217 protein-coding genes and 2 pseudogenes (1 of these 219 cut by a window edge) are annotated in these 229,711 nt (G+C 53.4%); 71 read left to right on the plus strand and 148 right to left on the minus strand.

Annotated features, from left to right (window positions below):
• The 6 genes from AC0Z7K_RS06225 to tssI form a co-directional block, all read right to left on the minus strand.
• The coding region (locus AC0Z7K_RS06225; protein WP_485613406.1) for an RHS repeat-associated core domain-containing protein at positions 1–200 on the minus strand (200 nt) is incomplete at its 3' end.
• Complete coding sequence (locus tag AC0Z7K_RS06230; RefSeq protein WP_485613408.1) at positions 155–649, minus strand: RHS domain-containing protein; 495 nt, start codon at positions 647–649, stop codon at positions 155–157. The genes AC0Z7K_RS06230 and AC0Z7K_RS06225, both read right to left, overlap by 46 nt.
• A 569-nt stretch (positions 650–1,218) precedes the next feature.
• A complete protein-coding gene (locus AC0Z7K_RS06235; protein WP_485613410.1) occupies positions 1,219–1,488 on the minus strand; it encodes a MafI family immunity protein in 270 nt (89 codons plus the stop codon).
• A complete protein-coding gene (locus AC0Z7K_RS06240; RefSeq protein WP_485613411.1) occupies positions 1,488–5,819 on the minus strand; it encodes an RHS repeat-associated core domain-containing protein in 4,332 nt (1,443 codons plus the stop codon). Before AC0Z7K_RS06240 ends, AC0Z7K_RS06235 begins: the two co-directional genes overlap by 1 nt.
• 17 nt (positions 5,820–5,836) lie before the next feature.
• Positions 5,837–6,274: a DcrB-related protein gene (locus AC0Z7K_RS06245; protein WP_485613412.1), complete on the minus strand. Its 438-nt coding sequence runs from the start codon at positions 6,272–6,274 to the stop codon at positions 5,837–5,839.
• A gap of 2 nt (positions 6,275–6,276) precedes the next feature.
• Positions 6,277–8,277: a type VI secretion system tip protein TssI/VgrG gene (tssI, locus tag AC0Z7K_RS06250; RefSeq protein WP_485613414.1), complete on the minus strand. Its 2,001-nt coding sequence runs from the start codon at positions 8,275–8,277 to the stop codon at positions 6,277–6,279.
• A gap of 616 nt (positions 8,278–8,893) precedes the next feature.
• On the opposite strand from tssI, the gene AC0Z7K_RS06255 reads away from it, so the two are divergent.
• The 3 genes from AC0Z7K_RS06255 to AC0Z7K_RS06265 are packed head-to-tail and all read left to right on the plus strand — an operon-like array spanning position 8,894 to position 10,464.
• Complete coding sequence (locus AC0Z7K_RS06255) at positions 8,894–9,373, plus strand: Hcp family type VI secretion system effector (protein WP_485613415.1); 480 nt, start codon at positions 8,894–8,896, stop codon at positions 9,371–9,373.
• A 48-nt stretch (positions 9,374–9,421) separates the two neighbouring features.
• On the plus strand, positions 9,422–10,123 hold the full coding sequence (locus AC0Z7K_RS06260) for a hypothetical protein (protein WP_485613416.1): 702 nt from the start codon (positions 9,422–9,424) through the stop codon (positions 10,121–10,123).
• Positions 10,123–10,464 (plus strand): DUF2645 family protein, encoded by a 342-nt coding sequence (locus AC0Z7K_RS06265; RefSeq protein ID WP_413531048.1) that lies wholly within the window; start codon positions 10,123–10,125, stop codon positions 10,462–10,464. The genes AC0Z7K_RS06260 and AC0Z7K_RS06265 overlap by 1 nt, the downstream gene beginning before the upstream one ends.
• 67 nt (positions 10,465–10,531) lie before the next feature.
• On the opposite strand, the gene AC0Z7K_RS06270 is transcribed toward AC0Z7K_RS06265, so the two are convergent.
• Positions 10,532–11,779, minus strand: a complete 1,248-nt coding sequence (locus tag AC0Z7K_RS06270) for an LVIVD repeat-containing protein (RefSeq protein WP_485613418.1) — start codon at positions 11,777–11,779, stop codon at positions 10,532–10,534.
• Between the two features lie 225 nt (positions 11,780–12,004).
• Between AC0Z7K_RS06270 and AC0Z7K_RS06275 the strand changes: the two genes are divergently transcribed.
• The 13 genes from AC0Z7K_RS06275 (at position 12,005) to AC0Z7K_RS06335 (ending at position 26,928) form a co-directional block, all read left to right on the plus strand.
• Positions 12,005–13,087, plus strand: a complete 1,083-nt coding sequence (locus AC0Z7K_RS06275) for an oxidoreductase (protein WP_485613420.1) — start codon at positions 12,005–12,007, stop codon at positions 13,085–13,087.
• Between the two features lie 169 nt (positions 13,088–13,256).
• Positions 13,257–14,240 carry a VirK/YbjX family protein gene (locus AC0Z7K_RS06280; RefSeq protein WP_485613421.1) on the plus strand — a complete coding sequence of 328 codons (984 nt, stop codon included), beginning with the start codon at positions 13,257–13,259 and terminating at the stop codon, positions 14,238–14,240.
• Between the two features lie 406 nt (positions 14,241–14,646).
• A complete protein-coding gene (locus AC0Z7K_RS06285; RefSeq protein WP_485613423.1) occupies positions 14,647–16,212 on the plus strand; it encodes an MFS transporter in 1,566 nt (521 codons plus the stop codon).
• A 90-nt stretch (positions 16,213–16,302) separates the two neighbouring features.
• A complete protein-coding gene (locus tag AC0Z7K_RS06290; protein WP_485613424.1) occupies positions 16,303–18,471 on the plus strand; it encodes a right-handed parallel beta-helix repeat-containing protein in 2,169 nt (722 codons plus the stop codon).
• A 75-nt stretch (positions 18,472–18,546) separates the two neighbouring features.
• Positions 18,547–19,227 carry an oligogalacturonate-specific porin KdgM family protein gene (locus AC0Z7K_RS06295; RefSeq protein WP_485613426.1) on the plus strand — a complete coding sequence of 227 codons (681 nt, stop codon included), beginning with the start codon at positions 18,547–18,549 and terminating at the stop codon, positions 19,225–19,227.
• Positions 19,228–19,457: 230 nt separating this feature from the next.
• Positions 19,458–19,583, plus strand: coding sequence for a hypothetical protein (locus tag AC0Z7K_RS06300; RefSeq protein WP_485613428.1), 126 nt, complete (start codon positions 19,458–19,460; stop codon positions 19,581–19,583).
• A gap of 229 nt (positions 19,584–19,812) precedes the next feature.
• The gene (locus tag AC0Z7K_RS06305) at positions 19,813–20,163 is read left to right on the plus strand and encodes a hypothetical protein (RefSeq protein ID WP_485613430.1); all 351 of its coding nucleotides are present in this window, start codon (positions 19,813–19,815) and stop codon (positions 20,161–20,163) included.
• Between the two features lie 293 nt (positions 20,164–20,456).
• Positions 20,457–20,600, plus strand: a complete 144-nt coding sequence (locus AC0Z7K_RS06310; protein WP_485613431.1) for a hypothetical protein — start codon at positions 20,457–20,459, stop codon at positions 20,598–20,600.
• Between the two features lie 60 nt (positions 20,601–20,660).
• Positions 20,661–22,352 carry a Na/Pi cotransporter family protein gene (locus tag AC0Z7K_RS06315; RefSeq protein ID WP_485613433.1) on the plus strand — a complete coding sequence of 564 codons (1,692 nt, stop codon included), beginning with the start codon at positions 20,661–20,663 and terminating at the stop codon, positions 22,350–22,352.
• A 128-nt stretch (positions 22,353–22,480) separates the two neighbouring features.
• Complete coding sequence (gene otsB, locus AC0Z7K_RS06320; protein WP_485613434.1) at positions 22,481–23,314, plus strand: trehalose-phosphatase; 834 nt, start codon at positions 22,481–22,483, stop codon at positions 23,312–23,314.
• Positions 23,311–24,717, plus strand: a complete 1,407-nt coding sequence (gene otsA / locus AC0Z7K_RS06325) for an alpha,alpha-trehalose-phosphate synthase (RefSeq protein WP_413531037.1) — start codon at positions 23,311–23,313, stop codon at positions 24,715–24,717. The genes otsB and otsA overlap by 4 nt, the downstream gene beginning before the upstream one ends.
• Before the next feature lie 80 nt (positions 24,718–24,797).
• The gene (gene treF, locus AC0Z7K_RS06330) at positions 24,798–26,453 is read left to right on the plus strand and encodes an alpha,alpha-trehalase TreF (protein ID WP_485613435.1); all 1,656 of its coding nucleotides are present in this window, start codon (positions 24,798–24,800) and stop codon (positions 26,451–26,453) included.
• 76 nt (positions 26,454–26,529) lie between these two features.
• Complete coding sequence (locus AC0Z7K_RS06335; RefSeq protein WP_485613436.1) at positions 26,530–26,928, plus strand: YybH family protein; 399 nt, start codon at positions 26,530–26,532, stop codon at positions 26,926–26,928.
• Between the two features lie 37 nt (positions 26,929–26,965).
• Here AC0Z7K_RS06335 and AC0Z7K_RS06340 read toward each other — a convergent pair whose 3' ends face one another.
• Positions 26,966–27,955, minus strand: coding sequence for a nitrilase family protein (locus AC0Z7K_RS06340; protein WP_485613437.1), 990 nt, complete (start codon positions 27,953–27,955; stop codon positions 26,966–26,968).
• 112 nt (positions 27,956–28,067) lie between these two features.
• Between AC0Z7K_RS06340 and AC0Z7K_RS06345 the strand changes: the two genes are divergently transcribed.
• Both AC0Z7K_RS06345 and AC0Z7K_RS06350 read left to right on the plus strand, forming a co-directional pair.
• Positions 28,068–28,919 (plus strand): LysR family transcriptional regulator, encoded by an 852-nt coding sequence (locus tag AC0Z7K_RS06345; RefSeq protein WP_485613438.1) that lies wholly within the window; start codon positions 28,068–28,070, stop codon positions 28,917–28,919.
• A gap of 153 nt (positions 28,920–29,072) precedes the next feature.
• Positions 29,073–29,552 (plus strand): Hcp family type VI secretion system effector, encoded by a 480-nt coding sequence (locus tag AC0Z7K_RS06350; protein WP_485613439.1) that lies wholly within the window; start codon positions 29,073–29,075, stop codon positions 29,550–29,552.
• A 73-nt stretch (positions 29,553–29,625) separates the two neighbouring features.
• On the opposite strand, the gene AC0Z7K_RS06355 is transcribed toward AC0Z7K_RS06350, so the two are convergent.
• The 8 genes from AC0Z7K_RS06355 to AC0Z7K_RS06390 all read right to left on the minus strand — a co-directional run bounded on the left by AC0Z7K_RS06355 (position 29,626) and on the right by AC0Z7K_RS06390 (position 38,404).
• The gene (locus AC0Z7K_RS06355) at positions 29,626–30,090 is read right to left on the minus strand and encodes a hypothetical protein (protein ID WP_485613441.1); all 465 of its coding nucleotides are present in this window, start codon (positions 30,088–30,090) and stop codon (positions 29,626–29,628) included.
• 44 nt (positions 30,091–30,134) lie between these two features.
• Positions 30,135–30,638, minus strand: coding sequence for a hypothetical protein (locus tag AC0Z7K_RS06360; RefSeq protein ID WP_485613442.1), 504 nt, complete (start codon positions 30,636–30,638; stop codon positions 30,135–30,137).
• 12 nt (positions 30,639–30,650) lie between these two features.
• Positions 30,651–31,121, minus strand: coding sequence for a DUF1240 domain-containing protein (locus AC0Z7K_RS06365; RefSeq protein WP_485613444.1), 471 nt, complete (start codon positions 31,119–31,121; stop codon positions 30,651–30,653).
• Entirely contained in the window at positions 31,111–32,040 is a 930-nt protein-coding gene (locus tag AC0Z7K_RS06370; RefSeq protein ID WP_485613445.1) for a hypothetical protein, read from the minus strand. Before AC0Z7K_RS06370 ends, AC0Z7K_RS06365 begins: the two co-directional genes overlap by 11 nt.
• A gap of 156 nt (positions 32,041–32,196) precedes the next feature.
• Positions 32,197–35,283, minus strand: a complete 3,087-nt coding sequence (locus tag AC0Z7K_RS06375; RefSeq protein WP_485613446.1) for an efflux RND transporter permease subunit — start codon at positions 35,281–35,283, stop codon at positions 32,197–32,199.
• The gene (locus tag AC0Z7K_RS06380) at positions 35,280–36,422 is read right to left on the minus strand and encodes an efflux RND transporter periplasmic adaptor subunit (protein ID WP_485613447.1); all 1,143 of its coding nucleotides are present in this window, start codon (positions 36,420–36,422) and stop codon (positions 35,280–35,282) included. The genes AC0Z7K_RS06375 and AC0Z7K_RS06380 overlap by 4 nt, the downstream gene beginning before the upstream one ends.
• Before the next feature lie 114 nt (positions 36,423–36,536).
• Complete coding sequence (locus tag AC0Z7K_RS06385; RefSeq protein WP_413531023.1) at positions 36,537–37,712, minus strand: sensor histidine kinase; 1,176 nt, start codon at positions 37,710–37,712, stop codon at positions 36,537–36,539.
• Positions 37,709–38,404 (minus strand): response regulator, encoded by a 696-nt coding sequence (locus AC0Z7K_RS06390; protein WP_485613448.1) that lies wholly within the window; start codon positions 38,402–38,404, stop codon positions 37,709–37,711. Before AC0Z7K_RS06390 ends, AC0Z7K_RS06385 begins: the two co-directional genes overlap by 4 nt.
• A 127-nt stretch (positions 38,405–38,531) precedes the next feature.
• On the opposite strand from AC0Z7K_RS06390, the gene AC0Z7K_RS06395 reads away from it, so the two are divergent.
• The gene (locus tag AC0Z7K_RS06395; RefSeq protein WP_485613449.1) at positions 38,532–39,320 is read left to right on the plus strand and encodes a MipA/OmpV family protein; all 789 of its coding nucleotides are present in this window, start codon (positions 38,532–38,534) and stop codon (positions 39,318–39,320) included.
• 82 nt (positions 39,321–39,402) lie between these two features.
• Here the strand turns inward: AC0Z7K_RS06395 and AC0Z7K_RS06400 are convergent, their stop codons facing one another.
• Positions 39,403–40,038: a helix-turn-helix domain-containing protein gene (locus AC0Z7K_RS06400; RefSeq protein WP_485613450.1), complete on the minus strand. Its 636-nt coding sequence runs from the start codon at positions 40,036–40,038 to the stop codon at positions 39,403–39,405.
• A 505-nt stretch (positions 40,039–40,543) separates the two neighbouring features.
• Between AC0Z7K_RS06400 and AC0Z7K_RS06405 the strand changes: the two genes are divergently transcribed.
• The 3 genes from AC0Z7K_RS06405 (at position 40,544) to AC0Z7K_RS06415 (ending at position 44,095) form a co-directional block, all read left to right on the plus strand.
• On the plus strand, positions 40,544–40,798 hold the full coding sequence (locus AC0Z7K_RS06405) for a hypothetical protein (protein ID WP_485613451.1): 255 nt from the start codon (positions 40,544–40,546) through the stop codon (positions 40,796–40,798).
• Between the two features lie 420 nt (positions 40,799–41,218).
• A complete protein-coding gene (locus AC0Z7K_RS06410; RefSeq protein WP_413531018.1) occupies positions 41,219–42,604 on the plus strand; it encodes a diaminobutyrate--2-oxoglutarate transaminase in 1,386 nt (461 codons plus the stop codon).
• Positions 42,605–42,622: 18 nt separating this feature from the next.
• The gene (locus tag AC0Z7K_RS06415; protein WP_485613893.1) at positions 42,623–44,095 is read left to right on the plus strand and encodes a pyridoxal phosphate-dependent decarboxylase family protein; all 1,473 of its coding nucleotides are present in this window, start codon (positions 42,623–42,625) and stop codon (positions 44,093–44,095) included.
• Positions 44,096–44,197: 102 nt separating this feature from the next.
• On the opposite strand, the gene AC0Z7K_RS06420 is transcribed toward AC0Z7K_RS06415, so the two are convergent.
• The 5 genes from AC0Z7K_RS06420 to AC0Z7K_RS06440 are packed head-to-tail and all read right to left on the minus strand — an operon-like array spanning position 44,198 to position 50,103.
• Positions 44,198–44,965, minus strand: coding sequence for a FadR/GntR family transcriptional regulator (locus AC0Z7K_RS06420; RefSeq protein ID WP_413531016.1), 768 nt, complete (start codon positions 44,963–44,965; stop codon positions 44,198–44,200).
• Between the two features lie 28 nt (positions 44,966–44,993).
• A complete protein-coding gene (locus AC0Z7K_RS06425) occupies positions 44,994–45,779 on the minus strand; it encodes an ATP-binding cassette domain-containing protein (RefSeq protein WP_485613452.1) in 786 nt (261 codons plus the stop codon).
• Complete coding sequence (locus AC0Z7K_RS06430; protein ID WP_485613453.1) at positions 45,776–47,572, minus strand: dipeptide/oligopeptide/nickel ABC transporter permease/ATP-binding protein; 1,797 nt, start codon at positions 47,570–47,572, stop codon at positions 45,776–45,778. Before AC0Z7K_RS06430 ends, AC0Z7K_RS06425 begins: the two co-directional genes overlap by 4 nt.
• Positions 47,569–48,516 carry an ABC transporter permease gene (locus AC0Z7K_RS06435; RefSeq protein ID WP_485613454.1) on the minus strand — a complete coding sequence of 316 codons (948 nt, stop codon included), beginning with the start codon at positions 48,514–48,516 and terminating at the stop codon, positions 47,569–47,571. The genes AC0Z7K_RS06430 and AC0Z7K_RS06435 overlap by 4 nt, the downstream gene beginning before the upstream one ends.
• 12 nt (positions 48,517–48,528) lie before the next feature.
• On the minus strand, positions 48,529–50,103 hold the full coding sequence (locus AC0Z7K_RS06440) for an ABC transporter substrate-binding protein (RefSeq protein WP_485613455.1): 1,575 nt from the start codon (positions 50,101–50,103) through the stop codon (positions 48,529–48,531).
• A gap of 144 nt (positions 50,104–50,247) precedes the next feature.
• On the opposite strand from AC0Z7K_RS06440, the gene AC0Z7K_RS06445 reads away from it, so the two are divergent.
• Positions 50,248–50,901 carry a DUF1028 domain-containing protein gene (locus tag AC0Z7K_RS06445; protein WP_485613457.1) on the plus strand — a complete coding sequence of 218 codons (654 nt, stop codon included), beginning with the start codon at positions 50,248–50,250 and terminating at the stop codon, positions 50,899–50,901.
• A gap of 2 nt (positions 50,902–50,903) precedes the next feature.
• On the opposite strand, the gene AC0Z7K_RS06450 is transcribed toward AC0Z7K_RS06445, so the two are convergent.
• The 3 genes from AC0Z7K_RS06450 to frmR form a co-directional block, all read right to left on the minus strand.
• Positions 50,904–51,149, minus strand: coding sequence for a DUF1272 domain-containing protein (locus AC0Z7K_RS06450; RefSeq protein ID WP_485613459.1), 246 nt, complete (start codon positions 51,147–51,149; stop codon positions 50,904–50,906).
• A gap of 126 nt (positions 51,150–51,275) precedes the next feature.
• Complete coding sequence (locus AC0Z7K_RS06455; RefSeq protein WP_485613460.1) at positions 51,276–52,385, minus strand: S-(hydroxymethyl)glutathione dehydrogenase/class III alcohol dehydrogenase; 1,110 nt, start codon at positions 52,383–52,385, stop codon at positions 51,276–51,278.
• A 62-nt stretch (positions 52,386–52,447) separates the two neighbouring features.
• Positions 52,448–52,723 carry a formaldehyde-responsive transcriptional repressor FrmR gene (gene frmR, locus AC0Z7K_RS06460; protein ID WP_413531008.1) on the minus strand — a complete coding sequence of 92 codons (276 nt, stop codon included), beginning with the start codon at positions 52,721–52,723 and terminating at the stop codon, positions 52,448–52,450.
• A gap of 361 nt (positions 52,724–53,084) precedes the next feature.
• Here frmR and ycgZ point away from each other — a divergent pair, with 361 nt between their 5' ends.
• The 4 genes from ycgZ (at position 53,085) to AC0Z7K_RS06480 (ending at position 54,484) form a co-directional block, all read left to right on the plus strand.
• Positions 53,085–53,324, plus strand: coding sequence for a regulatory protein YcgZ (gene ycgZ, locus AC0Z7K_RS06465; RefSeq protein ID WP_485613461.1), 240 nt, complete (start codon positions 53,085–53,087; stop codon positions 53,322–53,324).
• 184 nt (positions 53,325–53,508) lie between these two features.
• Positions 53,509–53,802 (plus strand): hypothetical protein, encoded by a 294-nt coding sequence (locus AC0Z7K_RS06470; protein WP_112167891.1) that lies wholly within the window; start codon positions 53,509–53,511, stop codon positions 53,800–53,802.
• Positions 53,783–54,118: a biofilm/acid-resistance regulator YmgB/AriR gene (locus AC0Z7K_RS06475; RefSeq protein WP_485613462.1), complete on the plus strand. Its 336-nt coding sequence runs from the start codon at positions 53,783–53,785 to the stop codon at positions 54,116–54,118. Before AC0Z7K_RS06470 ends, AC0Z7K_RS06475 begins: the two co-directional genes overlap by 20 nt.
• 111 nt (positions 54,119–54,229) lie before the next feature.
• Positions 54,230–54,484, plus strand: coding sequence for a biofilm development regulator YmgB/AriR family protein (locus AC0Z7K_RS06480; protein WP_485613463.1), 255 nt, complete (start codon positions 54,230–54,232; stop codon positions 54,482–54,484).
• Positions 54,485–54,573: 89 nt separating this feature from the next.
• On the opposite strand, the gene AC0Z7K_RS06485 is transcribed toward AC0Z7K_RS06480, so the two are convergent.
• Positions 54,574–55,815 carry a diguanylate phosphodiesterase gene (locus AC0Z7K_RS06485; RefSeq protein WP_485613465.1) on the minus strand — a complete coding sequence of 414 codons (1,242 nt, stop codon included), beginning with the start codon at positions 55,813–55,815 and terminating at the stop codon, positions 54,574–54,576.
• A 353-nt stretch (positions 55,816–56,168) separates the two neighbouring features.
• On the opposite strand from AC0Z7K_RS06485, the gene AC0Z7K_RS06490 reads away from it, so the two are divergent.
• A complete protein-coding gene (locus AC0Z7K_RS06490) occupies positions 56,169–57,062 on the plus strand; it encodes a LysR family transcriptional regulator (RefSeq protein ID WP_485613467.1) in 894 nt (297 codons plus the stop codon).
• A 56-nt stretch (positions 57,063–57,118) separates the two neighbouring features.
• On the opposite strand, the gene AC0Z7K_RS06495 is transcribed toward AC0Z7K_RS06490, so the two are convergent.
• The 3 genes and pseudogenes from AC0Z7K_RS06495 to AC0Z7K_RS06505 form a co-directional block, all read right to left on the minus strand.
• Positions 57,119–58,108 (minus strand): aldo/keto reductase, encoded by a 990-nt coding sequence (locus tag AC0Z7K_RS06495; protein ID WP_485613468.1) that lies wholly within the window; start codon positions 58,106–58,108, stop codon positions 57,119–57,121.
• A gap of 81 nt (positions 58,109–58,189) precedes the next feature.
• A pseudogene (locus tag AC0Z7K_RS06500) lies at positions 58,190–58,285 on the minus strand (aldo/keto reductase); the annotation flags it as partial.
• Between the two features lie 191 nt (positions 58,286–58,476).
• The gene (locus AC0Z7K_RS06505) at positions 58,477–59,685 is read right to left on the minus strand and encodes a multidrug effflux MFS transporter (protein ID WP_485613469.1); all 1,209 of its coding nucleotides are present in this window, start codon (positions 59,683–59,685) and stop codon (positions 58,477–58,479) included.
• Positions 59,686–60,031: 346 nt separating this feature from the next.
• On the opposite strand from AC0Z7K_RS06505, the gene AC0Z7K_RS06510 reads away from it, so the two are divergent.
• The 3 genes from AC0Z7K_RS06510 to AC0Z7K_RS06520 all read left to right on the plus strand — a co-directional run bounded on the left by AC0Z7K_RS06510 (position 60,032) and on the right by AC0Z7K_RS06520 (position 64,731).
• Entirely contained in the window at positions 60,032–60,367 is a 336-nt protein-coding gene (locus tag AC0Z7K_RS06510; RefSeq protein ID WP_112167899.1) for a helix-turn-helix domain-containing protein, read from the plus strand.
• A 69-nt stretch (positions 60,368–60,436) separates the two neighbouring features.
• The gene (locus tag AC0Z7K_RS06515) at positions 60,437–61,588 is read left to right on the plus strand and encodes an efflux RND transporter periplasmic adaptor subunit (protein WP_485613471.1); all 1,152 of its coding nucleotides are present in this window, start codon (positions 60,437–60,439) and stop codon (positions 61,586–61,588) included.
• Between the two features lie 17 nt (positions 61,589–61,605).
• Positions 61,606–64,731: an efflux RND transporter permease subunit gene (locus AC0Z7K_RS06520; protein WP_485613473.1), complete on the plus strand. Its 3,126-nt coding sequence runs from the start codon at positions 61,606–61,608 to the stop codon at positions 64,729–64,731.
• Positions 64,732–65,186: 455 nt separating this feature from the next.
• On the opposite strand, the gene AC0Z7K_RS06525 is transcribed toward AC0Z7K_RS06520, so the two are convergent.
• On the minus strand, positions 65,187–65,396 hold the full coding sequence (locus AC0Z7K_RS06525) for a DUF6434 domain-containing protein (RefSeq protein WP_413530996.1): 210 nt from the start codon (positions 65,394–65,396) through the stop codon (positions 65,187–65,189).
• A 116-nt stretch (positions 65,397–65,512) separates the two neighbouring features.
• On the opposite strand from AC0Z7K_RS06525, the gene AC0Z7K_RS06530 reads away from it, so the two are divergent.
• Positions 65,513–66,265 carry a hypothetical protein gene (locus AC0Z7K_RS06530; RefSeq protein WP_485613474.1) on the plus strand — a complete coding sequence of 251 codons (753 nt, stop codon included), beginning with the start codon at positions 65,513–65,515 and terminating at the stop codon, positions 66,263–66,265.
• A gap of 43 nt (positions 66,266–66,308) precedes the next feature.
• Here the strand turns inward: AC0Z7K_RS06530 and umuC are convergent, their stop codons facing one another.
• The 4 genes from umuC to AC0Z7K_RS06550 form a co-directional block, all read right to left on the minus strand.
• A complete protein-coding gene (gene umuC, locus AC0Z7K_RS06535) occupies positions 66,309–67,574 on the minus strand; it encodes a translesion error-prone DNA polymerase V subunit UmuC (protein WP_485613475.1) in 1,266 nt (421 codons plus the stop codon).
• A gap of 2 nt (positions 67,575–67,576) precedes the next feature.
• Positions 67,577–67,996: a translesion error-prone DNA polymerase V autoproteolytic subunit gene (gene umuD, locus AC0Z7K_RS06540; RefSeq protein WP_413530993.1), complete on the minus strand. Its 420-nt coding sequence runs from the start codon at positions 67,994–67,996 to the stop codon at positions 67,577–67,579.
• A gap of 252 nt (positions 67,997–68,248) precedes the next feature.
• Positions 68,249–68,785, minus strand: coding sequence for a GDYXXLXY domain-containing protein (locus AC0Z7K_RS06545; protein WP_485613476.1), 537 nt, complete (start codon positions 68,783–68,785; stop codon positions 68,249–68,251).
• Entirely contained in the window at positions 68,772–70,979 is a 2,208-nt protein-coding gene (locus tag AC0Z7K_RS06550) for a DUF4401 domain-containing protein (protein WP_485613478.1), read from the minus strand. Before AC0Z7K_RS06550 ends, AC0Z7K_RS06545 begins: the two co-directional genes overlap by 14 nt.
• A gap of 346 nt (positions 70,980–71,325) precedes the next feature.
• Here AC0Z7K_RS06550 and AC0Z7K_RS06555 point away from each other — a divergent pair, with 346 nt between their 5' ends.
• Positions 71,326–72,762, plus strand: coding sequence for a glycoside hydrolase family 1 protein (locus AC0Z7K_RS06555; RefSeq protein ID WP_485613480.1), 1,437 nt, complete (start codon positions 71,326–71,328; stop codon positions 72,760–72,762).
• A gap of 43 nt (positions 72,763–72,805) precedes the next feature.
• Here the strand turns inward: AC0Z7K_RS06555 and AC0Z7K_RS06560 are convergent, their stop codons facing one another.
• From AC0Z7K_RS06560 to uraH, 3 genes are all read right to left on the minus strand, one after another.
• Complete coding sequence (locus AC0Z7K_RS06560) at positions 72,806–74,206, minus strand: M24 family metallopeptidase (RefSeq protein WP_485613482.1); 1,401 nt, start codon at positions 74,204–74,206, stop codon at positions 72,806–72,808.
• Between the two features lie 55 nt (positions 74,207–74,261).
• Positions 74,262–75,488: an MFS transporter gene (locus AC0Z7K_RS06565; RefSeq protein WP_485613483.1), complete on the minus strand. Its 1,227-nt coding sequence runs from the start codon at positions 75,486–75,488 to the stop codon at positions 74,262–74,264.
• Between the two features lie 295 nt (positions 75,489–75,783).
• Entirely contained in the window at positions 75,784–76,194 is a 411-nt protein-coding gene (uraH, locus tag AC0Z7K_RS06570; protein WP_413530987.1) for a hydroxyisourate hydrolase, read from the minus strand.
• A gap of 200 nt (positions 76,195–76,394) precedes the next feature.
• On the opposite strand from uraH, the gene AC0Z7K_RS06575 reads away from it, so the two are divergent.
• Positions 76,395–78,077 (plus strand): Hsp70 family protein, encoded by a 1,683-nt coding sequence (locus AC0Z7K_RS06575; RefSeq protein WP_485613895.1) that lies wholly within the window; start codon positions 76,395–76,397, stop codon positions 78,075–78,077.
• 62 nt (positions 78,078–78,139) lie between these two features.
• Here AC0Z7K_RS06575 and AC0Z7K_RS06580 read toward each other — a convergent pair whose 3' ends face one another.
• From AC0Z7K_RS06580 to AC0Z7K_RS06590, 3 genes are read right to left on the minus strand one after another with little or no spacing between them, the layout of a single operon-like run.
• Positions 78,140–80,803, minus strand: a complete 2,664-nt coding sequence (locus AC0Z7K_RS06580) for a DnaJ domain-containing protein (RefSeq protein WP_485613484.1) — start codon at positions 80,801–80,803, stop codon at positions 78,140–78,142.
• Positions 80,800–81,507 carry a DUF1266 domain-containing protein gene (locus AC0Z7K_RS06585; protein ID WP_485613486.1) on the minus strand — a complete coding sequence of 236 codons (708 nt, stop codon included), beginning with the start codon at positions 81,505–81,507 and terminating at the stop codon, positions 80,800–80,802. Before AC0Z7K_RS06585 ends, AC0Z7K_RS06580 begins: the two co-directional genes overlap by 4 nt.
• A 24-nt stretch (positions 81,508–81,531) precedes the next feature.
• Complete coding sequence (locus AC0Z7K_RS06590; RefSeq protein WP_485613487.1) at positions 81,532–83,559, minus strand: toxin-antitoxin system YwqK family antitoxin; 2,028 nt, start codon at positions 83,557–83,559, stop codon at positions 81,532–81,534.
• A gap of 320 nt (positions 83,560–83,879) precedes the next feature.
• On the opposite strand from AC0Z7K_RS06590, the gene AC0Z7K_RS06595 reads away from it, so the two are divergent.
• Positions 83,880–84,197: a putative quinol monooxygenase gene (locus AC0Z7K_RS06595; RefSeq protein WP_413530983.1), complete on the plus strand. Its 318-nt coding sequence runs from the start codon at positions 83,880–83,882 to the stop codon at positions 84,195–84,197.
• 359 nt (positions 84,198–84,556) lie between these two features.
• On the opposite strand, the gene AC0Z7K_RS06600 is transcribed toward AC0Z7K_RS06595, so the two are convergent.
• The 3 genes from AC0Z7K_RS06600 to AC0Z7K_RS06610 all read right to left on the minus strand — a co-directional run bounded on the left by AC0Z7K_RS06600 (position 84,557) and on the right by AC0Z7K_RS06610 (position 86,757).
• Positions 84,557–85,195: an RpiB/LacA/LacB family sugar-phosphate isomerase gene (locus tag AC0Z7K_RS06600; RefSeq protein ID WP_056773844.1), complete on the minus strand. Its 639-nt coding sequence runs from the start codon at positions 85,193–85,195 to the stop codon at positions 84,557–84,559.
• A gap of 72 nt (positions 85,196–85,267) precedes the next feature.
• Positions 85,268–86,029 (minus strand): 2-dehydro-3-deoxy-D-gluconate 5-dehydrogenase KduD, encoded by a 762-nt coding sequence (gene kduD, locus AC0Z7K_RS06605; protein WP_485613489.1) that lies wholly within the window; start codon positions 86,027–86,029, stop codon positions 85,268–85,270.
• A gap of 371 nt (positions 86,030–86,400) precedes the next feature.
• A complete protein-coding gene (locus AC0Z7K_RS06610; RefSeq protein WP_112164069.1) occupies positions 86,401–86,757 on the minus strand; it encodes a helix-turn-helix domain-containing protein in 357 nt (118 codons plus the stop codon).
• Between the two features lie 441 nt (positions 86,758–87,198).
• Here AC0Z7K_RS06610 and AC0Z7K_RS06615 point away from each other — a divergent pair, with 441 nt between their 5' ends.
• Together AC0Z7K_RS06615 and oqxB are read left to right on the plus strand one after the other, a co-directional pair.
• A complete protein-coding gene (locus tag AC0Z7K_RS06615) occupies positions 87,199–88,335 on the plus strand; it encodes an efflux RND transporter periplasmic adaptor subunit (protein WP_413531058.1) in 1,137 nt (378 codons plus the stop codon).
• A gap of 16 nt (positions 88,336–88,351) precedes the next feature.
• Complete coding sequence (gene oqxB / locus AC0Z7K_RS06620; protein WP_413530981.1) at positions 88,352–91,504, plus strand: multidrug efflux RND transporter permease subunit OqxB; 3,153 nt, start codon at positions 88,352–88,354, stop codon at positions 91,502–91,504.
• Between the two features lie 85 nt (positions 91,505–91,589).
• Here oqxB and AC0Z7K_RS06625 read toward each other — a convergent pair whose 3' ends face one another.
• From AC0Z7K_RS06625 to AC0Z7K_RS06640, 4 genes are all read right to left on the minus strand, one after another.
• Positions 91,590–92,075 (minus strand): RrF2 family transcriptional regulator, encoded by a 486-nt coding sequence (locus AC0Z7K_RS06625; protein ID WP_413530980.1) that lies wholly within the window; start codon positions 92,073–92,075, stop codon positions 91,590–91,592.
• 210 nt (positions 92,076–92,285) lie between these two features.
• Positions 92,286–93,416 (minus strand): porin OmpC, encoded by a 1,131-nt coding sequence (gene ompC, locus AC0Z7K_RS06630; RefSeq protein WP_485613490.1) that lies wholly within the window; start codon positions 93,414–93,416, stop codon positions 92,286–92,288.
• A 621-nt stretch (positions 93,417–94,037) separates the two neighbouring features.
• Positions 94,038–94,220: a hypothetical protein gene (locus AC0Z7K_RS06635; RefSeq protein WP_485613491.1), complete on the minus strand. Its 183-nt coding sequence runs from the start codon at positions 94,218–94,220 to the stop codon at positions 94,038–94,040.
• Between the two features lie 139 nt (positions 94,221–94,359).
• Positions 94,360–94,800: a hypothetical protein gene (locus AC0Z7K_RS06640; RefSeq protein WP_485613493.1), complete on the minus strand. Its 441-nt coding sequence runs from the start codon at positions 94,798–94,800 to the stop codon at positions 94,360–94,362.
• Positions 94,801–95,013: 213 nt separating this feature from the next.
• Here AC0Z7K_RS06640 and AC0Z7K_RS06645 point away from each other — a divergent pair, with 213 nt between their 5' ends.
• Entirely contained in the window at positions 95,014–95,793 is a 780-nt protein-coding gene (locus AC0Z7K_RS06645; RefSeq protein ID WP_485613494.1) for a (S)-acetoin forming diacetyl reductase, read from the plus strand.
• Between the two features lie 73 nt (positions 95,794–95,866).
• Here the strand turns inward: AC0Z7K_RS06645 and AC0Z7K_RS06650 are convergent, their stop codons facing one another.
• The 9 genes from AC0Z7K_RS06650 to AC0Z7K_RS06690 all read right to left on the minus strand — a co-directional run bounded on the left by AC0Z7K_RS06650 (position 95,867) and on the right by AC0Z7K_RS06690 (position 111,514).
• Entirely contained in the window at positions 95,867–96,472 is a 606-nt protein-coding gene (locus tag AC0Z7K_RS06650) for a TetR/AcrR family transcriptional regulator (protein WP_485613496.1), read from the minus strand.
• A 132-nt stretch (positions 96,473–96,604) separates the two neighbouring features.
• Complete coding sequence (locus AC0Z7K_RS06655; protein ID WP_413530975.1) at positions 96,605–97,282, minus strand: type 1 glutamine amidotransferase domain-containing protein; 678 nt, start codon at positions 97,280–97,282, stop codon at positions 96,605–96,607.
• 279 nt (positions 97,283–97,561) lie between these two features.
• Positions 97,562–98,425 carry a helix-turn-helix domain-containing protein gene (locus AC0Z7K_RS06660; RefSeq protein ID WP_485613498.1) on the minus strand — a complete coding sequence of 288 codons (864 nt, stop codon included), beginning with the start codon at positions 98,423–98,425 and terminating at the stop codon, positions 97,562–97,564.
• A gap of 34 nt (positions 98,426–98,459) precedes the next feature.
• Positions 98,460–98,795, minus strand: a complete 336-nt coding sequence (locus tag AC0Z7K_RS06665; protein WP_056773809.1) for an SMR family transporter — start codon at positions 98,793–98,795, stop codon at positions 98,460–98,462.
• Positions 98,788–99,453, minus strand: a complete 666-nt coding sequence (locus tag AC0Z7K_RS06670; protein ID WP_413530973.1) for a TetR family transcriptional regulator — start codon at positions 99,451–99,453, stop codon at positions 98,788–98,790. Before AC0Z7K_RS06670 ends, AC0Z7K_RS06665 begins: the two co-directional genes overlap by 8 nt.
• Before the next feature lie 120 nt (positions 99,454–99,573).
• Entirely contained in the window at positions 99,574–101,172 is a 1,599-nt protein-coding gene (locus tag AC0Z7K_RS06675) for a tannase/feruloyl esterase family alpha/beta hydrolase (protein ID WP_485613499.1), read from the minus strand.
• Positions 101,173–101,272: 100 nt separating this feature from the next.
• The gene (locus tag AC0Z7K_RS06680) at positions 101,273–107,623 is read right to left on the minus strand and encodes an autotransporter outer membrane beta-barrel domain-containing protein (RefSeq protein ID WP_485613501.1); all 6,351 of its coding nucleotides are present in this window, start codon (positions 107,621–107,623) and stop codon (positions 101,273–101,275) included.
• A 474-nt stretch (positions 107,624–108,097) separates the two neighbouring features.
• Positions 108,098–110,239: a 5-histidylcysteine sulfoxide synthase gene (gene ovoA / locus AC0Z7K_RS06685; RefSeq protein ID WP_485613503.1), complete on the minus strand. Its 2,142-nt coding sequence runs from the start codon at positions 110,237–110,239 to the stop codon at positions 108,098–108,100.
• A gap of 156 nt (positions 110,240–110,395) precedes the next feature.
• Positions 110,396–111,514 carry a tyrosine-type recombinase/integrase gene (locus tag AC0Z7K_RS06690; RefSeq protein WP_485613505.1) on the minus strand — a complete coding sequence of 373 codons (1,119 nt, stop codon included), beginning with the start codon at positions 111,512–111,514 and terminating at the stop codon, positions 110,396–110,398.
• Positions 111,515–111,884: 370 nt separating this feature from the next.
• Between AC0Z7K_RS06690 and AC0Z7K_RS06695 the strand changes: the two genes are divergently transcribed.
• Positions 111,885–112,538 (plus strand): methyl-accepting chemotaxis protein, encoded by a 654-nt coding sequence (locus AC0Z7K_RS06695; RefSeq protein ID WP_485613897.1) that lies wholly within the window; start codon positions 111,885–111,887, stop codon positions 112,536–112,538.
• A gap of 16 nt (positions 112,539–112,554) precedes the next feature.
• On the opposite strand, the gene AC0Z7K_RS06700 is transcribed toward AC0Z7K_RS06695, so the two are convergent.
• Positions 112,555–113,085, minus strand: a complete 531-nt coding sequence (locus AC0Z7K_RS06700) for a GNAT family N-acetyltransferase (RefSeq protein ID WP_485613507.1) — start codon at positions 113,083–113,085, stop codon at positions 112,555–112,557.
• Positions 113,086–113,230: 145 nt separating this feature from the next.
• Positions 113,231–114,778, minus strand: a complete 1,548-nt coding sequence (locus AC0Z7K_RS06705) for a methyl-accepting chemotaxis protein (RefSeq protein WP_485613509.1) — start codon at positions 114,776–114,778, stop codon at positions 113,231–113,233.
• Positions 114,779–115,443: 665 nt separating this feature from the next.
• On the opposite strand from AC0Z7K_RS06705, the gene AC0Z7K_RS06710 reads away from it, so the two are divergent.
• Genes AC0Z7K_RS06710 through AC0Z7K_RS06720 form a run of 3 tightly spaced genes read left to right on the plus strand, consistent with a single transcriptional unit; the run spans position 115,444 to position 118,054 of the window.
• Entirely contained in the window at positions 115,444–116,868 is a 1,425-nt protein-coding gene (locus tag AC0Z7K_RS06710; protein ID WP_485613511.1) for a cytochrome ubiquinol oxidase subunit I, read from the plus strand.
• A 2-nt stretch (positions 116,869–116,870) separates the two neighbouring features.
• Complete coding sequence (cydB, locus tag AC0Z7K_RS06715; RefSeq protein WP_485613513.1) at positions 116,871–117,878, plus strand: cytochrome d ubiquinol oxidase subunit II; 1,008 nt, start codon at positions 116,871–116,873, stop codon at positions 117,876–117,878.
• Between the two features lie 11 nt (positions 117,879–117,889).
• Positions 117,890–118,054 (plus strand): DUF2474 domain-containing protein, encoded by a 165-nt coding sequence (locus AC0Z7K_RS06720; RefSeq protein ID WP_485613515.1) that lies wholly within the window; start codon positions 117,890–117,892, stop codon positions 118,052–118,054.
• A gap of 33 nt (positions 118,055–118,087) precedes the next feature.
• Here the strand turns inward: AC0Z7K_RS06720 and AC0Z7K_RS06725 are convergent, their stop codons facing one another.
• From AC0Z7K_RS06725 to AC0Z7K_RS06755, 7 genes are all read right to left on the minus strand, one after another.
• Positions 118,088–118,666, minus strand: coding sequence for a TetR/AcrR family transcriptional regulator (locus AC0Z7K_RS06725; RefSeq protein WP_485613899.1), 579 nt, complete (start codon positions 118,664–118,666; stop codon positions 118,088–118,090).
• Between the two features lie 47 nt (positions 118,667–118,713).
• Entirely contained in the window at positions 118,714–120,210 is a 1,497-nt protein-coding gene (locus AC0Z7K_RS06730) for an MFS transporter (protein ID WP_485613517.1), read from the minus strand.
• 221 nt (positions 120,211–120,431) lie between these two features.
• Complete coding sequence (locus AC0Z7K_RS06735; protein ID WP_485613519.1) at positions 120,432–121,946, minus strand: ABC transporter substrate-binding protein; 1,515 nt, start codon at positions 121,944–121,946, stop codon at positions 120,432–120,434.
• A 1-nt stretch (position 121,947) separates the two neighbouring features.
• Positions 121,948–122,979: an ABC transporter ATP-binding protein gene (locus AC0Z7K_RS06740; protein WP_413530951.1), complete on the minus strand. Its 1,032-nt coding sequence runs from the start codon at positions 122,977–122,979 to the stop codon at positions 121,948–121,950.
• On the minus strand, positions 122,963–123,949 hold the full coding sequence (locus AC0Z7K_RS06745) for an ABC transporter ATP-binding protein (protein ID WP_485613520.1): 987 nt from the start codon (positions 123,947–123,949) through the stop codon (positions 122,963–122,965). Before AC0Z7K_RS06745 ends, AC0Z7K_RS06740 begins: the two co-directional genes overlap by 17 nt.
• On the minus strand, positions 123,946–124,806 hold the full coding sequence (locus tag AC0Z7K_RS06750; RefSeq protein WP_485613901.1) for an ABC transporter permease: 861 nt from the start codon (positions 124,804–124,806) through the stop codon (positions 123,946–123,948). The genes AC0Z7K_RS06745 and AC0Z7K_RS06750 overlap by 4 nt, the downstream gene beginning before the upstream one ends.
• Before the next feature lie 2 nt (positions 124,807–124,808).
• Positions 124,809–125,747 (minus strand): ABC transporter permease, encoded by a 939-nt coding sequence (locus tag AC0Z7K_RS06755; protein WP_485613522.1) that lies wholly within the window; start codon positions 125,745–125,747, stop codon positions 124,809–124,811.
• A 227-nt stretch (positions 125,748–125,974) separates the two neighbouring features.
• Between AC0Z7K_RS06755 and AC0Z7K_RS06760 the strand changes: the two genes are divergently transcribed.
• Positions 125,975–126,730: a LuxR family transcriptional regulator gene (locus AC0Z7K_RS06760; protein WP_413530948.1), complete on the plus strand. Its 756-nt coding sequence runs from the start codon at positions 125,975–125,977 to the stop codon at positions 126,728–126,730.
• Positions 126,731–126,819: 89 nt separating this feature from the next.
• On the plus strand, positions 126,820–127,722 hold the full coding sequence (locus AC0Z7K_RS06765; RefSeq protein ID WP_485613524.1) for a proline iminopeptidase-family hydrolase: 903 nt from the start codon (positions 126,820–126,822) through the stop codon (positions 127,720–127,722).
• Between the two features lie 101 nt (positions 127,723–127,823).
• Here AC0Z7K_RS06765 and AC0Z7K_RS06770 read toward each other — a convergent pair whose 3' ends face one another.
• Positions 127,824–128,585 carry a FadR/GntR family transcriptional regulator gene (locus AC0Z7K_RS06770; protein ID WP_413531237.1) on the minus strand — a complete coding sequence of 254 codons (762 nt, stop codon included), beginning with the start codon at positions 128,583–128,585 and terminating at the stop codon, positions 127,824–127,826.
• Positions 128,586–128,806: 221 nt separating this feature from the next.
• Between AC0Z7K_RS06770 and AC0Z7K_RS06775 the strand changes: the two genes are divergently transcribed.
• From AC0Z7K_RS06775 to fucP, 7 genes are all read left to right on the plus strand, one after another.
• Complete coding sequence (locus AC0Z7K_RS06775) at positions 128,807–129,547, plus strand: SDR family oxidoreductase (RefSeq protein ID WP_485613526.1); 741 nt, start codon at positions 128,807–128,809, stop codon at positions 129,545–129,547.
• A 42-nt stretch (positions 129,548–129,589) separates the two neighbouring features.
• Positions 129,590–130,432 (plus strand): fumarylacetoacetate hydrolase family protein, encoded by an 843-nt coding sequence (locus AC0Z7K_RS06780; RefSeq protein WP_413531239.1) that lies wholly within the window; start codon positions 129,590–129,592, stop codon positions 130,430–130,432.
• A gap of 29 nt (positions 130,433–130,461) precedes the next feature.
• Positions 130,462–131,739, plus strand: coding sequence for an L-fuconate dehydratase (locus AC0Z7K_RS06785; protein WP_485613527.1), 1,278 nt, complete (start codon positions 130,462–130,464; stop codon positions 131,737–131,739).
• Between the two features lie 34 nt (positions 131,740–131,773).
• Entirely contained in the window at positions 131,774–132,631 is an 858-nt protein-coding gene (locus AC0Z7K_RS06790; protein ID WP_485613528.1) for an amidohydrolase family protein, read from the plus strand.
• Complete coding sequence (locus AC0Z7K_RS06795) at positions 132,609–133,385, plus strand: L-fucose dehydrogenase (RefSeq protein WP_413531242.1); 777 nt, start codon at positions 132,609–132,611, stop codon at positions 133,383–133,385. The genes AC0Z7K_RS06790 and AC0Z7K_RS06795 overlap by 23 nt, the downstream gene beginning before the upstream one ends.
• Positions 133,382–133,726 (plus strand): L-rhamnose mutarotase, encoded by a 345-nt coding sequence (locus AC0Z7K_RS06800; protein WP_413531243.1) that lies wholly within the window; start codon positions 133,382–133,384, stop codon positions 133,724–133,726. The genes AC0Z7K_RS06795 and AC0Z7K_RS06800 overlap by 4 nt, the downstream gene beginning before the upstream one ends.
• A gap of 121 nt (positions 133,727–133,847) precedes the next feature.
• A complete protein-coding gene (fucP, locus tag AC0Z7K_RS06805; RefSeq protein WP_485613530.1) occupies positions 133,848–135,077 on the plus strand; it encodes an L-fucose:H+ symporter permease in 1,230 nt (409 codons plus the stop codon).
• Positions 135,078–135,112: 35 nt separating this feature from the next.
• On the opposite strand, the gene msrA is transcribed toward fucP, so the two are convergent.
• The 4 genes from msrA to AC0Z7K_RS06825 all read right to left on the minus strand — a co-directional run bounded on the left by msrA (position 135,113) and on the right by AC0Z7K_RS06825 (position 140,265).
• A complete protein-coding gene (gene msrA / locus AC0Z7K_RS06810) occupies positions 135,113–135,838 on the minus strand; it encodes a peptide-methionine (S)-S-oxide reductase MsrA (RefSeq protein ID WP_485613531.1) in 726 nt (241 codons plus the stop codon).
• Positions 135,839–135,855: 17 nt separating this feature from the next.
• Positions 135,856–136,362: a peptide-methionine (R)-S-oxide reductase MsrB gene (msrB, locus tag AC0Z7K_RS06815; protein ID WP_485613533.1), complete on the minus strand. Its 507-nt coding sequence runs from the start codon at positions 136,360–136,362 to the stop codon at positions 135,856–135,858.
• A 457-nt stretch (positions 136,363–136,819) separates the two neighbouring features.
• Complete coding sequence (locus AC0Z7K_RS06820; RefSeq protein WP_485613534.1) at positions 136,820–138,889, minus strand: glycoside hydrolase family 31 protein; 2,070 nt, start codon at positions 138,887–138,889, stop codon at positions 136,820–136,822.
• The gene (locus AC0Z7K_RS06825; protein WP_485613535.1) at positions 138,886–140,265 is read right to left on the minus strand and encodes a glycoside-pentoside-hexuronide (GPH):cation symporter; all 1,380 of its coding nucleotides are present in this window, start codon (positions 140,263–140,265) and stop codon (positions 138,886–138,888) included. Before AC0Z7K_RS06825 ends, AC0Z7K_RS06820 begins: the two co-directional genes overlap by 4 nt.
• 193 nt (positions 140,266–140,458) lie before the next feature.
• Between AC0Z7K_RS06825 and AC0Z7K_RS06830 the strand changes: the two genes are divergently transcribed.
• A complete protein-coding gene (locus AC0Z7K_RS06830; RefSeq protein WP_485613537.1) occupies positions 140,459–140,584 on the plus strand; it encodes a hypothetical protein in 126 nt (41 codons plus the stop codon).
• A 68-nt stretch (positions 140,585–140,652) separates the two neighbouring features.
• On the plus strand, positions 140,653–140,919 hold the full coding sequence (locus AC0Z7K_RS06835; protein ID WP_112164008.1) for a YjbD family protein: 267 nt from the start codon (positions 140,653–140,655) through the stop codon (positions 140,917–140,919).
• Positions 140,920–140,975: 56 nt separating this feature from the next.
• Here AC0Z7K_RS06835 and AC0Z7K_RS06840 read toward each other — a convergent pair whose 3' ends face one another.
• On the minus strand, positions 140,976–142,592 hold the full coding sequence (locus AC0Z7K_RS06840; protein ID WP_485613539.1) for a rhodanese-like domain-containing protein: 1,617 nt from the start codon (positions 142,590–142,592) through the stop codon (positions 140,976–140,978).
• A complete protein-coding gene (locus tag AC0Z7K_RS06845; RefSeq protein ID WP_485613541.1) occupies positions 142,585–143,190 on the minus strand; it encodes a cysteine dioxygenase family protein in 606 nt (201 codons plus the stop codon). Before AC0Z7K_RS06845 ends, AC0Z7K_RS06840 begins: the two co-directional genes overlap by 8 nt.
• Before the next feature lie 186 nt (positions 143,191–143,376).
• Between AC0Z7K_RS06845 and AC0Z7K_RS06850 the strand changes: the two genes are divergently transcribed.
• Positions 143,377–144,288, plus strand: coding sequence for a LysR family transcriptional regulator (locus tag AC0Z7K_RS06850; RefSeq protein WP_413531252.1), 912 nt, complete (start codon positions 143,377–143,379; stop codon positions 144,286–144,288).
• 142 nt (positions 144,289–144,430) lie between these two features.
• Positions 144,431–144,829, plus strand: a complete 399-nt coding sequence (locus AC0Z7K_RS06855) for a NirD/YgiW/YdeI family stress tolerance protein (protein WP_413531253.1) — start codon at positions 144,431–144,433, stop codon at positions 144,827–144,829.
• Positions 144,830–144,854: 25 nt separating this feature from the next.
• On the opposite strand, the gene AC0Z7K_RS06860 is transcribed toward AC0Z7K_RS06855, so the two are convergent.
• Complete coding sequence (locus AC0Z7K_RS06860) at positions 144,855–145,412, minus strand: P-loop NTPase family protein (RefSeq protein ID WP_485613543.1); 558 nt, start codon at positions 145,410–145,412, stop codon at positions 144,855–144,857.
• A 482-nt stretch (positions 145,413–145,894) separates the two neighbouring features.
• On the opposite strand from AC0Z7K_RS06860, the gene AC0Z7K_RS06865 reads away from it, so the two are divergent.
• Entirely contained in the window at positions 145,895–146,152 is a 258-nt protein-coding gene (locus AC0Z7K_RS06865; protein ID WP_485613544.1) for a biofilm development regulator YmgB/AriR family protein, read from the plus strand.
• Positions 146,153–146,220: 68 nt separating this feature from the next.
• On the opposite strand, the gene AC0Z7K_RS06870 is transcribed toward AC0Z7K_RS06865, so the two are convergent.
• Positions 146,221–147,075 carry an SDR family oxidoreductase gene (locus AC0Z7K_RS06870; protein ID WP_485613546.1) on the minus strand — a complete coding sequence of 285 codons (855 nt, stop codon included), beginning with the start codon at positions 147,073–147,075 and terminating at the stop codon, positions 146,221–146,223.
• Positions 147,076–147,194: 119 nt separating this feature from the next.
• Here AC0Z7K_RS06870 and AC0Z7K_RS06875 point away from each other — a divergent pair, with 119 nt between their 5' ends.
• Positions 147,195–147,611, plus strand: a complete 417-nt coding sequence (locus tag AC0Z7K_RS06875) for a winged helix-turn-helix transcriptional regulator (RefSeq protein ID WP_413531257.1) — start codon at positions 147,195–147,197, stop codon at positions 147,609–147,611.
• A gap of 54 nt (positions 147,612–147,665) precedes the next feature.
• Here AC0Z7K_RS06875 and chbG read toward each other — a convergent pair whose 3' ends face one another.
• From chbG to AC0Z7K_RS06915, 8 genes are all read right to left on the minus strand, one after another.
• Positions 147,666–148,424: a chitin disaccharide deacetylase gene (gene chbG, locus AC0Z7K_RS06880; protein WP_485613547.1), complete on the minus strand. Its 759-nt coding sequence runs from the start codon at positions 148,422–148,424 to the stop codon at positions 147,666–147,668.
• A gap of 44 nt (positions 148,425–148,468) precedes the next feature.
• On the minus strand, positions 148,469–149,812 hold the full coding sequence (locus tag AC0Z7K_RS06885; protein ID WP_485613549.1) for a 6-phospho-beta-glucosidase: 1,344 nt from the start codon (positions 149,810–149,812) through the stop codon (positions 148,469–148,471).
• A gap of 62 nt (positions 149,813–149,874) precedes the next feature.
• Entirely contained in the window at positions 149,875–150,711 is an 837-nt protein-coding gene (chbR, locus tag AC0Z7K_RS06890; protein WP_485613550.1) for a transcriptional regulator ChbR, read from the minus strand.
• 14 nt (positions 150,712–150,725) lie between these two features.
• A complete protein-coding gene (gene chbA, locus AC0Z7K_RS06895; RefSeq protein WP_485613903.1) occupies positions 150,726–151,073 on the minus strand; it encodes a PTS N,N'-diacetylchitobiose transporter subunit IIA in 348 nt (115 codons plus the stop codon).
• 62 nt (positions 151,074–151,135) lie between these two features.
• Positions 151,136–152,494, minus strand: a complete 1,359-nt coding sequence (chbC, locus tag AC0Z7K_RS06900; protein WP_413531261.1) for a PTS N,N'-diacetylchitobiose transporter subunit IIC — start codon at positions 152,492–152,494, stop codon at positions 151,136–151,138.
• 126 nt (positions 152,495–152,620) lie between these two features.
• The gene (locus AC0Z7K_RS06905) at positions 152,621–152,941 is read right to left on the minus strand and encodes a PTS sugar transporter subunit IIB (protein ID WP_112163995.1); all 321 of its coding nucleotides are present in this window, start codon (positions 152,939–152,941) and stop codon (positions 152,621–152,623) included.
• 303 nt (positions 152,942–153,244) lie between these two features.
• Complete coding sequence (locus AC0Z7K_RS06910) at positions 153,245–153,634, minus strand: DUF4440 domain-containing protein (RefSeq protein WP_485613552.1); 390 nt, start codon at positions 153,632–153,634, stop codon at positions 153,245–153,247.
• On the minus strand, positions 153,631–155,007 hold the full coding sequence (locus AC0Z7K_RS06915; RefSeq protein WP_485613553.1) for an MFS transporter: 1,377 nt from the start codon (positions 155,005–155,007) through the stop codon (positions 153,631–153,633). Before AC0Z7K_RS06915 ends, AC0Z7K_RS06910 begins: the two co-directional genes overlap by 4 nt.
• Positions 155,008–155,124: 117 nt before the next feature.
• Between AC0Z7K_RS06915 and AC0Z7K_RS06920 the strand changes: the two genes are divergently transcribed.
• From AC0Z7K_RS06920 to AC0Z7K_RS06935, 4 genes are all read left to right on the plus strand, one after another.
• A complete protein-coding gene (locus AC0Z7K_RS06920; RefSeq protein ID WP_485613554.1) occupies positions 155,125–156,039 on the plus strand; it encodes a LysR family transcriptional regulator in 915 nt (304 codons plus the stop codon).
• Positions 156,040–156,067: 28 nt separating this feature from the next.
• A complete protein-coding gene (locus tag AC0Z7K_RS06925; protein WP_413531267.1) occupies positions 156,068–156,595 on the plus strand; it encodes a GNAT family N-acetyltransferase in 528 nt (175 codons plus the stop codon).
• Positions 156,596–156,795: 200 nt separating this feature from the next.
• The gene (gene tehB / locus AC0Z7K_RS06930; protein ID WP_485613556.1) at positions 156,796–157,395 is read left to right on the plus strand and encodes a tellurite resistance methyltransferase TehB; all 600 of its coding nucleotides are present in this window, start codon (positions 156,796–156,798) and stop codon (positions 157,393–157,395) included.
• 315 nt (positions 157,396–157,710) lie between these two features.
• Positions 157,711–158,058 (plus strand): hypothetical protein, encoded by a 348-nt coding sequence (locus AC0Z7K_RS06935; RefSeq protein ID WP_485613557.1) that lies wholly within the window; start codon positions 157,711–157,713, stop codon positions 158,056–158,058.
• Positions 158,059–158,138: 80 nt separating this feature from the next.
• Here the strand turns inward: AC0Z7K_RS06935 and AC0Z7K_RS06940 are convergent, their stop codons facing one another.
• From AC0Z7K_RS06940 to AC0Z7K_RS07020, 17 genes are all read right to left on the minus strand, one after another.
• Complete coding sequence (locus tag AC0Z7K_RS06940) at positions 158,139–159,560, minus strand: gamma-aminobutyraldehyde dehydrogenase (protein WP_485613559.1); 1,422 nt, start codon at positions 159,558–159,560, stop codon at positions 158,139–158,141.
• Between the two features lie 16 nt (positions 159,561–159,576).
• Positions 159,577–160,383, minus strand: a complete 807-nt coding sequence (locus AC0Z7K_RS06945; RefSeq protein WP_413531271.1) for an ABC transporter permease — start codon at positions 160,381–160,383, stop codon at positions 159,577–159,579.
• On the minus strand, positions 160,373–161,305 hold the full coding sequence (locus tag AC0Z7K_RS06950) for an ABC transporter permease (protein WP_485613905.1): 933 nt from the start codon (positions 161,303–161,305) through the stop codon (positions 160,373–160,375). The genes AC0Z7K_RS06945 and AC0Z7K_RS06950 overlap by 11 nt, the downstream gene beginning before the upstream one ends.
• Before the next feature lie 15 nt (positions 161,306–161,320).
• On the minus strand, positions 161,321–162,343 hold the full coding sequence (locus tag AC0Z7K_RS06955; RefSeq protein WP_485613560.1) for an ABC transporter ATP-binding protein: 1,023 nt from the start codon (positions 162,341–162,343) through the stop codon (positions 161,321–161,323).
• Positions 162,344–162,417: 74 nt separating this feature from the next.
• The gene (ydcS, locus tag AC0Z7K_RS06960) at positions 162,418–163,575 is read right to left on the minus strand and encodes a putative ABC transporter substrate-binding protein YdcS (protein WP_485613561.1); all 1,158 of its coding nucleotides are present in this window, start codon (positions 163,573–163,575) and stop codon (positions 162,418–162,420) included.
• Between the two features lie 36 nt (positions 163,576–163,611).
• The gene (locus AC0Z7K_RS06965) at positions 163,612–165,075 is read right to left on the minus strand and encodes a gamma-aminobutyraldehyde dehydrogenase (protein ID WP_485613907.1); all 1,464 of its coding nucleotides are present in this window, start codon (positions 165,073–165,075) and stop codon (positions 163,612–163,614) included.
• 155 nt (positions 165,076–165,230) lie between these two features.
• Positions 165,231–166,136: a LysR substrate-binding domain-containing protein gene (locus AC0Z7K_RS06970; RefSeq protein WP_413531274.1), complete on the minus strand. Its 906-nt coding sequence runs from the start codon at positions 166,134–166,136 to the stop codon at positions 165,231–165,233.
• Between the two features lie 199 nt (positions 166,137–166,335).
• Positions 166,336–166,767, minus strand: coding sequence for an OsmC family protein (locus tag AC0Z7K_RS06975; protein ID WP_485613563.1), 432 nt, complete (start codon positions 166,765–166,767; stop codon positions 166,336–166,338).
• Positions 166,768–167,157: 390 nt separating this feature from the next.
• Complete coding sequence (locus AC0Z7K_RS06980; RefSeq protein WP_485613565.1) at positions 167,158–167,406, minus strand: hypothetical protein; 249 nt, start codon at positions 167,404–167,406, stop codon at positions 167,158–167,160.
• A gap of 167 nt (positions 167,407–167,573) precedes the next feature.
• Positions 167,574–168,797, minus strand: coding sequence for an MFS transporter (locus AC0Z7K_RS06985; protein ID WP_485613566.1), 1,224 nt, complete (start codon positions 168,795–168,797; stop codon positions 167,574–167,576).
• A 275-nt stretch (positions 168,798–169,072) separates the two neighbouring features.
• Positions 169,073–170,875, minus strand: a complete 1,803-nt coding sequence (locus tag AC0Z7K_RS06990; protein ID WP_485613909.1) for an ABC transporter ATP-binding protein — start codon at positions 170,873–170,875, stop codon at positions 169,073–169,075.
• A gap of 2 nt (positions 170,876–170,877) precedes the next feature.
• Positions 170,878–171,795, minus strand: a complete 918-nt coding sequence (locus tag AC0Z7K_RS06995) for an ABC transporter permease (RefSeq protein WP_485613568.1) — start codon at positions 171,793–171,795, stop codon at positions 170,878–170,880.
• Positions 171,795–172,769, minus strand: coding sequence for an ABC transporter permease (locus AC0Z7K_RS07000; protein ID WP_485613569.1), 975 nt, complete (start codon positions 172,767–172,769; stop codon positions 171,795–171,797). The genes AC0Z7K_RS06995 and AC0Z7K_RS07000 overlap by 1 nt, the downstream gene beginning before the upstream one ends.
• On the minus strand, positions 172,766–173,728 hold the full coding sequence (locus tag AC0Z7K_RS07005; RefSeq protein ID WP_485613571.1) for a nucleoside hydrolase: 963 nt from the start codon (positions 173,726–173,728) through the stop codon (positions 172,766–172,768). The genes AC0Z7K_RS07000 and AC0Z7K_RS07005 overlap by 4 nt, the downstream gene beginning before the upstream one ends.
• A 4-nt stretch (positions 173,729–173,732) precedes the next feature.
• Positions 173,733–174,683 (minus strand): nucleoside hydrolase, encoded by a 951-nt coding sequence (locus AC0Z7K_RS07010; protein ID WP_485613573.1) that lies wholly within the window; start codon positions 174,681–174,683, stop codon positions 173,733–173,735.
• Positions 174,680–175,564, minus strand: coding sequence for a dihydrodipicolinate synthase family protein (locus AC0Z7K_RS07015; RefSeq protein ID WP_485613574.1), 885 nt, complete (start codon positions 175,562–175,564; stop codon positions 174,680–174,682). Before AC0Z7K_RS07015 ends, AC0Z7K_RS07010 begins: the two co-directional genes overlap by 4 nt.
• Before the next feature lie 93 nt (positions 175,565–175,657).
• Positions 175,658–177,220 (minus strand): ABC transporter substrate-binding protein, encoded by a 1,563-nt coding sequence (locus AC0Z7K_RS07020; protein WP_485613576.1) that lies wholly within the window; start codon positions 177,218–177,220, stop codon positions 175,658–175,660.
• Between the two features lie 138 nt (positions 177,221–177,358).
• Between AC0Z7K_RS07020 and AC0Z7K_RS07025 the strand changes: the two genes are divergently transcribed.
• The 4 genes from AC0Z7K_RS07025 to AC0Z7K_RS07040 all read left to right on the plus strand — a co-directional run bounded on the left by AC0Z7K_RS07025 (position 177,359) and on the right by AC0Z7K_RS07040 (position 183,034).
• Complete coding sequence (locus AC0Z7K_RS07025) at positions 177,359–178,249, plus strand: LysR family transcriptional regulator (RefSeq protein WP_485613577.1); 891 nt, start codon at positions 177,359–177,361, stop codon at positions 178,247–178,249.
• Between the two features lie 426 nt (positions 178,250–178,675).
• Entirely contained in the window at positions 178,676–181,156 is a 2,481-nt protein-coding gene (locus tag AC0Z7K_RS07030; RefSeq protein WP_485613579.1) for a membrane-bound PQQ-dependent dehydrogenase, glucose/quinate/shikimate family, read from the plus strand.
• A 189-nt stretch (positions 181,157–181,345) separates the two neighbouring features.
• Positions 181,346–182,017 (plus strand): HAD family hydrolase, encoded by a 672-nt coding sequence (locus tag AC0Z7K_RS07035; RefSeq protein ID WP_485613580.1) that lies wholly within the window; start codon positions 181,346–181,348, stop codon positions 182,015–182,017.
• 345 nt (positions 182,018–182,362) lie between these two features.
• Complete coding sequence (locus tag AC0Z7K_RS07040) at positions 182,363–183,034, plus strand: oligogalacturonate-specific porin KdgM family protein (RefSeq protein ID WP_485613581.1); 672 nt, start codon at positions 182,363–182,365, stop codon at positions 183,032–183,034.
• A 208-nt stretch (positions 183,035–183,242) separates the two neighbouring features.
• Here AC0Z7K_RS07040 and AC0Z7K_RS07045 read toward each other — a convergent pair whose 3' ends face one another.
• From AC0Z7K_RS07045 to AC0Z7K_RS07070, 6 genes are all read right to left on the minus strand, one after another.
• Entirely contained in the window at positions 183,243–183,818 is a 576-nt protein-coding gene (locus tag AC0Z7K_RS07045) for a TerD family protein (protein ID WP_485613583.1), read from the minus strand.
• 79 nt (positions 183,819–183,897) lie between these two features.
• On the minus strand, positions 183,898–184,476 hold the full coding sequence (locus AC0Z7K_RS07050; protein WP_112163966.1) for a TerD family protein: 579 nt from the start codon (positions 184,474–184,476) through the stop codon (positions 183,898–183,900).
• A gap of 50 nt (positions 184,477–184,526) precedes the next feature.
• Positions 184,527–185,570, minus strand: a complete 1,044-nt coding sequence (locus tag AC0Z7K_RS07055) for a TerC/Alx family metal homeostasis membrane protein (RefSeq protein WP_413531288.1) — start codon at positions 185,568–185,570, stop codon at positions 184,527–184,529.
• A 28-nt stretch (positions 185,571–185,598) separates the two neighbouring features.
• Positions 185,599–186,054, minus strand: a complete 456-nt coding sequence (locus AC0Z7K_RS07060; protein ID WP_056779881.1) for a tellurite resistance TerB family protein — start codon at positions 186,052–186,054, stop codon at positions 185,599–185,601.
• A 43-nt stretch (positions 186,055–186,097) separates the two neighbouring features.
• On the minus strand, positions 186,098–187,258 hold the full coding sequence (locus AC0Z7K_RS07065; RefSeq protein ID WP_485613585.1) for a TerD family protein: 1,161 nt from the start codon (positions 187,256–187,258) through the stop codon (positions 186,098–186,100).
• Entirely contained in the window at positions 187,258–187,848 is a 591-nt protein-coding gene (locus tag AC0Z7K_RS07070) for a TerD family protein (RefSeq protein WP_413531290.1), read from the minus strand. Before AC0Z7K_RS07070 ends, AC0Z7K_RS07065 begins: the two co-directional genes overlap by 1 nt.
• Before the next feature lie 322 nt (positions 187,849–188,170).
• On the opposite strand from AC0Z7K_RS07070, the gene AC0Z7K_RS07075 reads away from it, so the two are divergent.
• The 6 genes from AC0Z7K_RS07075 (at position 188,171) to AC0Z7K_RS07100 (ending at position 193,852) form a co-directional block, all read left to right on the plus strand.
• Positions 188,171–189,259, plus strand: a complete 1,089-nt coding sequence (locus tag AC0Z7K_RS07075; RefSeq protein WP_485613586.1) for an ATP-grasp domain-containing protein — start codon at positions 188,171–188,173, stop codon at positions 189,257–189,259.
• Positions 189,256–190,404: a phosphoribosyltransferase domain-containing protein gene (locus AC0Z7K_RS07080; RefSeq protein ID WP_485613587.1), complete on the plus strand. Its 1,149-nt coding sequence runs from the start codon at positions 189,256–189,258 to the stop codon at positions 190,402–190,404. Before AC0Z7K_RS07075 ends, AC0Z7K_RS07080 begins: the two co-directional genes overlap by 4 nt.
• On the plus strand, positions 190,401–191,174 hold the full coding sequence (locus AC0Z7K_RS07085) for an HAD family hydrolase (protein ID WP_485613589.1): 774 nt from the start codon (positions 190,401–190,403) through the stop codon (positions 191,172–191,174). Before AC0Z7K_RS07080 ends, AC0Z7K_RS07085 begins: the two co-directional genes overlap by 4 nt.
• Before the next feature lies 1 nt (position 191,175).
• A complete protein-coding gene (locus AC0Z7K_RS07090; protein ID WP_485613590.1) occupies positions 191,176–192,255 on the plus strand; it encodes a cysteine protease StiP family protein in 1,080 nt (359 codons plus the stop codon).
• On the plus strand, positions 192,255–193,211 hold the full coding sequence (locus AC0Z7K_RS07095; RefSeq protein WP_485613592.1) for an HpcH/HpaI aldolase/citrate lyase family protein: 957 nt from the start codon (positions 192,255–192,257) through the stop codon (positions 193,209–193,211). The genes AC0Z7K_RS07090 and AC0Z7K_RS07095 overlap by 1 nt, the downstream gene beginning before the upstream one ends.
• 161 nt (positions 193,212–193,372) lie before the next feature.
• Positions 193,373–193,852, plus strand: a complete 480-nt coding sequence (locus AC0Z7K_RS07100) for a tellurium resistance protein TerW (protein WP_413531296.1) — start codon at positions 193,373–193,375, stop codon at positions 193,850–193,852.
• A 54-nt stretch (positions 193,853–193,906) separates the two neighbouring features.
• Here AC0Z7K_RS07100 and AC0Z7K_RS07105 read toward each other — a convergent pair whose 3' ends face one another.
• The 43 genes and pseudogenes from AC0Z7K_RS07105 to AC0Z7K_RS07315 all read right to left on the minus strand — a co-directional run.
• Positions 193,907–194,677, minus strand: coding sequence for an ABC transporter ATP-binding protein (locus tag AC0Z7K_RS07105; protein ID WP_485613911.1), 771 nt, complete (start codon positions 194,675–194,677; stop codon positions 193,907–193,909).
• A 25-nt stretch (positions 194,678–194,702) separates the two neighbouring features.
• A complete protein-coding gene (locus AC0Z7K_RS07110) occupies positions 194,703–195,569 on the minus strand; it encodes an ABC transporter ATP-binding protein (RefSeq protein ID WP_485613593.1) in 867 nt (288 codons plus the stop codon).
• Positions 195,541–196,446 (minus strand): ABC transporter permease, encoded by a 906-nt coding sequence (locus tag AC0Z7K_RS07115; protein WP_413531298.1) that lies wholly within the window; start codon positions 196,444–196,446, stop codon positions 195,541–195,543. The genes AC0Z7K_RS07110 and AC0Z7K_RS07115 overlap by 29 nt, the downstream gene beginning before the upstream one ends.
• Positions 196,443–197,486, minus strand: a complete 1,044-nt coding sequence (locus AC0Z7K_RS07120; RefSeq protein ID WP_485613594.1) for an ABC transporter permease — start codon at positions 197,484–197,486, stop codon at positions 196,443–196,445. The genes AC0Z7K_RS07115 and AC0Z7K_RS07120 overlap by 4 nt, the downstream gene beginning before the upstream one ends.
• Positions 197,483–199,129 carry an ABC transporter substrate-binding protein gene (locus AC0Z7K_RS07125; protein WP_485613595.1) on the minus strand — a complete coding sequence of 549 codons (1,647 nt, stop codon included), beginning with the start codon at positions 199,127–199,129 and terminating at the stop codon, positions 197,483–197,485. The genes AC0Z7K_RS07120 and AC0Z7K_RS07125 overlap by 4 nt, the downstream gene beginning before the upstream one ends.
• Before the next feature lie 52 nt (positions 199,130–199,181).
• A pseudogene (locus AC0Z7K_RS07130) lies at positions 199,182–199,715 on the minus strand (enolase C-terminal domain-like protein); the annotation flags it as partial.
• Positions 199,716–200,086: 371 nt separating this feature from the next.
• On the minus strand, positions 200,087–200,470 hold the full coding sequence (locus tag AC0Z7K_RS07135) for a S24/S26 family peptidase (RefSeq protein WP_112166115.1): 384 nt from the start codon (positions 200,468–200,470) through the stop codon (positions 200,087–200,089).
• Positions 200,471–200,479: 9 nt separating this feature from the next.
• A complete protein-coding gene (locus AC0Z7K_RS07140; protein ID WP_485613597.1) occupies positions 200,480–200,719 on the minus strand; it encodes a hypothetical protein in 240 nt (79 codons plus the stop codon).
• A gap of 111 nt (positions 200,720–200,830) precedes the next feature.
• On the minus strand, positions 200,831–202,075 hold the full coding sequence (locus tag AC0Z7K_RS07145) for a phage tail fiber protein (RefSeq protein ID WP_485613599.1): 1,245 nt from the start codon (positions 202,073–202,075) through the stop codon (positions 200,831–200,833).
• Positions 202,076–202,132: 57 nt separating this feature from the next.
• Positions 202,133–202,369, minus strand: a complete 237-nt coding sequence (gene cor / locus AC0Z7K_RS07150; protein ID WP_485613600.1) for a phage exclusion lipoprotein Cor — start codon at positions 202,367–202,369, stop codon at positions 202,133–202,135.
• A 124-nt stretch (positions 202,370–202,493) separates the two neighbouring features.
• Entirely contained in the window at positions 202,494–203,168 is a 675-nt protein-coding gene (locus AC0Z7K_RS07155) for a hypothetical protein (RefSeq protein WP_485613601.1), read from the minus strand.
• Between the two features lies 1 nt (position 203,169).
• The gene (locus tag AC0Z7K_RS07160; protein ID WP_485613603.1) at positions 203,170–203,484 is read right to left on the minus strand and encodes a hypothetical protein; all 315 of its coding nucleotides are present in this window, start codon (positions 203,482–203,484) and stop codon (positions 203,170–203,172) included.
• A complete protein-coding gene (locus AC0Z7K_RS07165) occupies positions 203,485–206,682 on the minus strand; it encodes a TipJ family phage tail tip protein (protein ID WP_485613604.1) in 3,198 nt (1,065 codons plus the stop codon).
• A 54-nt stretch (positions 206,683–206,736) separates the two neighbouring features.
• Positions 206,737–207,363: a tail assembly protein gene (locus AC0Z7K_RS07170; protein WP_414063228.1), complete on the minus strand. Its 627-nt coding sequence runs from the start codon at positions 207,361–207,363 to the stop codon at positions 206,737–206,739.
• Positions 207,356–208,075 carry a C40 family peptidase gene (locus AC0Z7K_RS07175; RefSeq protein WP_485613606.1) on the minus strand — a complete coding sequence of 240 codons (720 nt, stop codon included), beginning with the start codon at positions 208,073–208,075 and terminating at the stop codon, positions 207,356–207,358. The genes AC0Z7K_RS07170 and AC0Z7K_RS07175 overlap by 8 nt, the downstream gene beginning before the upstream one ends.
• 2 nt (positions 208,076–208,077) lie before the next feature.
• Positions 208,078–208,815: a phage minor tail protein L gene (locus AC0Z7K_RS07180; protein WP_485613608.1), complete on the minus strand. Its 738-nt coding sequence runs from the start codon at positions 208,813–208,815 to the stop codon at positions 208,078–208,080.
• 56 nt (positions 208,816–208,871) lie between these two features.
• Complete coding sequence (locus tag AC0Z7K_RS07185) at positions 208,872–209,213, minus strand: phage tail protein (protein WP_485613913.1); 342 nt, start codon at positions 209,211–209,213, stop codon at positions 208,872–208,874.
• 36 nt (positions 209,214–209,249) lie between these two features.
• Positions 209,250–211,937 carry a phage tail tape measure protein gene (locus AC0Z7K_RS07190; RefSeq protein ID WP_485613609.1) on the minus strand — a complete coding sequence of 896 codons (2,688 nt, stop codon included), beginning with the start codon at positions 211,935–211,937 and terminating at the stop codon, positions 209,250–209,252.
• A complete protein-coding gene (locus AC0Z7K_RS07195) occupies positions 211,918–212,232 on the minus strand; it encodes a phage tail assembly protein T (RefSeq protein ID WP_112166094.1) in 315 nt (104 codons plus the stop codon). Before AC0Z7K_RS07195 ends, AC0Z7K_RS07190 begins: the two co-directional genes overlap by 20 nt.
• Positions 212,233–212,252: 20 nt before the next feature.
• Positions 212,253–212,660 carry a phage tail assembly chaperone G gene (gpG, locus tag AC0Z7K_RS07200; RefSeq protein WP_485613610.1) on the minus strand — a complete coding sequence of 136 codons (408 nt, stop codon included), beginning with the start codon at positions 212,658–212,660 and terminating at the stop codon, positions 212,253–212,255.
• 10 nt (positions 212,661–212,670) lie between these two features.
• Positions 212,671–213,408: a phage tail protein gene (locus AC0Z7K_RS07205; protein ID WP_217149451.1), complete on the minus strand. Its 738-nt coding sequence runs from the start codon at positions 213,406–213,408 to the stop codon at positions 212,671–212,673.
• Positions 213,409–213,415: 7 nt separating this feature from the next.
• Entirely contained in the window at positions 213,416–213,820 is a 405-nt protein-coding gene (locus AC0Z7K_RS07210; RefSeq protein WP_485613612.1) for a phage minor tail U family protein, read from the minus strand.
• Positions 213,817–214,371 carry a phage tail protein gene (locus tag AC0Z7K_RS07215; protein WP_112166087.1) on the minus strand — a complete coding sequence of 185 codons (555 nt, stop codon included), beginning with the start codon at positions 214,369–214,371 and terminating at the stop codon, positions 213,817–213,819. Before AC0Z7K_RS07215 ends, AC0Z7K_RS07210 begins: the two co-directional genes overlap by 4 nt.
• A gap of 10 nt (positions 214,372–214,381) precedes the next feature.
• Positions 214,382–214,657: a DNA breaking-rejoining protein gene (locus AC0Z7K_RS07220; protein ID WP_112166085.1), complete on the minus strand. Its 276-nt coding sequence runs from the start codon at positions 214,655–214,657 to the stop codon at positions 214,382–214,384.
• Entirely contained in the window at positions 214,650–214,976 is a 327-nt protein-coding gene (locus tag AC0Z7K_RS07225) for a DUF2190 family protein (protein WP_485613613.1), read from the minus strand. The genes AC0Z7K_RS07220 and AC0Z7K_RS07225 overlap by 8 nt, the downstream gene beginning before the upstream one ends.
• 86 nt (positions 214,977–215,062) lie before the next feature.
• Positions 215,063–217,030 (minus strand): ClpP-like prohead protease/major capsid protein fusion protein, encoded by a 1,968-nt coding sequence (locus AC0Z7K_RS07230; protein WP_485613915.1) that lies wholly within the window; start codon positions 217,028–217,030, stop codon positions 215,063–215,065.
• A 49-nt stretch (positions 217,031–217,079) separates the two neighbouring features.
• Positions 217,080–218,555: a phage portal protein gene (locus tag AC0Z7K_RS07235; protein WP_485613615.1), complete on the minus strand. Its 1,476-nt coding sequence runs from the start codon at positions 218,553–218,555 to the stop codon at positions 217,080–217,082.
• A complete protein-coding gene (locus tag AC0Z7K_RS07240; protein WP_414061207.1) occupies positions 218,552–218,770 on the minus strand; it encodes a hypothetical protein in 219 nt (72 codons plus the stop codon). The genes AC0Z7K_RS07235 and AC0Z7K_RS07240 overlap by 4 nt, the downstream gene beginning before the upstream one ends.
• Positions 218,767–220,866: a phage terminase large subunit family protein gene (locus AC0Z7K_RS07245; protein ID WP_485613616.1), complete on the minus strand. Its 2,100-nt coding sequence runs from the start codon at positions 220,864–220,866 to the stop codon at positions 218,767–218,769. Before AC0Z7K_RS07245 ends, AC0Z7K_RS07240 begins: the two co-directional genes overlap by 4 nt.
• Positions 220,866–221,405: a DUF1441 family protein gene (locus AC0Z7K_RS07250; protein WP_485613617.1), complete on the minus strand. Its 540-nt coding sequence runs from the start codon at positions 221,403–221,405 to the stop codon at positions 220,866–220,868. The genes AC0Z7K_RS07245 and AC0Z7K_RS07250 overlap by 1 nt, the downstream gene beginning before the upstream one ends.
• A 398-nt stretch (positions 221,406–221,803) precedes the next feature.
• Positions 221,804–221,998, minus strand: coding sequence for a hypothetical protein (locus tag AC0Z7K_RS07255; protein WP_485613619.1), 195 nt, complete (start codon positions 221,996–221,998; stop codon positions 221,804–221,806).
• A 65-nt stretch (positions 221,999–222,063) separates the two neighbouring features.
• A complete protein-coding gene (locus tag AC0Z7K_RS07260; RefSeq protein WP_485613620.1) occupies positions 222,064–222,333 on the minus strand; it encodes a hypothetical protein in 270 nt (89 codons plus the stop codon).
• Between the two features lie 44 nt (positions 222,334–222,377).
• Positions 222,378–222,563: a hypothetical protein gene (locus AC0Z7K_RS07265; RefSeq protein ID WP_414063250.1), complete on the minus strand. Its 186-nt coding sequence runs from the start codon at positions 222,561–222,563 to the stop codon at positions 222,378–222,380.
• A gap of 85 nt (positions 222,564–222,648) precedes the next feature.
• On the minus strand, positions 222,649–223,173 hold the full coding sequence (locus tag AC0Z7K_RS07270) for a lysis protein (protein ID WP_485613621.1): 525 nt from the start codon (positions 223,171–223,173) through the stop codon (positions 222,649–222,651).
• A gap of 10 nt (positions 223,174–223,183) precedes the next feature.
• Positions 223,184–223,810: a glycoside hydrolase family 19 protein gene (locus AC0Z7K_RS07275; protein ID WP_485613623.1), complete on the minus strand. Its 627-nt coding sequence runs from the start codon at positions 223,808–223,810 to the stop codon at positions 223,184–223,186.
• On the minus strand, positions 223,807–224,094 hold the full coding sequence (locus AC0Z7K_RS07280; protein ID WP_414062220.1) for a phage holin family protein: 288 nt from the start codon (positions 224,092–224,094) through the stop codon (positions 223,807–223,809). Before AC0Z7K_RS07280 ends, AC0Z7K_RS07275 begins: the two co-directional genes overlap by 4 nt.
• Entirely contained in the window at positions 224,081–224,464 is a 384-nt protein-coding gene (locus AC0Z7K_RS07285; protein ID WP_485613625.1) for a phage holin family protein, read from the minus strand. Before AC0Z7K_RS07285 ends, AC0Z7K_RS07280 begins: the two co-directional genes overlap by 14 nt.
• Before the next feature lie 82 nt (positions 224,465–224,546).
• Positions 224,547–225,602 (minus strand): DNA-methyltransferase, encoded by a 1,056-nt coding sequence (locus tag AC0Z7K_RS07290; protein WP_485613626.1) that lies wholly within the window; start codon positions 225,600–225,602, stop codon positions 224,547–224,549.
• 291 nt (positions 225,603–225,893) lie between these two features.
• A complete protein-coding gene (locus AC0Z7K_RS07295; RefSeq protein ID WP_485613628.1) occupies positions 225,894–226,628 on the minus strand; it encodes a PP2C family protein-serine/threonine phosphatase in 735 nt (244 codons plus the stop codon).
• Positions 226,625–227,404 carry a protein kinase domain-containing protein gene (locus AC0Z7K_RS07300; protein WP_485613629.1) on the minus strand — a complete coding sequence of 260 codons (780 nt, stop codon included), beginning with the start codon at positions 227,402–227,404 and terminating at the stop codon, positions 226,625–226,627. The genes AC0Z7K_RS07295 and AC0Z7K_RS07300 overlap by 4 nt, the downstream gene beginning before the upstream one ends.
• A 249-nt stretch (positions 227,405–227,653) precedes the next feature.
• Positions 227,654–228,052: an antiterminator Q family protein gene (locus tag AC0Z7K_RS07305; protein WP_213052698.1), complete on the minus strand. Its 399-nt coding sequence runs from the start codon at positions 228,050–228,052 to the stop codon at positions 227,654–227,656.
• Between the two features lie 16 nt (positions 228,053–228,068).
• Complete coding sequence (locus AC0Z7K_RS07310; RefSeq protein ID WP_485613631.1) at positions 228,069–229,082, minus strand: DUF968 domain-containing protein; 1,014 nt, start codon at positions 229,080–229,082, stop codon at positions 228,069–228,071.
• Positions 229,079–229,711: the 3' portion of a phage antirepressor KilAC domain-containing protein gene (locus tag AC0Z7K_RS07315; protein WP_485613633.1), read on the minus strand. Its footprint extends 63 nt past the window's final position; the window shows 633 of its 696 coding nt (coding positions 64–696); the start codon falls outside the window, past its right edge — the gene reads right to left on this strand; its stop codon occupies positions 229,079–229,081. Before AC0Z7K_RS07315 ends, AC0Z7K_RS07310 begins: the two co-directional genes overlap by 4 nt.

Genomic DNA, 229,711 nt, shown 5'->3' on the forward strand with positions numbered 1-229,711 from the left:
CCTATCGGGTCATGCTGGGTAAATCGCCCTGAGTCCGGATCATAGTAACGGTGTAAATTATAATGGAGGCCGGTTTCTCTGTCGAGGTATTGACCTTGCATCCTCAGGTTTTGCGGGCCGCCGGTTTTGATTTCCCGCTCGTGCGTTTCCCATTTTACCTTTCCCCAGCTGTCCGGCTGTCCGGCTGGCCGTGCCAGCACTTTTTGCCTTCGCTGTCAGTCATGGCCTCCGGCTGGCCATTTAGCCGGTTGTGGAAGTAATAGATTGTGCTGTCGTCACCGGCGCCGTCGATGCGGGCGAGCGGGGCGAAGCTGTTTTGGTCGCTGTAGGCGTAGACCTGCGAATTGTTGCCCGAAAATTCCGCCAGCAGGCGCGGACCTTCCCACAGGAAACGCGTTTCCCTTTCGCTGTGCTTTTCAGCATCAGCCGTCACGCCGTCCATGCGCTGATAGCGTACCCGCTTGCTGATACGTCTCCCAAGCGGGTCATAATAAAAGCTAACGACACATTCCGGCTGCGTATGACTGATGGGCTGATGCAGCACTTCCACCAGCCGGTGTTCGCTGTCGTAACGGTAACGCCAGTCGTCGCCGAAGCGCTGCCACCCGTAGTCACAGCGCAGCCCGGAAGGGAGAATGTGCCAGGCCATCAGGCCGATGCTTTACCGGATGAAGAGCAGAGAGCGTTGATTATGGTGGTTGACAGTTTTGTGACTAAAGTCAACGCAGAGAAGGCAGTCAGGAAGAGCGTGAGACAACGTTAGAATAGCGCGGCGGCAAATGAGTTCGCACCTCACTACCGCAGCTTACCACAAGCAACTACAAGAGGCAGTTAATTATGGCTGAGCACGGTTGAATTTCAGAATAAGGGATTTCCAAAGCGCAGCGCCAGTATATTGTTGGGTTTGTCCCTAACCGGGGTGATAAAAGTACGCCTAATATTAATCTTAAAAGGTAGTGGCTGCGTGAGGCAGGGTTTAAGACGGGAACATATCTCACCGATAAAATAACCGATGGTTATATTGTGCTGGTTCTGGACATGACGAAGTGGACGACCTGAAGCATGAGCAGGAATTACTTCGTCGACAACTGCTGGATATTAAGCAAGCTAACCGGAAGATGAAGAGCGCCGTGCAAGCGGCGCTCCGGGGGATCAAAACTTAACAGGCTAAACGTATAAAAATAGCCGGGAAGATGGAGGGGATCTTTCCGGATTATTTCATATTATATGCATGGATAACTTCTCGCCAATAATTTCAGAGTCTACATCCATAATGATAGATATTTCAATCATTTGCTTTAAGATATTATTATCAATTATTTTACCTTCCTCCACTATAATGCCAACTATAGTATCCAAAGCTAACCCGTACTCATTATAATCAATAAATTCAGAAACCTCGGAGATTTCCGATGATGTAAGAATCGGTTCCAATTTTTTCATCAAATTCACAAAATGATTTTCTAGTCCTTGATATTTAGTATTCATCAACGAGGATTCCTTGGAACATTTGTTGGGAAACCAGATACAATATCTCCATTGCCCTCCTGAACGACTCTTATATCAATGCCATCGCGTGTCCCATTTGTTACAGTTCTTCCTCCACGCCCCGCAGTAGATGTCAGAGAAGGATCTGTCGCTACATCAGATATTTCATGCATTATTTTGTCATCCGACCATTTAGCTGGAAATTCACTCTTTCCTGGATGCCCGGTGCCTGGACGATGACCTCCCCCTGTAGCATCGCCATCTAAAATGTGTCTTCGCCGCTTCGGACTAGCAAGATCCACATGACCTTTGCTAGTTGAACCGCAACTCAATCCCCACGGATCCACCCACCCCAACGCATTCGGTGCATACTGATAAAGATTCAGCCCGCCCGCCAGCCCTATCGGGTCATGCTGGGTAAATCGCCCTGAGTCCGGATCATAGTAACGGTGTAAATTATAATGGAGGCCGGTTTCTCTGTCGAGGTATTGACCTTGCATCCTCAGGTTTTGCGGGCCGCCGGTTTTGATTTCCCGCTCGTGCGTTTCCCATTTTACCTTTCCCCAGCTGTCCGGCTGGCCGTGCCAGCACTCTTTGCCTTCGCTGTCGGTCATGGCCTCCGGCTGGCCATTTAGCCGGTTGTGGAAGTAATAGATTGTGCTGTCGTCACCGGCGCCGTCGATGCGGGCGAGCGGGGCGAAGCTGTTTTGGTCGCTGTAGGCGTAAATTTGCGTCTGGCCAACATTGAACTCCGCCAGCAGGCGCGGACCTTCCCACAGGAAACGCGTTTCCCTTTCGCTGTGCCTTTCAGCATCAGCCGTCACGCCGTCCATGCGCTGATAGCGTACCCGCTTGCTGATACGTCTCCCAAGCGGGTCATAACAAAAGCTAACGACACATTCCGGTTGCGTATGACTGATGGGTTGATGCAGCACTTCCACCAGCCGGTGTTCGCTGTTGTAACGGTAACGCCAGCGTTGATTGTGGGTACTTTTTTGGGTAGTTCTGCCGTAAATGTCGTACTGGTAATCAACGTCTTTATGCTGTGCCACGCGGTTGTGCGGCCATGAGGCGATGTTGAGAGCCGTATCCAGCGGGTTGGAGGCCGGGTCGTAACGAAAAAACTGCGGTTCGGCGGAGATATCGTCATGGCCGGTGAGGCGGTCCGCGTCGTCATAGTGATAACGCACGTCGCTGAACGGCACGGCGCTGCGCACGCCCGTCAGATTGTCGCGCGGGTCGTACTGCCAATGCTCTTTGCGCTGGGCCAGAGAGGCGTGGGCGGTGAGACCGGTCCAGCGTTCACAAATCCGCCCGTGCCGGTCGTAACGCCAGCCGCTGTGGAGCGCGCCCAGAGACCGGCCGGTTTCCCGGTGTAACGCATCGCGGCTGAACCCGGTGATGAGCTGCGAATCCAGCATTATCTCAAGTGCGTGACCGCTGCCGTAGTAGAAGGTTTTGAGCGCGCGGCCGTCCGGCAGCGTGACCGCCGTACGGTTGCCGAGGGCGTCGTACTGATAGTTAACGTCGCCGTTGACGCCGCGCTCGCAAGTCAGCTCACCGGCAAGGTCATAGTCAAGCCGGAGCTGCTGCGTTTCGCCGCCGTTTTGTGAAGTGAATATCGCCGACGTTAACTGTCCGACGGGGCTGTACTGAAACGTCGTCAGGCCGTCCGGCGTCTCTTTGGTTATCAGCTGCCCGCTGAGGTCGCGGATAAACCGGTGAGTCAGCGCCTGCTCGGTGCCTGCGGCGAATGTTCTGCTAATGCTCCGGTCACAAACGTCGTACTCGTAGCGGGTCACCACGCCGTCAAGGCCGTGCTCCTCGATAAGCCGGTCGTTATCTCCCCAGACAAACCGGTAACTTTCTTCGTTCTCATTCTGAAGTCGGGTCAGGCGACCGCGCGCATCGTAGCCACGCATGACTCTGGCGCCGCGCCCGTCGCGGCTAAAGTCCAGTTGCCCGGTGAGCGGATCGTAGCCGTACTCGCGTTGGGTGCCGTCGGCGGCGCGGATGCCGGTCAGCCTTCCTTTTGCATCCCATATGAGCTGCTCCAGCCGTCCTTCGGCAGAGAGCTGGGTGGTCAGCCGTCCTGCGGCGTCGTACTGATAACGCCGCGTCTCACCAGTTGCGTCGGTGATGCTGGCCAGCCGGTAATGTTCGTCGTAGTCGTGTCGGGTGAGATGCCCTGAGCAGTCGAGCGCCGTCAGCAGCTGGCCGCGCTCATTCCACGTAAAGCGGCTGATGCCGCCGAGGGCGTTGGTGTAAGTGATGATCTGACCGAACTCGTCGCGCGCATAACGGCTGACGTTGCCGAGGGCGTCTTGTTCGGCAATCACGCCGTGGCAGGCGTCGTACTGAAGACGGTAAAAGCCGTCCTGTGGATCGATAAAATCGCGGGGAAGTGCCTGTTGCTCCAGCCAGACGGTTTTACTGCTACCGCCCAGCGGGTCGATCTCTTCGATAAGATTGCCGGCGTCATCGTAGACAAACTGGTGTGTAGCGTAGTCGGGGGCGACGGTTTTTGTGAGCTGCTGGTTTTCGTCCCACTGGTAGTGCCAGGTGTTTCCGGCCTCATCGACATAGCGTTCCACCAGATACTCGTCGTTCCAGTGATGCTCGCGGACGGCTCCGTCAGCTTCCGTGACCCGCGTGATGCGCGCATCCAAATCATAACTTATCTGGCTGCGACGCCCGGCGCTGGTTCGGTGTAACACCACCCGCCAGTCGTCGCCGAAGCGCTGCCAGCCGTAGTCACAGCGCTGCCCGGAAGGGAGAATGTGCCAGGCCATCAGCCCGTCGTCGGTGTAATCGAATTCACGCAGCACGACGCCGGCAGCATCCGTCACTTTTGCAAGCTGGCCCGTGAAGCTGTAGGCGTAAGTCATCAGCGTACGTGAATTTTCGTTGCTGTTATCCGCAATTTGCGTCACGCACCGGGGGTGCGAAGTGAGCTGATAATGCAGGCTCACGCTCAGACTTTCTTCAGTGTCGGTCAGTTCTGCCAGCCTTCCCTGTGCGTCATAGTGCAGCAGGATGCCGTTGCCATACTCATCACTTAACGAGGTGAGCCGCAGGTTTTGTGCAGATGCAGGGTCGGGGAGATATAATCGCCAGACGCTGCCGTCCAGATCCGCCACCAGCATTTCCCCCTCGTCACCGGCGGCGACCATCAGGCCGGTGTCGGGGTAGATTTTTCTTTCACCCGCGGCCAGTGAAGCGAAACGCAGTTCGCGCCCGCTCTCATCATGAAAGCAGGTTTGTTCACCTTCATGCACCAGTCGCGTTTCAAAAGGTGTCCGCCAGCCTTGACCAAACATACCGGTGGCCGCATTGCGGCTGTTGTAAAGGCGCTGCCAGTGAAGGGGAAAGCGCGCCGGTAATACAAAATCAAGGTCTTCTTCACCGGCCAGTACTTTGGCACCGGTAGCCGCATGCACGGGCATCGAGGCTGCGCGCGTAGCGGCACCCAACTGACCGGCTGCCATTCCTGCGCCCATCATCATTAATAAGCAGGGCAATTTTTTAAACATTTTGGACGGACTGCGGGAGAGCAGCAAAGTGGCAGCGACCAGTAATAATTCCAGCCCCGGTACTTTGCCGCTGTTGATCGGTCGTACTACAACCGCCGCGCCGCCGATTGAAACATTGGGAGAAACGGCTGTTGAAACGGTCGCTCCGCACGTCGTGCGATCACTGCCACGCACGGCGGGCAAATCGTTAATGGCAACGGTTGACGACCCCTCTGCCAGATATTGCACAGGGCTGGGAGGATGTTTTTCGCAGAGAACGATATCCTGATTCGAAGGGGCAACCGGGCCCGCAGGCAGCGCCACCGTCGGATTGACCAGTTCTTTTAACATGGCCTTACCGCCGCGAAGCAGCATTGCCGCGTAATCTCGTTCGCCTTCAGGTTCCGGTGGGAGTCCAGCCTGTTCGGTGGTACTTAACAAGCGTCCGGCGGCACGCGCGGCTGGAATATCATTGGTGAGTACATTCGTTGCCCCGCTGGAGATAACCCCCGCAGGAGAAGGAGGGAACAGAGCGTTGCCCAGCCCCTCGCTCTCGCTAACGATCTCATCCATCATGCCGGTCGCTTCGAGAACAAAACCTGCGATCATCCCCGCGCCGACACATCCCCCGGCAGCAGCGACCACCGCCCCTAATATGCTACCTGCGGCGATTGCCGGGGCGGCAAGAGTTGCAACGCCTGCAACAATTGCCCCTGCGGCGGCTACCACGATCCCTTGAATCGCTACAGCGGCGATATCTGCCAAAGCACTGGTATGTATTATTGGGTCGCCCAACCGGGCAGCGTGTTCATCAGCCATGATGTTGTCGCCTCCGGCTATGAATGAGTAAGACACAATGACTGGCAGAGTTTTTGCCAGTAAAGGTCTTGCCCATCGGAGAAAGGCTGCAACGCAGTCTGGGTAAAAATCAGCATTTGTTCGCGTTCGGGAACATGGATCGCTAGCTGACGCTGATACTGGATATGTTTTCCGCGCCTGAAATAACAGTTTGTTTCAAGTGCTTCGTAACCCGGGGATTGGGTCAGAGTGCGTGGACGACGGGGATTGCTGTGCAGAAGCTCAATCTGACCCAACAGGAGTGACCACTGGTAATCCAGTTCCTCTCCAAATGTTCGTTCCTTCGCAATAGGGCCCCGGCTGACGATAACGGAGGAACTGTCGTTTTTGCTGCGAAAAATATTCAGGCTGCAATCTTGCCAGTTGTCGTTATCCGGCAACGGGAAGCTGCATTCTTCACAATGATAAAGGCTCATGTTTATTCACTTTCCTTGTTAAAAATTTCATCAACGCTGCTTTGAATTGATTGCTTATAGCCTTCTCCCGGTGCACTGGCAGGTGAACCTGGAGAAGAGGGATTGAGGCCGAGAACACCGCCAACCGTGTTAATTACCCCGTTACCTTCAATCGTGACATTCAGGCTTTTCCCCTTAAGATTGATGGCTCCACTGGCATGTAATTCCAGTGCGCTGTCCCCGCACTCCAGACGAATGAGGTCCCCTGAACCAAACGTCAGGACCTTTACAGCAAGGCTGGTGAGATTTCCGCCGGTGAGCTGTGCCACATCGCCTTTTACCGCCAGTGACTGGCCAACTTTCACCGTTGAGCCCTGAAATCCCTTAATGGCATTGGTTTCATTTCCGGTGACAATTTTTATGCGGTTTCTCTTAATCGCACTGCGTTCGTTACCTTTAATGGTTTTCACCCGATGTCGCTCAACCGTCAGCATCTGGTCATTCAATACCTTGGTTTTCATGTCCTTCTGCGCCTGCATCGACAGAAGTTCCTGGCCGGTGGCATCTTCAAACATCAGCTCGTTATAACCGCTGCCTTTATAGGTTTGTGAGCGAATCGCCATCTGGGTTTTGCTGCCCGGAAGACCGCCGGGTGCGCGGTTGGTGGCATGGTAGGTGCGACCGATAATGATGGGCTGATCGGGGTCACCGTTGAGGAAATCAACGATCACCTCTTGCCCGACGCGCGGTACGGCGATATTGCCGAAACCACTACCCGCCCACGCTTGCGATACGCGGATCCAGCAGGAGCTGTAGTTGTCGGCTTTGTTATAGCGATCCCATGCGAACTTAACCCGCACGCGGCCGTGTTCGTCGCAGAAGATTTCTTCTCCCGGCGGGCCGGTAACGATGGCGATCTGCGGGCCATCCACGCGTGGCTTGAGCTGCGGCGTAGGTCGCCAGGTTTGGCTAGAAGGGATCACTTCAAATTCGGTACTCAGCGTGGTGCCCTGACCTTCATTGCCGATTTGAACCTGTGGCTGGTGGCCGTACATGTTGATGGCGACGACCTGCCAGTTGTCATTCAGGTCTTCGCGGGGATGGTCTCTCAGGGCAAAGCACGCGCCCGGTGAAAGTTGCGGTGAATTTGTGGTGCCGATCGCGATATCTGCATTGTTGCGCCAGCCTTCCATCTGATATTTGGCGAAATCGGCACCGTGTTGTTCATCTTTAAATCGGCCCGGATAATCAAAAATGTCGTATACCGTGTGCTGGTGCCCCATCTTTGACGGACGCTCCTCATACTGTGCCCGCCATTTCGGAGCGGTAAAGGTGTAATCCTGTGTGATCACCTTTGAGGGGCGAACCTGCGCAGTGCGCCGGAAGTTATTGATGCAGTAGGTATCGGTCTCTGAAGCTGCGTTTGGGTTGTAAGGCAGCGCACCGATGCTGAGCAATGCGCTGCAGTTATCCGCGAAAGTTAACTTCTGATCGTTGGCCTCGAGATACTCTTGTTCATAGAAGAAAATGCCCTCTTCGGCGGTCAGTCGTGAGATGAATTCGTAATCGCTTTCCATGAACTGAACGCAAAACTCCCGCGAACCGTGACTTGCGCGGAGTAGTGTGTCGTATTTGTTAATACCCATCTCCCGGAGCAGGGGTTCGATAATGGAGACAATATTCAGGTTCTGGAAACTGCGGCAATTTCGCCGGTGCGAGCTGCGCCAGAAATAAGGCCGGACAGTCATGCGGTACTCCGTCTGATGTTTGCCGGTATCTCCCTGTTCACAACATGTCACGATGCCGCGCACGCGGCGCTTTATTACCTCCCCTTGCCAAATCGTCAGGATCGCCATCTCATCCAGCACCTGATCAAAACCAATCGTCGGGTCGCTGCTGACCAGTACGATATTCAGCGTAAAGAGTTCTGAGTAAGTTTGAGAAAGCTGAAAACTGAGCACCGCGAAGGTGTCTTTTGCCGTGCTGCCTGCGGCGAAGGTAAAGCGTGTTCCGTTAATCGCCATGCTTTTATTCCTTTAGCTTCTGTTGAATTCATTTATCAGAAAGTGACTCCTCTTGTGATTTATATTCAATATAAATCAATAAGATAAATGGATTATCGAAAGGCAAAAGTAGACCTGGTGAAAAACGTTAGCTATGACTTTGATCACAGAAAGCGGACAAAAAATTGAGGTGCTGAGTGTCAAAAGTTATGTCTGAACAGGGAAATAAAACATGAAAGGTGGAAAGAAACAGTGCAGAAAAATAAATCGCACCTGAAACAAAATAATCTCAGGCGAGAAGGGCGCCAGCGGCAATATATGCAGGCATTATTGGATCACCTAACGGCGCAGCGCAGTCAGTGTAAATATCAGCATTTGTCCGTGTTCAGGCTGGTCGATCTATCTGTTTACACTTTTTCTTTGTAAAATTAGCAGGTTGAAATATTACAGAGCCGGTTTGTGGAATTGTTAAAACTACTATGATGTGAATGAGTTCTACTATGTATATATAAAAAACATATAAATTAATAAAGAAAACCCTTCATTGAAACAAGTAAAATTAATAAATGTGATATAGGCACATTAAATCCTCCAGGTTTCATGAGTACAATTTAATTTCACAACGTGAGGGTTTATCATGGCGAATAATATCTATTTAACGATAACAGGAAAGAAACAAGGTTTGATCTCGGCAGGATGTTCCACCTTCGATTCTATAGGTAACAAATATCAGGCTGCGCATCAGGATCAAATAATGGTCGTTTCATTCGAGCATGCATTAACGCGGGCTCAAAATGTAAATCATGGCCCTATTTCTTTCGTAAAATTCATTGATAAGTCATCTCCATTATTTGGAATGGCAATATCTAACAATGAAGAACTTGAGTTGAAATTTGACTTTTATAGAACGTCTGCATCTGGCGCTTATGAGCTTTACTATTCAATCACTGTCAGGAAAGCATTTCTCCATGGAGTCAGTGTTGTTTATCCTCATGCGATTGATCACTCTGGTAATCAACCAGAAGAAATGGTTTCAGTAAACTATCAAAGCATAACCTGGGAACATCATAAGGCAGGCACTGCGGGTTATAGTATTTGGGATGAGCGTATTTTTTAATCTCAAAAAAATGAAGTTTGAAAAAAAATGATGATAAGGCCAAACCCTATGAATAATAAAAATGTGTTCTGTGAGCCAGCGCAAACGAAATTTCCACGATGGGATCTGATGGACTACACCATTTCAAAGTGGGAGAGAAATGGCGAAGAGTACTGGGGGCAGTCATATCTATTTCTATATAAAGACTCTTTCGTTGAATACCACAAAGACTTGATGATTAAGTATGCGAGTGAGGCAAAAATACCCGTGCTGCTTCTAGCCGACGTGGCCTGGCAAGAGGCTGGAGGGAAACCAGATAACTTAAAGCCACAAGTGTTGTTATTCAGACAACTTATAGATAAATTCAGAAGTAATAATGATTATTCAAATAGTGTATCCGTAGGTGTCGTAGCAATGCAAATACGTGTAGTTGCAGAGTTATTAGGTATTAATCCAAAAAATATTTCGAGCAGGCAACAATTACAGATTGGTCGATGTTTATTAAGCGATGATTTCAATTTGAAAATGGTTTCACTGCACCTGAGGGATTTGATAAAATTCGACTATCCTGATGCCAATACGCAAATATTGTCTGATGAAAATTTAATATTGGCAGGTTCAAGATACAATCGTGGAACCCAAAGGAAGAAAGAAGATTTCATTAGGGCTATGTCACTCCCTGATGACAGTCCTGAACGTGATTGCATTTCATACGGGCTTGCTATCATAAAACGAAGGAGTCGAGTTAAAAAGTTAATGGGGATTCAATAATGGAAAACCAGGGCAAAGCTTCACTTTCAAAGCTTCTTAAATCGGCGCAGTATTTTTACTGTCTTTTCTGTGCATTATTAATTTTTGCATTTTCTATTATAGATACAATTCACAGTGATGAAAGCATCCATCGATGGTGTGACAACGTCAATGGTGTTGATGGTATGGACGGTAATGTAACCAGAGGATTCTCATCATTTACAAGCGCTTTATTTTTGATCCCATTGTTATTTTCTTTATATACTGCCGTTCAAAACAAAAGACATTTTCTTTCTGCTTCAATAATATCTTTAATAATCTACTGGTTCTGGACATTCTTCGGCCGGTTCTGGTCTTGCTGAGTTATTTTTCTTGTACCGCTCGTGGTAAATCGCGCCTGAAATACAACAACCTCAGGCGCGCAAGCCGCTAACCCAAATACTCAATAATAGACAGGCCGCCGTTGTAGTCGGTGCTGTAGATAATGCCCTGTGCATCGACAAATACGTCGCAGGACTGGATCACTTGTGGTCTGCCCGGACGTTTATCGACCATCCTTTCCGGGGCGGCGGGCACCAGCGCGCCGGTTTCTTTTGGCTGATAGGGATTGCTGATGTCGTAGGCACGCACGCCTGCATTCTGGTAGGTGGCGAAAATGAGCGTTGAGCTGATGAAGCTTCCCGGCCGGTTTTCGTGCAGATTGTGCGGGCCGAAGTGCGCGCCTTTGCTGACGTAATCCCGCTCATCCGGCTGCGGGAAGGTGGAAATACTCACCGGATTCGATGGCTCCCGCACGTCGAACAGCCAGATCAGCTTCTCGCCGTCTTCCTGATTGTCGAGCACCGCTTCGTCCAGCACTACCAGCAAATCCCGGTCCGGCAACGGCAGCGCGGTGTGCGTGCCGCCACCAAAAGGCGGGCTCCAGTTGCGGTGCGAAATCAGCTGCGGCGCAGTGCGGTCTTTGATATCCAGCAACGTCAGACCACCGTCACGCCAGCTGGCGTAGGCTGTGTCGCCGCTAATGATCGCGTGATGCAGCGCGTAGCGTTTACCTTCCGGCCAGTCCGGGGTTTCGCCTCCTGCGGTATGCATACCCGGCAGCCACCAGCGTCCGGCGACCTGCGGATTGCGTGGATCGGCCAGGTCAATCGTCAGGAAGATATAATCACAGTAGCCGTCAATCAGCGCGGAAATGTAAGCCCAGCGCCCGCCGACGTACCAGATGCGATGAACGCCGATGCCTTCCAGCCCGAGAAAGCCAATCTCTTTTGGGTGATCGGGCGTCGATATATCAAAAATGCGTACGCCTGCGCTCCAGCCCCGCTCACGTGTGCCTTGCACTGTCTCGCTGACCGGGCGGGTGTAATAGACTTTCTCATCGGCGAAACGTACGTCGGCGAACAAATCGCGGGCGTTGATCACCAGCAGCAGATCATCGTGCGCCTGCAGATGCACGTTCCAGGTGCCAGGCGGGGCAGCGACGAAACCGGCAGGGCGCGGATTTTTCGGATCGCGCACATCCACGATAGAAAATCCCTGCGACACCATATGGCCGATATACGCGTAGCCACGGTGCACCATGACCTGCACGCCGTCAGGTTTGCCGCCCTGATCGCTGTGGCCAATCAGCCGCATATTGCGGCAGTATTCGGGTTGGGGAAGAGATTGCTTTGTCATTGTGTTGCCTGTCACCCTGTGTAATTAACCATCATTCGACCGGAAGACAATTCATTGAGCGTTTAAACACGCTTTTGGAATGCGTTAATGAATTGATAGTCCGAGTTTTGATGACCGCGCTTCGACTGGCAACGAACGAAAACGTATAAGTTAATGCTAAAGGGTATTAGCCATCCGGATGTCCGGGCGTAGGATGGTAACAGCTTCTATATTAAGGAAATCCCGATGAGTGATACTGATATCCGTGTGGTAACCGGCCCGGCCAACTATTTTTCTTTCCCAGGTGCGATTGATCGTCTGAGCGATTTTTACAAGCCTGAGCAGCTGGATAAGGCGCTGTGGATCTACGGTGAACGGGCGTTAGTTGCAGCTCAGGATTATCTGCCTGATGCGTTTAGTGCTTCGCAGGCCAGGCGCGTGCTGTTCAAGGCGCATTGCAGCGAAACCGAAGTGCAGCGAATTGCTGACATCGGCGGGGGGGATCGTCAGGTCGTGATCGGCATCGGTGGTGGCGCGGTGCTGGATACCGCGAAAGTGGTGGCGCGCCGTCTGGGATTACCGGTAGTGGCAGTCCCGACCATCGCGGCCACCTGCGCCGCGTGGACGCCGCTGTCGGTCTGGTATAACGACGAAGGGCAGGCGCTGCGTTACGAAATCTTCAACGACGCCAATCATCTGGTGCTGATCGAGCCGCGCATTATTCTGGCTGCGCCGAAAGAATATCTGCTGGCCGGGATCGGCGATACGCTGGCGAAATGGTATGAAGCTGTGGTGCTCAGCCCGCAGCCGGAAACGCTGCCGCTGACCGTTCAGCTCGGGCTGAATACTGCGATGACGATTCGCGACGTGCTGCTCAGTCAAAGTGAAGCCGCGTTGCAGGCGCTGGCGGATAACCAACTGACGCAACCGTTCCTCAACGTGCTCGATGCGATCATCGCCGGTGGCGGTCTGGTCGGCGGGTTGGGGGATCGCTACACGCGTATCGCCGCCGCGCATTCGGTGCATAACGGCCTGACTGCACTGCCGCAGACCGATGCCTTCCTGCACGGCACCAAAGTGGCGTACGGCATTCTGGTGCAAAGCGCGCTGCTCAGTCAGCCGGAGGTCTTGAGACAGCTGAAGGCGCTGTACCGCGTTCTGGATCTGCCGGTGAGCCTGGCGGAATTGAATGTCGATATTCACGATGAAAAGCAGATTGCGCGCCTCATTGAACGCACGCTACAGAAAGGGGAATCGATCCATCTGTTGCCAGGCTATCCCGACGCGAAACAGCTGCGTCTGGCGCTGGAATTTGTTGAAAGAAAATGAAGTAAAACCGGCGCGCTGACCTAAAAATCCGCCGTTTTGTCAGGATAATGTAAACGGCAGTTCAACAGAATTCATCCACTGTGGGCCTGCCGGTTTCTTTAACAGAGCGTTGTAAAGTTGTTTAAAAATCGGGTGATACCGTGAATATTTCAGGCAGCGGAAATCATTCATGGAACACTCATCCCTCAACGACATCGAATCCCTCAGCGGCACGCAGTCCGCTGATACTTCCAACAGCCAAAAAGCCAGCGGATTCAGTTTGTTTATGGATTTGCTGAGCGGCGCATGCGTGCCGGATAACCTCTGGCGTGACCGGATGTTCCGCGTGAAGTACGCCGTCCGCACTTTATTGCACCCGCTGGATACGCTGAAAGTCCTTAACAAAATGGCCGCCGAACCGGTCTGGCAGGAAGCGTTCACTGTGCAGACCAAACTGCCGAGCAAAATTCACAAACCTTATCTGTATCTCGGGCTGCCATCCGCCGGTCGCGCCGGGGCACTCCTTGATCACTATGAGTTCGTCAGAAATCTGGAAAACGTGCAGCTACGTAACACTTTTCTCAGCGCAGAAGGTCGCACCGTGAACCAGTTCAGCGGCAAAGATGGCGAAACCTTTAGCGTGGTGCTGGGGTCGATCGGTAAATCCGAGCGTGAAGGCGAAGCCAATATGTTTCTGTACATGGAAGAGACACTGCTGGCGGCGCTGACGTTCAGCGTGGTGCAACGCCCGGAAGGGCTGACGATGATCGTCGGCGGATTCCAGGGGGCGCATCGCTCAACCCCGCATGAGGTGATTAAACAGGCGACCAAATCGTGCTACGGACTGTTCCCGAAACGTCTGCTTCTGGAAAGCCTGCAGCGCATCGCCGCGCAAACTGGCGTGCAGCGTATTCTGGCGGTCAGCGATACCGGCCATGTGTTCCGCAGTCTGCGTTACCGTCACCGCAAGAAAAACGTGTTTGTCGCCAGCTATAACGAATTTTGGGATTCCATCAGTGCGGCGCCGTATTCATCTGCGTTATACGACGTACCGTTGACGTTACCGCGTAAAACCATGGAAGAGCTGCCGAGCAAAAAGCGTTCTGAATACCGTAAACGCTATACCTTGCTGGATGAATTAAACCAAAGTACAGCGTCATTACTGAAAGCCTGAAACAACGTTTTTTGTGATTTAACACGTCTGAAATTCACTCGCTGTAGCAAGCAACAGGGCCAGGGATTGGCCTTTCCTCCCGTTTTCGTGTGACTTGTATGGCAGCTTAACGCGCCTCACTTTTTCCTTCCTCAGATCTACGCTCATTTTAAGTCACGGTTTCGTAAAGCATTAGTGCGTTAATGATTCAATTCATAACTAATAGATTATGAATAATCGCGTCAATTGTGTTTTTTTTATGAATGAGAATGTTACACGTATCGCAAATCCGTCTGACAAAAACCCTCCCGCTGCGCTAAACGTGAGTTAATTCACATCTATTCATTCATTTCGCCTATATAAAACGCAATATCTATAAAAATGAAACACAGGTTCATAAATTCAAACTCTCTGGGCGGGAAACGCAATGAACACAGAAAAACCGATTTTATTCAGGCATCAGCTGGCGTACGGCGGCGGTAATTTACTGGGCAGCGGGGCGCTGGCCATTGCTGGTATCTGGCTGCTCTATTTCTACACCACATTCTGTGGCCTGACGCTGCTACAGGCTTCGGCGATCTTTTCTGTCGCCAGCATCATCGATGCAATCAGCAACCCGCTGATGGGTTACCTTTCCGATAACTTCGGCAAAACGCGCCTCGGCAAACGTTTTGGCCGCCGTCGCTTCTTTATCTTGCTCGGCATTCCTCTGATGATGTTCTACCCGCTGCTGTGGGTTGAGGGCTTCGGCTTTTGGTATTACCTGTCCACTTACGTGGTGTTCGAACTGATCTACACCTCGGTGATGGTGCCGTACGAAACCCTCGCGACGGAAATGACCACCGACTTCTCCGCGCGCTCTAAGCTGACTGGCTACAAAGCGATCTTCGGTAAAGTGGCCAATTTCCTCGCCGCGTTTATTCCCGGTCAGTTCATCCTTATCTACGGAAAAGACTCCGCCGAACCGTTCTTCTTCACTGCGCTGACTTACGGCGTGATCTTATGCGTCGCCATTGGCATGCTGTATCTCTCTTCCTGGGAACGTCCGACAGAAGAAACCACACCGGTTGATGAGAAGAAAATGACGCTGGGTAAAACCATGCTTACGCTGCTGCGTGACATGAAATCTACCTTCCACCTGCGCGTGTTCCGCAAACATCTGGGCATGTACCTGTGCGGATTCGGGGCGGAATGGCTGTTTGCTTCGGTCTTCACTTATTTCATCATTTTCGTTTTGCAATATGATCCAACCATGGTCGCCGGGCTGAGCAGCCTGAACTCGATTCTTCAACTGTTCTCCACCGCGATCTTCATCGGGATTTGCGTGAAGCACGGCTTCAGCAAGCCTTACATTCTGGCGCTGGGCATTGTGGTGTTCTCGGTGGCCTGCTACAGCCTGCTGCATTTCCTGCATCTGCCGCAGCAGTACGCCACGGTCGCCATGCTGACCATCACTGTCATCTTCGGTATCGGCACTGGCGGCGTGTATTACATTCCCTGGACGGTTTACACCTTCCTTGCGGACATTGATGAAGCCTTCACTGGCCGTCGTCGCGAAGGCATTTACGCCGGTGCCATGACCTTCTCCGGCAAGCTGATGCGCTCGGTGATCGTCTTCGTGATGGGCGCTATCCTCAGTTTCTACGGCTTCCAGTCCAAATCTCACACCCAGCCCGAAAGCGCCGTTACTGCCATTGCGATGGTGTTCTGTATCGGGGTGATTGCACTGGCGCTGATGGCGATGGTGTTCAGTAATCAGATGAAGCTGAACCGCAAAACTCACCTGGTGGTACTGGGCGAAGTGGCGCGTATCAAAGCGGGCGGAGAAATCAGCCAGATCCAACCGGACGTTCGTGCGGTAATGGAAAACCTGATTGGCTATCCGTACGAACAATGCTGGGGCAACAGTGAAGTCTGCCGCAAAATCTTCGATACGCCCGCCGTTGACCTGAACGATCCTAAACCGATGGTGAGCACCACGCAGCACCCGTAATTCCTGAGCTTTACCTTACTCACGATAACCTAACCGACTGGCCGGTACACCCGGCCAGCGACGCCTTACGCATTCAGGATGAGAAAGATTATGTGGGAACGACACCTGTTTATTGTCGCGCTGTCTCTCGGGGCAAGCGCACAGGGCATGGCCGCCGCATTGCCTGCCCCCGGCAGTCTGGTCTGGCACAGCATCACCTTTGGCCAGTCCACCGATATTAATTTTGCGACTAACGTTTTGCCGGAAAAAATCGGTATGAACGAAACCCGGCTGGCGGACGGTAAAACCATCCCCGCCGCCGGAACGCCGCTGACGACGCCGTTTACCGTTGAAAGCCGCGGCGGAAAGGTGGGTAACAGCCACGACGGATTAACCTATTTCTACACGCGCTTACCGGCTGACGTGAATTTCCAGCTGGAAGCGGACATCACGCTCAACCAGTTTGGACCGGAAAACGGTGCAAAACCGGCGGGTCAGGAAGGCGCTGGTTTGCTGGTGCGCGATATTCTCGGAATGCCACGTGAGCCGGTGACCAAACCGGGCATCGAGGAATTGCCAGCGGCGTCCAATATGGTCATGAACAGCGTGATGGCGACAGGCGATAAACCACCGGTGGTTGCGTTGATGGCCAGACAGGGCGTGAAGCAGCCGTGGGGCAATACCGGCATCGGCATTGTGCGCGAAAGTTATCATCCGCTGACCACCCCCGCGCATTTCTCCCTGCGCCTGACGCGCACGGACACCGGTTTTGACGTCGCCTATGCGCCTCAGGGCAGCGAACAGTGGACGACGAAAACTGCCGAAGGCGCTGACCGCATCACAATGCTTGATAAAACCGGCTATTACGTCGGGTTCTTCGCCTCGCGCAACGCCAGCATTACCGTCAATCACGCGAAGCTGACGCTCAGCGAAGCGCACACGCAGCCTTCCGCACCCTACGTGACGCCGTCACTGAAGCCGCGCATTGAAGTGATGTCCTCTCCGGCGATCACCCGACGCGACGGTGTTTTCCAGTTGCGCACTAACGGTGACGGGCAGTTGCAGATTGAACAGGGCGGCAAACCGCTGCTTCGTCAGCAAACCGTGCGCGGCGGCGAAGTGGTCGCGGTGCCGTTCCACGCCGACCAGCCCGCAACGGTACTGCGCGTGACGTTTACGCCGAAAAATGGCCAGCCGCTGATGCAGGAATTTCCAGTCAGTATGGCGCTGGTGAGCAATCCGGATGAATTGTACGTCTCAGCGCAGGGCGCAGCGGGCAATGACGGCTCCCGCGCGCATCCGCTGGATTTCGCCAGCGCGGTCAATCTGCTGGCACCGGGCGGTACGCTTTGGCTGGAGGATGGTGACTATCCGGCAAGCTGGATCCCGGCGACCGCCAGCGGCACGGACAAGGCGATGAAAACGCTGAAAGCGCAGGGCGATAAGGTGATTTTCAACGGCTTGAAACTCGACGCCAGTTACTGGAACGTGCAGGGCATTACCGTGACGAAGAAAAGTTTCCATGTTGCCGGAAGTTACAATCATATCGACCGCGTTAAAGCACATCACGCCGACGATACCGGCATCTGGGTGGCCTCGCCGGACGGCATCGGTCGCGCATTGTGGGCGAGCCACAATCTGATCAGCAATTCAGAATCCTGGGGAAATCAGGATCCGGGGCGGAAAAATGCCGATGGCTTTGCGGTGAAAATGCGCGTCGGTGAGGGCAACCGTCTGGTGAACTGCTATTCCCACGACAACGTGGATGACGGTTTCGATCTGTTCAATAAGATCGAGGACGGCCCGAACGGCGTTGTCACGATTGAAAACAGTTTCTCGGTTCACAACGGCAGCAACGGTTTCAAACTCGGTGGCGAAGGATTACCGGTCGCGCACGTCGTCCGCCATAACGTGGCGGTGGAAAACGGCATGGACGGCTTTACCGATAACTTTAATCCCGGCGCACTGGTGATTGAAGACAACCGTGCGCTGAACAACAAACGCTTCAACTTCCTGTTCCGCCCGTCGCCTTATACCCCCGCTGATAAACTGGGCGTGTTCAAAGGCAACGTTTCGCTGCGTACTACGGAGGGCAAGTACGACGATGCGGTCAGCGGCAACGCAGATGACAGCAATTATTTCTATACCGGCCATAAAAGCGTGAATAACACCGGAAAAGAAATACAGCCGCAGGATTATCTTTCTATGACACTCCCGGAACCTGTGATGCGTAATCCGGACGGTACGTTTAATTATCAAGATTTTCTTAAAAAGAAATAAATGAAGTCAAAATAAGACTGAAGTCTTAAATACAAACATAAAAACACTACTCAATATCTCTGGGATTATTAAAACATGAAAAATAACAGACTGCTGCTCTGCGGTCTGCTGCTGGCCAGCGCCGGTAGTCAGGCTGTCACTATTGATCTTCGCCATGAATGGCTGGACGACAGTAAGCAAAATAAAGACCGGGCGATGGTGTCACACCGTTTTGCCAGCGGCTTTGGTTTCTCGCTGGAAGCCAAGTGGAAGTCCGGAGGGGATAACCCAAACAAACCCTTTAATAATCTGGTGGATAACGGCACAGAGAGCACCGTCAGCTATCAGTATAAAGTGACGCCAGCGTTTTTCCTGCAACCCGGTTTTACGCTGGAATCCAGTTCGGATAACAGCATCTATAAGCCATTTTTAACCGCCGGATATACCTTCGACAGCGGCATCTACCTTAATGGCCGTTACCGTTATGAATATACCCGATATACCAAAGAGAATACCGAAGACCGTAAAACCAATCGGGGCGAAATCTGGCTGGGATATCGTCTTGCCGACTGGCGTTTCGAATATAACTATATTTATAAACACAGCGACCAGGTGTTATACGACAATGATAAATGGGATTACGAACAGGATCTAAAAGTCGCTTATAACATTAATAAACAATGGACGCCGTATGCGCAGATCGGCGATGTCTCAGTGCGCAAAACCACCGACGAACGCCAGACGCGGTTCCGTCTTGGCGTGCAATACAATTTCTGATAGCTAAACTTCAACATGTCTGACAGACACGCCGGTCGGTTCAACACTTACCGGCGTTTTTAGGTTTCTGCCTGTGCGGTCGTTCAAACTTCTGGCGCATCCCGCCAGATTCTGCCTACTTCGCCGCACTGCATGGCCACGGCGCCAGCTGGGTGCGCCTGTCTTATGACAAATGGCACCATTTACTTATCCGGGTGAAGTTCCTTTCAACGATAAGCCGGAAATGTGGAATGCGAAACGCGTTGCCACCTCTCTTCAGCAGCCGTTTGATTGAGCAAAATAAACCGGATACGGTGAAACGTCACGCGACGCCGGAGTTTGAACCGATCCGCCGTCGCCTTGCCGGGAATGAATAGCCTGGCAAAATAATAAGGTTGTTTACGTTCGTTTATATTTCCATGAAACCTCACTCAAATATAAACGAACGATTTAAACTGCTTTTGCAGGTTGACAATAATATACAGCATGGGTAAATTGCACGAGCCGGAAGTTGCGGCCTTTATCCACTAATACATAAGAGACTAATGGACACAGTATTTAGTAACTCACCGGACGACGCTGACATAGCGCGCCGGAATTTTAAACATGAAATCGATTGTGATCATTTCATCGTTTGGGTGTGCCTCGCCAGAGCCTGATGCTCTTGTGTTATCTCACCTCAACCTGAATGTCACGGTCCCGAGGTGTGTTATGAAGTTCAAATCTACCCTTTTTGCCGATGTCAGAACGCTGACGTCCACTTTGCGTGTCCGCCCGTCCCGCGACAGGACGCTGGGTGCCCGTAAGAAAGATTCGCCATCCATTTTTTCTTCTAAAATCAACGGAATGAATTTCTCTTTGATCACCTGGCGTGTCAGTCCTGTCACCGGCCGGCTGGAGCAGCGTTGTATCGTTTCTGACAGCGAAGAACCGCAAAGTCGGTTTTCCCCCGCCTGATTCAGCCCGTGGCATTTTTGCCGCGCTGAACATCGTCTTTATTGACGGCTGACCGTTATCGTCTTTTTTATTATTTCTGTTCATGGAAATAATAAAGAGAGCGGCGAAGCCATGCCGAAATAAAAGACAAATAATCGATTTCACTCCGTTTATTTAACTCTCGTGGTTGAAAGGGAATTAATAAATGGCGGGAAGTCCTGCGCATTAAAATTGATAAATACCGCTCGCTTAATTAACGCGAATGTTTTTGGCAGGAATATCGCTCGGCAAAATCTGCCGAAGCGTTGAAAGCCATGGTCCGCACGACCGCCAGCGTATTGCGTCGCGATGCGGCAGGACAACCGGGCAAACCAAACAGTGGTTCTGATCCGCTGAACAAGGTGCTGCAGCCCATCGCGGCACCTGTCCTGACGCTTAACTTCGCTGTCAGCTTTTGACCAAAATCTTTTCATCATAAAAGAATAACAACGACAACCCTGAAAAAGGGGAGCAAAGAAATGACTGTAATGACCATGACCACCCAATCCGGAACCCAGCTGCTGATCAACCTGGCTGGCGCGATCGCGCTGCTGCTTTGGGGTTCCCATATGATTTCGACCGCGCTGCAACGCGGTTTTGGTACACCGCTGCGTAACTGGATGGGGCGGCACCTCACCAGCCGCTGGATGGCGCTGCTGGCCGGTATCGGCATCACCGGCCTGTTGCAAAGCAGTACGGCGGTCAGCCTGATGGCGACCTCCTTTACCGCCGCCGGAACCCTGGGCCTCGCACCGGCGCTGGCGGTGATGCTCGGCGCAAACGTGGGCTCCACGCTGGTGGTACAACTGATGAGTTTTAACACCGGTGTTGCTGTCCCGCTGCTGATACTCAGCGGCTTCGTGGTATTTAAAATCCGCGATCATTCTGGTTTCGAGAGCGCTGGTTGCGCGCTGATTGGCCTCGGCCTGATGCTGATGTCGCTTAGCCTGCTGGGCGCGACGCTTAGCCATATCGAAACCACGCCGGTGTTCCACGCCGTGATGCAGGGGCTGGAGGGCGACACGCTGATCGCACTGCTGGTGGCGATCGTCCTGACGCTGATTTGTCACTCGAGCGTCGCGGTGATTTTGCTGATTGCCTCGCTGGCCGCCACCGGCGTGATGACACCGGTCACAGCGATGGTACTGGTGCTCGGGGCGAATATCGGCGGGGCATTGCCGCCGGTGCTCAACGCCGGTTCCGCCGCTGCACGCCGTCTGCCGGTGGGAAATCTGCTTATTCGGGGTGCAGGCTGCGTGCTGGCGCTGGCGATGATGCCGGTGCTCAGTACGCTCGCCGACAGGCTGGCGCTGACGACGCCGCAGTGGGTGATCGGTTTTCACACGGCATTCAGCGCAGTGCTGGCGGCGGCCTTCATCGGCCTGACCGCACCGATGGCCCGTATGCTGGAGCGACTCTTGCCGGAAGCCGGGCGCGCCGTTGACGCCGGAATGCCGATGTATCTCGACGAAGCCGGGCTGGATATCGCCTATATCGGGCTGTCCAACTCGGTGCGTGAATCGCTGCGCGCCGCCGACATGCTGAACTTGATGCTCGACCGGCTGCGGACGCTGTTCCATGCGCCCGAAAATCGTTCAGCGGCAGACATCCGCCAGCTGGATCACCTGCTTGACGGACTGAGTGCGGCGATCCGCGCGTATCTGGCCGATCTGGGGCAGGACGGGCTGAGCGATTCTGACGCCGACCGCGCGCAGGAGATCCTGATGTTTGTGATCAACACAGAGCACGCCGGAGACATTCTCTCCAGCAGCCTCGCGCAGCTGGCGACACGTCGTGCGCAACGGGGTGAGCTGTTCAGTGAATTCGAGTTGCATAACATCGGCCTGCTGCATGCGGAAATTCTGACCAGCCTGCGTCTGGCGGTCACCGCGTTCCTTGGCGAAGACCTGCCTGCCGCACATCAGCTGGTGGCGCGAAAGGAAGTGATCCGCCAGATCGAAGCCACGGCCAGCCGTGAGCATTTTAAAAAGCTGCGTGAGGATAAAAATGCCTGGGCGGAATCGGGCGATATTTTCCAGCGCGTACTGCGTGATTACCGCCGCGTACATCATCACATTGCCGCCGTGGCCTATCCGGTGATTGACCGGCTGAGTGATGAAAGTCTGCCGGTGAGAAATGACCGGGACAGGCTGCAGGAAGGCAGACCATGAGGCGCAGTCGGTTCTGGAATAATCCGATAATCCCTTTAGCCCCTTTAATTGGGGCTATAGTTAATCGATTGTAAAAGCAAGAAGCACAGCATGTGATTGTGCTCAGCCTCACAAACAGGAGCATCATTTTGAACAGCAATTTGACCAGCAGCACGCAGGATACTACCCCGGAAACACCCCCGAATCCCGCCATACACGGCGGGGATTATGCGTTCTTCTTCGACGTCGATGGCACGCTGGCAGAAATCTGCCCCGAGCCGGACGCCGTCAGTATCCCCGTTAATGTCCGTAACAACCTGCAAACTTTGTCGGTGGCCTGCAATGGCGCGCTGGCGCTGATCTCAGGCCGCCCGATTGAGCAACTGGATCAGCTCGCCACGCCGTTTGTCTTCCCGGCCGCCGGTGTTCACGGCGCAGAACTGCGCGACAGCGCAGGCAATCTGCACCGCGTTTCCCTGCCGGAAGCGGTGGCGGTGCCTTTACTGCATATGCTGGAACAGGGAATGGCGGAAATGCCGGGTACGCTGCTCGAGGCCAAAGGGATGGCGTTTGCGCTGCATTACCGTCAGGCAACGGATTACCAGCAGCAGGTGTTAACGCTGGCTGAAGCCGCTGTGGCGAAGTTTCCGCAGCTGATGTTACAGCGCGGGAAATGCGTGGCCGAAATCAAACCCCGCGGCAATGATAAAGGGGCCGCCATCACCGAATTTATGCAGCAGGCGCCGTTTGCTGGCCGCACGCCGGTGTTTGTCGGTGATGACCTGACCGATGAAAAAGGGTTTCAGGCCGTCAACGCGCTGCACGGGATCACCGTGAAAGTCGGAGAGGGGTCAAGCCATGCGCGCTACCGGCTCGGGAAAGTCACCGACGTTTACAGCTGGATTGAACAAATGCTTGAACAAGCGATGTTACAACGTCACCTAAATAACAATAATGTAGAAGTAAAGGAGTCCAGTTTATGAGTCGCCTCGTTGTAGTCTCTAACCGTATTGCCATCCCTGATGGCACCAAATCCGCCGGCGGTCTTGCCGTCGGTATTGTGGATGCATTGAAAAATACTTCCGGCCTGTGGTTTGGCTGGAACGGTGAAATCAGCGAAATCTCTGAGAGCGAAGAAGATGATATGAGCGTCGTGGAAGACGACGGTATTACGTATGCCTCGGTCCCGCTCAATCAGAACGATTACGATCTTTATTATTGTCAGTTCTCCAACGCCGTCCTTTGGCCTGCGCTTCATTACCGCATCGATCTGGTGGATTACCAGCGTGAAGCCTGGGAAGGTTACTGCCGTGTAAATGACCTGCTGGCGAGAAGATTGCTCCCGCTGCTTAAACCTGACGATATTCTGTGGATCCACGATTATCATCTGCTGCCTTTTGCTGCGTCACTGCGGAAACTGGGCGTGACCAACCGCATCGGTTTCTTCCTGCACATTCCGTTCCCGACACCTGAAATCTTCAACGCAGTGCCGCCTCATAACGAGCTGCTGGAAATGATGTCGCAGTACGATTTGCTGGGTTTCCAGACCGAAGGCGACCGTCTGGCGTTTCTCGATAATCTGGGCGAACTGACCACTTTGCAGCCGACCGGCACTTACATGCATCAGGCTTTCGGTAACACCTTCAGCACCGGTGTTTATCCGATCAGCATCGCGCCGGACAGCATCAAAGAGATGGCCGAAGGGCCACTGCCCTCCAAACTGGCGGCGATGGAGCAGGAACTGCGTGAAGCGCAAAATATCATTTCCTGTGAGCGTCTGGATTACACCAAAGGTCTGCCGGAGCGTTTTCTGGCGTTCGAAGCGCTGCTGGAGAAATTCCCGCAACATCGCGGTAAAGTGCGTTACTCACAAATCGCACCGACGTCGCGCGGTGATGTGCAGGCTTATCAGGATTTGCGCCACCAGCTTGAGACCGAGGTCGGACGCATCAACGGTAAATATGGCAGCCTGAACCAGACGCCGCTGTTTTACCTCAATCAGCATTTCCAGCGCAGTTTACTGATGAAGCTGTTCCGCCTGACCGACGTCGGGCTGGTCACGCCGCTGCGTGATGGCATGAATCTGGTGGCGAAAGAGTATGTGGCGGCGCAGGATCCGAAAGATCCGGGTGTGCTGGTGCTTTCTCAGTTTGCCGGTGCCGCCAATGAACTGACCGCTGCGCTGATCGTCAACCCCTATGACCGCGATGATGTCGCCGCCGCGCTGGATAAAGCACTGACCATGCCGCTGGAAGAGCGTATTGAGCGCTACAACGACATGATGAACGTCCTGCATAAAAACGATATCGCCAACTGGGGCGATACCTATCTGAAAGATCTGAACGCCATCTCCACCCACAGCATCGGCCATGACGCCGTGGCGTAAATAACATCGTCACATTCCACTTTCTGGCGCAGCCCTGAGTCCGGGCTGCGCTCTTTCAGCAATACAGAGGCTTGTATCATATGGAAAACACCAAAATTCAGATGAAGGATCCGACTGAGTTCGATGTGGAAGACGATCGCCTGACTGAACTTGAACCTATTGAACTGATTCTTGAAAGAATGATGGACGCCGAGCCAGAGCCGGAGATGATCGAAGGCCTGCCGCATTCTGATGCGCTAACGCCCGCCGACCGTTATCTGGAACTGTTTACCGCCGTGCAGTCCTCGCACCTGTTTGAAGACAGCAAAACCTTTCCCGACTGCCCGCCGAAAATGGATCCGCTGGATATTCTCCTGCGCTACCGCCGTATCAAAAATCATCCCGGCTTTAACTTACAGCGCTTTGTGGACGCCCACTTTTCGCTGCCTGCGCACCACGGTGATGAGTATGTTTCCGATCCGGGCGACTCCCTGAAAGAACACATCGATAAGCTTTGGCCAGTCCTGACCCGCCAGCCGGAAGATCACGTGCCGTGGTCTTCTCTGCTGCCGTTGCCACAGGCGTACGTCGTGCCGGGCGGGCGTTTCAGCGAGACTTATTATTGGGATTCCTACTTCACCATGCTGGGGCTCGCGGAAAGCGGTCGTAACGATCTGCTGCGCACCATGGCGGACAATTTCGCGTGGATGATCGAAATCTACGGGCACATTCCGAACGGCAACCGCACCTATTACCTCAGCCGCTCACAGCCACCGATTTTTGCGTTGATGGTCGAACTGTTCGAGGAAGACGGCGTGCGCGGCGCGAAGCGTTATCTCGATCACCTGTTGATGGAATACGATTTCTGGATGGACGGTGCGGAATCATTGACGCCCAATCAGGCTTATCGTCACGTGGTCTGCTTGCCGGATGGCACGTTGCTTAACCGTTACTGGGATGACCGTGATACCCCGCGCGATGAATCCTGGCGGGAAGACGTAGAGACCGCCAAACTTTCCAGCCGTCCGGCCAACGAGGTGTACCGCGATTTACGTGCGGGTGCAGAATCCGGCTGGGATTATTCGTCGCGCTGGCTGCGTGATGCCGACCGCCTCGCCAGTATCCGCACCACGCAGTTTATCCCGGTGGATCTCAACGCGTTTCTCTACAAGCTGGAAAGCGCTATCTGCAACATTTCCGGCCTGAAAGGCGATAAAGTCACCGCCACGCAGTTTCGTGAAAAAGCTGACCTGCGCCGCGAGGCGATCAACCGCTATCTGTGGGATGAAGAAGAAGGGTGCTTCCGCGATTACGACTGGCATCAGCAAAAAATGGCGCTGTTTTCTGCCGCCAGCGTGGTACCGCTGTACGTCGGCCTCGCGACTCACGCGCAGGCCAAACGGCTGGCCGGGGCGGTGCAAAATCGCCTGCTCACGCTGGGTGGAATCATGGCAACCGAATACGACACCGGCGAACAGTGGGATAAACCCAACGGCTGGGCACCGCTGCAATGGATGGCCATTCAGGGCTTTAAGCTGTACGGCAACGACGCTCTCGGCGATCTCATCGCCCGCAGCTGGTTGAAAACGGTCAATCAGTACTATCAGCAGCATCATAAACTGATCGAGAAATACCACATCTCCGGCGATGCCTCTCGCGGCGGCGGCGGTGGCGAATATCCGCTACAAGACGGTTTCGGCTGGACCAACGGCGTGGTGCGCAGGCTGATCGGTTTGTATGGCGAGAATTATGATTGACCGCTTGTCTGTATGCCGGTCTCTCTGATAAAAACGGGGGCTGGCTTTCTTTCACAGGCATACAGGAACCGTTCAGATGTCGACACACCCGATACGGCAGGTCATTGAAGCCTGCGACAAAGCGATCACCGCCCGCGATTTCGACCTGCTGATGACGTACTACGCCGAAGATGCGGCGCTGGTGGTGAAGCCTGGTATGGTCGCCACCGGCAAAGACAATATCCGCAAAGCTTTCGTGGCGATCTCTGATTATTTTCAGGGGCAGCTGGTAGTGGAACAGGGCGAGATGCAGGTCATCGAAGGCGCAGGCGATGCGCTGGTCATTATGGAAACAGTATTACATTACCCGGACGGAGAAGGTGTTTTCGTGACAACGTCACGTCGCGCCACTTATGTTTTCCGCCATTATGCGGACGGGCGTTGGGTGTGTACCATCGATAACTCCTATGGGACGGATTTGCTCGACGCTTCGTAACTCCACAGGCTCCCGCAGGAGCCTGTTTCACTTCTCTTTACCCCTCTTTCACCCCCGGTAATTCCTCAGAAAACCGTACCGTAATGGCGTCGCGTTCATACCCCTGACGCTCGGTCAGAATGTGGTACAGCTCAGGCCGGCGACCAGATATCCAGCGGCGGCCGGTGCTCATCGGGATTAATGAGAGATCGAGCACCGCGCGTACCATCGCGTCACCGGCGGCCCAAGTCTCTTCGACGATACGGCCATAGGGATCGAGGATCATCGCGTTGCCGGTGCGCACTTCGTCATCGTCAGCGCCGACGCCGTTGCTGAACAGAATAAACAGCCCGTTATCGTGAGCGCGGGCGGGCAGCCAGCGCATCAACCATTCGCGGCCGTTGGGGCCTTTGAACGCGGCGGTGATTTCCGCTTTGCGTTCTGCGCGTTGCTCCCAGAGTTCCAGCGGGATTGGCTTCATGCCATGCGGGCTGCGTGAATGCGTGCCGCCGGTCTGATGCGGGGCCAGCAGGATATCGGCGCCGAGCAGCGCGGTGGCGCGTACATTTTCCACCAGATTATTATCCCAGCAGATCAGGATGCCGACCTTTACACCCCAGGGTGTATCAAACACCGTAAAACCTTCGCCACTGCTGATCGCCGGATGCTCAAAGGCGTGCAGCTTGCGATGGGTATGCAGCGAACCGTCCGGCATGCAGGCCACGTAGGCGTTGTAGAGTCGGCCATCCGGCGCGCGTTCTATCAATCCCGCGCCAATCAGCATCTGATGTTTCATTGCCAGCGCACGGATAAGTGCCAACGACGTGCCGGTTTCCACCGGTTCCGCCAGCGCTTCAACGTCCGCCACGCTGAGCTTGGGCACATGCCAGTAGCCAGTGATACACATTTCTGGAAAGGCGAGTATCTTCACGCCTTCGACGGCCGCCTGCCCGATAAATTTCTCCATCATCATCAGGTTATATTTCTTGTCACCTGCCTGATGCTGGAACTGAACCACTGCCGCTTTGACTGACTGATTGTTTTGCATCGCTGCTCTCCGGACGTTTTCAGGGGGTCTGTTGACGCTGGTATTACAGCAAACGGGCTGATAACTTTATAATGAAGAGTTTTCCAAATTTGATAACCATTCGGAATGTAAAATGAACCTGCGTTTACTCCACGCTTTTGTGATGCTGGCTGAAAAAGAGAATTATGCCGCTGCCGCTGACGCGCTGGCGTTATCCCAGCCTGCGCTGACCAAACAGATCAACCTGTTGGAAGCGACGCTGAATGTGACGCTGTTTTCGCGCGGGCGGCACGGGACGTGCCTGACCACCGGCGGCGAGCTGTTATTGCCTGAGGCGAAGAAGGTATTAAAGCAAAACGCAGTGTTTTTACAGCACGCGACGCAGATAGCAAAAGGTGGTGAAGGTGTGATTGCCGCCGGGTTCGGGCTGTCGGGTTTTCTCTTTGCGCCACAGTGCATTGCGCGGTTCAGGGCGCAATACCCAGGTGTAGCGTTCCGGCTGGAAGATCTGCCGTCCGCGCAGCAATATGACATGTTGCAGAGCGGGGAATTGCAGGTGGGATTTGTCCGCGTACCGCCGCCCGCGCCGCTTAGCTATCACGTGCTGTTTGAAGATAATCTGGTGCTGGTCGCACCGGAAGATAACGGCCTGAGCCTCAGCGGATGGCTGAAGAAATTGCCGCTGTTGCGCTTATACGCGGATCGCGGTCGCGGCCTGAATGCGCAAACCGACCGCTTTCTGGAGGAAAACCGCTGTTTTGCGTCAGCCACGCAGCAAGCGGAAGATATCCAGACCATTGTGGCGCTGGTGATCGCCGGGATCGGGGTGGCGCTGTTGCCACAAAGCGTCATCCACATCGCGCCGCCGGGGCTGAATATTATTCCACTGACCGGCAAAGCAGCGCGCTGGCAGGTGGGTATCGCGTGGGATGCGCAGACGCCCGATCTGATCCGCGATAACTTTGTGAAGATGGTGATCGGCTAGATGCGCACGTTGTTAGGCAAAAATCTCTAGACGTTTCAGGAGATTTATTTAATGAACCTATTCAGTCATTGTAAATCCAAATAATCAGTGAGTTTTAAAAAGCAATCTCACGAACAGAACATAAACTTCATGAATATTTAAAGGAATAATATCATGGCAAATCTTATATATCTCACTCTCAATGGCCAGACTCAGGGGCTGATCTCATCCGGTTGTTCATCACTTGACTCTATTGGAAATAAGGCGCAAATAGCCCATTTAGATCAGATAATGGTTTATGAGTTAACGCACTCCATTTCCCGAGACCAGAATGCAATGCATCACCCGGTGATCCTCACTAAACCTATCGATAAGTCATCACCTTTACTCGGAAAAGCGATTTCTGAAAATGAAATGCTTACCTGTGATATTGATCTGTATCGTACGAACAGATTCGGTGCCAACGAACTTTATTATAAGTTAAAATTAACTCAGGCTCGTATTACCGATCTCCATCTTATATTCCCTCATATTATATTTGATAGTAAAGGGCAGCCTCAGGAAGTCGTCACGTTATCTTATGAAACGATAACCTGGGAACATATCTCAGCAGGTACAAGCGCGTACAGTTTTTGGCATGACAGAGTGATGTAAGACATCGACGTATACTGGCAGGGGGGGATTTCTCCTGCCAATATTTGGAAATGAAAGTACGAATTTTAGGGATTCAATTCTGTTTTTTGCTGTCACTTTTCCCCCATGGTTTCAAGCCAGTAATCTCAAAGCATTTACTTTTATCTTTCACGTAATAAATACCGGAGAATGCACCGCCGACGGGGCAGGAGTGATAGGATGAAAAGGCAAAGCCGATGTTGATCAGCGGACATGCAAGTAATGAAGAGAAAAACAAAACCCCATAAATGATGGACATATGCAGCATATATTTCAGTAACTTTTGGTTTGCCTTTATATTCTCTGTAAAAAAACAACTAATAAATAGGCACTCGAGATAAATCAAGAAAGGGGCTGATACTAATATTGGTACTATCCTCCAGTTATAATAAACAACGTCAGAACCGCCAAACAAATCCATCAGATCATAAATACAATAGCGAAAAAGGAAAAACTGCAGTATAGGGAATATAGTCACCAATAAAAATAAGTAAAGCAAAGTCTTGTATTTACCAGGCATGTAATCACCAATTCCTATTAGGGAAAATAAATACTATTAACTTCTCATTCATGAAGTTTATTCACTTTATGGCCATCTCCTTTCCCCCATGGTATTACGCCAGTAATCTCAAAGCATTTATTTTTGTCCTTCACATAATAGACCCCCGAGAATGCACCGCCGACGGGGCAGGAGTGATAGGATGAAAAGGCAAAAGCAATATTTATGGCAGGTCCTAGCAATACTGATGAAAAGAAAATAATACAGGTTGTCATCCCTAGTTTATCCACATACTTCATCACGCGTGGATCTACTTTTTGATTTCTGGTGAAAAAAGAACTCAGAAAAGCAACTTCATAGGCTAAATATAATGGCATAACAGTCAGAATGGGCAGGCTTCTCCAGTTAAAATATATTATATCCGCGAATGATAGGATTTTTAGAATATCTTGTAATGTCAGCCAAATAAGGAAAGGCATTGGCATGGGGAAAATAATTACAGCTATTAATCGAGCGATAATATTTCTATTGGATTGTAATGTTTCATCTGTTTTTTTGGAAAAACTCATTATATGTTCCTCTCAGGAATTATCAACTTTGTGCCTATTCCCTTCGCTCCATGGTTTCACGCCAGTAATCTCAAAGCATTTACTTTTATCTTTCACGTAATAAACACCGGAGAATGCACCGCCAACGGGGCAGGACTGATAGGATGAAAAGGCAAAACCTATATTGATCAGTGGCCCCGCGAAAATAGCAGGGAAAAAAGTAAAGATACTGAATGCAGTGATATGAATCATATACTTAAGTATGGTTGGGTGTGCCTTTCTGTCCTTTGAAAAACAACAACTGATGAACATAATCTCAAAATAGACCATCATGGGTATACTGGTCAGTATAGGGAGTGCACGCCAGTTAAAATAAATAACATCTGAGCCTGAAAAAATATTCAAGAATTCGGCACCACATACTGAGATACAGAAATAGATCACAAAAGGAAGACCAATCCCTACAGCATAAAAGGAAAAAATGTTTTTTATATTACCTGACATATAAATTACCCAAACTCATTGGATTTATTAACGGTGAGCAATTCAGTAAGTTCCATCTTTCTATTTTTTGCCTTTCAACAATGCCTTCTCTGATAAGCTCTTTTAATTTTTCAGATAATTTATATTTCTTGTCAATATAGTCTAATGATACTGTAACGATTACCCCCACTGCCACTATAAAAATCATCCCAACGGCAATTGATAATGTAACTGTAAATAAAGTTGCAAGTAATGCTCCTGCTGTCATAAGGATTTTTGTCACAAAAATCGTCACAATCACTTTCGCTATATCCATCGTAATATCCCCGACGAAATCTATAACGGAATATTCATCTTTAAAAATGAGCTCAATGGCGCGGTAACCCATAGAGAACCAGATGCAAAAACGAGCGCCGCTGATGATCCCGGCATCTTTCCCGGCGGTGCCGATACCTAACTCTAGTATTTGCGGATTATTGATAGCGTAGCGGGTGCCTTTCAGGATACGACGGATCCCGGCTCTGCCCGTGATTTTGACATACTCGATCCCCTTATACTTATAGATAAAGGCTTTAATGCCTAAACTCTTAAATCGAAAAATCAGCTGCTGCGAGCTGTTATAATGCGTGGTCAGTTTCCGAATGTTTTTAATACCACCGTAGGTATCATTAATATTTCCTGCATAGGTGGCGATAGGATCCACGGAAACGAGTAACTGGTTGAGCACGGCATCGGCTTCCTCCAGTGTGAGCAACATGATATGCGTGGTATTTCTCTCAAACACCGACTCCAGCCCTAAAGTATCGAGAATATATTCATGCTGCGGTATCAGCTGATTTACCGGCACATTACCGCGCAGGTAATCACCCAGATAGCCCGCTGCCGTGCTGGTTTGCCTGAGTTCATCGGGTGCTTTCCCCCTGCTTAATTCATCCTTCATTCATATAACCCTCTCACTCAATGAGAGGGTTATATTATTCTTATATTAATAACAAGAGTTGATCCAGGTTGTCATTTCACAATCAAACATACTTAAAATACAATCATTGAAATGATGATAGCGATTAGTGTTATTTGAATAACTAATAATATCTAATTAGTGGTAATTAACATTACTAACGCTTTTCTTGTATTTATCACCGATAGCCATCACCAGACTCATCGCCGCTGGTAGGACCGTCAGGGTAACCAGCGTGGCGATGATCAGCCCGCCGATAATTGCAAAGGCCATCGGGCCCCAGAATACCTGATGGGAAATGGGGATCATTCCGAGGATGGCGGCGCAGGCGGTGAGGACGATTGGGCGTGCGCGGTGTACGGCGGCGGTGACGATCGCCTTATTGTTCGTCATGCCCGCGCTGCTGTTGTTATCCACCTCGCTGATGAGGATCACCGCGTTACGGATTATCATTCCTGCCAGCGCAATGACACCCAGCAGGGCGACGAAGCCCATCGGCGTGCCGGTGGGTAACATCGCCAGCACAATGCCGATCAGGCCAAAGGGCGCCATGAACAAGGCGAGCAACATGCGGGAGAAACGCTGTTGCTGGATCATCAACAGGATCAGCATGGCAAACAGCGTCAGCGGCAACATTGCATACACCGAACGGTTGCCTTTGTTTGATTCTGCCACCGTGCCGCCTTCTTCAATCTGATAACCGGGGGGCAGTGACGCCTGCAAGCGCGCCACCTGCGGTGCAAGCTGCTGCGACAAGGTTTCCGCCCGTAGCCCCGGTGCCAGATCGGTTTGGACGGTGATAAACGGCAGCATCTGTCGCCGCCAGATCACCGGCTCCTCCAGACCCCATTGCGGCGTCGCGACCTGTTCCAGCGGGATTTTGTCGCCGCCGGACGTGGTCAGCATCATGCGGGAAATCGTTGCGATATCCTGCCGCTCGGCGTCGTTGCCGCGCATCACCACATCCACCAGACGGTTGCGATCCCGCACCGTGGTGATCGTGCTCCCCGAATAGAGCGCGTTGAGCGTCTCCGCCAGCGTTTCTGAAGAGACGCCTGCTGCGCGCGCGGCGGTCTGGCTGACGTTCATGGTAATGGCGCGCTCCGGTTCTCCGGCGGTGAGATTAACCTCCCGCGCGCCCGGATTATCACCGACGATCGCCGCCAACTGGCGGGCGATCTTCTGGACTCTCTCATAATCTGACCCGCTGACGCGATACTTCACCGGCCAGCCGACCGGTGGCCCAAGCTCCAGCGGTGAAACCCGCGTGGTCAGTGCGCTGAAGTTGCTTGCCAGCAGGCTGTCAAGCTGTTGCCGGACGCGGTCACGCGCTTCCAGATTTTTAGCGACCACCACCAGCTGTGCGGTATTTTCATTATCGGTCAGCACGTCGAGCGGCAGATAAAAGCGAATGGCACCGCCGCCTACGTAACTGGAGAAGTGATCGACGTCAGGATTTTTGCGCAATGCCTGTTCCAGTTTTTCAGTCTGGCGCGCCGTTTCAGTCTGCGACGCGTTGCCCGGTAACGTCAGGCTGACCAGTAACTCGGGGCGGTCGGACGCCGGGAAGAATTCGCCTTGCATAAATGTGGTTCCCCACAGGGCGATAAGCAGTGCCGTGACTGCGCCAACCACGGTGAAAAGGCGATGACGGAGAACTGACTGCAATATGGCCTGATAAAACCTCAGCGCTTTTCCCGGTTCAGCGTGCTGATGCGTTTTCTCGCCGCAAAGTAACCAGGTGCCCATCAGCGGGGAAAAGAGGATCGCTACCACCCACGAACTGAGCAGTGAAATGAGCACCACGGCGAACAGCGATAAACAGTATTCCCCGGCGCTGGAGGCGGCGAACCCGACCGGAATAAACCCGGCGATCATTACCAGTGTGCCGGTAAGCATCGGGAAGGCCGTGGTTTCAAACGCATACGTGGCTGCGCGCCAGCGGGTGTCACCGGCTTCGAGCCGCGAAACCATTGCTTCAACGGTGATCATGGCATCATCAACCAGCAGCCCGAGCGCAATGATCAGCGCGCCGAGTGAGATCCGTTGCAGGCCGATGCCCGCCAGCATCATGCCGGTGAAAGTCATTGCCAGCACCAGCGGGATCGCCGCCGCGACCACCAGACCCGCACGCATCCCGAGTGAGACGAAAGACACCGCCAGCACGATAGCAATCGCTTCCAGAAGCACCCTGAGAAAGCCGCTGACCGCCTGCTGCACCACGGCGGATTGATCCGCCACTTTGGTCATCGCGATGCCGTGCGGCAGACGGTTGCCGATATTCGTCATCCGCTGATTAACCGCTTTACCGAAATCGGTCATATTGCCGGTGGCCGCCATCGAAATTGCCAGACCCAGAGCGGGCTGACCGTTGACGCGAAAGGCGAGGGCAGGCGGCGTCTGGCTCTCGCGGCGGATGGTAGCGATATCGGTCAGCGGAATGTAGCGACCCGCGATATGCAACGTCACCGCTCGCAGACTTTCTTCCGAGTTCAATGCACCACTGACCCGCAGGGCGATGTTCTCTTTATCACCGCGCAACGTCCCGGCGGGTACGACGGCGTTTTGCGCTTTCAGAGCATCGGTCACCTGTTGCAGGTCGATCCCCATTCCGGCCAGCTGACGGGGTGAGAACGCGATAACGATCTGCTCTTCCTGCACGCCGATAAGATTAACTTTACCAATGTCCGGCAGCGACATCAGGCTGCGGCGGATATCCTCCACCCGGTCACGCAGCTGCCGCGCCGTGTAACCGTCGGCAGTAAAACCATAGATTGTGCCAAAGGTATCGGCGAATTCGTCATTGACCGAGACGCCCTGAACGCCCTGCGGCAGCGCCGGGCTGATGTCCTGCACTTTTTTACGCACCTGATACCAGACATCTGCGACGGCGGCGGGCGGTGTGTCATCACGCAGATTGACCATAATGAGGGTCTGACCACTACGCGTTTCGCTCTGCACGTAGTCCAGATGCGGCGTTTCCTGGAGCTTTTTCTCCAGCGGATCGGTCAGCAGATTTACCGTATCCTGTACATTCGCCCCCGGCCACTGTGCCGAGACCACCGCCGTTTTGATGGTGAATGCGGGGTCTTCGTTGCGCGGCAGATTTTCGTAGCTCATCACGCCCGCCACCATGATCAGCAGCATGAAGAAGATCATCAGCTGCTGATGGTTCAGCGCCCAGCCTGACAGGTTGAACGTCTCTTTGAGGGAACGCGGGCTCATGGGTTAGGCTCCTGCGCGATCACTTTTTCACCCTGACGCAGCTTACTCACGCCCGCCGTCACAACCGCGTCACCGGCGCGGATCCCCGCCGTCACATAAATATCCTCGGTGGTAAACCGTCCCAGCGTCACCTCGCGCAGTTGTAATCGCTGGTTCGGTTTGTCCACCACGAACACCGCCGGTTTATCACCGTTGCGCGTCAGTGCGGAGGCGGGCAGCGCAATCATGGTCTGGCCGGATTGCGGCCATGTGCCCTGAACGCTGGCACCCAACGCCAGTGCATCGGGCGGATTGTCCAGCGTAACGCGTACACGCCATGTGCGGGTTTGCGCATCGGCCTGCGGGCTGATGTCACGAAGATGGCCAGTGGCCTGAACGGCAGGATTGGATAGCAGTGACACCGTCACTTGTCCGGTGCTGCTTTGGGCGAACGTGTGTGGCGTGGCAACGTTGAACACCGCATCGCGGCCGTTGCTGGCCGCCAGCGTCATCACGCTTTGACCGCTGCTCACCACCTGACCGGCGGACGCATTGACGGTGGTGATCACGCCGTCGTCCGGCGCGGTGAGACGCGTCCATGCCAGCGTATCCTGCGCGGTTTTCAGGCTGGATTCACTGCTCTGACGGCGTGAAAGCGCCGCCTGCCAGTCGGACTGTGCGGTATCAAACTGCGCACGGGATATTGCGCCCTGTGGCATCAGCAGCTTCATGCGGTGCAGGTTTAGCGCGGCCACGCGTTCTGCGGCGCGGGCGCTGTCCAGATCGGCACGGGCGCTGGTGAGCTGATTCTGGCTGGTATCGCTCTCCTGCGTCGCCAGCAGTTGCCCGGCGTGAACCCGATCGCCGACGTCAACCGCACGGCTCAGAAGGCGGCCATCCTGACGAAAACTCAGTGTGACATCATCATGGGCGCGGATTTCGCCGGTTTGCACAACGACGCTGGCGGAGGAAGGCGCGGACGCGATGACAAAACGCACCGGACGCGCTGGGGCGGCGGACGGTTTTTCTTTGTCATGACAGGCGACGAGCGCCAGCGCCACGGGGAGCAGTATTAACAAAAAGGACAGGGCGCGCAGACGGTGCGACGCCGCAAGGTGATGGATAGCCTGTCTGGCGTAATCGGTGAGTGTGTCGTTCATGACCCGGTTCCTGAATTGAGATGACGCTATTCAATCCGGGATGTGTCCAGATTCCCTGTATGTTTCATCAAGAAAAATGCAAGACGGGCGATTTTTATCACCCGTCCCCAAAAGTCAGAACTCTACAGCAGGAAGAAACACGGTCAGTTGCAGCCCGCCGCTCTCCGGTAGCGAGGCGCGAAGCGTGCCGCCGTGCGCCACACAAATCGCCCGCGCGATGGACAGTCCCAGCCCGCTGCCGCCGGAATGGCGGGCACGGGAAGACTCAGCGCGGGTGAAGCGTTCAAACATGCCCGGTAAAAAGTCACCGGGCACGCCGGGGCCGAAATCACGAAAAATAATTTCCTGTCCACCCAACAACGTCCGGATCTCGACCTTCAGACGTTTCCCTTCGGCGGCATAGCGCAGCGCATTCTCCATCAGGATGGTGAACACCTGCGCCAGTCGGAAAGGATCGCCGAGGTACAAGCAGGGCCGCAGCGGGAGGATTTCAATCGCCATGCCCGCCGCTTCTGCCTGCGGTTTCAGCCAGACGGCGCGTTCCTGCAACAGTTCTGTCAGATCGAGCGTGCTTTTGTTCAGAGAAAGCTGACCGGCATCCGCCAGTGAGAGCAGGTGAAGTTCATCCGTCAGACGGCTTAGGTGCTGAAGCTGCTTCATCACCATGTTGAGTTGCTGAGGTTCCGGCTCGAAGACGCCGTCGATCATGCCCTGCAAACGCCCGATGGCAGCCGTGAGCGGTGAACGCAGTTCATGGGCCATGGCGACATGCGAGGCACGTAGCTCACGATCGTAGCGTTCCAGCTGTCCGGTCATGGCATTAAAGTTTTCCGTCAGCTGGATAAGCTCGGTGGGTGCCTTTTGTATCTGTTCGGCACGGGTGCTGAATTCTCCCCGCGCCACGGCACCGGCGGCGGTTGCCAGACGGCTTACCTGCGCTGAAAGCGGCCGCGCGGATCGTAATCCAAACACGACGATAAACGGAATGACGATGACCACCAGCACCCCGACGGTGATCCAGTCCGATGACGCAATACTTGGATCCGAATAGCTTATGCCCCAGCGCTCATCGACTATCTGATGAAAACGCGCCAGATTGAGCGCCGGTTGCTGGCGCAGAAGCGCAAATTCCTCTCTCAGCGCCGGTGGCATATGGTGGAGGATCCACAGATTCTGGATGACAAACCGCAGCCACATGCACAGGGCAATCAGGATCACCGATCCTATCGCCAGCGTCAGGACGCGGACGCAGATCCAGCGCCAGAGGGACTGATGTTGTTGCTGTTTCATGGCTGTCTGAACCTGTAACCGATACCGCGTACGTTAATCAGCACATTCGGGATACCCGCTGACTCCAGTTTTTTCCGCAGATTGTAGACGTGCGTATCCACCACCCGCTCCAGCGCCTCGCTTTCCGGCAGGCAGCGTTCCAGCAGCTGTTGGCGTGTAAATGGCCGCGTCGGAGCACCCATCAAAATCACCAGCAGTGCGAACTCTGTCGGCGTCAGTTCCAGCGTTTTTGTCAGGCCTGAGGGCTCTGTTATCGTCGCGGTGAGCGACTCGGTATCCACTTCCAGCCCTTGCCAGCGCAAAATATCAGCCTGTCGGGATTTCGGAGCAGCGCGACGCAGCACCGCCTGCACCCGCGCCACCACCTCGCCGGGGTTATAAGGCTTGACCACATAATCATCTGCGCCGTAGCGCAGCGCGCCGATCCGGTCTGGTGCATCGCCCATTGCCGTGACCATAATTACCGGCGTATCGCTGGTGCGCCGCAGGGTCGACAGCACCTCTGTACCATTCATGCCGGGCAACATCACATCAAGCAGGATCAGATCAGGTTTCCAGCTTCGCACCTTTTCCAGCCCTGCCAGCCCGTCGCCCGCGACCGCCACATCGTAATTCTCGCGCTTCAGGTAGGCTTCAAGAACGCCCGCCGCATCGGCATCATCTTCTATAACCAACACTCGTTTAGTCTGCATTAAGGCAACCTTGACAGTTTCTTCATAATTCCCAAGCAGTTTATTGACACTGCCTCTCCATACTTTCTGCTTCAGACGTGCCCTGAACCCCTTCCTGGCCGTCAACACTATGGGCAATGAGGAATTCATGATAACCAGAAAATTGATCATGCACATGACATGCTTTGCAATCACCGCGGCGGCGATGGTCGCGCACGCTGACGACAGCAGCACACCGTCGTCGAGCTTCACGCTGGGCGTGGGCGCGCTGAATGCGCCAAAGTACAGCGGTTCTGATAAACGTCACACCGTCATCGCGCCGGTCATTCAGGCGCGCGATGGCGCATTTTTCTTCGACGGGATGAAAGGGGTCGGTTACGATCTGCAAAGTGATAACGGGCTGTATCTTGAGCATACGCTCGGATACAGCCTCGGGCGGACGGAGAAAGATTCCGGCTGGCGCGATGGCTCGACACAGCTGAAAGGCATGGGCAACATAAAAGCGGCGCTCAACACGTCTGTCGCTGTGGGCTGGCAGGCGACGAGCTGGTTCTCAATGGAAGGTAAAGCCACACTGCCGCTGACCGACGGGCAGGGCGGGCAATATCAGGCCTCGCTAACGCTGCTCCCATGGCAGGATGAAACGGATACCGTGGCGGTGCAGTCAGCAGCGCTGTTTGGCGACAGCCGCTATATGCAGACGTTTTATGGCGTGAATAAGAAACAGAGTGAACGCAGTGATTACGCTCATTATCAGCCGGGCGGCGGATTCTACGGCATCAATACCGATCTCACCTGGAGCCATACGTTTTCACCTCACTGGGCGACCGTGTTGATTGGCGGCTATACCTGGCTCGGCGACCACGCCGCAGACAGCCCGATAGTGTTTCGCCGTAATCAGGCCACGGCGTCAGCGGCGATTTTATACAATTTTTGATTTTTCCTCGTTAACGGACATAACAAAATCGCTACTTTGTTATGCTCAGCGCCGGAGGCATTCTCCGGCGCAGGAATGAATTTCAGTATTTCTTAGGCAGTTTTCGGGAAGTTGAAATCAGTTTCCCTCTGCTGACCGCGATGTAGCCGCCTTTGCTGAGGGTAGAGATAATACTGACAATGCCGCTTTTTGAAAGATTACTGCGAAATTTTATATAATTAATTATGCTGGTTTTTATTCTGATTTCATGAGGTAACTTTTCGAGCTCATACAACAACCCGCGAACCATTTCATAGGAAGTTCTATTGACTAATAGCTCAATTCTGCTGGCGGTATAATCATTGAGATAAGCCTGGTAATTGAGAACCGCTTTTATCAAATTATGCGTGCTGATCAATTCTATACACTGCTTTAACGTCAGTGTTTTTACAACGCAATAGTGATGTAATCGGAAACGATAAAAATTATATCGGTAAAGAGACCCCTCAATGCCTAAGATGAATGGCGCCATAGCACAGGCATAGAGTAAATTGTCAGAGGTTTTATAGATATCAATCTCCCCCTCACACAGCAACAAGACGAGTAACTCGCCATTTTCTACAAAATCAAAGTCTTTACCCTCTGGTTCAATATCCACATCTTTAGCGTTCTGCTTAAAAATGTTAATTAATTTGATGATTGCAGCTTCATTTTTGACGGGCTCATTGACGGATTTCATTGGCTCACCTAAAAATTATAAAACATATATCTTCAAGCCTTAGCCTCAGGGTTAAGGTATGTGTAATTTTCAATATCTCCTATAAGGTAACAGATAATGCTCTGATTACTTTTTACTTCAATAAACACTCAGTCAGTAACGGAGCGGGATGACCTGCGGAAAATCAAGATGGTAGGGTAATTTCCATGCTGAGGCCCGGGAGAATGAAGGATGAACTCAATTAAGATTTTTATCACACAACGAGAAATACTTTCACACTTACTGGTTTTATATATAGATAAAAATTCCATATTTATTTCACTAACACAAAGAGCTAAATGCCTCTGGTGATTATAGATTGTTTTCTTTGTGAAGGTAGCGGTTAAAAGTACCATTATTGTACTTTATGATTATTATTACATATTCTATTTTTCATGCTATAAAGTGTAATTACCTCGGGAAGTGAGTAATGCATCAATCATCTTTTGATTATACCCGTAAGAAATATAATTTAAGGAACATGCTCATGAAATTGCTTAGAAATAAATCGGATTACACAGAGTGGATGATGAAGGATTTTATTAAGGTAATGAGTGAATGGGACACGTTGGATTATGTTGAATTGGAAAAAGAAGTTGAATTGGGTATGCCGGAGTCTTTTCCCTGCCTGGCTTTTATTGTTTCAGGCAGGAGTATCTTGGAACCAGAAGTTCCTGCATTTATGTCTCGTAAGGAATTACAGAGTTGGATAGAAATAATGAAATTAGGCGATGAGAATTAGGATTTTATAAATATCAGGGTGTTATGAAAAAGCGGGTCAGTGGCTGAGGATGGGTGGATAAGCCTCACTGCGATAAAGAGGGCGACCACTCATCAGGGATCCTTTATTAACCACAATTTGCTATCATTCCTCCCCCGTAGATACCCTCAAATTCCCCTCGTTCAGCCCCTCTGTGCGCACCTTTAACTGCAATTTTGTGCCTTAGTAATGCTCTTATAAGCGAGCTGTGACAGCATTATCGGTCATAAAATCAGCATCTTATTGATTCGTATGCAAAAGAATAAACAATTCTATACAAAATAAATTATTGAGCCGGGGGCAAAAAAGCCATATATTGGCCGCGTTTTTTCACGGTAGTTACCTTTTTAATTCATTTATTCAACTGAGACGTTAGCGATAACACTCGGTTGTAGGAGAGATATGATGACGGATAAAGTCCGTATTGATAATTTAGGTGCGAATTCATTACATGGAAACAATGAAACCTATTTGGCGAGACAAGCTGAATTTGAATCGAACGTCAGGAGCTATCCACGTAAATTGCCGTTAGCGATTGCTAAAGCAAACGGCGTGTGGATTACAGATGTTGAAGATAATCAATATCTTGACTGCCTGGCGGGCGCAGGAACGTTAGCCCTTGGACATAACCATCCTGACGTGCTGCAAAGCATCCAAACTGTCATTACCAGCGGCTTGCCGTTACATACACTGGATCTGACAACGCCGTTGAAAGACCAGTTCTCTGAATATCTGCTTTCTTTATTGCCGCAACAGGGCAAAGAGTATTGCCTCCAGTTCACCGGCCCGTCTGGCGCTGATGCGGTGGAAGCCGCGCTGAAACTGGCCAAAAAGTACACCGGCCGTTCTGGCGTGATCAGCTTCTCCGGCGGCTATCACGGCATGACGCATGGCGCGCTGGCGGTGACAGGTAACCTGTCTCCGAAAGAAGCCGTCAACGGCATGATGCCTGAAGTGCAGTTTATGCCTTACCCGCACCAGTACCGTTGCCCGCTGGGCATTGGCGGTGACGCCGGCGTTAAAGCCTTAACGTACTACTTCGATAACCTGATCAACGACGTTGAAAGCGGAGTGCGTAAGCCTGCTGCGGTCATTCTGGAAGCTGTCCAGGGTGAAGGCGGCGTGAATCCGGCGCCTGCCGAGTGGTTGCAGCGCATCCGTAAAGTGACTCAGGAACACGGCATTTTGCTGATCCTCGATGAAGTTCAGGCTGGCTTCTGCCGTACCGGTAAACAGTTCGCCTTCGAACACGCAGGCATTGAGCCGGATATCATCGTGATGTCTAAAGCCGTCGGCGGCGGTTTGCCACTGGCCGTTCTGGGTATCAAAAAACAGTTCGACGCCTGGTCTCCGGGTCATCATACCGGTACCTTCCGCGGCAACCAGCTGGCGATGGCGACCGGCCTGACCACGCTGAAAATTCTCAAAGAAGAGAAGATTGCCGAGAAAGTGGCGGCACAGGGCGAGTGGCTGAAAGGCAAACTGGCTGATATGCAAAAACGTTACCCGGTGATGGGTAACGTGCGCGGTCTGGGCCTGATGATCGGTATTGAGATCGTGAAACCCAATGAAGCGCAGGATCACATGGGTTGCTACCCGGCTGACGGCGATTTGTCTGCGCTGTTGCAGAAAAAATGCTTCGAAGCCGGTCTGATCCTTGAACGCGGTGGCCGTAACGGCTGCGTTCTGCGTCTGCTGCCATCCCTGCTGATCACCAATGATGAACTGGGTATTTTCCTGGATAAATTTGAGCAGGCCCTGTTAGCGGCTGGCGTCAAACCTGTCTGAGTGGAGTGAATGACCGCGATGTCCGAGTTAAACCCGATTCTGGCGGCTTCAGCGCAAAGCACTGAAGCGTACCAGCAGGCGATTGCACAAAGCAGCGCAGCTGTCGTGCAGTGGCTGCAACAACCTGAGATGTATCAGGGGAAATCCGTTGCTGAACTGCGTGAGCGCATTACGCTTGATTTCAATCCAAACGGCCTGGGCAATCAGGCCGCCATTGAACGTGCGATTGAGTACTTTTTAAAAGACAGCCTGTCGGTGCATCACCCGCAGTGCGTCGCGCATTTACATTGCCCGAGCCTGGTGATCAGCCAGGCCGCTGAAGTGTTGATTAATGCCACTAACCAAAGCATGGATTCCTGGGACCAAAGCCCGTCGGCCACCATCATTGAGATGAAGCTGATTGAATGGCTGCGTACTCAGGTTGGTTACCAGGCTGGCGATGCGGGTGTGTTCACCAGCGGTGGCACCCAGAGTAACCTGATGGGGCTGATGCTGGCGCGTGACGCCTTCTTCGCCCGTCAGGGGCACTCTGTTCAGCAAGAAGGTCTGGTCGGTAATCTGAAAAAGATCAAAGTGTTTTGTTCTGAAAATGCCCATTTCTCGGTGCAGAAGAACATGGCGTTGCTCGGTCTGGGTTATCAGTCGGTCACCCTGGTGAAAACCGATGAGTTTGCCCGTATGGACGTTAACGATCTGAAAGAGAAACTTGCTGCGGCACAGGCCAACGGCGAGCAGATTCTGGCGATTGTAGCGACCGCAGGCACCACCGACGCCGGTGCGATCGATCCGCTGCGTGAGATTGCCACGCTGGCGGCTGAGCAGCAGATCTGGGTGCATGTGGATGCGGCATGGGGCGGTGCGCTGTTGCTGTCTGAAAAATACCGCGACTATCTGGATGGCATCGAGCTGGTGGATTCCATCACGCTGGACTTCCATAAGCAGTTCTTCCAGACCATCAGTTGCGGCGCGTTCCTGTTGAAAGAAGCACGTCACTATGAGCTAATGCGCTACCAGGCGGCTTACCTGAATTCCGAGTTTGACGAAGAAGCGGGCGTGCCGAATCTGGTGTCCAAATCGTTGCAAACCACTCGACGTTTCGATGCATTGAAACTGTGGATGGGTCTTGAAGCGTTAGGGCAGAAACAGTACGCCGAAATTATCGATCACGGTGTGACGCTGGCACAAGACGTGGCGAAGTTCGTCACCGCAGAATCGTCGCTGGAACTGGTCATGCAGCCCCAGCTGGCAAGCGTGCTGTTCCGCTACCGTCCTGAGCAACTGGCTCACAGCAGTGATGCGGCTATCGCATTGCTGAATCAGAAAATCGGCGACGCGTTGCTGGACTCAGGCCGCGCCAACGTGGGTGTTACCGAGCACAACGGCGTCACCTGCCTGAAACTGACCCTGCTGAACCCGACCGTCACGCTGGAGGACATAAAAGTCCTGCTGGCGCTGGTGGATAAAACGGCACAGCAACTGCTGAACGCGTAAGTTCTGGTTCTGCGCCAGTGGGCAGCAAAAAGCCGGTGATACGAAAGTATTACCGGCTTTTTTGTGTCTGAAATTCAATGAAACGATGCGTTGTCCGTCATATCATCGCTCACTCAAAAACCGTTCCTCCAGCGTCGCCTCGAGCCCCAACATGGCGTCTTCGGCGTGCTGCATGTGCTCGGTCATGATTTGCGAAACGGCGGCGGCGTCCTGACGGCGCATGGCGTCGATCAGCTTGTATTGATAATCAATACCCGCGCTGCGCTCTACCGGTTCGGGGCGCTGGTAAATGTCTTTGCACACCGCCAGGTCTTTTAGCAGACGTTGCAGGAAGTGACAGATAAACGCCAGCAGGACGTTATCGGAATAACTGGCGACCACGCCGTGGAAATCCAGTTCGGCCATGCGCTGTTCCCAGCGCTCGGTTTCGTCTGCGGGTTCGTGATCGTATACGGCGATCAGCTGATGCAACTGCTCAAATCCTTTGGCGTCGATATTGCCGATGGCGCTGACCGCCACCAGTGGTTCCAGCGCTTTGCGCAGCGCGTAGATATTACTGATCGAAAGCTGGCGGGTAAAAAGGTAATTCGACAGCAAACTCATGGCGCGCGATTCGGTCATGGAATCGATAAACGCGCCGCCGCCGGGCCCGGTTTTGGTTCGGATCAGCCCCTGAACCTCCAGAGATTTCAGCGCTTCGCGCACCGTGCCTTTGCCTGCCGCGTAGCGGGTGATCAGGTCTTTTTCCTGCGGCAGACGGTCACCCGGCAGCAGGTTTTCACTAATAATACTTTCTTTGATAGCGTCGACAATTTCGTCAGTGCGTTTACGGCGTACCGGTTCCGGCGGGTGTGACGTTTCAGTGCTCATAAATCCCTTCATCGGTTCCTTCATTTGTTCAAACCCCTGGCGCGCTGGCCAGCAGACGTTGCGTGTAGTCGTGCTGCGGCGCGTTGAACAGCATGTCATTATCGGCGCATTCTACCAAATCCCCGTGATACATCACCGCGACGCGATCGGCAATAGACTCTACCACCGCCAGGTCATGGCTGATGAACAGATAGGAAAGCCCGAAATCGCGTTTAAGCTGATCGAGGAGTAATAGCACCTGCGCCTGCACCGAGACATCCAGCGCGCTGACCGGTTCGTCGAGCACCAGAATACGTGCCTCGGCGGCCAGCGCGCGGGCAATCGCCAGCCGCTGCGCCTGCCCGCCGGAGAACTCATGCGGATAGCCGGTGAGTGCGTCGGCGGGCATTTGCACCGCGTCCATCAGTTCCAGCATCCGCGCTTTACGCCGCGCGGCAGGATAGTCGCACAGATATCGCAGCGGCACGTCGAGCGTAGCGGCAATGGTTTTACGCGGATTAAGCGACGCCACCGGATCCTGAAACACGTACTGAATCATCTTGCCGAACGCCTTATCGCCGCGCCGGACGTGCGCTGACATCTCTTCACCCATGAGTTTGATGGTGCCGGACGTCGGGCGCTCCAGTCCGACCAGCATCCGCGCCAGCGTACTTTTTCCTGAGCCGCTTTCGCCAACTACCGCCAGCGTTTCGCCCTCTGCCAGACAAAACGACATGTCTTTGACCGCCTCGACCTGATGCTGTTTCCCTGAGAACCAGCCGGAGGTGCTGCGGAAGGTTTTTACCAGTCCGCTGACTTCAATCACATTGCTCATCGTGCCTCCGGCTGTGTAATTTGCGTGGCGTACAGTTGGCTCACCTGTTTAAGGAAACCGCGTCCCTGACCGAGGTTCGGCACGCTGGCGATCAGTCTGCGGGTGTATTCATGTTGCGGATCGCGCAGCACTGCGGCGGTTTCTCCGCTTTCGACAATTTCGCCGTGGCGCATCACCGCCACGCGGTCACAGATCTGGGCGATTACACCAAAGTCATGGGTGATGAACAGCAGCGTCAGGCCGCGTTCACGACGCAGCTGTTGCAGCAGATCGAGAATGCGCGCCTGCACGGTGACGTCCAGTGCGGTGGTGGGTTCATCGGCAATGATGATGTCCGGATCATTGGCCAGCGCCATGGCAATCCCGACGCGCTGTCGTTGCCCGCCAGAAAGCTGATGCGGGAAGGCGTTGAAACGCGAAGCAGCATCCTTAATGCCAACGCTTGCCAGCAGCGCCAGCGCGTTCTCTTTCGCCACGTGGCCGGAAAGCGCCTGATGCGCCTGAATGGCTTCGATGACCTGCGCGCCAATGCTGAACTGCGGATGCAGGGTCGTGAGCGGATCCTGAAAAATGTAGGCCACACGGGCACCGCGCCGCTGTTGCAGCTGGTTTTGCGACAGCGACAGCATCTCTTCGCCGCCGACATAAATCGCGCCGCCGGTGATTTCTCCCGGCGGTGACGAAACCAGCCCCATCACCGAAAGCGCCGTAACGCTTTTCCCCGATCCGCTTTCGCCGATAAGCCCCAGACATTCGCCCTTGGCAACGTGAAAACTGACGCCTTTGACTGCCGCGACCGACTGATTGCCCGAGCGGAAATTCACCTGCAAATCCACCAATTCCAGCAGTGCATCATGGCCTTTTACGGCTGGCGGGACGCTGGCGCGGTTGACCGCCGTTATTGCACGGGCGCGCAGCAGAATGCCGGATTTCAGGCGCGGATCCAGCAGATCGCGGATGCCGTCGCCGAGCAGATTAAAACTCATCACCAGCAGGAAAATCATCAATCCCGGCACCACGGAGACGTGCGGCGCACTGAACATCTGCGCACGCCCCTGACCGAGCATCGAACCCAGATCGGCATTTGGCGGCTGCGTACCGAGTCCGAGGAACGACAGTCCGGCGGTTTCTAAAATCATCCAGCCGACGGTCGTCGACATAGTGACTACCACCACCGGCATGACGTTAGGCAGCACTTCGGTGAGCAAAATTTGCAGATGGTTTTTACCCGACAGCCGCGCGGCCTGAATAAAATCCCGCTGGCGCAGGCCGACGGTCAGCCCGCGAATATTACGGGCGAAGAACGGAATATTAACCACCGCAATGGCGTAAAGCGCGTTGAGCAGGCCAGGGCCGAGCACCGCGACGATCACCAGCGCCAGCAGAATATAAGGGAAGGCCATCAGCATATCGATGATCCGCATCAGCAGGCTGTCGGTTTTGCCTCCGGCGTATCCGGCGACGAGGCCGATCAGCGTGCCGAAAAACGCCGCCAGCAGCGTGGCGCAAATCCCCACCGCCAGCGACACGCGCGTCCCCCACAGCAGGCGGGAGAGCATATCGCGGCCCAGTGGATCGGTACCCAGCCAGTGGCCGGGAGAAAACGGCGGCAATAGTCGGTTGAGCAGATCGGTGGCGTCTGGATCGGGGACTGGCAGCAGCGGCGCGGCGAGGGCGGCAGCGAAAGCCAGAACCAGCAGCGTCAGGCCGAGCGTTGCCAGCCGGTTAGCCAGCAGCAGGGCCCACAGGGACTGACGGTGGCGCGGCGTAGGGGAAGCAATAGTCTGGCTCATGATTTTAACCTCGGATCGAGAAGCGCCTGCAGAATGTCCGCGCAAAGGTTGATTAACACGTAAGCCGCAGCGGCAACCAGCACGCCGCCCTGAACCAGCAGCAGGTCTCGGGTGGCCACGGCTTTCACCATCATCGCGCCCAGTCCCGGCCACTGGAAAACGGTCTCGATATACACTGCGCCGCCGAGGACAAAACCGGCCTGAATGCCGATGACGGGGATCACCGACACCAGCGCCATGCGAAAGGCGTGCTTATAAATCACTTTGCTTTCAGACAGACCTTTGGCGCGGGCGGTGCGGATAAAATCCTGTCGCAGCACTTCGAGCATCGCTGTTCGGGTCAGACGGGCGATCACACCAGTGGCGACAATCGCCAGCGTAATGGCGGGCAGGGTCAGATGGTGCAACAGGTCCAGCCAGTCGCCACCGCCCCACACCGCGTACATGCCTGACGCCGGGAACCATTGCAACTGGACGGCGAACAGCATGATCAGCAGCAGCCCTATCCAAAACGAAGGCATGGAAATCCCCAGCAATACCAGCAGCGTAATGATGCGATCGCCCCAGCCAAACTGTCTCACCGCCGAGAAAATTCCCGCCAGCAAACCCAGAACGGTGCTGAGCAACAGTGCGCAACCGCCGAGCAGCAGCGTCGCCCCGAAGCGCTCCATCACTTCATCAATCACCGGCCGGTTGAGCACGTAAGAGCGACCAAAGTCGCCGTGCAGAATATTCCCCGCCCAGATCAGATACTGCTGGTACAGCGGCTTGTTCAGCCCCAGATCCTGATTGATTCGCGCGACGTTTTCCGGCGTCGCCCAGGCACCGAGCAGCGCCTGAGCCGGATTTCCCGGGATCATCGCCATAATCAAAAAGACAATCAGCGACAACCCGATAAACACCGGAATAGTCGAGAGCAGCCTTTTAAGCACGTAACTCCCCATAAATATCTCCGATTACTTTTTGGTCACCCGGTTGAGCAACAGGTTGAAGTTAGGTTGCAGCGCGAAGTGCTGAATACGTGTTGAGGTCACAGCGTTCTGCTTCCAGTTAGCAACAAAAATCCACGGCGCGTCGTCGTGTACCTGCTGTTGTACCTGACGATAAAGCGCGGCGCGGGCGGCGGTATCTGTGGTCATGCGTGCTTTTTGCAGCAGAATATCGACTTGCGGATTACTGTAATACCCCGAGTTGAAACCGCCTTTTTTCGGCCATGCGTCGGTGCGCAGCGTCAGGAACGGCAAGGTATCCGGGTCGTTAGTCATCCACGCCATTTCGGCCATGTGGGTATGATTGTCGAGACCGGCATTGACCTTCGACAGATAGGTATTCCATTCATAGGTTTGGATCGAGACGTTCAGCCCCACGGCTTTCAGATCCGCCTGAATGGCGGTCGCCATCGGGATGGGATCCAGCATCCCGGATCCCCCTTCGGTGACGTAAAAAGTCAGCGTTGCCCCTTCGGCACCGGCGGCTTTCAGCAGCGCGCGGGCTTTGGCGGGGTCATACGGATAAGGCGTCACGTCTTTGTTGGCCGCCCAGTTAAAGGCGCGAGGGATCGGGCCGTCGGCGACGTCAGCCGAGCCTTGCAGGATATTGTCCGCCAGCGACTGTTTGTTGACGGCGTAGTTCACCGCCTGCCGCACACGCACGTCGTTGAACGGTGGCACCTGCGTATTGAGCATCACGTACCAGACGTGCGGGCCGGTGGTCTGATAGAGACGGAAGCGATTGCTTTTCTCCGCGAACAATTTGACCGTATCCGGTGGCACTTCGACCATCGCATCAATGCCGCCGGAAAGCATTTCCGCCACCCGCGTATTACCGTCGGTGATCGGTCTGAACACCACGTTTTTGACCGCCGGTTTACCGTCCCAGTAGCCGTCATTGGCAGTCACTACCACGCGCTGATTAGCTCTCCATTCGGCAAACGTGAATGCGCCGGTGCCGACGGGATGACGTCCAAAGTCTTTACCGTATTTCTTCACCGCAGCGGGCGAGACGATAAGCCCGGTCGGCGTGGCAAGGTTAGAGAGGAACGGCGAGAAGGGCTCTTTGAGGGTAAACACCAGCGTATTTTCATCCGGCGTTTCGATAGTTTTTATCGACGAGAAGAAGAACGACAGCGGGAACGGACCGGTGTTGTGCCACGGGTTTTTATCATCCAGCATGCGATCAAACGTGAATTTAGCCGCTTCGGCATTGAACGTCGTACCGTCCTGAAATTTTACCCCTTCACGCAGATGAAAACGGTACGTCAGGCCGTCAGGGCTGATTTCCCAACCGGTGGCGAGTGCCGGTTCGATATCCAGCTTCCCTTCGCCGTTGCGCACCAGTCCGTCGAAAATATTCACCAGAATACGTGAGTCGTTGGCCGCCGTGGCGACCTGCGGATCCAGCGATTGCGGCTCCGCCACCTGACCAATTAACAGCGCATCCGCCGGGGTTTTTGCCTGCACCGGCACCTGCCACAACAGCGCGCCAAGGCAAAGACAGAGCGGGATAAGACACTTTCGCAAAGCTGGCAGCATATCGACCTCGTCGCTAAGTAAAACCTGTGATGAACACCTCAGGGGAAGAATCAGGCGTTGTCCTGTCTATTATTTATGCGTATAAATAAACGTAATTGCAATAATTTATGCGCATAAATTTAACCAGACTGTCACGGAGTGCTTATGACCTTTTCAATTGTCGCGCGGGATCCCGTCTCCGGGGCGTTGGGCGTGGCGACCGCCACCGCAGGCCCTGCCGTCGGCGCGCTGGTGGTTCACGGTCACGCGGATACCGGTGCGATCGCCACGCAGGCGATGACCAATCCGCTGTATGGCGAACAAGGTCTGGCGCTGTTAAAGGAAGGATATGACGCTGCCGCAACGCTGAAAAAAATACTTAACAACGATGAGGATGCAGACAGAAGGCAGGTGTTGATTGTGGACAGTCAGGGCAAAACCGCGCAGTGGAGCGGCTGCGCGTGCGGTATTTGGGCGGGAAGCCTGAAAGGGCAGCAGTGTGTAGTCGGCGGAAACCTGCTGACCGGCGGTGAAACGCTGGAGGCGATGCTGAGAACGTACAAAGCGCTCGACTCTGTGCCTTTCACCGACCGCCTGCTGGCAGCGATGAACGCCGGTGCACAGGCCGGAGGCGACCGGCGCGGGCTGAAGTCCGCCGCGCTGAAAATCTGGCACGATCGCCAGTACGCCAGCGTCGATCTGCGCGCCGACTGGTCGGATGTACCGCTGCAAATGTTAGCAGACATCCTGCAACAGACCCGCGCGCCCGCCCACGCTGACTTCTTTGCCGCGCTGCCGAAAGGGCGGGTGGGCAAATAAGATTATTTCGCTGCGCATCCCGACGGATTATGTACCCGCGTCACAGACGGCGGATTATTGGCTAACTTCCCGACAGCACGGCGAGGGCGACTGACCAGCTCCCCGCCGCAGTTCGGGCAGATCCCTTCCAATTTACCTTCCGCGCACGCGGCGCAAAAGGTGCATTCGAACGAACAAATCTTTGCGTCCGTTGCGTCGGGCGGGAGGTCTTTATCACAACATTCACAGCCGGGTCTGAGTTCAAGCATGGCAGGTGTTCCTCTGTTAAAAAGAGTGATAACGGCGGTGCGGCTGACAAGAGGAGGGCGGAAAACGAAAATTCATCCCCCGCGCCTCACTCGTACAACCTGCTTTACGTTTTCAGGTAAATACGCTTAAAAATGGATAACCGTACGGATAGATTTCCCTTCATGCATCAGGTCGAAAGCGTCGTTAATCTTTTCCAGCTCCATGGTGTGCGTGACGAACGGCTCTAGCTCAATTTTACCCTTCATGGCATCTTCCACCATGCCCGGCAACTCGCTTCGACCCTTCACGCCACCGAACGCAGAACCTTTCCACTGACGCCCTGTGACAAGCTGGAAAGGGCGCGTGGAGATCTCTTTCCCTGCACCGGCGACGCCGATAATGACGGACTGCCCCCAGCCACGGTGTGAGCTCTCCAGTGCGGCACGCATAACATTCACGTTACCGATACATTCAAAGGAATGGTCGACACCCCATCCGGTCATTTCGATAATGACTTCCTGAATAGGCTTATCAAAATCATTCGGATTAAGACATTCTGTTGCGCCGAATTTTTTCGCCAGTTCGAACTTCGCCGGATTGGTATCAATGGCAATAATGCGACCCGCTTTGGCCTGACGCGCACCCTGAAGCGCTGCAAGGCCAATGCCGCCCAGCCCAAAGATGGCAACGGAATCACCTTCCTGAACTTTAGCGGTGTTGTGTACCGCGCCGATGCCGGTAGTCACGCCGCAGCCCAGCAAGCAAACGTGTTCATGGTTCGCTTCAGGATTGATTTTTGCCAGTGACACTTCAGCCACCACGGTGTATTCGCTAAAGGTTGAACAGCCCATATAGTGGAAGATTGGCTGGCCGTTATAGGAAAAACGCGTTGTTCCATCAGGCATAACACCTTTGCCCTGCGTGGCGCGAACGGCGACACACAGATTGGTTTTACCTGATTTACAGAACAGGCACTCCCCACATTCTGCGGTATAAAGCGGAATAACGTGATCGCCTGGCGCGACGCTGGTCACACCTTCGCCAACCTCTACCACTACGCCAGCACCTTCGTGGCCCAGCACGGCGGGGAATACACCTTCAGGATCCTCACCTGAAAGGGTGAAAGCATCGGTATGGCAAACACCGGTATGGGTAATCTTAACCAGTACTTCACCGGCGCGTGGTGGCTCGACGTCAATTTCGACAATTTCAAGCGGTTTGCCGGGGCCGAAGGCGACTGCTGCACGTGATTTCATGAACTTTCCTTTTGGTCAGGTATAGGGCGATTTGAGTTTTCAAATGGCCATAAATAGCGGGGTTAACGGAGATAAGTACGTATTAATGCAACGGCATCATCGATAGATGCGTCTCTCGATTCTTCTGTGGCATCTGCACTTTTCAGTTCTTCACGCAGATGACTTTCCAGCACACCAGCCATCAGGCCGTTAACGGCTCCGCGGATGGCAGAGATCTGCTGTAATACCGGGCTGCAGTCATCCCCACGTTCAAGCGCTAATTCAAGCGCTTCAAGCTGGCCGCGCACACGTTTGACGCGTGCTAAAACCTTTTTCTTTTCTGCGGGTGTGTGTGGCATTGATGGCAACTCCTCGTATAGTGGGAGGGAGTATATAATTATACTGTAGGGGAGTATAGTATAAGTTGGTCGCTTGTCAGATTATAGAAGATTTCCCCTCGCAGGGTGATCAAACTCAGTTCACGTTAAACATACATTCTTGCCTGTACAACTTTACTGTCCCCGAATTCCACCGGTGTAACAGTTTTTAGATTTAGCAATAAATACTTAAAATTCATAATCTTACTATTAGTTTCCCTGCGAATTAAAACATTGCTAGCTTTTTTTTTCTAAAATACCTGTACAACTTCTCATATCTTGTATAATTTTATGGTCACACACTAAATTATTATTCACACACGTATTAACATAAGGGTTAATCATGCGACAGAATAGACACAATGGATTGTCTTTGGACACATCCCCTTCAATGTACAGTCAGGTATTTTCTGAGGAAGAGACAATGGGGCGGGTTGTGGTCGAAATTCTGGAGGCAGGCAAGAATCTCAATCGCAAAGCCTTATGTTCTAAGCTGTTAAATCGTGTTGAAGCGGCTGGCAGTGAAGAAGAGGAACGGCATTATTTGAAGCTGATCCGTCTGGTGCTGGAGCGTGATTCGTAAGCAACAGTGAGTGAGTTATAGAGTTAAAGATTGGCTTGAAAGCATTTCAGTATGACATATTATGCGGGCTTGATTAATTCATAGCCTAACAACGTTTTACTGCTTTTGGCGTAAAATAATAACTCTGAACCTGAAGCTAATCTGCCGAAGACCTTTGGCCGGCGTATATTCAGAGGCTGCTAATATGTATAGAAGTACCGAAGAAAAATTGACGGATAAGCTGATTGGTGAGGCGGTTGTTTCCTTGCTCAAATCAAAGAATCCAATATCAACAGACAGACTCATTGCGCAATTACAGTTTATGGCTGTAAACGCGGATAACATTAATCGAAAAAGCGCCTGCGAACGGGTCATTAACGAGATCCGTCATAATCTGGCTGAAAAGCGTGCGCAGATCAGCTACGAAGTTCGGGACGTCGACAATGTACGACACTTTTTCAATGCTCAAGGGCCGTCCGATGACCAGAAAAAACACTGATTCCTCCCGCGCTGGCACGCCTCATTTCAGCGATGCGATGACATCAAACCAATCCCGGCCTATGACAGGCTCTGTAAGCGGTACAGAGATTTATAAGCACTTTGCTAAAGCGGGTGAGTTGTACTCCAGTGAAACCGAAGTACTGGGTGCAGCGATCCGCCTTATTCTGGCTGAGAAGGGAACGGTGACCAACAAGGCCATCATTTTACACCTTATCAATCAGCTGGAATGCACGTCAGATGTCGTGCAACTGGATGTTCTGCGCAATGCACTCGAAATGGTCGTGGGTATGACGCCGGATGATTCCGGTTTCTGAGTTCGACAGATTTTACCATTATCATCTTAAATAACACTGCGCTCGGGTTTCAGCACCTGAGCGCAACGTCTCATTAAACGTTAACCACAGCAGGTCGCGGAGGGTATTAAAATGCAAGACGTGTCTTATACTCATGTGAAATTGGCCGATTATATTCTGACAGAAGACCCTGAGCTTCTGATTGGAAATGAAACCGTCATCCGTATCTATAACAATTTGAAGAATCAGAAAGATAATGTGACCCACAAAGATATTATTCTTTGTCTGATTCAGAAAATTGAACAGGAAAGCGAATTGAGTAAGCAGGATGTTTACTTGGAAGCGTTGGAATATGTGGTTTACCGCACGTCGGATGATAATGATTAATACCGGCGGGGCAGAATTTTGAAATGAGCCCGATAAATAGGGTTATTAATCGGGCTTAGACTTTCTCTTGAAAAACCGTGCTCACACTGTCAGAGAGTTTGATCTCTTAACTGATATTCCTGCTTAACTTCCGGCCAGGCGACAACTGGCGCACCATTAAGCCTTGGCGTGGCAAACAGTTCGCCCTGGAAATTACAAATCCCCGCCGCATCGAGCCACATCCATTCTTCTGGTTTTTCCACACCCGTGGCAATAACCGAGACCTCCAGTGAAGAACAGAATCTGATGATCGCCTGTACCACCGCCTGTTTCGGCCCGCTGGTGTGTACATCACAAATGATATTGCGGTCAATCATGATCTTATCTGGCTGGCACTGCGTCAGCAGCAACAACCCGGCCGATCCAGCCCCGAAATCATCAATCGCCAGCCGCATTCCGGATGCTTTTAACTGCTTCATGGCTGCGGTAAATTTATCTTCACGCGTAATAACGCCGTTCTCGGTGATCGCCACCACAATCTGCTCCGGCACCAGGCCGTTAGCGGTGATTTCTTGCACCAAAAACTCGACCGCATCGGGTACCATCACCAGCGTCATCGGCAGAAGTTTGATGCACAGCGTTTTGTTACTGATACCCATCTTATTGGCGAGTGCAAAGGCCAGCTTTTTAGACTTGAGATCGGCTTCGTAAATGGTGGTGCGGGACAGCTGAGAAAAATAGCCCATCGGCGAACCGCCGTCCGGACCGCGCAGCGTGGCTTCGTAGGAGACAATTTCCTTGCTCAGTGGATCGACAATGGGCTGGAAAGCGAAGCTGTAATCCTGCATTTCAGGAAAGATAAATTCTACTTCAGGTTTGAGCGCTTCATCGGCGATGAAAGACCAGGAACCGGCCGGCAGAATTTCGAGATAGTTTTCTTTTTCGCGGGCCTGCACAAAGGTGCATAAAAATTGCAATGCCCGGTCATCATAGGTAAGGCGGTATTTTGACGTCCCTTTGTCGAGGACAGCCTGAAGCACCACATCTTCATGATGCTTGCGCAAATCAAACAGTTCCATGCCCACATTGCCGAACCGGCGGGACGGCGCGTAATCACGCATCAGTTCCACCACGTTATGATGACGACGATCTTGGCAGATGTTGCTGTAAAGGGCATCGACGGCTTCTTCGGGGCCTTCCAGCAGCTGGAAGAAATGCGTTCCGTCAAACAGCAGGATGCCGGTAATGCCGGATCTTTCGTTCTTAATGCTGGCTTGCGCAACCAGCCCTTCCAGAGAGGCTGACTGAACATGTTCGCTGACATGACTGCGATAAACGAGGGTTAAAAGCATTGAATCTTCCAGAGTGGAAACTTGTAATAACCCATACAATATCAGATATATTTTTTTTATGGAAAAGTCTTAATTGATCAGTTTTTCTTACGTATCTATGCCAGTCGTATCGCTATTTCAGCCCAATGGCCCCCGTTGAGGTACCATAGAACATTCGCAGATTAATGCCTTTGCGCGGTAACTTATGAGAAGATAAGGAAATTTTTCACCTAAACAGACATCATCAAAAATGACGCTTTTACATCGTTATGGCAGGACGTAGCTGACAGGCGAAAGTAGCGTGGCGTTTATCGTTACGGTCGAGGTTTTCTGGCTGGTTTAACCGGCAACGGATGGATGTAAGGAATTACGCAATGCTTAAAGAGAACTTCAACGAGTTGCAGATCTTTCTGGTGGTTGCCCGGGAGAGAAGTTTTACCAAGGCGGCGGGGAAGCTCGGCGTTTCACAGTCGGCGTTAAGCCACGCGGTCAAGGCGCTGGAAGAGCGCTTAAACATCCGTCTGCTTACCCGCACCACCCGCAGCGTGGCGCCAACACAAGCCGGGGAACGGATCATCGCCTGTCTTGAACCACGTCTGGCCGAGATTGAACATGAACTTCAAACCCTGCTCCAGCTCAACGGCACGCCTTCAGGCAATATCCGCATCTCAGCGGGCGAACATGCGGCGCAAAGCGTGCTGTGGCCCAGGCTGAAGCCTTTTCTACAGGAATATCCGGATATCAATGTTGAGATGGTGGTCGATAACGGCTTTGTCGATATCGTCGATGGTCGTTTCGATGCCGGGGTGCGTCTGGGCGAAAGCGTGGATAAGGATATGGTTGCGGTCAAAATGGGTGCGGATATGCGCATGGTTGTGGTGGGTTCGCCAGCTTATTTAGAGAAGAACGGCATCCCTCTGACGCCGCATGAGTTGCAAAATCACCGGTGCATCAATATGCGTTTACCGACCGCCGGAGGCTTGTATCACTGGGAGTTCGAGAAAGAGGGCAAACCGTTACGCGTGCGGGTAGAAGGGCAGCTGATTTTCAATCATTTGTCCGAGCGGATCGATGCGGTTAAGTGCGGATTTGGGCTTGCCTGCGTGCCGGAAGATCTGGTGGAAGAGGCGGTGACGTCGGGCGAACTGATTCAGGTCCTCGACGAATGGTCCCCGTCGTTTCCCGGCTATTACCTTTATTACCCGAGCCGGAAACAACATCCCCCGGCCTTTGCGCTGATGATTGATGCGCTGCGATATTCAGAGTAACTGACCCGCTAAAAAAGCCTGCGATATCTTTATGATATCGCAGGCCAAAACAGATTTTAACGGCCTACGCGCGCCTGCAATGATGCCGGATAGCGTTCGCCGGTGATTTTCACCGTGTCCAGCGCCTGCGTGATTTTCCTCAGATCTTCTGGTGAAAGAACCACGTCCGCAGCGCCCATATTTTCCTCCAGACGATGCAGTTTGGTGGTGCCAGGGATCGGCACGATCCACGGTTTTTGCGCCAGTAGCCAGGACAGGGCAATTTGCGCAGATGTCACGCCTTTCCCCGCCGCCAGTTCAGACAGCAAGACCACCAGCTTTTCATTGGCTTCGATCGCCTCAGCGGCAAAACGCGGCACCTGGCTGCGGAAATCGTCGGCGCCAAAGGTGGTGCCGGTTTTAATCGCGCCGGTCAAAAAGCCTTTACCCAGCGGGCTGAACGGCACAAAGCCGATCCCCAGTTCTTCGAGCACCGGCATGATCTCCTGCTCGGGCTCGCGCCACCACATTGAATATTCACTTTGCAGCGCTGCTACCGGCTGAACCGCATGTGCCCGGCGGATGGTTTGCGCACCGGCTTCCGAAAGACCAAAGTGTTTCACTTTCCCTTGTGCAATCAGATCTTTTACCGCGCCCGCAACCTCTTCGATCGGCACATCGGGATCGACACGGTGCTGATAGTAGAGATCGATAACATCTGTTTTCAGGCGACGCAGCGATCCTTCCACCGCTTTGCGAATATGCTCCGGGCGGCTGTTGAGGTTCTGCTGCTTGTTATCCTCGCCAAAGGTAAAACCGAACTTAGTGGCAATGACTACGCGGTCGCGGAAGGGTTTTAACGCTTCCCCGACCACTTCTTCGTTCAGATATGGGCCGTACACTTCAGCGGTGTCGAAAAAGGTCACGCCGCGTTCAACCGCTGCGCGGATGAGCTCAACCGCCTGACGGTGGTCCGTCGCCGGGCCGTAGCCGTGGCTCAGGCCCATACAACCTAAGCCGAGCGCCGAGACTTCCAGTCCGGATTTTCCAAGGTAACGTTTTTGCATGGGTAAGATCCTCATGGTTTAGTGGAATAAGTGATTACACGTCAAGTTTGCGGCCCGCCAGCCATTCAACTATTGCCGGGTCACGGTGCGTTCGCATTCCTCCGCATCGGTCATCTGGAAGACACCAAAACCCAGCAGAGGTATTTCAAAACCATCATTCAGTTTGATTGTTTGCATGTCGTTATCTTTGTATTTGGGTATGTGAAAAGCATAACGCAGAAGGATTTATCAGATTAGAGGCTGTAAACGGATAGGCTTTATTAGCAGGGTTCATTAATCGCAAAATGAACCCCGCGGAGGTGTGATTGCAGATTCTTTTCCTTCAGGAACTGACTGACCTGATCGGGCATTGCCACAGGCTTGCCTTTTTATTGCGCCTCCGGCACGCGGGTCGTCAGCGCAATTAACGCGCTGGCCACAGTAAAGACGGCGATGATCCAGGCCATGGTCCACGGCGTGCCGTCGCTCATCAGTGCGAGAAGTAATGACGAGATAATGCCGCTGCCGTATTGCAACGCGCCAACCAGCGCGGAGGCGGAACCGGCCACGTTGGGTGCCGCATCCAGCGCAGCGGCGGTCGAGGTAGCGGCAATCACGCCATTCATCGAGAAGAAGACAAAGACGCAGGCGAGGATCAGCAGCATGCCGCCGATGTTCAGTTTCGCGCCGAAGGCCAGCACCAGTGCGGCAAGGGCGGCGACTACAACGGCGCGTTTAAGCAGAACTTCCAGCGGATAACGATGCACCAGACGGCGATTGAGCATACTCACGCCCATCAGCCCGACGATATTCAGCGCAAACAGCCAACCGTAGTGCTGGGGATCGATGCCGAAGTAGGTGATATAGACAAAGGGTGAGCCGGTAATAAACGTGTAGGCCGCCACGTAATAAAAAGTCACGCAGAGCGTAAAACGCATAAAAGTTTTGTTTTTTAACAGTTGCAGGTAATTGCGGAAAGCGCCGGGCAATGAGGCTTTCACCCGTTTTTCTTCGGGCAGCGTTTCCGGTAACCAGTAAAGTGAAATAAACATAACGGTGCCGATGACTGCCAGAAGCCAGAAAATGGCGTGCCACGAAGTGAAGATAATCATTTGTCCGCCGATCAGCGGCCCGGCGATGGGCGCGATGGCCATCACCACCATCAGCGTGGACAGCATTTGTGCGGCGCGGGTGCGGCTAAACAGATCGCGGATCATCGCCCGCGCCAGCATCGGCCCGGTGCAGGCGCCGAGCGCCTGAAATACACGCCAGAACACGATCTGCGGAATGTCCGTTGAAAGCGCGCAACCGACGGAGCCGATGATAAACAGCGCCAGCCCGGCGAACAGCGGTTTGCGACGACCAAAATGATCGCTCAACGGCCCCCAGATTAGCTGGGCAATACAAAATCCCACCAAAAATCCGGTGATGGTCAGTTCCACATTGCCGTGCAGTGCTTTCGCCATCGCAGGCATGGCGGGCAGATAGATATCGGTAGAAAGCGAGGTGAAAGCCATTAACGCGCTGAGAATGAGAACAAAAGGCAGACCCGACGTTTTGACGGCGTTGGGCGACGTTCGCGCCTGAGAATCAGTCATTATTTTTCTTCTGAACATGAATACGTGAGCTTATGTTACTGGCGATCCCTACGCAGATAATGCCCTGAAAAAGGATAGGCTTTATGAGTGGGGCTCATTAATGAATTCAACTCATAGAGCTATTCGTAATTGATGATCTTATAACAGAGAAATATGAATGCTAATCTCGCCCTATAAGAGTCAGGACAGTCCTGTCGCTTTTACTCTTATCCACGCCTTATTACTGCTGCCAGTTCACTTTTCGTTGTACCGACCGCCGTTATTTCGATGGTCATTATATTGAAACTCACGTGTGATTCCGTTTCGTTTCGCGCACTGCATACTCCGGTTGTAAGAGGTATTTGTGATGCATAAAGAAATCATCAGGTCGTTAATTGGCTGGATTGAAGAAAATATCGACAAGCCGTTAAAAATTCGGGATGTCGCTGAAAAATCCGGCTATTCCAAATGGCATTTACAGAGGATGTTTCAGCAGGAAACAGGTCACACGCTGGGGAATTATATTCGTGACCGTAAGCTGGCGCTGGCCGCAGATGAGCTTCTTCATACTAAAAATCCGGTGGTCGATATTTCATATAAATACGGATATGACTCTCAGCAGTCCTTTTCGCGAACTTTTTCCCGGAAATACAGTTTACCGCCACAGGCCTACAGGAGAATGCATCAGTCACATCCGGCGTAATTTATGTGGTTTTTTTATCGGGTACTTTTTTTGCATTAATCATTACGTTGTTATCTGAGGTGGGAATTCATGAATCATTTAGGGCTTTTAAAGCCTTTGGCAGCCTTTTGCCTGTTATCAGGGAGTGGGGTATTAACGGGGTGTGATGAGAGCGGAAATACTGCCTCGGCACAGCAAAAATTAACCGACGTTAACGTGGTAAAACTCAGCACTACGCCGCTGAAGATGACCTCGGAATTACCGGGCAGAACGTCTGCGCTGCGTATTGCCGAGGTGCGTCCGCAAGTGTCAGGGATTATCCAAAAACGCTTATTCACTGAGGGCAGCGACGTGAATGCAGGGCAGGCGCTGTACCAGATCGACCCCGCGCCGTATCAGGCCGTTTTGGACAGCGCAGCGGGAAATCTGGCGCAGGCAGAGGCCAGCGCGCGTATCGCAGTGACGACGGTGAACCGTTACCGCACGCTGACCGGCACGCATTACATCAGCCAGCAGGATTTCGACCAGGCACAGGCCACTGCCCAACAAGCTCAGGCCGCAGTCGTGGCAGCCAAAGCAGCGGTGAAGTCAGCCCGTATTAATCTGCAATACACCACAGTCACGTCGCCGATTTCCGGGCGGATCGGGCGCTCTTCAGTGACAGAAGGGGCGCTGGTGCAAAATGCACAAACTCCTTCGCTGGCGACCGTGCAGCAGCTGGATCAGATGTATGTCGATGTAACCCAGTCGGGGGAGGAGTTCCTGCGCCTGCGTCAGGCGATGTCCGACGGCGAAATCAAACAAACCTCCGGAAAAGCCGAGGTGACGGTGAGGCTTTCTGACGGCAGCACTTACGCGCCAAAAGGATGGCTGGAATTCTCCGATGTCACCGTCGATGAAACCACGGGTTCTATTACGCTGCGCGCAGTGATCCCCAATCCTCAGCACCGTTTACTGCCCGGCATGTTTGTCCGTGCGCGGTTGGACGAGGGCGTTAATCCAGCCGCATTGCTGGTGCCGCAGGTGGCCGTCACCCGCAATCCGCGTGGTGATGCGACCGCGCTGGTGGTCGGAGCGGATAATAAGGTGGCGCTGAAAAATATCACCACCGGCAAGACGTTGGGTGACCAGTGGCAGGTGCTGTCCGGCCTGTCGGCGGGCGAGCGCGTGGTGGTATCAGGCGTACAGAAAATTAAGCCAGGAGAGGCCGTCGAGCCTCATGAGCAGCCAGCAAAGTCTTAATCAGGGAACGCTGAAATATGTCTAAATTCTTTATCGATCGCCCCATCTTTGCCTGGGTGATTGCCATCATTGTGATGCTCGCTGGCGCGATTTCCATCCTCAATCTGCCGGTGGAACAATATCCAAGCGTTGCGCCTCCGGCGGTGCAGATCCGCGCACAATATCCCGGCGCGGATGCGACGACTTTGCAGAACTCGGTAACGCAGGTCATTGAGCAAAATATGAATGGCCTGGACGGTCTGATGTATATGTCATCGACCAGCGACTCCTCGGGCACCTTGCAGCTCACGCTGTCGTTCAAAACCGGCACCGATGCAGATATCGCTCAGGTTCAGGTGCAGAATAAATTGCAGCTGGCCACGCCGCTGTTGCCTTCTGAAGTGCAGCAGCAGGGGATCACCGTCAGAAAATCGTCCAGCACCTTCATGATGGTGGTCGGTTTTGTGAACAGCAGCGGCACGATGACCCAGCAGGATATTTCGGATTACGTTGGCTCGAATATCAAAGATCCGATTAGCCGCATTGACGGCGTCGGCGATACGCAGATTTTCGGCTCGCAGTACGCCATGCGCATCTGGCTGGATCCGAACAAGCTGAACAATTTTCAGCTCACGCCGGTGGATGTCATCGCCGAGCTGAACACTCAGAATGCGCAGGTGGCCGCCGGGCAGATTGGTGGCGCACCGCCGGTGCCGGGGCAGCAGCTCAATGCTTCCCTGATTGCGCAAACCCGCCTGATTTCACCGGATGAGTTCGGCGATATTCTGCTGAAAGTGAACGCCGACGGTTCTCAGGTGCGGCTGCATGACGTCGCCCGTATTGAGCGCGGTGGTGAAGATTATCAGTTTGTGGTGAAAATCAACGGACAACCGGCGTCAGCATTGGGGATCCAACTGGCAACCGGTGCTAACGCGCTTGATACCGCTGCGGCTGTGCGCACCGAGCTGGAACAGCTGCGCCCGTTCTTCCCGGACGGCCTGCAGGTGGTGTATCCGTACGACACGACGCCGTTTATCAAAATCTCGATTAATGAGGTGGTGAAAACGCTGTTCGAAGCCATTGTGCTGGTGTTTCTGGTGATGTTCCTGTTCCTGCAAAACTTCCGTGCAACGCTGATCCCGACGATCGCCGTACCGGTAGTACTGCTGGGCACCTTCGGCATTCTGGCAGCCTGTGGTTTTACCATCAACACCCTGACCATGTTTGGCATGGTGCTGGCCATCGGCCTGCTGGTTGATGACGCCATTGTGGTGGTGGAGAACGTCGAGCGCGTCATGGCCGAGGAGGGGTTGTCGCCAAAAGCGGCGACGCGTAAATCGATGGAGCAGATCCAGGGCGCGCTGGTCGGCATTGCGCTGGTGCTCTCGGCGGTGTTTGTGCCAATGGCATTCTTCGGTGGCACCACCGGCGTTATCTACCGTCAGTTCTCCATCACTATCGTGTCAGCAATGGCGCTGTCGGTGTTTGTTGCACTGATCCTCACGCCTGCGCTGTGCGTCACGTTGCTCAAACCTGTGGCAAAAGGCGAACACGGCAAAACCACTGGATTCTTTGGCTGGTTCAACCGCAAGTTTGACCAGAGTACACAGCATTACACGTCTTCGGTGGCGCGGATTTTACAAAGCTCCGGACGCTATATCGTGATTTATCTGCTGATCGTCGCGGGCATGGTGGTGATGTTTGTTCATCTGCCGACGTCTTTTCTGCCGGAAGAAGATCAGGGCGTACTGGCAACTCAGGCCATTTTACCGGCGGGCGCGACGCAGGAACGGACGCAGAAAGTGCTTGATACCATTACCGATCACTATCTGCAGGACGAAAAAAGCAACGTGGCTAACGTTCTGACGGTCAACGGCTACGGATTTGCCGGACGCGGGCAAAATGTCGGCATTGCCTTTGTCGGCCTGAAAGACTGGAGCGAGCGGCCAGGGGATGACAATAAAGTCACCGCGATTGTGCAGCGTGCCAATGCGACGTTTTCAAAAATCATCGACGGCACCGTCGTGGCCTTTAATCTGCCGCCGATTATCGCGCTCGGTAACGCCACCGGTTTTGATTTTGAGCTGATCGACCGGGCTAATCTGGGGCACGAGAAACTGCTGGAAGCGCGCAATCAGCTGCTGGCGCTGGCGGCGCAGCATCCTGACGTGCTGATGGCGGTGCGTGCGAACGGCATGGAAGATACGCCACAGTACAAAGTGACCATCGATCAGGAAAAAGCCAAAGCGCTGGGGCTGTCGCTGGCGGATATCAACACCACGCTGTCCGCCGCGTGGGGCGGCAGTTATGTTAACGACTTCGTCGATAATGGCCGCGTCAAGAAAGTCTATGTGATGAGCGATGCGCAGTACCGCATGATGCCGGACGATCTCAAGGACTGGTTCGTGCGTGCTACTAACGGCAAAATGGTACCGTTCGCCAGCTTCTCCACCGCAAAATGGATTTACGGTTCACCGCGTCTGGAGCGCTATAACGGCCTGTCTTCTCTGGAAATCCTGGGGCAACCTGCACCGGGGAAAAGTTCGGGCGAAGCGATGGCGCTGATGGAAGAACTGGCGGCGCAACTGCCAGCGGGTATCAGCCATGACTGGACAGGAATGTCCTATCAGGAACGCATGAGCGGTGAACAGGCACCGGCGCTGTATGCCATTTCGCTGGTAGTGGTTTTCCTCTGTCTGGCGGCATTGTATGAGAGCTGGTCGATCCCGTTTTCGGTCATGCTGGTGGTGCCGCTGGGCGTGGTCGGTGCGTTACTGGCGACCAGCCTGCGCGGGCTGAATAACGACGTGTACTTCGTGGTCGGGCTGCTGACCACGATCGGGCTGGCGGCCAAAAACGCCATCCTGATCGTCGAGTTCGCCAACGATCTGATGCTTAAAGAAGGCAAGCCGCTGATTGAAGCGACGCTGGAGGCGGTGCGGATGCGTTTGCGCCCGATCCTGATGACCTCACTGGCGTTTATTCTCGGGGTTCTGCCGCTGGCTATCAGCAACGGTGCGGGTTCCGGCGCACAGAATGCCGTCGGTACCGGCGTGATGGGCGGGATGATTTCTGCCACGCTGCTGGCGATCTTCTTCGTGCCAGTGTTTTTCGTGGTAGTGCGTCGTCGTTTCAGTAAAACCGCAAACACGGGCGAAGAGTAAAAATTAGCGCGGCTACCGGTTAAGTCACCGTCGTTGATCACTTAATCCATCGGGGGCGGAGGAAGGTATTTCCTCCGCTTTATCATTGTGTAAGCTTCTACCTGAGTAAGAACTGAATGAGTGATCCTAAAATATACAGGCCGAATGCGATTTGTATCAGAGTGAATGCCCGCCGGACATAGCGCCATTCATGGCGTTCTCTGGCATTTGCCTGCGAAATAGCGCCACCGGGATCCTGCCTTTTTCTTCTTCTCCATCTCAGGTTTTCCCGAACCCCAATAATAATAATCAGTACAACCAATATTTTGAGAAGTACCAGGCTATCTATATTGAAATGTGTTTCCCAACTCCAGCTGGTATTGTGCATTCCTTGTTACCCTTCACCTTTTTGTTATAGAACATTATGGGTTATAACAACTAATCGGCTTTATATCCATGCATTAAACGGGGTTAATTTAAGGCGCCTGCCGGCGCGTCCATTCATCTGCCACGTCACCCAGATTTTTAGGCTGGTCATTGCGTATCCATGCCATAAAATCCCGATCAAATTTAAACTGTGCACCGCATTGCTCAAGCATGAAGCGCCGGACATTTTGGGTGTTTTTATAGTGCTTATCTACGGGGGTGGCGCGGGTTAATGTCTCGCTGTGCCAGTCAAATGCCATCTGTTTCTCCGGCGGAAAATGGTATGGTGAATAATAACGCAAAGCATGGGTATTTGGGGGAATGACATGACGAGTATCGGGATAATCAGACACACTCTGTGCAGGCATTGGGTAACATGTTAAAAAAAATTATTCTCTCAGTCAGTCTCTGTGGAATTTTATCGGGTTCAGCCGCAGCCGCTTCGGACAGTTGGTATGTCCTCGAGAATTACGAAGGAACGATCGGGAAATCTCCGGTTCATGTCTCTCTTCAGCGTTATTCCTTTGGCGGGGAGACAAATATCAAAGGAAGTTACTATTACGATAAATATCGTTCTCCCATTCCGCTCTATGGAAAAATAACGTCTGATGCCATCGTGCTTTGTGAGGTAGCTAATGATCAGGAATATGATGATTATCTGACCGAAGGTAAAAAATATGACCTCAGTACCTGCCCGTTAAAACTTAAAAAGGGTGGGGATGCTCTTCATGGTACCTGGCAGAACACCAAACGTACGCTGGATGTCGTCCTGAATATGACGGCTTCCATGGATAAAACCACAATCTCGGGCAACCCTGCGAAAACGATTGAAATTCCATTTTGGGGGCAAACGGCGTCTCATAGCTTTATTGGCGTTTATGAAATGAAAGATGATGGCCTTTCAGTGAATAAAGTGAAGGCTCTCAACAAGTCTTCAGGAAAAGTGGATCAGATCATCGATCCTCAATTGCATCAATGTGATTTTGGATTTTACATGACGGCTATTTACCAAAACATCGAGAGCCTGAGTAATTCCTCACAAATAGCATTGAATTGCTACAGCAAAACCGATTTCAGTGTCATTTACGGCCTTAATCAAGATAAGCAGACTTATTCTTTCGTCGATTAGCCCCTGAATCTCAGGGGGATCGTACATACAGCGACGGTTCCCCTTACACCTTCACCTGCAATAATTCATCCACCCGCGTGGTATACGCCGGCGACAACATTTCCCGTTTCATTGACCAGCCGCGCTGGATGCCTTGCCCGGCGAACCACACTTTGCCCATCCCTTTTTTGTGGATCTCATCCAGCGTCGCCATCAGCTGCTCGCTGTTCTTTTTCGGCTGGTACTCATCGAAGAGATTCAGCTGCGCCACGCCCTGACTGAAAAAATCGCCCAGCATCACGCCGCCTTTCTGATAGCGATAGCCCGGTTTCCAGATTTGATCGAGGCAACGCACGGCGGCGTTGAGAATGTCGCGGCTGTCCTGCGTCGGTGTGAGGAGTTTGAGCCCGGCGTAGTTGCTGTAGTAGGGAACTTTTGGGTCGTGCGGGCTGGTTTTAACGAACGCCGAGACGAAGCGGCAGTACTGATGCTCGCCGCGCAGCTTCTCGGCGGCGCGCACGGCGTAGTTGCAGATGGCTTCGCGCATATCCTGATACTCGGTGATACGTTCGCCAAAAGACCGTGAACAGATGATTTGCTGTTTGGTCGGCACCGATTCTTCCAGCGCCAGGCAAGATTCCCCGCGCAGTTCGCGCACCGTGCGCTCCAGCACCACGCTAAAATGTTTGCGGATCAGCGCAGAAGGGCTGTCGGCCAGCTGTAATGCCGTCTCGATCCCCATCATGTTGAGTTGTTTAGTCAGACGCCGCCCGACGCCCCACACTTCATCCACCGGCAGCAGGTTCATCAGCTTTCTCTGACGCACGGTCTGGGATAAATCCACCACGCCGCCGGTATCCTTCCACTTTTTCGCCGCGAAGTTCGCCAGTTTGGCCAGCGTTTTGGTCGGTGCGATCCCGACGCCGACCGCCAGATGCGTCTCTTTCCAAATTTTCTTCTGCACCTGCTTGCCAAAATCATGCAGTGAGATGCAGTTTTCAATGTTGGTGAGATCTAAAAATGCCTCGTCAATCGAGTAGACATCGACGGCGGGCGCCAGTTGTTCCAGCGTCTCCATCACGCGGTTGGACATATCGGCGTACAGCGCATAGTTCGAGGAGAACACCACCACGTTATGCTGGCGGATCGCTTCACGCATTTTGAAAAACGGTGCGCCCATGGCGATGTTGGCCTTTTTCGCTTCAGCGTTACGGGCGATCACGCAGCCGTCGTTATTACTCAGCACAATCACCGGCCGTCCCTGCAAATCCGGCCTGAACACGGTCTCGCACGAGGCGTAGAAGGAGTTGACGTCAACGAGGGCAAACATAATCAGCGTGCGGCGTAGATGATGAACGTGACGACGCCGAAAATCTCCAGTGACTCTTCGTCATTGAAGGTGATCGGCGAATAATGTGGGTTCATCGGCACCAGCTGAACCGACGGGCGGGTGCGCAACTTCTTCACCGTGAACTCGCCGTCGACGGCTGCCACCACGATGTCGTCGTGAACGGCGGTCAGCGAGCTGTCGATGACCAGCAGATCGCCTTCGCTGATGTTGGCATCGGTCATTGAATGGCCGGAGACCCGGACAAAGTACGTCGCGCTAGGGTGCGCAATCAGCAGTTTATTGAGATCAAGGCGCGACTCTACGTAATCCTGAGCGGGCGACGGAAAGCCGCACGGCACGCGATCGAGGAACAGCGGCAGGTCGATTTTTTGCTGATGCTCAGCGGGTGTGTACAAAATCATAGGAAATTCTCGCGATACTGGTTTTATATACAGTATTCACGTAAGCGGGATACCGATCAAGCCTGACAGCAGAAGAAAATCCTATCAGGCTGATGGGGGAGGGAATTTAGTGTGGGAGGAGGTAAAAGCGGCACGTTAACTCAATTCTAATTCGAAAATAAAAAGTGCAGTGCTCAGTGGTGCTCCTGTGCCCGACGCGGTTCATCGGGCATTTTTATGCTGGAATGTGCAAAACCTTGGCGGAGTACTGCATTAAGGCTCAATCACCTCACCGTCCTCATCCAGCATGGCGGTCAGCAATGCCGTACCGTCTTTACCTACCCGAAATGCCCCGTAGCGCGCATGAGCGAAACGTTCGGCGTGGCCCTCCTGAAAGAAATAAGCGTTGGTTCCTACCGTCAGCGAACCGGAATTCATATGGTATTTCACCCGTAACTGATTCGCTTTCAGGGGGTCACCTTGATCAAACCGTGCCTGAGTGACCTGCCGCTGAGTATCGAGATCCACAATGATGTTCCCGCTGAGGGGTAAACAAGGCGTGGAGGGGACGGAGATGCAAACCTGACGTTGCTGATATAACTCCAGCTGTAAAGGTCGGGTAATGGCATAGTTGAGAGCCATATAATCGCCCTGCATGAGAGAGCGCGGATCAACCGGCGCAAGTTGTAAGATCATCACCTCGCCCTGTTTCAGTAGCCGTTCTTTCTGCCAGATACCGGCATTGACTGCCACCAGCGCCAGCAATATCACACCCCCGGCCAGCCATTTCCTCAGATTACTGGTTTTCATAGGCACCTCCGGTGCGTGCAGGTAAAACCTTTTTGACCACCCATGTCAGCATCAGCAGTACCACACCGCTAACCAGCAGCAGCAGAGATTTTTGCAACAGAGTGACATCCAGGAAGTAGTACCAACCGGAAACATACAGCATGATGAAACAGCCACTGACCAGTAGAATATCCTGACTCCCCTGATATCGTGCCATCAGTAACAGCCACAGACCGAGGCCTATACCGGGAGCATAGACGGCGGCGGCGCCACAAAGGATTGCAGCCGGTAAAGTGATCAGCGATAAAGGGGTCTTTTCAACCAGCCGCTGGTACAGCGTATTGAGTAATAAACCTCCCGCGATCCCGCCCCCTAAACCGAATTGAATAGTGGTAAACCGCGGCATATCCCAGAAAAAATCAGAGATAAACCCGCCATTTATTGCCAGAAGGCACAGTACTATCAGGCCCGCAGGAATGCCATGAAGAAGCGGAGGAACGGCTTGTGCAAAATGGCCCGCCTGAAGATTCAGCTGATTCCTGACGATCCATAACCAAAATATGATGACACAAGCGACCAGCGCCGAAATTACCCAAAGACCGGCAGCCGGGAGTAAGTACAAACTGGTCAGAGAATGCCCCGACAGAACCAGCAATAGCGTTATGACAGTGATAGCCATAAACCGGTAAGACCGGTCGGGCATGGCGATTGCCATCACGGCCAGGACCGGCAGCGCGCACAGAGAACTCACCAGAATAAAGGTTTCTCCGTCGGGTTCGACGAGCAGAAAGACACCGAAACAAAGCCCGCACGTCGCCGCAATTGCCCATGCCAGTCCGATATGATGTTTTCCCTCTCCTCGGGTGCGTAACAGGCCGCCCGCGATGGCGGCAAGGATCAGCGAAGGGAGAATGACGGTGGCGGCATTAGGGTCGTTGAGCAAGTCAGCCATATAGAGAACCAGCGCCAGCAGCAACAGAAAGAGCATGGCTGCGACCCATCCACCGATGCTCAGCGCAAGCCTCAGATACCAGGGGAGATGGGAAGAGTGATCCTGCTGCTGAATTTCCTGAATCTGCGTTTGATTCAGCAAACCATGCTGACGCAGTTTTTCTGTCAACATGGTTAATTCTGCCGGTGCTACGTCGACGGGGGCGCGTTCGTACAGCCTGCGTCGCCAGTGCAGGAGTAACACACCGTTACCAGCCACCCACACTGCCATCAGGCAACCGATCAGAAACAGATCCCCCACATCGTAAGAGTTATCAAATAACTGCATGATCAGAACGCAGCCCGTGGCCGTCAGGCTGGCAGTCCCCAGAGTCAGCATGCAAAGATCCGGATGGCGATAACGGTAAAGGTAATAGCCCGTCAGCAAGGTGATTAACCAGAAGCCGGTAATCAACGTAAAGTGGATATCCCGACCCCAGTCGTACAGCCTTCCGGCGACGATGGAGGTCAGCAGCAGTAACAAAAACCCCGCCATAACCCGGGAGAACCAGCGGCTCGCCAGCCAGCTTTCGGGATGATGTTTTATCGCCTGCAAGGCCAGCGCCTCGCGCAGAATCAGGCACAGTGCCAGCACGGCCAGATAACCGTAAAGTGCCGCAGTGGGAAGATAGATCAGGCTGTCAAACGATAGGGCATCCTCCAGGGACAGCGACAGAGTGGTGTAATAGAGCTGGAACGCCAGATTAGCGACCAGCCAGCTGCAAAACCATAAACTGTTTTGCCGCGCAATCAGCGCCAGGGGCAGGAGAACGCATAGCCAGGCTCTGAACAACTCCCAGCTGTCAGCACCGGTCTGATACACCTGCCCATACAACGCAAACAAGGCGCCGAAGCTCAGCCCCGCCGCAAGCAAAGCGCTGCGCGCCGCGCGGTGATACCAGCGCCACCAGACAACGGCAGCCAGCGCGACGATCAGCAACTCCATCAGTGCGAATTTAGTTATCTTCGGCATGTGGGCCCAGTTCCACGCGACAAAAAACAGAGCACCGGCAACCAGTGACAATAAACCCAGACAAAAGAGCACCGGGATCAGGAAAGTACGCCACTGGGCATATCCTGGCCGCACACCGCAAAAAACGTAAATACGCTGACAGGCATCAGGGGTGAGATTCCCTCCTTGCACTAAGCGCTCGGTCTGACGGCAAAGATACTTTGCCGTTCGTGAAGGCATCCAGCTTATGCCATCTGGAGCGATGTCAATCATGATTCCCTGCCTTGAGTCGCGGTTGCATTAAAGAGAACCTTCTTTCGAAGGCATTAGTCTTGTTTGCCAGCGTATGTTTTATAACATCTTGTTATCATTGTAGCGTTCAAATTTCTGTTTTCCTGAACTTAGGTGGTTTTCAGGGGGCGTTGAAATCGCTGCTTTTATTTCGCCCTCGGGAAGTTACAGTGTATCTTTTAGTCCATCTGTCAGCTTACGGACAACGATGTCGTGGCTGATGTGGCTTTCTGCAAACGCTAAAACTGACGGGGAGAAACGTCGGTGGCGGTGATGATCAGACAGACGTTATGAGTCGATCCCAGACCGGGATTTTAAGGAGGAAGTGATGAAAGAGAAGTTTCCGCAGAACTTTATGTGGGGTGGGGCGACGGCCGCCAATCAGGTTGAAGGGGCATACGATCAGGACGGCAAAGGGCTGTCGATAGTCGATGCTATCCCCGGAGGAAAAAAACGGTTAAGTATTGTCTCCTCGCCTGAGTTTGATTTCTCCCTCGACACAACGCGTCATACTTACCCTAATCACAAGGGGATTGATCATTACCATCGCTTTAAGGATGACATTGCGCTGTTTGCGGAAATGGGGTTCAGGTGTTACCGGTTTTCAATTGCCTGGACCCGAATTTATCCGAACGGCATCGAGCAGCAGCCCAATGAAGCGGGACTGCAACACTATGATGAGGTGATTGATGCCTGCATCGCGCAAGGCATTGAACCCGTTATCACCATTTCCCATTATGAAATGCCGCTGCATCTGGCGAAAGAGTTTGGTGGCTGGAAAAACCGTGAGCTGATAGGTCATTTTGAGCGTTTTGCCCGCACGGTGCTGACGCGTTATGGCCATAAAGTGAAATACTGGATGACCTTTAACGAAATTAACAGCGCGGCACATTTTCCTATTATGAGTCAGGGGCTGACGGTAAAAACCGGCGCACTCGACAATCAGGCCAAATATCAGGCGTGGCATAACCAGTTCGTCGCCAGTAGTTTAGCGGTGAAAATTGCCCATGAAACCAATGCTCAGATTCAGATAGGTTGCATGATCCTCTATGCGACGAATTATGCTTACGACTGTGATCCGGTTAATCAGCTTGAAACCCTGAAAGAGACTCAGGCATTCAATTTTTATTGTGCCGACGTGCAGGCTGGCGGTAAGTATCCGTACTACGCAAAACGCCTCTGGCAGTCTAAGGGCGTCGAACTGGACATTCAGCCGGGTGATTTGGCGCTCATTGAACAACACACCGTGGATTACATTGGTTTTAGTTATTACATGTCTTCGACCATCAATAAAACCAATCCGGATGCGCAATCTGCGGAGGGCAACTTGCTCGGTGGCGCACGTAATCCTTTCCTGGAGGCCAGCGAGTGGGGCTGGGAAATTGACCCGGTAGGACTTCGTATCGCCCTCAATCAGCTTTATGACCGTTATGAGAAGCCTCTGTTCATTGTTGAGAACGGTCTGGGTGCTATCGATAAGCCAGATGAAAATCACTACATTGCCGATGACTACCGCATTAATTATTTGCGTCAGCATATTGAAGCCATGGCCGATGCGGTTGAAGACGGTGTGGAACTGATGGGATACACCCCGTGGGGCTGCATCGATCTGGTGAGTATGTCTACCGGTGAGATGAGCAAACGCTACGGGCTGATTTATGTCGATCTCGACGATAACATCAGCGGCACGGGCAACCGTTACAAGAAGAAATCATTCCACTGGTATCAGAAAGTTATCGCGACGAATGGTGCCGACCTGAGCTGAGGATGCGGGCTGATGACGCCGTCGTCAGCCCTGAAAACGCCTGTCAGCGCTGACGAACCAGCGCTCTGTTTTTATCAAGCAGGAAAGGACGCAAATATCCCACAGTGTTAGACAGGAGAATGACGTCTTCTGACACTGTGATATTCAGCACATCCCGCAGATAGGCTTTGCGCGTTTCCATTCGTTGCCAGACGTCCGGGAAATGGCTTTGCAGCTCGTTTCTCAGTGCGGCATCAGCCAGCGCGACAGTATCTTCAATGCTGCATCCGCCGTAGCCGGGCAGCGAAGGGATAATATCGATCTGAAAAATCATCCCGCTCTCCAGTGTGATCGTCGAATTTGCATAGACAGGGGAGCAGAGCCACTCTTCATCGGCCACCAGATGACCCGGGTTAAGATGCCAGTGCCACTTCTCTTTCGGCATTACGTTTTCGATGGTTTGATAAAGTTCACCCCCCGTCAGGCCGGGTTGAAGCGTTTCGAGCCAGGTGGTGACTGCGTGATAGTAAGGAATAGCCAACGCTGAAAGGTAGTCAGCCACCGCAGGAGCCAGTTCATTTTCTGTTGCCACCACATAGGCGGAACGGCTGCTCAGCCCGCCCTTAAACCCGACGGTCAGCGAAAATTTATCTCCGCGCCGGATCTCTTTATCCGTCGGATATAAACAGGCATTCGCGAAACGGTCACCGGTGGCGGCAATCATCACGACGCTGCCCGGCTGCCCATCAGCAGACAGCAAATGACCTATCTGTTTCTCCGTTTTCCCCGGTGCAATCTCGTCCAGCGCCGCCAATATATTGGTGGAAGCCAGATTTGCGCCGTACTCATAAAAGGCGATTTCGCAGGCTGTATTTAAACGGCGCACGCCCTGCGCAGGGGAGATAAACAGTGAGGTTGCATTGACCACGTTTTCCCGTTTGCCAGCAATGTCGACAACCGCTTCCACAATGAAAGCAGGCACATCGAACTGATACTGCGTATCGCAAAGCTTGCTGGTGAACAGCTTCCAGCCAACGACACCAATCCGATGTTCGCGCTTCAGGCCAGCCTGAGCCAATACCTCAGTCAGCGGAGCATCGTTATCCATCGGCTGATTCGGCAGCGAGAAAGCCGGCGCATGGAAACACTTTCCGCCGTTTCGCGCATAAGGCACCAGCTTGAGATTCTCATTCCCCATCACGTAGCTAAGCTGACCGTCAGCGGTCAGTATCAGCAACGCCTCTTCAAATCGCGGAATAAAGCCAGCGAGGTATTCAAAATTCCCGCCATGTTCTTTATCGGCATAGATGGCCAGGGCATCGAGATTATGCTGCTGCATAGCCGTCACAATATTCTTCAGCCGCCGCGCCATCACCTTATCGCTGATAACAGGCGTTTTCACAGTGGGAAACGTCTTTGGTGCCGGGACGGCGGTCAGTTCAAAACGGGGTTGTGACCAGGTCATTGCCATTCTCCTTAACGCAATAATATAGGGTGGTGCATAAGATCTTATGGCTATCTTAGCCCGTTCCGACGCGGTTTGTGTCACCCGCCGAAGGAAAGACGTGCCTGCAAAAGATCAGCCAGATGGCAAGAGCACACAGGGCGATTCCCCCAAGAATGAGATAGGCAAAACTCCAGGATGTGTGGCTGACGATGGCACCGGCCAGCGCAGGGCTCAGCGAGGCGCCGAGTCCCTGCAACAACATCACGAGGCCAAGTGCTGCGTTGATATGCCCGGTACCATTGAATAACGAGGCAATCAGCCCTGGAACGGCAACACCTAAAATACCTGCGGCGACACCGTCCAGCGCTTGTACTGGAAATAACACGAACTCGTTACTCCAAAAAGACGCAATGGCGGCCCGAAATGGCAACACGATAAGCGCAATGACGATAAGCTTTGCATAGCCATACTGAGATGCGTACCGCGCAGTGAGCAGCGCCACGGGGATCATGACTGCCTGAGAAATAGCGACGGTTAATGCGGCATACGTGCCCGGCGTGAACAGAGAACCTGAAGGGGAGGAGGCGACCTGCATGCTCAGCATCGGTAATTGTGCCGCATTAGCAAGGTGGAAGAGAAGCAGGGTAAAGCCGGTTACGGCCAGTTCAGGCCGTTTCAGTAACGCAAAAAAAGGAACAGAAACGGCAGGACCTTCGTGTTTTTCAATACCACGCGCCACATTATGATCGATGTCGTTTTTGTTAATCGCTAATGTCGTTATGACGGTAAACACCGCCATTGTTGTCATGAGTAAAAATACCGATCCTGTCCCCCAGATCCAGCATGTCACTGCCGCCAGCACCGCGACCGCCATATTGCCGCCGTGGTTGAAGGCTTCGTTACGGCCCATCTGCCCCAAAAAACCTTGCTGACCGGCGATCCCTAAAGTGATCCCGGCAATGGCGGGTGCGACGATGGCGGCCGCTAAACCGGTGATGATTTGCGATGCAATCACGACGCCAGACGTAGGGAAATACCAGAGGGCCAGAGTGCTCAGGGTAATCAACAGAGATGAAGTGACAATTAACAGTCGCTTATAACGCGTGGCATCCACAATCATGCCGGAGGGGAAGGTGGCCAGCAATCCGGCCAGTCCGCCCAGCGTCATGACCAGCCCAATTTCCTCCGCCCGCCAGTGGTGGGATACCAGAAATATGCCTAAAAAAGGCCCCAGCCCGTCGCGGACATCGGCGATGAAAAAGTTGAGCAAACAGAGAACTTGCAGTGAACGTAATTTCATAAACAGCCTCAGGCAATGATCATGTTCGTTACCCGTTTGAAAAGGTCAAAAAGGGTACGCAACGGAATCTATCTCCTTCTGTATACATTGCAAAAGTGAAAGAAAGACAGTCATGTATCGTCGTCTCTGACAAAAAAAAGCGCAAACGCCTTATTTTTAGGTTTTTTCTGAACAGCAGAGGGATTTTTCGCGGGAGTGAGGAACAGATTCACGGTGCCGGGCCGACGCCTGACCTGATAGTTAATGGCCGGAACCCCGACCATTATTAAATTTCATGCCTGTTATATAACGTCAATTAATTGCCGCGATAACTGGAGAAACCGTAAGGGCTCACCAGCAGGGGAATATGATAGTGTGGAACGGAACCGTCAGCTTTGAATATCACCGGGATCTCCGGGAAGAAAGTCGGCGTGTGGTGTTTTTCAAACCATTCGCCTGTTTTAAATGTCACACGGTAATTCCCTTTTTCTATTGTACCGTCTTTTGGATAGAGTGCTGGGATCCTACCCTGATCATTAGTGACACCGTCACTCAGGCGAACCCACTGGTTACCTTGTTGTTTTTCAAGCAACACTGTGACGCCGGCAGAGGGAAGTCCGTCCTGCAAGTTCAGTACATGAACGCTCAGCGGGTTCGCTGCAAGTGCAGAGGTCAGGCAGGCGACATTCAGAAAAAGTCCAGCGAGTAATGTTTTAATCGGGGTCATGTGAAATCCTTTTTATTTTAAATGTTGATATTTAAATTCAAAGAATGAAAAGCAGCCCTTTATTATTAGTCTGACTTTTCAGTGCTGTTTGAATAAATAAATAATACATTCCTGAGGTTAACCACCACATGTCAAAACGATGACATTTATGTCATTATTCATCCGGAATACATCCCCGACGAGAAAGAATCATGATGGAACTGAAGATGGCTGTCCCAGCGATCGGCATTGATTTAGGCACCACTAACAGTCTGATCAGTGTCTGGCAAGACGGTGAGGCGCGGCTGATCCCTAATGCATTGAATGAATTTTTAACGCCTTCGGTGGTGAGTCTGGATGACGATGGCCGTATGCTGATTGGCCGCCCGGCACTTTCTCGTCTGACCACCCATCCGCAGCGCTCAGCGGCGCTCTTTAAGCGTTTTATGGGCAGCAAGAAACAGTTTCGGCTGGATACACAAACCTTTGATGCTCCGGAGCTGTCGGCAATGGTGCTTAAATCCCTGAGGGCGGATGCGCAGGCCTATCTCGGGCACGACATCACCGATGTGGTTATCTCCGTTCCCGCTTATTTCAGCGACGAGCAGCGCAAACAGACCCGTTTTGCCGCAGAGCTGGCCGGGCTGAATGCCGTCAGGCTGATTAACGAACCGACCGCCGCCTCGATGGCCTACGGGTTGCATACCCAGAATACCGGCCGCACGCTGGTGTTTGATCTTGGCGGTGGAACCTTTGACGTCACGGTGCTCGAGTATGATCTGCCGCTGATTGAAGTGCATGGTTCGGCGGGCGACAACTATCTGGGCGGAGAAGATTTTACGCAGGCGATCATTAAGGCCTGTCTCAGTGAATGGAAGCTTGATGTCGGGGCCATTCCCGCAACCGAGCTGGCGCGTCTGTACGACAATGCTGAACAGCTAAAATGCCAGCTAGGTCAGCATAATGCTACGCATCAGCTGTGCTGGCAGTGGGGGGATCAGGCATGGACGCTCTCCTTTGACGAACCGAAACTGGAAGAGATTTGGTTGCCGCTGATGACCCGGTTACGCGCACCCGTGGAACAGGCGCTGCACGATGCACGCCTGCGTCCGGAGCAGCTTGATCACCTGGTGCTGGTGGGCGGGGCATCGCGTATGCCGGTCATTCAAAAGCTCGTTGTCAAACTGTTCGGGAAATTACCTCACCAGCATCTGGATCCCGGCACCATTGTGGCGCTGGGCGCGGCCGCACAGGCGGCCTGTCGGTTGCGCAATGAAGATATCGAAGAGGTGATCCTTACCGATGTCTGCCCCTATACGCTCGGCATTGCCACCGCCAGCGAGCAAAGGAACGGGATATTTTCCCCGATCCTTGAGCGTAATACCGTCGTGCCTGCTTCGCGGGTAGAGACGTTCACCACCCGTCACGTTGAACAGACGTTTATCCGCATTGCTATCTATCAGGGCGAGAATCCTCTGGTGGCAAATAACATCTTTATTGATGAACTGCAGGTGCCGGTCAAACCCAATGGCGCGTTACAGAATATCGACGTACGTTTTAGTTATGATATTAACGGATTGCTGGAAGTGGATGTGAACTTGCCCGACAGCGGTGAGACATTGAGTAAAGTGATCGACCACAGTCCGATAGGTCTTAGCCCCGAACAGCAACAGTGCAGCCGTGAGCGGTTGACGGCGGTGAAAATTCATCCCCGCGATACGCTGGCAAACCGCAACCTTCTGGCGCGTTTAGAGAAAGCCTGGGCACAATCGCTGGGCGATACCCGTGGACAGATTGGTCTTTGGCTGGAGGAGTTCGAAAAGGAGTTAGCCAGCCAACAGGAAAGTCGCATCGCACCGTTGCGCCAGCGGCTGGAAGGTCTGCTTGCGGAGTTAACGTTATAAAGTGAAAAAGTATGCCGTCAGGTAAGAAAGGCGGCACACTCATTTTTTCGACTGGATTTTAGCTATTTTTTTCGCCGCCAGCCGGGCGGCGGGCCATAGCGGTTCGGCTCTGGCATTCCGCGTTTGAACAGATACATTGCCAGCAATTTGAGCACGGGAATTTTAATCTCTTTTAGTTTATCCGCGCTGGCCAGACCCAAATCCCGCCCACGGCGCACCACTGCGCTGTAAAGGTTCATCACGACCAACAGCGCCGACAGTGCGGTATTCGCCAGTTGCCCCTCAGCCACAATTGCGTTAACCAGCATGATCGCGATCTCGCTTCCCAACACAATCTGCAAGACCAGCCCCAGCCGTCCAATACGTGAATTAATTCGCCAGAATTGCCAGAAATAACTGCGGCGCTGCGGGTACTGCGTGAACTCATTCTGACGGGTGCTGTTGATTTGCAGCATCGTCGCTGCCGCTAATCTCAACGCGATATCCATTTGCGGATCGTCAGCACCGGCCTGAGCGGCGGCACTGAGTCTGGCATCCAGCAAATATTCCGGATTAGTGCTGAGCTGAGTGATCCCCTGAGCGACCGCTGATGCGATGAGAGCCCCGCGGGCAAGATTTTCGTCCGACGGAAATACCGGTAACTGGCGCGCCAGCAATTGCTGTCTGAACGCCACTTCTTCCGGCGAGCTGGCGGTGAGCGCCTCAAGTTCCGCCAGATTGTCCTGTGCGCAACGCGCATTGTAATGCGACAAAAATACCGCGTGGTACAGGGCCTGATAAGGGAAGGGGGATTGTCCCAGCCGTTCCTGCCACTCTGGCTGATAACGGTAGAAATAGTGGGCCGAGCCGGAGGAGCTCTCATCACGCCGGGCAATGTACTCTTCGATACTGACCGGCAGCCGGGTCCAGCAGTTGAAATGCAACGAGTTGTCCAGAACCAGATGGCTTTTTAGCTGGCCAACTTCATCGCCCTGAACCGGGTCAATTTGGGTAAACACCTCATACATCGACCAGAAGGGATGCTGCTCATCAAGCGGAAAATCTTCCAGATTGCTGAGCCGGGATATGTTGTCGACTTTCAGGTCGAGCATTGTTTCCAGCAACATCACCTGACGCAGGGCGTCACGCGGCGACGTCTGACTGTCTTCCGGCAGGGCTATATCCGCGTTCTCAATGAGATAGCATAGCCAGCTGGTGTGCGCCGGCAAAACGCTCTCACCATACGCCGGATGTTGTGCCAGTTTGCCCAGGCTGTGAGGGGGAAGCGGTCGCCAGTGCCATAGCCACGCGATGCTCTGCTCCCAGGCGGCACAATCGCTGTCGGCGAACATCTCAGGCAACGGTGTCTCTTCGGCCGCATGCAGCCATGTGATGAACTCCGCCAGCACCGCTGAACCCTGAAGCCACGCCAGACGCTGCGCAGCTTGTCGTTGCAGGCCGCGTAAGATTGTCGCCTGCAACGGTATTGTGGGAAGAGGCTGGTCAAGGATCGCCTGTAATAAGGCTTCATTCCCCATCGTCAGCATGCTGGCCTGCCAGTAAAGGTGCAGGAGGTCATCGGTGCCATCTTCCTGCATAAGATGCGGGAACATGATCTGCGGGCGATACCGGCCCGATTTCCAGCTGATAAAGTCAGCGGCCAGCGGGGAAACGTCGACCTGTGTCGCTTCGGCCCAGCGCATCAGCGTTTGAGGCGACTGTGCCTGCGGCCGGTACGCGTTTTCCTCGTCGCCGGTAGCGCTTTCCACTGGCGGAATATCCGGGCGGTCAAAAGCCTGGATCAGCAGTGGCAGATAATCTGCATCATTCCTGACACACCACGCCAGCAGCCACTGTTCGGCTTCGGCATGTTGATGCTTCTCATGCAACCTTAGCCACAGCGGAAACGCACGTTCATCATCGCCCATTATGCTGCAATGACTGGCGCTCAGATAAAGCCACTCCGGATCATCCGGATTGAGTTCGAGCTGTTGCAGACAGTGGTCACGCAGTTGCGCGTCAGACAATGCCGCTAAATTAAACCAGCGTGCCATTTGGTTCATCAAACGCGGGCATGATGGCCAGAATATCACGCGCGGTTCTTCCAGCAGGTATCGCAACCAGCCGGTCGGTTGTTCCCAGTAAAAATGCCGGACCTGATGGAAATAGCCCAGCGTGTCGTCTTGTGCCGCCAGAGTGAGAGGGGCGAGCGTGGAGAGATCGAAAATATCGCCGCCTTCGGCAAAGTTCAGCAAGTCGTCGGCCCGCTGCGCCATTTCCGTCCCAATTTCTGGTAAACGCATTCGCCATTGCAGGCGGTTAGCCAGCAGGATAAGACAGTCGGCGGAAACAAAATTCACCTGCAAGACAGCTTCCAGCAACGGCCAGCGAAGCTTATCGACAGTGGTGACGGGGTGATCGTCGAGTTGGCTGATAAACCGCAGCCAGCGCACCGGCAAATATCGCTCAGCAGGAGAATTGATCAGTGCGCTGAAGGCGTCGAGCAGCCCGGTGGGATCGGTGGCTGGCACTTCTGGCGGCGGAGCCGGTGGCTCAAGCGGCATCAGAGTTACGGGTTCATCCACACCTTTTCGCGCCTGTTCATAGGCCTCACGCAGACGCTTAAAACCTTCCGGATCATTTTCCGGGTGATACGTGGGCAGCAGATCGCGGTAGGCCTGGCGGATCATCTGCTGATCCTGCGTGGGTGAAATGCCCAATATTTCCCAACAAGGCTGGCTGCTCATAGATCCATCTCCGGCAAGGATGTGGGTTTATCTATCTCAATCATCGCGATGTGCCACGGAAGTTGAGATATCGGGCTCTCCGGATGCGTATAGAGCTGGCGCATTAATTCAATGTTGGTGGTACCACCTGCGTCGATACTAAAAGCATAACGTCGGGCATCGGCTTCGGATGTGCTGAGTGACTGCCAGTAGAGTCTTCCGATGATAAAACCAGCGTTATAGCGCTGCCAGCTGGTGTAATAATAACGGGCGCGTACCGCCAGACGGCTGTGCAGCCAGAGGTTTTCTTCCGACGTTATCCAGCCATTAAGCAGCCCGATACGGCAAAGAAAGCCCATCCTTGCTAAATCCCAGGCGCGGATCCCGCCGTCACCGCACATGACGGCGCTGTCAGCCACCAGGGCCAGCAGGACCTGTACGTCAGGCGTTTGATGCGCCGCATAATTCTGCCACTCTGTCAGGCTCAGACGGTGCCACAGCCTGAAGTAATGGGCCAGATCCTCCGCATGGCCGTTGTCGATCATTCTTAAAATCATCTCAAACAGCTGCTCACGGGAATTGATGCCCCAGCTCTCGCTCAGGTCAACGCTGGTATCAAACGGATAAAATTTATCGCAGTCGTAGGCGGCACCCGGTCCGGCATTTATTGCCACCATCGGGGCTGAAAGCGCGAGCAACCAGCGGCGTGCAGAATCATCAATCACTGAGAATTTCTCCTGTGGGGTAAATCAGCTTTCATACTGCCATTTCGGTATTACGCAGCCTTTAGGGCCGGGCGCGGTCTGTTTACCGTTCTCATCGAAACGTGTTTCACAGGCTGTAGTCAGTCTGCCGTCTTTCCAGACTCCGCTGCTTTTGACTTTGCCATCAGGGTAATAACAGGTGCTTTCACCCTGACGCAGCGCGCCCTGATAATCTTTGTACTCCTTGCTGTCGACCACTAAACGGCTAAATCCCTTAGCGCGACTAATGCACTGCATTTGACCGTTTGGGTAATAGCTGATTTGGGTGTAGCTGTCGTCGGGGCCGATGCGTGTTTCGTCCTGGCGCTGACCATTGGCATACCAGCTGTTATTGGTTTGCTGTCGGTTAAAGAGATAGTCAGCCTCGGTGAGCGGCGTGCCGTCAGGGTTGAAGGTTTGCTGTTTGCCGCAATAGCCGCGACCGCTTAGTGACAGAGGGCAGTAGTTGCGCTCGGTGATTTTGACGCCGGCAGCGGTAAATTCCTGCATCAGCCCGACTTCATAACCATGGTCAAGGGTGGACACCGACTTCGGTTTTCCGTCGGGGAAATTGTAGACATTCAGGCCGTCGAGTTCGCCATTGCGGTAGCCTCGGTCGGCGCGCACAGTGGTGCCATCGTCGTAATATTCGATTTCACGGCCATCCAGTTTGCCCATCACATAATCAGCCTGATAAACCCTTATTCCGGCAGCATTAAATTTCTGATACAGGCCGTCAGCAAGATTATCTTTGTAATGAATGATTTGCGTCAGTTTACCGTTTTTATCACTCCAGCGCAGTTCACCCTGTTTTACGCCCGCCACCAGTTCGACCTGCTGAGTCTCGCCGTCACCCGTCTTGAGCTTCCACATACCGTTTGCCACGCCTTTCACGAACGGGCCTTCGCCGTTTTCAGTGATCCACATGCCTTCGGGCTGGTCATCGACATAATTGCCTTTCGAGCGCAAAACGCCCGCCAGACGGCGCTCGCTCGGGCCCTGGCGCTGACCATTCAGGTAAGTATCGAAACCGCTCAGTTCGGGTGTTTCGCCATCCATGCCGTCGGTTATCTCCCAGCGGCCTTCGCGCTCATCGTTTTTCATCAAGCCAGTCGCCGTTTCTTGCTGATCACTGAGGGTCCACTGGCCTTGCTGATGTCCCGCGATATAGTTGCCGGAGCTGGCAAAGTTCTCGCCGACGGTCACCCATTTCCCGCTGGGAATGCCTTTTTGGAAAAAGCCTTTCACTAAACCATATTGTTTTGAGTAATAGACATAGGGTCCATTCTCGCTGCCGCTGAATTTATTCGGATCGGCTTGCCAGCTGATGGCGGTAACACGAAATTCTGGTTTGTCGCTGTCTTCCTCACGCCGGTAAGTCGCGGTGAGAAATAAGCCCTCTTTTTCGGCAAAAGTTTTTTTGTAAGCGTAGACGTTGTCTGCGGGCTGTTTCGCCGCAGTGGAAGGCGTGCCATCGTCAAGATACCAGCCGACAACTTTGCCCTGAGTAAAGTCGATATTATCGAAATCGGGATTGCCGAATTCAGGGTATTCCACGCTGTAGTCATAAGGCGGAAGCTGCCCGAGGGCGCGTTTTATCAGCGTTGCATTGAGGTCTTTATTGTTGCGAACCAAATTATCCAGAACCGGTTGTAAACTCAGCACCGGAATATAGCTGCCGTCTTCTTCAATATAACGCCAACTGCGCAGGAAGAATTTGCCGTGACTTTTACTCAACACCAGCGTGACCTGACCTGCCTTATCTACGTCGGCATAAAATACGGATTCTATGGTGGAGTCGGGGAAAGTACCGAGCAGGTGGGGAAGGTGATCGACACTTTGGTCTTCTTCGCTACAGAAGCAGTAATAGCCTTTTACTGCCTTATTTTCCTGAATAAAGACCAGAAGGGCGCTGCTGTAACGTGCGCCAGAAATTATCGGATGCGCCAGCGTTTTACCTTCGTAAAACGGAGGGGGCGTGTCGTTGGAAGCCGCCAAAGCGTTGCTTGCCAACGCGCTCAAACTTAACAGCATTATGCCCAATAGTGACTTGATCGCTCTCATTCCCTGACCTGCTCATTTGAAAAAGTGCGCTTAGGTTACATGAAATGTTTCTAACGGTTAATTTTATGTTGAATCAATTCTTTGAGGGTGTAACGAACGCCGCCAGATTTGAAAGATTCAGCCTTTGGTAACAAAGCCCTAAATTCTGACTACTACTGATCGCAGATTGACTCAGTCAATATTTATTCGGTCACATTGGTTGGCACAATGATCAGTTCACAACTACCATGAATAATTCCTACCCGGATTGTATAAATCCAGAATAAACAATTGAGAATCAAAGGTCCCCAATGAGCGAAGTAAAAATTGTTGCCATACTTACCCCCTTGCCTGAATTCATCGAAACTATAAGAGATGCAGCACGGGCAATGGTTTCTCCGACTCATCAGGAAGCAGGATGCCTGCAATATGATCTGCATGAAAGTCATACTGTACCCGATGTGCGTAACCTCGAAAATAAAGGCAAAGTGTCATTCGTCTTTATTGAACGCTGGAAGTCTGAGGAAGATTTGAAAAAACACGTGGCAATGTTCTACCACGATGATTTTCTCGATATCTTGAACGGTAAACTGGAAAGCCTAAACGTTCAGCGTCTGGCTAAGCTGTAATAAGTCACACATCGCGGGAGAGTATCGGCTAGGAAACTACGTCAGTATAACGAGACGCGAATAAAAGTATCACTGGGTGCAATGAGTCTGGTGAAGTACCGGCAGCACCTGGGGATCACATCATAACCAGTCGAACAAAATATCCGCATCTCCAAAAGTGACATTATCAAATGGGACTTACAATTACGGTGCGCATAATCATGATTATGTTAAATCCAATATAAGATCATGTGCCTACCCACCTCAACACAATCCCCTGACCTCCCTATATCCGCCACTGCCTGAGAGTTAAGTGATTACCAAACAAAAAAAGCCGCAACCTTGTCGGCTGCGGCTTTTGTATTTCGAAGAAAGCAAACTTATGCCAGAATTTCGCGCACGAAGTTTTCGATTTCTTTGTTCTGACCGTTTTCGAAGAAGCATTTCTGGAAACGTTCACCGCTCACGGCGGTTTTCACCAGTTCTTTATCAATAGCACGCAGCGTGTCGAGATAATTTTCTTTCACCACGGCGGCCTTCACCTGATTGAGAATGCCCGCGTTTCGAACCTGAGGTTCTTTACGGTCAGCCGGATAACCCTGGCCTTTGACGCCGGTGAAGGCTTTCTCGAAGATAAAACGCACGTTCAGTTCTGCACCCCAGCCGAAGCCTTTAGCGAATGGCAGAGACAGCGCGTTGCCGTTGTTGATCTGCGCGAACAGGAACGCATCCGCCGGATCGATACAGTAACCACAGTTCACGCCCGGATGGATATTCAGGGACATCAGCGCGCCCTGCCCGGTGCCGCAGCCGGCAACCACAAAATCCACAGCTTTGGAGTTAAGCAGAATGCTGGCCATGATGCCTAGATGGATATAAGTCAGGTGATGGTCCTGCTCGTCGGACATACCGACGTTGTACACCGGATATTCTTTCTCTGAAGCCACGGCGTTCAGCTCTTTCAGAATGATCGCGTTTTTCGCAGCCTGGCTGTTTTCCATCATCAATGCAATTTTCATGGGATTTCCTCTTTGGGCAGCGGCGTAAACCGCTGCTGTCTGTGTATGCTATTGGGTAATTTGGGAGGCGGGTTAACGCGCCAGCCAGCCGCCGTCGACGGCAATGGTGTAGCCATTAATGTAGTCGGACGCCGGTGAAGACAGGAACACGACTGGACCCATGACGTCGGACGGCGTACCCCAGCGCCCGGCCGGGATGCGGCTCAGGATCTCTTCACTGCGGGCTTCGTCAGCGCGCAGTTGCTGGGTGTTATTTGTCGCCATGTAACCCGGCGCGATAGCGTTGACGTTGATGCCGTGCTTCGCCCATTCGTTCGCCAGCAGACGGGTGACCCCCATCACGGCGCTTTTCGATGCGGTGTAAGAAGGTACGCGGATCCCGCCCTGATAAGACAGCATAGACGCAATATTGATAATTTTTCCGCCGGTGCCCTGGGCGATAAACTGTTTTGCGACGGCCTGAGACATAAAGAACACCGATTTGATGTTCAGATTCATGACGTCGTCCCAGTTCTTTTCACTGAATTCGATGGCGTCTTCCCGACGGATAATCCCGGCGTTGTTCACCAGAATATCCAGATGCCCCATTTCCGCGACGGCGCGTTCTAACAGCGTCGGGATCACTTTCGTATCACTAAGATCGGCGGTCAGGCTCAGAAAACGACGGCCGGTTGCGCCAATGCGTTCGATGGTTTCCGTTGGTTCAACAATGTTGATACCTACAATGTCGCAGCCTGCTTCTGCCAGACCGATCGCCATGCCCTGGCCCAGACCGGTATCGCATCCGGTCACGACCGCGACTTTTCCCTTCAGTGAAAAATTATCCAGAATCATGATGTTTCCTTTTTCCATAAAACGGAGGCAAATGCGCTGTTCCGTCACGTAAGAGTGAGTCGGGCAACGCCCGGCCACGAACTGATGGAAGGAAGTTTAACGAGATTTTTCGTGCAACTCAAGAAATTGAAACATCATTTCAATTTAGATGAACTTTAGTGTCGTTTTTTGTTGAGTTGATCACGTCCTGAACGTTTTTTAACCCAATCGCTGAGGTTGCATTCTGAGTGTGTGGAAGACAGGCGTGAGTATGCCGGACGGAAAGAAACATCCAAATGAGCGGGCGAATGAGGAAAAGGTGTTCCGGAGGGAATTCACTGCCCGGCGGGAGCCGGGCCAGCGGTACTGAAATTCAGCGGACAATTTGTCTCTTAGTGCATCGAACCCTGGCATTCTGTTTCCATGGTCAGGCCACGGCGCCAGTCACCCGGTGTTTGTCCAAACTGACGTTTGAAGCTACGGGTAAAGGATTGCTGCGAGTCAAAGCCCAGCGATATCGCAACGCTGACGATAGGTTCGCGGCTGCTGGCCAGCATATCTGCCGATTTCTTCAGCTTTTTCTCACGAATGAACTCGCCCATCGGTAAACCTGTGTGCTCTTTGAACATCCGTTGCAGATACCAGCGCGAATACCCGGCGCGTTTGGCGACGGTCTTAATATCCAGTCGCTCTTCCAGGTTGTGATCGATCCAGTCAATCAGGTCGTGAATGAAATCCTCGGTTCTCATGGACTCTCTCCTATCTCTTATCAGTTTTCGCCCCCCGAGGGCGTCTTTTTCTAAACTGACTCAGTTTGCGATTAAATGCAAGTTTTACTATTGCATTTAATTCATCGTTACGGGATAGTCACGTTCCCGGAAGTAAACGTTCTGTAAAACAGCACAGAAAGTGTAACAGTATTTCTTGCACTTTAGTAGTCACCTCCTTACAATCCCCCTCGAATCAATTGTATCAAACATTGATACATAACTGTGCTGATGAACGGCACAAGTCCCAAAAAAGTCAGATTAGGCAAAGGACGTTACCCGGAGGACAGACCGGTTGTATTGCCTGACAGCACTTACTCACTGGAAATAAAAATAATGAAAAACCTGCAAAAACCGTTGGTTGTTGCATGCGACCGCCTGCGCGGTACGCCTTTGACGTTGCGTCTTTCAGGGGTTGCGCTGATGGTCGCCCTGCTTGCCGGGTGTGATAACAGCGTGGCGCAAAACGCCGCTCCGCCTGCCCCGCAGGTCAGTGCAGCAGATGTTTTGATCAAACAGATCAGCCAGTGGGATGCGTTTAATGGCCGCGTCGAAGCGGTACAAAGCGTTCAGCTTCGTCCCCGCGTGTCCGGTTATATCGACAAAGTAAATTATCAGGAAGGCCAGGAAGTGAAAAAGGGTCAGGTGCTGTTTACCATTGATGACCGCACTTATCGCGCCGCACAAGAACAGGCACAGGCTGAGCTGGTGCGAGCCCGCAATCAGGCCAACCTCACCCGCAGTGAATCGTCGCGTACTGAAAAACTGATTGGCACGCAGGCGGTTTCCACGGAAATCGCTGAGCAGCGCCGTTCGGCGGCTTCTCAGGCACAGTCCGATGTGCTGGCCGCTCAGGCTCAGCTGGATATGGCGCAGCTGAATCTCGATTTTACCCGCGTCACGTCACCGATTGATGGCCGCGCCAGCCGGGCGATGATCACCACCGGCAATCTGGTTACCGCAGGCGATACCGCCAGCGTGCTGACCACGCTCGTTTCTCTCGATACGGTGTTTGTCTATTTCGATGTGGATGAAGGCACTTTCCTGCGCTATCAGGCGATGGCGCGTGATGGCCAGCGCAGCGACACGCCGCAGTCACGCCTGCCAGTGCATGTCGGTCTGGTGGGTGAAAACGGCTATCCGCATCAGGGCGTGGTCGATTTCACCGATAACCAGCTCAATTCCGGCACCGGCACCATCCGTATGCGTGCCGTGCTCGATAACCGCGACCGTACCTTTACGCCGGGGCTGTTTGCCCGCGTGCAGCTGCCAGGCAGTGCGCAGTTCAACGCCATGCTGGTGGACGATAAAGCCGTACTGACCGATCAGGATCGTAAGTTTGTTTACGTGGTGGATAAAGAGGGCAAAGCGCAACGTCGTGATGTCGAAGTGGGCCGTATGTCCGGCGGTTTACGCATCGTTGAGAAAGGCTTAGAAGCTGGCGATCGCGTGATCATCGACGGCGTTCAGAAAGTCTTTATGCCGGGTATGCCCGTTAACGCCAAAACCGTCAGTATGGCGGCCAACAGCGTGACCCCTACCCCTGCTGCTGTTCAATAAAAGAGAATCCTGACACATGGACTTTTCCCGCTTTTTCATCGACCGGCCGATCTTTGCCGCCGTTTTGTCGATTTTGATTTTAGTCACCGGGGCGATTGCCATTCCCCTGCTGCCGGTCAGCGAATATCCGAACGTGGTGCCGCCAAGCGTACAGGTTCGCGCTGAATATCCGGGTGCTAACCCGAAAGTGATTGCTGAAACCGTGGCGACGCCGCTGGAAGAAGCCATCAACGGCGTCGAAAACATGGTGTATATGAAATCCGTGGCCGGTTCTGACGGCGTGCTCGTTACTACCGTCACCTTCCGTCCGGGTACCGATCCAGATCAGGCACAGGTTCAGGTGCAAAACCGCGTGGCGCAGGCTGAAGCCCGGTTGCCGGAAGATGTGCGGCGTCAGGGGGTCACCACACAGAAACAGTCACCGACGTTAACGCTGGTGGTGCATCTGGTCTCGCCGAACGGCAAGTACGACTCGTTGTATCTGAGTAACTACGCCACGCTGAAAGTGAAAGACGAACTGGCACGTTTGCCGGGCGTCGGGCAAATTCAGATCTTCGGTGCGGGCGAATACGCGATGCGCGTCTGGCTCGATCCGAACAAAGTGGCGGCACGCGGGCTGACGGCAAGTGACGTTGTCACCGCAATGCGTGAGCAAAACGTCCAGGTTTCAGCCGGTCAGCTTGGCGCAGAACCGATGCCGAAAGACAGCGACTATCTGCTGTCCATCAACGCACAGGGACGTCTGAAAAACGAAGAAGAGTTCGGCAACATTATCCTGAAAAGTGGTGATAACGGCGAAATTGTCCGTCTTCGTGATGTCGCGCGTATCGAAATGGGATCAGGCAGTTATGCCCTGCGCTCGCAGCTGAATAATAAAGATGCCGTCGGTATCGGTATCTTCCAGTCGCCGGGGGCGAACGCGATTGATCTGTCAGACGCCGTGCGTGCCAAAATGACCGAACTCTCAACCCGTTTCCCGGAAGGCATGACCTGGCGCGCGCCTTATGACCCGACGGTCTTTGTGCGTGACTCGATAAGCGCCGTAGTCCATACGCTGCTGGAAGCCGTAGTGCTGGTTGTGCTGGTGGTGATTCTGTTCCTGCAAACCTGGCGTGCGTCGATCATTCCGCTGCTGGCGGTGCCGATTTCGGTTATCGGCACGTTCAGTATTCTGTATCTGCTTGGATTCTCACTTAACACGCTCAGCCTGTTCGGACTGGTGCTGGCGATAGGGATCGTGGTCGATGACGCCATCGTCGTGGTGGAAAACGTTGAGCGAAATATCGAGGAAGGCCTAGCGCCGCGGGAGGCTGCGCATCAGGCAATGCGGGAAGTGTCTGGGCCGATCATTGCGATCGCACTGGTGTTGTGTGCGGTATTTGTGCCGATGGCGTTCCTTTCCGGTGTGACCGGGCAGTTCTACAAACAGTTTGCGGTGACTATTGCGATTTCTACCGTGATTTCAGCGATCAACTCCCTGACGCTCTCCCCTGCGCTGGCGGCCTTGCTGCTCAAACCGCACGGCGCGCCGAAGGATATGCCATCGCGTCTGATTGACCGTCTGTTCGGCTGGATCTTCCGCCCGTTCAACCGCTTCTTCAGCGCCAGCTCCCATCGCTATCAGAATGCAGTCTCGAAAGCGCTCGGACGTCGTGGTGCCGTATTTGTCGTCTACATTCTGCTGCTGTGCGGTGCGGCGTTTATGTTTAAAGCGGTGCCGGGCGGCTTTATTCCGACGCAGGACAAGCTGTACCTGATTGCCGGCGTGAAAATGCCGGAAGGTGCTTCGCTGTCGCGCACTGACGCGGTGATCCGCAAAATCAGTGCGCTCGGTCTGAGCACTGACGGCGTGATAGACGCGGTGGCCTTCCCTGGCCTGAACGCGTTGCAGTTCACCAATACGCCAAATACCGGCACGGTGTTCTTCGCGCTGAAACCGCTGGGTGAACGTACCCGCACGGCGGCTGAAATCAATGCTGAAATCAATGCCAAAATTTCGCAGATTCAGGAAGGTTTTGCCTTCTCGATTATGCCGCCGCCGATCCTCGGTTTAGGTCAGGGTTCTGGTTATTCGCTGTATATTCAGGATCGCGCAGGGTTAGGCTACGGAGCATTGCAGACCGCGATTAACACCATGTCCGGTTCCATTATGCAGACGCCGGGGATGGGGTTCCCTATCTCCTCTTATCAGGCCAACGTGCCGCAGCTGGATGCGCACATCGACCGTGATAAGGCCAAGGCGCAGGGCGTGTCGCTGGATGATTTGTTCAGTACGTTGCAGGTATATCTCGGCTCGTCTTACATCAATGACTTCAACCGGTTCGGGCGCACCTGGAAAGTAATGGCGCAGGCCGACGGCCAGTTCCGCGACAGCGTGGAAGATATCGCCAATCTGCGCACCCGTAATGACAAAGGTGAAATGGTGCCGATCGGCAGTATGCTGAACATCACCACGACCTACGGACCGGACCCGGTGATCCGCTACAACGGCTACCCGGCGGCGGATTTGATTGGTGACGCTGACCCGCGCGTGCTGTCTTCAACGCAGGCCATGACTGAGCTGACCGCGATGTCGAAAAATCTGCTGCCAAATGGCATGAATATCGAATGGACGGATCTGAGCTATCAGCAATCGACGCAGGGTAACGCGGCGTTGATCGTGTTCCCGATGTCGGTCTTGCTGGCGTTTCTGGTGCTGGCGGCGCTGTACGAGAGCTGGACGCTGCCGCTGGCAGTGATCCTGATTGTACCGATGACGATGCTTTCCGCACTGTTTGGCGTATGGCTGACCGGCGGCGACAACAACGTCTTCGTGCAGGTTGGGCTGGTGGTGCTGATGGGACTGGCCTGTAAGAACGCTATCCTGATTGTCGAGTTCGCCCGCGAACTGGAGATGCAGGGTAAAGGGATTGTGGAGTCTGCGCTTGAAGCCTGTCGCCTGCGTCTGCGCCCTATCGTGATGACCTCAATCGCGTTTATTGCCGGGACAATTCCGCTGATCCTTGGTCACGGTGCGGGCGCGGAAGTGCGCGGCGTAACGGGGATCACCGTATTCTCCGGGATGCTGGGCGTGACGCTGTTCGGGCTGTTCCTGACGCCGGTGTTTTATGTCGCCCTGCGCAAACTGGTGACGCGTAAAAAACCTGCGCTGGAAAGCCAGACTGTCTGATCTGTAAAGAGCAGAAAGCAAAAAGCCGGGAAATTATCCCGGCTTTTTTACGTCTGAGTGTTGCGGAAAGCGATCGTGCAGAAGCTTATTTAGAGCAGAGCGCGTTGTCTGTGTATTCCGCTGCCAGGTCTTTAGTGCACTTATACTTGCCGCCGCGTTCGAACTCGGCCAACGCATCGGCTACGGTGTGACGACCCAACACTTGCAAAGACGCCTCTTCGGCCTCATTCACAATATTTTTGAAATAAGTACAGGCATTGGCGCTAACGACGCAGCGGGCTGGGACATCCGGACGCGCGGCCCACAGACGTTTGTCTTCAATCACGGCGCAGTAAATATCGCGCAGCGTGATGTCTTCCGCCGGGCGGCCCAGGTGAATGGAGCCGGTACGACCAAGCGTAGAAACGATGATGCCATGCTGAGTCAGCGGCACCATCAGTTTGCGGATGAAGCTGGAGTTGGCTTCCAGACCCGTAGCTAAGATCGCACTGGTGCAGCGCTGTTCAGCCTTTTGGGACTGAGCGATACAAAACACCATCTGCATGGCTGTCGGAAAGCGATAATCTAACATGTCATTGTCCTGAGAAACCAAGTCTTAGGTTAAGCACCGTATCACAGAGGAATAACCCTGTACGTGAGCTGGTCAATAATATAACAAAGACTGTTGCATTATTGAAGGCGGTCACGTGCCTAACGCACATAAAGTCACGATTTGGGCACAAAAAAACCCATCCTAAGATGGGTTTCATGACGTTAATTCTAAGACGTTGGGTCAGAGAAATTAGAACTGGTAGACCATGCCTACGCCTACAACATCATCGGTAGAAATGTTGTTGTTTTCGTAGAAGTGATCATCGTTGTCCAGCAGGTTGATTTTATAATCAACGTAGGCAGACATATTTTTGTTGAAGTAGTAATAAGAACCTACAGAAACATATTTAACCAGATCTTTGTCGTTAGCGTTGCCGCCGTTGCCATTGTTCAGGTCTTTACCTTTAGATTGCAGGTAAGAAACTTCCGGACGCAGACCGAAGTCAAACTGGTATTGTGCGGTTACTTCAAAGTTCTGGGTTTTATTTGCTACGCCGTTATCGCCATAAAGGGTCATATTACGGGTTTCAGCATACATGGTGGCCAGATAGACGTGATTTGCATCGTATTTCGCGCCAATAGTCCAGGCGTCAGCTTTGTCACCACGATTATCCGCAGACTGGTCATTGGTTCGGTCAGATGACGCATACGCAGCACCTGCAGTAATACCCATACCAAAATCATAAGTGGTGGACAGGCCATAACCGTCACCATTCTGATGACGAGTATCGCGGCCATTATTAGTACCTTCACCATAATGTTGAACATCTTCGTTGTTATTATCGCCGTCGTTGGCGCCTTGATATTGCAGTGCGAAGTTCAGACCTTTCACTTCACCGAAGAAGTCGGAGTTACGGTAGGTTGCAACGCCGTTGGCACGGCCTACCATGAAGTTGTCAGCAGTAGTGTAAGAATCGCCACCGAATACTGGCAGCATATCAGTCCAGGCTTCAACGTCGTACACTACGCCGTAGTTACGCCCGTAATCGAATGAACCGTAGTTGTCGAATTTCAGGCCCGCGAAGCCCAGACGGGTTGCGTTGCCAGCTGTACCATTGTTCTCGGTGTTATTTGCCTGAACGTTATATTCCCACTGGCCGTAACCGGTCAGTTGATCAGAAATTTGGGTTTCACCTTTGAAGCCAACGCGGATATAGGTTTCATCGCCATCGTCATGCGCGTTGTCTGAAAACTGGTGACGCGCATCCACTTTACCGTACAGGTCAAGTTTGTTGCCGTCTTTATTATAAATCTCTGCAGAGTGTGCCGCACCTGCAACTAATAATGCTGGAACAATAAGGGCCAATGCTTTTAATTTCATGACGTCATTCCTTTATCATTTAATTGAATACTTGAATTTATTATATATACTTTATTAATGAGTCAGTGCTCGCAGTAATACTACCCAACTAGTTCCATTGTTACGTAGGGAAATTACCATGTTTGTTTTTATTATTTATTACTAAATATTTCAATGGCGCTTATTAATACCCACGATGAATGTTATATTTTTAAATATACAAAAAATGTATTTATCGATGGCTTTTATTTTGTGGTAATTTAATTCTCGAATTGTGGCATCATCACTGCAGTTCATTTTTTACCCTTCCTTGGTTTTATTATTTCTATTTACGGGTCGTGATTCCCCTGTCTGCGACCTGACAGATTGCCCCGCCTGACTGCGGGGTTTTTTTTTGCATAAAAAAACCCATAACCGGCGAAAGTTATGGGCTCAACAAATGAGAGAGAACTAAGAAATACGACGAGGTCAGAGAGAACGTTAAAATACCTGTCCACAACAACCTTCATAGCGGATGCTGAAGCTGCGTTAACCGCAACGGCAACACCCGTTATTCAGGGTACAACGGCTACTCTCAGGAGAAGAGTTTGCTAAACGCACAGTTCATTCCAGTAACTGATGCGCATTAAACGGGTATAACGATCAGGAGCGGCGAAACCACGCGGGATCACTGTTCCCCACATCAATGCCGTAGAGACAGCCCGTCGCCAGAAAGCTTTCCAGCAAACGCGTGGTATCCTGCGTTTTATCTTCAGTATGCGCGCTCACCTTGCGGCGAGTCAGACGTTGCCAGAACGAGCGAGGCTCAGTAGCAGATGCATTCATACGGCCCTCCGGTTAATCACAGTCAGTACATTCGACGATCAGCGCAGAAATCTTCATCTGCTGCTGGAATGGACTCAGTTAACCGTTTCTGCGGCACAAATTGAACCAACCATTTTTGCTTTGCAAAGCGATAAATCGACTAAGCCTCGCCGGACCAGATGCCCTGGCAAAATAACTTCGCGCACGCCACGCTGTTTTGATGTCGTGAAGCCGGATCGCCCGCGGTCTGCGCGAGCTGGGCCAGCATGCCGGTGAAACACTGACCGAGCAGGGCTGCGGAAATATCATCACGGAACAGGCCATTCTGCTGGCTGTTGGCCAGATTTTCCGCAATCAGCTGCGACAGCAACGCTTGGGTTTCGCTGTTGTGAGGTGGCTGGAGGAACGCGTGCTGCGTCAGCATTTCATCTTCGGCAAGGAAATTCAGCAGCTTGCGAAAACTCAGCGCCATGCGATCCAGCACCTGATTTTCGGCCACCTGCGGAGAAATTTGTAACGAGCGTGTCAGCGCAGTAAGCCGCTCGCGAAATAAGATGAGGCTGTCATCGACCATTGTGTTGCCCTTTTTAGCGTGATCCATCCCCTATTCTATCCGAGTTAACTGCCGCCATGCTTTCAATCTGTACCTCCCTACTCATTTGAACCGATACAGTTAATGACCGTGGCTAACAATTGCACATGCGGGCTGAGGGGCGTAAACCAGTAAGCAGCTCACGTAACAGTATCGGGAAGGATTTCCCGTGTGTTGCGCGCAGCACCTGAAGAAGATACCGAATACATAGAGGATGGTTGTATGTCTAAAAATGGAAAAGTGGCTTTAGTAACAGGTGGCGGTCAGGGGATCGGCCGCGCGATTGCACTGCGTCTTGCCAAAGATGGTTTTGCCGTCGCGGTTGTGGATTTTAATCATGAAACGGCGAAGAACGTCGCTGAAGAGATTAATCACGCCGGTGGCCGCGCAATTGCGCAGCTCGCTGACGTCTCCAACCGTGATCAGGTTTTTGCTGCGGTAGAAGCGGCAACCAAACAGCTGGGCGGTTTTGATGTGATAGTCAATAACGCCGGGATCGCACCAACGACGCTGATTGAAGACATCACGCCTGAGATTGTCGACAAGGTCTATGACATCAACGTGAAAGGTGTGATCTGGGGTATTCAGGCCGCGATCAAAGCGTTTAAATCACAGGGGCACGGCGGCAAAATTATTAATGCCTGTTCTCAGGCCGGGCACGTAGGTAACCCGGAATTGGCGATTTACAGTTCGAGCAAATTTGCCGTTCGCGGACTGACTCAAACCGCAGCGCGTGATTTAGCGCCGCTTGGGATCACCGTGAACGCATACTGTCCGGGGATTGTGAAAACGCCGATGTGGGAAGAGATTGACCGTCAGGTTTCTGCCGCTGCCGGTAAACCGGTGGGTTACGGTACACAGGAATTTGCGAAAAATATCACTCTGAAACGCCTCTCCGAACCGGAAGATGTCGCTGGCTGCGTGTCTTATCTCGCAGGCCCGGATTCAGATTATATGACCGGGCAGTCATTGCTGATAGACGGTGGGATGGTATTTAACTAATTAATAAGTAATGCGATTGACTGACGGCAGCACCAGACAGGGTGTTGCCGTTTGCGTGTAAAGAGGCAGAACGTCAGGCTGTGATATGAATGATTTTCTGTGTCATGCGCAAGGCGGAATCAAAGGGTTCGGTAGTCCGTACGATTTTGACCATCACGCTGGCACCTACCCAAAGCTGATAGAGACTTTCAGCAACTCTGGCTGGCTCATCGTCAATAGTCAGTGACCCTTCGGCGATACCCTTTTCTAAAGCATCGGCCAGTCGGGCAATAATTCCCGATGTCCCGGATTTTAACGTTAAGCGCATACTGTCGGAAAGATCGGCGACTTCCGCTCCCAATTTCACGGCCAGGCATTTTCCCTGACAGTCAGAGAATGACTGCGATTCGCGCCATACTTGCCAGTATTTCATCAGTCGCTGCGCCATATTCAGGCCAGGGAGACGAAGTGTGCTGTCGAGTTCAGCCAGATAATCCTCAAAATAGCGTGCCAGAATATCCGCACCAAAGGCTTCCTTCGAACCGAAGTAATGATAAAAAGATCCTTTAGGCACACCCGCGTCCTTGAGGATTTCATTCAGTCCAACCGCAGAGAAACCTTTGGCCGCCATGATGCGCTGGCCGGTAGCCAAAATATGGTCGCGGACGTCGTTGTTGTGGAGTTGCGTTGCTGTAGCCATTGAGTTGATTCACCTGATACAAGACCAGTCGTATAGTAACGAATTCGTGAAACCCTTTCATGTAAAGAATGCCGAAGAGTACCAACCCCCGCGGTGATCGGAAAATGGTCACCACGAGAGTTGTTGCCACGATTAAGCCAGCTGTTTGATCAGTTGTTCCGCCGTTGCCGCCGAAGAGGTCGGGTTTTGGCCTGTGATCAGCAAACCGTCGGTGACCACATAAGAACCCCAGTCTGCCCCTTTGGAATAAATTCCGCCTTTGGCAATAAGTTCATCTTCAACGAGGAAAGGTACAACGTCAGTCAGGCCAACCGCTTCTTCTTCAGTGTTAGTGAAACCAGTGACTTTTTTGCCTTCTACCAGCGGTTTCCCTTCTGGTGTTTTCACATGGCGCAACACGCCCGGAGCATGACAAACCAGCGCTACGTGTTTGTTTGCCGCAAGGAAGGCTTCGATCAGCGCGATTGAATCCTTATCTTCAGCCAGATCCCACAGAGGGCCATGGCCGCCCGGATAGAACACGGCGTCGAAGTCTGACTGAGAAATACTGTCGAGGCGAACCGTTGCGGCAAGTTGTGCCATGGCGTCAGTATCGGCTTCGAAACGGTGAGTCTGTTCGGTCTGGAAATCAGGCTCATTACTTTTTGGATCCAACGGCGGGTTGCCGCCTTTCGGGGAGGCCAGCGTGATTTGTGCTCCGGCATCTTTAAACGCGTAAAACGGTGCAGCCAGTTCTTCCAGCCAGAACCCGGTTTTACGGCCAGTGTTGCCCAGTTGATCGTGTGAGGTCAGAACCATGAGAATTTTCATTTTACATCTCCGCGTGATGGACAGTTAACTTGTATTAGACCAGTCGTCTAATCATACATCAAAAAAAACGATAATTTTTTGCTTATGCGATGGGCTGCAGCAGGCATGTCGTTAAGTTAACAGTGATTAGACCGGTCGTCTAGTGGCTTTTTAAAATAAGTTGATTTTCTTTAAGACGGAGATCTGTTCCCGTTGATCAGAGCAGTCATAATCGGTGTGTCCAGCCCCTGCTCTTCCCGCTGTTCACACCCTGAGTTACCCGGTTTTGATGGCGTCGCATTACGACGCGAGCGGAATGTAGTATTCGCAGGTGACGCCGTTCAGCGCAGATTCACGAGAATACTTTTCAAGGTCCGGCTGCATGATAAATTCCAAACCCAGTGTCGGCAGAAATACCGAATACATGTAGAGAATGAAATCGTTCAGGCGACTGAGATCATAAGGATAATTGATCTTGAGATAACGGCTGGCGGGGACAAAGATGTCGTGACTGTCGCTGATCCCAACCTGATGCGCAACCGTATAATCCATCTGCAAGGCATTCGCCACTTCATCGTTTGTATCCGGACGACAGTCAGACAGCCCCCACACCGGCGCGAGTAGCGATTCCGGCGTGGTCAGATAACGCAGCAGCTCGGCACGGTGAACATGATTTTTACTGTTAAACAGCGCTTCAATTGGATACGTGTGCGTTGTTGTCTGGCCTTCAAATGCCATCTCGGGCAATTCAACAATTTCAAATTCAGGCTGCGGGAACTCATCCACCGTTAATGGCGCCGTGATGCCGTTCATTGTCCATGACGCATTACGGCGGTACATCCCCGGCGTTTCGGCAAAGTTCTTTTTGAATGAACGGGTAAACGTCTGCTGCGAATCATAGGAATAATAGAGTGAGATATCGAGGATCGGCATATTCGTCAGGCGCAATGCGATCGCAGCCATCGTCAGACGGCGGTCCCGGATGTATTTTCCCAGCGCATGACCCGTTTTACTTTTAAATAATCGCTGAAGATACCACGGAGAATAGCCGGTTTTTTTTGAGGCCTTTTCCATGGTCAGACGATCACTTAAGTTGACTTCGATCCAATAGAGTAACTCTTTGATCAAGTCGTCATGAAAATCTGGTTTGTGTTCGCTCTGCAAGATGAACTCCTGGTGCTGCTTTAATGTCACGCCTTCAGTGCGCGACAGATTTTGAAAACACGTTAACAACGATGACGCCGGCGATAATCAGCCCCAGGCCAATCACCGCGGGCGTATCGAGTTTTTGCCCGTAACCAAACCAGCCAATCGCCGAAACGAGTACGATCCCAACGCCCGACCAGATCGCATACGCGATGCCTGTTGGCAGAGTTTTTAGCGTCAGGGACAGTAAAAAGATGGCGATGGTGTACCCCAGCAGCGTGACGACGCTTGGCCATAAACGGGTAAATCCTTCAGAACTTTTCAGGCTGCTGGTGGCGATGACTTCAGCCACAATGGCCAGTCCGAGAATCAGGTAGGTTTTAAACATTGACGGTTTCCTTGGGGTAAAGCTCGTTTTGAATCGCGCGTTTGAGATTGTATTCGGCGCAACTGACCGTGAGATTAAGCGTCTCAAGCCGCGACATGGCGTCCATGCTGCTGCTCAGTCCAATGAGCCGCCATGAAATATGTTCAGGAGGTTCCCCCGCGATAAACTCACCGTTCGAACGCCCGTCCTCAATGGCATCAGAGACCAGCGCATGCCAGTCAGACACAGACAGCGCGAACGCGGTTTTCATCAGGGGTTCCTGTTCGGTCAGCAACATGGCCTCATGCCAGAGCGGAATGGCCATCGTCGATTGTTCATCTTGCGGATCGATCAGTAGCAGGTTCAGGCGTTCCCGTGCGGTTAGCCGCAGGCTTTTCTGCAGAAGCTGAGCTGTGAGAGTTTTCATCACATGGACATAAGCCTGCGCGCGCAATTCGGCGGCACTGGAAAAGTGGTGATGAACCTGTCCCGTTGCGACGCCGGCTTCCTGAGCCACGCGGCGAACTGTCGTGGCAGCGAGCCCTTCGCGGCGGGCGATTTGCGCCGCGGCCTCCAGCAATGAAGCACGACGATCTTTTTTACACAGATAGGCCAAAGAAAAATCCGATATGGAGAACTCACAGCGGACGATAATGCCAAGAGTTGAACGGATGTTCAAGTTTTTTGAGAACGTTCATTCACCTATGAATTTATACAGGTAAACAGAGGGAATGTAGTTGCAATTCACATGGAAAAGGTACCCGTCAGAACCGGCGGGTAACCTGACGAGCAAAATAAATTACTGCGTCACGCATTCAAAACTACTCGCCACGCGCGTATCACCCTGCCCTTTATATTTCGGGAACAGAGGATAATCGCACAGCGGCATTTCGCGCCCGGCGGTAGCTTTATTGGTGTCGATCATGACTTGCTGGCCGGGGTCGATGCCGTGATCCACCCACTTGTCCAGCGTCCCGAGCGAATCCCAGCTCAGACGGAATGGCCCGCTGTAGTGCGTAAATCCGGGTGCCAGATAAAAACGCGCAAACTGGCGCAGCGCTTTTTCACCAAACTGTGTCTTAAGTCTGTCGTAATACGCGACGGTATTTCCCGGCGGCACGGCCATGTCAGCAGTACCGTGCATCATAAGCAGTTTGCCGCCATGCTGCACAAAAGCGCGAATATCCGCATCGTTGTTATCAACCTGAGCCGCCAGTTCCTGCAATCGCGCATTGTGCGCAGCCGGGTCGAAGGTCAGGGAATCGTAATCCGGCGAGCGCATCACTTCATACCGTACCGCCTGATCGCCCATCATGTACGGAAAAGAGATGATCAGATTGGATGCTTCTGGATTGGGTTTATCTGCCCCGGAACCCAATACGCTGACTATCGAGGCAGCGTCGGCACCCTGTAAAATTGGCCAGGGTGCGAAGCGGTCGCCGGTCGGCAGATTCACGCCCAGCGCCACCGGTTTGCTGAGCATCTGCACCAGCGACATTTGCTTATCTGAAAGGCACCCTGCGCCGTCATCTTTCCCATCCTTGCAACGCAGATGGGCGAGTTTAAAGGTAGCATCGCAGGCTTTGACATTCGCCACGATGCCGTCGCTCAGGCCATCAAGTTTGTCGCATGCGCCCATCACGGCGTTGGCGATGAGTGCAGATTTCGCCGGAGAAATCCACGCGCCCGGTGTGTTGTAAACTGCCTGCCCGATGTGGATCCCTGCCATATGTAACTCGACGACGTTGTACACCGGATGGATGGCAATTGCGCCATCGTAGTCCAGCGGAAAACGTTGAATGGCGGCGAGCGCCTCGTGGCCGCCCTGCGAGTTACCCTGAAAATACAAGCGCGAAGGTTTGCGGCCGTAAGCTTGCTGAATCAGCGCGACCGCAACGTCATGGGTTTTCTTGATCTGCGCCCCGGCGAAGTTTTCCCAGGCTTCATCATTGAGCGAAAAGGAGGCATCGGAGACGCCGCCCTGATGACCGGAGTCGCTGCCGAAAGTGGCGTAGCCCTGCTTCAGTGCGCCGGGCGTTGCCGCAGGAGCCAGCCGTGCGGTGTCTACGCCTTTGATTGCGCCGTCAAAACCGCCCCCGCCGAGCTGCAACGCTTTGCCATTCCAGAGGAGCGGTAAATACAATTGAAATTGAATATCGGGGGCTTTCAGATCGACAGGTTTGATCTGACCTTCCAGCTTACAGTGCGGTTCGTTGGGCTGACCGGCCATTGCCACGGCGGTTATCACCGCGCCGTGCGTCGGCAATCCAATGCTGGCGGCATCAACGCGCGCAGTTTTAAGACCGACGCACTGCGCCTGTGTGAAAGCTTTTGGGGAGGCGGCGTTGGCGGTACAACAAATCAGCAGTAAGAAGCAGGTAAAAAGAGGAGCTTTCATCAGACAGCGTTCATTTCATCGAAGTTAATGCGGCAGTTTGTCACTAAACGTGGTGTGAAAAAAGCCCTGTATCTCTACAGGGCACGACGGCAATGAATTATCAGAACGTCCAGCGAACGCCGCCGGTATAACCCCAGCCTTTTGCGCCGTTGCTGTTGATCTGTTTGCGGTAGTCCACTTCAGCATACAAAGACACATCATTTTTAAAGGTGATGGTGCCACCGCCGCCCAGTTCGCCCATCTGACCGAACTTCCCGCTGGCGAAAGTCTGACTGATGGTTGCGTTTTGCGCACCGATGGTGGTTTTCGCTTCACCGCCCCAGCCACGGTAATAGTTGGCGCGGACGTAAGGTGTATATTGTCGCCCTTTTTCATCAATCCATGTGCGATCGGTGCGCAGCCCTGCCCGGCCAATGGTCTGGCTGTAATCCTGATAATCCACCGTGGTGCTGTCTTTATCGGTGAAGTTTTCCATATTGATGCGCGTATACATCAGCTGTGCTTGTGGCTCGAGTTTTACACCGTTGTCGAACAGGAACGGATATCCCGATTCCAGAGATGCGCTCCAGCTTTTTGCCTTCGGCGAGCCAACGTCCTGTTGGCGTGGAATATCAGTCTGGCCGCGATGATTATCAAACGACAACACGCCGTCCATGTAGAAACCGTTCTGTCGCTGCCAGGTCAGATAAAGCGCGATGCTGTCGCTGTCGAAGGTCGTGCTGCTGAATCCGTCTGCCGCTTTTGGTCGCATCCGGCTGTTACCGTGAGTGTAGGCCAGCCCGCCGCGCAGGCTATCTTTGTCACCGTCGAGTCGCAACACGTTCCCGCCCACCTGCACTGCGCTGTAATCCATGTCGAAGTCATAGCCAAACTGCTTAAAGCCGACGTTGGATTTGTAGGTCATGTTCGAGCCGATATAACGCAGGAACATCTCGCCGCCGCTGCCTTCAGCGCGGCTTTCTTCGTGGCGCAGTTCACCGAGGCGTTTGTGCAAATCATCGATAATCGACGCGTTGTAATAGGCCAGCGCCACCGGCGCGGAGATATAAGACGGCACCTGCGGCGTGACAGCCGGACGCCCCGGCGCGCAGTTATCGATACCGTTCACCACGCAACCGTCATCCGGCGGATTCGTCAGCGGCATGCTGGTGGTATCAACCGGTGTGGACGGATCTTCCGGCGTGCCCGGATTGGTCGGCGTGACCGCAGCGGGCTGGATTCTGCGATTACAGTCGTCCCCCTGACAAACATAGGCATTGCCGATGCGATAATCCCAGAACGTGTTATTGATCCCGCCTGCGACTTCGCGCTGATTGGCATCACTGGCCCCCGGCGCGAAGCTGTATAGATCATAACGCCACGGCCCGGCGGCCAGATAACCGCCCTTCAGCGCAAAGCTGCCTGCGCTGGCGTTTCCGCCGACCTGCACCAGTGAAATCCCTTCATAAGCATCCATCGTTGAAGAATGATTGAGATCGGTGAGTTTGCCAGTACTGACGTCCGCCGCGGTCGGGTCGAGAAGTGTCGTCCCGCTGCTGGCGTTGCCGGTAATTCTCAGTGAATCGGTGAACTGATTGCTCAGCACGCCGCCTTCGTTGAGGTCAGTGATCATTTTCACTGTCCCGCCATCCGACACCAGATCGCCATTGATGGTCAGTGAGTTGCCAGGCGAGCCGCTGCCGTTGGTCAGATCGATAAGACCTGCGTTGGTCACAATCGCCGAGTTTTCTTCTCCGCCGGAAATCGTCGGGTTAACGCCGTTACCGGCAAACAGCGTCGAGGTGCTGTCGATATTGACGTTGCTGTGCGCGAGTTTCAGATCGCCGGTCAGCTCCCACTGTGTACCATCGATAAAGTTGATCACGTTCCAGCCGTTACCCAGGTTGACGCCAAGGGCAAGATCATCGGTGTCAAAGGTGCCGCCGCGCGAGACAATCTGCGAGAAACTGACCTGGTTATCCTTACCAATTCCGCTGGTAATGTGGCGGGTCTGTGACAGATCAACATTATTGATGTACGCCCGGTTAGCATTGCCAGCGCCGAGCGAGAGGCTACCGTCGAGTGTGCCGCCTTTCCAGGTAATGGTGTCATCACCCGCACCAGTATTGATATCACCGAACACGTTGCCGGAGGTCAGCAGAACATTATCATCGCCTGCGCTGCCGGAAACCGCCACTGCGCTGGCAGAAGACGGCGTGATGATGCCCCGGTTTTCAAACCGTGCAGTGCTGCCGTTACTGAGATCAACCACCGGCGCGGTGATGCTGGCTGAGGTCAGTACGCCGGTATTAAGCACCGTGCCTGCCGTGCCTGCCACCAGCGCCGGGCCTCCGGCAGTATCGATGACATTTACTGTCGCAGACGTGACAATGTCACCGGTAGTATTGGCATTGATCCCGGTTCCGCCTGCGCCGTTGACAGTAAATACATAGCCTTCGCCCAGCGTCAGCGCGCCGGAGGTCGTGGTGAGATTGGCATTGGTGAAGTTAAACGCCGTGCCCCTTCCGTTGACGTTGACGCGCAGCGTGGACGCCGGATCAAACGACGTGGCGGATCTGATGCCGTTACCGTTGGTGACATTGATAGTGGTGTTTTGCAGCGTCACATTGCCGGTTTCCGTACGATTCTCTATGCCGCTGCCCGTGCCGTTAATGTTAAGTGTGGTGTTATTGAAAGAAAGACCGGCCGCGCCATTATCTAGCAACACGCCGTGGGCAGTGCCGCTGGTGGTGATGTTATTTCCTGTTCCGGTAAGCGCCAGCTGTGTGCCGTCAGAGAGGCGCACACCGGCGATGCCATCATCGACCGTGATATTACCAGCGCGGGCGATCGACGTGCCGCCCCCGCTGGCATCAATTCCCGTACCTTGTGAAACATGCAGCGTGCCATTGTTGGTAAAAGTACTGCCTGACGTCAGGCGTGCGGCGGTGCTGCCAGCCCCGCTGAGTATCAGTCCTGAATTATTTGTCGCGACGCCGTTTTGTGTGGCACTTAAACCTGTGCTGTCTGCCCCGGTCAGCGTGATCTGGTTATTATTGGTGACCGTACCGCCCAGTTGAGCGGTCATGCCACTGCTGCCTGCACCGCTCAGGGTTATTACACCATTGTTAATCACGTTGGCCAGATTAGTGGCCATGTAACCCATAGTGCCGGATGCACTGGAAATCAGCGAGGCCGCGCTGGTCAGCGTCGTACTGGCGTCCGGAGCCCCGGTGGCGGTGCCGTCAAGTTGATGTTTTTGCCCGTCGGCGACGCCGCCAATGCTGTTTGTTCCGCTGAGCGTTAATGAACTGGCTGCATCCAGATTCCCCTGCGCGCCACCTTCCACGGTCACTGCCCGTGCGCCGGTTCCGCTGGCAATGAGCCGGGTTCCGTTGGTATTAATCCGCGCATTCGGCCCCGTGCTGACCAGTGCCATGCTGTCAGTGCCGGAAGCGGTTAAAGAAGATCCGCTTCCAAGTGTCAGGGTGGCACCGTCGGCGATGCGATACAGCGTGGAACGGTCGGTGTCGACATTCAGAATGCTGGTGGCGCTGTTGATGGCGGATCCTGCGCCGCTCGCACGGTAAGCGATCTGATCGGTGTTATTAAAGGTTGGCGTGGCGGTGCTGGCGATATTGACCGTCGCACCATCGATGGCTTCAGCACCCAGCGCGCCAAAGCCATTGAGATTAATCATCGAGCCATTATTCAGCGTCGCTACAGCTTTTGCCCCGCTGGCACTGACGCCACGGGTACGGCTGGCGATGCTGCCCCCGTTTACATCAATCGTTCCGCTGGTCGTTGCCGTGGTAGTCAGGCCGCTGGTGCCGCTGTTAACCACCATTCCTGCGCCGCCGTCGTTGACGCTGATGTTACCGGTATTGATGCCGGTCGCACCGGTTTCGACCCGTAAGCCGGTCGCACCTGCACCGGTAAAGGTGATATCGCCGGAATTAGTGAGCGTGGCGCGGTTACGGGCGATGTAGCCTGTCAGCCCGTTCTGCGAGGAAGTGAGAACAGCAGCCGAGGTGAGCGCCGTGCTTTGCACCGGTGAGCCGGTATTGGCGCCTGCCAGCGTATGCCGCTGACCGTCAGCTATTGCGGCGACCGCATTGGCGCCCGAGAGATTAAACGTGGTGTCGGTGTCGATACTGCTGGTGGCACCGCCTTCTATCACTATCCCGGTTGCGCCGTTACCGGAGACCTCAAAGGTCGCATTTTTACTGGAAATGATCGTGCCACCGGTACCGGTGCCCAGTACGCCGACGGAATTCGCGCCGGATGACGTCAGGGTCAGGTTGGTGCCATCGAAATCTGCGCCCTGTTCGAGGCGGAACATGGTCGAACCGGAGGTCGTCACATCAAATGCGTTATTACCGATACTGTTAATTTTTGCATTAGGGCCGAAAGCAAAGAAGCCAATCTGATTACTGCCTTCGCTAAACGTTGGAATGGCGGTGGAAGCCACATCTACCGTGGCGTTACCGCGCGCATGAACACCGATTGCCCCGTTGCCGGTGAGATTCACCGGACCATCCACGGTGGATGAAGCCCTGCCGGTAGTGCCCTGGCCTTCTACCCAGACGCCGTAGTTGCGCGTGCCGCTGGCCGGATCCGAACCGCCTGCGACGTTAATGGTACCGGTGGACGTCGCGGATGCGGTATTTTCCTGCGTAGCCACCACTTTGACACCGGTGGCGTTAACACCGGTCAGGTTGATGATGCCAGCGTTATTAATATCTCCGCTGGCATTCAGTACCGACATACCAATATTTTCGCGGGGAATGGCCGTTGCCTTACCGGTTACATCGATATTACCGTTATTAAGCAGGGTGATGCCGGTGCCGCCGTTGGCCAGCATCCCCGCACCATTTTGAATTCTCGAACCCAGCACGATGCTGCCGTTATTGATGGCACTGCCGCCGCTGGTGACCTGCACACCCGCCGTCGTTCCGCTTTGATTGACCGCGGTATCCGCGGTGCTGTCAGTCAGGCTGTTTTGCGGACCACGGCCGAGATAAATCATACCGCCCGTGTTATTGATAAACGATGCTGTCGCATCACCCACCAGCACGCCGCTGGTGGTTCCCGTCGCGCTGGAACCATTCACCCCGACGTTAATATTGCCGCTGTTGGTCGCTGCCGAACCAGCACCAAGATTGACCGCCGCAGTGGTGCCGCCGATGGTGGCGAAGTTGACGATACCGTTGTTATCGAAGGTACTGCCGTTTTGTACCTGAACTCCGTTCGAGCCAAAACCGGTTGAACCGACTCCGGTACCGTCGACGCGGTTAATAAATCCGCCGTTGATGACACCGTTGTTCGTCGCGCTGCTGTCATCAAGATAAACGGCTGAGCCTTCAGAACCCAACGAACCAGAACTGCTGACTTTGCCGTTCACCGTCACTTCTGCACCATGAGTTCCGCGAATTGCACCGCCGTTTGCGCCGATGACTTCAAGCGTTTTTCCCGCCGCGACGTTTACTTTTGCATTGGCGCCGTTGGCGTTAATCACAATGCGATTGCCGATGGACTGAGCCACATCGTCAGTCGGGTCATCTGCGGAAATCAGGTAATCGACGGTGTTGGTGCTGCGGATAAACGCTTTATTGAAGTTAGTCAGATAAGTACTTTTATCCAGATTCCCGGATTTAAGCTGCGTGATCAGCCAGTCGTTGTAACTCTTCAGCCCTGCGGCATTCGTCACGTTAAAACTGTTGGTTGCGCCGTCTGCGGTCTGCACGGTGAACGTGCCGTTATAAGTAATCAGGTTTTGTACGGAAAGCTGGCGGGGAACCGTCGGGTCAGCGTAGGTGCCGGTGAAGGTGATGCGATTATTGGAATTCCAGTTCAGGATGGAATCTGCACCACTGGAGCCATCGACATTAAATAAGGTGCTTTGCTTGGCCGCCATTGTCCAGGCATTCGTCGTGGCACTGGCCGCTGAAGTCGTCTTTCCAATATTCACGTTTAAGGTGCCGCCCGTATTTACATCCGCAATACGGGTATTGATGTATTGATTATCCTGTACGTTCACCACGTCGGCGACCGATGTCCCCGCATCGACAGGTGCCAGTGCCACAAGACTTGCCGGGTTATAAACCTGAAAGGTGGTATTCCCGCCCGTCGTCGGGTCTGGAATAGTGGTACCGAAGTTCGCTGGTCCAATATCCAGACGGTTAGCACCGAGCACCCCGTGATCGTTAACAATTCGGTTGAGGCCTTGCAATGCGCCGAGCGTGGTATTGACAGAGCCATCAACTCCGGACGCGAATTGCTGATTCCCTGTGGGCTCAGTGACCGTACCACCGCTCACCAAAAGATTACCGTTTAACTGGTCATTATCGACAGGATTAAAAGCCTGCAACGTCACGGCATAAAGTGGGCTGGAAAATAAGGACACAGTTGGAGAACCAATCACGGCGAGGACTGCAACGGCTACTTTGGATAAGGGTAATCGGGTATGCATAAATACCTCTGAGGGGGAGTAAAGGCCCGGCTGCCGGAAACTCCCTCTCCCCGGACACCAATGAAAACCCGTTAATCCGAAAAAGAAATCAAAAGTCATCCTCAGAACTAATGTACATAGCCTGCTATATGTACAATTTGAGTTAATTTTATGTATAGATTAAGTAAGCTGCTTGTGCAAAGAATACTGTAATTTAAGTGAAATTAATCATTGAAAATGAGAGCTTTTCCTATCTGGCCTGTTAATCATCTGTCTTTAAATTCACTCTTAAAATGTGCCTGCGGAGTCTCCCTATTGTTAGCGTTTTTATTAAAATCCATTTTTTAGTTACAACATTCTTAATGGTCCTTAATAAAAAAACCGAGAGCAGCTTAACCCGCGTTAATCGTTTCGTCTTTCAGGGCAAAAAACAGAAAAAACGGCCACATTTGCGGCCGTTTCACCCTTTGGTTACTACATTGGTTGCTAAAGGATTTAGCGCTTACGCCAGAGTGTCAGTTCTGCAACAGTATGCTGGAATTTACGGGCAGTCTCCCTGATGACAAACGGCACGTTCTGAGGGCTCTGTACTTCTTCAAATTCGGCGGTCAGCAAACGTCGCAATGCCTGATGAGTGGTCACCGCTTCGCCATTTTCACGGAATCCACCAAGCCAGTTTTGCTTCGGCGTGTACTCTTCCTGCCAGGTATAAGGCGATGACAGCATCAGTAAACCGCCAGAACGAATCATTGGCGCAATATCTTTCAGGAAACTCGCTGGTTCCCGCAAGCGATCCAGCAAGTTAGCGGCCAAAACCAGATCGTATAATTCGGCCTGAGGTTTGAGATTACAGGCATCGCCCTGTACGAAACTCACCCGTCGGGTTTGCTCCTGGGTGATATTTGCATCAGCCAGCACAGCCTGACAATAATCCACCAGCTCGCCCTCTTCAGGGATCACATACCGGCAGGCTTCACCTCGCGCCAATGCCAGAGCCACATCGATAAAGCGGGCGGAATAATCCATCCCGACGACCGTATCGAAATGTCGTGCCAGTTCAAAACTGGCACGACCGGTAGCGCAGCCAATATCCAGCGCTCTACCCCGCGCAGAAACATGTTTTACCGCGATATCAACCAGCTGTGTCGCATAGTTTGGCACATCAAAATGGCGTGGGCCGTACTGGAAATCGAGGTACTGCGCGACCAGTCCGTCGGTTTCATACGGATTCACCGTCTGAGTCTCCTGATGGCTGGACACCACATAGCGGAAACCGGCGTGCTGGAAGAAGTGACGGCGGAAAGCATAACGCGCAGATTTCAGCGCTTCATTACCGGTCGAAATCCAGCTGCCGCCTTTGATCATCGAATGTTTACCATCGAAGGTCGGCGTTGAGAAATCATCATATAAAGGATGAACGCGGAAACCGTTATAACCACCGATTGGCGTGGATGACCACTGCCATACGTTCCCCACCACATCGTAAAAATCGCCCTGCGCAAAATGATCCACCGGGCACGAAGACGCCCAGTATTCCAGATTGATATTACCCGGCGCCTTTTCCCAGTCAGGTTGATCCCCCGGTACCTGTTGACGCAGAATCATCCATTCGGCCTCTGTCGGCAACTGCACGGATTCACCGGTTTGTGCCGCTTTCCAGCGACAGAACGCTGCGGCTTCCAGCTGGTTCACTTCCGCTGGCCAGTCCCAGGGCATCGGCACTTCTTCTGTCATCAGGCGAAGTTTAAGTTGCTCAGGCTCACGCAGCGAACCGACCCAAAATGTCGGCATTTCTGCCTGAGTAAAATCACGCCAGCCTGCCCCTTCGTCATCCCACCATTGTGTATCCTGATACCCCCCGGCAAGCAGGAAAGTATAAAACTCAGCATTACTCACCAACATTTTGCTGGCACTAAATCCTTGAATTTTATGCTCAGATGAGCCGTATTCATTATCCCAGCCATAAGTATCATCGAGCTTGCCGAGTGTGACAACGTCACCTTTTACTGACACCATCTGGTTCTCAGGCACAGTTTTACGGTCAGACCTTGCGTCTTTGCACACTGGCCAATGTGGCTGAGTTTTTACCCATTCCACCGGTAACTGGCGGATCAGCACGCTGGAGGTTTCCAGATGGATACGCTCATGTTCGATGCCCATCAGAATCACCCACGCCGGACTGTTCCAGTCGATCGGCAAACTGAGTGGCATGGTGTCAATAATGCCTAATACTTCCTCGCGCACCCTTTTACGGTATTCACGCAAGTTCGCCACGGACGGCCAGTTATAGTTTTGATCGTCGAGATCGTCCCAGCTCATTTCATCCACGCCAATCGCCAGCATCGATTCAATTTGTGAATCGATTCGCTGCGGCAATTGCCCGGCGGCCATCAGTTTATTAATGAAGAACGTGGCGGTGTGGCCAAAATAGAAAATCAGCGGATGGCGCAGGGAAATCGCTTTGTTGTAATACGCCCTTTCATCAGCCAGACAGTCAAACAGGCTTTCATATAATTCCCAGGTCTGAATAAAGTATTTACGAATTTCATGACGTTTTTGCTCCGCCGTTCCGGTGCTCAGGAGGAGTGTTTTGGTCGCTTCTGGCAGCCCGATAGCGTGCGGTTGTTGTGGATGCATCGTTTATTCCTCAGTCTTCTGGCATTGCCAAATCAATCTACAAGTGTAGCAGCTCAGATCCGCTTTCCTGTTACGACGCATCTTTGCTGTGTGTTAGTTATTATTCTTTGACATTCTTACAACATAGTGAAAAAAACGTTATGACGCTAAAAGCAGTTAATTTTCCATATACAGCAGCGATATTTCAGGAATCTGCAAAATTTCGCCTTCATACTTATGCCGTAATGATAAGTAATCAGGGGCATTAATGATGCCCTCAATATTGTCAGAAAATGCGTCGAGCGCCTGTTTCATCTGCGGTAAATAGTCATGGGTATCATAAACGCGGTCGATTCCCTCCAGCGAATGATTCATGATTTTACGGGCTACGTCGTTGGAGATATCCAATGCGGCTAGTTTTGAACGGGCAGTCCGGCGAAGATCCCGGGTGGTAAAAGGCGCGATACCCAGCCCGCGTTCAGCGCGCAGCATCCTGCGAATCACCTGAGTAATGGCCCCGCGAGATAACGGTTTTTGATTATCTTTCGGCGACGGAACCAGCCATGGCGTCTCTTTCGGGCTGGCGTCGATTAGCCTGTCGATGCAAATCCGCATCAATGGCGTCAGCGGCAAACTGTGATCGCGGGCAGATTTGTTGCGCGTGCCCTGCCGCCAGACATTAATCCGTAAATGAAACTCATCTTTACGCGCGCGGACGACTTCATCCGGGCGACGCGCAGTAAGTAAACAAAGCCGCAGCGCCCAGCGACATTGTTCTGATATATCCCACAGGTCTAATCCATGCCAGAAAATCCAGATTTCAGCGTCGGTTAATGTGCGTTCACGCGGCGGTGTATTTCGCCCGCCGACATCACGACGTTTCATCGCCCCGAGGGGCGAGTGCGGAAGATAGCCCTGAGTTTCCGCCCAGCTGAAAAATTGCTTACACAGCGCAAACACCCTTTTCGCCTCAGAAATTTTCCCGTCGGCCAGCAGTACGTTGAATAAACGGTTGAGCCGTAGCCGGGTGATTTTATTCAGCGGAACGTCCCCTATCACCGGCAGCACATGTTTCATGATCGAGGAGACGGCAATTTCCGGGCGACGACGGGTCAGGACTAATGAAAGCCGGATCCACACTTTGATCACCTGTCCGACTGTCGCATTTCCTTCTTCATCGAAGTCATCCAGTTTTGCCAGCGGCGTGGCTTTGATTTGCTGAAGATAGGCCAGTACATGACGCCCCACATTTTCAGCGGCGAAATTGGTTTCGGTTGCAGATACAGCGTCATTCATCAGCAATATTTCACAGAAAAAAATAGGGCCGGCAGTTATAACAAGCCTGAAGTTCTTAGGCAAAAGATTTGTGACTCCAGACCTATTAAGTCTGGAGTCATAGTGGCAACGAAGTTTGAAAAATAAGGGGCTTAGCACAGTCATTATGAACACCATGTTTCGTGGGTGATAGACACAGATTTGTTATCTGATGCTCTTTTATCTCAACATCTGTGTGAGATCCCTAAAGAAAATTTCTCTGAGGCCGACAACTTGATAGTTAAGGATCCGTTATCTACTTCACCCGCAGCCTGACAAGGGATTAGTCACCATGCGCAATAACCGGCCTGTCACACAGCAGGAATATCAGTATCCCGACGACGCCACATTAATGTCGACGACTGACGCCAGCAGTCGCATTACTTACGCCAATGATGCGTTTATTGACGTCAGCGGTTTTGCCAGTGAAGACATTATCGGCCAGCCGCATAATATTGTTCGTCAAGGAAAAGGCAGCAGCGCGATGCAGGCCGTTGTCGGCACAATGCAGGAAATTACTGCCAGTTCTCAGCAAATTGCGACTATCACCAATGTAATTGATGGCATCGTGTTTCAGACCAATATCCTAGCGCTTAACGCAGCCGTCGAAGCGGCGCGTGCCGGTGAACAGGATAAAGGTTTTGCCGTCGTCGCCAGTGAAGTGCGTAGTCTGGCGCAACGCAGCACATCTGCCGCCAGTGAAACAAAACGACTGATTGAAGCCAGCACCGAGACGGTTATTTCCGGTTCAAAACAGGTAACGCAGGCGGGAAAAACCATGGAGGAAATTGTGTTGCTGGTGCAAAACGTCTTAGCGCTGATTGCTCAAATTAGAACGGCCACCGGAGAACAAAATCTGGGATTACGGGATATCGCTAAAGCCATCGAGGAGTTAGATCGCATTACCCATCAGAATTCCGTTCAGGTGCAGGAAGGGGCGCTTGCCTCAACGAGTTTGAAAAAGCAGGCGGAAAGACTGGTTGATGCGGTAGGCGTATTTCGATAACTGATTTTATGGCGGCTTATTGCCGCCATTCTTCTGCAAGGAGCGCGTACAGATATTCGCTGCACCATTCGCCTTTGATAAAACAGTTTTTAATGTAATGCCCTTCTCGCCGGAAATTGGCTGATTGGAAGAGTGAATAGCTTGCTTGATTTCGGATATCCGTGACCGCATAAACGCGATGTTTTTGAAGATCCTCAAACAGGTAATTCAGTAATAATTTTAATGAGCTTTTGCCAATTCCCTTTCCCTGCCAGGCCGGATCGATGGTGACACCCAGCTCCACCTGATATTCGTCAACAAAATGCAATCCGAAGTCCCCGACCAGCCCAAATTCAGCATGTTCAATCGCAATCTGATACCAGTTATCCGGCATTGCAAAAGGCATTCCCTTCATCAGGGTAAACATGGCTTCCGCTTGTTCAAAGGTAAAATTTTCCCAGCTCTGATAAAGGGCGACATTAGGGTTCTGACGATAGCGCGTAAAAATGTTGAGATCCGCGCGAGTGAAATGACGAAGGGTTAAAACAGGAGAAGAGATCAAAATCATAAGCAGTTCTCATACGGTGACGGCAATCAGGTAATCTTATCAGCAAGTTAGCATTTTACTCTCACAGTAGCCGCGATTTATCTTATCTCCAGACGAATGAATATTCTGGACATAAACAGCCGGGCGATGAAGCCCGGCGTAATGATTACACCGCAGCTAACCGGAATGCGGAAACAGAATTCGTCAGGTGATGCACCTGCTCTTCCAGCGACGCGGCAGCTGCCGCGGATTCCTGAACCAGTGCCGCATTTTGTTGCGTCACACCGTCAATTTCAGTGACCGCCTGTTCTATCTGACTGATCCCGCGGCTTTGCTCATCAGATGCCGTGGAAATGTGCTCCATCAGCACATCCACCTGAGTCACTGAGGTAATGATCGCCGTAATTGAATCACCGGTGCGGGAGACCTGATCCGACCCTTCTTTTATGTTGGCGACCGATTCTGAAATCAGGGTCTCGATTTCTTTAGCGGCCACCGCGCTGCGCTGTGCCAGATTACGCACTTCACTGGCGACAACGGCAAAACCACGGCCCTGTTCACCGGCGCGGGCAGCTTCTACGGCGGCGTTCAGTGCCAGAATATTGGTTTGAAACGCAATGCTGTTAATCACACCGGTAATATCTTCGATTTTTTTAGAACTGCTGTTAATGCGGCCCATCGTCTGAATCACTTCCTGAGCCACTTTTTCACCGGCACGCGCATTTTTTACCGCTTCACGAGTCAGGCTACTGGCAAGAACGACGTTTTCTGTATTCTGTTTAACCGTTGCGCCTAACTCTTCCATACTGGCAGCGGTTTCTGTCAGGGCCGCCGCCTGTTGTTCCGTGCGGGAAGCCAGATCGATATTTCCCGCAGAAATTTCCTGCGACGCATGCGCCACGGTGTGGCTGGTATCCCGCACCTGACTGATAATCTGCGTCAGCGCCAGTCGCATATGCTCCATAGATTGCATCAGCTCCTGTATCTCACTATGAGAATTCACTTTTACCGGTACCGGCGTATCCAGATAACCTTCGGCGATCTGACGACAATGATCGCGTGAACTCAGCAGCGGGTTCAGCACGTAACGCTTCATAAAGACCATCACCGCAAGGATGACAACCAGGAATAGCAGACAGAACGCGACCGTCAACCCGATGCCAAAATTGAAGTTGCTTTGTGCTTCATTGTTGAGGTTTTTGGCATATTTCTCATGCAGCGCGAGCACTTTATCCAGCACGATTTCATACTGACGATCCAGTTTCACCACCGCCGGTATGCGCGCTTTGAATTGCGCCTGATCCCCTGCCTGCGCTGCCTCGACCATTGGCTGGATGCCGTTCTGGCGATAATCCTGATAGGTTGCGCGATACGCCTCGGCAAGAGGTGCCTCTCCCGGCAACTTCGGCGCATTCAGATACGCCTGAAAAGCAGCATCGGCTTTGCCGGTTGCTTCCATTACTGAGTCCAGCGCCGGTTTTAGCTGCTGGCCATTGCCGTTCTCGATCTCCTTCATGTATTCCATCACCCGCACACGAGACGTACGGCTGTGGTTAATCGGATCAATAATAGAAAGCACCACGCGGATTTCTTTATTCACATCATCAAGAGAATGATTGCTGCGTGTGAGCAACCAGACATTAGACATCATGCTGGCAAAAAAGAGAGCAAAAAGAACAATAAGGACAAACAAAGAAGACTTTTTAAGCGACATAGATGGACTCTTATGCATCGGACTAGGAGTCTATTTATCGGCATTTTCGGCAAAAGGTTTAGAGTAATGTGCGTGTTATCACAAATTTACGGCAGGAATATCGCTCAGCGCAGAATACGAATTACCGGTACGAAGTTGAAGGTTAAACGGGCAGTCAGTTTACTTAAATGTAAAAAAATACTACAACCGTTACCCTTAGCGCCCCAATTTTCTCAAAAGTGATGACATAAATTTACATTGCAATAGGATCAGAATCCGCAGAGGGCATTGGAGCTTTAACCTTTTAGTAACGCCTTTGGCACATAACAAGTCATTACTGGAAGCAGGGTAATTACATATGTAAAACATCCAAACTAATTGATCCAGATCAACGCAACATTATTTCCACGCTATTTTTGAGGTTACTTGCGCTTTCCTCAACTCCTGCCCAATTTAGTTTCTGCCGCCTTTCTTCCCCTCTGTTTGGAAAGTGTTTCAGGGACTGATTTCCCTGCGTAACCGTCCCTGTTATTGCCTTTGCAGGCTGTGGTTAAATCGCCCTCTCGCAAAACCCCGTTATACGTTTCCTTTCATTCAAGACTTCACCTGCGAATGTCAGACATCGCCGGTTCCCGTGCCGGTGCTTGTGTTTGAAGGGATACCCTGACGCACAAAAAGAGGTTGTTATGTTTGGTCTTGATGCACTAGAACTGGCCAGAATCCAGTTTGCATTCACCGTCTCTTTTCACATCATTTTTCCCGCCATCACCATCGGGCTGGCCAGTTTTCTGGCGGTGCTCGAAGGGTTGTGGCTGAAAACGAAGAAAGAGGCTTACCGCGACCTGTACCATTTCTGGTCGAAAATTTTTGCCGTGAACTTCGGTATGGGCGTGGTCTCCGGCCTGGTGATGGCCTACCAGTTCGGCACCAACTGGAGCATGTTCTCATCGTTTGCCGGAAGCATTACCGGCCCGCTGCTGACCTATGAAGTACTTACCGCGTTCTTCCTTGAAGCGGGTTTCCTCGGCGTGATGCTGTTCGGCTGGAACCGTGTCGGCCCCGGTCTGCACTTTTTCTCCACCTGCATGGTGGCGCTCGGCACGCTGATGTCGACGTTCTGGATCCTTGCCTCCAACAGCTGGATGCAGACGCCGCAGGGCTACGAGATTGTGAACAATCTGGTGGTGCCGGTGAGCTGGATGAAGATCATCTTTAACCCGTCGTTCCCGTTCCGCCTGATGCACATGACCACGGCAGCCTTCCTCGCTTCCGCGTTCTTCGTCGGGTCTGCGGCAGCATGGCACCTGCTGCGCGGTCGCGATACGCCCGCTATCCGCACTATGTTGTCGATGGCGATGTGGATGGCGCTGATAGTCTCCCCAATCCAGGCCTTTTTGGGCGACGCCCACGGTCTGAACACCCTGAAATATCAGCCCGCGAAAATCGCAGCCATTGAAGGTCACTGGGAGAATAAAGATGACAAACCGACGCCGCTGGTGCTGATCGGTTACCCGGACATGAACCGCGAAGAAACGCGTTACGCGGTGGAAATCCCTTATCTTGGCAGCCTGATCCTGACGCACAGCCTGACGCATCAGATCCCGGCGCTGAAATCCTTCCCGAAAGAAGACCGTCCGAACTCCTCGGTGATTTTCTACACCTTCCGCATCATGGCTGGTCTGGGCATGCTGATGATTTTGCTCGGCGTGCTGAGCCTTGTCCTGCGTCGCGGTGGCAAGATGTACACCTCAAAAGCGTTCCTGCGCTTTGCCTTTCTGATGGGGCCGTCCGGTCTGCTGGCGTTGCTGGCGGGATGGATAACCACAGAAATGGGGCGTCAGCCGTGGGTGGTTTATGGCCTGCTGCGCACTAAGGACGCGGTTTCGAACCATAACGTGTTGCAGATGAGCGTCAGCCTGATCCTGTTCATCGTGATCTACTGCTCGGTCTTCGGCGTGGGTTACGGCTACATGATGCGTCTGATCCGCAAAGGTCCGCAGGCGCACGAAGGTGAAAGCGTCGATCACGGCGGTCCAGGCCAGCACCGGACGCCTGCGCGTCCGCTGTCTGCCATCAAAGAATCACTGTCCGACGACACTAAGGGAGCTTGATAATGGGTATCGATTTACCGCTGATCTGGTTTTTGATCATCATCTTTGGGGTGATGATGTACGTGGTGATGGACGGGTTCGATCTGGGTATCGGGCTGCTGTTCCCGCTGGTGAAAAAAGAGCACGACCGCGACGTGATGATGAACACCGTCGCGCCGGTGTGGGACGGCAACGAAACCTGGCTGGTGCTTGGCGGCGCGGCGCTGTATGGCGCATTCCCACTGGCCTACTCGGTCATTCTTGATGCGCTCACCATCCCGCTGACGCTGATGCTGTTCGGGCTGATCTTTCGTGGCGTGGCGTTCGAGTTCCGCTTCAAAGCCAGCCCGGCGAAGCGCCATGTGTGGGATAAATCCTTCATCGGCGGTTCCGTGCTGGCGACGTTCTGTCAGGGCGTGGTGCTGGGCGCGGTGATCAACGGCATTCCGGTAGTAAACCGCACCTACGCCGGTGGCGCGCTGGACTGGCTGACCCCGTTCACGTTGTTCTGCGGCGTTGCGCTGGTGGTGGCTTACGCCCTGCTCGGCTGCACCTGGCTTATCATGAAAACCGAAGGCGAGTTACAGGACGCGATGCATAAAATCGCCAAACCGCTGCTGGTGCTGTTTCTGCTGGTGACGGCGGCGGTCAGCCTGTGGACGCCGATTTCGCACAGCGATATCGCGACCCGCTGGTTCACCCGCCCTAATCTGTACTGGTTCCTGCCGGTGCCGGTACTGGTAGTGCTGGTCTCTGCGTGGATGTATCGCGCCATCAGCCAAAAAGCACACCACGCGCCGTTCCTGCTGACGCTGGCGCTGGTGTTCCTCGGCTACACCGGCCTTGGGATCAGTATCTGGCCAAACATTATTCCGCCGTCCATCTCCATCTGGGAAGCTGCTTCACCGCCGCAAAGTCAGGGCTTCATTCTGGTCGGCGCGCTGTTCATCATCCCGATCATTTTGGTGTACACCTTCTGGAGCTATTACGTGTTCCGCGGGAAAGTCACACCGGATCAGGGTTATCACTGAGGGCGGGTATCATGAATCTGATTCAAAAAATGGATGACAAGATCATCACCAAAGCGCCTTTCTGGAAACGCGTCGGCTGGATGGCAATCATCTGGGGCGGCAGCGTGCTGGGGCTCTTTGTCGTGGCGACGGTGTTTCATGTGCTGATGTATATGGCGGGAATGCGGGAGCATTAAGTGACCAGGAGGCCGCTGCAATGGCGGCCTTTTTTACTTCTCCAGCACCAGCCCCACAAAATCCAGAATATCGTCCATGGCTTCCTGACGGGCTTCGGCGGAGGGCATGACGATCAGCTGATCGGAATAGCCATTCATGATAGCGGAGAGCTGGCGGGTAACGCGCCCGGCATTAGTGGAGCGGAAAACGCCGGTTTGAATGCCCGCGCTGATGATTTCAGCCAGAAGTTCCAGCCACTTTTGAACCATCGTTCGCGCCAGCCCGGCATAAGCCTCATTGTGCGCGGCAAGCTGCCAAAGGGATCCGTAGAGTTGCCAGATATCCCCCTGCGTGTCCGGCAAATAATTGCGCACCAGCGTATGGAGTTTTTCCTGTGGATGCAGCAGGGCAATCTCTTCGGTGAACTGCTTCAGTTCCGCCAGCATCACCACCGACAACGCCTCAATGCACAAGGCCTGCCAGTCGCTGAAATAGTGATAAATATGGCTGCGGGAAATGCCGACGTGCTCGGTCAGTTCCCGCGTGGTGACTTTCTCAATCCCCTTTTCGATAAAGAGACTGATCGCGCCGTCCAGAATTTTGGCTCTCAGCGAGTCCGGGTTTTCTTTCATCATCTTTCCTGTGCTGGCCTTGAGCAACCGCTCTGGCCAGCATTTTATCAGGAAGGTTGGCGCGCGCCCAATGACTTACGCAATACCATTTTCAGCACCACTACGCTTGCGATCACCAGCACCGTCGCGCAAATCAGCACCGCCATAAAGGCATGGTCAAACGCCGTTCTCGCCAGTTCGGTAATCAGCGAGGCGTGTTCCGGGCTGAGACTGCCCGCAATACGCAGCGCTTCGTCAAGACTGTCATACGCGCCATCACCGGTGACCAGTTCCGCTGGCAGCGACAAACTGCGGCTATAGACCGCCGTCATCAGGCCGCCCAATAAAGTCACGCCCAGTACGCCGCCCATCTCCCACGAAACGTCTTCGATTGCCGCGACCATGCCCGCTTTTTCTTCCGGTGCGTTGAGCATAATCGACGTCGAGGCCGCAGTGATCGCCCCGCCGAGGCCAAAACCTAATACCGCGAGGCTGATCAGTTGCATCGCCGTGCCGGTCTGGTGAAACAGCGCATAACTCACAATCCCCAGCGCCGCGAGAGCAAATCCGCCCACCATCATCGCGCGGGCGCCGTAGCGCGGCAGCAACATACCGGCCAGCGGCGAGGCCAGTGCGGAGGCTACCGGGATCGGCAGAATAAACATCGCCGCCATGATCGGCTGTAAGCCGAGCACTAGCTGCAGGCGCTGCGTCAGCACCAGTTCAATACCCACCATCGCGATCATCGAGGTGATCGCCACCCCAACGCCGCAGGCAAACGCGCGGTTGCGGAACAGTGAGAAATCGATCATTGGCTGCTCTGAACGCGCCTGACGGCGGGCAAACAGCCAGAGGAAGAATACGCCCGCAGCGGCAGCGCTGAAGATAACTGTCCATGACGAGTTAATCTGGCTCAGCTCTTTCAGCGCATAAATCACGCCGACCAGTCCGGCCATGACCATCGCCGATCCGACGAAATCGCACGGTCGCTGTTTGTTACCCTCGCCGCGAGGGATCAGCAGGAATGCCAGTGGGAAGACAGCCAGCACCACCGGCACGTTGATCAGGAACACCGACCCCCACCAGAAATATTCCAGCAGAACACCGCCGACCACCGGCCCGAGCGCGGCGGCACCGGAGGCAACTGCCGCCCAGATACCGATGGCCAGCGCCCTTTCGCGTTCATTGGAAAACACCTGGCGCACAATCGCCAGCGTCGCGGGCATCATCATCGCCGCACCGACCGCGAGGAATACGCGCGAGGCGATCAGCATCTGGGCTGAAGGCGAAAATGCCGCACACAGGGAGGCCAGCGCAAACACCGGCAGCCCGCACATAAACAGTTTTTTGTGGCCGAGACGGTCACTCAGCATGCCCGCACCAGGCAGCAAGCCCGCGACGACCAGCGGATAGGCATTTACTATCCATAATTTTTCCGAAGACGATGCGCCCAAAGCCAGCGTGAGGCGTGGCAATGCGGTGTACAACACCGTCATATCGACGACGATCAGGAAAAGCGTACTGGTGACGACAGCCAGTGTCAGCCAGCGGTTATTGAAAAACATAAAAGCCTCAGAAGTTTTTGAGCAATTGCTCAAGCGCGAAAGGTACTTGAGCGCACGCTCAAAAGCAAGGTGAGACTGGTCGTTGGTTGAGGAATGATTTAACCCGCGAGGCGGGATAACACAGGTTTTACAGGCATGAAAAAGCCCGCTCGGAAGCGGGCAAGGGGGGGGTGTACAGTCTGATTTTATTTAACGGCTTATTTTCCCTGATGTGGCAAAAACTACTCTTTCACCGTTTCCTCTAACGTGAAACGGCCTAACGGATTCTGATGGAAGTTCTTGATATTTTTACGGGTCACATTACGGTACGGGCTGTAATACAGATCAATCCAGTTCACGTCGGCTTTGGCCATTTTCTGCAAATCGATATACATCTGTTCGCGCCTGGCCGGATCCATTTCGATACGGGCGGCGGCGACCAGCGCTTTCACTTTTTCGTTATGGTAGTGCGTCATGTAGTTATTGTTGGAATCGTGGCCGAGCGTGAAAGTGGTTTTTTGATCCGGGTCGAGAATGTCGTTGGTCCAGTACATCACTGAAATGTCGTAGTCTCCCGCCACCAGCATGTCCCAACTCTGGCTCGGATCCACTTTTTGCAGATTGGCGGTGACCCCCGCTTTTGCCAGCTGTTGCTGTAAAAGAACGGCGATTTGCTCATCCACTTCATCCCCGGCGTTTACCAGATATTTCAGCGTCAGGTTTTTCACCCCCGCCGCCGCCAGCAGCGCTTTGGCTTTTTCCGGATCATAAGGACGTTGCAGGTTCGCGGCGTAATGATACAGCGCGCCATCCGGTATGTAGGAGTTAGCGATTTTGCCGTAGCCAAAGGTCACGGTATCAATAATCGATTTCTTATCAATGGCGAAATCCAGTGCCTGACGCACTTCCACTTTAGCGAGATCGCCGTGGGCGTGATTGATCAACAAATGGTCTTCGCGGGTGGAGGTATCCAGCACGACGTCAAGTTTGGGGTCTTTTTGCAGCGATGAAATGCGCGAGAACGGAATCGACAGCGCCGCATCGATTTCTCCGGCCTGTACTTTCAGCATACGGGAATTGTCATCCGGCAGCGTCAGCCATTCTACCCCGTCCAGTTTCACCTTCGCCGCATCCCAGTAATACGGGTTTTTAACCAGCTCAACTTTCTCACCGCGCGTCCACTCTTTCACGCTGAATGCGCCAGAGCCGACAGGGTGCTCGGCGAAATCGTCCGCACCCTGTTTGGTCAGCGCCTGTTGTGAAATCACCGAGGCGTTCGGCAGCGCCAGCTGGGATAAAAATGCCGCCGACGGGGTCTTAAGGGTGATTACCAGCGTGTGCGGATCGGCGGCTTTAAGCGTTTCGATAATGCTGTAGGAGTCTTTCCACATAGATCCCGCATCGTCACGGATGCGCGTCAGGCTGAACACGGCATCTGAAGCTGTCACCGGCGTGCCGTCGGAGAATTTTGCTTCGCGCATTTTCAGCGTGTAGGTTTTGCCGTCCGGCGAAATTGTCCAGCTTTCCGCCAGGCCCGGCAACAGTTTGGTGCCGGTGTTATCGACCCGCAATAGCGGATCGAAGACGTTGGAGAACACCCAGTTATCGGCGTTTTGCGCAGATTTAATGGGGTCAAACGTGGTGCTGTCTTCGCGACGACCGATGGTTAATACCCCCGCGGCCTGCGCCATTTCGCTGACCAGGCTCAACGCCAGCAGCACCCCGGCGGCTACAACGTTAAAATGCTTTTGCTTCATGTCACATTCCTTCAGTCATCGGATAAATCCTGTCGCGGCTGTGGCCATCAAGCACACAGGCGAAGGCATGGTCGGCAATATGCCGGGTTTCGGGTACCGCGCCCTGCCGGCATGCGGGAAGCGCATGGGCACAGCGTGGATGAAAAGCGCAGCCTGCGGGTAACGAGACCGGGCTGGGCGGCTCGCCCTGCAACGGATGCTCTGGCAGAGGCCGGTCGGGGTCGATTTCAGGGATGGCCGCCACCAGCGCGGCGGTATACGGATGGCGCGGCGCGTTAAACACCGTCTGCGTCGGCCCGCTTTCGACAATGCGCCCCAGATACATCACGGCCACGCGGTCACACAGACGGCGGACAATCGCCAGATCATGGGCGATAAACAGGATCGCGAGCCCCATGCGCTCGCGCAGATCCAGCAGTAAATTAATAATTTGCGCCTGAATCGAGACATCCAGCGCCGCGACGCACTCATCGGCGACGATCAGTCGTGGTTCCATAGCCAACGCGCGGGCAATTCCGGCACGCTGGCATTGCCCGCCGCTCAGCGCCTGTGGCCGTTTTACGGCATGTTCCGGGCTAAGGCCGACCAGCGTCAGCAGCTCGCTGACCCGGGCGGGAATGTCGGCTTTTGTCACTTTGTGATGCACGCGCAAGACTTCGCTGATGCTTTCCCCCAGCGTCTGGCGAGGATTGAGCGAAGCGTACGGATCCTGAAAAATCATTGCCGTTTGCTGGCGCAGACGGGCGATGTCCGGCTTCATGCCGTCGGTGATCAGCTGTCCGCGAAACCGCACGCGGCCTGCGCTGGCAGTTTCCAGATGCAGCATCGCCCTGCCGAGCGTACTTTTACCGCTGCCGGATTCCCCCACCAGCCCCAGCGTTTCGCCCGCGTTGATGTACAGCGATACACCGTTGACCGCCTGCACGTAGCGTTTTTTCAGGCCAAAACCGCCCGAGACCGGAAACGCCACCGACAGCGTTTCGACTTCCAGCAACGGGTAAGGCTGCGGGCTATTTTCAGATGGAAGACTCATTTTCCCTCCCGTTCAGCGGATGGTGGCAGGCAGCCACGTGGCTATGTGTCAGCGTGGCGGTTTGCATTGCAGGTTGCATCCGCTGGCACTGCGCCGTGGCGTTTGCGCAGCGCGGATGGAAACGACAGCCGGTTGGAAAGCGTGCCGCGACAGGCGGCTGACCGGGCAGCGTGATAAGCCTTCCACTTCCCCCCTCGCTGACCGGCTGGCAGTCAATTAAACCGCGCGTATAGGGATGTCTCGCCTGCGCGAGCACCGGGCGTTTATCGCCGGTTTCGCACAGCCGCCCGCCGTACATCACAGCGATTCGGTCACAGGTTTGCGCCACCACGCCAAGATCGTGCGTAATCAGAATGATGGCGATACCTAGACGGTCGCGCAGATCGCGGAGCAGCCGTAAAATCTGCATCTGCACGGTGACGTCCAGCGCGGTGGTTGGCTCATCGGCGATGAGCATTTTCGGTTCGCAGGCCAGCGCAACGGCAATCATCGCGCGCTGGCGCATTCCGCCGGAAAACTCATGGGGATAGTTATCCACCCGGCGCAAAGGATCGGGAATACCCACCTGCCGGATTAAGTCCACCGCCTGCAGATGTGCCTCGCGGCGGCTTGCGCCAAAATGCAGACGACGGCTTTCGCCGATTTGCTGGCCGATGGTCATCACGGGATTGAGATGGCTGGCGGGATTCTGGAAAATCATGCCGATTTCCCGTCCGCGAATCGCCGTCATTCGCTTGTCGTTGAGGGTCAGTAAATCCGTGCCGTTAAACAAGATCTCACCGCCACTGATGCTCAGCCCTTCGCCCGGCAGCAGCCGCATCATGGCGCGGCAGCTCAGGGTTTTACCCGAGCCGCTCTCGCCGACCAGCCCGAGAATATCCCCTACGCTTAACGTCAGGGAAAGCTGATCCACCAGCGCGATGCCCTGCCGGTCTTCAATGGTTAAACCGCGCACCTGTAACAGCGTCATGGGCGCTCTCCCAGTTTGTCGCCGAGACCGTCGGCCAGCAGGCTGAAACTCATCGCCAGCACCACAATCGCCAGGCCGGGAAACGTGGTGATCCACCACGCGGTAGTGATAAAGCTTTGTCCCTCGGCGACCATCACGCCCCATTCAGCTACAGGCGGCTGAACGCCAAGCCCGAGATAACTTACCGACGCACCGCTGAGCAAAACCAGCACACAGTCGGACATCGAAAACACCAGAGAACTGGTCAGGGCATTGGGTAAAAGATGCAAAAGCAAAATACGCGTATGGCTGTAGCCCAGGCTGCGCGCCGCAAGAATGAAATCGCGGTGTTTGAGGGTCAGCACCTGCGAGCGCACCAGACGTGCATACGACACCCAGCCGACCATCGCCATCGCGATGTAAAAACTGCCCAGACCCGGCCCGAGAATGGCGATGATCGACAACATCAGCACCAGAAACGGAAATGCCAGCACCACATCAATCACCCGCATAAACAGGGTATCGACCGCGCCGCCGAGATAACCGGAGAATGCGCCGATGAGCGTGCCAAAGATGAACGGAAAAATGACGCCAATCAGGCAGATTTGCAGATCCACCCGCGTGCCCCACATCACCCGCGAGAGAATGTCGCGCCCAAAATTATCAGTGCCAAAAGGATGTGCCAGATTAGGCGGCAGCAGCGTCGCGGTGGCGTCCTGCGTAATCGGGTCGTAAGGCGCAATCCACGGGCTGAGCAGCGCCACCAAAACCCACACCAGCAACATACAGATCCCCAGTCGCAACGCCTGCTGACGCGGGAGCCAGCGCAAATGAAAGGCCGGCAGACGCTGCGCAGGGGCTTTATCGGTGAGGCTCATTTTCATAGTTTCACCCTCGGATCCAGCGCGACCGTAACCAGATCCGCAATCAGATTCACGCCCACCGTCGCCAGCGCAAACACCAGCACCACGCCCTGCACCACCATGTAATCCCGGCTAATGATCGCTTTGACCAGCAGTTGCCCCATGCCGGGAAGGGCAAAGACGCTTTCGATCACCACCGTGCTGCCAATCAGCCAGCCAATATTTACCGCCAGCAGATTGACGGTCGGCACCAGAGAATTGGGCATCACATGTCGCCAGAAAATGCGGTTTTCGTTTTGCCCGCGCGCCCGGGCGGCGGTGACATAATCATTTTGTAACTCCATCAGCAGACTGGCGCGCAGATTACGCGTCAGCACCGCCGAGAGCGCCAGCGCCACCGTCAGACACGGCAAAAACAGATGGTGCAGACGCTCCCCCGCATCGCTGCCGTACCCCGAGACCGGAAACCAGCCGAGCGACAGGCTGAACAGTAAAATCATCATGATAGCCAGCCAGAACGCGGGCAGCCCAAGGCCGACAGTGGATATCAGGCGGATCATCTGATCCGCCAATCGTCCGCGATGTCGGGCGGCGGTGGCGGCCAGCGGCACGGTAAACAGCATCGCCAGCAGCACGCTGCCGAGCACCAGATACAGCGTGGGTTCGATGCGCGTCATGATCAGTTTCAGCGTATCAACACGGTAAATCAGCGATTTACCCATTTCCCCGTGCATCAGGTTGCGCAAAAAATAGAGATATTGCTGCCACATCGGTTCATCCAGCCCGTACTGCGCCCGGATGCGGGCAATGGCTTGCGGCGAACTGCGCACACCGAGCAGGATCCGTGCCGGATCGCCGGGTATGGCGCGCACCATGATAAATGTGAGAATACTGATCCCCAGCAACACCGGCAGCAGTTGCAGCGGTCGCCAGAGCAGAAATCGATAACGGTGCATGGCAATCCTCTAAATGGCAGTTTCTGGTGCAATGTGAGCGTCTGTTTGCCATTGGCTCTACGTTAGCCCCGACCTAACCTCGCCGGTAGTTAGCAAAAATACTAGGTTTGCACCCGCCGTGATGTGGCATTGCGATTGCATGACTTTTATTTAACAAATGAAGTTGATCAAAAACGGTGCCCGATCAGCCAATTCATGCAGCAAAGCAGCCAGACGAGGATAAATTCATGAAACTCGCAGTGAACGACGGTGCGCAACTGATGCGGGAAACCACAGTGGAAGGCGCATTCAGTCAGCTTTTCGCGCAGACATCGCGTCTGGGCTTCGATGCCCTGATCTACGATTACACGCCGGTTCCACGGTCGCTGGAAGGAGAGTTGATCACCCCATCGTTGTTGCACATGTGCAACGTGCCGGGAGATATGCAGCGGCTGTGGCTGGAGAGCGGGTATTATCAGGTAGATCCGGTGCAGCATTACGCACTCGAAAGCTGCGCGCCGTTCGTCTGGTCATATCAGCGGCCTGACAATACCTCGCTGCACAACCGTCTGAGCGATCTGAATAAACCGGTCACCCATTACATGTGCGATAACAATATGCCGAGCGGTGCGACCGTTCCGCTGCATCTGCCGGACGGCGGGTTTGTCACCGTTACCGGTATTCATAGCGGCGCAGGACACGAGCTAGATATTCACGACGCGCTGGCCGAGCTGAGCCTGCTGGCGATGACTTTTCAGGAGTGCGTATCGCCGCTTTTTGACAGCAGCGTTCTGACCTGTCAGCACGTGCGTTTAAGCAAACGCGAGCGCGAATGTCTGGCCTGGGCGGCACAAGGGCTGACCGCCAAAGAAATTGCCCGCAAACTATGCCGTTCGGTTGCCACAGTGACGCTGCATCTCAACACCGCCACCCGTAAACTCGGTGCCAGTAATCGCGTGCAGGCGGTGGTTCGCGCGATGCATTACCGTTTGCTCGACAGCTGAGCCTTCCCGTTTTCTATCTTTTTTACTAGCTGTGTCGCGCCGTCGCGATGTTTACCCTGAAAAGATTATTCACCGACAGGGGAAACAGCATGATTAACGTCACTGAGGGCTATGCGAAATTTCAGGAATACCAGACCTGGTACCGCGTTTGCGGCGATTTGCACAACGGCGTCACGCCGCTGGTGGTCGCGCACGGCGGGCCAGGCTGCACACACGATTACGTCGATGCCTTCCGTGATATCGCCCTGACCGGTCGCGCCGTCATTCATTACGATCAGATTGGCAATGGCCGCTCGACGCACCTTCCCGACAAACCGGCAGAGTTTTGGCAACCTACGCTGTTTCTGGCCGAGCTGGATAATTTGCTGCGCCATCTCGGCATCGAAAAGGATTACGCACTGCTTGGACAATCCTGGGGAGGAATGCTGGGTGCCGAACATGCGGTGACGCGACCTGCTGGCCTGAAAGCGCTGATCATCGCCAATTCCCCCGCCTCGATGGCGCTCTGGCTACAGGCCGCCGCCCGACTGCGCAGCGAGCTGCCCGCCGACGTACAGCAAACCCTGCTGGCGCATGAAACCGCCGGAACCCTCGACAGCGACGACTACAAAGCAGCATCGCAGGTGTTCTATCAGCGCCACGTCTGCCGGTTAGACCCGTGGCCGGAAGACGTCCTGCGCACCTTCGCCGCGATGGACGCCGATCCGACCGTCTATCACGCCATGAACGGCCCGACCGAGTTTCACGTGATCGGCAGCATGAAAGACTGGACGGTTATCGACCGCCTTCCTGCCATCACTGTGCCGGTGCTGCTGATTTCCGGCCGCTACGACGAAGCCGCTCCGGAAGTTGTACAGCCTTTTTACGATCTGATCCCAAAGGTGGAATGGGTGATTTTCGAGAATTCCAGTCACATGCCGCATGTGGAAGAGCGGGAGAAATGCATGAAATGCGTGGGGGAATTTTTGGCCACTGCGGGAAGTCGTTGCTGACTCAGTGAGGATGCCGCTATCTCACCATTTCTAAAGAGGAAACTGGGCTGCTTTGCTCCTCTCCCTGCGAAGGGGGAGGAGCCGAAGGCAACCCACTTATTCTAACCCTGACCAAAGATCTTAATCACCGCATCTAAATGATCCTTCATGGCTTTTTTAGCGGCGCGACCGTCGCGCGCTTCCAGCGCGGTCAGGATTTCAAGATGTTCAATCTCGGAACGGTGCGGCATGTCCTGCGGCGTGTAATGCATTTGCAGGCTGCGAAACATCGTGCCGTAACGGTGGCCGAGCAGGTGAGCGATGATAAACGCGTAAGCCGGGTTGCCGCTGGCCTGAGCGATGCGGATGTGAAACAAACGGTCACCGGGATGAGTCGCAGATCCCTGCCGGTTATCGCGACAGTTCTGCTCATAGGCCAACCTGATCGCCGCAAGTTCTTCATCTGTTGCATGTCGTGCTGCCAGCGCGGCGGTTTCCGGTTCGATCAATCGCCGTGTTTGTAGCAGAGAAAATGGCGGTAACTCGGCGGTAAAATCCAGTGCGATATTCAGCTCATCATCCACGTCTGCCCACTGATTGCGCCCTGCCTGAGACATCACCGGTTCCTTCGACGGAACAACCGCCGTGGCTGGGGGATGACACACAATCACACCGTTGCCGACGCGAACGTCCACCAGCCCGATCACTTCCAGCGCAATCAGCGCCTCACGCACCGACGCACGGCTTACCTGTAACTGACTGGCCAACTCTCGCTCTGCGGGAAGGCGGCTTCCGGGCGGAAATTCCTTACTCTCAATTAACGTTTTTAGCTGGTCAGCTATCTGCCTGTATATCCTGGGATTTTCTAATTTTTTTATCGGCATCGGACACCTGAGGTCAATTCTCATTAAGTGATTCAGCTAGCAACTTTAGGACAAAAATCTTGCTGAATTGTTTTATGCATGTAAAAAATTGGTTAACCGAAATCGTGTTTTAGGATGGAGCTTGCCGAATATCTTAGCAAAAAGCACCTCATATAACGCGTTTTTTTCGCCCCCAATGGCCTGACCATTAGACCTATAACCGTAATTTTTCAGGAGTTGCTATGAACCTGGCAGGGAAAAAAGTTCTGATCACCGCCGCCGGACAAGGCATCGGATTTAACACCGCCACGCTGTTCGCCAGTCAGGGCGCGGAGGTCATTGCCACCGACATCAATATTGATGCGCTGCATGATATTCAGGGCATCCGCCCTCGCGTTCTGGATGTCACTGATCCGCAGGCCATCGCCGCAGCCGCAGAAGAGATCGGCCCGGTCGATGTGCTGTTCAACTGTGCGGGCGTGGTACACAGCGGCGATATTCTGACGTGCAGCGAACGCGAATGGCAGTTTGCTCTCGACCTTAACGTGACGGCGATGTTTTACATGATCCGCACCTTTCTGCCCGCCATGCTCGAACGCAGCAGCGGTTCAATCATCAATATGTCGTCCGTGGCATCGAGCATCAAAGGCGTACCCAACCGTTTTGCCTACAGCGCGTCAAAAGCTGCCGTCATTGGGCTGACCCGCTCAGTCGCCGCTGATTATGTCACCCGGGGTATCCGCTGCAACGCCATCTGTCCGGGCACGGTGGAATCACCTTCCCTGCGCCAGCGCATTGCCGCACAGGCAGAAGCGGAAGGCCGCAGCGAAGCGGAAGTCTATCAGGCGTTTGTTTCGCGCCAGCCCATCGGGCGTATCGGGAAAACTGAAGAAATCGCCCAGCTGGCGCTGTATCTGGCGTCCGATGCCAGCTCCTACACCACCGGCACGGTGCAAATTATTGATGGCGGCTGGAGTAACTGAGTCCTGAACGCCAAATTTAATCAATTAAAGAGGGAGAATTGAATGAAATTATTACGCTACGGCACTGCAGGTTCTGAACGCCCCGGCCTGCTGGACAGTAAAGGCAATTTGCGCGATCTCTCTGCGCACATTGCCGATGTGCGCGGCGAATTCCTGCACCCGGAAACGCTGGAAAAACTGCGCCGTCTGGATCCGGAAAGCCTGCCACTGGTCAGCGGCGAGCCGCGCCTGGGTGCCTGCGTCGGGCAGGTCGGCAAGTTTATCTGTATCGGCCTGAATTACGCCGATCACGCGGCAGAGACCGGCGCAGACATCCCGAAAGAACCGGTGATTTTCAGTAAATGGACCAGCGCGCTTGTCGGGCCGAATGACGATGTGGAGATCCCGCGTGATTCGGTCAAAACAGACTGGGAAGTGGAGCTCGGCGTGGTAATCGGCACCGGCGGGCGCTACATCAGCGAAGCAGATGCGATGTCGCACGTTGCGGGCTATTGCGTGATCAACGACGTCTCGGAACGTGAGTTCCAGATTGAACGCGGCGGCACCTGGGACAAGGGAAAAGGCTGCGATACGTTCGGCCCGACCGGCCCGTGGCTGGTCACGGCGGATGAAATCCCCGATCCGCATCAGCTGAACTTATGGCTGGAAGTCGACGGCAAACGCTTCCAGAACGGCAATACCCGCACCATGATTTTTCAGATCCCCGAAATCATCAGCTATCTCAGCCGCTTTATGAGCCTGCAAGCCGGGGACATCATTTCTACCGGCACCCCGCCGGGTGTCGGGTTAGGGCAAAAACCGCCGCTGTATCTGAAAGCCGGTCAGGTTATGCGTTTGGGCATCGAAGGTCTGGGCGAACAGCGCCAGAAGACGGTACAGGCGTAGTCCCCTAATTTCTGCTGATGGAAGATGAAATGACAAAGATTACGGCTTTACGGGTTGAAGATGTGCGCTTCCCGACGTCACTCTCGCTGGACGGTTCGGATGCGATGAATCCTGACCCCGACTACTCCGCTGCGTATGTGATTTTAGAGACGGACAATTCTGACCTGAGCGGTCACGGGCTGACGTTTACCATCGGGCGTGGTAATGAAATCTGCTGCGCGGCCATTAATGCGCTGGAACATCTGGTCGTCGGTCGCGAACTGGCGGGTATTACCGCCGATATGGGTAAATTCTGGCGTGAATTTACCAGTGACAGCCAGCTGCGCTGGATTGGGCCGGATAAAGGTGCCATCCATCTGGCGACCGGTGCGGTGGTCAACGCAGTATGGGATTTATGGAGTAAAGCCGCCGGAAAGCCGCTGTGGCAGTTAGTAGCGGATATGTCGCCGGAAGAGCTGGTACGTTGCATCGATTTTCGTTACATCACCGACTGCATTACACCGCAGGAAGCGCTGACGCTGCTGCAACAACGTGCGGATAACAAACCGCAAAGGCGGGAAAAACTGCTGGCAGAGGGTTACCCGTGTTACACCACCTCGGCAGGCTGGCTGGGGTATCCGGACGACAAACTACGCCGTCTGTGTCAGGAAGCAGTCGACGCCGGTTTTGACTATCTCAAGCTCAAAGTCGGCCGCGATCTGGAAGACGATATTCGCCGTGTGCGCATCGCCCGTGAAGTGATAGGCCCCGACCGCAAACTGATGATCGACGCCAATCAGGTATGGGAAACCGACGAGGCCATTCCGTGGGTGAATGCCCTCGCCTTCGCCAAACCTTGGTTTATCGAAGAGCCGACCAGCCCGGATGACATCGAAGGCCATCGCAAAATCCGCCACGGCGTCGCACCGGTAAAAGTGGCGACCGGCGAGATGTGCCAGAACCGTATCATGTTCAAACAGTTCATCATGCGTGAGGCCATCGACGTGGTGCAGATTGACGCCTGTCGTATGGGGGGTGTCAACGAAGTACTGACAGTAATGCTGATGGCCGCCAAATACAACCTGCCGGTGTGCCCGCATGCGGGCGGCGTCGGGCTGTGCGAGTACGTGCAGCATCTGTCGATGATTGATTATCTGTGCATCGCCGGGACACATGAAGGCCGGGTGATTGAATATGTCGATCACCTTCACGAGCATTTTGTCCATCCGTGTGACATTCGCGGCGCAGCCTATATGCCGCCGAAAGCACCGGGTTTCTCGATCGAAATGCATCAGGCTTCAATCGACAAATACCGTCATCACGCCTGAGCCTGTGACTGAAAACACGCGGAGAACCTGAAGGATGCGCATCGACAGCCATCAGCATTTCTGGCACTACACGCCGCAAGATCACCGCTGGATAAGCGACACAATGGCGGTATTAAAGCAGGATTTTTTGCCGGAAACATTGCGGGATACGTTACACCGTCACGATATGCAGGGCACGATCCTGGTTCAGGCGTGTTCAGATAACCGAGAAACACAGTGGCTGCTGGAAATCGCTGAGAAAACAGAGTTTGTACGCGCCGTCACCGGCTGGATAGACCTGCTCTCTCCTCAGCTTGAACAGCAACTGGATGCGCGTTCTCATCCGCTGCTACGCGGCTTTCGGCATCAGGTTCAGGATGAAGTTTCACCCGCGCAGTGGCTGGGCGATACCGCCATCAACTGGGGTATCAGGCAGTTACAGCAGCGTGGCTATGTGTACGAAATTCTGGTGACGCACCAGCATCTGGCCGAAGCCGTACAATTTGCCGAACGCCACGATAACTATTATCTGGTGCTGGATCATTTTGGCAAACCGGACCTGAGCCGCGGCGCGGCGCACTGGGCGAAACAGGTTGCGCCTCTGGCCGCCCTGCCGCACGTCAGCTGCAAACTCTCAGGTTTGCTTACGGAACTGCGTCCGGCTGGCGTCACGCTCAATGACCTGTTGCCCTATTTCGACGCCGCGCTGGAGGTTTTTGGCACTGAGCGGCTGATGTTTGGCTCCGACTGGCCGGTGAGCCTGCTGGCGGGGAGTGACGAAGATCCGTGGTCGCTCTGCGAACGAGCCATCGCGACGCTCAGCTCTGACGAGCAGGCAGCCATTTTTGGTGGTAATGCCTGCGCAGTTTACCGAATACAGGAAACGAGCAATGAATCTGCATCTGCAAAATAAAGTGGTGATTGTCACCGGCGGCGGTTCAGGCATTGGTGCCGCCATTTCACTGATACTGGCCGAAGAAGGCGCCATCCCGGTCATCATCAGCAACACCGAACCAGCGAATGAGTTGATGCATCAGTTGCAACAACGGTCGCCAGAAACCAGCTTTATCCTCACTGAACTGCGTGAGGAAGCCAGCTGCGCGGCGGCAGTGAACCAGATCATGGCCCGCTACGGCCGCATCGACGGGCTGGTGAATAACGCCGGTGCCAATGACAGCGTCGGACTGGACGCCGGACGCGAAGCTTTTGTCCGCTCACTGGAGCAGAACCTTATTCATTACTACCTGATGGCGCATCTGAGTCTGGACGCCCTGCGCGCCAGCCGGGGTGCCATCGTCAATATCAGCTCGAAAACGGCGCTGACCGGTCAGGGAAATACCAGCGGTTACGCCTCGGCCAAAGGCGGCGTTCTGGCGCTGACCCGCGAATGGGCAGCGGCCCTGCTCAAAGATGGAATTCGGGTCAACGCGGTCATACCTGCGGAAGTAATGACCCCGCTGTACGAGCGCTGGATCAAAGGATTCGAAAATCCTGATGAAAAACTGCACCAGATAACCTCACATATCCCGCTGGGGCAACGCATGACCACGCCGCAGGAAATCGCCAATACTGTGGTGTTTCTGCTCTCTTCCCGCACCTCCCACACCACCGGTCAGTGGCTGACGGTGGACGGTGGCTACATGCATCTTGACCGGGCGTTAACATGAGCCGCCGTTTCGTACAGGCGTTGGATCTGGCTGAAGATCCACTGCTTATCGAAGAATATCAGCGTTATCACCAGCAAATCTGGCCGGAGATTTCCGCGCACCTTCGTCGTTACGGTGTCACGGAAATGGAGATTTACCGTCTGGGAAACCGGCTGATGATGGTGATGGAAACCACGGATGACTTTGACAGCGACCTGTTTGAACGCCGCAGTCTGGAAGACCCCAAAGTCTGTGAATGGGAAGCGCTGATGTGGAAATATCAGCGCCCCACGCCATGGACGCCTGCCGGTGAGAAATGGGTGGAAATGGAGAGGATTTTCTCCCTGAAGGATCAGCCATAGTTTTCACCTCCCCTTCGCCGGGGAGGCGCCCCGAACACGTTTTTTCATGCTATCTGACAAAAAAAAATCAGCCACCTGAGCTGAACCCCTACATGCTTCACCAGATACTGAGGAATACACTATGCTCGCTGACAAAACCGCTTCACCTGCCTATGCGGAGCGCAAAACGACGTCCGGTTTCCGGCTCGCGTTTATTCTGGTCACCACGCTGTTTTTCCTGTGGGGCTTATCCTACGGGCTGCTGGATGTACTGAATAAGCATTTTCAGGAAGTGTTACACGTTAATAAAGCCCAATCGGGTTTACTCCAGGCAGCGTACTTCGGCGCCTATTTTATCATCGCGCTGCCCGCCGGTTTCTTTATGGACAGGTTCGGCTACAAGGCCGGGATCCTGGTCGGATTATGTTTGTATGCGCTGGGCGCGCTGTTATTCGTTCCCGCCGCCAGCGCTGGCAGTTTCGGCATGTTTCTGCTGGCGCTGTTTGTAATCGCACTCGGCCTGGGTTGTCTGGAAACCGCCGCGAACCCGTTTGCTACCGTGCTGGGTGACCCTGCCGGTGCCGAACGCCGGCTGAACCTTTCTCAGTCCTTCAACGGATTAGGTCAGTTCATTGGCCCGGTCATCGGCGGCTCGCTGTTCTTCAGCGCCACGCAGGGAACCACTGCCGAAGGCCTCTCGTCAGTGAAAATGACCTATGTCGCCATCGCCGTTATAGTGTTGCTGATAGCCTTTGTATTTGGCCAGACAAAACTGCCGGATATCCGCGAACAGAGTACGTCCGAAGCCCACGGGATGGAGCAAGGTTTGTGGCAGCACGGCCATTTCACCGGCGGCGTCATCGCGCAGTTTTTCTATGTCGCGGCGCAGGTCGGCGTTGGGGCATTCTTCATCAACTACACCACCGAGCACTGGCACACGTTGTCGAATCAGAACGCTTCTTATCTGCTTTCCGTCGGCATGATAAGTTTCATGGTCGGACGTTTTTTCAGTACCTGGCTAATGGGCTTCGTACGCCCGGCCACCCTGCTGGTGATTTACGCGATCATAAATATTGTCTTATGCGGAGTGGTCGTTGCGGGGATTGATAACGTTTCAGTCATTGCATTAGTGGCAATTTTCTTCTTTATGTCGATCATGTTCCCGACCATTTTTGCGATGGGCGTCAAGAACATGGGCAAACAGACCAAACGTGCCAGTTCCGTGATGATCATGGCGATAGTCGGCGGCGCGATCATGCCGTACCTGATGGGCGCAATCGCCGACCGCTACACCACGGCAGTCTCCTATGCGCTGCCGATGGTCTGCTTCGCCGTCGTCTTAACGTACGCCTTACGTCAGCGGGCGAAGTAAAATGTCAGCCGGGAGCCTTCCGCTCCCGGTTTTCCCTACTCTTTAACTAACACCGGCTGTTGGCGGTAATTCGCCGGGAAGTAATGTTGTAAGTCTTTAATCTTCGGCAAATCGTTCACCACGATGTACGGATAGTCGGGATTATCATTCAAAAAGTTCTGATGGTAGGCCTCAGCCGGATAAAAGTGCCCGTTGCTTTCGACCGTCGTGACCATGGGTTGACTGTAGCTTTTACTGGCGTTGAGTTGCGCGATGTACGCTTTGGCAACCTCCGTCTGGGCGGCATTTTGCGGGAATACCGCCGATCGATACTGGCTGCCAGTATCCGGCCCTTGCCGGTTTAACTGCGTCGGATTATGGCCGACGGAGAAAAAGATGTGCAGCAGCTCGCCGTAAGTCACCTGAGTCGGGTCAAACGTCACCTTCACTGACTCCGCATGACCGGTTTCGCCAGTACTCACTTCCTCATAACTCGCCGTCCCCGCCGCGCCGCCGGTATACCCGGATACCGCGCTGGTCACGCCTTTTACATGCTGGAACACACCCTGGATCCCCCAGAAACACCCACCCGCAAACAGCGCGGTTTCACTGTGTGTCGTACCTGCGGGTTCATCCTTTGCGGGCGCCGCGATCACCACGGCCGGTTCCGCGCCGCCCCATGACCACGCGTTATTCTGGAACACCAGCGCGGATGCCAGCACCAGACCGGCGATCAGGCTGTAATTACGTAACGATTTCACTCTTTTATCAGTCATTTTCATGGTGGTCTCACAGAGGATTACGTGTTGGGAGTAAACGTCATTGCCAGCCCATTCATGCAGTACCGCAAGCCGGTCGGCTGCGGGCCGTCGTCAAAGACATGGCCGAGATGCCCGCCGCAGCGACGGCAATGCACTTCATCGCGCACCATCCCGAGCGTGGTGTCCCGGCGCGTCACGGCGGCGTTCGGTAATGATTTCCAGAAGCTCGGCCAACCGGTGCGGCTGTCGAATTTAGTCGCAGAGGAAAACAGCGACAGGCTGCAACCGGCACAGGCGAATTTACCGTCCCGATGTTCTTTGTTTAACGGGCTGGAATAAGGACGTTCGGTGCCGGCTTCGCGCAAGATGTAATACTGCGCATCAGTGAGGCGCTGGTGCCATTGATCATCGGTGAGCGTCACGTCGAAGTGTTCTGCGATTGCCTGCGCGTCCGCCTTACGGGCGAAAATCGCAGGAAAAAGTCCCATGGCCGCTGCGGCGGAAACTGCACCGCTGCCGAGCAGGAAATTGCGTCTGTTGATCATAGTTGCCACCGTGCCGGTTGGTATCGATGGAAACAGGTTACAGGCAGGGGTGTTACGGAATCCTCGCGGAGAGTTAACGATTTTGTGATAAATCAGTTATCGCTGGGGGGGCGGTGAATGGGGAGTTTAAAATCAACTTCAACTTCAACTTCAACTTCAACTTCAACTTCAACTTCAACTTCAACTTCAACTTCAAGAGCTTGGGCTGCCGCCCAAACCGGCCTCAAGGGTGGTCTATCGCCACCCCCTTGAGAATCCCGGGCTCTTTAAAACATGTGCCATGCATCCCGGCTATGTTTCAGAGACTTTTGCGATTGCCGCAAAATCCCGCCGAACGGAGCGGCCTGAAGACCAATGGCTTCAGGACCGAGAGAGGGTATCGCACTTCCCTCTCTTGGTCGGTTTCGGCGCAGTGAGTTGAGTGATCACTACAATTGAGAAACCGAAAAATAGTCGGTTATTTATAAAGCCCGCCCTTGCAGCGGCCAACGGCAATCATCTCCCCCTGCACCTGCGCCCCTTCCCTCACAAACACCGGTATGCCGTCGAGCGGTGCGGCCACGGTAACCACCGATCCCCCCGGATAGCGCTCACCGTTAAGCGCAACCCACTCTTCTCCGGCGGGAAGCCACACCGCACGTTCCCGCTGCCCCGCATATAACACCGGCGCAACCAGGATATCCGCGCCCAGCATATACTGGTCTTCCACCTGCCAACTTTCAGCCTGGTCGGGATACTGATAGAACATTGTACGCATGACCGGATCACCTTTCTCATGGGCTTCCTGCATGACGCGGCTGATGTAGGGACGCAGTTTTTCCCGTAAGAATAAACCGTTTTTCATCAGCTCATAATTCTCTTCGCCATAGCTCCAGACTTCATTTGGTGCGCCGCTGTTGCACTGAGCGATGCCTTCACGCCACGGTTCTGACGGCTGGATCTGCGGTTCCCGGTAGCCATGTAAACGCATCACCGGGCAGAAGACTCCCCACTGGAACCAGCGGATCAACAGCTCCTGAAACGCCGGATCATTGACATTACCCCCCTGGAATCCGCCAATATCCGTCGTCCACCACGGAATCCCGGCCAGCCCCATATTCAGACCGGCGGCGATCTGGTTACGCAGCGCGTGAAAGGAAGAATGGATGTCGCCCGACCATGCCAGTACGCCATACCGCTGGCTGCCGGCCCAGGCACAACGCACCAGATTGACGATCTCTGTCTCGCCTTCCTGTTGCAGCCCATCGTAAAAGCCCTGCGCGAATTTCTGCGGATAAATGTTACCCACTTCCAGCACCGGCCCAAGATGATAGCGATAATTATCGAAATCATAAGCGCGGTATTCGGGTTCGGCTTCATCCAGCCAGAAGGTGCGAATGCCCAGATCGTAATAATTTTGCTTCACCTTGTCCCAGACAAACTTCCGGGCGTCAGGATGCGTGGCATCGAAGAACGTACAGTTGCCAAGAAAGTCCAGATTCACCGAAACACCGCGTTCGGTATTCACCAGATAACCTTTGGATTTCATCTCCTTGTAATTTTCGGTGCGGCTGTCTACCGTTGGCCAGACAGAGACCATGGTTTCGATACCGAGGGATTTCAGCTCCGCAACCATTGCTTTAGGATCCGGCCAGTCCACCGGGTCAAAACACCACGTTCCCTGATTCGGCCAGTGGAAGAAATCGATCACTATCACCGAAATCGGCAATTCACGACGCTTGTATTCACGTGCGACCTCCAGCACTTCCTGCTGGGTACGGTAACGCAATTTACATTGCCAGAAACCCGTGGCGTACTCGGGAATTTGCGGCGCAGTACCGGTCGCATGGCCATACTGATGCATGATTTCAGCTGGCGTATCACCGGCGGTGATCCAGTAATCCATTTGCTCGGTCACCTGCGCTTCCCAGCGGGTGATGTTCTTACCGAACGTCGCTTCGCCGATTGCCGGATTATTCCACAGCAAACCATAACCCAGACTGGAAAGCATAAACGGCACGCTGGCCTGTGAATTGCGTTGCGCCAGTTCCAGCGTGCAGCCTTTCAGATCCAGACAACTTTGCTGATACTGCCCCATCCCGTAAATTTTCTCCTCGGGACGCGATTCGAATCGCACTGTCAGCTGATGCTTGCCACCAGGGATGGCCTTAAACTCGCGGGCATCCATTTTCAGCGCACTGATGTATTTGTCCTGGCTCTTTTCTGTCGCACCGATTCCCACGGTCGATCGTTGCCGCCAATACTCTTCGAGAATCAGCTCACCGTGCTGATTGTAAAAGGCCAGCTGCCCTTTGATGTTGACAGTCGCACTGATGTTGCTGTTGTGGATAGTCAGCGTTTCAGGCCCGTGGCTAATTTGCGTTTGAGGCTGTTCGCTCTGTGGCAACAACGCCCAAAGATGGTCGTTCAGCGCCGGGCGACAGGTGGCACGCACGCGCAGGCTGTGGACTCCCCAAGGTTCAATCACCAGCGTTTGCTGATCGAAATGCCAAAGGATACGGTTTTTTTCGGCGATTAATTCGCTCATGCGGACTCCTGTGTATGCAAGATGGCCTGAGGTTCAGGCTCGAGTTCAGGGGTGATTTTGGATTGGTTAATCTTTTTCATCGTGGCGTCGTTGAGTTTGTACCAACGCATCGATAGCGCACTAAACATCGACAGCACGCCCGGCACCAGCGAGAACAGCGCGATAATCGACAGCATCGCCGCCGGGTTTTGCTGGGCTGCATGTGGCACATAGCCGCTCAGGCCAAGGGTCCAGCCGACCACCGCGCCGCTGACTGCCATTCCCATTTTGAGTATCGCCAGTAGCGTGGAGAATACGGTGCCGTCCATGCGTTTCCCCTGTTTGTATTCACCGTAGTCGACCACGTCAGACATCATCACCCACATTAATGTGGTCGTAACCTGATAGAAGGTGGACACCAGCAGCGTCATGCCGACCAGCAGTGAAATCCAGGCGGGAAGGAAGAAAATGGCAATGCTTAGCACACCGGTTAATACGGCACACAGACTGAATGCGGAGAGTTTGCTGCGGTTTCGGGTGAGCGGTTTGACCAACATACTGCCGAGGCTTTTACCGACAATATGCGCCGCCAGCAGCCACATAAAGTAGCTGGCGTGCCCGAGATAATAAGTAACGTAATACATCATCGCGCCAAGACGAACGACGCCAAAAGAAATGTTAAAGAAAATCAGCGCCGCGACGACGCGCCACTGGTCATTACGCACTAAATCACGCAGGTCCGAGAGAAAATTCTCATGAGTTGGTGGCGCGCTAATACGTTCTTTAGTATTGAGGAAACACAATAAAAACATCACTACGGCAATTGACGCCATTATTGCCATCGCGCCAAAATACCCGTCCAGCTTATTCCCACCCCCCATCATTTCCGCCAAAGGCATCATTAAAAATGTAGACATCGCGCCGCCCAACGTGGCCAGGAAAAAGCGATAGGATTGCAGGGAAATACGCTGGGTATTATCCGGCGTTATAATTGCGCCCATCGAGCAATAAGGAATATTGATGGCGGTATACATCAGCATCATCACGCAATAGGTCACACTGGCGTAGACCATTTTCCCGGTCATCGAGAGGGATTCGGGTACGGCGTATACCAGTAAGCAGCTGATCCCAAAGGGGAGCGCCAGCCAGAGAATATAAGGCCGGAACTTACCGAAACGCGTTTGTGTGCGATCGGCAATAAGCCCCATTGCCGGGTCTACAATGGCATCCGCAATGCGTGCGACCAGAAACATTGTCCCGACGAATACCGCCGGTAATCCCACTACATCAGTGTAATAAAAGGTTAAAAATATAATGACGTTATCCAGGCCAATATGGCTCGCCATATCCCCCAGACCGTAACTCACTTTTTCTTTGACGGATAATTTTCCACTCATAACTCGATCTGCCTTTTTCCGGTTAAACAAAAAAGTCAGTCCGTCCGATGGGCTGAGGATCTGTTATAGAGAGGTTAAAAGGCCGCTACAATTACGAGATATAATAATTTTCTTATGATATTTAGCTTATGTGATACCGGTAACATGAAAGGAAACGTCTTGCAGGTTGTTGCGGGAGGCTCTGGAAGATGTGATGGAAAATGTATTGCCAGTCACCGTGGCAACAGAATGGCTTCATGGCCGTATTTCAGGGCTGAACCCGGCATTGGATAAAAACGCGTTTACCGCGCCTGCCGCACAAAAAACCCTGTTTCAGTGACTCTCGCGGGTATTTCCCCCCATTTACGACTACACTGGTTGCCACTTTCCTCACAGGATGCATTTCAAATGAAAAGACTGACACAACAAGATATGACGGAAAGCGAACAGCGGGAACTGAAAACCCAGCTGGATCGGGCTCGTAAAGCTCAGGGCCGTGAGTTGACCAACTCAGAAAATAACCGCATCAAAGACGATTACATCGATAAACTGATGGAAGAAAAGGAAAAAGTGGCTGCGAAAGCCCGTGCGGAAAAACGCCGTAATAAAGCCGTTCCTAGTACTTCTGCGACTTACGACTGGACTGCACGCACCCATCCGCGCGGCCGCCGCTAAGCATTAACTGATCCTCTGCGTGCTTCACGCAGAGGCGTCAGCCTTTGTTATCTTCCTTATTTCAATATCCTAAAACCGTGCGAGCCGTCTTTTTCCAGCTGCTCTACCAGCCCATATTCCCAGTCCAGATAATCCTGCATCGCCTGCGCACTGACATCTGTTCCTTCGTACGGACGGCGATATCTGTCCTGCGGATTGTTCAGATACGCGCTATCGCCCCGCTCAAGCGGTTGTCCTGCATCAATCCAGCCGACCGTGCCTTTCTCCAGTAAATAGGTTTTTTTAGCCGTTAATAGCGCCACTTCCGTGACAGCGTAACGCGCCAGTAAACCACTGGTGCAGGTCACAACCCACCGCTGTTTCTCAGGCTGCGAAGCCATTATTTGAGGAATATTGCCGCGCGTAGTCCAAACGGCGCCCGGAATCCGCCGTTTGCGGAAATTTGCACTGGTGGTGAGATCGATGACGCCGGTGTCACCGTCTTCCAACCAGCGTTGCAGCAGCTGTGGCGTCACAGATTCTACCGCCGGAGCCGGAGCGACCTGCGCTTTCCAGTCGCCCTGCGCGGCGAAATCCTCGGCTGTAACATCGGCCACGTACACTTCCCATTTCATCTGCGCGAGCCATGATGCCGCCATGTTGGCACGCACGCCGTCATCATCTGCCAGCACAATTCGCCCACCACGAACCGTGGCGTAGTGATCGGTTTCCTGAACCAGCTGACCGCCTGCCACATGGCGCGCACCGGGTAAATGACCGGCGCGAAATTCTTCCGCTGTGCGTACATCAAAGAGATATAAAGTGCGGGAAGCATCCTGCTGCCAGTCATGAATTTGTGACAATGTCACTGACCGCACGCCCGCGCGTACAGCCAGAGCCTGTGCGCCTTGCAACGCTGCCAGACGTGATTTTTCACTCAGTTCCGGGAACGTTGCGGCCTGCCGATGAGCCAGCGACTGACCCGCCAGCGTCCAGCCGATTGTCCCGTTACGCAATGCCGCGATCGGTTGTTTAAAACCGGCGTTAATCAGCGACTGCGTACCGATGATACTGCGCGTACGCCCGGCACAATTGACGATCACCTGCGTATTTGTATCGGGAACTGCGTCACGCAACCGCAGCGCCAGTTCGCCACCCGGTACACTGACGCCACCGGGAATGCTCATCGCCTGATACTCATCAAACCGGCGGACATCCAGCACCGCAATATCTGCGCCCTGCTGTTGCAGCGCCAACACCTGTTCAGCGGTGAGCGACGGGGTCTGGTAATGGTGTTCCACCCATTCGCCGAAGGCTTTGCTCGGCACATTCACATCAATAAAGATCTCGCCGCCCGCCTCTTTCCAGCCAGCCAGATCGCCTGCCAGCAGGCCCACATTGGTATAGCCCAGAGAATGCAGCAAAGCCGCCGCACGCGTAGTTTTACGCTCGCCGCGCTGCACATCATAGAACTCGCCGTTGTCATACAGCGTCACTGCTGTCTGGCGGTTAGGAATCCTGTCCAGCACGTCAAGTTCTAGCGTAGACAGCGCCAGATTCGCGGCAAATAACGGATGACCGGTAGCAAATTCGGCTTCTTCGCGGACATCGACCAGCGCCACTTCCTGTCCCTCGCGCAGGCCCTGATGGAGCTGGGAGAAATGACGCAGCGGTAATGCATGAGTGTCAGACATGAGTTTTCTCTTTTGACAGGTCCCAGAGGTTGGGAAGAAAGGAATTGGAATAACCAGAAATAAAGGTTTTCTCGCGCCCGTCAGGGAGATACACCGCGCGCGAGACGGCGCCGATATTACCCCCGTAGACGTGGATGCTGACGGATACCCGGTCGCTGTAGAAATTGCTGACCTGATGAATATCCTGCACGTCGGGGGCGATCTTCTCGACGTCACCGGGTTGCAGCGTGACCGGTTCGCCCTCCGCTTGCAGCGTCCCGTCCCCGTGGCGAGCAAAGTTTTGACTGATCTCTGCGCCGCGCAGCATACCAATCAGCCCCCAGACGCGGTGATCGTGAACCGGCGTGGTTTGCCCCGGCCCCCAAACGAAACTGACGACTGAAAATCGCGACAGGGGATCGGCATACAATAAATACTGCTGATAGTGTTCAGTGTGTGGCTGGGCGAATTCCTCGGCCAGCCAGTTATCCTCGCGGATCAGCGTCGCCAGCAGTTCACTGCCCTGCGCAAGCACTTCGGTCTGACCATGTGGTGCCTGAACCAGCCGCGTAAAATCGGCAAGAAATTTTCGCAACGGCGCATTATGTAACGCAGTCATCGACTTCCCCTTTTAATGAACATTCATGACAGGCTAGCACCGGTCAAACTCAACCAAAATTCATTTTATGGATAAGCTAATATGCAATTCACACATAAAAATGTGCAGTGCGTTCCAGCGTCATTCTGAAAATTGATTTATGCTGCGTGGATTCATTTCTGATTATCTGGACGGACATTGAGCGCCATGAAAATTGAAGATTTAACCGCGTTTGTCGCGGTGATCCGCCTGCAATCAACGCGTCTTGCCGCCGATGAACTGGGCCTGACGCAGCCTGCTATCACCCGCCGTGTGCAGAATTTCGAAGAATCTCTTGGCATTCCTTTGCTAAACCGGCAGACCAAACCGCTGAAACCCACCCTGATGGGTAACCGCGTTTATCAGCAATGCCGCCATATTCTGCGCGAGGTCGATGCACTCAGCGATCTGGTGGCCGCCGACAGCCCGCCTTCCGGACTGCTGCGTCTTGCCGTTCCGCAAAGCCTCAGTGAAAGCAGCCTGCTGCCTGCATTGAAAATGCTTTCGGCACAGTTTCCTGAGATCCAGCCCCGTTTATCCAGCGGCTGGGGCGAAGAGTTATTGCTGCGCATTCAGCGCCAGGAGCTGGAGGCCGCAGTGGTGCTCTTTCCGGCCAGCAAACAGTTTCCGGCGGGTATTGAGAATCAGCCTCTCGGCGCGGTGGATCTAGTGGTAGTTGGCCCGAAAGCCTCGGCAGAACTGCCGCAGCGGCTGGAGGAGTGTTATCAGCATGGCTGGATCCTCAATCCCGAAGGCTGCGGTTTTCGCGCTGCGCTGCAACGTGCGCTGATCGAACAAGGTTTGCCGCTGTTAATCAATCTTGAGGCTTTTGGTGTGACGTTACAGCTTTCGCTTATCGCTGAAGGTCGTGGCCTCGGGCTAATGCCGCGTGCGCTGGTGGAACATCACGCGCTGCGCCCCGAACTGGAACTGTATGCTCTGAAGGATTTCGCCCCGCGCAGCCAGCTGTGGCTGGTCTATCCAAATGTCCCGGCGAGCCAAATCCCCGCAATTGATGCCTTTGCCGCGGCGATAGCGCACGGACTGGATTTGCCGGTTCACACCGGTATCGAATATTAATTCCCTCCTGTTATGCGTTTCTGGAATTATCTGGTTCTTGCCTGTTCGCTGGAGAAACACACATTTTCTGCCATGCTTTTGAAGACAAGTGTTTTATAGACAAATGTTTTGTAGACAAATGATTGAGGCAGAGGATATCGCTATGAAAAAATGGACTCTTATATTATTGGGCGCGTTTGCGATGAGCAGTCAGGTCATGGCAGATACGGGTGGCGGTTTTAAAAATGATGACACGCCACCGCCGCAGCACAAGCAAGACAGCGGTCAGCGCGGTACCAAGGATGCTCACGAAAATAATGTCGAGCGCATCAAAAAAACACAGTCTTTAAACTGGGTGACGCTGGAAGGGTTCATCATCAAAAAGAACGGTGCTGAATCTTATACCTTCCGCGATAAAACTGGCACGATAGAAACGCATATTCCCGCCACGGCCTGGGATGGGCAGGAAGTTAATCCTTCAGATTTGATCAGTATTAGCGGTCAAACGGTGAAGAAAGGGAAAGAAATAGTGCTGAATGCGAAGTATGTCAGAAAACAATAATTATTCGCACCATTCGCAGGGATGCCTAACGCGACCCTTGAGAGGCCTGTAACAGGGACAAGTCACTGAGAAATAACTGGGTCTCTTTGGGTGACCGCAACCGCACAAAACGGACGTGCTGCCAGTGGGTATCGGTCAGTAAAGCCTCGTACTGGCGGCGGTTTTTCTGATAAGTTTTCAGTGTCCACAAAATGATCGAATCTCTGCTGAAAAAGCTTTTGCGAAACGTCTCGCGGTTGCCGGTTCCCGCCCAGATTTCGTCCTGCTGCCAGGCGCGCACCGCTGCCCGCCGCACGGCCTGATACAGTGTGCGCATAAATGAGTAATCCACCCAGATAATCGTATCAACGTCACGCCACTTGATGGATTGTGTCCTTTTGTAATTACCATCAATCACCCAGTCGCTTTTACCTGCCAGCGTTTCTTCAATTTTGGCAAAAAACAGCGCATCCGGGGTGCCCTGCCAGTCAGCACACCAAAACAATGCATCCAGCTGGATATAAGGAATATTCAGTTTCTGAGAGATACCGCGCGCTACCGTTGATTTGCCGCTTCCGCTGGTTCCAATGACATTGATTTTCATCGTCCCTTTCCTTATACGCTGTTTTTTTGGGCGGGCATTCTGACGCAGCAAATGATTTTTGTACAGCGGTTAAAATGCAACCAGACTGATCATTACAAACTGAACTAAATCACCACGTGAATGTATTGATCGTAATTCGAACAGTACAATTCGTGCTATTTACGATTGCTAGCAACCGGTTATTCAGATATTTCTCAGGCGAACCTGTACAAATCTGCAATCTTTGTATAACTTCTTTATACCCCTGCTTTATCATTAGTCCGTCATTTACGGGCATATTCAGTCTGGTCTCTGGAGGAGAACGTCGATTTCCCTTCCTCCAGAGGCTTTTTTCCTGGCTGGCGTTTTTAGATTTGTGCCAAGGCGTTGAGATGAAACAGGGAAGATGATTGTGAAGCGTTGCTATACAATTCTTTGTTTTCTGACTGGCAACAGACACTTCCCATGTCACCCTTTATCATGCGAAGTTTAAGGAGGTCTACATGCAATTCGAAGCAGAACAAACAGTTACAGAAATTAGTGAATACTTCAATCAGCAAGAAACTCAGACCTTAAGCGAAGTGGAGATTCTTGGCAGGGTCGTTTCCAGCCTTTTGTACAGCCGCTTTCCGGTAACCAACAAAGCCATCATTGAAGGTCTGATCCGTCAGCTGGAGCAAGACACCAATGTCAGCAATCAGCAGGGTTGTCGCAATTTGCTGGAACTGGTGCTGTTATCCACACAGGATGATGTGATTTAAAAGACAAACGGCCTGTTAAGCACAACGTTAACAGGCCGGAAACAATTTTTACTACAATGCGTTATTCATTAATTTTTAAGCGTGGCAGCAATCACTTCTTTCGCCGGCTTTGTCGGGCGACCAATCAGCTTGCTCAATGTATGAGAATCATCAAACAGCGCGCCCTTCGCTGCGCCTGCATCAGAATCTGCCAACATCTCCGCCAGCCAGTCCGGCAGACCAGCACCTTTTAACGCATTGGCGAAATCTGTCTGGCTCATATTGATGTAATCTACTTTTTTGCCTGACTGCTGCGCAATTTCGGCCGTGAATTCTGCCAGCGAATAAGACTCGTCACCCGCCAGTTCGTACACTTTCCCCGCCTGATTATCCAGACTCAGTACCACCGCTGCAGCTTCGGCATAATCCTGACGTGCCGCAGAGGAAATACGCCCTTCACCCACCGCACCAATAAAGGCATTGTGCGCCAGCGCCGGTGCGATGCTCGCCGCATAGTTTTCGGTGTACCAGCCATTACGCAGTAACACGAAGGGCAGGCCAGATTCGCTTAAGGCTTTTTCGGTTGCGCGATGTTCTACGCCCAGACCCAGGGGGCTTTTATCTGCATGCAGCAGGCTGGTGTAAGCCAGCAGTTTCACGCCTGCACGCTTCGCCGCAGCGATCACGGCGCCATGTTGCGCTTCACGTTGGCCCACTTCACTTGAGGAAATCAGCAGCACTTTTTCCACGCCTTTGAAGGCGCTGTCGAGCGTTGCAGGCTGGCTGTAATCCGCCTGACGCAATTCAACACCTAAATCCGCTAACTCTTTGGCTTTTTCAGGGCTACGAACGGCAGCAATAATCTGATTCGCCGGGACTTTTTTTAACAACGCAGCGATAACAAGGCGACCAAGCTGGCCGGTGGCACCGGTAATTGCAATCATGTTTTTTCTCCAAAAGTTTAAGACACGAGATTTATGTTCTGAAAGGCGCTAAAAGCGTCGCCGTTGAAACATCCTATGCGATATACTTTCTTTTCGTAAGTACGCACCTAAAGGTAAGTATGAAAATAATTTCGTCCGATCAACCCGCCGGGAAATTACCGCTCACCGAACAAATCCGTCGCGGAGAAGTGCTCGATCCTAACTGCCCCTCACGGGAGATTTTGCGTCACATTACCAGCCGTTGGGGTTTACTGGTGCTGATAGCCCTGAGCGAAGAGACACTGCGGTTCAGCGAGCTGCGCCGCAAAGTGGGTGGCATCAGTGAGAAAATGCTGGCGCAGACGTTACAGTCATTTGAAGAAGATGGGTTTGTCGATCGTCGTTCATTTCCGGTGGTACCGCCACACGTTGAGTACCGCCTGACACCGCTTGGGATTGAGGTAAAAGACCAAATATCCGGGCTCGCCAACTGGCTGGAATCCAATATTCACCGCGTGATGAAACAGCGCAGTCTGCGGGTGGTGGGCGAGGAATGATTCACAAAGGCCTGAATATTCATTCTGGCCTTTGTCGTTTTTCGTATTGGTAACTCAGAGATCCTTAAAGGTCCCGAGCTGGAATCCGCGTTCCGCAATCGCCTCTTTCAGTGTCAGCGAGGTCAGTACATCCAGCTCGGCGAGGCGGGGATAACAGTATTTACTCGCCAGGATCGTATTATCGATAAACGACGGATGGGTCATGATCTCCAGAGAGGAATCGCCACGTTTCAGCGCGCTGTCCAGCGTTTCCAGAAAGAGTGTTTCTGAAATCGCATCGCCATAAAATCCGCTTTCAAAACCCTGCGTACTTCGCGCACCCTTTAGCGTGATTTCACCTTTGCGAAGATCCTCGCGGTCAATACGCACCGGAATGCCCTGCTCATTCGCAAAGGCTTCCACAATCGGGAAGATTTGCGCAATCATATGGACGTGGTGATGGCTGTCGATGTGCGTCGGCTTGCGGCCAAAAATTTCGTTAAAGCGCACAAACTGGCACTTAAGCTCCTGCGCAATTTCATCGAGTGGTAACGCGCCCTTCTCCGCTACCTCCCAGATCCACTTGCCCAGCTCGCCGTTTCGCACCAGTTTTGGCATCGGCGACAAGGGCTTTCCGAGCGTCAGAACAAAGTGCATTCCTACCGCAAGATTGGGGTTCGCAGCACTCAGTGCGGCGGCATGTTCAACGCCACCGGCATTCATCATTGCCGTGGTGGAGGTGACAACGCCGTTTCTGAATGCTTCGATAATGCCGTAGTTTTGCGCTTTGCAAAGCCCGAAATCATCGGCGTTAACGATCAGTAATTTATCCATTTTTTCCCCTTGGCATTGCCCTCCCTTACGGGAAGGCAGACGGGTTATTTCAGCGCCGCGATGGCTTCTGCAAAGTTAGGCAGATGCTTTTCATGGGCCAGCAGCATTTCACGCGCCAGAATTTCAGCATCTTTGTCGGAATGGATCAGCGGGCTGAGGTTCAGCGCCAGCAACACATCGTTGAATTTGCCGCTGAGCGCCGCTTCGCTGGCCGCGATTTCAAAGCCTTTAATGGTGTGAATTAACCCCAGGACTTTATCATCAAAGTGGGTCAACCGTGGATGAGGCGTCGCACCGTTACGCCCGATGGTGCAGGTCATTTCGATAGCCCATTCGGCAGGAATATTGTCAATGTGCCCGTGGTGAGGGAAGTTAACGTACTGCTCGGTTTGTTTATCGTTGTAAATGGCGCTGATCACTTCGCACGCCGCATCGGAATAATACGCGCCACCGCGCAGCTCAAGCTCTTTCGGTTTTACGCTCAGTTCGGGGTCTTTATAGAGATCAAACAGCTGCTTCTCAACCTTTTGCACCACGGTTGCGCGCGCGCCGCCTTTGTAGAATTCGCCCATTTCAATCGCCAGCATCTCTTTCTGTTTGAAGTAATACAGCAGATACGAGCACGGCAGCAGGTTCAGGGAGCGGATCAGCCCTTCGCTGAACGGTAAATCAAAGATGTTTTTGACCGAACCGGCGGTAAGCCGACCGGACGCCACGCCGTCGAGCAACTCAGCAAAGCGCGACTCACCGTTAACTATCACATCTTTGATAAACACCATGTGATTGAGACCGAAAAGATCGATGGATAAATCGTCCTGCGGTGCGAGTTTAAGTACATCCTGAATGAACATTTTCATGCCCACAGGGATGTTACATACGCCGATGAATTTTTTGAATTTTGTATGACGGAAGACCGCTTCGGTGACCATGCCCGCCGGATTGGTGAAGTTAATCACCCAGGCATTCGGGCAGATTTCTTCGACGTCTTTGATGATATCGAAAATGACCGGAATAGTGCGCAGCCCTTTGAATAAGCCCCCTGCACCGTTGGTCTCTTGCCCCAAATAGCCGTGGCTCAGCGGAATACGCTCATCGAGTTCGCGTGCTTTTAACTGACCTACGCGTAGCTGCGTGGTGACGAAGTCAGCATCCACTAGCGCTTCGCGTCGGTTCAGGGTTTTATGTATTTCAATAGGAACGCCTGCGCGTTTGACCATGCGCACGCAAAGGTCGAAAATAATGTCCTGCTTTTCTTTTCCGCCTTCGACATCCACCAGCCATAATTCGGAAACCGGCAATTCATCATAACGCTTAATAAAGCCTTCCAGTAATTCCGGGGTGTAGCTGCTCCCGCCACCAATAGTGACGACTTTCAGTTTTTTGCTCATAGGAACTCCCGTGCAATCTATTGCACTGCAAATGAATACAGAAATTAATTTAAGGTTAAGAGTTAATTAATACTGCATAATTTCTTTCGATAGTGATTCGGTGTGAATGATGTCAGCTTTTTAAAGTTCTTGATAAACATACTCGGGCTGCTATATCCGGATTCAAATGCAATATCCGTGACCGAATAGTTAGTTATCTCAAGCTGCTTTTTCGCAAAATCAATCCGGATTTCATTGATAATCTGCATGGGCGTCATGCCGTAATGTCGTTGTGTGGCGCGGGTCAGATATTCCTGTGACTTACCGGACAATTCCACCATGTTCGATAATGCTTTTTCACCGAACTGCGCTTTATCATGCATTTTTTCAATGGCCGTCTTCAGCCAGACTGGCGCATCCGTTGTGGCTTCAGATTCCCTGTGGTGACGTAAGCGGTTGACGATATAAAACGTCACCATTTCCAGAAATTCATTGAACTCCCCATTGCGGAAATTCAGAGAAGCAATCACCGATTCAATATAGCTCAGAAACTCAGTCTTAATTTTATACACTTGTGACGCGACAAAATGTGAAGGTAATAAAGATAAATAGTGCTGTTCAAAAAATGCTTTGCTGATCCCAACGTTTAATATCCGCGTCGCACCAAATTCATAAAAGCTTTGATGATTCGAACCGAGCGGGATAAAAACAAAATCGCCGCGTTCTAATAGCACCCTTTTCCCGTTCACATTCTGATAATACCGGCCAGTCAGTACGACCGTGAATTCATAGTAGTCATGCTCATGCAGCCCGGAAATGCTTTCTACTTTGTTGTAGATAAACATATGGAAATTCTGACCGTCGAAGAGTTGATTTTCGCGTGCTGTCTTGATTTCCATACTCAGTACCGGTGGCTGCATTATGGCTTCCTACGTTATTTTATTTTCTCGTGAAGCTCAATGAGTTCCGTGATTAACTCGCGCGCGAGCATAGATGTCATCAGATGATCCTGAGCGTGAACCAGAATCAGGCTGACTTTCATTTTTCCTTCGCCCATGTCGTCTTCAATCAGTTTGGTTTGCACCAGATGCGCTTCATTGAGCGAAAGACGGGACTGGTCCATTAACGCTTTGGCCTGTTCAAAATCGCCTTCTTTGGCCTTTTTCAGTGCGCTGTAAGCCAGACTGCGGGCCTGCCCGGAGTTAATTATTAACCCCATTACTACTTCTTCAAGTTCCTGCATGTGGTCTTGCGTATCAGTGATGCTGTCTAAATCAATCATCATTATCTCTCCGTGATTGCGGTAAAACTCAGGGCGGTAAACCCGCCCTGCACCGGTTCAGATTAGAATTTCAGTGCTGCGGCAATATCTTCTTCGCTCTCTTCTTCTTCGATAATCGCCTGCGCCTTGTTAGAGAGTATGACGAAAGGCATATACACCAGCGTGGCGATCCCGAGATTGAACAACGCAACTAACAATGCAGCGATGCTGCCGTTACTGTTAAAGAAGGCACCGAGACCGGTTGGCATCGTCCAGGGTGCGAGGTTAGTCACCGGCGGAATAATACCCATGGTATAAGCCGCCAGCGTTATAGCCGCCAGAATCGGCTGAACCAGAACGAACGGAATAAACATCACCGGGTTCATGATAATCGGCAGACCAAACAGAATCGGTTCGTTAATCTGGAAGATGCCGGAAGGCAGCGCCAGTTTTGCCACCTGACGGTGATCCGCACGGCGTGACGCGATGAAAATCGCGATAATCAGACCCAGCGTCGCACCGGAACCGCCCAGCAAGATGTAGGAATCGAGCATCGGTTTGGCCCAGAAGTGGAAGGTTTTACCCGCTTCAATTGCCGCACTCACTGAGCCATATTCGGTGTAGAGAGCAATGTTTTCCAGTGCCCAGGGGGTCATGATGCCGTTGTCCAGCGCAGTCAGCGCCAGTGAACCGTGCACACCAAAGAACCACAACAGGGAGTTGAAAATGACGTAAGCCCAGCCCACAACGCTGCCCATCGACGCCAGAGGCTTAGAGATGGAGTCCATAATAATCTGGTGGAAGTTATGACCGTATAATCCCAGCAGCCAGGAAATTACCCCGAAAATAAACAGGATAATAAAACCCGGAATTAATGCGGAGAATGAGCGCGCGACAGAAGTGGGAACGCTTGCTGGTAAAGTAATCACCCAGTTTCTGCGAATAATAAAAGCGAACATTTCAGCGACGACGATACCGATAAGCATACCGGAAATGATATTCGCGCCGCCTAACCAGTTCGCTCCTACCGCGTAAGCTTCACCGACGCTGTAAGGTGTCACGGTCATGAAAGCAGCGACGGCCAGCAGACCTGCTGACAACGAGTCTACTTTACGTTCTTCCGCCATGGCCATACCGATAAAGAACGGCGCCATCAGCGACATTATTCCTAATGTCCCGTTGTAGACATTCACACCGATTGTTTTTAAACCGTTCAGCGACTCAATCGTTGAGGCATCTAAACGCACCCCTAAAGAATAAAAGAAAGAACCGTCGCCAAAATTAAGGAATACATTATTAATTAAAACGAACATGGCCCCGGCAAGGGTCAGCGGCATTAATTTGATGAAACCATTTTTAATGGCATTTATATGGGGTTGTTTACCAATTTTGACGGCAAAAGGAAGTAATATCTTTTCCAGGGAATCAATAGCTTTACTCATTCGATTTTTCCTTTAATGCCGCCATCCGGCGGCCAGGGTATGAAATTCGCTCTTTGACTGGATTTCTCTTTGACTTAAATAAAAGCTAATACAAAAATTTAAAACAAAATAAAGCAAGGTCGTACATTACGCAGTTGCAGCTTTCTTGATAGACGCGACGGCAGCTTTCAGCACGCCCAGCCCATCAATTTTTCCGTACATGACTGAATCAATCACTTCGACAGGTTTACCCGGTAATACTTTTTGAATCTCAGGCAGCATATAAGCAATTTGCGGACCGAGAAGCACCAGATCAGCCGCCCCCCCTTTCTCGCCCGCCAGTGTTTCGGGGAATGCTTCAATAATGACCGGCACTTCGTATTTCTCAGCCACGACTTTCATTTTGGAAACCAGCAATGAGGTAGACATTCCTGCGGAACAAAACAAATAGATGACTTTCTTATCCATAACGAAACCCTCATATCCTAAGTGATTGCAGGTCCGACAAGAGATCCTGCTTTGCCGACAATTGCGGGTGCAAAAACGATGTAGATAGAATACTGATTGTCTCTGCTTGTAGGGAGTATACGGCATCACTTCAGAGGGGGATAATTTTACCAGACAGAAAATCGTCTCTCCTTGACCATCGCTTATGACTCCCTTCACATTTCGGGCAAATAATTCGCGATGGGAAATAAGAGAGCGCCCTGCAAAAAGGCAGGGCTTTGGGGATGAACTGACGTTATGAAGCAGAAAGGTTTACATAAACTGTCAGCGTGCCGCCGTCTCATGCAAATGCCGCCATAACAGGTTTCCCTGTGCGTCCGCCTCGAACACAACCGTTGAATATCGCAATGTTGCCGCCTGTCCCGGCAATTGCTGGCGCTCCTGATAGGTCACCACGCCATGCTGTGTGCTCTCGGCAATTAACACAGGCTGCCCGACGTCAATTTGTAAACCGGCTTTAGCTCCACGCTGTGCGGCGAAAAATTCGCATAGTTTCTGAAAATCCAGCGGGTGACCAGTCAGTGTCACCATGGAATATGCCGGGCTAAAACGTGCCAGGAGTTCGTCACAAACGCTTTGCGGCGCCGTGGCATCACTAAACCAACGCTGGATCAGCTCGTGGGCATCGAATACTTCTTTGATATAACGATTCATTTTTCTTCCTTTAGATTGAATGCCTGAACAATCTCACGGCCAGGCAATTTCAGGCATAACATCACCGGCAACAACACGCTGACAGCGGCGATAATAAAACTCAGCCGGTAAGCGTGCTGCGGGATATAAACCTGCAAAACGTTAAGCATGACGCTGACGACTGTCACGCCGAGACAAAAACTGAGCTGGCGGTTGATATTCCACAGTGCGCTGGCATCAGCCAACTCTTTCGGCTGGATCTGCAGGAATGCACAACTTTGCGCAGTACTGCTGCACATACTGCTGCCAAATCCCATCAGCGAGAAAGCGATAACGGCCAGCCACGGCTGTGGTGTCAGGCTGAGCGCCGCCAGAAAACCTATACCCGTGCCCTGAATCAGGCATCCGGGAATGAATAATGCACGCGGCCCCGCGCGGTTAAACACCTTGCCGGTTACGCTGATGGCTACAAACGAGGCCAGCGACCATGGCACCATCAGCCCGCCCGCCTGCGCAGCAGAAAAATGCAGTTCCTGTTGCAGGTACAGCATGGCAATCAGACTGATACCGGTAAAAATGCCTGGAATACACTGATAGATAAGCATAGCGGTTCGCAACAGCGGATCCTTTATCAGCGTTAACTCCAGCAGAGGTCGCGACTGATGTAATGATTTGCGCACAAACATCGTCATCAGGATCAACCCGCAAAGCAATAAAACGACGCCCGTCGCAACATCCCCTGTTTCACCGAGCAGCGTCAGTCCGGGTAATATCAATGCCAGCGCCAGTCCGGCCAGCATAAAACCTGACAGTTCAAAACGTCCGGCGGGTTCCCTAACCTCTTCATCACGTAACCAGAAAAGGGCCAGAACCCACGTCAGCATCGCCAGTGGCAGGCTGGCAACGAAAACCCAGCGCCAGCTGAAACTGTCAACAATCATACCGCCGAACGCCGGTGATAATGCCGGAGCCAGCAGACCGACCAGCATGATCATCGCAGAAAGTCTGGCGCGCTCATGGCTGCGAAAGAGGGCATAGGTGAGCGTCTGTCCGATTGGAATCAGTAATCCGCCGCCCAGCCCCTGCCCAATTCGCCACACGATCAGTGACATCAGGCTTCCGGCGGCGCCGGCCCCCAGTGAAGCGAGCATAAAGATGACCAGCGAAACGATGAATATTCTGCGTGCGCCGAACCTCGCGGCAAGCCAGCGGCTGAGCGGGATAACCAGCGTCAGCCCGAGTATGTACCCGGTGCTGACCCACGCCAGCGCACTGACCGGCGCCTGGAAATGCCGCGCGATGCCGGGATACGCCACGTTGGCGATAAACATATTGATCAAATCGACAAAGAAACCGAGCAGATACACCACGGCCACGCGCGTTCGATAATTCATACTTATAAATTCCACTGTCATCTGTCAGGCCGGGAATGTAGCGGATAATTTTTGCGGGATATACGCACGGCGCAGGGTTACACTGTCAAAATTATTTTGACAATCAGGTCCACGACAATGTTGAATTTGCAACGACTGGAGATTTTTGTCGCCGTCGCTACTGCAGGAAGTTTCACCGGTGCGGCTGCGTCACTGGGGCTCACTAAAGCAGTGGTGAGTTTTAATGTGAAATTGCTGGAAAGTGAAACGGGCGTTTCGCTGCTGACCCGCAGCACGCGGCGAGTGGCGCTGACCGAAGCCGGTGAGCGCTTCTTTCAGCGCTGTCAGTTGTTGTTACAGGAAGCCGAAGCCGTGCTCGACGACGTGCGTCGCGATCACGGCGGCCTGAGCGGTCAGTTACGCATCACCAGTACATCAGAGTATGGCGCACGGGTGGTCGTACCGGCGCTGTCGGCTTTTGCCGCATTGCATCCGCAACTGCGGGTCCAGCATGTTGCCTCTTCTCATCATGATGATCTGATCAGCGGACGGTTTGATCTGGCTATCCGGCTGGGACATCTGGAAGATTCCAACCATCACGCCGCCACGCTCGGCCAGTTTGGTATTTTGCCGGTCGCCTCACCCGCCTTTCTCCGGCAAGCAGGAACGATCGCCACGCCCAAAAGACTGGCGCAGCTGAAATGGATTGCCCACAGTCGTCTCCCTCTGCCGATGAGCTGGAAAATAACCGACAATCAGGGCGCGACCCTCCCCTTTCGGGTCGATACACCACCGGTCATTGCCGCTGACAGCGCCTGCGCGTTGCTCGCTTTTGCGCTGCATGATGCCGGTGTTGCGCTGCTGCCCGACTGGCTGGTACAGCCGGAAATCGACGCCGGTCGCTTGTGCCATCTGCTGCCCGATCACCATTTTCCGCCCCAGGGCATTTTTGCGCTCTACCCCAATACCCGCCACGTGCCGGAAAAGGTGCGACGGTTTATTGATTTTTTGCGAGAGAGGATGGCGGACTCAACCACTCCGGCTAAGATTTAACTCAGGTAACAGGAGGAAAACGTTCATTATGATCATTGAGACATCCCGGCTATTGCTTCGTCCGGTTGCGGACACTGACGTTCATTCACTCTTTGCTATCTACGGCGATCCGCAGACCAATGAGTTTAATCCGCGTGGTCCTTATCCGAACCTGGAATTCGCGCGAGACAAGCTCAGCGGCTGGTTGCCGGAATGGCCAACTTACGGCCACGGGCACTGGGCGGTTGCGCTGCACAGTCATCCGGAGGAAATCATAGGGTTTGGCGGGCTGAGTGTCCGCGAAGGTTACGATAATCACCGGGTATTTCTCGGCTACCGGCTGGCGAAAGCCGTCTGGGGAAAGGGATTTGCGACTGAATTTGCCAGCGCGGCGCTCAATGCAGGGTTTGAACGGCTGGGACTGGCGCAGATTTCAGCCACCGTGCGCGAAAATCATCTGGCCTCACAGCGCGTTCTGGAGAAAATCGGAATGCAAAAGGTCGGATTTCAGGGCGATCCGGTTCACGGCGTTGGCAGTTATCTTTACCGGCAAACTGACAGAAGAGCTTACCGGTAAAGCGCATTTACTCGCAAGAAACCAGCGCCCGGACACACCCGGAAAAGATCAGCGACAGATTGCGCGAAATCTTCTCCACGGGCCAGTTCCACCACGCGATGGCGGCCTCGCACACTGAGTCATCATTAAGAGTAATAGCGCCCTGCGTATTTAGGAGGATAATCACCGCCATTCGATTCAACTTGTGAGGAAAACAGGGAATGACACAGCAGCCCGCGTCAGAGGATTACTACGCCGAAAAATACGGCCTGTCCCGCACCCATTCAGAAATCATCAACGCAGCCAACTACGTTCAGCCCGGAAAGGCGCTGGATCTTGGATGTGGAAGCGGACGAAATTCGCTGTATCTGAATCTTAAAGGGTTTGATGTGACGGGCTGGGACAACAATCCGCTCAGCGTTGCCAAAGTGAAGGAGATTATTGCGGCAGAGTCCCTGCACAATATTGACATCAGCGAGCAGGATCTTAACGCGCACCGTTTCAGCGGCGACTATGATTTCATCTTTTCTACCGTAGTGATGATGTTTCTCGAGCGCAACAGCATCCCGCATATTATCGAAGACATGCACGCCGCAACAAAAACCGGCGGTTATAATCTGATCGTCGCGGCTATGGATAGCCCGGATTATCCTTGTCCGCTGCCCTTCCCATTCACCTTCAAACCGGAAGAACTGCGTGGCTACTATCGCGGATGGGAAATCGTGAAATACAATGAAGATGTCGGCGAATTGCATAAACGCGATGAAAACGGCAACCGTTACAAGCTAAGATTTGCGACGCTTTTAGCGAAGAAAATTTAACGTTTACAGGGCTGACGACATCTCCACCAGCCCGCTGTTTTCCAGTCAAATATTCCCCCTCTGCATTACCTGGCAAACCCGGTTACTCTTTGCAGGAAAAATCATGGGTGCGGTTGCGTCATCATTCTTGCCAGAATGTTGGCGGGGTGTGATAATACGGCGCTTCACCTCAGATAAAACCAAGTAAAATCAGATTGTTAAGGGTTTGGTGACCATGTTCATCCCCCGTAAAAAGGGCGTCTGAGCATCGTTTAATTTTTTATTTTTCAATGCCGGCAGCGGCAGCATTCAGAGAGTCGTATGAACTGGGACATCATGAAGTGGTTAATTGGTATTTATCTGGGGTGTTTTTTAGGCCTGCTCAAAATGGCGTATTCAGACCCTAAATTTTACCTTGAATATATTGATAGGAAATTCAGTTATGTTTGTTATACCTGCCTGATTGCCTTTAGCGCCTTCTGGTGCGGCTTGTATGTTGCCCGAGGTTACGTCATTGATAATATTGATTTAATCTCAGAACAACTTACATTAATTGATAAAGAATATAATTATCTCACCTCATATCTGCTCACTATTATCATTGGTGCGGGGATATCTTTTGCTGCCAGCATTCTCTTTATTGATATTGCCCGCAAAAAAATTGCCACGTCAGCGTCGGCATAAAACATCGCATTTTAAGAATACAGGGAGCATAAGGCTCCCTGTTTCATTTCAAAGAATGACGTGTAGAAACAGCGCTCTGATTACGTGTGCTTAAACATCACATGGCGGATTGCCGTGTAATCCTCCAGCCCGTACATGGACATATCTTTTCCGTAGCCGGATTGTTTTTGGCCACCGTGCGGCATTTCGCTCACCAACATAAAGTGTGTATTCACCCAGGTACAGCCGTATTGCAGGCGGGCGCTGAGACGATGGGCGCGGCCAATATTCTGCGTCCAGACAGAAGATGCCAGCCCGTAGTTTGATTCATTCGCCCAGGTCAGAACCTGTTCTTCGGTATCGAATTCCGTCACGCTGACTACCGGACCAAACACTTCGCGCTGTACGATTTCATCCTCCTGACGCGCACCGGCAAGTAACGTCGGCTGGAAATAATAGCCCTCGCCGCTGACGCGCTCCCCGCCCGTGACAACCTGAATATGTGCGAGTTCTTTTGTACGACGCACAAATCCCTCCACCCGCCCCAGATGTGCAGCCGAAACCAGCGGGCCCATTTCACTGGTTTCACCGGTGCCGAGTTTAATTGTGGATACAGCTTCGCCCAGCGCCGTGACCAAACGTGCATAAACGCCTTTTTGCGCGTAGATACGGCAGGCGGCGGTGCAGTCTTGTCCGGCGTTGTAGAAACCAAAGGTGCGCACCCCTTCGACTACCTGAGCGATATCCGCATCATCGAAAACAATCACCGGTGCTTTGCCGCCCAGCTCCATGTGCGTGCGCTTGATACCGCTGGTGGCCTGCCCGACAATTTTCTCACCGGTGGCTACGGAACCGGTCAGGGAAATCATTCGCACTTTATCGTGATGCGTCAGCGCATTACCGACGGTTTTTCCGTCGCCAAACAGCACATTAAGCACACCAGCCGGAAAGAGATCGCGCGCCAGTTCACCGAGCTTCAGCGCAGTCAGTGGCGTGATTTCTGAAGGTTTGATCACCACGCAGTTACCCGCCGCTAGCGCCGGGGCGATTTTCCACGCGGCCATCATCAGAGGATAATTCCACGGCGCAATAGAGGCCACCACGCCGAGCGGATCGCGGCGCACCATCGACGTATGTCCGGCAAGATATTCCCCGCCCGCTAATCCATTCAGACAACGGCTGGCGCCCGCAAAGAAGCGGAAGACATCCACCACCGCCGGCAGCTCATCATTAAGTGCCAGATGATAAGGTTTGCCGCAGTTGAGCGATTCCAGTTTGGCCAACGCTTCGGCGTTTTCTTCGATGCGATCCGCCAGCGCCAGCAGCAGCTCGGCGCGGGTTTTCGGCGTGGTCTGGCCCCATTCGGTAAAGGCGTGATGCGCCAGATCGACGGTCTGCGTGGTTTGTTTTTCACTGGCCTGCGCCAGACGTACTATTTCCTGCCCCGTATGCGGGTTGAAAACCGGTAATGACGCGCCTTCACCGGCAACCAGCTCACCATTGATCAACATGTTCGTTTGCATCAGTTTTTCCTTATTATTATTTGCCGTCACCGGCCACATCCGACCCATTTCTTGTGAGATACCACGCGCCCAGAATTGGGATCATGGTGAGCACCATCAGGCACAGCGCAACAACGTTAGTCACCGGCACTTCGCGCGGCCTGCCCAGCTGATTGAGCAGCCAGATCGGCAAGGTGCGTTCGTGTCCGGCGGTAAACGTCGTGACAATGATTTCATCGAAAGACAGCGCGAACGCCAGCATTCCACCCGCCAGCAGCGCAGTGCTGAGGTTCGGCAAAATGATGTAGCGAAAGGTCTGCCAGCCGTCGGCGCCTAAATCCATAGAAGCTTCAATCAGGCTGTGCGTGATGCGGCGAAAGCGCGCGATCACGTTGTTATAGACAATCACCATGCAAAAGGTGGCGTGTCCGATAACGATGGTCAGCATTCCCGGCTCAATTTGCGCGGCATGAAACGCGTTGAGCAACGCCAGCCCGGTGATGATCCCCGGCAAGGCAATCGGCAGCATAAACAGTAATGTGATGCTGTTTTTGCCGTAGAAGTTGCGGCGATACAGCGCCGCAGCCGCCAGCGTACCGAGTACCATCGCGATGATAGTCGCGTAACAGGCGATCTGTACCGAGAGCCAGATAGCATCGAGGATGTCGTGACGCCCCGCCGCCACGGCGAACCAGTGCAGCGTGAAGCCCTTCGGCGGGAAACTGAACGCCGCGTCCTCAGTGTTAAAGGCGTAGACCGCGATAATCAGCAGCGGAAAGTGCAGGAAAACCAGCCCGCCCCACGCGGAGAGTTTGAGTAACCAGGGTGCGCGTTTAGAGTGCATCGAAAGCTCCCAGTCGTTTAACCATCGACAAGTACAGGGCAATCAACACGATAGGCACCAGCGTGAACGCGGCGGCCATTGGCATGTTGCCGATCGAACCCTGTTGTGAATAGACCATATTGCCGATGTAATACCCCGGCGGCCCCACCAGCTGCGGGATGATGTAATCACCCAGCGTCAGCGAAAAAGTAAAGATCGAGCCTGCGGCAATACCCGGAACGGCCAGCGGGAAGATCACGTAGCGCAGCGTCTGCCACGGTTTCGCACCAAGATCTTCAGAGGCCTGAAGCAGCGACGGTGGCAGGCGCTCCAGCGCGGCCTGGATCGGCAGGATCATAAATGGCAGCCAGATGTAAACGAACACCCAAAAGCGCCCAATCCCTGAGGTCGACAGCGTATTGCCGCCGACGCCCGGCAGGCTCAGCATCGCCGAAAGCAGCGGTTCCAGCCCGAGATGTTCAAGGAACCATTGCAGCACGCCACCTTTGGAAAGCAGCAGCGTCCAGGCATAGGCTTTGACGATATAACTCGCCCACATCGGCAGCATGATCGCGACATAAAAGAACGCTTTTTTCTTGCCGGTGATATAACGCGCCATGTAATACGCAATTGGAAACGCCAGCACCGCGCTGAAAAATGACACCAGCAGCGCCATGGTTACCGTGCGGACAATAATGTCGGCATTTACCGGGTCAAACAGCGCACGGATGTTGGCCGTGGTCAGCGTCGATGACACCGTCATGGTGAAGTCATCAAAGGTGTATAAAACCTGCCACAGCAGCGCAAACAGCGAGCCTAAGTAAATTGCGCCGAACCAGAGTAGCGGGGGGACCAGCAGCAGGGCCAGATAAAATCCCGGTCGGTGATGCAGATACGTTATCAGCGCACGGCCACGACGGGCGCGCTTCTCGTAAGGAGTCATACTGATATCCATCGTTTAGCCCTCAAGCAGCGCAACCATTGCATCTCTGTCCCAGCTCGCCACGACAGGCTGACCCTGCCGGTACGAGGTCTGCGCGCTGGCCGCAAGATTGTTGGGTTCGCTGACGAACAGCTTTTCGCCCCCTTCCAAAGCCAGTTCGTAGCGTGTCGCCGCGCCCTGAAAATGGATGTCTTTAAGGATGGCGTTGACCTGAACCGCATGACTTTCTGCCAGCGGCTGTGGGGCAAGACGAATATGCTCAGGACGAATAGAGCGGCTGCCGGATACGCCGGTAATTTTGAGAGAGAGATCGGAAGTCAGCACATTTGCAGTACCGACAAACTGCGCCACAAACGCGGTACGGGGACTGAGATAAAGCTCACGCGGGGTATCGACCTGTTCGATGCGGCCATTGTTAAATACCGCCACACGGTCGGACATCGAAAGGGCTTCACTCTGATCATGCGTCACGAAGATGAAGGTGATGCCCAGCTCGCGCTGCAGCTTTTTCAGCTCCCCCTGCATCTGCTCTCGTAACTTTAAATCCAGCGCACCGAGCGGTTCATCAAGCAATAAAACACTCGGCTGATTCACCAGCGCGCGCGCCAGCGCCACACGCTGACGTTGTCCGCCGGACAAAAACGCCGGTTTACGTGCTGCGGTAAAGCCGAGCGCCACCCGCTCCAGCGATTCCATCGCCCGGATATTGCGTTCTTTTTTACCCACGCCTTTCACCATCAGGCCATACGCCACGTTTTCCAGTACGGTCATGTGCGGGAACAGGGCATAATCCTGAAACACGGTGTTCACATCCCGCTCATAGGGCGCAAGCTGTGAGGCTTCTTTACCATGAATACGCACGGATCCTGATGTCAGCGTTTCAAAGCCGGCGATCAACCGCAGGCAGGTGGTTTTTCCGGAGCCGGAAGGCCCCAGCATGGAAAAGAATTCGCCGTCCTGAATATCAATCGAGACATTATCGACGGCTTTTGTTTCTCCGTATAAACGGGAAACATTAATAAATTGCACGGCGGGCATAGTTAACTCCTGAATATCATTTTAGAATATGCGGACACAGCCAACGCACAGACGGCTCAAAGGATGACGCGTATTTAGCGACCGCCCATTATTGCTATGTAGTCTTGCGTCCATTTACTGTATGGGACATATTTTCCGCCTTCTGATTGCGGTGTTTTCCAGAATGAAATTTCTGTGAATTTATTAAAGCCGTTAGTTTCACAACCTTCCGCGCCTAATAACGGGCTGGCTTTACAACCGGCCGGAACGCTTGGCACGGAACCGAACCACGCGGCGACGTCACCCTGCACTTTCGGCTCAAGCGACCAGTTCATCCACTGATAAGCGCAGTTCGGATGTTCAGCGTCGGCAGCCAGCATGGTGGTATCTGCCCAGCCGGTAACCCCCTCTTTCGGGAAGACGGTGGCTATGGGTTGTTTCTCACCTTTCAGAGCGTTGGCCTGATAGGGCCAGGAGCTGCTGGCTACCACGCCTTCATTTTTGAAATCACTCATCTGCACGGAAGCGTCGTGCCAGTAACGGTGGATCAGCGGATGCTGGCCGCGTAGCAGTTTCAGCGCGGCCTGATACTGTGTTTCGTTGAGCTGATACGGATCTTCGATTTTAAGATCGGGCTGCGTACTTTTCAGATACAGCGCGGCGTCGGCGATGGCGATCGGTCCGTCGTAGGCCTGTACACGTCCCTGATTGGGTTTACCGTCAGGCAGATTTTGCGGGACGAAAATTACCGACCAGCTGTCAGGCGCAGTCGGAAACGTTTTGGTATTGTACATCAGCAGGTTAGGCCCCCACTGATACGGCGTGCCGTAAACTTTTCCGCCGACGTTAAACCATTCACCTTTGAGTAAACGCGGGTCAATACTCTTCCAGTTGGCGATCAGCGCCGGGTTAATCGGCTGCACGCGCTTGCCATAAATCAGACGCAGCGAGGCATCGCCCGACGCAGTCACCAGATCGTAACCGCCCTTCGCCATCAGGCTGACCATTTCATCCGACGTCGCCGCTGTTTTGACATTCACTTTGCAGCTGGTCTGTTTTTCGAATTGCGTCACCCAGTCATAATTCTTGTCACTTTCGCCGCGCTCAATATATCCCGGCCAGGCGACTATATTTAACTGGCCTTCGCCTTTACCAATACTTGTGAGGGTTTCTGCGGCGATAGCGGTATTTAAAAAACTGAGCAGCCCCAAACAAACAGCAGAAAACTTTCTGTTACGCGATAATATTTTCATGAGTTACCCCTGTCCTGTCGTCGTATTTTTCTGTTATTAGAATTGTGGTTTGAACTTCGCCATAATGTGTCTGACTACGCTGTAATCCTGTAACGAATAACTGGAAAGATCGTTGCCATACCCGGAGCGTTTTAATCCGCCGTGGGGCATTTCACTGACTAAAGAAAAATGCGTATTAATCCAGGTTGTGCCGTATTGCAGATGCGTTGAGATTTGCATCGCTAAATCGATATTTTGCGTCCATACCGATGACGCCAGGCCGTATTCGGATTCGTTGGCCCAGTTAACAACCTGATCGATGGTGTCGAAACGGGTCACGCTGACCACCGGCCCGAAGACTTCGCGCTGCACGATTTCATCGCTTTGCAGACAGCCCGCCAGCAGCGTTGGCTGATAAAAGAATCCGGGGCCGGAGTGCGAGGCCGCGCCGGTGATACGTTCGATATGCGGCTGGCTCAGCGCCCGTTCGACAAAGCTTGAAACACGGTCCCGCTGCCGGGCGCTGATCAGCGGCCCCATAAAGTTGTCACTGTCATTTTTTCTGGCGAATGACAATTGCGAAACCGCCTCGCCCAGTTTTTCCACCAGCCGCTCGTAGATCCCGGCCTGCGCATAAACGCGGCAGGCTGACGTGCAATCCTGCCCAGCGTTGTAATATCCCCAGGTACTGACAGCCTGAACCACGTCATCAATATCGGCGTCATTGCACACGATCACCGGCGCTTTACCCCCCAGCTCAAGATGTGTGCGTTTCACCGTTTTGACGGCGGCCTGCAAAATGCGCTGGCCGGTGACGATGTCGCCGGTAAGGGAAATCAGGCGTACATGAGGATGACTAACCAGGGCATTGCCAACGCCTTCGCCGCTGCCGGTAATCACGTTCAAAACACCGGGCGGCAGGATGTCCTGCAAGGCGGGCAGCAGCGCGAGAATGCTCAGCGGCGTATGTTCGGAAGGTTTGAATACCACGGTATTGCCCGCAGCCAGCGCCGGAGCAATTTTCCACGCAGACATCATCAGCGGGTAATTCCACGGCGCAATTGACGCCACCACGCCCAGCGGATCGCGGCGTACCATGGAGGTATGGCCCGGCAAATACTCACCGGAGAGTTGCCCCTGCTGACAGCGCACCGCACCGGCGAAAAAGCGAAAAACATCAATTGCCGCCGGGAGGTCATCTTTCAATGCCTGATGCAGCGGTTTGCCGCAGTTGATGGCTTCCAGCTGCGCCAGCGACTGCGCCTGTTTTTCGATGGCATCAGCGATACGTAAAAGCACGGTAGCGCGTTCGGCGGGAGTGGTGCGCGACCAGCGGTAGAAGGCAGAATTGGCGGCATTAACCGCATGAGCGACCTGAGCCAGTGAGGTTTCGGCGACTTCGGCAATGACTTCGCCGGTCGCAGGATTGAAAATATTCTGCGTTGCGCCCTCACCGTGCAAAAGGTCGCCATTAATCACATGTTTTTCAGAGAAACCAGCAACGAACTCAGCATCCGACATCACACAACCCTCAGTTTCGAGAATCATCCTTAATTCATGTAATTGTTATCGGGACGTAACAAGAAAACACATTGCATTCACATTAGGTAATTTCACTGAGGGCAACAAATAGCAATTACTGAAGGCAGCGTTCGGATAAACCGAATGCACGGGTATCAGGGTTTGCGTTTGGCGCTGTTTTCGCGCGCGATGGTCAGAAACGGTGTCACCAGTTCAGGCCGCGCACTGCCACGACGCCAGGCCAGCCCGATATCCAGCGGTTCGATAGAATCTTCCAGCTTGCTGGCTTCGATCATGTTTCCTTCCAGCGACCACGCGCGGTAGGCCATGTCCGGCTGTACCGAGACACCCAGACCGGCGGCCACCAGGCTGCGCACCGCTTCGGTCGACGCCGTTTTCATCGCAATATTAGGTTTCAATCCTGCCCGCGCCCACATCCGCTGGGCATGTTTTTCCATCTCATCGACGTTGAGCTGAATCAGCGGCTCACTGGCGATATCCGCCAGAGAAATACTTTCGCGCTCCAGCAGCGGGTGCAGCGGCGGCAGCCACAGGCGATAGGAGGAATGGGTCAGCACTTCTGTCTGCAATGCATCGCGATCTTCCAGATTTGAAAGGATCAAGACGCCGATATCAATTTCGCCACTGACCAGCAAATGTTCGATGTACTGGCGTTCGTCCTCGACAACTTTGACTTCCACATTCGGGTAATAGGCATTGAATTGTTTGAGTAAATCCACCAAAAAATACCCGGCCACCAGACTGGTCACGCCGAGCGTGATCTGTCCGGTGACGCTTTCAGTCCCCATTTGCAGACTGCGTTTGGCGTTATCCACCGTTGCAAGGATCAGATAAGACTGGCGCAAAAACTGATGCCCCTGATGGGTGAGCGTCATTCCTTTAGCATGACGGTCAAACAGTCGCGCTTCGGTTTCGACCTCCAGCTGCTGAATAGCCTGCGTCAGCGAGGACTGGGAGACAAACGAAGCTTGAGCCGCAGCGGAAATCGAACCGGTTTCAGCAACGGCAATAAAATGGCGGATCTGGCGGAGGGTCAGCATAGGGTCATCTCATCATCTCAACAAAAAACCGAACTCATGCGGTATGCATTCGGTTTAGGGGAATGATTGAGTTAAGGCAAACGGGGATTTTTTGTCAAACCGGCGGAATAAAGGATTGAATTTTTGGGAGCAGAAACACAAAAGCCATGCAAACTTTGCATGGCTTAATATTGGCAGAGCCTGATTCAGACAAAGCCGATCAGTTTTCCAGCTTATATGTCAGGGTGATTTCCGCGTTAAGCACCTTGGAAACCGGACAACCGGCTTTCGCCGCTTTGATGATTTCATCAAACTTATCTTTATCGATACCCGGCAGTTTTACGGTGCTGTCGAGCGCGATTTTAGTGATAGCAAAGCCACCCTCTACTTTATCGAGCGACACATCTGCGACAGTGTCGATGCTTTCAGGAGTGTGCCCTGCTTCACCGAGCATCAATGACAGTGCCATCGAGAAGCAGGCGGAATGGGCTGCGCCGAGGAGCTCTTCCGGGTTAGTGCCGGGTTTACCTTCAAAGCGGGTGTTGAAACCGTATGGCTGATCTTTGAGTGCGCCACTTTCAGAAGAGATATAACCTTTTCCGTGTTTAATATCGCCTTCCCAATGTGCCTGACCTTTCTTATGAATAGTCATTGTTTTCCTCCGATTAGTTTTACATTCGAACTAAGTATAGATGCTGTTTCAGGTTACAGTGCCAAAACAGAACTTTCCTAGAGGTGGAAAAATAGACAATTGAAACACTCTTTCAGATTTCGGGGGATAACGCGCTTTTAAGGGTCTTATTTAAAATAGATCACAGGATCTTATGATTACGAGATTTCATGATCATAATAGAATTGAGAATCGGAATCAGACTATTCCAGAAATGAAAACCTGACGATAACTGTTGTTTTTTAATGCGAGCATCTTTCTCAAAAAAGGGGATAACGTGAGGTTGCCGCTGTCAGCACAAATGCAAAAAAGGCCGGGGAAGACTCCCCAGACCTTCTTTTTAGAGGATACAGGACTGATAACAATGTGCGATTACTTTATCTCCAGTTCCACCGCCCACTCTGATACCATCTCTCGTGAGATATAATTTACTTCATATAAACAACCACTTGTAGATAAAGTTAAATACCCTATACAGGGGAACGATTCAGGATGCAGTTCCTTAAGTACCTCCCTGATCTCTGCATCACTCATTAAAGGCGACACGGTAGCCTTAGACAGCTGAAAGTAGTTGTCGAACATCCAGGAAATATAGTCTGTTTCATTTTTCAGCACTTTCATTTAACGCCCTCCCGTCATTTTTTTGCTAATTCTTAGAAAATAGCAGCGGACTTCAAATCAGGCGAATAATAAAATTAATAAAAGTACTTTGTCTTTGCTTTGTATCAATTTTAACCGGCACTAACCGGTTAAATAATACCCCAGCGTATACGTGGAAACATTTCCTGTTAAGAACTCACGCTATCTTCAGTCTCACGCAACTGAGCGGGCTGCGGACGCGACAGGAGAATAGTGATAGCTGCCAGTAGGGTCAGCCCGCCGCCGAGCAGAAAAGCGCTGCTGACGCCGGCGTTATCTGCCAGCACCCCGCCGAACAAAGCGCCCAGCGCCAGCGACGTCTGGAATACGCAGACCAGCAGCGCAGAACCGGTTTCAAACAGGGCGGGTGATGCCTGATAAGTCCAGATATTCAGGCACACGGGCAATGCGCCAAACGCCAGCCCCCACAGGATCACCAGCGCGCTGGCCACCGCCAGCGGTACAGGAAACAGCGATAACACCAGCACTGACACGCTGAGCAATAACATGTTCAACATGAACGCCCGCTTCACGCCGAACTCACGCACGGTGAATTCGGACGTTAACGTGCCAAATAGCCCGGCAATCCCGTATCCCATCAGCAACAATGAAATATCACTGGCCGACAGTTGCAGGTCGAAACGCAGCCAGGGCTCAAGATAGGTATAGGCCGCAAAATGGCCGCCGGCCATAAACACGCCGATGATTAACGCAAAGCGGATACCGGGCACTTTTATTACGCCGAGCATGGCGCGCAGCCCGATGGATTGCTGAGCGGGAAGCGGCGGTAAGGCAATCCACTGCAATACGAAGAATACCAGCGCCAGCGCCGTATTCAGGGTGAACGCCATTCGCCAGCCGAAGAGATCGCCGATAAATGCCCCGGCTGGCACACCAGCCACCGTACCCACCGCCACACCGGCGGTTATCAACGAAATCGCCCGTGCGCCCTGCTCTTCCGGCACCAGCCTGCGCCCGGACGGGATGGCAAATGACCAAAATCCGCCGACACCCACGCCAAGAATAATGCGTCCGATCAGCAAAACGTTGAAGGATTCAGCCATCACAGCAATACCGTTAGCAATAATCACCGTCGCGGAGAGCAATAACAGCAGCTTACGGCGATCCATACGCCTGGCGAACAGCATGATAAGCGGCGCAGAAATCGCGGCAATCAGCCCCGGCAGCATCACCGTAAGACCCGCGTGCCCCTCTGTTACGCCAAGCGATCGGGCGATGGGCGAAAGCAAACCAATCGGCAGAAATTCGGTATTGACCAGCACGAAGGTGCCGCAGGCAAGTGAAAAGACCGCCAGCCATCGGCGGAAAGCAGAAGTGTGTGGCCGGGTGTCCGGCGATGCGCACTCAGTCATTATTATTAGCCTTTGCAGGTGAATCAGGAGTTGTCCGGTTGCCATAAAACGTGATCGGCGTCACCTGGTCAAGATGTTTACTCATGACCGTTATGTTATGACTCATGGCGAATTGGACTAAGCCAGTTCCCGCCTGCTGTGCGGCGTACAGAGGGATCCGCGCCGCAGATTTGCAGGGCACATCCTGATAACTCGATCAGGAAATGTTTCCACGTATAAAGTATGTTGTAACTAAGTAAGTGCGATAACCTTTTCAGTGAGAAAACGAGCGTGAATCAGCGGATTTGCACGAAGTGCCCGTCGCTGACTTCGCGATAATGGCGTGCGAGTGGCTGATACGTCGCCGGGCGCAGCGGACTGGCGAGTTCTTCCGGAACGACGGGGCGTTTGCGGCGGATATTCGGATCCGGTACCGGCACGGCGGCCAGCAGTTTGCGGGTATAGGCGTGTTGCGGATTTTCAAAAATATCGGCGCGGGAGCCGATTTCGACAATTTCACCCAGATACATCACGGCAACGCGATGGCTGATGCGTTCAACCACGGCCATATCGTGGGAGATAAACAGGTACGCCAGACCCAGCTGTTGCTGGAGATCGAGCATCAGATTGATGACCTGCGCTTTCACTGAAACATCCAGCGCTGAAACCGCTTCATCGGCAATAATAAGTTTGGGTTGCAGCGCCAGCGCGCGCGCGATGCAGATCCGCTGACGCTGTCCGCCGGAAAACTGATGCGGAAAACGCGTTGCCATATTGCTTTGCAACCCGACCTGTTCAAGCAACTGCGCCACGCGAATTTTTGCGCTGACGGCATCGTGCAGCCCCAGGCTTATCATCGGTTCAGCAATCGCCTGCCCGATGCGCATGCGAGGATTCAGGCTCTCAAACGGATCCTGAAAAATCATCTGCGCCTGCGTGCGGATCTCTGCCAGATGCGCCCGGTCTGCGCGGCGTATATCCTGGCCAGTAATCAGCACAGTGCCGGAGGTGGCTTCGGTCAGCCGTAAAATCGTGCGCCCGGTGGTCGATTTTCCACAGCCGGATTCTCCGACCAGCGAGAGCGTTTCGCCCGGTTGCAGGCTGAAAGAGAGATCTTCCACCGCATGCACACGCGCAGACACGCGGCGCAACAGACCGGATTTCACATCGAATCGGGTGACGAGATTTTTGACATCCAGCACCGGCTGCCCCGGACGCAGGGTATCGACAGAATCTGCCACCGGCAGCGGTTCGCCCGTGTGCATATCCATCAGTGGAAATCGTTTGGGCAAGGCGATACCGGTCATTGTGCCGAGACGCGGTACCGCTGCCAGCAGCGCCCGCGTATAGCTGTGCTGTGGAAGATGGAAAATTTCCCGCGTGGTCGCCTGTTCCACCGCTTCGCCCCTGTGCATGACCAGCGTGCGGTCAGCCACTTCGGCCACCACGCCCATATCATGGGTGATGAACAGCACTGACATCCCTTCTTCTTCCTGCAACGATTTTATCAGCGCGAGGATCTGCGCCTGGATGGTGACATCCAGCGCGGTGGTCGGTTCGTCAGCAATCAGCAAACGTGGATTACAGGCCAGCGCGATGGCGATCACCACCCGCTGACGCATTCCGCCTGAAAAGCTCAGTGGATATTCATTCAGACGTGATGCAGCAGCAGGGATTCGTACTTTTTCCAGCAGGCGGACTGCTTCGGCACGCGCAGTGGCGTCGTCCATCCCGCGATGACGCTTGAGCACTTCGGTGATCTGCACGCCAATTTTTAACACCGGATTCAGGCTGGTCATCGGTTCCTGAAAGATCATACCGATGCGGTTGCCGCGAATGCTTTGCATTTGTCTGGCGTTGAGGGCCAGTAAATTCTGACCGTCGAACATCACGCTGCCTGAGTAACGCGTTTGCCTGGCGTCCAGCAGCCGCATGATTGACATGGCGGTCACGCTTTTACCGGAACCGGATTCCCCCACCAGCGCCAGCGTTTCTTTTGGGCCAATCGAAAAGGAAAGATCGCGCACCACGTTCAGCCATTCGCCATCCACCGAGAATGCGGTGTTGAGTTTTTCGATCTGTAACACCGGATCGCGCATCATCAGTCCTTATTCCTCGGGTTGAGAATGTCGCGTAAGGCATCACCGACTAAGTTGATTGCCACGATCAGCACCAGCAGCGTGATGCCAGGGAAAACGCTGATCCAGTAATCACCGGACATCAGGTAATCGAACCCGTTGGCGATGAGCAATCCCAGCGAAGGTTCTGTGACGGGCAAACCAATGCCGAGAAACGACAGCGTGGCCTCAAGCATAATCGCGTAGGCAATGCGCATGGTGGCGACGACGATCAGCGGCGGCAGGCAGTTGGGCAAAATATGGCGCAGGAGGATGCGCGGATTGGAGAGCGCCATGCTGCGTGCGGCGTCCACGTAACTGCGACGACGTTCCAGCAGCGCCGAGCCGCGCACGGTGCGCGCGTAGTACGCCCACTGCGTGACCACCAGCGCCAGAATAATTTTATCGACACCCTGCCCGAGCACGGCGAGCAGGATAAGTGCGATGAGGATCGGCGGGAAGCTCAGCTGAATATCAACAATACGCATAATCAGCGCGTCAGTTTTGCCCCCCACCCAGGCGCTGATAAGCCCAAGCAACGCGCCAATCGTCAGCGCAATCACCGCACTGGAAACACCAACCAGCAGGCTGGTGCGCATGCCGTACAGCATGGCGCTGAGTAAATCGCGCCCCTGATCGTCGGTCCCCAGCCAGTAAATCATACCGCTCAAGCTGGCTGAACCGGGCTTGAGGCGGCCATCCATAATATCAAGTTGCGATAAATCGTAGGGATTTTGCGGGGAGATCCACGGCGCGAGCACCGAGAGCAGAATGGCAATGCCCAGAATAATCAAGCCACATAGCGAGAATTTGTTCCGCAGCAGCGCGGCAACAGTGTTGTAAAAAGCCGGGCGCGCCGACTGTGGCGTGGAGTTGCGGGAATGAACCGAGTTCGACGGCATCAGTCTTCGCCCCCCAGTCGCACGCGCGGGTCGACCAGCACGTAGAGCACATCCACCAGCAGGTTGATCAGGCTGAACATCACCACGGTTATCATCAGATATGCCAGAATCACCGGGCGATCGAGCACGGCGATGGAATCAATAATCAGCTTGCCCATACCCGGCCACGCATAAATGGTTTCGGTGACGACGGCAAAGGCAATCAGCGAGCCGAGCTCCAGTCCTATGACGGTAATCAGCGGGATCAGCGTGTTTTTCAGGACGTGAACCAGCACGATGCGGCTTTCGGATAAGCCTTTGGCGCGGGCAAAACGGATGAAATCTTGTTGCAGACATTCAAGCACACCGGCGCGGGTCAGGCGGATAATCAGGGAAATTTTGAACAGCGCCAGATTGAACGCGGGAAGGATCAGATGCGCGAGTCCATCGGCGGTGAAGAGACTGACAGGAACGCCGAAAACGTCCACCGTTTCGCCGCGCCCGGACGCCGGAAGCACACCCAGCCTGACGCTGAACAGCATGATCATCATCAGCCCTATCCAGAACGTGGGCAGGCTGAAGCCGAGAATGGATACGGTCATGATGGTTTTCGACAGCCAGCCGTCCGGGCGCAAACCGGCGTAAACGCCAAGCGGAATACCTATCACCAGCGCCAGCACAAACGCCACCAGCGCCAGTTCAAGGGTTGCGGGCATTCGCTGGAAAATAAGATGCAGCGCGGGCTGGTTGTAAATAAACGAGTTGCCCATATCGCCGTGCAGGGCATTGACCACGAACAGACCGTATTGCTCCCACACCGGTTTATCAAGGCCGAAAGACTGGATCACGCCGAGGCGTTCAGCGGGAGTGGCGGTGGTACTGAGCAGGAGATCGACCGGATTTCCCACCAGATAAACACCTCCAAAAACCAGCAACGACATCACGAACAGCGTCAGAAACGTTTGCCCGAAACGCCCCAGCAGGTAACGACTCATGCCCGCTGTTCGCCATGATGTACGCCGTAGCGGGAAAGTACGCGGCGCAGCAAACTGAAGAAGCCGTATTCATCCACTTTTTGCATCACCAGCGCGTTCGGCGGCGTTGGCAGTTTGTTGTAGAAATCAGCATAGGTATAACCGGCAGTATTACCAGAAACCGCCACGCCGACGCGCGCTTTCTGGCCGGAGAACAGGCCGGGTTGCAACAGATATGCGATGGTCGTCGCATCATGAACCGGTCCGCCTTCGCGGCCAAAACGGGTGAGATCGCTGCGATCAAACGCGCTCAGCAGCGCGGCGATGGATTCCCCCGGCCTGCCGCCGTCCTGTCTTATCGCTTCGATATCATCAGCACCGATCAGCGCCTGAAAAGTCATATCAAGCGGCATCACCACCAGCGGCACGCCACTGTTGAACACTTTTTCGGCGGCGTGCGGATCGGCATACACATTGAATTCTGCCCATGGTACGCGATGTCCCAGCGCGGTAAATGCACAACTCATGGTGACGATTTGCTCAATGCCGCGCGCGACGTCCGGGTGCATACCCAGCGCCAGCGCGAGATTGGTCATCGGGCCGATAGCGCATATTGTGATCGGATCGTTATCGTGCGCCGCCTGTCTCAGCGTTCGCACCAGAAAATCGACGGCGTGTTCCGCCTGAGGTTGCAGTTCGCTGTCCGGCACCAACTCGTTGCTGAACGCGCCAATGTGAGCATATTTACCATATATCTGATCACGCACCAGCGGGCCGGGCGCACCGGCATAAACCGGCGTTGAGGTTTTGCCCGACAGCGCGACAATTTTGCAGGCATTGCGCAGGGTATCCTTTAGCGCCACATTTCCGGCAACCACCGTCACGCCCAATACCTCGAGTTCCGGTGAGGCTAACGCCAGCCACAGAGCGATGGCGTCATCCACGCCGGGATCGGTATCAATAATGATGCGCTGGCTCATAGGGTCAGTTCCCGGCATAGCGTGAAAGTAGCTCATAAAACAGCATGAACACCTTTGCGGCATCCACGCGCGTGACGATATCAACATTCGGTGTCTGCCCGGACTTGTTGTACCAGTCCGCCACGGTTTGTCCCATACATAAATCACTGTTGTATTCGACAAACACCCGCGCTTTCTCGCTACCAAACAGTTCCGGCGCCCGGACATAGGCAATCACCAGCGGATCGTGCAACGGACCGCCGCGTGAACCGTAACGGCGTATATCATTGCGATCCCAGAAGGCCATCAGTTCACCCAGCGGTTGAGAAATCCGCCCGGAAACATTGATGAATTTCGCCACGTGTTCCGGCGTGAGGATGACCTGATGCGTCGCGTCGAGCGGCAGAACCGTAATATTGAGTTCGCTGGAAAACACCACATGCGCGGCGTGCGGATCGGCCAGCATGTTGAATTCGGAGGTCATGGTGCGGTTACCGGCTTCCCGGTATGCGCCACCCATCAGCACCACGCGGGAGATCCCCGCGGCGATCTGCGGCTTCATGCGCAGCGCCGTCGCCAGATTGGTCAATGGCCCAAGCACACAAAGAGTCACCGGCTGATCATCACGAATCGCCTGCTCGCAGTTGTTAATCAGAAAATTGACCGCGTGGAGCGGTTCAGGCTGTTTTTGCGGGGCGGGAAAGGCGGTATTGCCGAGGCCGTTTGCGCCATGGAACTGGCCGTGGATCGGTTCACGAAACATCGGCTGATGGCATCCGGCAAAGACGGGAATATCGGTTCTCTGCCCGAGCTCAGTGATTTGCAGCGCGTTACGTAACGTATCGGGCAACGGCTGATTACCGCACACAGTGCAGATACCGAGGATATTCAGCTGCGGCGCAACGAACGCGCTGAGCAGCGCAATCGCGTCATCGATACCGGGATCGCAATCAATAATAACGGGCAGCGTTTTCATAAGGCACCTACCGAACGTAATACTTCAGCGATTTCATGACGCGCGGTGGCGTCGAGCGGAACCTGCGGCGCCAGAGGATCGCCCACGGCAAAACCCTGTAACTGCAATGCTGCTTTGATGCATCCGGCAATCGAATACTTAGCGAAGATTTCATTGATGCGCCACAGGGGACGCTGCAATTCCATCGCCTTTGTCCAGTCGCCTTGCTTTGCAGCGTTGTACAGCGCCAGACTTTGCTTTGGCACGATACACGCCGGGCCAGCCATCCAGCCGACGCCGCCAATCATCATCACGCATACCGGAATGTGCGCCGACGCGGCAAAGACCTGCATCCGCCCCTGCGTGCGTTCGATGATCGACAACAGCCTGCCGGTGTTGGTTGAAGCATCTTTAATATAGTTGATGTTTTCAACGTGGCTCAGCCGCTCAATGACCGGCAGGCTGAGATCAGAACGCTGGAACTGCGGATTGGTGTACAGCACGACCGGCAGCGTGCCCGCTGCGGTCGCGATGGCACGAAAATAGTCCTCGACGCCCTGATCGGGTATCGGGAAATAGGCTTCAAGAATAGCCAGAATACCGTCGACATCCAGAGCGACATAACGAGCGGTTTGCGCTACGGCGTCCTGAATGGTGGTGGCTGCGACACCGGCAATCACCGGTACGCGGCCTCGAGCGGCTTCAACGACTGTGTTAACCACCTCGGTGCGCTGTTCTGCACTGAGGTAAGCGAACTCACCTGTACTGCCCAGAGGCGTCAGACCCTGCACGCCGCTGTTAATCAGATGCTCAACCAGTGCGGTTAACACCGGTTTGTCTATCTGACCACCGTCGGTGACGGGGGAAACCAGATAGGGAAATACACCGCTAAAAGAAGTCATAGCTTCTCTCTCTTTGCTTAGAACAACCCTGGTGTTGGCGCTCTATTCCCGCGTGGGTTCGGTGTGCACTGTGTTCACGACGTCCCTTGGGATTTATTTTTCGTGAACAAAGTACGGTAACGTATAACCGTCGGAACGGCCAACGTAGGTATAAGGTGTTTTCATCGCCCAGGTATACGAGAGGAACAGTAACGGAATGGTGCCTTCGTCCTTCATCGCGATTTCTGTGGCTTGCTGTAACAATTTTTCACGGCTAGCGTCGTCAAGTGTCGAACGCGCCTTTGCCAGCGTTTTATCAAATTCCAGATTTGAGTAGCGCCCGCGATTACCCTGTCCGCCGTTCGGCCCGAAAGTTTCGAGCAACGGCCCCAGCACGCCGGAGGCCTCACCGGTTTCAATCGCCGCGCCACCCATGATCAGGCTGAAATCACGCTTTGACGCCCGTGAGAAATACACGCTGCCCGGCATGGTGACTACGTCGGTTTTGATCCCCACGCGGCTGAACATCTGGCCCAGCGCCTGAGCGATTTTCGAATCATTCGGATAACGGTCATTCGACGCGTGGAACGTCAGGGTAAATCCGTCCGGATAACCCGCCTGCGCCAGCAGCTGCCTGGCTTTAGCCGGATCGTAAACCGGTGCAGCGATCGACGGCGCATAGCCGAAGTAGCCTTTTGGTACCAGTTGCGAGGCCGGAACGCCCTGCCCGTCCATAATCCGGTCGACGATCGCCTGACGGTTGATCGCCAGCGACATGGCTTCACGCACTTCACGTTTTTTCAGCGGATTACTGCCGTCAGGCCCTTTGGCGAACGGCGAGGCGTCGCGATCCTGATCCGGATGTAAATAGAGAATGCGGTTACCGGCAGCGGATTCCATATGCAGACTGGTCTGTTTCGCCAGGTCGCGACCATCGGCCGTCGGTACGCTTTCAATCACGTCCACGTCACCGGAGCGGATGGCGGCCACGCGGGCACTCGGGTTTTTAAAGACGCGCAGCGTCACGTTATCCCACTGCGCTTTGCCGCCCCAATATTGGTCATTGCGCGCCAGAACGACATTGTCATCCGGCGTCCAGCTGACAAATTTGAATGGCCCGGTGCCGATGACGTCTTTCCCTTCATTGAGAGTTTGCGACGGCACGTTCTCAAGCCGTGCCGGTAAAATGGCGACGCGGCTCAGGTTATTGAGTAAGAGGGGTGTTGGCGCTTTGGTGACAATTCTCACCGTTAAAGGATTTACTTCGGTGACATCCGCGATGTCATTGACGTACGGCGTGTACGCGCTCGGGCTGTTCTTCGAGGCAAGTGGTACGCGTTTGATGCTGGCGATCACATCTTTTGCCGTGAAATCACTGCCGTCGTGGAATTTTACACCGGGACGCAGGCTGAACTCCCAGGTGGTGTCATTAATGACTTTCCACGACACCGCCAGCGCAGGTGTAATGTGTTGTTTTTCGTCCTGATTAACCAGCCCGTCGAAAATGCTGCGCGCCATGGCGCTGTTGGCACCGCCCACGTAAAACTGTGGATCCATTGACGTGGTTGATGCGGCAAGACCGATTTTCAGATCGGCGGCCTGTGCGAAAGAAGCTTGAAAAACAGACAGTGAGGCCAGTGCCGAGGAGAGCACTCCGGCCAAAACGGACTTTCTCATGCATTTAACCCTTAATTATTTTAGATTTTCAGGCAATGTGTGTCAGATCGTAAACAGGAGTCTAGGGGGTGGACATCTGAATTGAAAATTGTATTTTGTGTTACATCCATAAACAAATGTTATGGATCATGAGGACATATGACGAAAATTAATCCCCGACAGGTAGAAGCTTTTCACAAAGTGATCCTCACCGGTAGCATTACAGCAGCAGCCAATATGATGAACATCACTCAGCCCGCGGTCAGCCGGCTGATCCGTGACTTTGAATATGCCGTCGATCTGAAGCTGTTTGACCGTGACGGACGCGGGCTGATCCCGCGCGACGACGCTATCAAGCTGTACCGCGAAGTGGAACGTTTGTACCTCGGGCTTGAACATATTTCGCGCATTGCGGAAGAGATCCGTCATTCCAAAGGCAGCGTGCTGCGCATAGGTACGGTTGCGGCGTTGTCTGCACTGTGCGTCGAACACATTTTGCCGCCGCTTGTCGAAACCATCGACGATATCTCTCTTTTTCTGGATATCGAAAGTACCACGCACATCACTGATGTGGTCACCAGCAATCAGTACGACGTCGGGTTTATTTTCGGCAAGCCCGATGTGAAGGGATTGCAGGCGGAAATGCTGGCACGGGCGAATGCGGTAGCAGTGATGTCGCCGCGCCATCCGCTGGCGAAAAAGAACGTGGTAACCGCGAGCGATCTCACCCACTACCGCCCTATCATTCCAGGCCGCAAGACGCCGCTGCGGGAGCAACTGGATCAGGTGATGAGCCGTCAGGATCTCTATATGAACAATCCTATCGAAACATCGCTGAATAACTGCTGCGTCATGGCGGGGAACAATCTGGGAGTCGGCGTTGTGGATTTCATTACGGCACGCAGCCACAAAAGCGATCTGGTGATCAAACCTTTCACGCCGGACATCAGCATTGCCTATCTCGCCGTTTTCCCACCGCAGATCCCTAAAAGTCGTCTGGTGGAGCAAATTACGGTGGAAATGAAGATGCTGATTGAAGGGTATTTGTAACTTTACCGCGCCGTAAACCCACCAACGGGTTCAGACCGGCGGTGAAAAATGTGAGAAATCTGTCACAAATCCCTTTTTGTGGCAGAAAAACCGACACCGTTCGTGCTGTTACATAGACCAAAAACGAATACTTAACTTACTAAACATATATTATTTGCATATGTAATTAATAATTATACTTATAAATCAGACAGATATATAAATATATCTTCCCCCTGCATTTTCACACTATTTCTTTACCGAATTTCAAACTCTCCGTTACACATTCACAACCACGTTGAGAAGTATTACTATTTGCGCGAAATTGTTCTGTATGGTTCATTTTATGGCTAAAGGTCATCGGGTGTTACCCCTTTTCAGCGCAGCTTTCTTTTACCCATCTTTTCTACTATCTATTTCTATAACACATGTGCAGTGAGATAAATCATGCCAACTACTAAGAGTAAATGGACCTGGCTCCTCTGGCTACTGAGCGCGCTGATGGTTGTCATCGGTCTGACGCTGGGCATCGGCGGCGCGTATCTGGCCACGTTGGGAGGAAGCCTTTACTTCCTGTTGATGGGTCTGGCGCTGATCGTGTCAGCCGTGTTGATCTTCAAAGGCAAGCCTTCGGGGGCATGGCTTTACGCCGTGGCCTTTGTGCTTTCAATTATCTGGGCCGTCTGGGATGCAGGTCTGGCGTTCTGGCCGCTATTCTCCCGCCTGTTCACCTTCGGCGTTCTGGCCTTCCTGACCGCGCTGGCATATCCGCTGCTGAAAACACGCGCGGGACGGGTTGCCCGTAAAGGCCCAAGCTTCTCGCTGGCAGCCGTGCTGGCCGTTGCGCTGATCGCCGCTTTCGGTAACACCTTCGTGCCGACGCCAATCATCAGCGCCGACAACGATCAGGCACCGGTAAAACCGGTCGCGCCGGGTGCACAACAGAAAAACTGGGAAAACTGGGGTAACACCACCGCCGGTGACCGTTTCGCTGCACTGGATCAAATCAATAAAAACAATATCGATAAACTTCAGGTCGCTTGGATTGCCCATACCGGCGATATCCCACAGAGCAACGGATCCGGCGCTGAAGACCAGAACACACCGCTACAGGTAGGCGATAAACTGTTCGTTTGTACCGCGTACAGCAAAGTGCTGGCGCTGTCAGTCGATGACGGTAAAAAACTGTGGTCCTACGATTCCAACTCCACCGCGCCGAACTGGCAGCGTTGCCGTGGTCTGGGCTATTACGAGAATGCCACCGCCTCTGCTGCGCCAGCCGCACAGCCTGCTGCAGATGCTGCTGCCATGCCTGATGCATCAGCGGTCGCCGCAGAAGCAACGTCCTCCACTCCCCCTGCGGCACCACATTCACCGGCTGCGACCGGGGGTACAGTCAGCGCCACCTGCGAACGTCGTCTGTTCCTGCCAACCATCGATGCGCGCCTGATCGCCATCAACGCTGATACCGGCAAGCCTTGCGCTGATTTCGGTGATAACGGCGTGGTTGACCTGAAAGTCGGCATGGGCGAAGTCAAGCCGGGCTACTACCAGCAGACGTCTACGCCGCTGGTTGCCGGTAACGTCGTCGTGGTCGGCGGTCGTGTGGCGGATAACTTCTCCACTGGCGAACCCCCGGGCGTGGTACGTGCATTCGACGTCCACACCGGCGCACTGGTCTGGGCATGGGATCCGGGCAATCCAAACATTACCAAACTGCCACCGGAAGGTCAGACTTACACCCGTGGTACACCGAACGTCTGGTCAGCCATGTCGTATGATCCAAAACTGGGTCTGATCTACATGCCAACCGGCAACGCAACGCCGGACTTCTTCGGCGGCACACGCACCGAACTGGACGACAAATACAGCTCTTCCATCGTCGCAGTGGAAGTAGCAACGGGTAAAGTCCGCTGGACCTTCCAGACTACGCATCACGACCTTTGGGATTTCGACCTGCCGTCTCAGCCGCTGCTGTACGACCTGCCGAACGACAAAGGCGGCAGCACGCCAGTACTGGTGCAAACCTCCAAACAGGGCATGATCTTCATGCTTAACCGCGAAACCGGTGAGCCGGTCGCGAAAGTTGAAAACCGCGAAGTGCCGCAAGGCAATGTACCTGGCGAACGCTACTCCAAAACGCAGCCTTTCTCCGTCGGGATGCCGAACATCGGCAACCAGACCCTGAAAGAATCTGATATGTGGGGCGCTACGCCGATGGATCAGCTGCTGTGCCGCATCGAATTCAAAGGGATGCGTCACGAAGGCGTGTATACGCCTCCGGGCCTCGATCGTTCCCTGCAATTCCCGGGATCGCTCGGTGGTATGAACTGGGGCAGCGTTTCGGTTGATCCGAACAACGCCCTGATGTTCGTCAACGACATGCGTCTGGGTCTGGCGAACTACATGGTTCCGCGTGCCAAAGTGCCAACCGGCGCAAGTGGTATAGAAATGGGAATGGTGCCAATGGACGGTACGCCGTTCGGCGCAGTGCGTGAGCGTTTCCTGTCTCCGCTGGGCATTCCTTGCCAGAAACCCCCGTTCGGTACGATGTCTGCGGTTAACCTGAAAACCGGTAAAATCGTCTGGCAGGTGCCGGTCGGTACGGTAAAAGACACAGGCCCGCTGGGCATCAAAATGCGTATGCCAATGGAAGTGGGTATGCCAACGCTGGGCGCGAGCCTGTCAACGCAATCCGGCCTGCTGTTCTTCGCCGGTACGCAAGATTTCTATCTGCGTGCGTTCGATACCGCTAACGGTAAAGAGATCTGGAAATCTCGTCTGCCGGTCGGCAGCCAGTCTGGCCCGATGAGCTACGTTTCACCGAAAACCGGCAAACAGTACATTATCATCAGCGCCGGCGGTGCACGTCAGTCTCCTGAGCGTGGCGACTATGTGATCGCCTACGCCCTGCCTGACGAGAAGTAAGTTTTTACTTCACATAAGCCATAAAACCCCCGCCCGCTGATGCAAATCGGCGGGCTTTTTTTTGTTCCTCCTCTCACACAGCAGCAGACAACAATGATCAACAAGCGCAAAGCGATTACACTACCGCTATAAACGAGTTACGTTGTCCCGCATTTTTCGCAGGGAACAACCGAAGGAGCGTATTGAACGATGGTTAATGATGTAATAAACGTTGGCAATTCCCTGTCCGTTTTTGATTTCGACGGCACGCTGACAAAACACGACAGCTTCGTCCCCTTCCTGCGCTTTGCCTTTGGTAAACGCGTCTTTGCGCGTCGTATGGTACGTTTAGCCTTGCCCACGCTGAAATGCGTTGGCCGCCGGCTGACCCGCGATGAGCTGAAGGAAGTGCTGATCCATACCTTTATGACCGGCGTTGAAGCCAAATGGATTGAAGAGAAAGCTGCTGAGTTTTGCGAACGTTACTGGACCCGCCTGATGCGCCCTTCCGGACTGATCGCAGTGGCCACGCAGGTCAACTCAGGTGCTATCGTAACGATCTGCTCAGCCTCCCCGGCGATGGTGCTCAAACCTTTCGCCGAGCGTTTGGGTATCCGGTTAATCGGCACCAATCTGGAAGTGAAAGATGGCGTCCTGACCGGGCGCATCAGCGGCCACAACTGCCGCTGCGGCCAGAAAGTAGAGCGCCTGGAAGCAGAATACGGCCCGCTTTCCTCTTACCACTTGCGCGCATGGGGCGATACCCGTGGCGACTACGAAATGCTGGCTGCGGCGCAGGAACCCTACTGGCGTCACTTCCACGGTTCGTGGGCAAAGCGAAATCCACCGATCGCAAGGATTAAGCAATTGCAGAGTAAGTGAGTTGAGTTAATGAGAAGGCGAAAATGATCGTCTTCTCATTCATTTTTTCCACCGCACCGTCTCCATTACCTTCCCCAGTTTTAATTAAATTACCTTCATAATAATGACAATTAAATTCACTGAGTGGCACTTAAATGAAGACTATCCTTTCTTGTTTCACAGTTTCAGACTCTTTATAAACCTCTGGTATTATCACTCAAAATTAAACTTCTTCTGCACTTGTGACCAGCATTCAACTTTATATAAAAACAAAATTAAATTATTGAAACGCCTTTTCAATAAGGCTATTTTCGTGCACACCCACTTTAAGCACCTTTTGTTTGTAATTATTAAAATGGATTTGACATGAAAAAATATCTTATTTTTTTATTCTCTCTGGCAGCCACAAATGCACATGCGGTATATATGGATGTGCGTCATGAATATCTTGATGACAGTAAAGCAAACTATGACCGTGTGTATATCTCCAATCGCTTTAGTAACGGCTTCGGTTTTGCTGTTGAAGCAATTTCTAAATCAGGCGGTGATGACACCAACAAAGCGTTCAATGACCTTGAGGTTCAGGGCAATGAGTACACAGTCAATTACCAGTTCAACAGTGGCGCAGTGGCCTGGCAACCCGGTTTCGTGCTGGAGACGGGTAGCGGTTATTCAACCTACAAGCCCTATTTACGTTCTATCTGGACAATCAATCAGGCATGGTGGGTGGGCGCCCGTTACCGGTTTGAATACACCCGCCGATCTTCCGACTCGCGCGATGATGACACGGTAAATCGTATGGATGTCTGGGCAGGATATAAATGGAATAACTTCGACTGGACAGTGGAGGGGATCTATAAAAAAGCCGATAAGTATGACCTCTACAACAACAGTAAATATAACTACGAATATAATTTCAGAACTGCATATCTCATCGGCCCCTGGTCACCCTTTGTAGAAGTCGGGAATGTTTCAGTGCGAAGCACCACCGATGAACGCCAGACGCGTTTCCGTGTAGGGTTGGGTTATACGTTTTAATTTCACGCAAAATATTCATTACCCATTTCATTATGAAATACATCCAATGCGCGTAACTAAAATGTTAGTTTTTTTAAAATAACAAGAAATGTCAATGTATCGCCAACACTCCAGAGCGTTACTTATTAATTAATATAAAAACCAGAGTAGAAATTGATAAAAAAAGCCCCGCGGTGTAACCAGCGGGGCTGTCAGACTTACGCGTGATTTAGATGTTCACGCCATGCTGAGAGGCCAGTGCGGACAGGCCGCCTGCGAAGCCCTGACCGACGGCTTTGAATTTCCATTCTGTGTTGTTGCGATACAACTCGCCAAACACCATGGCCGTCTCAGTGGACGCATCTTCAGACAGGTCGAAACGGGCGATTTCGGTGCCGTTATCGTTGTTGAATACACGCATGAAGCTGTTGCTGACCATACCGAAGTTTTGCTTACGAGCTTCTGCATCGTAGATCGTTACGGCGAAGACCAGTTTTTTGACTTCAGCAGGGATTTTGGACAGATCGATTTTGACCTGCTCATCATCACCTTCACCTGCGCCGGTACGGTTGTCACCCATGTGAGTCACGGAACCGCAGGTGCTGGTTTTATTGTTGAAGAAGATGAAGCTCGCGTCAGAAATGACTTTACCGTCATCACCGACCATGAACACTGAAGCGTCGAGGTCAAACTCTGCGCCATCTGTTACGCGTGCATCCCAGCCGAGACCGACCATGGCCACATTCATGGTTGGGGCTTCTTTAGTTAAGGATACGTTGCCGCCTTTAATCAGAGAAACTGCCATTTAAAACTCCTGTAATACGTGATGTTCATTACAGCAGGCAGCGAAATGCCGCCTGCCGGGTTGCCAAAAACTTGCTCAATTACGAAGCGTTGATGCCGTACTGTGCGCACACAGAACTCAGGCCGCCCGCATAACCCTGACCCACCGCGCGGAATTTCCACTCGGTGTTATGACGATACAGCTCACCAAACAGCATCGCCGTTTCGGTGGAGGCATCTTCTGTCAGATCGTAACGCGCCACTTCCTGATGGTTGTCGTCATTCACCAAACGGATGAATGCGCCAGAAACCTGGCCGAAACTTTGACGTCGCACGGTCGCATCATGGATGGTGACCACGAAGACGATTTTATCGACTTCAGCTGGGATCTGATCCAGTTTGATTTTCAGTGCTTCATCATCGCCATCGCCTTCACCGGTGCGGTTGTCGCCGGTGTGCAGGACTGAACCGTCGGTAGATTTCAGGTTGTTGTAGAAGATGAAGTCTGCGTCACCGCGCACTTTGCCTGCGCTGGTCAGCAGGAATGCAGAAGCATCAAGGTCGAAATCCTGGCCGTCAGTTGAGCGGGCATCCCAACCCAAACCGATCAGCACATTTTTCATTGTTGGTGCTTCTTTGCTTAAAGAAACATTACCGCCTTTAGAGAGTGAAACGCCCATAATAATAGCCTCTATAGTTAACGTTAATTTTCAAGGGGGAAGGCAAGGGCTTAGCCCTGTTTGCCTTCCTCTGTATCAGGTTTTCCAGGGAACAATATGCTGACAATGATCCCCACTGCCAGCACGCCCAGAACAACAAACAGACTTGCGTTAGCAGAAATATTGTAACCGTGATGCCACAGATGGTCAGTTGCGTTAAGACCCAGTTTCACACCGATGAAGAACAGCAGCACGATAACCGCTTTCTCAAGGTGCGCCAGGTACTGTTTCAGCGCTTCCAGTACGAAGTACATCGTACGCAGACCAAGGATGGCGAACATCATGGCGCTGTAAACGATCAGCGGTTCACGGCTTACGGCGATAACCGCAGGAACGGAGTCAAATGCGAACATGACGTCGGACAACTCCACCACGGCCAGACACAGCATCAGCGGTGTGGCGTATAGCGCGGCTTTCCCTACGCGGCCGACTTTAATGTCTTTGTTCTCAGGTTTTGCCAGTTCTGCGTCGACTTCTTTCTGGCTTAACAGGAAGGCGTGTCCTTTCAGTTTCGGCCAGATTGGGAAGAAGCGTTTCACCATACGGTATGCGATGTGCTGAGAATAATCTTCGATCTCGTCATCATCCCCGCCGCTTTTGAGCATCATCACTGCCGTCCACAATACGACGACTGCAAAGACAATCTCGACCCACGGCCCCAGCGTTAACAGGCTCGCACCGATGGCAACGAAGATACCACGGAAGACAATCGCCCCGATCACGCCCCAGTAAAGCACGCGGTGGCGCAGGTTATCCGGTACGGCAAACCACGAGAAGATAGCCATCATGACAAACAGGTTATCAACCGACAGGACTTTCTCCAGCGCATAACCGGTGATGAACAGGCTGGCCACTTCAGAGCCATGATGAATGTAGAGGAAACCGGCAAATGCCATCGCCACGACGATCCAGAAGACCGTCCAGAGCGCAGCACTTTTCAGCGAAATCGGCTTGTCATGACGATGCATGAACAGGTCGATGAAGATCGCACCGAGCGCCAGAACAACAAATACCGTGACGGTTTCAGCCGGGAAACCGATATGCGTGGATACCATAAATAGCCCTTAAGCCAGAGTGTTAAAATTAAAGACCGAATTCGGCCGGGGTGAAACCTAATGCCAGAGCAATTTCGCGGACTGCGGTTTGCTCGTCCTGATCGAAGTCACCATCGCTTTTCGCCACGGCGATACCGACGCGAACCGCCAGCTGTGCTGCTTCTGGCTGGCTTTTCAGCGCCAGTATGTATTTCATGGTTTCGCCTTTACCGATTTCGTAATCGAAGCTGAAGCTGGTGACCAGTTCGTTGAAGAACGCGATCACTTCTTTGGTTTCGAACACTTTCAGTTCAGGAGAGGCCTGAAGGAAGCCGATCATTTTTTGCTTTTCTTCAGAGCTCACGCCATTGCTGGAGACGGCGATGCGTGCGCACACGGCCACCGTACCCTGCATGAATTTTTTGTTTTTGAAACGGCCAACCTGTTTGGTGAGCTCGTCACGACCACTGTTGAATGCGCCTTTCACTTTGTCGAAGAAACTCATTTTTTCTGCCCTCGGATTATTAAAATTATGTTGAGTATCACTACTATTTGGAACCAGCTGACCAGCGAAAGCCCCAGCCGAGCGCGTTATCCATATCTTTATGGCCGCTGTAAAACTGGTTCAGACGCTCTACTTTGATCGTCCCGTTTTCGTTCACCAGGCGGGCGATCGCACACATATTGTGGCGGTTCGATCCCTCGGTTAAGCGCGTTTCAATCGGCGGTTGTTCAGGAATGTGCATCGTGACCACGCCGTCGGTTTTATCCCAGCTCGCCACACCTTCGTAGATGAAAGCGTAAATCAGGACTTCGCGGATTTTTTTCCACTCGCGGCCATTGATGTGCAACCACTCGCCGTCGCGAACCTGACCTGTACGATCATCGCCCTGCAACTGAACAAACGGCTCAGCGTTCAGGCGGCCAAAAGTGTTACCGAGTGCCTGGATCACGCCTTTAGTGCCATCCTGCAATTCAACAAATGCGCCTAAATCCAGGTCAATGCCTTTCGATTTGTTGAACATGCCGCCGAACATCCCACCGCCGGAACCGGTGTTACTTTCCTGATTCCAGTTGAGGTTAATTTTAATTTCACCAAAGTTGTCCCGCTTCGCCAGACTGATGGTCGGTTTTTCTTTGGTCAGCGATACTTTGCTCAGGCTAATTTTAGCAGGCTCAGGCGTTGGGGCCGGAGCAGGTGCCGGAGCGGGCGCATCTGAAATATCCACACCAAAATGCTCGGCCAGCGGTTTCAGGCCACCGTTGAATCCCTGCGCAATAAAGCGGAATTTCCACTCTGCATTGCGGCGGTAGATTTCACCCAGAATCAGTGCAGCTTCCTGACGTCCGTTAACATCGACATCGCCGGTCAGCAGCACGCTGCCGTTCTGCTCAACCTGAATCGTCAGACGTTTCAGGCCCGAAAGCGTCATGTTGCCGTCGCAGGTGGCTGTGAAAGCCAGCTTTTCGACGTCAGGACGCAGGCGATTAATGTCCACGGTAAACGCAGTATCGGTGCCCGCGCCGGTGAGTTTTACAGATGCATCGTCATTGACGGGTTGGCCGTAAAACACCATGTCCGGATCGCCCTTCACTTTGCCTGTGGCATAAAGTCTGAAGGAAGAAGCATCGACCGGGACGCCAGAAAGCACGCGCACCGTCAGAACCTGTGAAGGAATGGAGGCATTGCCTCCCGGCGTCATAGTCATTAGCGCACCACCGTAGCCACGATATCGGAATGCATGTCGTCAATAGTGCGGCCGGTTGAGGCCTTACCGTGTGCGGTGAAATCCCATTCGCCGTTGTTGCGCGCAAGCGAAGCAATAATGATGCCAGTGTGCGAGCCCTGCTCCGTCAGCTGATAACGGGCGAGTTCTTTACGGGATTGATCCACCACACGGCAAAATGCGTTGTCGACTTCGTTGAAGGTCTGACCGCGGAAACTGTTCACGGTGAACGCCAGATATTCTACCTGTGCTGGCAGGCGGGTCAGATCAACGGTGATCACTTCATCGTCGCCATCGCCTTCACCGGTCAGGTTGTCGCCCATATGGACAACGGAGCCGCAGCTTGATTTCAGTTTGCGGAACCAGATGGTATCGATGGTCTGACCTGCGCGGTCTAACAACACGCATCCTGCGTCTAAATCAATTGAATCGTTACCGCCGCCCCCTAAAAGACCACCCAGGAATCCCTTTTTCTTTTTCAAAGGATCCCAACCCAACCCGAACTGGAGTTGATTTAACGAAGACGTTTGTTTGCTGAGTGAAACAGTTTGGTTCTTGCTTAATGAAACCATTAGATATTCCTTCAGAGATAGGTTAAATCATTATTTTTTTGCATCAGAATTCCATGTACTTAAAAATCATATCATGACGAAGTAGTTGCACAACCCACAATTTACCCCTAATTTGCTTAACAAAAGATAATGCATTGAAATTAAATATTTATTTTTTGATAATTTACGTTTTTTGACGATTCACCAGCAACAACGCCTGTCTAAAAAACACAATTTTACAACATAGTCATATTAATCATGTTATGATTGACATGTTGAAAATCCCTACATAGACTCTCAGAGAGTTCTTCTTCCCCTCTTCATTTCTGGAATATATACGCCGATGAGTCACGTAATTTGGTTAATGGAAGGTCTGTCGTCACAGCGCGACATTATTTTGGGCATCAAAGACTTTTTTAAATTCGAAAATAAAGATGTCACCGTCATTGCCTCACATCGTTTTCACAGAAATGAAATTCTTTCTCTGGCAGATATCGCGCTCATTGAACCCGCAGAGGATGAAGACCGCCTGGCGTTTATTACGTCAACCGTCGCACAGTACGGTGTTAACGCCATCCACACCGGCCGCAACTGTCAGTGGTTTGAAACGCACCGTGCGGAAATTGTCGCTTCTGGCGTCACCCTCACCACTGGCGCGGTCAGCAACGCCATGTTTGAACTGGCCGACGATAAAGTGGATTTCGCCAGCACGATGCAGCAACACGGCCTGCCGGTTGTGCCGTCCATCCGCATTGAATCAGCCGAAGAATTACGGGCACAGCTTGCCAATAACACCAGCTCCGAATCCCTGTCCGGTACCACTATGCTGTGCGTGAAACCCGTTGTGGGTATTTATGGCATGGGATTCTGGCGATTTGATGACAACGTCAGCCACATGGCGGCTTTCACCCATCCGGACAGCCGCAAAGTGCGTCCGGAGATGTATCTGCATGCGGTAGAACAGATGGAAACGTTTGAACCGCTAGTGTTAATGCCTTATCTGCCCGGTCCGGAATACTCTGTCGATATGGTGGTCGAGCGCGGAAAAGTCATCGCGGCCGTAGCCCGTCGTAAAGAAGGGGCACTGCAATATCTCGAACAGTCTGGCCCGGCATATGAACTGGGCAAAATGTGTGCCGAAGTGATGCAGGCCGACGGTCTGGTGAATGTGCAAACCCGCAATAACGATCACGGCGAGCCGGTCTTGCTGGAAATTAACATGCGCCCAAGCGGCGGCATCGGTTATACCCGCCACAGCGGCGTCAATCTTCCCGGCCTTTTTGCCGCCCGTAAGCTCGGTCTGATGTCAGAAGCTCAGGCCATGATCGCGGCAACCGGGAATTTCTCACAGGCCGTTGTAAGGTCAATGACAGATGTGATCCCTTACAACACCACGCTCGACAACCTGTCTTCAGGACAAGGAAACACATGATTATCCCCAACGCTGTTTATCGCCGTGAGCTTTCCGGCGGTACGCTGACCGTGACCCCGACCGGCGGACAGCATTCGCTGGACGCTTTGTTTGATATCGCCGAGCGCCGCAATCCTAAGCGCGCGTTTTTATTCGTCAGCAAAGTGCTCGGGCGGCATATTCCGATCGCCCCCTCCGTGATGCGCTCTGCCTATCGTCAGCTTGCCCTGCAAATTCCAGCGGATTTACCCGAGCCGGTGTTATTTGTCGGCCTGGCGGAAACGGCGGTGGGACTAGGTGCAGGCGTCTATGATGAAGCCTTGAGCCGTTATAAAAACTCTGTCTATCTGACTTCAACGCGCCATCCGGTGGCGGGCGATCTGCTGTGCGAATTTAAAGAAAATCATAGCCACGCGACGGATCACCTGCTTTATCACCCGGCAGATCCGGTCCTTCGCGCCCTGGTGCAGGATGCAAAAAGTCTGGTACTGATCGACGACGAAGCCACCACCGGTAATACTTTCATTAATCTGCTGAAAGCCTTGCGTGCTGACGCCGGGCTTTCGCAGCTTGAACGCGTGGTGACCGTCACGCTGACCGACTGGAGCGGCAACGCCATTGAGGCCAATTGCCCTCTGCCGGTCACGCCGGTTTCTCTGGTGCAAGGCGACTGGCACTGGGAAAAGAGACCGGATGCGCCGGTTCCGGTCATGCCCGCCGTTAACGTCACCGCCACCGGCAGCGTCGCCATCACCGGCAAACAGAGCTGGGGCCGCCTGGGGATGGCGATTCCTGCGCGCGATCTGGGTAAAGCGATCACCGCTGCTGCTGGCGAAAAAGTGCTGGTGCTCGGTTCGGGTGAATTCGTCTGGGAACCGCTGCTGCTGGCGGAGCGCCTTGAAAAGTCGGGGGCTGACGTGAAATTCAGCTGCACGACCCGCTCACCGATTTCTACCGGTTATGCCATCCAATCTGCTATTGCTTTTACGGACAACTACGGGCTCGGCATTCCAAACTTTGTCTATAACGTGGCGCATCAGCGTTTCGACCGCATTCTGTTGTGTGTGGAAACGCCTGCGGACAGTGTGGATCCTGCCCTGCTCGATGCCCTGAAAAAAGTGGCAAATACCGTTGAGGTAGTGGTTTATGAAGGTGAGTCTGTATGAATAAGCCGGTGGTTTTTTCCGATCTGGACGATACGCTGTTTCAGACGCGCCGTAAGATGGTCGATGAACTGGCGCTTGAGCCGTTCCGTCCGGGCGCGTTGGATCGTTCAATGTCCGCGCGCAGCTTCATGACCGAAGAACAATCCATGCTGGTGGACTGGCTGCTTGAACATGCTGATTTTATCCCGGTCACCGCACGCGGCACGGAAGAAATTGGCCGGGTGACCATTCCGTTCAGCTCATGGGCGATTGCCACCCATGGCGCAGTGATCCTCACCCCGCAGGGTGAACCGGATGAAGAGTGGAAAGCGCATATGCTGGACAGTCTGGCGGCCTACCGTGAGCGCCTGATCTCTATGCAACAGGGCATCACCGAACTGATGGAAGAGCGCAAGATCAGCGGCTGGGCGCGCATTAATTACGAATACGGCGACACGCCGGTGTATCTGGTGATGAAGCACACTGACAGCACGCGCCTCGAAGAACTCTACGCCATCGGCGACGAGATCGAAGCCACGTTCCCGACGGAAGGTTTTTACATTCACCGCAACAGCAACAACATTGCGTGGCTGCCGACGCCGGTCGAAAAAGGTCTGGCGACGCAGTTCCTGCTGAAAAAATTGCGGGAAGAACGCGGTGTGTTCCCGGTCATCGGGCTGGGTGACAGTCTGAGCGACCATCGGTTTATGAAACTCTGTAACTGGTTTGGCATGCCGCAACAGAGCCAGTTCGCTGAGAAGATCAGCCAGCACATCTTCGGGGAGAAATAATATGCAGCCTTTTACTCCTTTTTCCGGCTCATATCTGCCGGAAGACGTGCATTTTCTGTTAACGCCGGTGGAAATGGAAATGACGCCGGTTGATCAAAAAGAACGGCTGATTCAGTCCGGTGAAAAACATTATTCCGAGATGCTGAGTCAGGAACCGGAGCCAACTGCGTGGCATCTGGACTTATTTTCCCGCGCACTGGATCAGGGCGCGGTTCGCCTGGCGAAAGAAGTGGTGATGCTGGCCAAAGCGCTGGTCGCCCGGTTTGGCGATACGCCGGTGGTGCTGGTCAGTCTGGTGCGTGCCGGTGTGCCGCTGGGTGTCATGTTGCAGCAAACCCTGCGGGCAATGGGTAAACAGTCTCACCATTACGGCGTAAGCATAATCCGTGACCGTGGCATCGACGAAACAGCGATGGACTGGATTGAAACGCAACACGGCACCGAAGGCATCGTGTTTGTCGATGGCTGGACCGGCAAAGGTGCGATCACTGGCGAACTGCGCCGCTCGCTCGCCTCCCGCAGCGGTTATCCGCAGGATCCGCGACTGGTGGTATTGGCCGATCCGTGCGGCGTTTCCTGGCTTTCCGCCAGCGACGACGACTGGCTAATCCCGTTTGGCATCATGGGCGCACCGGTTTCCGGGCTGATTTCACGCTCGATCTGGTCATCTACTGGGCTGCATGGCTGCGTGAAGTGCGATCATCTGAGCCAGTTCGAATGCAGCCGCCTGCTGGTCGATACCGTGGCAGATTGTCGCAATTCACTGGATCTCGGCGCTATCCCTTCCAGCCAGTGGCTACCCCAAGATTACGTGCATCTGAAAACCCAGAGCGAACAGGTGATTTCGTCCCTCGCCGCAGAATACGACATTTCAAGCATCAACCGGATCAAACCGGGTATTGCCGAGGCCACGCGCGCCGTGCTGCGCCGCGTGCCGGAACACGTTCTGGTGCGATCCGTGAACGATCCGGACGTTGCGCTGCTGGTCTATCTGGCACGTGAAAAAAACATCACCATCACTGAAGTCGGTGACCGCATCGGCCAGTACCGCGCCGTCACCATTATCAAAAAGGTTCACTGATGACAAAGAGACTATCTCCCTACCGGCTGGGCGCCACGCTTTACATGCCCGCCACCCGTAACGATATTGCGGGCAGCATTCTGAATAATGAAATCGACGGATTACGTTCTATCGTGATCTGTCTGGAAGATGCGGTCAGTGACGCAGACGTGCCTGCGGCATTGCAAAATCTTCGTCAGGTTTTGGTCGAGCTGAAATCCGCAAAGGACGCCGGTCTGGGCGCTGACTGGCCGCTGGTATTTATCCGTCCGCGGGACCCTGAGATGGGTAAGTTTCTCACCGCCACGGCAGATCTCACCCCTGCTGACGGGCTGGTATTACCAAAGTTCACGCTGGAATCGCTGCCGGTCTGGTGGGACATCATGAAAAACACGCACCTGTGCATGATGCCGACGCTGGAAACCGAAGATGTGTTTGACGTGATGCAAATGCGCAAGCTCGCGACAGCGCTGCTGGAGCATCCGTGTCATTCCCGTATTATCGCGCTGCGCATCGGCGGTAATGATCTGATGAACGTGATTTCTTTGCGCCGTCCACGCAACCTCACGCTCTATGACAGCCCGATGGGTTATGTGATCAAAATGCTGGTCGCAGTGTTTGGCTCGCGTGATTTCGCCCTGACCTCTCCGGTGTGTGAGCACATTGACGATCACGACGTAATGGAAAAAGAGCTGGCGCTGGATATGGCCCACGGGCTGGTGGGCAAAACGGCTATTCATCCGAATCAGATCGCCAAAATCGAACGTGCGCTGATGGTCACGTCTGCCGATCACGCCGATGCGCTGCGCATTCTGAACTCCAGTCAGGCGGTCTTTAAATCTCAGGGCGCGATGTGTGAACCTGCGACCCATCGTCGCTGGGCAGCCCGCGTGCTCGAACAGGCGCAAATTTACGGCATTGCGCAGGAGGAAACACAGGATGGTGTGCGGTTTTTCACGGCCAACCATCTGAATTAAGACGTTTCACACAGATTCATTTACATGATGTTGAACATAGACCTGATAGGATTTTCAGCCCTGCAGGCGCCATGGAAAGGTAATTAGAGGGATGCTAATGATAAATAAGCATATTTTCCATGCACCATCGCCCATTAAACGACGACAGGCACTGACTAATCATGCAACTCAGTACACGACAAGCACGTATTTTCCGACTGGCACAATTGCTTGGTGCCGGACACCCCGTGTCGGCGACCAAAATTTTCACCGAGCTTGCCTGTTCCGAACCCACGCTGACCCGGGCTTTAAAGCAAATACGCGAAACCTATTCGGCTGAGATTAAATACAGTAAGGCGACACACTCTTATCAGCTCACCGGACAAGGTACGCTGGATAAAAAAGCTTTACGTCAGATGACTCAGGCACTTCAGTCCAGTGAGGATCATAAAAGCGGGCAGGCCGTCAGCCATGTGTCGCTGGATAAAGAAAAGAAGAAGCCGGTTTCGCTCTCGCTACGTATGTCTGTTTTGCGAAAAATTGATCGGCTGGCAATGCTGGTGGAGACTTCGCGCAGTGACGCCGTCGAAATGCTGGTTGATCGCTGTATCGCTGATGTCATGAAAGACTTGCGCCAGCCGCAAAGTATTGCGCAAAAATAGCCCGAACATTTTCTGTGTCGTTCCGGCATCTGACCGGAACGACAGGATATTGCATTACAACATCACTTTCGCCGCCATTTCCCGGCTGTAATCCCGGCTGGCATCCACCAGCACGCGGGTGTAATCCTGTTCAATATCACCGCGCAGCAGCGCGTCGGTTTCCAGGGTTTCGAGGATTTTACCGAACTTCATCACCGCAACGCGCTGGCAGAGATGGGCTATAACCCCCAAATCATGCGTCACCATCAGATACGTCAGCCCTTCCTCTTTCTGAAGATCGAACAGCAAATTGAGAATTTCCGCCTGCACTGACACATCCAGCGCCGACGTTGGTTCGTCGAGCAGCAATACGCGCGGTTTGAGGATCAGCGCACGCGCGATGGCGACGCGCTGACGCTGACCGCCGGAAAGCTGATGCGGATACCGGCTACGGAACCCACGATTCAGGCCGACTTTTTCAAGAATAGTGTTAATGCGTTGATCGCGCTGATCGATGCGGTGAATTTGCAACGGCTCTTCCAGAATGTCACCGATGGTATGGCGCGGATGCAATGAACCGTACGGATCCTGAAACACCATCTGCACCAGACGGCAGCGGTCGCGGCCAATCTTATGCTCCAGCTGTTGCCCGTCGATTTCCAGTCCACCCTTCCAGTGAGTGAACAACCCCGCCAGACATTTCAGCACCGTCGTTTTACCTGAACCGGATTCGCCCACCAGCCCGAAAATCTCCCCCTCGCGCACGGCAATGTTCACGTCGGTCAGCACCTGTGTGGTTTTCGCCCCCTCACCAAACGTCAGGTTCAGATTACGAACGTCGATCATGGTTTTTACTGACATTTCAGTCTCCTTAATCGGTCAGCCAGCTGGCCTGACGTTGCATTACCGGCAGCGGATAACGGCGGTTATCCATGTCCGGCAGCGCATTCAGCAAGCCGCGCGTGTAAGGGTGTTGCGCATTATCGAGATCGGTCGCAGCGATGGACTCCACCACCCGGCCGGCGTACATCACCAGTACGCGGTCGCAGAAACTGCGCACCAGGTTGATGTCGTGACTGATAAAAATCAGCCCCAGACCGCGTGTTTTCACCAGATCATCAAGCAGCTCCAGCACCTGTAAACGCACGGAAACGTCAAGCGCCGACGTCGGTTCATCGGCAATCACCATTTCCGGGTCGGTGATAAGCATCATGGCGATCATGATGCGCTGCCCCTGCCCGCCCGAAATCTCGTGCGGATACAGGCCGTACACGCGTTCCGGGTCGCGAATACGTACCACGTCGAGCATGTTCAGCACTTTGCGTTTGGCATCCTGATACGAGCAGGCATGGTGCGAACGCCAGGCTTCGGCTATCTGGTCGCCGACGCACAGCACCGGATTCAGCGAGTATTTCGGATCCTGCATAATCATCGAGATGCGCTTGCCGCGCACCTGACGCATCTGCTTCGGCGTGGCGTTCAGCAAATCCACATCGCCGAACTGCATCCGTTCGGCAGTGATTTTGGCTTTCGCCGGATGCAGCTGAAGCAATGCGCGCCCGACGGTAGATTTTCCCGAACCGGATTCACCGACAATCGCCAGTTTTTCACGCCCGAGCTGGAAGGACACGCCGCGCACCGCCTGCGTGACCTGACGACCATTCACAAAGCTGACGTGCAGATCGCGCACGTCGAGTAACGCCGGAGCGTCAGTCATTTCGGGGATCGAGGATGTCACGCAGGCCATCTCCTAAAAAGTTGAACGCAAGGCTGTTAATCAGGATCGCCAGACCGGGGATCGTTGCCACCCACCAGCACTCCATCATGTAGGTACGGCCACTGGAAATCATTGCGCCCCATTCAGGATCCGGTGGTTGCGCACCGAGTCCAAGAAAGCCGAGACCGGCAGCAGTCAGGATAATGCCCGCCATATTCATGGTGATTCGGATGATCACCGACGGCAGACACAGCGGCACAATGTGACGCCACAGCACCCGCAGCGGAGACGCCCCTTGCAAACGTACCGCCGAGATGAAATCGGCCTGACGCAGCGAGAGGGTTTCGGCGCGCGCAAGACGTGCAATCGGCGGCCAGGCGGTCAGCGTAATCGCGATCACCACGTGTTCCAGCCCGGGACCGAGGGCGGCGACAAAAGCCAGCGCCAGCACCAGGCTCGGGAAAGAGATGAAAATATCGGTCACGCGCATCAGCACCATGTCGGTTTTACCGCCGAAATATCCGGCTGTGACGCCGAGCAGCAAACCCAGCGGGCCGACGGTCACCGACACCAGCAGTACGATGTACAGCGTGATCCGCGAGCCGTACACCAGACGGCTAAAAATGTCGCGGCCAAATTCGTCGGTGCCGAACCAGTGCGCCGCCGAAGGCGGGCTCAGCGCATTGTTTAAATCCTGTACCAGCGGATGGAACGGCGCGATCCACGGTGCGAACAGCGCCACAATCATCAGCACCAGCACAATCGCCCCACCGATGGCGGTCAGCGGATTGCACGCCATCTGCCACAAGAAATGGCCGATGCGGCCAAACGCCCGTTTCACGCGCTGACGTTTTTCATCGCCCGCGCTGAGCGTCACAGAATCGAGGGAAATCGTCATACTTTTGTCCTCGGGTCAAAGACCTGGTACAGCAGGTCAGAGAGCAAATTCAGCACCACGAAAATCATGCCGACCACCAGCACGCAGCCCATCACCGCGTTCATGTCACCCAGCATCAGGCTGCTGGTGAGATACGAACCGAAGCCCGGCCATGAGAAGACGGTTTCGATCAGTACCGCGCCTTCGAGCAGTGAGCCGTAGGCCAGCGCCACCACGGTCAGCAGCTGAACGAGAATGTTGCGAAACGCATGGTTCCACAGCACATCCCATTCGCTCAGGCCTTTAACGCGGGCGGTGATGATAAATTCCTGCGAGAGCTGCGCCAGCATAAAGCTGCGGGTCATGCGGCTGATGTAGGCCAGCGAATGAAAACCGAGCAGTGACGCGGGCAGGATCAGGTGATTGAGCGCGTTGCGAAACACCTCCCAGTTACCGGCGATCAGTGAATCAATCAGCATGAAACCGCTGTGCCGCGTCACCTGTCCGTCAAGGCTGAAATCCAGACGCCCCGCGCCGCCCACCCATCCGAGCCAGGCGTAAAACACCAGCAGCCCCATCATCCCGACCCAGAAAATCGGCGTGGAATATCCGGCCAGACTGATGATGCGCACCACGTAATCCGCGACGCTGTTACGTTTCGCCGCCGCCAGCACGCCCAGCGGAATGCCGACGCCCGCGCCGAGAATGATCGCCAGCGTCGCCAGCTCCATGGTTGCCGGAAAGACGCGGACAATGTCCTGCGTCACCGGTTTACCGGTCAGCAGCGCATTACCGAAATCACCCTGCGCCAGCCCGGAAAGATAGATGCCAAACTGCGTCCACAGCGGTTTGTCGAAGCCGAGCTGGTGATAGACCTGCTGATAGGTGCTGTGGTCGGCGTCCGGCCCGACAATCGCCAGTACCGGATCCACCGGCATCACGCGGCCAATGAAAAACGTCAGCAGCAACAACCCGAACAGGGTTACGGCCACCTGCACCAGCCGTTTACCGATGCGTCCGGCAGGAATGTTCGCGTACCAGGTTTGCGTTTGCGTGGTCATAACCCTTTACCTCCGGCTGAAGGATCAGTTGCCTGACTTTCATCTTTATAAACGTCACGCAGGAAAGTGGTGGCGGAAGGATGCGGCAGGTAATTTTTGACGTCCTTGCGCACCACGATGGAATCCACCATTTGCGACAGCGGCACCAGCGCCGGGATCAGCGCGTCGTAGCGTTCCTGAATCGCGAAGTAATCCTGCTTTTGCTTTTCCGGATCGCGTTCAAGCAGCGCCTGATCGATATCCGTATTCAGCTGTTTATCGTAAAAACCGGTGCGCCACCCCTGGAAATTGGTCAGGCGCGCAGCGTCATTGTTATCGGGGTTGTAAACCAGCGCCCGCAGGCTTGAATGCGGATGCGGTTCCACACCGCTGCCGCCGCGCCCGACCAGCATGTCGAACTTGCGCTCGCGCATCGCACCGTAAATCTGGTTACCGGTGCCGGTAACGATTTTGGCGCGAATCCCGGCCTGCATCAGCGTGGACTGCACCGCAATGGCAATGTTGAGGAAGGGTTGATCGGCCAGCACCCGCAGCGTGGTGTCAAAACCGTCAGGGTAACCGGCTTCCGCCAGCAGCGTTTTGGCGCGTGGAATATCCAGTTTATAACCCGGATCCGGCAGCGTAGCAGGCATCCCGACCTGAATCGGTCGTTGGTGCACAATGCCGTAACCGTTCATCAGCGCTTTGCCGATACCCTGATAATCAATCAGATAGCGTACCGCTTCGCGCACTTTAGGATTGGCAAAATGCGGCTCCTTCATGCTCATTGCCACGTAATAAATGGTGCCTTTTTTCACCGTATCGACGGTCATCGCAGGATCGTGACTCAGAGCGGTGACGTCAGACACCGCCATATTATTGGCGATATCCAGATCGCCTTTTTCGATCATCAGACGCAGGGTCTGAGATTCCTGAAAATGACGGAACACCACGCGGGAGAGACGCGGTTCGCCGCGCCAGTACTGCGGATTGCGACTCATGTTCAGCACATCTTTCGCCTGCCAGCTGTCGAGGCGAAACGGCCCCGAACCGGCTTCGTTGGTGGTCAGCCAGCGGTTGCCCCAGTCGCCGTTAACTTCATGCGCCTTAACGGTTTTGCTGTCCAGCGCCACCACGCTGCCGAGCGCGGCCAGTGAGTAAATCACCAGTTTTGGATCGTTCGGTTTAGGCAGCTGAATTTCGACAATGCCCGGTGACGGCGTGCGCACCATCTCATCGACATTCTTTTTGGTGAAACCGTAAGATTTCCACACCGATGCCTGCGCCAGATTCAAGTGCAGGATCCGGCGCATCGACCACACCACGTCATCCGCGGTGACCGGATTGCCGGAGTGGAATTTCACGCCGTCGCGCAGATGGAATGTGATCAGATCCCGCGCATCGTTCACTTCCCATGAGGTCGCCAGCGCCGGGCGGACGTTGGTCAGCTCCTGCGGATCCAGCTCAATCAGCGGGTCATACAGATTCACCACAATGCCGACGATGTCATTCCCGGTCATGGCAGCCGGATCGAGCGTCAGCAGGTTGTTCATGTTCATGCCGATAAGCAGCTGGTCGGGGGGCGTTTTTGCCTGTACCGCCCCGCCGCTTACCGTGAGCAGGAGCGCGAGGATCCACGCCCCGAAGGGTGTGCCTGTGTTCATGATGTACCTTCCGGGTAGAGTCAGAGGTTTATTATTTTTTTCTGCCCGCAGGTCAGTCTCGGCTGACGGTATGGGTTTCTATGTACTCAAAATTAATGTCCTCTCCAAGGCCGGGGCGATTCGAAAGATGTACAAAACCTTGCTCATCCATCGGGTCAACGATGCTGTTGAGATACGCAGCGGGTTCGTCGTATTCAAGGAACGGATGCAACAGGCCGCGTTCGTACCAGCGACAGTTACGGATTGCGCCGACCACCGCCAGACTTGCCGCGCCGTTGCCATGAACTTCGCAGTCCATACCGAACGCTTCCGCCAGACTGGCGACTTTCATGCATGGCGAGATCCCGCCGACGCCGTTCGCTCCGGCGCGTAAAATGTCGCAGGCTCCGGCTTTTACCCAGTCCGCACGGCTGTGATGTTTACCGCCCAGGCTTTCCGGCCCAATGACGTCGATCGACAGGTTTTCCGCCAGCCAGGCGTAAGACGCCATGCTCTCTTCTTCCATCGGCTCTTCGAACCACGCGAAGTTGAGTTTTTCCAGCGCTTTGCCGATGGTCAGCGCCTGACTGCGGCTGTACCAGTGGTAGGCAGTTTACCTTTAAATAAATAATTGTTTTATAATGAATTTAATTAGTTTTCTCTAATTAATTGGCAAACAATTCTTACCACGTATTCTCATGTATTTGCAGGAAAAAAAATTAGTTTTGCAGAAGGGATTTTTGGAAGATTGTTTATTTCTATGCGGAGGCGATCTAGCATAAACGTCCGGGGGTTCAAATCCCCCCAGCTCCACCAATTTAGATAGGACAGTGGCAGGACAAGCTCATAAAAACCAGTAACTTATGAGCGGAGTTAAGACCCAGCGCTGACACCATCTAGACAGAAAAGGATACGTAAAAGATACGCGGCTCCTTCTGTTAAGAGAACCTCTGCCACCAGCAGAGGTTTTTTTTCGTCTTAAATGCACGGAGTGTCGTCGAACACATCATTCCTGGCATCGTAGATGATATGCGTCACCACCCCCTCGATCACCAGCTCGTCATCTGTGAATGCTTCGCCGAACTCAATGAAGACGTTCTTGTCTGCCAGTGACTCCAGCCCGCGACGCAGGATTGTTACCAGCCTCCACACATCCATTTCTCCGTTGATTTGTGCCAGCAGCAGATTACCGTCGACCGGTTTGATTGCCGGGTCTATCAGCAGCATCGTGCCGGAGTTGATATGCTTCCCATGGTACCGCTCTGCGATGTACAGGCGAGATGCCGGGCCGGTGCAGTTACAGACTTTGTTCAGGTCGATACGTGATTCAACGTAGTCACTTGCTGGTGATGGAAATCCCATGATCTCTCCTTATTTTACGTAGCCCATGTTTTTCAGAAAATAGCGCTTACTCTCGCCCTCTTGATCCGAGTAGTCCCGGAAGAATCCCTGATAGTGCGTTATCCATTCATTAGCTTCACGTAATGACCAGAAGTGGTTTACCTTCGCCAACTCAGCAACAAATCGCTCAGTTGTGACAACCTGTCCTTTCCTGGGATCCTGCGTGACGCTTCTAATAAAAGCGCCTTTGATATCGGAATATTTGGGCATACGCACCTCACAAAATACTGTTTATGCATACAGTATAATCATGTGGAACGCGGACTGAAAAGTCCGATCAGCCACATTTCTTTTAGGTTGCTGATCGGAAAGAGAAGAAAGTTATGTGGTCAGGCCCGCGTCTTGAGAATCGAAATATGACTGAGCCTGTTCGATTTCTTTGTGGAAAAGGGAATCCTGCGGCATTTGAACCCTTACTGAAACAAACTGATCCGAAGGTATATCAATAGGATCTCCATCCTGATAACCCTCAATATTATTCCTTGCAAAAGCTGGGGCATTAGGATGCTCGCGATGGTAGGTTTTCACTGTCACCGAACCGTCGGCTGATACATCATAATCCAGCCAGATATGTGGCAAGCCATTCTTATCCTTGGGTAGCTCGAAACCACCGTCTATCCCGCCCCAGGCCGCATCTGAATTCAGTCCTGAACATCCTTCAATGAGATATTCTCCCTTTGCCACGCGCGTGACGCTGCAACCTCTCGCCTCCTCACTCACGTCTGTTCGGCCATCACTGAAAAGTTTAACAATAGGTGAGGCTTTCTTGATAAATCCGTTGGTGTCTACGGTTGTGGTGAAGTTATCCCAAAGGTAACGATAAACGGCAACACCTACGTTGCCGTAACCTCCCAATACCGAGATAGGAGAACTGCCAACGTGTGGAACGGTGATGTGAAGCCAGGTATCGCTTACTTTTGCAAATAGACAAGCGGCGTTCTGCAACGTGTTAAAGTTTGTTCCAGTAATAGCGGTATTATTCCGTACAACACCCAACTGATAAGGAGCCTTTAGTCCGTTAATATAGTTATCGATATTATTTTGATTAACGACAATGCCAGTATTTACCCCATCAATTCCAAATCCTACTTTAGCGCCTCCCACCGAAGTCGCACCGGTTCCACCCTGGTTGACAGGTACTGCACCAGACACTTTTGTTGCCGCATTGTTGGCCAGATAATTCCACGAAGGGCCAGTAAAATTGGAACCATCTGGAAGCGTTACCGTCATATTGCCCGAATTACTGTAGACTTGCTGCCAGTTAGCCTTGTCGAGATTAAGACCACGAATGGCTTTCGCCACATCGGCTGCAACCTGCGCGGTTATGCCGACAAGTGTGGCATTTGGTACAGCTGTCCATGCGTTACCGGTGGCGGTTGGTCCGCCATATGGGGTGATTAACGTTAATGATGTTGCTGATGCTGTTGCCTTGACCCCCAAGGTATAAGTCACACCGCCGACAATAACGACGATAAAGTCGTTTGCTTTTAAGTCGGTGGTAAACACGGTTCCGGTACCCGACACGGTTGCAGAGTTATTGGTTAATGCGATGGTTCCTGCCGACATGTTTTGCTCCAGGCATAAAAAAACCCGCCGGAGCGGGTTTAGATGATTAGGGTTGTATCATTTATCGCACGTTGTGCGGATGAAATTAGTTTTACTGACCCAGCGCCAGCCGAACGGATCGCCAGCCTGATACTGAGTTTGATTAGCGACCTGACGGACACCATAAATCTGCACCGACGTTTCTTGCCCGCCGATGAGTGCCGTACCACTACAGACGGGTTGCTGCTTATCAAGGATGCCTGAGCACCCGGAGACCAAAGCCGCCAGACCAATTACCATCATAATTTTTGTCATTTTTCTGTCCCTTGAATATTGATACCAGAACGATAACAACGATATTTATGACTGGATAATTGGTTTAATAGATCAATTACTTGAAATTGATCGTTGAAAACGATCGTTTATCACAATCCATTGATTAGTAAGCAGATACATCGAGCGCGTATATCAAATCGTTTGAGTTTGCATAGCCAACATTCTCGAGCTGATCACCTCCCGGACTGACTGTCTGTGTAGAGGATATTCGCGTGGTTGATCCGTTGAAGTACGCATAGGTCTGAATGGGTGACTGGAAAGGGCGCGTTGTGCCCCCAGAATGAATGACGCCTACCATTAAACCAGTCATCTGCGGCATTACCGCGTAATTTCCGCTGAGCGTGGTATCGATGTTGTACCCAAGGTTGGCTGGATTGCCTGGCGTTCCTACCGCAATGGGCGGATTCATGACCTTGGTTTCGTTAGTCAGTATGCATTGCCCTTGAGCATTGTTTATCGCTATCCCCCAGGCCGGTTTAGGCTGGGGAATGACGATGCCAAAAATATAAACGGTGACGTTCCCTACACTGCCGCCAGCAAGCCTGCCTACCGTAAGTGTGTATACACCACTATTATTACTCAGCCTTCCATAAACACCGGTTACGTCAGACTTGAAGGCGACAACAAAGGGGCTGGACACGGACACGACTAAATTAATATCGCCGCCACCCCCACCAAAATTGTACACATTCTTTGAGACCAGACTCATTGGCGTCGTGTCTGGTGTTGAGAACGGAATGCCGTACTCATCGACCAATATTGCCCCGTAATTTGCCATGTCATTGCTTCACTAAGTAGACGATCAGCCAACCCTCAGCTGCCGTGAATGTACCGGTTGAATAATCTGCACCAGCGCTCGAAAGCGAGACGCCGGTCGTTGTCGTGGTTATTTTTCTTCGGGCTGATGAAAGCTCTGCTCCCATGACTGGCGACTGCATCGCTTCTACTTTGTAACCAGACGGAACGGCGTAGGACCACGCCCCGGATACCTGGTCTTTAGAGAGATAGACCGATCCCAATATCAGGATCTTTACTAAACCCGTATTATTCGGCGTTCCCGAGGCGCTCCATGTTTGAATCCCATAGTTAGCCAATTAGAATACTCCTGTCAGCTCACCAATTTGGACTCGCAGTACGCCGCTGGAATCAGCGACACTGATCGTCGTGTTAGTGGTTTTCATCTTGCCGCCGGAACCAGAACCATAATTAACTAAAGTACCGCCCTTATCCAAACGCCAGCCTGTAACGCCTGCCACATAGTTATTCGACTGGATGTAATCGCCGATCATCGCGTTAGTGATCCAGCCATTGCCGATAAAACCCTGAGAGATGAATACCTGGCCGTTTTGTACTGTGAAGGGAGAATAAATATTGTTTCCATTACCGCTGGCAATAACAAATTTATCTGCATTGATGGCAACACGGGTATCAACCGTTGAGCCATTGATAGTGACCGCTACAGACAGGCCCGCGTCATAATTAACGCCACCATATTTAAGACCTGTTTTCAGCGTGTAAATAGCTGACCCACCTGATGCATCCGCGTATGCGGTAAACTTCTCCTGCAGCGCTGCTTCCGTTTTATCGAAATTTGCGATGACATCCGTTTCAAGCTGGGCAACTGAGGACTCCGCATCAGCGGCCACTTTTTGTGCCTGTATGATCCCAGCTTTATTTTCACCATACTGCGCCCATTGCTGATTCACTATATCGTAAGTCGCTAAAACATCTTGCAAAATGGCTTCTGGGCTTGTCTGCAGGGGCGCTAAAAGGGCTTTTCCATCTTCAGAATTAATGAAATCTTCAATAACATCTCCGAGAATCTCATCGGCATCAGCATTACTCGCGCCCCCAACAAAACTAGTCCAGTCACCCGTATTCCCGATGCGGTCAACAAGCCGTGCACGATACCATCGCCTCACCCCTGCCGGCATCGGGCCATGCTGATAGCTAACACCAGGATAAGGAACATAGGCGAGAAATTGCGGGTTAAGTCCGTCAGCGGTCGTGGTCACTTCAATTTCGGTATAAGCCGTATCGCCGCTGCCCGCTGGAAATGCCCAGGTCACGTTGATATTCCAGACGACGTTATCGCTGGCGAGCAGGTTTGTCGGCGTTCCGGGTTTACCCACTTTGCCGTTCAGCGTGGTTGAATCCGCGTATCCCCAAGGAGAGGACACATCGACTGCGTTGATCGCCCGAACGCGCACGTCGTACACGCCCGCATAAATTCCCTGAACGGTAAAACCCTGCGCGCTGGTCTTACCTACGTTAACCCAGTCGCCGTTGTCTTTGCGCCACTGCGCGGTGTAATTGATCGCCCCTTCCACTTTGTCCCAAGACGCCTGCAGCGAAGCGACGGTAAGCCCCTGCGCGATATGGTCAACTTCTGTGACCACGATATTTGCCGGTGCCTTCATCACGTTGGTTGGCGTGACAGTGATCGGTGCTGAATCGACTTTCACCCCATCATCGATGTAACGGTATTTATTCGGGTCGTGCTGCACGCCCGCAATCGTGAACGTGCCATCGTCATTCGATGAGATTGACGTGATACGAAAGTATTGAATCGCTAAGTTATCGCTGTCGATGGCCCACACGGCGCCGCTCACCGGCGTCATGCGGTAGGCTGTGGCAACGGTGAACGTTTTCTTATCGGCGCTGACGCCGCTGATCGTCCGGGTTTGCGCTGTTCCATCGGGCAAATTCACTACCAGACGGTCGCCGATGCCGTAGTCCGCTGCCCGGTCAACGGTAATGTTTTTGCCGTTAACCGCACTGATGCGTCCGCCGTTGGCTTTCCCGGCTCTGAACGGGTCAGCGATGCCAATAATTTCTGCCGGCATGGGAATATAACCGTCCAGCCCAACGCCAAAGGACACGGTGCCGTCTTTCGCATTGGACAGGATCACCCAGCGCCCACGGCGGTGCGCCTCACTTTGTGAAGTGCAACCTATCGCGGTCAGCTGGGTTTCATTCCAGTTATATCGGGCGACAAGGTCAGGCTCATAAACACTTTCGATGGTGTCTGAATAGTGATTTATTGGATCTGACCAACTGACCTGGCAGGAAGAAAAGCGGTTTTTATAGGAGCCACCGGCATACGTAAACATGCCTTCGATTACGTTCGAACTGTGGTAGGTAAAATCCACATCGTCCTGTGGGACGTCGGCGCGCACGAAAATCTGGTCGTTCCCCCAGAAGGTAATGCCCCGGAAGATGGCGGCCAGATCCCGCAACACGGTGTAGGCATCCTGCTGGCTCTGGATGAACACGTTGCAGGTAAAGCGTGGTTCTGTGCCACCGGCGCCGTCTGACACTGCCGCGTCGCAGTATTGGGCGATGCTGTACAGCTCCCATTTGTCGATCATGGTCGCGTCTACGCGGTTACCCATGCCGTATATTTCATCGAGCACCAGGTCGTAAAAAATCCACGCGGGGTTATTGCTGTAGGCGATTTTGAAATCACCCGACCATGTTCCGCTGTAGGTTCTGGTCACTGGGTCATAGGTGGTCGGTACCCGGATCAGTTTGCCCTTTGGCTTGCAGGTGGTTTTCGGCACGCTGCCGTTAAACTGGCTGGAGTCGAGCTCGACATATAGAAGCGCGGTATTCGGATAACGTAGCTTGCTGTCGATGACCTCAGCAAAGGAAAACACCTTGAAGGCGTTTATCAGCTTGGTTGAGGTCGAGTCTGGGGTGATGCGGCGCACGCGGATTGTCCAGCCTGACGCCGAGTCAGGTAGATCGATGCGATGGTCACGCTGATATTCTGACGTTGTTTTTCCGTCAAACTTACCGTTGACGACCGTTTTATACGCCGCACCGTCGACAGAAAGGTCGATGGCATATTCCGTGACAGTGCCGACCATGTCGCCGTTGTCTTTGTACTGGTACTGAATCGGCAGGCTCAGCTTGATCCGGATCGCATCGAGCGTCAGGTTTGAGAATTGCCGGGTCCAAGGCGTGGAGGCTTTTACCTCGATGCCCACCGAGGATTCGTTATCAATTTCAGGCATGCCCTGCAGGTAGGTCTGATCCTGCGTGCCTTTACGGTAATCCCACTTCACGCCGGTGAAATTATAGGTGCCGTCATCGTTCGCCAGCGGGGTATCGTTAAGGAAGATTTGCTGCGCGACCAGGTCACCCTGAATTTCACCCTCAGATAGAGCGAGAACCATTTTAAGCTTCGCTTCGGACAACAGATCATCGGCCTGCTCGACCGGCGTATGGGCACTGCCGCCACCGCCTTTCGCACCCTGAATAATGGTTTCACCGTCAAGAAGTCGCATATTTCACCTATAAAAAAACCCGCAGAAGCGGGTTAATTGGAGATTGTATTTTGTTTACTGCTGATCGCTGGAGAAAATCCCCGCGCTGATGATTGCGCCGCCGATTTCACGCTGGCCGTAAAGCAGCGGCACAGGGTAGCCCATTGCCACCGTATTCACCGGCGCGCCGAATGCGTAGTTTGCTTTGTTGTCAGAGTCAGACGAAGCCCCAACGTTAAAGCTGGGCTGTGGCGTGAGCATCTGCACCACGCCGCCGATGGTCATACTAAGACCAATACCCACCAACGCGGTTGTTGTGCCGGCTACTGCTGCCGCACTGTATCCGGCTGCGGACGCCCATGCAGCGAACGAAGCGCCAGCCGTAAAGAAGGCGGCCACTAGGGCAACAGCGCCGATCACGATCTGGAGTGTCCCCGCCCGCTTCGCCCCTTCAATCACCGGCACCATTGTGTACTCGGTCGCCGCCGCGGACATGTCGAACTCCTCAAGCGAGATGTTGTTCTTGCCGCTGTAGAAAGCGAACTTCACCCCGTTGAGATGGGCGTTTGAAACGTACTTTTTGAATCCCTTCACCTGGGAGCACATCGCGCGCAAAAACTCGTTGATGTCCGCCACGTGGAAACGGTGAACCCTGCCGAATTTCTTTCCGATTGCGCCTTTGAGCGTCATGGTCTTAAGCATTAACTAACTCCTTACGACGGACGACGCGAACCGTCCGATCCCGGTAATATTTGCCGTATGGAACGCGGGCAGAAAGGTTGCCGAACATGTGGTGAACCATGATGTTATCACCGAGATAAATCGCCGCGTGATTGGTCACCGGTGCCTGAACGCGCATCATGATCATATCGCCAGGCTGCATGCTGCTGGCATCAATCTCAACGAACCCTTCAGCCTGCCAGTTATCGTCATAGAGATTTTCTTTCCCGTCGACCCACCACTCACGGTCAACCGAGTAATTATTTACGGCAATGCCGTGCTCCATCCGGTAGTAGTCCATGATGAGTGACCAGCAGTCAGCATGGCCCAACACCCAGCGGCGGCCAGCAAGCTCGCGATCGCCGCGCGGTGACAGCGTACAAAAGTCACCGTCCGGCCACGACATGATCCCCCACTCCACGCCGGAGTGGTCACACTGGATGCGGTCCATTTCTGACGGCACCAGCTGCACCACATCGGGGTGGGAGTGGATCACCATGATGACGTCCCCGACCTCGGTCGCCGCCAGATAATCATCCGGCGACAGCGTGAAGGTTTCAGCTGCGTTTTCGGCGATGTTACGACAGGGAATAAAACGCTGGCCGGTGCCGGTTTCGACGATCAGCCCACAGGCCTCGTTCGGATACTCGGCGGCCACGTGCGCCCGTATTTCGCTGATAAGTTTTTTTCGCATGATTATCTCCCCTGCAGGTTAGCCGCCGGAAAGCCGCCGAAAGGTAGCGGATTTTCGGTGCCCAACCGCAACTTGCAATCCGACATCCGGCCGCCGCACACATCCAGCGCGGGATTACTCGTCGGCGTGCCGTCTTTCAGAAAGTAGTTAGTGCCGCTGTAATCGCAGCCGGTCCCCGTTCGATACCATCCACGCATGCACCAGGTGCACACCGGGGTTATCTGGCGGGTCGGCAGCTGCAGGCTTTGAACGTCGAAGGGAGAACACAGCTCGAAGTCGACCTGAATCCGCGTCTCGGCTTTTTTGGCGTTGATGTAGTAAAGCTGAACGCGTTCATCAATCGGGCTGGCAGTCGGGTTGCCCGCCGTCCAGTTCGCGGCATCAAGATATTTGGCCAGGGTGGTGTGAACTTTGACTTTCGCCTTCACCATGTCGTCGTACTGCAGGCACAGCGCCGTGACGTAGTTGCCCACGTTACCCACCGAAAGCGTTGGCGTTGGCTGCGACCCCGTGCTGGATAGCTCAAGACCGGTTAACTCATAGGGGTGAGGATCGTATTCATTACCCTGCCAAATGATTGACGGCAAATTGTCGGCGGCGAAAGACTTCCAGCCCGCGGAGTCTATGTTGTGCGCATGAAAGCGCAGCACGGTGTCGAAACCAAACGCAGAACCGTCGATTTCTATCAGCTGGATCAGCTGCCCCGGCTCAAGCGCCTGCACGTCCTGAGTAAAGCTCATGATATCTCCAAATAAAAAAGGCCACCCAAAGGCAGCCTCAGATAGTTGTGGTGGTTTTAAGGCGCAAACGCCTGCTCGAAAGTAAAACTCAGCGTCGCCTTGTCTCCTGCGGGAAAGCTGACCGACACCGAATCAGACTTTACCCGCCAGAGGAGCCGTTCTCCCCACGGAGTCGTCCACCAGAAGGATGAAATCACGTGACTCAGAAGAAATTGACGGATCGACGACGCCTCCGATTTTTTACCCGTCCAGCTCAGGCTCCACGTTTCAGCTTTGGCATTGATGCCGCTGGCGGCAACCTGCTTGTAGCCGTCGCCGAACTGCGCTTGTAGCGTTCTGACCGTGTCGGTACCCTGGGCGCTTTTCTGCGTTCGCCAGGTAAAGGTGTCTGTAGGCATCACTTCTCCCAAAATGACAGAATGCGTCATGCGTAATTATTTTTTATACAGCAGGCCGCCGGGAGCCATTTCCTTCCTGAGCCTGTCCGATATTGTCTGCTGAACAATGCCCTGCAGCTGTTTGGCGGTGTTTGCCGTATCGCTGCTGCTGACGTCATTCGATGAAGACTGCTCGCCGATGGTCACCGGGGCGTAAACGCTGATGTCGGTCGCGCCGAACCTGCCCGCCGCCCCGCCGGTTCCCACGTACCCACCCGTGGCATAGCCCTTCATCAGGCGATAAAGATTAGCCACGCCCAAACGGCTGGTCGCCTCCTTGGTGAAAACGAACTCTCCGCCGTGAACGATGCCTTTGGGCTCATACTTACCGCCGTGCCCGGTGTAGCCGCCCACGTCAAACTCGCGGATATAGCCGCCGTTATAAGCCAGCTGCAAATTACTGTAGGCCCCTGATGAGAAGGATGTGTTTGAGGATGAAGATGACGCGCTGCTGCTGATCCACCCCAGCGCGGTCTGGACGGTATAGGCCACGATTAACCGGCTGATGACCTGACCGATCATTTTTAAAATAGAGACACTAAACTCTTTAAAGCTGGCTTTACCGGTGGTCGTCAGGCTTGTCAGGCTGTCAGCAAGGCCGTTGAATCCCGCCTGCGCCACCTGTTGCACCGAAGTGAATACATCGGTTGCAGATTCGGCGTATTCGGCCCAGCCCTGTTTCGCGCCCGCCACCCAGTTCGACCGCAGCGCGTCCTCTGCCGCATACGTTGCCTGCTGCTCCTGCAATACCCGTTTCTGAGCGTCCGGGTTGAATGCATAGGTTTCCTGCAGACGCTGCAGCGTCGCGGCTCTTTCCGCCTGTTTTGATGAAACGCCATCCGCCTGAGCCTCCAGCGCAGCGCGCTTTGCAGACTGCTGCAGGGCAAACTTATCGGCCTGATCGGAGAGCGCATTCAGACGCTGCTGGGCCGCGACTTTATCACCTATCGCCGCCAGCTGCCGTTTGTACTCCAGCGTTTCTTCTTTATGCGCCAGCAGGGACTTTTCCTGCGCGGACAGCTGGCGGGTGCTGGCCGCCTGCTCCAGCACCGTGTACTGATTCTCTGTCTGCCACAGGTCTTTGCGCTGCTGGCTGATAACGTCGTTCACGCTGGTGTGCTGCTGCAGGACTTTGAGCTGAGCCTGCAGGGTCATCAGCTCACCCTGCGCATTATCCGTCGCTTTGTCCCCCGCTGAGGTGGTGATCGCCTTCGCTTTGGGCGTTTTCGGATCTTTATATTTCTCTTCAATACCCTTTTTAATCTGGGCAATTTCATCGTCGCTCAGCGCCTGATTAAGCCGGCGGCGTTCGGCGATGTACTGATTAAGACGCTGGTACTCCTGCGTTCTTTGCTCTTCTTTGCTCTGACCCGCGTCAGAAATCGACTGGAAGTGCTGCTGATTCTGAAGCGAGCTGCGCTCAAGGTTTGACTGCTTCTGTTTTTCGTCGGTTTTTCGCTGCTCGGCGTGAAGCTGCTCGGTCAGGGAGGAGACCATCTGGCGTGCCTGATCGCGGGCGGTTTCCAGCCCAAACCGCTGCTGCCCCTGTGCGGCGGTGTTTCTCAGCCCTTTGTCCAGCTCATACAGCCTGTCCGTGGCGTCCGCGAGCTGTTTCTGAAGCGAGTCCGCCCGGCCAATATCCAGCAGGCGGTTCCACATGGATTTGAAAGAGTCGCCGACGTAGTCCGCCGCGGTCTCCAGCGCGCCCATGTTCTCTTTAATGTTCCCGGCCATGTCCTTGAAGCCGGCGGCGGCGGCGGTGTTGGCGTAGTTAAGCGCCTCGGTGTACTTGCCGGAGTCCTGCAGGCTTTTCACGTAGTCCAGCTGCTGGGCGGTAACGTGACCATATTGCTCGGCCATCGCCCGCAGCCCGCTTTGCGGATCTGAGGTAATGCGGCCAAACGCCGCCGCCAAATCTTCTACTTTGGTGCCGGTGGCATCAGACAGGGTAGAAATGGAGGTGGCCACGCCCAGGAAGTTTTCCCCGAGATTGGCCCCCGCTTTGACTAACGCATTGAGCGCCGCGGTACCGGCGGTAAAGGAGTCGCCGCCCTGCGCAATCGCCTCGGCCATTACCAGCAGGTTGTTGGCAGTCTGCCCCGAGCGGTCACCGGTCATCACCAGCGATTTGTTAAATTCGCTCAGCACCCCCTGACCCTTTACAAACGAATAGGCCACGGCCACCACGGCAACGGCCAGCGCCACAAAGCCCAGGGTAGCCGGCGTGAGCAGGCCACGCACCTTCCCCAGATTTTCTGCGTTCTCCGCCAGCGCATTGGCATTCTCAGATAACGAATCTTCAGACTTTTCAGCCGAATCACTGACGCCAAAGAGCGCGGCCTGGATCGCACGGAAGAGGTTCGATACGCCGCCGAAGGAGTCTTTAACCTGCCCGCCCTGCTGGAGCATGATAAGGAAGGGGCTTTGCCCACCGGCGAGCTGGGTTGCGATATCGGTAAACTGTGCGGGCAGGTTGCGCAGGGCGTTGTTGTACTGCCCCACGGAGATCCCCACCCGTTTTGCCACCAGCTCCTGACGGGAGAAGGACTGCTGAACCTGTGCAGACGTCTCAACGGCGGCGGCGCTCAGCCCGGTAAACTGCTTACGCACGTAGCCGAGCTGTTCATTGAATTTCGCGGCGTCAACGTCAAGATTAACGACCAGATCACCCACTGGCTGGGCCATAGCGCACTCCTCCTGGCAGGCTTTCTGCGATCGCCATTAGTTGTTCATCATCAGGTTCGTGATTTTCTTCCACGACCTTGGGTTTAAGCAGGCTAAAATGGCCCGCGGTCAGTTCTGTTTCCCCGCACACCAGCGATAAAATATGGAGGCTAAGCGAGGCAAAGTGGGCATCAAGTAACGCCTCTTCGAAGTAATGGGTCTGATAGAACTGATGCCACTCCTCGAGCTCGCTGGAGGACATGTTTGAAAGCATGGTGCGCCAGTTGGGTCGTCTCAACTCGCGCGCCAGCTGCATAACAAAGCCCTTTTCACGGGTTAGCGCTTTTCCGCCGTCTCCTCTTCAGCGACAGACTCTGAGGGCGCAGCTTCTGTGGTGACCTCGCCCTGCTCCGGGTTCAGCATGCCGGACAGGATTTTGACCTTCGTATCCGCTTTGCCGATGGCCTCGACCGGCCAGGTGCTCATGACCTGCTGCTGCAGATCGTGAATATCCGGCTTTGGCGACTCACTGTGCCAGAGCGACATGGCAATGATCATCGCGCCGGCGCGGATATTGAGCTCGACCAGCGCGGACGCCAGAGTCTGATCATCAGGCTCATCTTTCGGCAGGGCCTTTTCCTGCGCCGACAGATAGTGCAGCAACTCAACGCGCTGCAGCGCCGAGAGCTCATACAACGTGGTTTTCGCCCCGTTAAACTCAAACAGTTCAGACTTTAAAAACATGCTCGCTCCGTTAGGCCGCCGTGACGGTCAGGTTACAGATGGCCACTTTCTGACCCTCATTGGTCATGATGATGATTTGCGCCGTGCCTGCTTTTACGCCTTTGGCCGTCACGTTTTTGCCGGAGACGGTGATGGTGGCAACGGAAGGGTCAGATGACGCCGCGCTGAAAGAACCGTTGGTCGCGCCGTCAGGCAAGACCGTGACGCCGATGACGCTGTTCTGCCCGACCACGACGCTCGCGGCGGACGGGGTGACGGTGACGCCCGAGACCGGAACCGCGGCGGCCTGATTGCTCTCCGCCAGCGCCGGCTTGCCGGTGTTGGTGATTTTCACCGTGCGGGTGATCACCTCTTTTACCGGTACCGCTTTGCCCAGGCTGCTGATCCAGCCCCGGAAAACGTCCACGGCGGTGTTGGGGTAACGGATTTTGTACCCGCGCACCGCGCCGTCGTAGAACCAGTTAACCAGATCCTGCTGGCCGCTTTCGCCCGGCTTCCAGGCCAGCGTAAAGGAGGTGTCACCCGACGATTTAGCCCCCTGCGCGGTGCCGTTCCAGTCGGCGTCGGCGTCATCGAGATAGGTGTCATCGTAGGATTCCGCCGTCATTTCACCCGGCGTCAGCTCCTTGATTTTCGCCAGCCGCGTCCAGTCCTGATCCGATAACGGATTGGCATAGGGATCGCCGCTGCCGGTGTAAATCCAAAGCGTGGTGCCCGCGCCTTTGGTCGGTTCGAGTTGTGTGGTCATAGGTTCCTCACATTAAGTAAGTCAGGGTGTAACGCAGGTCAGCAGAGCCCCACGTCGACATTTCATCATCACGCTGGTAGTCGTAGCCCTCCGGCGTGATGTTTTCGATAAGGTCTGAAAGTGCCGGGATGTCGCCTACCACCGGATAAATATGCTGCTCCATCCATCGGTCGAGCTCGGTGTCGGGGCTCACCGCCTTGAGAAAAACCTCGACGTGAAGCGTTGCCCGCCATTCGTCTTCATCGAGGGTTTCCCCGGTAGGTTCAGCGCCCGAAAGATAGACGGCGACGGCGGGCAGGTCTTCGGCGGTCAAAAAGCTCGGGCGACCGTCATACCAGGTCACGGAGGGGGCGGTCACCGAAAGCTTGAGCGCGTTCAGCACGGCGTTGCGGATTTTCGGGTGCTTTATCATCGTTTAACGATAAGCCTCAGTTGATTTTTCAGGGCCGCCGCCATCTCTTTGGGCATATCGCTTTGCATCAGGCGGTTTGTCTCCACCGTATAGGCGTTGGTCAGCGGCGTCGTCAGGGGGATTTTCACCACGTCAATCGGGTACCGGCTTTTCCCCGAGCGCTGGAGAACGTGCCAGCGTCCGTTGGCAAGCTGCTGAATAAAGGCGTCGCGGAACGTGAAGCGCCCGATTTTCAGCACGCTGCCCTGCCCGCGCACGTTGCCCTTACGCCGGGAGATACGCATTTGCGCGGCCCCGAGCTTGATGGCGGGCAGGTTGCCCCGGTTGATTTTTAACGTGGCGACAGGCCGGTTCATCGTGGCCTTTTTCAGCTTTGCGCGCTGCATGACCAGCTTTCTCGGCACCTTCGTTTCCTTCGATACCGACGAACTGCTCCGACTGATCGCCCGCCCCGCCACCCGGTTCACGGCCTGCGCCGAGGCGCGGGGAACGGCGGTCTTACTGATGTTGTTCAGATTACTGATCGCCTGTTCAAGCCCTTTGATGGTCATGTGCTCCCCTTTATTCCAGCCAGATTTGCGGCTTTCCGTTAAACACCTGATGGCGGGTGACGATGTAACTTTCGCCCTGATACATCACCTGATCGTTACGGTGAGGCCGGTAAGCGGCAGAAAAAATCACCACGGACAGGCCGTCACCGCTGACCGGCCCCATTTCGGGCAAAAAGTGGCTTTCAACGCCGGTAAGCACGGCGCCGTTAATCACCACGTCTCGCCCAAAGCGCGCGACGGTGGTGGCATCCATCCGCGCCGCCAGCGCATCGAACGGGTTAGGCATTGATTTTGACTTCAACGACGGTCGAACCTGCACCGGCCTGTTCCCACGCGATCCCCGCCGCCACGGCATCCGCCGCCGCCAGCTGGATTTCACCGTCCGCGATATACACTTTTGTCCCCGCCGGAATGGCGTCGGCGGAGACTTTCGGCAGCAGGAATACCCCTTCCGCCATGCCCGTACCGGTTTCATTCGGGGCAATATCCACCAGTGAGACAACGAGCAGGGAACCCAGCACCACGGGGGCGCCGCTCTCAATCACCGCCTGACCGCTATTGGTAATGGAAATCGTCTGACCTTCCTGTACAAAATTCTTAGCCATTGGAAAACTCCAGACGCCCCGGTGAGGGGCGAATTTTAGGTATAAAAAAAGCCCTGACGGGAATTCGGTCAAAGCAACTGGGGGAATTATTGGCCGGAAGATTTCACCAGGCCGCGGTAATCCAGCGGTGCAACGCCGGCGTCGATGCGCACTTTCGTTGCGATCCCGTCGGTGTTGAACCCTTCCTGCTGGTCGATATAAGGCAGTTCGACCCCGTTGAGATAAGCCACCTCGATGGTGTCCATGCCCTGCGCCGCCGCCAGATACCAGGACTTGACGCTGTTGTCATCGAGGCGTGGTTCACCGACAACTGTCGCAAAGTTCTGGATCGGGTTGATGATGCCCGCATTTACATCAGCCCCTTTGACACTGGCTGACTTAATCGTCTGGTTTGCCACTGTCTCCAGCGCTGTGGGCACCAGCAGGAAGGCCGGGCGAATGTTCAGGGTACGGCCGGTCGATGGCTCTTTCTGAACGCGCATCAACTGGCGAGCCGCATCCAGAGTGGTGACATCAATGGCACCGGTGGCCAGGTTTTTATGATCGCTGCTGAACAACGCCTTACCGTCAGACAATTTAGGGTTGCCGGTGAGCACCGCATACACCAGATCGCCGATCGTGGCCTTCGCCGCGCGCCCCATCTTCATCGGCACGTCGGTCAGCTGGTTCAGATCGTCATTGATGATGGCCTGACGGGTAATGGAGAAGATTTCACCGTAGGTGGCCAGCGCAATAGTTTCGCTATTATCTGCGGTGGTCACGTATTTGTACTCCGCCCCCTCGCGCACCTTACGCAATGACGGGAATCCGCCCATGCCGACGCGATGCGCCGTTTTAAAGTCGGAGAGCTGCCCTTTCTTCGTCCAGGCTTCGAAGGTCTCTTCCGACTCTTCCCAACCCTGCAGCAGGGACTTATTCGCCACGTCCAGCAGGATATTGCCAAAGTCAGAGGTGCTGTGGGTCAGGGAAAGGCCGACCATCTGCATCGGGTTATAGGCTCCCACGCTGACGCCGCGTTCGGTCAGCGACATGCGCGCATATTCGCGCAGCGTCATGCCGTTGTAAACGTTGTCATTCTGTCGGTCTTCATAACCGGCGCGCGCCATCAGCGCCTGGCGGATGCCGTCGCCGGTAAAATTACCGTTGCCGGCATAAATATGCGCATTGTCGCCGTTTTTATTGGACGGCGTAGCGCCTTTACCCAGCATCACCAGCAGCTTATCTTTGGCCTGCTCGACCGTGCAGTCAATGTCTTCGATGCACGTTGCCTGCAATTCCTGATGGCGGCCGCCGAACATCGCGAACAAGTCCTTGATCCCCGTGACGCGCTGTTTTTGTGCCGCAATCACCTGATTACGGATGCTGTTTTCGTCCAGTGCGGCGGGGGCAGGAACAACCGGTGCAACAGGCGCAACAGGTGGATTCTGCGGTTCCGGCGGGTTCTGAGTAGTCGCTTTTGGCTTGGTGATCATGTTTTTCAGTGCGTTTGGCATAGCGTCGAATTCCTCGATACGTTTTGAATTAATGCGGGCCATCGCCTGCACCGCGGTAGAAATCTGGTCAGCAAAACCGTGCTCAAGGCACTCCTGCGCGGTCATCCACGTTTCCTCACCCAGCATCAGGGCAAGTTCGTCAGGCGTTTTGCCGGTTTTTTGGGCATACGAAGGGATCAGCACGGCCTCGACCTTGTCCAGCAGGTCGGCGTAGTCGCGCATGTCGTTGGCGTCGCCGCCGGTGATCCCCCAGGGTTTGTGGATCATCATCATGGCGTTTTCAGGCATGATGATCGGATTGCCCACCATCGCAATCACGGACGCCATCGAAGCGGCAAGGCCGTCGATGTACACGGTTTTGCTGGCCGTATGGCTGTTCAGCAGGTTGTAAATGGCAATGCCGTCAAAGACGTCGCCGCCCGGTGAGTGGATATGCAGATTGATATGGTCGAGGTCGCCCAGCGCTTTCATGCTGCTGGCAAACTGGCGGGCCGTCACGCCCCAGTATCCAATCTCGTCGTAAATATAAATATCGGCGGTCTTATCGCCGCTGGCCTTCATGCGGAACCAGCTTTTATCGCCCGCCGAGGCTTTGGGTGACACCCTCAGTTTATTTCTTGGATTCTTGCGCACTGGCTTCCCCTTTATCGTTTGCCGGATCCGTATCGAAGACCAGATCTAACGCTTTATTTTCGTCGACTTCCGCTTTGCGGCGACGTTTTACATCGCCCGGATTGGCGCCGCGCGCCCGGATCCAGTCACCTTCCGTTGCCGCCCCGCCGCGCAGAAGCACGCGCCAGGAGTTGGCTTCTTTCATTGGGTCAATCCAAGGCATGACCGGTCCGCTGTACACGGCATTAAACAGCGTCGCCGTGTCCACATCGGGTGGGACGTTGATCACCCCCGCGGTGATGGCCATCTGCAGCCAGCTGCGGTACATCGGTCGGGTCACTGCAGCGATAAACGCATCCTGCAGAATGCCGTACCCTTCAAAGGACTCCACCAGCTCCTGACGCTGGGAGCTGTAGGTGCCGTTATAGTTGCGGGATATGCTGGAAAAGCTGCTGCGGCTGCCGGCGGCCACCGCCCTGAGCTGACCGTTGCGGAACGTCTCAAGGTTAGGATTGGGCCGGTCTGATTTAATCATCCCAATCTCTTCACCCGGCGCCAGTTCATCGAAAAGCATGCCGGGTTCGATGTTGAGCTCACGGGGACCTTTGTCATTACCTTCGTCGCTGTATGTCTGGCCGTCGCCTTTTTTCACGTACATGCCCAGCGCGGCGGCTATACGGGCGGCTGTCAGTTCAGAATCTTCATACTCTTTCAGCGCGCTCAGGCGGATAAGAATGCCGGAGAGCAGGCTGTTGCCGCGGACCTGATGAAGACGGCGCATGAATTTCAGATGCATCATGCCGTCCGCGGCGATTTCTTTGGTGTTACCCAGCGCCACGCCGGAGGTCACCAGATTCTTATAAACGACGTATTTTGTCGGGCATCCCCAGCTGTTGAGATAAATGCCCTGACAGATCCCCCTGCCGGTATCGCTCATTTCCAGCGGAATGTAGTCAGGCTCCAGCGCCTCGACCCAGAAGGGGATGTTGGCCGTCGGCGTGAGTCCCTGTGCAGAACCCCGGACCATTTGCCCGAAAACCTCGCCGTCGCGCAGCCAGGTTCGCGCCATCAGCCGCTCAAGGACGGGGCGGGTAAACTGTCCGGTAACGTCGGGAGAAATAGACCATTCTGCCCACGCTGCCCGTATCTGTTTGGACAGGTCATCGGCGACCAGCCCCGTTTTCAGAATCGGCTGGGGATCAACAACGATGCCCCGCGCGCCGACGATGCGCTCTTCGAGTTTGTCCAGCAGGCCAATCACCAGATCGTGATTATTGTCCAGCCAGCGTGCCTGCTCCCTGATCGACCGGCCAGCAAACTGCGTGAGCTGGTTTGCGTTGCGGTTTTCCCGCTTCGCCCGGTGCGTGCGCGTGGGTAATGCCGCCTCGTAGGCATTGATTGCCACGCGTGAACGCAGACGGGAGGCTTTCCAGCCCGGTGAAATCAGGCCAATAGCATCATCAATCAGGCTCATCGCGGGAACCTCGCCAGCCGGTACTGCGGTCGCCCGCGCTGCGCCGAAAGCAATGTGCTTAACCGGCGTTCCCAGTAGTTCCGCCCCTTCTGAATTTCACTGAGGTTCTCCATCGTCATGGACTGCACGCCGAGCGTGATGGACTTTCCCTGCAGAACGGCGCGTTCGGCGGTCATATACTGCTGGATCATGTCTTCAATATCGGCCTGATTCATACCCAGCCTCCTGATGTCGATGGCGCCCAGGCAGAAGGTTTATCCTCTGTCCGGGCGCGGGTTGTTTTCGGTTTTGGGTGATTACTGCGGGCTGGCAAGGCTGGTGCTTCGGAATGCGCGCTGGGTGTTGATTGTTCAATAGGCTGCGCCCATGAAGGCGGTTTTTCCCAGTTTATCCGCTCATATCCTCGCAAAATCACCAGGGCATGGGCATAGACCATCAGGTCAAAGGCTTCGTTCGCTCCCTTACCCGGCTTAGTCCACTTCCCGTCTGCGCCCCTTTCTTCATAGGTCAGTTCGTCATAAAACCACTCCCCCAGCCAGTCAGGAAAGTGGACGTAGTTAGCCCCCGGCGTATCGCGCTGAAGCGCGTTACTGATCCGGTCTTTGAGCAAATTGGTTTGCAGAAGGTAGAGCGGCACGTCACCGCGGGCCTCCGCCCGGCGGTTTGGGCGGTCGGTATTGTCCGGCAGTGACTTGGTGATCAGCTTGCTGCGGGTGGTGCTGTCGCCTTTGAAGAGATAAACGCGCTTGTGCACGCCATCGCGTCGGCATTGGCGCCAGAACTCGTAGGCATTGCCGGTCACACCGTCTTCACCGCCGGAGTCGACGGCCATCGCCAGCACGGGCATTGATACGCTTGGATTGCTGTTGAGTGGCCATGTCTTATCCAACACGTCAGTGCGCAGCAAGTCCCAATCCTCCAGGTATCCAGCAGGATCAATAGGCAGGCTTTCGCCGTTCGGCCCCGTGCGCATCGACTGTTTGATGTTGTAGCGATCGACGACCCACCGCTCGCCGTGCGCGCCATAGCCGATGACCTGCACAACGAACCGCCGGTTGCGCCCGCCCTGCACGTCAACGGTCGGTACCAGAAAACGCACCCCGTCAGGCACGGTGCGCTTGGTCACGGTCGAGGCGCGCGCCATCAGGGTTTCGGATTTGCGCTGCTCAACGCTGGACTGAGGTGTATAGGGCAGGCCCCAGTCCGTATTGATCACCGCTTTAAGGGTTTCTTCGCTGCTGTTGGCCTCGTAGTCCTGCTGAGCGGAAAGCAATTTGTAGACCAGTTGCGAAAGCGTTTGGTACGCCGCGGCGGGTCCCTCCATCCAGAATGACGCAATGCGCGATCGTCTGGCCGTCCCCGTGACAGTGCCATGACGATCAATCTGTTCACCGTCCCGCAGCCATACACCTTTCTGATTAAGTGCGCGTTTCTGCCCTGCTGTAATTTTTCCTCGGCAATGCGGACACTCTATGAATGCCGCCTCGCTGGCGACAACAGGGTCGGGAATATTCTGATAACCCTGCACAACATCTTTCGACGGCTGGAAGTATTCGCCGCAGTGCGGACAAGGCCAGTACCAGCGGCGGCGATCGCCGCGGTTATATAAAGAAAGAATGCCGGTGGTCGGCGGGGCTTCATGAAGTGAACTTCGCCGCCACTTGGTGTCCGTGACTTGACGACCTGGAGAACTCTCCACCAGCGTCATGCCGGATGACATAAAGGTTGTGGTACGTTTTGAGGCCAGAGTGAACGCATCGCCCTCCCCGTCAATGTCTTCGGGGAATCGGTCGTAATCCGTCAGCGCAACAAATTTATAATCTGATGACGACATAACATTAATAGAGGGCCAACCTATTTTCAGGAATGAGCCATCACGAAATATTTTGTCGTGCACATTGTTATCATTGCGACGCGGGCTGAGTCTTTTTGCCACTTCGGGACTACTGCGGAAAGTACGATCAAGACGCTTTTTGCTGTGCTCTCTTGCCTTCTCTTCTGTCATCTGAACAATAAGCATGTCAGATGGATCACAAACAATACTGTACACAGCCCACCCATCAATCAGCCCGATGGTTTTGCCCGTTCGGGCTGGGCCAACAAATATCACTGCGTCATATTCCCTCGAAGCCAGCATGTCCATGGGTTCTATAACATAGGGGGCGACATTAGGATCCCAGGGAACTGAATTACCTGCTCCTTTAGGCACTCGCATGTATTTATGTACCGCTGTAGATACTTTTATACGGCGAGGTGGTCGGAGAATGAGTGAAATATCCCGCCCTATGTTTTCCGCTGACGCGTAAGCCATTAATCCTCCTCGGCAATCACCTCCCCTTTATCTCTCATAAGGTCAATAGCACAAGCGTGATACGATCGTTCAGAAAGCGTCGCTCGTAAATCATCGATTGAAGCCTGAACCGCTGATACTGCCTGGGGTGTTAAAGCGCAGTCACGCTCCAAAATATCCGGGATTGTCTCAAGTACCTGCACCACTGCTTTTGTCATAGCGGAATAAACGATTACCACCTCATTAACAGGTATTAAGTTGCGTTGCTCCTTTTCCAGCTTGATACGCTCGTTTTCCGACTGGAACCAATCTTTACGCTCTTTCGGGATCATGAGCGAAGGATCGTGCGTAATATCTTCATCAGTTTTACAGGCACCGGCGAACAAAACCGGGGCAACATCTTTTAGGGAGTAGGTCGGATTGCCGCGAGAACTCCCCGCAGCCTGAATATCATTTTCAGCAATTTTCTTTCTGACCGTTGCCCTATCCATGGAAAAAGCTTCAGAAATCTTGGAGATACTCCAATTAAACGCCTCAGCAAGATCGCCCACCTTTTCCATCACCACCTCACACAATCACCTCAAAGATAAAAAATACATTTAAAAACATACTATTAAAGATTTTCACCTGGTGAAGGTGATTTTCAGCATCGCCAGCTAGAACAATGTATTTTTCAGAAATATCAGCGTGATACATCACCTGCTGATGGTGCGATCAAAATACGAAAATGAGCCGTTTTCCGCGAGTCCGCCGCCCCGTGGCAAGGCCCCCTGTCGGGAGTACCTTTACCAAATGATAATCATTATCATTTATTCGCATCGATATATGTTTGACTGATTTTGATAATCATTATCACCTCAACATTGACAGGGCCTTATGATTGAGTTTGATACTCATTATCATTTAATCACAAAGCATTATCACAGGCACTCGGTGAATGCCTGTTATAATGCCTTGGCTATCTTCGATAAAGAATCCCACCCGGTTGCAAAGCGCACTTAATCGTCTCCTCAACCACTTCAGTGATTGCGACTTTCATTTCAGGACTGAGTTTTAACTTGGTGGCTAACGAATCTTGAACCGCAATGCCCATAGAACTGCTGTATTTAGAAACAGCCTGGTCTATTTCTGCACTCGTCTTATCAGTTTTCATTGAGCATTACCTATTGGGTTTGCATCGCTTCCGGGCTTCAGCGGCGAAGTTCTGAAGGTATTGGATCACATGGTCGTCTTTACTGGTTGAATCTCTGAGACAGATACGTCTTCCACACTACCGGTGCAAATATACTCAACTGTCAGCAGCTGAGTTATGTCTGTCTCTTTGATAGTGATCGGTAAGACAAATGGGGAAAGCGTCTTTCCCTTTATATCTCCTTCCGCAAGAAGCTGATCGCCATGCTTAATTCGGTAACTCAACGTTGCTCCGCTGTAATCACCGTTTTTGAAGGTATACAGATACTTAAAGCTTAATTTGATTTTGTTAGTCATATAGCTGCACCTAATTATTGATGTAAAAAACCGCCCGTAGGCGGTTAGTTGTGCTTGTTCTTTTGTCGGATAATATAATTCAACCTTTGAATCTCCATTTCAAGCTCGTTCATCGCATCAAGGGCCACTTCTATCACTGAATTAATGCGTTTACCTTTATAGAGATCATTCGAGTTCAACTTTCCATGTGAAGCTTCCAGTAAGATGGAATATGCATCTTTTTCTGCCATACGTTTCTCCAAACTAATTACAGAACATTTTAAGTTTAGTTGGCAGTGGGATGTTTGAAACTGCAAACAGTCCTAAAAATCATTGTTAATTTTTCTCAATAACTTTACTTATGTAGGCCTGAAGGTATTGGATTACTTGGTCGTCTTTGATGGCGCTGGCTCGGAGATCGAGAACAGCCCGTCCACCAGAGCCAGAGAGTTCGAATTGTGCTGCATCGCCCACGCCGCCGGTTCCGGTAGTGCTGTTCCCGACGAGCTCGCAGGTGGCAAGGTTTGCTGCCGCGATCCGCACCCGGCGAGTACCAGCAGCGACATCAGCGCGCAGCCTGTCATTCTTGGACTGTTCATCGGCTAATTCCTTCGTGTGTTTGGCATCCAGCGCCGCCAGCGCGGTTTGTGCCGCTTCGGTGCGCTTCTTCTGTTTGGTCAGGTCAATCACGGCCTGATCACTGAATTTCTTCAGCTCTGCGGTGTGGGTCGCTTTCAGCTTTGACACGTCGGCGTCCCAGCGCAGCCCCTCAATCCACCAGACCAGCGCGGCGGCCAGTAATATGGCAACAGCCGATTCCCAGTAAGCCTTAAGTAAAGCAGCGAACAATGATGTTTCCACGTCGTGCCTCTCAGATGCCCAGCGCTTTCTGGGCAATTGCCAGACGAGCCTGCCGGTCGGCCAGACCATTTACGCCACCGTTGATTCGTTTGGTCAGCCCCACAAAGTCGCCGGAGTCGGCAAAGCTGTTGCAGTTATTGGCTTTCCAGAACCAGCCCGCCGACCGCGCCGCGTATTCATCTTTCAGAAGCAAGTCAGGATCGGTGATTAGGTCAATGCCCAGCGCGCGGCCACAGGCCAGATAGTTATCGAGGAACGTGATTTGTTTCAGACCACGTCCACGGAATTTATAACCATCGCCCGCTGCTTTGTTGCCGTACCGGCCACCATAGGCAAGATTGGCAATGGCGCGCTGGCGCTCAACAGGCAGTGGACCTTCACCATTCCGGCGCCCGAGCTGCTCACGCTGTGATGCAGTGAGGCGCGTAAACACCGAAAGCCCGGCGATCGAATAGTTAAATGACTCGACCAGGGTTTTAAAGCCGCCGGACTCATGCCCCACCTGCGCAATGAATGCCGCCTGACGCGCTGGAGTGGAAATATCGAATTCAGCCATCGTGGACACCACATGCGGATACCAGCGCGCGGCTAAGTCGGCGCTCAGAGAAGCCGCCTTGGTAAATTGGTCTTTTGTCATTGTGGATGTCTCAGGACGCTGAATAGTTTGGCGACGTTGCCACCGGTGCGGTATACAGCAACGCAGATGATCGCGTTGATTGCGAAAGCCGCCCAGTGGGTGCTGGTGTAGTGATCGAACATGAATCGGAGCGGTACCGTTGCATATGCCAGGATCAGCAGGTATGCCAGCCATGAAGCCCACGTCCGATGGGTAGCGCCCTTCTTACGGAAGAAGCTGAGGCGAATGACAACCAGGCTGCAAAGCACTACGTTGCCAATCACCAGCGGGTCATTTATTACCACTGTTCCCCCTCCACCGATCAATCAGTGATGTTGGGTTTTTCGCCCTGTTGCTCGCGAAGGTCAGCAACTGAACTGCTATTGCTGCAATGATTAACGCGCCCAGAGCATCCAATGGTTTATCGCTATATCCGAGCCATGAAGATAATTTCGAACCCGTCACGCCAGCCCCGAAAAGCCCCACCATGAAGGACACACAGAAATAAGAGGCCCGGCGAAGAAGAGTAAGGTCAGTGGCTGAGGTGACATAGAACATAGCGCCAGCAAAGGAACCGAAAACTACGCCATAGTCCAGACCGCTAACCCATCCGAATATACTGACGCCAGCAAGTGCCACAGTGGCACCAGCAGCGCCAGACAATGGATCAGACATTGATAAACCCCTTATCGCTGTTATTGTCCTCCACGAATCGAGGGCATAAAAAAGCCCCAGACTATGCCGGGGCTGTAATGTGTTATGAGGTATTCGACTGTTCAGGGAATACTTCTCCCAACGTCTGGTTATACCGTTCCTCTTCAAGTTCCACGCCCAGCGCGAAACGTCCCAGCTTGATTGCCTCTTTTATCGTGGAACCTGATCCCATGAAAAAATCAGCCACTACATCACCCGGTCGACTGCTGGCGTTGATGATGTCTCTCATCATCTCCGCTGGCTTTTCGCATGGGTGTTTTCCGGGATAATAAGGAACTGACTTATACGTCCATACGTCTGTAAACGGTACGAGACTCGTCACTGTGAAAGGTCGTCGCAATCGCTTTAGCTCATCCACCAGATCCGCATAACGTCGGGATAATGAATGATATTCAACTACCAACTGATGGTGAGGAAGTTCCAGCTCTTGCCGCGCATGTTTTTCGCGGGCTACGCGATCAAATAAGCCTTGAAGCGCCAGATAGTCTTTCTCACTGGGTAATTGCCACTGGCTCTCACTGAACCAATGCGAAGCCATTTGCTTACCCGTTGCCTGATGAATTTCTTTAGCACTGATCCCCAACGCTTTGCGGGCATCACTAAAATAATCAACCAGAGGCTTGAGCGTATTTTTGCGCTGCTCCTTGCACTGCGTGGAATAACTTGATGCCTTACCTCTATAAGGCCCGCTGTAATGCTCAGCGAAGAGGATCCGCTCAGTGGCTGGGAAATACGACCTCAAGTCTTCTTTGTGCTGCCTGTTCCACGGCCCTGAAGGTTTGGCCCAGATGATGTGGTTCAGAATCTTGAACCGCTCACGCATCAGCAACTCTGTGTCAGCAGCCAAACGCGAACCGCAAAAGACGTACAGGCTGCCTGATGGTTTTAGTACGCGCCAGAACTCCGCAAACATCTCGTCAAGCCACGCCAGATAAGCTGACTCGTCAGGCCATTGATTGTCCCATTTACATGATTTAACCCTGAAATACGGAGGATCCGTAGCTATCAGGTCAATGCAGTTATCAGGTAAGGTTTTGATGTATTGGAGTGAGTCAGCACAAATAATATTTACACTGTTTAAATTCACAGTATTTTTCATAGATCAGAGACGCCCTTTTTGATAGGCTCCATTTGCTGTGTGCACATCAGCAATGGGCCTAGGTTCGCTCGTGACCAACTAACGGGCGAATGGCGTGCACGATGTTATCAGCATCATGTACGCCGCCCATTCCACAAACAATTAAGCCCTAGCCAATGCAGGGGCATTTTTTTTCAATCGATAATACTCATCGCTGCTGGTGCCCCACAACCGAATTGAGGGCATAAAAAAACCCCGAACTTACCGGGGCTATAGAGTTTTCACATTGATGTATTCAAATCATTTGAGCATTTATATTTGAAATCTGACAGCAACTAATGAATGGTCATCAGTAGCTCCTGCTCTTTGAATACGCTTAAATAGACTTGCTGAGAAATTATTAACATTACTCAATGTGTTGTGTGAAAATCGTGGACGACGTTCCCAAAACTCGTGAGCACCATCAGACATGATAAACAGCGTAATAAAGCCATTTTCATCGATTAATTCTGATGTAGGTATAGTTAGGTATTGATATCGCACAGGCAAAGGTTTAGAAAGTGCTGAAGTCAAAGTGTTTTTACCAGGAAGAGTCTCGAGCTCTTTCTTAGTATAAAGCCCTTCATCTAAAAGCCCTTGATGCTGCGTATGATCTTTTGTAAGAAGGTGAAGTTTACTGCCTTTTTTTATGTATACTCTGGTATCTCCAACATGAATCACATTAAGATTTTCAGAGTTTAAGTAACAATAAGAAAGTGTGGTGGCAGCTTTCAGAAGTTCATGGTTAGATTCGCTAAAATCAGAAATGTTTTCTTTTATAAGGTGGAGTGCAACCTCTGGACGCAACAGTTCCGCTTGGTTAATGCCAGCAAGATGCTTGATTGCTGTTTGGGCCGCTTCCTTTGCCCCCGCGTATGAACCAACTCCATCTGCTATTGCAAAAACATAACCGTCTTCAACAAGTCGAGGCAGCAAAAAAGCGTCCTCGTTATCTCGTCCAGGAAACTTAGGAAGAGAAAAGGCGCCGCAACTCAGCAAAGTAATCATTTCTCACCCCGGCTAATTATAATGTCAATAATATCTATCATTTCTGCGACCGAATCATATCTAGTGCGCGGAGTAAACGCAGCAGATTTATCAATCAAAGCTGGAATACCTTCCACGTGATTAAGATTCATTTCACTTATAATTACACCCAAAGAAAAAATGTCTGATTTCTCAGAATACACCCCTTTCTGAGCCTCATGGGACATATACTTCAGAGTACCGATCCCGATTTCGTTATTCTGGAGCACGTCAGAAAGGAAGGCCGATTGAGCTTCAGACTTGATATTTTTAATTAATCCAAAATCGGAAATCTTGTAAATCCCTTTCTCGTATTTGAGAATGTTTTCTGGTTTCAGATCACGGTGTAATAGATTCTTTTGGTGAAGATATCTAACACCACTCAGCACCATTCTAATAGCGGCTAATTTCTCTTCATCAGATAAAGCACCTGACTCAATCTCTGTTTGCAGGTCAGTTTCAGCCAAATCCATTACAAACCAAGGATTTTCTGTATTCAAATGATGGATGTATATATGAACGATATTATCATGCCTGCACTTGGCTTGGTACTTTACCTCTCGTTCGAACCGTCGCTTCCAGTCATCAATTGTAAACATTTCATTAATCAAAGCTGGATTAACAGAAAGTAATTTTCTCGCATACTCGCCACTCAAGTGACCTGAGGCGCTATATAACTCAATTTTTTGCACTCGCCCAAATGTTCCATGGCCTAGTTCACAGATCGGTTTGACTAAAAAGCTTCCTCTGGATTCCATAATTTGCTCACATTATCTCTAGATGAGCATAAATTTACACCTAATTTAGCAAGATCACCATGTCAATAAGAATCATCTTCATTATTAATTCATGGCTGTAATTGATAATAGTTATTAATAGCAATTGCTAATAAGGATTTTGAAGCCAAAACCCCGCGTTTGCGAGGTTCAGAGATTTTCTAAGCTTTGTGACTACGTGACCACTCTTAACAGGTTACAAGAGTTTTTGCGTAGCGCACTAGAAATATTTTAAGCGACTTTCGCCACCCTTATTTTCTGAGTGTAAGCGTCCATCTCTAGCACCGCGCCGGTCATTGCCAGACAACCATCAACGAACCCTTCTGCGACCTGCAGCTGCTGGCGGATCAAACCTTCACTCACTTTGTACATCTTCGCTATTTTCCGTTTGGACAGACCCATGCGGTAATGCAGCATAATGAGCGTTACCTCTTCCGGTTTACGGACGGCAGCGAGACGCCCTACCGCAGCATCTACAATCAGGCCATCATTATCACAACAGGATTCGACCTTGCTGGATTCAGTGGGCAGTAGACCTTTAAATCCTGCGGCAATAGGTGACCAGTCAACGCCTGAATTATCTTTCGCCCAAACGCCATAACGAGCCAGTACCAGTTGAATATCACGCATTATTCTCTCCACACTCTTATTTTGCTTTGCCGGTAGCGATAACACCCATCGCCAGCGCGCGGTCTAATGTCGTCAGTAACAGGTGTTCCTGTGTACCGTGTTCGGTTTCCCAATCCTGGGTATTCGCATGAAGTGAGTCGTGACACCGTCTGCACAGCGGGATCACGAACAGGTCATGCGCTTTTGTCGCCATTCCACCAAATCCGTTGCCGGTGATGTGGTGCGGATCATCAGACCCGTTACCACAGGCACAACATGGCTGGCGCTTTACCCACTGGGTGTATTTCGTGTTCTCGTACCGGCGGCGCTTCGGGCGCAGTAAGAATGACTCCGGCGTCTCCGGATCGATTGCCAGCGCCAGCACAGGTTTGATGTTGCTCACCAGCGCCTCACGCGGTTCTTTCTCATAAGGGTTGGTGTCGGATTCCTTCAGCTGGGTGCCAGGCGCACGGTATTTCACGCCCAGAGCCTCGCAAATGATTTCCTCCGGCAACCGCTGCGCCAGCCCCTTACTCGTTGCCCACCAGCACAATTCCGGTAAAGTCAGGCGGTGGCCGTCTGGTAGCCGAGACCGCGCGCGGATTGCTTCTGTCACGAATTCAGTGACGTTCGCCAGCGAAGCGGCGTCCAATTTGGCTGATTCTTTGTCGCGGTATTCATTGTCGTGAAACCAGCACAGGGACACCATGCCGCGCGCCCGGCGCACCTGCACCAGCTCATGATGATGATATTGGCCGCCGAAGTCGGTGCACTGACAGCCGCGGTTACGCTTAACCCAAAGCTTCAGCGCATCCCAGCCACCAGCCAGACCAATCACGCGCTCTGACGAAAGAAAGGGCGCGAGACGCGGATCACGCGATAACGGCTGAGCCTCTACCGGTACCAGACCGTCGGGCACGCCGCGCAGGTCTGCTGGCTCGTCGGTGATCAGCAGACGTTTACCGCTAAAGTGCTGCAGCATGTCGCCCGGCGGCCGCAACAGCACGATCCCCAAATCCCTCTGTGGGTATGTCTTTAGTAATACTCTCACGCGGCGTTCTCCTGTTTCTTCCGAAGATATTCAGCCCACAATCCGGCAATCCACTGGATCCCCTTGGGAGTAAAACGAGCCTGACGGAACGCATGCTGATTGGCCGGGTTTGTGCCGGTCTTCATTTCGAACCGACCAGCATCGGTGTGCATGCTGTATGGCGTAAATTGCCCGTCTTGGCGGTATACGATTTTTTCATCAATCATGAACAACCTGAATTCTGGCTCTTTTGCCTTGAGCAGCTTGCAAACAGACCGAAAGCCCATCGAACCTTTGGCAATGACATACTGATCAACGAATTCCACTTTCGGCGCCGCCAGCGCCAGCTGAGATTCAAGAACCTGTTTTTCCTCTGCAAGATCAGCAGCCAGGCGCAGCGCTTCAGGTAGTGACTGCGGAACCTGAGTCTGTTCTTCCAATTTCTGCCAACGGTCAATAACCGCCGCCGTAAACTGCGGAGACAGCTGAGCGACCAAAACCAGAGAATCACGTTTATTGAACCAGTATTCCTGATATTCCTGACCGTTTTGCTCATGCAAATAGGGGGTGTGCGCCAATGGCGCGCTTAAAATTCCACCAACTACAAGCCTTTCAGCTGAGCGCTTCACATCGCTGTGCTTACTCTGCAC

Source organism: Rahnella sp. 1L-D-7-B-C2, from assembly GCF_057290995.1.

Bases quoted from the DNA above. Each gene is read 5' to 3' on its own strand.
- AC0Z7K_RS06875 (WP_413531257.1), top strand. From the start codon at position 147,195: ATGAAAATAATTTCGTCCGATCAACCCGCCGGGAAATTACCGCTCACC.
- AC0Z7K_RS06980 (WP_485613565.1), bottom strand. From the start codon at position 167,406: ATGAAAGTGCTGAAAAATGAAACAGACTATATTTCCTGGATGTTCGAC.
- ydcS (WP_485613561.1), bottom strand. From the start codon at position 163,575: ATGAAAATATTATCGCGTAACAGAAAGTTTTCTGCTGTTTGTTTGGGG.
- kduD (WP_485613489.1), bottom strand. From the start codon at position 86,029: ATGATTCTGGATAATTTTTCACTGAAGGGAAAAGTCGCGGTCGTGACC.
- AC0Z7K_RS06950 (WP_485613905.1), bottom strand. From the start codon at position 161,305: ATGACTCCTTACGAGAAGCGCGCCCGTCGTGGCCGTGCGCTGATAACG.
- AC0Z7K_RS06830 (WP_485613537.1), top strand. From the start codon at position 140,459: ATGGAAAATGTATTGCCAGTCACCGTGGCAACAGAATGGCTTCATGGC.
- AC0Z7K_RS06690 (WP_485613505.1), bottom strand. From the start codon at position 111,514: ATGAATGACGCTGTATCTGCAACCGAAACCAATTTCGCCGCTGAAAAT.
- otsA (WP_413531037.1), top strand. From the start codon at position 23,311: ATGAGTCGCCTCGTTGTAGTCTCTAACCGTATTGCCATCCCTGATGGC.
- AC0Z7K_RS06270 (WP_485613418.1), bottom strand. From the start codon at position 11,779: ATGACAAAGCAATCTCTTCCCCAACCCGAATACTGCCGCAATATGCGG.
- AC0Z7K_RS06525 (WP_413530996.1), bottom strand. From the start codon at position 65,396: ATGGCATTTGACTGGCACAGCGAGACATTAACCCGCGCCACCCCCGTA.
- AC0Z7K_RS07185 (WP_485613913.1), bottom strand. From the start codon at position 209,213: ATGCCTACAGACACCTTTACCTGGCGAACGCAGAAAAGCGCCCAGGGT.
- AC0Z7K_RS06750 (WP_485613901.1), bottom strand. From the start codon at position 124,806: ATGAGCCTCACCGATAAAGCCCCTGCGCAGCGTCTGCCGGCCTTTCAT.
- AC0Z7K_RS07090 (WP_485613590.1), top strand. From the start codon at position 191,176: ATGCAGCCTTTTACTCCTTTTTCCGGCTCATATCTGCCGGAAGACGTG.
- AC0Z7K_RS07300 (WP_485613629.1), bottom strand. From the start codon at position 227,404: ATGGAATCCAGAGGAAGCTTTTTAGTCAAACCGATCTGTGAACTAGGC.
- AC0Z7K_RS06470 (WP_112167891.1), top strand. From the start codon at position 53,509: ATGTATAGAAGTACCGAAGAAAAATTGACGGATAAGCTGATTGGTGAG.
- AC0Z7K_RS06495 (WP_485613468.1), bottom strand. From the start codon at position 58,108: ATGCAAAAACGTTACCTTGGAAAATCCGGACTGGAAGTCTCGGCGCTC.
- AC0Z7K_RS06340 (WP_485613437.1), bottom strand. From the start codon at position 27,955: ATGCAAAACAATCAGTCAGTCAAAGCGGCAGTGGTTCAGTTCCAGCAT.
- AC0Z7K_RS06680 (WP_485613501.1), bottom strand. From the start codon at position 107,623: ATGCATACCCGATTACCCTTATCCAAAGTAGCCGTTGCAGTCCTCGCC.
- AC0Z7K_RS06430 (WP_485613453.1), bottom strand. From the start codon at position 47,572: ATGAGCCAGACTATTGCTTCCCCTACGCCGCGCCACCGTCAGTCCCTG.
- AC0Z7K_RS06315 (WP_485613433.1), top strand. From the start codon at position 20,661: ATGACTGTAATGACCATGACCACCCAATCCGGAACCCAGCTGCTGATC.
- AC0Z7K_RS06905 (WP_112163995.1), bottom strand. From the start codon at position 152,941: ATGGATAAGAAAGTCATCTATTTGTTTTGTTCCGCAGGAATGTCTACC.
- AC0Z7K_RS06695 (WP_485613897.1), top strand. From the start codon at position 111,885: ATGTCGACGACTGACGCCAGCAGTCGCATTACTTACGCCAATGATGCG.
- AC0Z7K_RS07195 (WP_112166094.1), bottom strand. From the start codon at position 212,232: ATGCAGCTGGCGCGCGAGTTGAGACGACCCAACTGGCGCACCATGCTT.
- AC0Z7K_RS07030 (WP_485613579.1), top strand. From the start codon at position 178,676: ATGCCAACTACTAAGAGTAAATGGACCTGGCTCCTCTGGCTACTGAGC.
- AC0Z7K_RS07075 (WP_485613586.1), top strand. From the start codon at position 188,171: ATGAGTCACGTAATTTGGTTAATGGAAGGTCTGTCGTCACAGCGCGAC.
- tssI (WP_485613414.1), bottom strand. From the start codon at position 8,277: ATGGCGATTAACGGAACACGCTTTACCTTCGCCGCAGGCAGCACGGCA.
- AC0Z7K_RS07095 (WP_485613592.1), top strand. From the start codon at position 192,255: ATGACAAAGAGACTATCTCCCTACCGGCTGGGCGCCACGCTTTACATG.
- AC0Z7K_RS07115 (WP_413531298.1), bottom strand. From the start codon at position 196,446: ATGACGATTTCCCTCGATTCTGTGACGCTCAGCGCGGGCGATGAAAAA.
- AC0Z7K_RS06530 (WP_485613474.1), top strand. From the start codon at position 65,513: ATGTTAAAAAAAATTATTCTCTCAGTCAGTCTCTGTGGAATTTTATCG.
- AC0Z7K_RS06705 (WP_485613509.1), bottom strand. From the start codon at position 114,778: ATGTCGCTTAAAAAGTCTTCTTTGTTTGTCCTTATTGTTCTTTTTGCT.
- AC0Z7K_RS07065 (WP_485613585.1), bottom strand. From the start codon at position 187,258: ATGACTATGACGCCGGGAGGCAATGCCTCCATTCCTTCACAGGTTCTG.
- AC0Z7K_RS06755 (WP_485613522.1), bottom strand. From the start codon at position 125,747: ATGCACCGTTATCGATTTCTGCTCTGGCGACCGCTGCAACTGCTGCCG.
- chbR (WP_485613550.1), bottom strand. From the start codon at position 150,711: ATGCAGCCACCGGTACTGAGTATGGAAATCAAGACAGCACGCGAAAAT.
- AC0Z7K_RS06925 (WP_413531267.1), top strand. From the start codon at position 156,068: ATGATCATTGAGACATCCCGGCTATTGCTTCGTCCGGTTGCGGACACT.
- AC0Z7K_RS07035 (WP_485613580.1), top strand. From the start codon at position 181,346: ATGGTTAATGATGTAATAAACGTTGGCAATTCCCTGTCCGTTTTTGAT.
- AC0Z7K_RS06795 (WP_413531242.1), top strand. From the start codon at position 132,609: ATGAATCTGCATCTGCAAAATAAAGTGGTGATTGTCACCGGCGGCGGT.
- treF (WP_485613435.1), top strand. From the start codon at position 24,798: ATGGAAAACACCAAAATTCAGATGAAGGATCCGACTGAGTTCGATGTG.
- AC0Z7K_RS07055 (WP_413531288.1), bottom strand. From the start codon at position 185,570: ATGGTATCCACGCATATCGGTTTCCCGGCTGAAACCGTCACGGTATTT.
- AC0Z7K_RS07290 (WP_485613626.1), bottom strand. From the start codon at position 225,602: ATGAAAAATACTGTGAATTTAAACAGTGTAAATATTATTTGTGCTGAC.
- umuD (WP_413530993.1), bottom strand. From the start codon at position 67,996: ATGATTTTGTACACACCCGCTGAGCATCAGCAAAAAATCGACCTGCCG.
- AC0Z7K_RS07170 (WP_414063228.1), bottom strand. From the start codon at position 207,363: ATGCTTAAGACCATGACGCTCAAAGGCGCAATCGGAAAGAAATTCGGC.
- AC0Z7K_RS06420 (WP_413531016.1), bottom strand. From the start codon at position 44,965: ATGAGCACTGAAACGTCACACCCGCCGGAACCGGTACGCCGTAAACGC.
- AC0Z7K_RS06550 (WP_485613478.1), bottom strand. From the start codon at position 70,979: ATGATTGACATCGCTCCAGATGGCATAAGCTGGATGCCTTCACGAACG.
- AC0Z7K_RS07230 (WP_485613915.1), bottom strand. From the start codon at position 217,030: ATGAAGGCCAGCGGCGATAAGACCGCCGATATTTATATTTACGACGAG.
- AC0Z7K_RS06265 (WP_413531048.1), top strand. From the start codon at position 10,123: ATGGAAAACCAGGGCAAAGCTTCACTTTCAAAGCTTCTTAAATCGGCG.
- AC0Z7K_RS06365 (WP_485613444.1), bottom strand. From the start codon at position 31,121: ATGTCAGGTAATATAAAAAACATTTTTTCCTTTTATGCTGTAGGGATT.
- AC0Z7K_RS06390 (WP_485613448.1), bottom strand. From the start codon at position 38,404: ATGCAGACTAAACGAGTGTTGGTTATAGAAGATGATGCCGATGCGGCG.
- AC0Z7K_RS06595 (WP_413530983.1), top strand. From the start codon at position 83,880: ATGAGCGAAGTAAAAATTGTTGCCATACTTACCCCCTTGCCTGAATTC.
- AC0Z7K_RS06235 (WP_485613410.1), bottom strand. From the start codon at position 1,488: ATGAATACTAAATATCAAGGACTAGAAAATCATTTTGTGAATTTGATG.
- AC0Z7K_RS06745 (WP_485613520.1), bottom strand. From the start codon at position 123,949: ATGACGCTGTTACAGGTGCGCGGTTTAACCATTGAAGACCGGCAGGGC.
- AC0Z7K_RS06735 (WP_485613519.1), bottom strand. From the start codon at position 121,946: ATGAAGCAAAAGCATTTTAACGTTGTAGCCGCCGGGGTGCTGCTGGCG.
- cor (WP_485613600.1), bottom strand. From the start codon at position 202,369: ATGACAAAAATTATGATGGTAATTGGTCTGGCGGCTTTGGTCTCCGGG.
- AC0Z7K_RS07250 (WP_485613617.1), bottom strand. From the start codon at position 221,405: ATGGAAAAGGTGGGCGATCTTGCTGAGGCGTTTAATTGGAGTATCTCC.
- AC0Z7K_RS06965 (WP_485613907.1), bottom strand. From the start codon at position 165,075: ATGTCGGATGCTGAGTTCGTTGCTGGTTTCTCTGAAAAACATGTGATT.
- AC0Z7K_RS06785 (WP_485613527.1), top strand. From the start codon at position 130,462: ATGACAAAGATTACGGCTTTACGGGTTGAAGATGTGCGCTTCCCGACG.
- AC0Z7K_RS07220 (WP_112166085.1), bottom strand. From the start codon at position 214,657: ATGCCTAACCCGTTCGATGCGCTGGCGGCGCGGATGGATGCCACCACC.
- AC0Z7K_RS06380 (WP_485613447.1), bottom strand. From the start codon at position 36,422: ATGAACGACACACTCACCGATTACGCCAGACAGGCTATCCATCACCTT.
- AC0Z7K_RS07235 (WP_485613615.1), bottom strand. From the start codon at position 218,555: ATGAGCCTGATTGATGATGCTATTGGCCTGATTTCACCGGGCTGGAAA.
- AC0Z7K_RS06505 (WP_485613469.1), bottom strand. From the start codon at position 59,685: ATGACTGATTCTCAGGCGCGAACGTCGCCCAACGCCGTCAAAACGTCG.
- AC0Z7K_RS06955 (WP_485613560.1), bottom strand. From the start codon at position 162,343: ATGCCCGCCGTGCAATTTATTAATGTTTCCCGTTTATACGGAGAAACA.
- AC0Z7K_RS07050 (WP_112163966.1), bottom strand. From the start codon at position 184,476: ATGGGCGTTTCACTCTCTAAAGGCGGTAATGTTTCTTTAAGCAAAGAA.
- AC0Z7K_RS06920 (WP_485613554.1), top strand. From the start codon at position 155,125: ATGTTGAATTTGCAACGACTGGAGATTTTTGTCGCCGTCGCTACTGCA.
- AC0Z7K_RS06935 (WP_485613557.1), top strand. From the start codon at position 157,711: ATGAAGTGGTTAATTGGTATTTATCTGGGGTGTTTTTTAGGCCTGCTC.
- AC0Z7K_RS06825 (WP_485613535.1), bottom strand. From the start codon at position 140,265: ATGAGTGGAAAATTATCCGTCAAAGAAAAAGTGAGTTACGGTCTGGGG.
- AC0Z7K_RS06700 (WP_485613507.1), bottom strand. From the start codon at position 113,085: ATGATTTTGATCTCTTCTCCTGTTTTAACCCTTCGTCATTTCACTCGC.
- AC0Z7K_RS07135 (WP_112166115.1), bottom strand. From the start codon at position 200,470: ATGGGATTTCCATCACCAGCAAGTGACTACGTTGAATCACGTATCGAC.
- AC0Z7K_RS06245 (WP_485613412.1), bottom strand. From the start codon at position 6,274: ATGAGCCTTTATCATTGTGAAGAATGCAGCTTCCCGTTGCCGGATAAC.
- AC0Z7K_RS07215 (WP_112166087.1), bottom strand. From the start codon at position 214,371: ATGACCATCAAAGGGCTTGAACAGGCGATCAGTAATCTGAACAACATC.
- AC0Z7K_RS06240 (WP_485613411.1), bottom strand. From the start codon at position 5,819: ATGGCTGATGAACACGCTGCCCGGTTGGGCGACCCAATAATACATACC.
- cydB (WP_485613513.1), top strand. From the start codon at position 116,871: ATGGGTATCGATTTACCGCTGATCTGGTTTTTGATCATCATCTTTGGG.
- AC0Z7K_RS07190 (WP_485613609.1), bottom strand. From the start codon at position 211,937: ATGGCCCAGCCAGTGGGTGATCTGGTCGTTAATCTTGACGTTGACGCC.
- chbG (WP_485613547.1), bottom strand. From the start codon at position 148,424: ATGGATAAATTACTGATCGTTAACGCCGATGATTTCGGGCTTTGCAAA.
- AC0Z7K_RS07005 (WP_485613571.1), bottom strand. From the start codon at position 173,728: ATGAGCCAGCGCATCATTATTGATACCGATCCCGGCGTGGATGACGCC.
- AC0Z7K_RS06800 (WP_413531243.1), top strand. From the start codon at position 133,382: ATGAGCCGCCGTTTCGTACAGGCGTTGGATCTGGCTGAAGATCCACTG.
- AC0Z7K_RS06440 (WP_485613455.1), bottom strand. From the start codon at position 50,103: ATGCTGCCAGCTTTGCGAAAGTGTCTTATCCCGCTCTGTCTTTGCCTT.
- AC0Z7K_RS06945 (WP_413531271.1), bottom strand. From the start codon at position 160,383: ATGCACTCTAAACGCGCACCCTGGTTACTCAAACTCTCCGCGTGGGGC.
- AC0Z7K_RS07205 (WP_217149451.1), bottom strand. From the start codon at position 213,408: ATGACCACACAACTCGAACCGACCAAAGGCGCGGGCACCACGCTTTGG.
- AC0Z7K_RS07000 (WP_485613569.1), bottom strand. From the start codon at position 172,769: ATGAGTCGTTACCTGCTGGGGCGTTTCGGGCAAACGTTTCTGACGCTG.
- AC0Z7K_RS06635 (WP_485613491.1), bottom strand. From the start codon at position 94,220: ATGAATGCATCTGCTACTGAGCCTCGCTCGTTCTGGCAACGTCTGACT.
- AC0Z7K_RS07060 (WP_056779881.1), bottom strand. From the start codon at position 186,054: ATGAGTTTCTTCGACAAAGTGAAAGGCGCATTCAACAGTGGTCGTGAC.
- AC0Z7K_RS06450 (WP_485613459.1), bottom strand. From the start codon at position 51,149: ATGCTTGAACTCAGACCCGGCTGTGAATGTTGTGATAAAGACCTCCCG.
- fucP (WP_485613530.1), top strand. From the start codon at position 133,848: ATGCTCGCTGACAAAACCGCTTCACCTGCCTATGCGGAGCGCAAAACG.
- AC0Z7K_RS06780 (WP_413531239.1), top strand. From the start codon at position 129,590: ATGAAATTATTACGCTACGGCACTGCAGGTTCTGAACGCCCCGGCCTG.
- frmR (WP_413531008.1), bottom strand. From the start codon at position 52,723: ATGCCACACACACCCGCAGAAAAGAAAAAGGTTTTAGCACGCGTCAAA.
- AC0Z7K_RS07070 (WP_413531290.1), bottom strand. From the start codon at position 187,848: ATGGTTTCATTAAGCAAGAACCAAACTGTTTCACTCAGCAAACAAACG.
- AC0Z7K_RS07010 (WP_485613573.1), bottom strand. From the start codon at position 174,683: ATGAAAACGCTGCCCGTTATTATTGATTGCGATCCCGGTATCGATGAC.
- AC0Z7K_RS07265 (WP_414063250.1), bottom strand. From the start codon at position 222,563: ATGGCAGAAAAAGATGCATATTCCATCTTACTGGAAGCTTCACATGGA.
- msrA (WP_485613531.1), bottom strand. From the start codon at position 135,838: ATGAAAATGACTGATAAAAGAGTGAAATCGTTACGTAATTACAGCCTG.
- AC0Z7K_RS06410 (WP_413531018.1), top strand. From the start codon at position 41,219: ATGATGACGGATAAAGTCCGTATTGATAATTTAGGTGCGAATTCATTA.
- AC0Z7K_RS06290 (WP_485613424.1), top strand. From the start codon at position 16,303: ATGTGGGAACGACACCTGTTTATTGTCGCGCTGTCTCTCGGGGCAAGC.
- AC0Z7K_RS06580 (WP_485613484.1), bottom strand. From the start codon at position 80,803: ATGAGCAGCCAGCCTTGTTGGGAAATATTGGGCATTTCACCCACGCAG.
- AC0Z7K_RS07165 (WP_485613604.1), bottom strand. From the start codon at position 206,682: ATGCGACTTCTTGACGGTGAAACCATTATTCAGGGTGCGAAAGGCGGT.
- AC0Z7K_RS06910 (WP_485613552.1), bottom strand. From the start codon at position 153,634: ATGAATCGTTATATCAAAGAAGTATTCGATGCCCACGAGCTGATCCAG.
- AC0Z7K_RS07100 (WP_413531296.1), top strand. From the start codon at position 193,373: ATGCAACTCAGTACACGACAAGCACGTATTTTCCGACTGGCACAATTG.
- AC0Z7K_RS06555 (WP_485613480.1), top strand. From the start codon at position 71,326: ATGAAAGAGAAGTTTCCGCAGAACTTTATGTGGGGTGGGGCGACGGCC.
- AC0Z7K_RS07140 (WP_485613597.1), bottom strand. From the start codon at position 200,719: ATGCCCAAATATTCCGATATCAAAGGCGCTTTTATTAGAAGCGTCACG.
- AC0Z7K_RS06675 (WP_485613499.1), bottom strand. From the start codon at position 101,172: ATGAAAGCTCCTCTTTTTACCTGCTTCTTACTGCTGATTTGTTGTACC.
- AC0Z7K_RS07260 (WP_485613620.1), bottom strand. From the start codon at position 222,333: ATGACTAACAAAATCAAATTAAGCTTTAAGTATCTGTATACCTTCAAA.
- AC0Z7K_RS06350 (WP_485613439.1), top strand. From the start codon at position 29,073: ATGGCAAATCTTATATATCTCACTCTCAATGGCCAGACTCAGGGGCTG.
- AC0Z7K_RS06360 (WP_485613442.1), bottom strand. From the start codon at position 30,638: ATGAGTTTTTCCAAAAAAACAGATGAAACATTACAATCCAATAGAAAT.
- AC0Z7K_RS06405 (WP_485613451.1), top strand. From the start codon at position 40,544: ATGAAATTGCTTAGAAATAAATCGGATTACACAGAGTGGATGATGAAG.
- AC0Z7K_RS07040 (WP_485613581.1), top strand. From the start codon at position 182,363: ATGAAAAAATATCTTATTTTTTTATTCTCTCTGGCAGCCACAAATGCA.
- AC0Z7K_RS06355 (WP_485613441.1), bottom strand. From the start codon at position 30,090: ATGCCTGGTAAATACAAGACTTTGCTTTACTTATTTTTATTGGTGACT.
- AC0Z7K_RS06850 (WP_413531252.1), top strand. From the start codon at position 143,377: ATGAAAATTGAAGATTTAACCGCGTTTGTCGCGGTGATCCGCCTGCAA.
- AC0Z7K_RS07305 (WP_213052698.1), bottom strand. From the start codon at position 228,052: ATGCGTGATATTCAACTGGTACTGGCTCGTTATGGCGTTTGGGCGAAA.
- ovoA (WP_485613503.1), bottom strand. From the start codon at position 110,239: ATGCATCCACAACAACCGCACGCTATCGGGCTGCCAGAAGCGACCAAA.
- AC0Z7K_RS06665 (WP_056773809.1), bottom strand. From the start codon at position 98,795: ATGTTTAAAACCTACCTGATTCTCGGACTGGCCATTGTGGCTGAAGTC.
- AC0Z7K_RS06260 (WP_485613416.1), top strand. From the start codon at position 9,422: ATGAATAATAAAAATGTGTTCTGTGAGCCAGCGCAAACGAAATTTCCA.
- AC0Z7K_RS06720 (WP_485613515.1), top strand. From the start codon at position 117,890: ATGAATCTGATTCAAAAAATGGATGACAAGATCATCACCAAAGCGCCT.
- AC0Z7K_RS06565 (WP_485613483.1), bottom strand. From the start codon at position 75,488: ATGAAATTACGTTCACTGCAAGTTCTCTGTTTGCTCAACTTTTTCATC.
- tehB (WP_485613556.1), top strand. From the start codon at position 156,796: ATGACACAGCAGCCCGCGTCAGAGGATTACTACGCCGAAAAATACGGC.
- AC0Z7K_RS06600 (WP_056773844.1), bottom strand. From the start codon at position 85,195: ATGAAAATTGCATTGATGATGGAAAACAGCCAGGCTGCGAAAAACGCG.
- AC0Z7K_RS06255 (WP_485613415.1), top strand. From the start codon at position 8,894: ATGGCGAATAATATCTATTTAACGATAACAGGAAAGAAACAAGGTTTG.
- msrB (WP_485613533.1), bottom strand. From the start codon at position 136,362: ATGATCAACAGACGCAATTTCCTGCTCGGCAGCGGTGCAGTTTCCGCC.
- AC0Z7K_RS06790 (WP_485613528.1), top strand. From the start codon at position 131,774: ATGCGCATCGACAGCCATCAGCATTTCTGGCACTACACGCCGCAAGAT.
- AC0Z7K_RS06375 (WP_485613446.1), bottom strand. From the start codon at position 35,283: ATGAGCCCGCGTTCCCTCAAAGAGACGTTCAACCTGTCAGGCTGGGCG.
- AC0Z7K_RS06865 (WP_485613544.1), top strand. From the start codon at position 145,895: ATGCAATTCGAAGCAGAACAAACAGTTACAGAAATTAGTGAATACTTC.
- AC0Z7K_RS06820 (WP_485613534.1), bottom strand. From the start codon at position 138,889: ATGAGCGAATTAATCGCCGAAAAAAACCGTATCCTTTGGCATTTCGAT.
- AC0Z7K_RS06845 (WP_485613541.1), bottom strand. From the start codon at position 143,190: ATGACTGCGTTACATAATGCGCCGTTGCGAAAATTTCTTGCCGATTTT.
- AC0Z7K_RS06435 (WP_485613454.1), bottom strand. From the start codon at position 48,516: ATGGGGAGTTACGTGCTTAAAAGGCTGCTCTCGACTATTCCGGTGTTT.
- AC0Z7K_RS06775 (WP_485613526.1), top strand. From the start codon at position 128,807: ATGAACCTGGCAGGGAAAAAAGTTCTGATCACCGCCGCCGGACAAGGC.
- AC0Z7K_RS06640 (WP_485613493.1), bottom strand. From the start codon at position 94,800: ATGGATCACGCTAAAAAGGGCAACACAATGGTCGATGACAGCCTCATC.
- AC0Z7K_RS06385 (WP_413531023.1), bottom strand. From the start codon at position 37,712: ATGAAACAGCAACAACATCAGTCCCTCTGGCGCTGGATCTGCGTCCGC.
- AC0Z7K_RS07225 (WP_485613613.1), bottom strand. From the start codon at position 214,976: ATGGCTAAGAATTTTGTACAGGAAGGTCAGACGATTTCCATTACCAAT.
- AC0Z7K_RS06395 (WP_485613449.1), top strand. From the start codon at position 38,532: ATGATAACCAGAAAATTGATCATGCACATGACATGCTTTGCAATCACC.
- AC0Z7K_RS06285 (WP_485613423.1), top strand. From the start codon at position 14,647: ATGAACACAGAAAAACCGATTTTATTCAGGCATCAGCTGGCGTACGGC.
- AC0Z7K_RS06840 (WP_485613539.1), bottom strand. From the start codon at position 142,592: ATGTCTGACACTCATGCATTACCGCTGCGTCATTTCTCCCAGCTCCAT.
- umuC (WP_485613475.1), bottom strand. From the start codon at position 67,574: ATGTTTGCCCTCGTTGACGTCAACTCCTTCTACGCCTCGTGCGAGACC.
- AC0Z7K_RS07155 (WP_485613601.1), bottom strand. From the start codon at position 203,168: ATGGCAAATTACGGGGCAATATTGGTCGATGAGTACGGCATTCCGTTC.
- AC0Z7K_RS07025 (WP_485613577.1), top strand. From the start codon at position 177,359: ATGACGAAAATTAATCCCCGACAGGTAGAAGCTTTTCACAAAGTGATC.
- AC0Z7K_RS06615 (WP_413531058.1), top strand. From the start codon at position 87,199: ATGGTCGCCCTGCTTGCCGGGTGTGATAACAGCGTGGCGCAAAACGCC.
- AC0Z7K_RS06425 (WP_485613452.1), bottom strand. From the start codon at position 45,779: ATGAGCAATGTGATTGAAGTCAGCGGACTGGTAAAAACCTTCCGCAGC.
- AC0Z7K_RS06970 (WP_413531274.1), bottom strand. From the start codon at position 166,136: ATGCTGACCCTCCGCCAGATCCGCCATTTTATTGCCGTTGCTGAAACC.
- AC0Z7K_RS06295 (WP_485613426.1), top strand. From the start codon at position 18,547: ATGAAAAATAACAGACTGCTGCTCTGCGGTCTGCTGCTGGCCAGCGCC.
- AC0Z7K_RS07295 (WP_485613628.1), bottom strand. From the start codon at position 226,628: ATGATTACTTTGCTGAGTTGCGGCGCCTTTTCTCTTCCTAAGTTTCCT.
- AC0Z7K_RS06560 (WP_485613482.1), bottom strand. From the start codon at position 74,206: ATGACCTGGTCACAACCCCGTTTTGAACTGACCGCCGTCCCGGCACCA.
- AC0Z7K_RS07275 (WP_485613623.1), bottom strand. From the start codon at position 223,810: ATGACAAAAGACCAATTTACCAAGGCGGCTTCTCTGAGCGCCGACTTA.
- AC0Z7K_RS06990 (WP_485613909.1), bottom strand. From the start codon at position 170,875: ATGCGCGATCCGGTGTTACAGATCGAAAAACTCAACACCGCATTCTCG.
- AC0Z7K_RS07285 (WP_485613625.1), bottom strand. From the start codon at position 224,464: ATGTCTGATCCATTGTCTGGCGCTGCTGGTGCCACTGTGGCACTTGCT.
- AC0Z7K_RS06740 (WP_413530951.1), bottom strand. From the start codon at position 122,979: ATGAGTCTTCCATCTGAAAATAGCCCGCAGCCTTACCCGTTGCTGGAA.
- AC0Z7K_RS07120 (WP_485613594.1), bottom strand. From the start codon at position 197,486: ATGACCACGCAAACGCAAACCTGGTACGCGAACATTCCTGCCGGACGC.
- AC0Z7K_RS07180 (WP_485613608.1), bottom strand. From the start codon at position 208,815: ATGAGCTTTACTCAGGACGTGCAGGCGCTTGAGCCGGGGCAGCTGATC.
- AC0Z7K_RS06520 (WP_485613473.1), top strand. From the start codon at position 61,606: ATGTCTAAATTCTTTATCGATCGCCCCATCTTTGCCTGGGTGATTGCC.
- AC0Z7K_RS06995 (WP_485613568.1), bottom strand. From the start codon at position 171,795: ATGCCGTCGAACTCGGTTCATTCCCGCAACTCCACGCCACAGTCGGCG.
- AC0Z7K_RS07125 (WP_485613595.1), bottom strand. From the start codon at position 199,129: ATGAACACAGGCACACCCTTCGGGGCGTGGATCCTCGCGCTCCTGCTC.
- AC0Z7K_RS07210 (WP_485613612.1), bottom strand. From the start codon at position 213,820: ATGATAAAGCACCCGAAAATCCGCAACGCCGTGCTGAACGCGCTCAAG.
- AC0Z7K_RS06275 (WP_485613420.1), top strand. From the start codon at position 12,005: ATGAGTGATACTGATATCCGTGTGGTAACCGGCCCGGCCAACTATTTT.
- gpG (WP_485613610.1), bottom strand. From the start codon at position 212,660: ATGTTTTTAAAGTCTGAACTGTTTGAGTTTAACGGGGCGAAAACCACG.
- AC0Z7K_RS06985 (WP_485613566.1), bottom strand. From the start codon at position 168,797: ATGACTGAGTGCGCATCGCCGGACACCCGGCCACACACTTCTGCTTTC.
- uraH (WP_413530987.1), bottom strand. From the start codon at position 76,194: ATGACCCCGATTAAAACATTACTCGCTGGACTTTTTCTGAATGTCGCC.
- AC0Z7K_RS06835 (WP_112164008.1), top strand. From the start codon at position 140,653: ATGAAAAGACTGACACAACAAGATATGACGGAAAGCGAACAGCGGGAA.
- ycgZ (WP_485613461.1), top strand. From the start codon at position 53,085: ATGCGACAGAATAGACACAATGGATTGTCTTTGGACACATCCCCTTCA.
- AC0Z7K_RS06445 (WP_485613457.1), top strand. From the start codon at position 50,248: ATGACCTTTTCAATTGTCGCGCGGGATCCCGTCTCCGGGGCGTTGGGC.
- AC0Z7K_RS07015 (WP_485613574.1), bottom strand. From the start codon at position 175,564: ATGACTTCTTTTAGCGGTGTATTTCCCTATCTGGTTTCCCCCGTCACC.
- AC0Z7K_RS06725 (WP_485613899.1), bottom strand. From the start codon at position 118,666: ATGAAAGAAAACCCGGACTCGCTGAGAGCCAAAATTCTGGACGGCGCG.
- AC0Z7K_RS07085 (WP_485613589.1), top strand. From the start codon at position 190,401: ATGAATAAGCCGGTGGTTTTTTCCGATCTGGACGATACGCTGTTTCAG.
- AC0Z7K_RS06335 (WP_485613436.1), top strand. From the start codon at position 26,530: ATGTCGACACACCCGATACGGCAGGTCATTGAAGCCTGCGACAAAGCG.
- AC0Z7K_RS06655 (WP_413530975.1), bottom strand. From the start codon at position 97,282: ATGAAAATTCTCATGGTTCTGACCTCACACGATCAACTGGGCAACACT.
- AC0Z7K_RS06645 (WP_485613494.1), top strand. From the start codon at position 95,014: ATGTCTAAAAATGGAAAAGTGGCTTTAGTAACAGGTGGCGGTCAGGGG.
- AC0Z7K_RS06885 (WP_485613549.1), bottom strand. From the start codon at position 149,812: ATGAGCAAAAAACTGAAAGTCGTCACTATTGGTGGCGGGAGCAGCTAC.
- AC0Z7K_RS06490 (WP_485613467.1), top strand. From the start codon at position 56,169: ATGCTTAAAGAGAACTTCAACGAGTTGCAGATCTTTCTGGTGGTTGCC.
- AC0Z7K_RS06760 (WP_413530948.1), top strand. From the start codon at position 125,975: ATGAAACTCGCAGTGAACGACGGTGCGCAACTGATGCGGGAAACCACA.
- AC0Z7K_RS06940 (WP_485613559.1), bottom strand. From the start codon at position 159,560: ATGCAAACGAACATGTTGATCAATGGTGAGCTGGTTGCCGGTGAAGGC.
- chbA (WP_485613903.1), bottom strand. From the start codon at position 151,073: ATGATTGATTTAGACAGCATCACTGATACGCAAGACCACATGCAGGAA.
- AC0Z7K_RS06765 (WP_485613524.1), top strand. From the start codon at position 126,820: ATGATTAACGTCACTGAGGGCTATGCGAAATTTCAGGAATACCAGACC.
- AC0Z7K_RS06855 (WP_413531253.1), top strand. From the start codon at position 144,431: ATGAAAAAATGGACTCTTATATTATTGGGCGCGTTTGCGATGAGCAGT.
- AC0Z7K_RS07045 (WP_485613583.1), bottom strand. From the start codon at position 183,818: ATGGCAGTTTCTCTGATTAAAGGCGGCAACGTATCCTTAACTAAAGAA.
- AC0Z7K_RS07105 (WP_485613911.1), bottom strand. From the start codon at position 194,677: ATGATCGACGTTCGTAATCTGAACCTGACGTTTGGTGAGGGGGCGAAA.
- AC0Z7K_RS06230 (WP_485613408.1), bottom strand. From the start codon at position 649: ATGGCCTGGCACATTCTCCCTTCCGGGCTGCGCTGTGACTACGGGTGG.
- AC0Z7K_RS06455 (WP_485613460.1), bottom strand. From the start codon at position 52,385: ATGAAATCACGTGCAGCAGTCGCCTTCGGCCCCGGCAAACCGCTTGAA.
- oqxB (WP_413530981.1), top strand. From the start codon at position 88,352: ATGGACTTTTCCCGCTTTTTCATCGACCGGCCGATCTTTGCCGCCGTT.
- AC0Z7K_RS06510 (WP_112167899.1), top strand. From the start codon at position 60,032: ATGCATAAAGAAATCATCAGGTCGTTAATTGGCTGGATTGAAGAAAAT.
- AC0Z7K_RS06485 (WP_485613465.1), bottom strand. From the start codon at position 55,815: ATGCTTTTAACCCTCGTTTATCGCAGTCATGTCAGCGAACATGTTCAG.
- AC0Z7K_RS07245 (WP_485613616.1), bottom strand. From the start codon at position 220,866: ATGGCTTACGCGTCAGCGGAAAACATAGGGCGGGATATTTCACTCATT.
- AC0Z7K_RS06305 (WP_485613430.1), top strand. From the start codon at position 19,813: ATGAAATCGATTGTGATCATTTCATCGTTTGGGTGTGCCTCGCCAGAG.
- AC0Z7K_RS06370 (WP_485613445.1), bottom strand. From the start codon at position 32,040: ATGAAGGATGAATTAAGCAGGGGGAAAGCACCCGATGAACTCAGGCAA.
- AC0Z7K_RS07080 (WP_485613587.1), top strand. From the start codon at position 189,256: ATGATTATCCCCAACGCTGTTTATCGCCGTGAGCTTTCCGGCGGTACG.
- AC0Z7K_RS06625 (WP_413530980.1), bottom strand. From the start codon at position 92,075: ATGTTAGATTATCGCTTTCCGACAGCCATGCAGATGGTGTTTTGTATC.
- AC0Z7K_RS06610 (WP_112164069.1), bottom strand. From the start codon at position 86,757: ATGAGAACCGAGGATTTCATTCACGACCTGATTGACTGGATCGATCAC.
- AC0Z7K_RS06915 (WP_485613553.1), bottom strand. From the start codon at position 155,007: ATGAATTATCGAACGCGCGTGGCCGTGGTGTATCTGCTCGGTTTCTTT.
- AC0Z7K_RS06515 (WP_485613471.1), top strand. From the start codon at position 60,437: ATGAATCATTTAGGGCTTTTAAAGCCTTTGGCAGCCTTTTGCCTGTTA.
- AC0Z7K_RS06480 (WP_485613463.1), top strand. From the start codon at position 54,230: ATGCAAGACGTGTCTTATACTCATGTGAAATTGGCCGATTATATTCTG.
- AC0Z7K_RS06730 (WP_485613517.1), bottom strand. From the start codon at position 120,210: ATGTTTTTCAATAACCGCTGGCTGACACTGGCTGTCGTCACCAGTACG.
- AC0Z7K_RS06975 (WP_485613563.1), bottom strand. From the start codon at position 166,767: ATGACTATTCATAAGAAAGGTCAGGCACATTGGGAAGGCGATATTAAA.
- AC0Z7K_RS06860 (WP_485613543.1), bottom strand. From the start codon at position 145,412: ATGAAAATCAATGTCATTGGAACCAGCGGAAGCGGCAAATCAACGGTA.
- AC0Z7K_RS06310 (WP_485613431.1), top strand. From the start codon at position 20,457: ATGGTCCGCACGACCGCCAGCGTATTGCGTCGCGATGCGGCAGGACAA.
- AC0Z7K_RS06590 (WP_485613487.1), bottom strand. From the start codon at position 83,559: ATGCTGTTAAGTTTGAGCGCGTTGGCAAGCAACGCTTTGGCGGCTTCC.
- AC0Z7K_RS06650 (WP_485613496.1), bottom strand. From the start codon at position 96,472: ATGGCTACAGCAACGCAACTCCACAACAACGACGTCCGCGACCATATT.
- AC0Z7K_RS06280 (WP_485613421.1), top strand. From the start codon at position 13,257: ATGGAACACTCATCCCTCAACGACATCGAATCCCTCAGCGGCACGCAG.
- AC0Z7K_RS06475 (WP_485613462.1), top strand. From the start codon at position 53,783: ATGACCAGAAAAAACACTGATTCCTCCCGCGCTGGCACGCCTCATTTC.
- AC0Z7K_RS07145 (WP_485613599.1), bottom strand. From the start codon at position 202,075: ATGTCGGCAGGAACCATCGCATTAACCAATAACTCTGCAACCGTGTCG.
- AC0Z7K_RS06400 (WP_485613450.1), bottom strand. From the start codon at position 40,038: ATGAAATCCGTCAATGAGCCCGTCAAAAATGAAGCTGCAATCATCAAA.
- chbC (WP_413531261.1), bottom strand. From the start codon at position 152,494: ATGAGTAAAGCTATTGATTCCCTGGAAAAGATATTACTTCCTTTTGCC.
- AC0Z7K_RS07255 (WP_485613619.1), bottom strand. From the start codon at position 221,998: ATGAAAACTGATAAGACGAGTGCAGAAATAGACCAGGCTGTTTCTAAA.
- ompC (WP_485613490.1), bottom strand. From the start codon at position 93,416: ATGAAATTAAAAGCATTGGCCCTTATTGTTCCAGCATTATTAGTTGCA.
- AC0Z7K_RS06870 (WP_485613546.1), bottom strand. From the start codon at position 147,075: ATGATTGCAATTACCGGTGCCACCGGCCAGCTTGGTCGCCTTGTTATC.
- AC0Z7K_RS07175 (WP_485613606.1), bottom strand. From the start codon at position 208,075: ATGCGAAAAAAACTTATCAGCGAAATACGGGCGCACGTGGCCGCCGAG.
- AC0Z7K_RS06770 (WP_413531237.1), bottom strand. From the start codon at position 128,585: ATGCCGATAAAAAAATTAGAAAATCCCAGGATATACAGGCAGATAGCT.
- AC0Z7K_RS07020 (WP_485613576.1), bottom strand. From the start codon at position 177,220: ATGAGAAAGTCCGTTTTGGCCGGAGTGCTCTCCTCGGCACTGGCCTCA.
- AC0Z7K_RS06345 (WP_485613438.1), top strand. From the start codon at position 28,068: ATGAACCTGCGTTTACTCCACGCTTTTGTGATGCTGGCTGAAAAAGAG.
- AC0Z7K_RS07240 (WP_414061207.1), bottom strand. From the start codon at position 218,770: ATGAATCAGGCCGATATTGAAGACATGATCCAGCAGTATATGACCGCC.
- AC0Z7K_RS06300 (WP_485613428.1), top strand. From the start codon at position 19,458: ATGCGAAACGCGTTGCCACCTCTCTTCAGCAGCCGTTTGATTGAGCAA.
- AC0Z7K_RS06545 (WP_485613476.1), bottom strand. From the start codon at position 68,785: ATGAAAACCAGTAATCTGAGGAAATGGCTGGCCGGGGGTGTGATATTG.
- AC0Z7K_RS06710 (WP_485613511.1), top strand. From the start codon at position 115,444: ATGTTTGGTCTTGATGCACTAGAACTGGCCAGAATCCAGTTTGCATTC.
- AC0Z7K_RS06415 (WP_485613893.1), top strand. From the start codon at position 42,623: ATGTCCGAGTTAAACCCGATTCTGGCGGCTTCAGCGCAAAGCACTGAA.